The 230,686-nt window shown below is 39.0% G+C and carries 215 protein-coding genes, 9 tRNA genes, 3 rRNA genes, 1 pseudogene and 1 riboswitch (2 of these 229 only partly in view); of the genes and pseudogenes, 129 read left to right on the top strand and 99 right to left on the bottom strand.

Features of this window, described 5'->3' with window-relative positions; translation table 11 throughout:
• The 4 genes from purU to H2677_RS13320 all read left to right on the top strand — a co-directional run.
• A protein-coding gene (gene purU / locus H2677_RS13335) for a formyltetrahydrofolate deformylase (RefSeq protein WP_004916496.1) crosses the window boundary here: on the top strand, positions 1-127 show its final stretch. It extends 740 nt beyond the left edge of the window; only the last 127 of its 867 coding nucleotides appear in the window; the start codon falls outside the window, past its left edge; its stop codon occupies positions 125-127.
• A 233-nt stretch (positions 128-360) separates the two neighbouring features.
• Positions 361-1,116 (top strand): energy transducer TonB, encoded by a 756-nt coding sequence (locus H2677_RS13330; RefSeq protein WP_212638730.1) that lies wholly within the window; start codon positions 361-363, stop codon positions 1,114-1,116.
• A gap of 42 nt (positions 1,117-1,158) precedes the next feature.
• On the top strand, positions 1,159-1,779 hold the full coding sequence (locus tag H2677_RS13325; protein WP_004958871.1) for a MotA/TolQ/ExbB proton channel family protein: 621 nt from the start codon (positions 1,159-1,161) through the stop codon (positions 1,777-1,779).
• A 1-nt stretch (position 1,780) separates the two neighbouring features.
• Positions 1,781-2,185 carry an ExbD/TolR family protein gene (locus H2677_RS13320; protein ID WP_004916491.1) on the top strand — a complete coding sequence of 135 codons (405 nt, stop codon included), beginning with the start codon at positions 1,781-1,783 and terminating at the stop codon, positions 2,183-2,185.
• A 49-nt stretch (positions 2,186-2,234) separates the two neighbouring features.
• Here H2677_RS13320 and msrA read toward each other — a convergent pair whose 3' ends face one another.
• The 8 genes from msrA to H2677_RS13280 form a co-directional block, all read right to left on the bottom strand.
• Positions 2,235-2,759, bottom strand: coding sequence for a peptide-methionine (S)-S-oxide reductase MsrA (gene msrA, locus H2677_RS13315; protein WP_004916488.1), 525 nt, complete (start codon positions 2,757-2,759; stop codon positions 2,235-2,237).
• Positions 2,760-2,868: 109 nt separating this feature from the next.
• Positions 2,869-3,315 (bottom strand): META domain-containing protein, encoded by a 447-nt coding sequence (locus tag H2677_RS13310; protein ID WP_212638729.1) that lies wholly within the window; start codon positions 3,313-3,315, stop codon positions 2,869-2,871.
• 90 nt (positions 3,316-3,405) lie between these two features.
• Positions 3,406-4,461 (bottom strand): Lnb N-terminal periplasmic domain-containing protein, encoded by a 1,056-nt coding sequence (locus tag H2677_RS13305; RefSeq protein WP_004957778.1) that lies wholly within the window; start codon positions 4,459-4,461, stop codon positions 3,406-3,408.
• Positions 4,462-4,481: 20 nt separating this feature from the next.
• Positions 4,482-4,991 (bottom strand): dihydrofolate reductase, encoded by a 510-nt coding sequence (locus H2677_RS13300; protein WP_004957782.1) that lies wholly within the window; start codon positions 4,989-4,991, stop codon positions 4,482-4,484.
• 20 nt (positions 4,992-5,011) lie between these two features.
• Positions 5,012-5,854, bottom strand: a complete 843-nt coding sequence (thyA, locus tag H2677_RS13295) for a thymidylate synthase (protein ID WP_004957784.1) — start codon at positions 5,852-5,854, stop codon at positions 5,012-5,014.
• A 158-nt stretch (positions 5,855-6,012) separates the two neighbouring features.
• Entirely contained in the window at positions 6,013-6,588 is a 576-nt protein-coding gene (locus tag H2677_RS13290) for a xanthine phosphoribosyltransferase (protein ID WP_004916475.1), read from the bottom strand.
• Between the two features lie 88 nt (positions 6,589-6,676).
• Positions 6,677-7,393 (bottom strand): DUF3108 domain-containing protein, encoded by a 717-nt coding sequence (locus H2677_RS13285; protein ID WP_004916473.1) that lies wholly within the window; start codon positions 7,391-7,393, stop codon positions 6,677-6,679.
• A 193-nt stretch (positions 7,394-7,586) separates the two neighbouring features.
• Complete coding sequence (locus H2677_RS13280) at positions 7,587-8,264, bottom strand: hypothetical protein (protein WP_212638728.1); 678 nt, start codon at positions 8,262-8,264, stop codon at positions 7,587-7,589.
• A gap of 244 nt (positions 8,265-8,508) precedes the next feature.
• On the opposite strand from H2677_RS13280, the gene H2677_RS13275 reads away from it, so the two are divergent.
• Both H2677_RS13275 and H2677_RS13270 read left to right on the top strand, forming a co-directional pair.
• Entirely contained in the window at positions 8,509-9,396 is an 888-nt protein-coding gene (locus H2677_RS13275; RefSeq protein ID WP_004957789.1) for an energy transducer TonB, read from the top strand.
• A 254-nt stretch (positions 9,397-9,650) separates the two neighbouring features.
• Positions 9,651-11,801, top strand: coding sequence for a TonB-dependent siderophore receptor (locus tag H2677_RS13270; protein WP_212638727.1), 2,151 nt, complete (start codon positions 9,651-9,653; stop codon positions 11,799-11,801).
• A 64-nt stretch (positions 11,802-11,865) separates the two neighbouring features.
• On the opposite strand, the gene H2677_RS13265 is transcribed toward H2677_RS13270, so the two are convergent.
• The 4 genes from H2677_RS13265 to miaB form a co-directional block, all read right to left on the bottom strand.
• The gene (locus H2677_RS13265; RefSeq protein WP_212638726.1) at positions 11,866-12,165 is read right to left on the bottom strand and encodes an antibiotic biosynthesis monooxygenase family protein; all 300 of its coding nucleotides are present in this window, start codon (positions 12,163-12,165) and stop codon (positions 11,866-11,868) included.
• An 11-nt stretch (positions 12,166-12,176) separates the two neighbouring features.
• Complete coding sequence (gene ybeY / locus H2677_RS13260) at positions 12,177-12,662, bottom strand: rRNA maturation RNase YbeY (RefSeq protein ID WP_212638725.1); 486 nt, start codon at positions 12,660-12,662, stop codon at positions 12,177-12,179.
• 292 nt (positions 12,663-12,954) lie between these two features.
• Complete coding sequence (locus H2677_RS13255; protein ID WP_004916462.1) at positions 12,955-14,028, bottom strand: PhoH family protein; 1,074 nt, start codon at positions 14,026-14,028, stop codon at positions 12,955-12,957.
• A gap of 39 nt (positions 14,029-14,067) precedes the next feature.
• Positions 14,068-15,519 (bottom strand): tRNA (N6-isopentenyl adenosine(37)-C2)-methylthiotransferase MiaB, encoded by a 1,452-nt coding sequence (miaB, locus tag H2677_RS13250; protein WP_212638724.1) that lies wholly within the window; start codon positions 15,517-15,519, stop codon positions 14,068-14,070.
• Positions 15,520-15,734: 215 nt separating this feature from the next.
• Here miaB and H2677_RS13245 point away from each other — a divergent pair, with 215 nt between their 5' ends.
• From H2677_RS13245 to H2677_RS13230, 4 genes are all read left to right on the top strand, one after another.
• Complete coding sequence (locus H2677_RS13245) at positions 15,735-17,726, top strand: lytic transglycosylase domain-containing protein (protein WP_212638723.1); 1,992 nt, start codon at positions 15,735-15,737, stop codon at positions 17,724-17,726.
• A 26-nt stretch (positions 17,727-17,752) separates the two neighbouring features.
• Positions 17,753-18,439, top strand: a complete 687-nt coding sequence (locus tag H2677_RS13240; protein WP_171057508.1) for a ribonuclease T2 family protein — start codon at positions 17,753-17,755, stop codon at positions 18,437-18,439.
• A 168-nt stretch (positions 18,440-18,607) separates the two neighbouring features.
• Complete coding sequence (locus H2677_RS13235) at positions 18,608-19,594, top strand: malate dehydrogenase (protein ID WP_004916445.1); 987 nt, start codon at positions 18,608-18,610, stop codon at positions 19,592-19,594.
• Positions 19,595-19,754: 160 nt separating this feature from the next.
• Positions 19,755-19,997 (top strand): DUF2789 family protein, encoded by a 243-nt coding sequence (locus tag H2677_RS13230; protein ID WP_004916443.1) that lies wholly within the window; start codon positions 19,755-19,757, stop codon positions 19,995-19,997.
• Positions 19,998-20,012: 15 nt separating this feature from the next.
• Here H2677_RS13230 and H2677_RS13225 read toward each other — a convergent pair whose 3' ends face one another.
• Positions 20,013-20,540 carry a hypothetical protein gene (locus H2677_RS13225; protein ID WP_125298787.1) on the bottom strand — a complete coding sequence of 176 codons (528 nt, stop codon included), beginning with the start codon at positions 20,538-20,540 and terminating at the stop codon, positions 20,013-20,015.
• A gap of 63 nt (positions 20,541-20,603) precedes the next feature.
• On the bottom strand, positions 20,604-21,212 hold the full coding sequence (locus tag H2677_RS13220; RefSeq protein ID WP_004957814.1) for a 2OG-Fe(II) oxygenase: 609 nt from the start codon (positions 21,210-21,212) through the stop codon (positions 20,604-20,606).
• A gap of 118 nt (positions 21,213-21,330) precedes the next feature.
• On the opposite strand from H2677_RS13220, the gene H2677_RS13215 reads away from it, so the two are divergent.
• From H2677_RS13215 to H2677_RS13160, 12 genes are all read left to right on the top strand, one after another.
• A complete protein-coding gene (locus tag H2677_RS13215) occupies positions 21,331-22,188 on the top strand; it encodes a 23S rRNA (adenine(2030)-N(6))-methyltransferase RlmJ (RefSeq protein ID WP_004916432.1) in 858 nt (285 codons plus the stop codon).
• 39 nt (positions 22,189-22,227) lie between these two features.
• Positions 22,228-23,061 carry a CDP-diacylglycerol--serine O-phosphatidyltransferase gene (gene pssA, locus H2677_RS13210; RefSeq protein ID WP_004957817.1) on the top strand — a complete coding sequence of 278 codons (834 nt, stop codon included), beginning with the start codon at positions 22,228-22,230 and terminating at the stop codon, positions 23,059-23,061.
• Between the two features lie 17 nt (positions 23,062-23,078).
• Positions 23,079-24,140 (top strand): DUF6670 family protein, encoded by a 1,062-nt coding sequence (locus tag H2677_RS13205; protein WP_039047591.1) that lies wholly within the window; start codon positions 23,079-23,081, stop codon positions 24,138-24,140.
• Between the two features lie 419 nt (positions 24,141-24,559).
• A 16S ribosomal RNA gene (locus tag H2677_RS13200) occupies positions 24,560-26,099 on the top strand.
• Between the two features lie 59 nt (positions 26,100-26,158).
• A tRNA-Ile gene (locus H2677_RS13195) sits at positions 26,159-26,235 on the top strand.
• A gap of 70 nt (positions 26,236-26,305) precedes the next feature.
• A tRNA-Ala gene (locus tag H2677_RS13190) sits at positions 26,306-26,381 on the top strand.
• A gap of 380 nt (positions 26,382-26,761) precedes the next feature.
• A 23S ribosomal RNA gene (locus H2677_RS13185) occupies positions 26,762-29,653 on the top strand.
• Positions 29,654-29,828: 175 nt separating this feature from the next.
• A 5S ribosomal RNA gene (rrf, locus tag H2677_RS13180) occupies positions 29,829-29,943 on the top strand.
• The 16S, 23S and 5S rRNA genes sit together here with 2 tRNA genes alongside, the layout of an rRNA operon.
• Positions 29,944-30,046: 103 nt before the next feature.
• On the top strand, positions 30,047-30,436 hold the full coding sequence (locus H2677_RS13175; RefSeq protein ID WP_212639616.1) for a hypothetical protein: 390 nt from the start codon (positions 30,047-30,049) through the stop codon (positions 30,434-30,436).
• 249 nt (positions 30,437-30,685) lie between these two features.
• The gene (locus tag H2677_RS13170) at positions 30,686-31,243 is read left to right on the top strand and encodes a DUF4256 domain-containing protein (protein WP_212638722.1); all 558 of its coding nucleotides are present in this window, start codon (positions 30,686-30,688) and stop codon (positions 31,241-31,243) included.
• A 168-nt stretch (positions 31,244-31,411) separates the two neighbouring features.
• The gene (locus H2677_RS13165) at positions 31,412-32,575 is read left to right on the top strand and encodes an acyl-CoA dehydrogenase family protein (protein WP_004950236.1); all 1,164 of its coding nucleotides are present in this window, start codon (positions 31,412-31,414) and stop codon (positions 32,573-32,575) included.
• A gap of 93 nt (positions 32,576-32,668) precedes the next feature.
• Positions 32,669-33,841 (top strand): acyl-CoA dehydrogenase family protein, encoded by a 1,173-nt coding sequence (locus tag H2677_RS13160; RefSeq protein WP_199955693.1) that lies wholly within the window; start codon positions 32,669-32,671, stop codon positions 33,839-33,841.
• Positions 33,842-33,868: 27 nt separating this feature from the next.
• Here the strand turns inward: H2677_RS13160 and H2677_RS13155 are convergent, their stop codons facing one another.
• Positions 33,869-34,384: a GNAT family N-acetyltransferase gene (locus H2677_RS13155; protein ID WP_004950241.1), complete on the bottom strand. Its 516-nt coding sequence runs from the start codon at positions 34,382-34,384 to the stop codon at positions 33,869-33,871.
• Entirely contained in the window at positions 34,381-34,980 is a 600-nt protein-coding gene (locus H2677_RS13150) for a TetR/AcrR family transcriptional regulator (RefSeq protein WP_004950245.1), read from the bottom strand. The genes H2677_RS13155 and H2677_RS13150 overlap by 4 nt, the downstream gene beginning before the upstream one ends.
• Positions 34,981-35,171: 191 nt before the next feature.
• On the opposite strand from H2677_RS13150, the gene H2677_RS13145 reads away from it, so the two are divergent.
• The 6 genes from H2677_RS13145 to H2677_RS13120 all read left to right on the top strand — a co-directional run bounded on the left by H2677_RS13145 (position 35,172) and on the right by H2677_RS13120 (position 43,682).
• Positions 35,172-36,977: an acyclic terpene utilization AtuA family protein gene (locus H2677_RS13145; RefSeq protein ID WP_212638721.1), complete on the top strand. Its 1,806-nt coding sequence runs from the start codon at positions 35,172-35,174 to the stop codon at positions 36,975-36,977.
• An 18-nt stretch (positions 36,978-36,995) separates the two neighbouring features.
• Positions 36,996-37,883 (top strand): SDR family oxidoreductase, encoded by an 888-nt coding sequence (locus H2677_RS13140; RefSeq protein WP_004950251.1) that lies wholly within the window; start codon positions 36,996-36,998, stop codon positions 37,881-37,883.
• Complete coding sequence (locus H2677_RS13135) at positions 37,880-39,493, top strand: acyl-CoA carboxylase subunit beta (RefSeq protein WP_212638720.1); 1,614 nt, start codon at positions 37,880-37,882, stop codon at positions 39,491-39,493. The genes H2677_RS13140 and H2677_RS13135 overlap by 4 nt, the downstream gene beginning before the upstream one ends.
• Positions 39,494-39,583: 90 nt before the next feature.
• Positions 39,584-40,744, top strand: coding sequence for an acyl-CoA dehydrogenase family protein (locus H2677_RS13130; protein WP_212638719.1), 1,161 nt, complete (start codon positions 39,584-39,586; stop codon positions 40,742-40,744).
• Positions 40,745-40,917: 173 nt separating this feature from the next.
• Complete coding sequence (locus tag H2677_RS13125) at positions 40,918-41,736, top strand: enoyl-CoA hydratase/isomerase family protein (protein WP_212638718.1); 819 nt, start codon at positions 40,918-40,920, stop codon at positions 41,734-41,736.
• A complete protein-coding gene (locus H2677_RS13120; RefSeq protein ID WP_212639615.1) occupies positions 41,736-43,682 on the top strand; it encodes an acetyl/propionyl/methylcrotonyl-CoA carboxylase subunit alpha in 1,947 nt (648 codons plus the stop codon). Before H2677_RS13125 ends, H2677_RS13120 begins: the two co-directional genes overlap by 1 nt.
• A 29-nt stretch (positions 43,683-43,711) precedes the next feature.
• On the opposite strand, the gene H2677_RS13115 is transcribed toward H2677_RS13120, so the two are convergent.
• The 10 genes from H2677_RS13115 to H2677_RS13070 form a co-directional block, all read right to left on the bottom strand.
• Positions 43,712-44,179, bottom strand: coding sequence for a hypothetical protein (locus H2677_RS13115; RefSeq protein ID WP_212638717.1), 468 nt, complete (start codon positions 44,177-44,179; stop codon positions 43,712-43,714).
• A 110-nt stretch (positions 44,180-44,289) separates the two neighbouring features.
• Complete coding sequence (locus H2677_RS13110; protein ID WP_212638716.1) at positions 44,290-45,210, bottom strand: lipase secretion chaperone; 921 nt, start codon at positions 45,208-45,210, stop codon at positions 44,290-44,292.
• Between the two features lie 12 nt (positions 45,211-45,222).
• A complete protein-coding gene (locus H2677_RS13105) occupies positions 45,223-46,569 on the bottom strand; it encodes a sphingomyelin phosphodiesterase (protein ID WP_212638715.1) in 1,347 nt (448 codons plus the stop codon).
• 336 nt (positions 46,570-46,905) lie between these two features.
• Positions 46,906-47,325, bottom strand: a complete 420-nt coding sequence (locus H2677_RS13100) for a roadblock/LC7 domain-containing protein (protein ID WP_004950279.1) — start codon at positions 47,323-47,325, stop codon at positions 46,906-46,908.
• Between the two features lie 21 nt (positions 47,326-47,346).
• Positions 47,347-47,889, bottom strand: coding sequence for a GTP-binding protein (locus tag H2677_RS13095; RefSeq protein ID WP_004909026.1), 543 nt, complete (start codon positions 47,887-47,889; stop codon positions 47,347-47,349).
• 8 nt (positions 47,890-47,897) lie between these two features.
• Entirely contained in the window at positions 47,898-48,869 is a 972-nt protein-coding gene (locus H2677_RS13090; protein ID WP_004950284.1) for a hypothetical protein, read from the bottom strand.
• A gap of 149 nt (positions 48,870-49,018) precedes the next feature.
• Entirely contained in the window at positions 49,019-49,378 is a 360-nt protein-coding gene (locus tag H2677_RS13085) for a roadblock/LC7 domain-containing protein (RefSeq protein WP_004802620.1), read from the bottom strand.
• 384 nt (positions 49,379-49,762) lie between these two features.
• On the bottom strand, positions 49,763-50,425 hold the full coding sequence (locus H2677_RS13080) for a hypothetical protein (protein WP_039047063.1): 663 nt from the start codon (positions 50,423-50,425) through the stop codon (positions 49,763-49,765).
• An 18-nt stretch (positions 50,426-50,443) separates the two neighbouring features.
• Positions 50,444-50,869 carry a ClpXP protease specificity-enhancing factor gene (locus tag H2677_RS13075; RefSeq protein WP_212638714.1) on the bottom strand — a complete coding sequence of 142 codons (426 nt, stop codon included), beginning with the start codon at positions 50,867-50,869 and terminating at the stop codon, positions 50,444-50,446.
• 14 nt (positions 50,870-50,883) lie between these two features.
• Positions 50,884-51,537 carry a glutathione S-transferase N-terminal domain-containing protein gene (locus tag H2677_RS13070; protein ID WP_168154341.1) on the bottom strand — a complete coding sequence of 218 codons (654 nt, stop codon included), beginning with the start codon at positions 51,535-51,537 and terminating at the stop codon, positions 50,884-50,886.
• A gap of 126 nt (positions 51,538-51,663) precedes the next feature.
• Here H2677_RS13070 and H2677_RS13065 point away from each other — a divergent pair, with 126 nt between their 5' ends.
• The gene (locus tag H2677_RS13065; protein ID WP_212638713.1) at positions 51,664-52,062 is read left to right on the top strand and encodes a hypothetical protein; all 399 of its coding nucleotides are present in this window, start codon (positions 51,664-51,666) and stop codon (positions 52,060-52,062) included.
• Positions 52,063-52,199: 137 nt separating this feature from the next.
• Here the strand turns inward: H2677_RS13065 and rpsI are convergent, their stop codons facing one another.
• Positions 52,200-52,586 carry a 30S ribosomal protein S9 gene (rpsI, locus tag H2677_RS13060; RefSeq protein WP_004675485.1) on the bottom strand — a complete coding sequence of 129 codons (387 nt, stop codon included), beginning with the start codon at positions 52,584-52,586 and terminating at the stop codon, positions 52,200-52,202.
• A 12-nt stretch (positions 52,587-52,598) separates the two neighbouring features.
• Positions 52,599-53,027, bottom strand: a complete 429-nt coding sequence (gene rplM / locus H2677_RS13055) for a 50S ribosomal protein L13 (RefSeq protein ID WP_004950297.1) — start codon at positions 53,025-53,027, stop codon at positions 52,599-52,601.
• A gap of 261 nt (positions 53,028-53,288) precedes the next feature.
• On the opposite strand from rplM, the gene H2677_RS13050 reads away from it, so the two are divergent.
• The 17 genes from H2677_RS13050 (at position 53,289) to H2677_RS12970 (ending at position 69,135) form a co-directional block, all read left to right on the top strand.
• Positions 53,289-53,957, top strand: a complete 669-nt coding sequence (locus tag H2677_RS13050) for a hypothetical protein (RefSeq protein WP_212638712.1) — start codon at positions 53,289-53,291, stop codon at positions 53,955-53,957.
• A gap of 118 nt (positions 53,958-54,075) precedes the next feature.
• Entirely contained in the window at positions 54,076-55,044 is a 969-nt protein-coding gene (pdxA, locus tag H2677_RS13045) for a 4-hydroxythreonine-4-phosphate dehydrogenase PdxA (protein WP_168154340.1), read from the top strand.
• 32 nt (positions 55,045-55,076) lie between these two features.
• Positions 55,077-55,889, top strand: coding sequence for a 16S rRNA (adenine(1518)-N(6)/adenine(1519)-N(6))-dimethyltransferase RsmA (gene rsmA, locus H2677_RS13040; protein WP_212638711.1), 813 nt, complete (start codon positions 55,077-55,079; stop codon positions 55,887-55,889).
• Positions 55,889-56,728, top strand: coding sequence for a symmetrical bis(5'-nucleosyl)-tetraphosphatase (locus tag H2677_RS13035; protein WP_212638710.1), 840 nt, complete (start codon positions 55,889-55,891; stop codon positions 56,726-56,728). Before rsmA ends, H2677_RS13035 begins: the two co-directional genes overlap by 1 nt.
• 124 nt (positions 56,729-56,852) lie before the next feature.
• Entirely contained in the window at positions 56,853-58,169 is a 1,317-nt protein-coding gene (locus H2677_RS13030; RefSeq protein WP_171191619.1) for a glycosyltransferase family 4 protein, read from the top strand.
• Between the two features lie 27 nt (positions 58,170-58,196).
• Positions 58,197-58,748, top strand: a complete 552-nt coding sequence (locus H2677_RS13025; protein WP_004908998.1) for a phosphatase PAP2 family protein — start codon at positions 58,197-58,199, stop codon at positions 58,746-58,748.
• An 82-nt stretch (positions 58,749-58,830) separates the two neighbouring features.
• Positions 58,831-59,031: a Fe-S cluster assembly protein IscX gene (iscX, locus tag H2677_RS13020; protein WP_004652532.1), complete on the top strand. Its 201-nt coding sequence runs from the start codon at positions 58,831-58,833 to the stop codon at positions 59,029-59,031.
• Positions 59,032-59,138: 107 nt separating this feature from the next.
• Positions 59,139-59,570 (top strand): nucleoside-diphosphate kinase, encoded by a 432-nt coding sequence (gene ndk / locus H2677_RS13015; protein WP_003654870.1) that lies wholly within the window; start codon positions 59,139-59,141, stop codon positions 59,568-59,570.
• A gap of 121 nt (positions 59,571-59,691) precedes the next feature.
• Complete coding sequence (gene rlmN / locus H2677_RS13010) at positions 59,692-60,927, top strand: 23S rRNA (adenine(2503)-C(2))-methyltransferase RlmN (RefSeq protein WP_125298602.1); 1,236 nt, start codon at positions 59,692-59,694, stop codon at positions 60,925-60,927.
• Positions 60,928-60,943: 16 nt separating this feature from the next.
• On the top strand, positions 60,944-61,744 hold the full coding sequence (gene pilW, locus H2677_RS13005; protein WP_004908991.1) for a type IV pilus biogenesis/stability protein PilW: 801 nt from the start codon (positions 60,944-60,946) through the stop codon (positions 61,742-61,744).
• Positions 61,735-62,526, top strand: coding sequence for a helix-turn-helix domain-containing protein (locus H2677_RS13000; RefSeq protein WP_004950312.1), 792 nt, complete (start codon positions 61,735-61,737; stop codon positions 62,524-62,526). The genes pilW and H2677_RS13000 overlap by 10 nt, the downstream gene beginning before the upstream one ends.
• Positions 62,527-62,550: 24 nt before the next feature.
• The gene (gene ispG / locus H2677_RS12995; protein WP_004908985.1) at positions 62,551-63,666 is read left to right on the top strand and encodes a flavodoxin-dependent (E)-4-hydroxy-3-methylbut-2-enyl-diphosphate synthase; all 1,116 of its coding nucleotides are present in this window, start codon (positions 62,551-62,553) and stop codon (positions 63,664-63,666) included.
• Positions 63,663-64,955, top strand: a complete 1,293-nt coding sequence (gene hisS, locus H2677_RS12990; protein WP_039047056.1) for a histidine--tRNA ligase — start codon at positions 63,663-63,665, stop codon at positions 64,953-64,955. The genes ispG and hisS overlap by 4 nt, the downstream gene beginning before the upstream one ends.
• Before the next feature lie 31 nt (positions 64,956-64,986).
• Positions 64,987-65,685, top strand: a complete 699-nt coding sequence (locus H2677_RS12985) for a YfgM family protein (RefSeq protein WP_004950316.1) — start codon at positions 64,987-64,989, stop codon at positions 65,683-65,685.
• The gene (gene bamB, locus H2677_RS12980; RefSeq protein WP_004908980.1) at positions 65,685-66,827 is read left to right on the top strand and encodes an outer membrane protein assembly factor BamB; all 1,143 of its coding nucleotides are present in this window, start codon (positions 65,685-65,687) and stop codon (positions 66,825-66,827) included. Before H2677_RS12985 ends, bamB begins: the two co-directional genes overlap by 1 nt.
• A gap of 177 nt (positions 66,828-67,004) precedes the next feature.
• Positions 67,005-68,414, top strand: coding sequence for a ribosome biogenesis GTPase Der (gene der / locus H2677_RS12975; RefSeq protein ID WP_004908978.1), 1,410 nt, complete (start codon positions 67,005-67,007; stop codon positions 68,412-68,414).
• Between the two features lie 64 nt (positions 68,415-68,478).
• Entirely contained in the window at positions 68,479-69,135 is a 657-nt protein-coding gene (locus tag H2677_RS12970; RefSeq protein WP_212638709.1) for a 4'-phosphopantetheinyl transferase family protein, read from the top strand.
• A 78-nt stretch (positions 69,136-69,213) separates the two neighbouring features.
• Here H2677_RS12970 and secF read toward each other — a convergent pair whose 3' ends face one another.
• The 7 genes from secF to queA form a co-directional block, all read right to left on the bottom strand.
• Positions 69,214-70,182, bottom strand: coding sequence for a protein translocase subunit SecF (gene secF, locus H2677_RS12965; RefSeq protein WP_004908975.1), 969 nt, complete (start codon positions 70,180-70,182; stop codon positions 69,214-69,216).
• Between the two features lie 10 nt (positions 70,183-70,192).
• Positions 70,193-72,094 (bottom strand): protein translocase subunit SecD, encoded by a 1,902-nt coding sequence (gene secD / locus H2677_RS12960; RefSeq protein ID WP_004950324.1) that lies wholly within the window; start codon positions 72,092-72,094, stop codon positions 70,193-70,195.
• A gap of 51 nt (positions 72,095-72,145) precedes the next feature.
• A complete protein-coding gene (yajC, locus tag H2677_RS12955) occupies positions 72,146-72,475 on the bottom strand; it encodes a preprotein translocase subunit YajC (RefSeq protein WP_004908970.1) in 330 nt (109 codons plus the stop codon).
• 111 nt (positions 72,476-72,586) lie between these two features.
• Positions 72,587-73,717 (bottom strand): tRNA guanosine(34) transglycosylase Tgt, encoded by a 1,131-nt coding sequence (tgt, locus tag H2677_RS12950; protein ID WP_004908968.1) that lies wholly within the window; start codon positions 73,715-73,717, stop codon positions 72,587-72,589.
• Between the two features lie 162 nt (positions 73,718-73,879).
• Positions 73,880-74,449, bottom strand: a complete 570-nt coding sequence (locus tag H2677_RS12945) for a LemA family protein (protein WP_099949192.1) — start codon at positions 74,447-74,449, stop codon at positions 73,880-73,882.
• Between the two features lie 79 nt (positions 74,450-74,528).
• A complete protein-coding gene (locus H2677_RS12940) occupies positions 74,529-75,557 on the bottom strand; it encodes a hypothetical protein (RefSeq protein ID WP_212638708.1) in 1,029 nt (342 codons plus the stop codon).
• A 13-nt stretch (positions 75,558-75,570) separates the two neighbouring features.
• On the bottom strand, positions 75,571-76,608 hold the full coding sequence (gene queA / locus H2677_RS12935) for a tRNA preQ1(34) S-adenosylmethionine ribosyltransferase-isomerase QueA (protein ID WP_212638707.1): 1,038 nt from the start codon (positions 76,606-76,608) through the stop codon (positions 75,571-75,573).
• Between the two features lie 180 nt (positions 76,609-76,788).
• Here queA and H2677_RS12930 point away from each other — a divergent pair.
• From H2677_RS12930 to H2677_RS12885, 10 genes are all read left to right on the top strand, one after another.
• Positions 76,789-76,875 (top strand) — tRNA-Leu (locus H2677_RS12930).
• Positions 76,876-76,979: 104 nt separating this feature from the next.
• On the top strand, positions 76,980-77,606 hold the full coding sequence (locus tag H2677_RS12925) for a hypothetical protein (RefSeq protein ID WP_212638706.1): 627 nt from the start codon (positions 76,980-76,982) through the stop codon (positions 77,604-77,606).
• Between the two features lie 176 nt (positions 77,607-77,782).
• On the top strand, positions 77,783-79,054 hold the full coding sequence (locus H2677_RS12920) for a sensor histidine kinase (RefSeq protein WP_212638705.1): 1,272 nt from the start codon (positions 77,783-77,785) through the stop codon (positions 79,052-79,054).
• A gap of 72 nt (positions 79,055-79,126) precedes the next feature.
• A complete protein-coding gene (glnE, locus tag H2677_RS12915) occupies positions 79,127-81,874 on the top strand; it encodes a bifunctional [glutamate--ammonia ligase]-adenylyl-L-tyrosine phosphorylase/[glutamate--ammonia-ligase] adenylyltransferase (RefSeq protein ID WP_212638704.1) in 2,748 nt (915 codons plus the stop codon).
• A 26-nt stretch (positions 81,875-81,900) separates the two neighbouring features.
• Positions 81,901-82,827: a branched-chain amino acid transaminase gene (locus H2677_RS12910; RefSeq protein ID WP_004950342.1), complete on the top strand. Its 927-nt coding sequence runs from the start codon at positions 81,901-81,903 to the stop codon at positions 82,825-82,827.
• A 143-nt stretch (positions 82,828-82,970) separates the two neighbouring features.
• Positions 82,971-84,131, top strand: a complete 1,161-nt coding sequence (locus tag H2677_RS12905; RefSeq protein WP_004950345.1) for a nucleotide sugar dehydrogenase — start codon at positions 82,971-82,973, stop codon at positions 84,129-84,131.
• Between the two features lie 166 nt (positions 84,132-84,297).
• Positions 84,298-85,053 carry a hypothetical protein gene (locus tag H2677_RS12900; protein ID WP_004950347.1) on the top strand — a complete coding sequence of 252 codons (756 nt, stop codon included), beginning with the start codon at positions 84,298-84,300 and terminating at the stop codon, positions 85,051-85,053.
• A gap of 27 nt (positions 85,054-85,080) precedes the next feature.
• Positions 85,081-86,076, top strand: a complete 996-nt coding sequence (locus H2677_RS12895; protein WP_004950348.1) for a Stealth CR1 domain-containing protein — start codon at positions 85,081-85,083, stop codon at positions 86,074-86,076.
• Positions 86,077-86,090: 14 nt separating this feature from the next.
• Positions 86,091-86,849 carry a glycosyltransferase family 25 protein gene (locus tag H2677_RS12890; RefSeq protein WP_212638703.1) on the top strand — a complete coding sequence of 253 codons (759 nt, stop codon included), beginning with the start codon at positions 86,091-86,093 and terminating at the stop codon, positions 86,847-86,849.
• 54 nt (positions 86,850-86,903) lie between these two features.
• The gene (locus H2677_RS12885) at positions 86,904-87,815 is read left to right on the top strand and encodes a glycosyltransferase family 32 protein (RefSeq protein WP_099949139.1); all 912 of its coding nucleotides are present in this window, start codon (positions 86,904-86,906) and stop codon (positions 87,813-87,815) included.
• 3 nt (positions 87,816-87,818) lie between these two features.
• Here the strand turns inward: H2677_RS12885 and H2677_RS12880 are convergent, their stop codons facing one another.
• From H2677_RS12880 to H2677_RS12870, 3 genes are all read right to left on the bottom strand, one after another.
• On the bottom strand, positions 87,819-89,747 hold the full coding sequence (locus tag H2677_RS12880) for an acyltransferase family protein (protein ID WP_212638702.1): 1,929 nt from the start codon (positions 89,745-89,747) through the stop codon (positions 87,819-87,821).
• A 38-nt stretch (positions 89,748-89,785) separates the two neighbouring features.
• A complete protein-coding gene (locus H2677_RS12875; protein WP_212638701.1) occupies positions 89,786-90,691 on the bottom strand; it encodes a lipopolysaccharide biosynthesis protein in 906 nt (301 codons plus the stop codon).
• Between the two features lie 182 nt (positions 90,692-90,873).
• Complete coding sequence (locus H2677_RS12870; RefSeq protein WP_212638700.1) at positions 90,874-91,782, bottom strand: glycosyltransferase family protein; 909 nt, start codon at positions 91,780-91,782, stop codon at positions 90,874-90,876.
• A 308-nt stretch (positions 91,783-92,090) separates the two neighbouring features.
• Between H2677_RS12870 and H2677_RS12865 the strand changes: the two genes are divergently transcribed.
• Positions 92,091-92,903 carry a glycosyltransferase family 25 protein gene (locus H2677_RS12865; protein ID WP_212638699.1) on the top strand — a complete coding sequence of 271 codons (813 nt, stop codon included), beginning with the start codon at positions 92,091-92,093 and terminating at the stop codon, positions 92,901-92,903.
• A 21-nt stretch (positions 92,904-92,924) separates the two neighbouring features.
• Here H2677_RS12865 and H2677_RS12860 read toward each other — a convergent pair whose 3' ends face one another.
• From H2677_RS12860 to H2677_RS12845, 4 genes are all read right to left on the bottom strand, one after another.
• Positions 92,925-93,797 carry a lysophospholipid acyltransferase family protein gene (locus H2677_RS12860; RefSeq protein WP_212638698.1) on the bottom strand — a complete coding sequence of 291 codons (873 nt, stop codon included), beginning with the start codon at positions 93,795-93,797 and terminating at the stop codon, positions 92,925-92,927.
• A gap of 5 nt (positions 93,798-93,802) precedes the next feature.
• Positions 93,803-94,024, bottom strand: coding sequence for a hypothetical protein (locus H2677_RS12855; RefSeq protein WP_004908914.1), 222 nt, complete (start codon positions 94,022-94,024; stop codon positions 93,803-93,805).
• Between the two features lie 160 nt (positions 94,025-94,184).
• Positions 94,185-95,966, bottom strand: a complete 1,782-nt coding sequence (gene aspS / locus H2677_RS12850) for an aspartate--tRNA ligase (protein WP_004950367.1) — start codon at positions 95,964-95,966, stop codon at positions 94,185-94,187.
• A 153-nt stretch (positions 95,967-96,119) separates the two neighbouring features.
• On the bottom strand, positions 96,120-96,878 hold the full coding sequence (locus H2677_RS12845; RefSeq protein ID WP_212638697.1) for a DUF4184 family protein: 759 nt from the start codon (positions 96,876-96,878) through the stop codon (positions 96,120-96,122).
• A gap of 133 nt (positions 96,879-97,011) precedes the next feature.
• Between H2677_RS12845 and znuD the strand changes: the two genes are divergently transcribed.
• Together znuD and H2677_RS12835 are read left to right on the top strand one after the other, a co-directional pair.
• The gene (gene znuD, locus H2677_RS12840; RefSeq protein ID WP_212638696.1) at positions 97,012-99,087 is read left to right on the top strand and encodes a zinc piracy TonB-dependent receptor ZnuD; all 2,076 of its coding nucleotides are present in this window, start codon (positions 97,012-97,014) and stop codon (positions 99,085-99,087) included.
• Positions 99,088-99,165: 78 nt separating this feature from the next.
• Positions 99,166-100,629, top strand: a complete 1,464-nt coding sequence (locus H2677_RS12835; protein WP_212638695.1) for a phospholipase D family protein — start codon at positions 99,166-99,168, stop codon at positions 100,627-100,629.
• Positions 100,630-100,659: 30 nt separating this feature from the next.
• On the opposite strand, the gene H2677_RS12830 is transcribed toward H2677_RS12835, so the two are convergent.
• Positions 100,660-101,106, bottom strand: a complete 447-nt coding sequence (locus H2677_RS12830) for a hypothetical protein (RefSeq protein ID WP_212638694.1) — start codon at positions 101,104-101,106, stop codon at positions 100,660-100,662.
• A 168-nt stretch (positions 101,107-101,274) separates the two neighbouring features.
• Between H2677_RS12830 and H2677_RS12825 the strand changes: the two genes are divergently transcribed.
• Both H2677_RS12825 and H2677_RS12820 read left to right on the top strand, forming a co-directional pair.
• Positions 101,275-101,760 carry an RcnB family protein gene (locus tag H2677_RS12825; protein ID WP_212638693.1) on the top strand — a complete coding sequence of 162 codons (486 nt, stop codon included), beginning with the start codon at positions 101,275-101,277 and terminating at the stop codon, positions 101,758-101,760.
• 138 nt (positions 101,761-101,898) lie between these two features.
• Positions 101,899-102,276 carry an RcnB family protein gene (locus tag H2677_RS12820; protein WP_004950382.1) on the top strand — a complete coding sequence of 126 codons (378 nt, stop codon included), beginning with the start codon at positions 101,899-101,901 and terminating at the stop codon, positions 102,274-102,276.
• A 36-nt stretch (positions 102,277-102,312) separates the two neighbouring features.
• Here H2677_RS12820 and H2677_RS12815 read toward each other — a convergent pair whose 3' ends face one another.
• Positions 102,313-102,810, bottom strand: coding sequence for a phosphate-starvation-inducible protein PsiE (locus tag H2677_RS12815; RefSeq protein WP_004950384.1), 498 nt, complete (start codon positions 102,808-102,810; stop codon positions 102,313-102,315).
• A gap of 428 nt (positions 102,811-103,238) precedes the next feature.
• On the opposite strand from H2677_RS12815, the gene H2677_RS12810 reads away from it, so the two are divergent.
• From H2677_RS12810 to H2677_RS12790, 5 genes are read left to right on the top strand one after another with little or no spacing between them, the layout of a single operon-like run.
• Complete coding sequence (locus H2677_RS12810; RefSeq protein WP_004950386.1) at positions 103,239-103,634, top strand: type IV pilin protein; 396 nt, start codon at positions 103,239-103,241, stop codon at positions 103,632-103,634.
• Complete coding sequence (locus H2677_RS12805) at positions 103,631-104,104, top strand: GspH/FimT family pseudopilin (protein ID WP_099949129.1); 474 nt, start codon at positions 103,631-103,633, stop codon at positions 104,102-104,104. Before H2677_RS12810 ends, H2677_RS12805 begins: the two co-directional genes overlap by 4 nt.
• A gap of 2 nt (positions 104,105-104,106) precedes the next feature.
• Positions 104,107-104,607: a type IV pilus modification PilV family protein gene (locus H2677_RS12800; RefSeq protein ID WP_004950390.1), complete on the top strand. Its 501-nt coding sequence runs from the start codon at positions 104,107-104,109 to the stop codon at positions 104,605-104,607.
• A 14-nt stretch (positions 104,608-104,621) separates the two neighbouring features.
• Positions 104,622-105,683: a PilW family protein gene (locus tag H2677_RS12795; protein WP_212638692.1), complete on the top strand. Its 1,062-nt coding sequence runs from the start codon at positions 104,622-104,624 to the stop codon at positions 105,681-105,683.
• A gap of 11 nt (positions 105,684-105,694) precedes the next feature.
• Positions 105,695-106,855, top strand: coding sequence for a pilus assembly PilX family protein (locus tag H2677_RS12790; protein WP_004950395.1), 1,161 nt, complete (start codon positions 105,695-105,697; stop codon positions 106,853-106,855).
• Positions 106,856-106,913: 58 nt separating this feature from the next.
• On the opposite strand, the gene H2677_RS12785 is transcribed toward H2677_RS12790, so the two are convergent.
• From H2677_RS12785 to H2677_RS12775, 3 genes and pseudogenes are all read right to left on the bottom strand, one after another.
• On the bottom strand, positions 106,914-108,695 hold the full coding sequence (locus H2677_RS12785) for an acyl-CoA dehydrogenase C-terminal domain-containing protein (RefSeq protein ID WP_201897762.1): 1,782 nt from the start codon (positions 108,693-108,695) through the stop codon (positions 106,914-106,916).
• Between the two features lie 160 nt (positions 108,696-108,855).
• Positions 108,856-110,658 carry an acyl-CoA dehydrogenase C-terminal domain-containing protein gene (locus tag H2677_RS12780; RefSeq protein WP_039047046.1) on the bottom strand — a complete coding sequence of 601 codons (1,803 nt, stop codon included), beginning with the start codon at positions 110,656-110,658 and terminating at the stop codon, positions 108,856-108,858.
• 481 nt (positions 110,659-111,139) lie between these two features.
• Positions 111,140-111,517 (bottom strand): annotated as a pseudogene (locus H2677_RS12775) (heavy-metal resistance).
• A gap of 130 nt (positions 111,518-111,647) precedes the next feature.
• Here H2677_RS12775 and baeS point away from each other — a divergent pair.
• Positions 111,648-113,315, top strand: a complete 1,668-nt coding sequence (baeS, locus tag H2677_RS12770; protein WP_212638691.1) for a sensor histidine kinase efflux regulator BaeS — start codon at positions 111,648-111,650, stop codon at positions 113,313-113,315.
• A gap of 47 nt (positions 113,316-113,362) precedes the next feature.
• Positions 113,363-114,046 carry a response regulator gene (locus H2677_RS12765; RefSeq protein WP_004908887.1) on the top strand — a complete coding sequence of 228 codons (684 nt, stop codon included), beginning with the start codon at positions 113,363-113,365 and terminating at the stop codon, positions 114,044-114,046.
• 45 nt (positions 114,047-114,091) lie between these two features.
• Here H2677_RS12765 and H2677_RS12760 read toward each other — a convergent pair whose 3' ends face one another.
• From H2677_RS12760 to H2677_RS12745, 4 genes are all read right to left on the bottom strand, one after another.
• Positions 114,092-115,168 carry a hypothetical protein gene (locus H2677_RS12760; protein WP_212638690.1) on the bottom strand — a complete coding sequence of 359 codons (1,077 nt, stop codon included), beginning with the start codon at positions 115,166-115,168 and terminating at the stop codon, positions 114,092-114,094.
• Between the two features lie 597 nt (positions 115,169-115,765).
• Positions 115,766-116,347, bottom strand: coding sequence for a L,D-transpeptidase family protein (locus tag H2677_RS12755; protein ID WP_212638689.1), 582 nt, complete (start codon positions 116,345-116,347; stop codon positions 115,766-115,768).
• A gap of 10 nt (positions 116,348-116,357) precedes the next feature.
• A complete protein-coding gene (locus tag H2677_RS12750; RefSeq protein WP_212638688.1) occupies positions 116,358-117,800 on the bottom strand; it encodes a protein adenylyltransferase SelO in 1,443 nt (480 codons plus the stop codon).
• Positions 117,801-117,920: 120 nt separating this feature from the next.
• Positions 117,921-119,090 carry an acyl-CoA desaturase gene (locus H2677_RS12745; protein WP_004908876.1) on the bottom strand — a complete coding sequence of 390 codons (1,170 nt, stop codon included), beginning with the start codon at positions 119,088-119,090 and terminating at the stop codon, positions 117,921-117,923.
• Between the two features lie 211 nt (positions 119,091-119,301).
• Here H2677_RS12745 and H2677_RS12740 point away from each other — a divergent pair, with 211 nt between their 5' ends.
• A complete protein-coding gene (locus H2677_RS12740; protein WP_112986218.1) occupies positions 119,302-119,829 on the top strand; it encodes an META domain-containing protein in 528 nt (175 codons plus the stop codon).
• Positions 119,830-119,851: 22 nt separating this feature from the next.
• Here the strand turns inward: H2677_RS12740 and H2677_RS12735 are convergent, their stop codons facing one another.
• The 3 genes from H2677_RS12735 to H2677_RS12725 all read right to left on the bottom strand — a co-directional run bounded on the left by H2677_RS12735 (position 119,852) and on the right by H2677_RS12725 (position 123,131).
• Positions 119,852-120,571 carry a glycerophosphodiester phosphodiesterase gene (locus H2677_RS12735; RefSeq protein WP_212638687.1) on the bottom strand — a complete coding sequence of 240 codons (720 nt, stop codon included), beginning with the start codon at positions 120,569-120,571 and terminating at the stop codon, positions 119,852-119,854.
• A gap of 21 nt (positions 120,572-120,592) precedes the next feature.
• A complete protein-coding gene (locus H2677_RS12730) occupies positions 120,593-121,180 on the bottom strand; it encodes a cob(I)yrinic acid a,c-diamide adenosyltransferase (protein WP_004964025.1) in 588 nt (195 codons plus the stop codon).
• Between the two features lie 94 nt (positions 121,181-121,274).
• Positions 121,275-123,131, bottom strand: a complete 1,857-nt coding sequence (locus tag H2677_RS12725) for a TonB-dependent receptor plug domain-containing protein (RefSeq protein WP_212638686.1) — start codon at positions 123,129-123,131, stop codon at positions 121,275-121,277.
• A 37-nt stretch (positions 123,132-123,168) separates the two neighbouring features.
• Positions 123,169-123,381, bottom strand: a riboswitch (cobalamin riboswitch).
• A gap of 118 nt (positions 123,382-123,499) precedes the next feature.
• Between H2677_RS12725 and H2677_RS12720 the strand changes: the two genes are divergently transcribed.
• From H2677_RS12720 to H2677_RS12710, 3 genes are read left to right on the top strand one after another with little or no spacing between them, the layout of a single operon-like run.
• Complete coding sequence (locus H2677_RS12720) at positions 123,500-124,156, top strand: phosphoribosylanthranilate isomerase (protein ID WP_039047065.1); 657 nt, start codon at positions 123,500-123,502, stop codon at positions 124,154-124,156.
• Positions 124,140-125,369, top strand: a complete 1,230-nt coding sequence (gene trpB / locus H2677_RS12715; protein WP_004908869.1) for a tryptophan synthase subunit beta — start codon at positions 124,140-124,142, stop codon at positions 125,367-125,369. The genes H2677_RS12720 and trpB overlap by 17 nt, the downstream gene beginning before the upstream one ends.
• 9 nt (positions 125,370-125,378) lie before the next feature.
• Positions 125,379-125,891, top strand: a complete 513-nt coding sequence (locus H2677_RS12710; protein ID WP_129263880.1) for a DUF1543 domain-containing protein — start codon at positions 125,379-125,381, stop codon at positions 125,889-125,891.
• A gap of 50 nt (positions 125,892-125,941) precedes the next feature.
• Here H2677_RS12710 and H2677_RS12705 read toward each other — a convergent pair whose 3' ends face one another.
• Complete coding sequence (locus H2677_RS12705) at positions 125,942-127,723, bottom strand: bifunctional metallophosphatase/5'-nucleotidase (RefSeq protein WP_136700400.1); 1,782 nt, start codon at positions 127,721-127,723, stop codon at positions 125,942-125,944.
• 214 nt (positions 127,724-127,937) lie between these two features.
• On the opposite strand from H2677_RS12705, the gene H2677_RS12700 reads away from it, so the two are divergent.
• Together H2677_RS12700 and H2677_RS12695 are read left to right on the top strand one after the other, a co-directional pair.
• Positions 127,938-128,933 carry a DUF2804 domain-containing protein gene (locus H2677_RS12700; RefSeq protein WP_212638685.1) on the top strand — a complete coding sequence of 332 codons (996 nt, stop codon included), beginning with the start codon at positions 127,938-127,940 and terminating at the stop codon, positions 128,931-128,933.
• A gap of 129 nt (positions 128,934-129,062) precedes the next feature.
• Positions 129,063-129,440: a hypothetical protein gene (locus H2677_RS12695; protein WP_228301657.1), complete on the top strand. Its 378-nt coding sequence runs from the start codon at positions 129,063-129,065 to the stop codon at positions 129,438-129,440.
• Between the two features lie 85 nt (positions 129,441-129,525).
• Here H2677_RS12695 and H2677_RS12690 read toward each other — a convergent pair whose 3' ends face one another.
• A complete protein-coding gene (locus H2677_RS12690; protein WP_212638684.1) occupies positions 129,526-130,401 on the bottom strand; it encodes a metal-dependent hydrolase in 876 nt (291 codons plus the stop codon).
• Positions 130,402-130,517: 116 nt separating this feature from the next.
• Between H2677_RS12690 and H2677_RS12685 the strand changes: the two genes are divergently transcribed.
• Complete coding sequence (locus H2677_RS12685) at positions 130,518-131,540, top strand: AraC family transcriptional regulator (RefSeq protein WP_212638683.1); 1,023 nt, start codon at positions 130,518-130,520, stop codon at positions 131,538-131,540.
• 35 nt (positions 131,541-131,575) lie between these two features.
• On the opposite strand, the gene H2677_RS12680 is transcribed toward H2677_RS12685, so the two are convergent.
• Complete coding sequence (locus H2677_RS12680) at positions 131,576-132,907, bottom strand: Na+/H+ antiporter NhaC family protein (RefSeq protein WP_129263872.1); 1,332 nt, start codon at positions 132,905-132,907, stop codon at positions 131,576-131,578.
• A gap of 275 nt (positions 132,908-133,182) precedes the next feature.
• Between H2677_RS12680 and trpA the strand changes: the two genes are divergently transcribed.
• The 5 genes from trpA to H2677_RS12655 all read left to right on the top strand — a co-directional run bounded on the left by trpA (position 133,183) and on the right by H2677_RS12655 (position 138,201).
• Complete coding sequence (trpA, locus tag H2677_RS12675) at positions 133,183-133,986, top strand: tryptophan synthase subunit alpha (protein WP_004908864.1); 804 nt, start codon at positions 133,183-133,185, stop codon at positions 133,984-133,986.
• On the top strand, positions 133,983-134,879 hold the full coding sequence (gene accD, locus H2677_RS12670; RefSeq protein WP_004908863.1) for an acetyl-CoA carboxylase, carboxyltransferase subunit beta: 897 nt from the start codon (positions 133,983-133,985) through the stop codon (positions 134,877-134,879). Before trpA ends, accD begins: the two co-directional genes overlap by 4 nt.
• Entirely contained in the window at positions 134,876-136,162 is a 1,287-nt protein-coding gene (gene folC / locus H2677_RS12665) for a bifunctional tetrahydrofolate synthase/dihydrofolate synthase (protein WP_212638682.1), read from the top strand. Before accD ends, folC begins: the two co-directional genes overlap by 4 nt.
• Positions 136,153-137,187, top strand: a complete 1,035-nt coding sequence (locus H2677_RS12660) for an SPOR domain-containing protein (RefSeq protein WP_004950449.1) — start codon at positions 136,153-136,155, stop codon at positions 137,185-137,187. The genes folC and H2677_RS12660 overlap by 10 nt, the downstream gene beginning before the upstream one ends.
• Positions 137,188-137,262: 75 nt before the next feature.
• Positions 137,263-138,201, top strand: a complete 939-nt coding sequence (locus H2677_RS12655; protein ID WP_212638681.1) for a DUF6929 family protein — start codon at positions 137,263-137,265, stop codon at positions 138,199-138,201.
• A gap of 124 nt (positions 138,202-138,325) precedes the next feature.
• Here H2677_RS12655 and H2677_RS12650 read toward each other — a convergent pair whose 3' ends face one another.
• From H2677_RS12650 to H2677_RS12640, 3 genes are all read right to left on the bottom strand, one after another.
• Entirely contained in the window at positions 138,326-138,910 is a 585-nt protein-coding gene (locus H2677_RS12650; protein ID WP_212638680.1) for a dual specificity protein phosphatase family protein, read from the bottom strand.
• A 1-nt stretch (position 138,911) separates the two neighbouring features.
• Positions 138,912-139,721: an MBL fold metallo-hydrolase gene (locus tag H2677_RS12645; RefSeq protein ID WP_212638679.1), complete on the bottom strand. Its 810-nt coding sequence runs from the start codon at positions 139,719-139,721 to the stop codon at positions 138,912-138,914.
• 229 nt (positions 139,722-139,950) lie between these two features.
• Positions 139,951-140,586, bottom strand: coding sequence for a peroxiredoxin (locus tag H2677_RS12640; protein WP_004950459.1), 636 nt, complete (start codon positions 140,584-140,586; stop codon positions 139,951-139,953).
• Between the two features lie 335 nt (positions 140,587-140,921).
• Here H2677_RS12640 and secA point away from each other — a divergent pair, with 335 nt between their 5' ends.
• The gene (secA, locus tag H2677_RS12635; RefSeq protein ID WP_004950460.1) at positions 140,922-143,657 is read left to right on the top strand and encodes a preprotein translocase subunit SecA; all 2,736 of its coding nucleotides are present in this window, start codon (positions 140,922-140,924) and stop codon (positions 143,655-143,657) included.
• Between the two features lie 138 nt (positions 143,658-143,795).
• Positions 143,796-144,215: a hypothetical protein gene (locus H2677_RS12630; RefSeq protein WP_004908851.1), complete on the top strand. Its 420-nt coding sequence runs from the start codon at positions 143,796-143,798 to the stop codon at positions 144,213-144,215.
• A gap of 52 nt (positions 144,216-144,267) precedes the next feature.
• On the opposite strand, the gene lpxO is transcribed toward H2677_RS12630, so the two are convergent.
• The 3 genes from lpxO to trhA all read right to left on the bottom strand — a co-directional run bounded on the left by lpxO (position 144,268) and on the right by trhA (position 147,391).
• Positions 144,268-145,173, bottom strand: coding sequence for a lipid A hydroxylase LpxO (lpxO, locus tag H2677_RS12625; protein ID WP_035338465.1), 906 nt, complete (start codon positions 145,171-145,173; stop codon positions 144,268-144,270).
• A gap of 154 nt (positions 145,174-145,327) precedes the next feature.
• Entirely contained in the window at positions 145,328-146,638 is a 1,311-nt protein-coding gene (locus H2677_RS12620; protein ID WP_004950464.1) for an MFS transporter, read from the bottom strand.
• 111 nt (positions 146,639-146,749) lie between these two features.
• Positions 146,750-147,391 carry a PAQR family membrane homeostasis protein TrhA gene (gene trhA / locus H2677_RS12615; RefSeq protein WP_004950465.1) on the bottom strand — a complete coding sequence of 214 codons (642 nt, stop codon included), beginning with the start codon at positions 147,389-147,391 and terminating at the stop codon, positions 146,750-146,752.
• Between the two features lie 100 nt (positions 147,392-147,491).
• Here trhA and H2677_RS12610 point away from each other — a divergent pair, with 100 nt between their 5' ends.
• Positions 147,492-148,706: a class I SAM-dependent methyltransferase gene (locus H2677_RS12610; RefSeq protein ID WP_212638678.1), complete on the top strand. Its 1,215-nt coding sequence runs from the start codon at positions 147,492-147,494 to the stop codon at positions 148,704-148,706.
• A 16-nt stretch (positions 148,707-148,722) separates the two neighbouring features.
• Positions 148,723-149,154, top strand: a complete 432-nt coding sequence (locus tag H2677_RS12605; protein ID WP_212638677.1) for a GNAT family N-acetyltransferase — start codon at positions 148,723-148,725, stop codon at positions 149,152-149,154.
• 60 nt (positions 149,155-149,214) lie between these two features.
• Here the strand turns inward: H2677_RS12605 and H2677_RS12600 are convergent, their stop codons facing one another.
• The 5 genes from H2677_RS12600 to H2677_RS12580 form a co-directional block, all read right to left on the bottom strand.
• Positions 149,215-149,451 carry a hypothetical protein gene (locus tag H2677_RS12600; RefSeq protein ID WP_004963976.1) on the bottom strand — a complete coding sequence of 79 codons (237 nt, stop codon included), beginning with the start codon at positions 149,449-149,451 and terminating at the stop codon, positions 149,215-149,217.
• A gap of 279 nt (positions 149,452-149,730) precedes the next feature.
• A complete protein-coding gene (locus tag H2677_RS12595; RefSeq protein ID WP_112986202.1) occupies positions 149,731-150,585 on the bottom strand; it encodes a patatin-like phospholipase family protein in 855 nt (284 codons plus the stop codon).
• A 66-nt stretch (positions 150,586-150,651) separates the two neighbouring features.
• Complete coding sequence (locus tag H2677_RS12590; protein WP_004908835.1) at positions 150,652-150,876, bottom strand: hypothetical protein; 225 nt, start codon at positions 150,874-150,876, stop codon at positions 150,652-150,654.
• 160 nt (positions 150,877-151,036) lie between these two features.
• Positions 151,037-153,172, bottom strand: a complete 2,136-nt coding sequence (locus H2677_RS12585; RefSeq protein ID WP_212638676.1) for a 3-hydroxyacyl-CoA dehydrogenase NAD-binding domain-containing protein — start codon at positions 153,170-153,172, stop codon at positions 151,037-151,039.
• A 10-nt stretch (positions 153,173-153,182) separates the two neighbouring features.
• The gene (locus H2677_RS12580; protein WP_004799949.1) at positions 153,183-154,388 is read right to left on the bottom strand and encodes an acetyl-CoA C-acetyltransferase; all 1,206 of its coding nucleotides are present in this window, start codon (positions 154,386-154,388) and stop codon (positions 153,183-153,185) included.
• Positions 154,389-154,566: 178 nt separating this feature from the next.
• Here H2677_RS12580 and H2677_RS12575 point away from each other — a divergent pair, with 178 nt between their 5' ends.
• Complete coding sequence (locus H2677_RS12575) at positions 154,567-155,106, top strand: AAA family ATPase (RefSeq protein ID WP_212638675.1); 540 nt, start codon at positions 154,567-154,569, stop codon at positions 155,104-155,106.
• 146 nt (positions 155,107-155,252) lie between these two features.
• Here H2677_RS12575 and H2677_RS12570 read toward each other — a convergent pair whose 3' ends face one another.
• Positions 155,253-155,717: a GNAT family N-acetyltransferase gene (locus H2677_RS12570; RefSeq protein WP_099949101.1), complete on the bottom strand. Its 465-nt coding sequence runs from the start codon at positions 155,715-155,717 to the stop codon at positions 155,253-155,255.
• A gap of 95 nt (positions 155,718-155,812) precedes the next feature.
• Complete coding sequence (locus tag H2677_RS12565) at positions 155,813-156,826, bottom strand: AraC family transcriptional regulator (RefSeq protein WP_004908826.1); 1,014 nt, start codon at positions 156,824-156,826, stop codon at positions 155,813-155,815.
• A 214-nt stretch (positions 156,827-157,040) separates the two neighbouring features.
• On the opposite strand from H2677_RS12565, the gene H2677_RS12560 reads away from it, so the two are divergent.
• The 6 genes from H2677_RS12560 (at position 157,041) to H2677_RS12535 (ending at position 164,810) form a co-directional block, all read left to right on the top strand.
• Positions 157,041-158,159: a CaiB/BaiF CoA transferase family protein gene (locus tag H2677_RS12560; RefSeq protein WP_099949099.1), complete on the top strand. Its 1,119-nt coding sequence runs from the start codon at positions 157,041-157,043 to the stop codon at positions 158,157-158,159.
• Between the two features lie 132 nt (positions 158,160-158,291).
• Positions 158,292-159,536 carry a carbohydrate porin gene (locus H2677_RS12555; RefSeq protein WP_212638674.1) on the top strand — a complete coding sequence of 415 codons (1,245 nt, stop codon included), beginning with the start codon at positions 158,292-158,294 and terminating at the stop codon, positions 159,534-159,536.
• 137 nt (positions 159,537-159,673) lie between these two features.
• Positions 159,674-162,079, top strand: a complete 2,406-nt coding sequence (locus tag H2677_RS12550; RefSeq protein ID WP_212638673.1) for a glucose/quinate/shikimate family membrane-bound PQQ-dependent dehydrogenase — start codon at positions 159,674-159,676, stop codon at positions 162,077-162,079.
• 173 nt (positions 162,080-162,252) lie between these two features.
• On the top strand, positions 162,253-163,896 hold the full coding sequence (locus H2677_RS12545) for a nitrite/sulfite reductase (protein ID WP_004908811.1): 1,644 nt from the start codon (positions 162,253-162,255) through the stop codon (positions 163,894-163,896).
• Positions 163,889-164,374 (top strand): DUF934 domain-containing protein, encoded by a 486-nt coding sequence (locus tag H2677_RS12540; RefSeq protein ID WP_004950495.1) that lies wholly within the window; start codon positions 163,889-163,891, stop codon positions 164,372-164,374. Before H2677_RS12545 ends, H2677_RS12540 begins: the two co-directional genes overlap by 8 nt.
• Positions 164,375-164,456: 82 nt before the next feature.
• A complete protein-coding gene (locus H2677_RS12535) occupies positions 164,457-164,810 on the top strand; it encodes a DMT family transporter (protein WP_004908805.1) in 354 nt (117 codons plus the stop codon).
• A 45-nt stretch (positions 164,811-164,855) separates the two neighbouring features.
• On the opposite strand, the gene H2677_RS12530 is transcribed toward H2677_RS12535, so the two are convergent.
• From H2677_RS12530 to H2677_RS12520, 3 genes are all read right to left on the bottom strand, one after another.
• Positions 164,856-165,299: a VOC family protein gene (locus H2677_RS12530; RefSeq protein ID WP_004963946.1), complete on the bottom strand. Its 444-nt coding sequence runs from the start codon at positions 165,297-165,299 to the stop codon at positions 164,856-164,858.
• 159 nt (positions 165,300-165,458) lie between these two features.
• Positions 165,459-166,634, bottom strand: a complete 1,176-nt coding sequence (locus H2677_RS12525) for a thiolase family protein (RefSeq protein ID WP_004908800.1) — start codon at positions 166,632-166,634, stop codon at positions 165,459-165,461.
• Between the two features lie 112 nt (positions 166,635-166,746).
• Positions 166,747-167,259, bottom strand: a complete 513-nt coding sequence (locus tag H2677_RS12520; protein ID WP_125297911.1) for a GspH/FimT family protein — start codon at positions 167,257-167,259, stop codon at positions 166,747-166,749.
• A 386-nt stretch (positions 167,260-167,645) separates the two neighbouring features.
• On the opposite strand from H2677_RS12520, the gene omp38 reads away from it, so the two are divergent.
• Entirely contained in the window at positions 167,646-168,674 is a 1,029-nt protein-coding gene (omp38, locus tag H2677_RS12515) for an outer membrane protein Omp38 (RefSeq protein ID WP_004950511.1), read from the top strand.
• A 124-nt stretch (positions 168,675-168,798) separates the two neighbouring features.
• On the opposite strand, the gene H2677_RS12510 is transcribed toward omp38, so the two are convergent.
• The 5 genes from H2677_RS12510 to H2677_RS12490 form a co-directional block, all read right to left on the bottom strand.
• Positions 168,799-168,957, bottom strand: coding sequence for a hypothetical protein (locus H2677_RS12510; protein WP_004908791.1), 159 nt, complete (start codon positions 168,955-168,957; stop codon positions 168,799-168,801).
• A gap of 4 nt (positions 168,958-168,961) precedes the next feature.
• Positions 168,962-170,167 carry an RtcB family protein gene (locus H2677_RS12505; protein WP_212638672.1) on the bottom strand — a complete coding sequence of 402 codons (1,206 nt, stop codon included), beginning with the start codon at positions 170,165-170,167 and terminating at the stop codon, positions 168,962-168,964.
• A 251-nt stretch (positions 170,168-170,418) separates the two neighbouring features.
• Positions 170,419-171,876, bottom strand: coding sequence for an amino acid permease (locus H2677_RS12500; protein WP_004950518.1), 1,458 nt, complete (start codon positions 171,874-171,876; stop codon positions 170,419-170,421).
• A 62-nt stretch (positions 171,877-171,938) separates the two neighbouring features.
• Positions 171,939-172,964: a class I SAM-dependent methyltransferase gene (locus tag H2677_RS12495; protein WP_212638671.1), complete on the bottom strand. Its 1,026-nt coding sequence runs from the start codon at positions 172,962-172,964 to the stop codon at positions 171,939-171,941.
• A gap of 62 nt (positions 172,965-173,026) precedes the next feature.
• The gene (locus H2677_RS12490; RefSeq protein WP_212638670.1) at positions 173,027-174,385 is read right to left on the bottom strand and encodes a uracil-xanthine permease family protein; all 1,359 of its coding nucleotides are present in this window, start codon (positions 174,383-174,385) and stop codon (positions 173,027-173,029) included.
• Positions 174,386-174,562: 177 nt separating this feature from the next.
• On the opposite strand from H2677_RS12490, the gene typA reads away from it, so the two are divergent.
• The 3 genes from typA to H2677_RS12475 all read left to right on the top strand — a co-directional run bounded on the left by typA (position 174,563) and on the right by H2677_RS12475 (position 177,569).
• The gene (gene typA / locus H2677_RS12485) at positions 174,563-176,398 is read left to right on the top strand and encodes a translational GTPase TypA (protein ID WP_212638669.1); all 1,836 of its coding nucleotides are present in this window, start codon (positions 174,563-174,565) and stop codon (positions 176,396-176,398) included.
• A 245-nt stretch (positions 176,399-176,643) separates the two neighbouring features.
• Positions 176,644-177,078, top strand: a complete 435-nt coding sequence (mscL, locus tag H2677_RS12480; protein ID WP_004950524.1) for a large conductance mechanosensitive channel protein MscL — start codon at positions 176,644-176,646, stop codon at positions 177,076-177,078.
• Positions 177,079-177,236: 158 nt separating this feature from the next.
• Positions 177,237-177,569 (top strand): gamma-glutamylcyclotransferase family protein, encoded by a 333-nt coding sequence (locus tag H2677_RS12475; protein ID WP_126131736.1) that lies wholly within the window; start codon positions 177,237-177,239, stop codon positions 177,567-177,569.
• A gap of 41 nt (positions 177,570-177,610) precedes the next feature.
• On the opposite strand, the gene H2677_RS12470 is transcribed toward H2677_RS12475, so the two are convergent.
• Together H2677_RS12470 and mutM are read right to left on the bottom strand one after the other, a co-directional pair.
• Positions 177,611-177,901: a peptidylprolyl isomerase gene (locus H2677_RS12470; RefSeq protein ID WP_004908776.1), complete on the bottom strand. Its 291-nt coding sequence runs from the start codon at positions 177,899-177,901 to the stop codon at positions 177,611-177,613.
• A 30-nt stretch (positions 177,902-177,931) separates the two neighbouring features.
• On the bottom strand, positions 177,932-178,753 hold the full coding sequence (gene mutM, locus H2677_RS12465) for a bifunctional DNA-formamidopyrimidine glycosylase/DNA-(apurinic or apyrimidinic site) lyase (RefSeq protein WP_212638668.1): 822 nt from the start codon (positions 178,751-178,753) through the stop codon (positions 177,932-177,934).
• A gap of 209 nt (positions 178,754-178,962) precedes the next feature.
• Here mutM and H2677_RS12460 point away from each other — a divergent pair, with 209 nt between their 5' ends.
• Positions 178,963-181,092, top strand: coding sequence for a TonB-dependent receptor (locus tag H2677_RS12460; RefSeq protein ID WP_212638667.1), 2,130 nt, complete (start codon positions 178,963-178,965; stop codon positions 181,090-181,092).
• 47 nt (positions 181,093-181,139) lie between these two features.
• Here H2677_RS12460 and H2677_RS12455 read toward each other — a convergent pair whose 3' ends face one another.
• On the bottom strand, positions 181,140-181,952 hold the full coding sequence (locus H2677_RS12455; protein ID WP_194598148.1) for a tetratricopeptide repeat protein: 813 nt from the start codon (positions 181,950-181,952) through the stop codon (positions 181,140-181,142).
• A gap of 491 nt (positions 181,953-182,443) precedes the next feature.
• Positions 182,444-183,166, bottom strand: coding sequence for a CAF17-like 4Fe-4S cluster assembly/insertion protein YgfZ (gene ygfZ, locus H2677_RS12450; RefSeq protein ID WP_212638666.1), 723 nt, complete (start codon positions 183,164-183,166; stop codon positions 182,444-182,446).
• Between the two features lie 210 nt (positions 183,167-183,376).
• Here ygfZ and H2677_RS12445 point away from each other — a divergent pair, with 210 nt between their 5' ends.
• The 4 genes from H2677_RS12445 (at position 183,377) to H2677_RS12430 (ending at position 184,991) form a co-directional block, all read left to right on the top strand.
• Positions 183,377-183,712, top strand: a complete 336-nt coding sequence (locus H2677_RS12445) for a DUF2004 domain-containing protein (RefSeq protein ID WP_212638665.1) — start codon at positions 183,377-183,379, stop codon at positions 183,710-183,712.
• Positions 183,713-183,736: 24 nt separating this feature from the next.
• The gene (locus H2677_RS12440) at positions 183,737-184,087 is read left to right on the top strand and encodes a DUF488 domain-containing protein (RefSeq protein WP_004908749.1); all 351 of its coding nucleotides are present in this window, start codon (positions 183,737-183,739) and stop codon (positions 184,085-184,087) included.
• Positions 184,088-184,169: 82 nt separating this feature from the next.
• Positions 184,170-184,514, top strand: coding sequence for a zinc ribbon domain-containing protein YjdM (locus tag H2677_RS12435; RefSeq protein ID WP_004908748.1), 345 nt, complete (start codon positions 184,170-184,172; stop codon positions 184,512-184,514).
• A 141-nt stretch (positions 184,515-184,655) separates the two neighbouring features.
• Complete coding sequence (locus H2677_RS12430; protein ID WP_042893173.1) at positions 184,656-184,991, top strand: YegP family protein; 336 nt, start codon at positions 184,656-184,658, stop codon at positions 184,989-184,991.
• A 59-nt stretch (positions 184,992-185,050) separates the two neighbouring features.
• Here the strand turns inward: H2677_RS12430 and H2677_RS12425 are convergent, their stop codons facing one another.
• Positions 185,051-186,766, bottom strand: a complete 1,716-nt coding sequence (locus tag H2677_RS12425) for a proline--tRNA ligase (RefSeq protein ID WP_194598144.1) — start codon at positions 186,764-186,766, stop codon at positions 185,051-185,053.
• A gap of 158 nt (positions 186,767-186,924) precedes the next feature.
• Positions 186,925-187,593, bottom strand: a complete 669-nt coding sequence (locus H2677_RS12420; RefSeq protein ID WP_212638664.1) for a hypothetical protein — start codon at positions 187,591-187,593, stop codon at positions 186,925-186,927.
• Between the two features lie 279 nt (positions 187,594-187,872).
• Here H2677_RS12420 and pilG point away from each other — a divergent pair, with 279 nt between their 5' ends.
• The 6 genes from pilG (at position 187,873) to H2677_RS12390 (ending at position 197,065) form a co-directional block, all read left to right on the top strand.
• Entirely contained in the window at positions 187,873-188,256 is a 384-nt protein-coding gene (gene pilG, locus H2677_RS12415; protein ID WP_004640629.1) for a twitching motility response regulator PilG, read from the top strand.
• Positions 188,257-188,276: 20 nt separating this feature from the next.
• The gene (locus H2677_RS12410; protein WP_004664659.1) at positions 188,277-188,639 is read left to right on the top strand and encodes a response regulator; all 363 of its coding nucleotides are present in this window, start codon (positions 188,277-188,279) and stop codon (positions 188,637-188,639) included.
• Between the two features lie 38 nt (positions 188,640-188,677).
• Positions 188,678-189,214 (top strand): chemotaxis protein CheW, encoded by a 537-nt coding sequence (locus H2677_RS12405; RefSeq protein ID WP_004908738.1) that lies wholly within the window; start codon positions 188,678-188,680, stop codon positions 189,212-189,214.
• Between the two features lie 46 nt (positions 189,215-189,260).
• A complete protein-coding gene (locus H2677_RS12400; protein WP_004950560.1) occupies positions 189,261-191,348 on the top strand; it encodes a methyl-accepting chemotaxis protein in 2,088 nt (695 codons plus the stop codon).
• A 154-nt stretch (positions 191,349-191,502) separates the two neighbouring features.
• The gene (locus tag H2677_RS12395) at positions 191,503-196,593 is read left to right on the top strand and encodes an Hpt domain-containing protein (RefSeq protein WP_212638663.1); all 5,091 of its coding nucleotides are present in this window, start codon (positions 191,503-191,505) and stop codon (positions 196,591-196,593) included.
• Positions 196,594-196,606: 13 nt separating this feature from the next.
• Entirely contained in the window at positions 196,607-197,065 is a 459-nt protein-coding gene (locus tag H2677_RS12390) for a hypothetical protein (protein ID WP_004950563.1), read from the top strand.
• A gap of 47 nt (positions 197,066-197,112) precedes the next feature.
• Here the strand turns inward: H2677_RS12390 and dapE are convergent, their stop codons facing one another.
• The 3 genes from dapE to H2677_RS12375 all read right to left on the bottom strand — a co-directional run bounded on the left by dapE (position 197,113) and on the right by H2677_RS12375 (position 199,493).
• The gene (gene dapE, locus H2677_RS12385) at positions 197,113-198,249 is read right to left on the bottom strand and encodes a succinyl-diaminopimelate desuccinylase (RefSeq protein WP_004950566.1); all 1,137 of its coding nucleotides are present in this window, start codon (positions 198,247-198,249) and stop codon (positions 197,113-197,115) included.
• Positions 198,250-198,373: 124 nt separating this feature from the next.
• Positions 198,374-198,517 carry an entericidin A/B family lipoprotein gene (locus tag H2677_RS12380; RefSeq protein WP_005402122.1) on the bottom strand — a complete coding sequence of 48 codons (144 nt, stop codon included), beginning with the start codon at positions 198,515-198,517 and terminating at the stop codon, positions 198,374-198,376.
• A gap of 118 nt (positions 198,518-198,635) precedes the next feature.
• A complete protein-coding gene (locus tag H2677_RS12375) occupies positions 198,636-199,493 on the bottom strand; it encodes a DUF1853 family protein (RefSeq protein WP_212639613.1) in 858 nt (285 codons plus the stop codon).
• A gap of 101 nt (positions 199,494-199,594) precedes the next feature.
• Between H2677_RS12375 and H2677_RS12370 the strand changes: the two genes are divergently transcribed.
• The 9 genes from H2677_RS12370 to H2677_RS12330 all read left to right on the top strand — a co-directional run bounded on the left by H2677_RS12370 (position 199,595) and on the right by H2677_RS12330 (position 202,178).
• Positions 199,595-199,966 carry a YbaN family protein gene (locus tag H2677_RS12370; RefSeq protein ID WP_099949082.1) on the top strand — a complete coding sequence of 124 codons (372 nt, stop codon included), beginning with the start codon at positions 199,595-199,597 and terminating at the stop codon, positions 199,964-199,966.
• A gap of 196 nt (positions 199,967-200,162) precedes the next feature.
• Positions 200,163-200,666 carry a cell wall-recycling L,D-carboxypeptidase ElsL gene (gene elsL / locus H2677_RS12365; protein WP_130574965.1) on the top strand — a complete coding sequence of 168 codons (504 nt, stop codon included), beginning with the start codon at positions 200,163-200,165 and terminating at the stop codon, positions 200,664-200,666.
• Between the two features lie 169 nt (positions 200,667-200,835).
• A tRNA-Val gene (locus H2677_RS12360) sits at positions 200,836-200,911 on the top strand.
• Between the two features lie 23 nt (positions 200,912-200,934).
• A tRNA-Asp gene (locus tag H2677_RS12355) sits at positions 200,935-201,011 on the top strand.
• Positions 201,012-201,053: 42 nt separating this feature from the next.
• A tRNA-Asp gene (locus H2677_RS12350) sits at positions 201,054-201,130 on the top strand.
• Positions 201,131-201,209: 79 nt separating this feature from the next.
• A tRNA-Val gene (locus tag H2677_RS12345) sits at positions 201,210-201,285 on the top strand.
• Between the two features lie 40 nt (positions 201,286-201,325).
• Positions 201,326-201,402, top strand: a tRNA-Asp gene (locus tag H2677_RS12340).
• A gap of 138 nt (positions 201,403-201,540) precedes the next feature.
• Positions 201,541-201,616 (top strand) — tRNA-Val (locus tag H2677_RS12335).
• A gap of 94 nt (positions 201,617-201,710) precedes the next feature.
• Positions 201,711-202,178 (top strand): DUF2750 domain-containing protein, encoded by a 468-nt coding sequence (locus H2677_RS12330; RefSeq protein WP_130574966.1) that lies wholly within the window; start codon positions 201,711-201,713, stop codon positions 202,176-202,178.
• 28 nt (positions 202,179-202,206) lie between these two features.
• Here H2677_RS12330 and H2677_RS12325 read toward each other — a convergent pair whose 3' ends face one another.
• The 4 genes from H2677_RS12325 to yccS all read right to left on the bottom strand — a co-directional run bounded on the left by H2677_RS12325 (position 202,207) and on the right by yccS (position 208,655).
• On the bottom strand, positions 202,207-202,992 hold the full coding sequence (locus tag H2677_RS12325; protein ID WP_212638662.1) for a YdcF family protein: 786 nt from the start codon (positions 202,990-202,992) through the stop codon (positions 202,207-202,209).
• 124 nt (positions 202,993-203,116) lie between these two features.
• Positions 203,117-205,654 carry a PepSY domain-containing protein gene (locus H2677_RS12320; protein ID WP_212638661.1) on the bottom strand — a complete coding sequence of 846 codons (2,538 nt, stop codon included), beginning with the start codon at positions 205,652-205,654 and terminating at the stop codon, positions 203,117-203,119.
• A 162-nt stretch (positions 205,655-205,816) separates the two neighbouring features.
• Positions 205,817-206,401 carry a YcxB family protein gene (locus tag H2677_RS12315; RefSeq protein WP_004908704.1) on the bottom strand — a complete coding sequence of 195 codons (585 nt, stop codon included), beginning with the start codon at positions 206,399-206,401 and terminating at the stop codon, positions 205,817-205,819.
• 79 nt (positions 206,402-206,480) lie between these two features.
• Positions 206,481-208,655 carry a YccS family putative transporter gene (gene yccS / locus H2677_RS12310; RefSeq protein WP_212638660.1) on the bottom strand — a complete coding sequence of 725 codons (2,175 nt, stop codon included), beginning with the start codon at positions 208,653-208,655 and terminating at the stop codon, positions 206,481-206,483.
• Between the two features lie 143 nt (positions 208,656-208,798).
• Between yccS and H2677_RS12305 the strand changes: the two genes are divergently transcribed.
• Complete coding sequence (locus tag H2677_RS12305; protein WP_130574969.1) at positions 208,799-210,013, top strand: multidrug effflux MFS transporter; 1,215 nt, start codon at positions 208,799-208,801, stop codon at positions 210,011-210,013.
• Between the two features lie 21 nt (positions 210,014-210,034).
• On the opposite strand, the gene H2677_RS12300 is transcribed toward H2677_RS12305, so the two are convergent.
• On the bottom strand, positions 210,035-210,742 hold the full coding sequence (locus H2677_RS12300) for a nitroreductase (protein WP_126131743.1): 708 nt from the start codon (positions 210,740-210,742) through the stop codon (positions 210,035-210,037).
• 424 nt (positions 210,743-211,166) lie between these two features.
• Between H2677_RS12300 and H2677_RS12295 the strand changes: the two genes are divergently transcribed.
• From H2677_RS12295 to sbmA, 5 genes are all read left to right on the top strand, one after another.
• Entirely contained in the window at positions 211,167-212,495 is a 1,329-nt protein-coding gene (locus tag H2677_RS12295; protein WP_212638659.1) for a DcaP family trimeric outer membrane transporter, read from the top strand.
• Positions 212,496-212,674: 179 nt separating this feature from the next.
• Entirely contained in the window at positions 212,675-213,910 is a 1,236-nt protein-coding gene (gene gltS, locus H2677_RS12290; protein WP_004950593.1) for a sodium/glutamate symporter, read from the top strand.
• A gap of 95 nt (positions 213,911-214,005) precedes the next feature.
• A complete protein-coding gene (locus tag H2677_RS12285; protein WP_004950597.1) occupies positions 214,006-215,481 on the top strand; it encodes an alanine/glycine:cation symporter family protein in 1,476 nt (491 codons plus the stop codon).
• Positions 215,482-215,617: 136 nt separating this feature from the next.
• Positions 215,618-216,595 carry a patatin-like phospholipase family protein gene (locus H2677_RS12280; RefSeq protein ID WP_035338477.1) on the top strand — a complete coding sequence of 326 codons (978 nt, stop codon included), beginning with the start codon at positions 215,618-215,620 and terminating at the stop codon, positions 216,593-216,595.
• Between the two features lie 225 nt (positions 216,596-216,820).
• Complete coding sequence (sbmA, locus tag H2677_RS12275) at positions 216,821-218,020, top strand: peptide antibiotic transporter SbmA (RefSeq protein ID WP_004950604.1); 1,200 nt, start codon at positions 216,821-216,823, stop codon at positions 218,018-218,020.
• Between the two features lie 42 nt (positions 218,021-218,062).
• Here sbmA and H2677_RS12270 read toward each other — a convergent pair whose 3' ends face one another.
• Positions 218,063-218,578, bottom strand: coding sequence for a chromate transporter (locus H2677_RS12270; protein WP_112987287.1), 516 nt, complete (start codon positions 218,576-218,578; stop codon positions 218,063-218,065).
• A complete protein-coding gene (locus H2677_RS12265) occupies positions 218,575-219,147 on the bottom strand; it encodes a chromate transporter (RefSeq protein ID WP_125298534.1) in 573 nt (190 codons plus the stop codon). The genes H2677_RS12270 and H2677_RS12265 overlap by 4 nt, the downstream gene beginning before the upstream one ends.
• A 102-nt stretch (positions 219,148-219,249) precedes the next feature.
• Here H2677_RS12265 and H2677_RS12260 point away from each other — a divergent pair, with 102 nt between their 5' ends.
• Positions 219,250-220,170, top strand: a complete 921-nt coding sequence (locus H2677_RS12260; RefSeq protein ID WP_212638658.1) for a LysR family transcriptional regulator — start codon at positions 219,250-219,252, stop codon at positions 220,168-220,170.
• Here the strand turns inward: H2677_RS12260 and H2677_RS12255 are convergent.
• Positions 220,160-220,909 carry a DUF4850 domain-containing protein gene (locus tag H2677_RS12255; RefSeq protein ID WP_212638657.1) on the bottom strand — a complete coding sequence of 250 codons (750 nt, stop codon included), beginning with the start codon at positions 220,907-220,909 and terminating at the stop codon, positions 220,160-220,162. The two genes, H2677_RS12260 and H2677_RS12255, sit on opposite strands and share 11 nt — an antisense overlap.
• A 126-nt stretch (positions 220,910-221,035) precedes the next feature.
• On the opposite strand from H2677_RS12255, the gene H2677_RS12250 reads away from it, so the two are divergent.
• The 4 genes from H2677_RS12250 (at position 221,036) to H2677_RS12235 (ending at position 224,282) form a co-directional block, all read left to right on the top strand.
• Complete coding sequence (locus tag H2677_RS12250) at positions 221,036-222,121, top strand: DUF1176 domain-containing protein (protein WP_212638656.1); 1,086 nt, start codon at positions 221,036-221,038, stop codon at positions 222,119-222,121.
• Between the two features lie 36 nt (positions 222,122-222,157).
• A complete protein-coding gene (locus H2677_RS12245) occupies positions 222,158-222,928 on the top strand; it encodes a hypothetical protein (protein WP_212638655.1) in 771 nt (256 codons plus the stop codon).
• 123 nt (positions 222,929-223,051) lie between these two features.
• On the top strand, positions 223,052-223,573 hold the full coding sequence (locus tag H2677_RS12240) for a hypothetical protein (RefSeq protein ID WP_171525437.1): 522 nt from the start codon (positions 223,052-223,054) through the stop codon (positions 223,571-223,573).
• A 124-nt stretch (positions 223,574-223,697) separates the two neighbouring features.
• Positions 223,698-224,282 carry a hypothetical protein gene (locus H2677_RS12235; protein WP_171265912.1) on the top strand — a complete coding sequence of 195 codons (585 nt, stop codon included), beginning with the start codon at positions 223,698-223,700 and terminating at the stop codon, positions 224,280-224,282.
• Between the two features lie 185 nt (positions 224,283-224,467).
• On the opposite strand, the gene H2677_RS12230 is transcribed toward H2677_RS12235, so the two are convergent.
• On the bottom strand, positions 224,468-225,334 hold the full coding sequence (locus H2677_RS12230; protein ID WP_212638654.1) for a metal-dependent hydrolase: 867 nt from the start codon (positions 225,332-225,334) through the stop codon (positions 224,468-224,470).
• 112 nt (positions 225,335-225,446) lie between these two features.
• On the opposite strand from H2677_RS12230, the gene H2677_RS12225 reads away from it, so the two are divergent.
• On the top strand, positions 225,447-226,067 hold the full coding sequence (locus H2677_RS12225; protein ID WP_212639612.1) for a TetR/AcrR family transcriptional regulator: 621 nt from the start codon (positions 225,447-225,449) through the stop codon (positions 226,065-226,067).
• Between the two features lie 42 nt (positions 226,068-226,109).
• Here H2677_RS12225 and gatB read toward each other — a convergent pair whose 3' ends face one another.
• From gatB to gatC, 3 genes are read right to left on the bottom strand one after another with little or no spacing between them, the layout of a single operon-like run.
• Positions 226,110-227,579: an Asp-tRNA(Asn)/Glu-tRNA(Gln) amidotransferase subunit GatB gene (gatB, locus tag H2677_RS12220; RefSeq protein WP_099949067.1), complete on the bottom strand. Its 1,470-nt coding sequence runs from the start codon at positions 227,577-227,579 to the stop codon at positions 226,110-226,112.
• The gene (gene gatA / locus H2677_RS12215; RefSeq protein ID WP_039047142.1) at positions 227,579-229,057 is read right to left on the bottom strand and encodes an Asp-tRNA(Asn)/Glu-tRNA(Gln) amidotransferase subunit GatA; all 1,479 of its coding nucleotides are present in this window, start codon (positions 229,055-229,057) and stop codon (positions 227,579-227,581) included. The genes gatB and gatA overlap by 1 nt, the downstream gene beginning before the upstream one ends.
• A 53-nt stretch (positions 229,058-229,110) precedes the next feature.
• Positions 229,111-229,428 carry an Asp-tRNA(Asn)/Glu-tRNA(Gln) amidotransferase subunit GatC gene (gatC, locus tag H2677_RS12210; RefSeq protein ID WP_004908649.1) on the bottom strand — a complete coding sequence of 106 codons (318 nt, stop codon included), beginning with the start codon at positions 229,426-229,428 and terminating at the stop codon, positions 229,111-229,113.
• Positions 229,429-229,561: 133 nt separating this feature from the next.
• On the opposite strand from gatC, the gene H2677_RS12205 reads away from it, so the two are divergent.
• Both H2677_RS12205 and mreC read left to right on the top strand, forming a co-directional pair.
• Positions 229,562-230,602, top strand: a complete 1,041-nt coding sequence (locus H2677_RS12205; protein ID WP_004908648.1) for a rod shape-determining protein — start codon at positions 229,562-229,564, stop codon at positions 230,600-230,602.
• 17 nt (positions 230,603-230,619) lie between these two features.
• Positions 230,620-230,686: the 5' end (the start) of a rod shape-determining protein MreC gene (mreC, locus tag H2677_RS12200; protein ID WP_004908644.1), read on the top strand. It continues 791 nt past the right edge of the window; only the first 67 of its 858 coding nucleotides appear in the window; its start codon is at positions 230,620-230,622; its stop codon lies off the right edge, out of view.

The raw sequence follows: 230,686 nt of genomic DNA, 5'->3' as shown, positions 1-230,686 counted from the left end.
TTATAACGTGGAACAATTACGTGAGCTTGGTGAAGACGTTGAACGTAACGTGTTGGCACGTGCGGTCAAATGGCATTTAGAAGACCGTATTATTGTTGATGGCAACAAAACCGTTGTTTTTCAATAAATAAATTAAAAAAATAAAGCATGCATAAACGCGTGCTTTTTTTTATGTATTTATTGTAATGTTATAACATTATTTTTGTTGGTGACTTGTTGTGAACTAATCGGCAGATTCACAAAAAAATAGTTGCAAATGAAAACACTTCTCATTTATTATTACGGCACTTTTATTGTTCTATCCGATGATTGAAATCGCTTTTTCGAAAGTATCATCATCTATTAGGTACTTAGATTCTTATGAGTCAATCTCCTGCTACATTCAACGCACCTTATTCGATGAAAAAGAAAGTCATCGCTGCTCTTGTTGCAGTTGTGATTGGACACGCTGGCGTTTTGTGGGCGGTGAGCCACATGAAAACGATTGAACTGCGACCAATTGAAAAAGAGCCTTTAAAAGTAAAGTTTGTTAAAATTAAAGAAGTCACACAGCCTGAATTACCTAAACCGAAAGAACAACCAAAACCTGAACCTAAAAAAGAGGTGAAAGAAGTCAAGGTTGTTGATAAACCATTACCGCCGCCTAAAAAAGTCGAAAAAGTTCAGCAAGTCAAAACTGAAACACCAAAACAAGTGATTCAGAAAACAGAACCGAAAGTCGAACCTAAGATTGAAACGAAAGTTGTCAGTACTGTCGTAACAGAAAAAGTGGTTGAAAAGCCTCAACCTGTTCAAGAAGTTGTGAAACCACAACCTGCGGCTGACCCATCACCAAAACGTGTTTCAATTGGAGGTGCTGGTATTCAATGGAGCCGTTCGCCAAAAGTTTCATTTACCCCGAGAGATTTAGAAAATCAGACTCGTTTGATTACGGTGTATATTGAAGCTGATGAGAAAGGTCGAGTGACTACGGCACGTATTACCCGTAGTAGTGGCTTACCGAATTTAGATGAAAAAGCATTACGTGCAGTGCGAAATGCTAAATTTAAACCGTATATGGAAAATGGCGTTGCTTACCCGATTAAAACAGAGCAACCGTTTGAGTTTAATCCTTAATCAATTTGAGTCCTTGTGACAGATTAAATCAGGAGTTCGTATATGAACTTTTCAGTTTATTGGCAACATGCAGATGCAGTAAGTAAAACTCTGTATTTCATCCTTTTAGCAATGTCGATTGCAACGTGGACGATTTTTATTCTACGTTTAATGGGAACTCGCCAATTAAAACAACAGGCTTATGCTCAACTTGCTCAAGCTTTGACGTCGCTCAAATCTAAACTACAACCATTGACGTTTGAACAACGTAAAGCGGTTGCTGAGCAAGCATTGTTACGTCAAATTTCTGCTGAAAAGTCTCAAGCGGAAAAAGGCGTATCTGTATTGGGTACCATTGCTTCGATCGCACCATTCGTTGGTTTGTTTGGTACAGTCTGGGGAATCTTCCACGCGCTTGTTGCTGTCGGTAAGAGCGGTCAAGCAGGTTTAGCTCAAGTAGCAACACCAGTGGGTGAGGCATTGATTATGACGGGTCTTGGTCTTGCAGTTGCGATTCCTGCGGTACTTGCTTATAACATCTGTGTACGTTTCAATCGTGGTTTAGCACACGACTTACAAGATCAGGCACATAGTTTATTGATCGATACGATGTTGCAACAAGAAAGCACGACGAAAACCGAAGCTAAAGCGACTCAACAAAGTTTAGTTGGAGGTCAAGCTTAAAATGGGTTTCCAATTGGGTGAAGACCACGACAGTGGTATGAATGAGATGAATCTCATTCCTCTGATCGACATTATGTTGGTATTGATGATTATTTTCTTAGTCACAGCAACGGTTGCTAACCCATCAATTCCATTAAGCTTACCAAAAACCACGGCTGAAATTATTGATCCACCGCCGAAAGCCATCACCATTAGCATTAATCAAAATGGCGAAGTTGCCTGGGATGCTCAGATAATTAGTTTAGAAGAGCTAGAAAAGCGTTTCCAAGAAGCGGGACAGGCTGAACAAAAACCTACGGTTCAACTGCGTGCAGATAAAGAGTCGAAATATGATACGGTTGCTCAGGTGATGTCGCGTGCCAGTGAAGCAGGTTTGAGTGATATTGCCTTTGTCAGTGAAAATTAAAATGATTTAGGATTTAAAAAAGCAACTCATCGAGTTGCTTTTTTTATGTCTATTCTGTTTTAAGAAGCTCAGTAAACTTACAGCGTAGTTTAGAGAGCTTTGGGGGAATGCTAAAATTGCAGTAACCTTGTGAAGGATTACGCGCATAAAAATTTTGATGATAATCTTCAGCTGGGTAGAACGTTGGCACGGGGCTTAGCTCTGTAACAATATTTAAACCCTCACTGATTAGGTTTTCAATCATTTGCTGCGCTTGTGCTTTTTGATCATCATTAAAATAATAGATGACCGAGCGATATTGCGTACCAATATCATTCCCTTGACGATTTAATGTTGTTGGATCATGTGTGGCAAAGAATACATTTAATAAATCACTATAACTGATTTGCTGTTCATCAAAGTCAATTTGCACGACTTCAGCATGTTGAGTATCACCTTGGCATACTTGTTCATAACTTGGGTTTGCAATATGACCACCGGCGTAGCCACTCACGACTTTTTCAACACCTTTAAGTTGTAGAAAAACAGCTTCTACACACCAAAAACAACCACCGCCAAATAAAGCTTGTTGCATGTAACTCCCCAATTTTTATTTTAAGAATGCTACTAAAGTAAACGAACCCATAAAAAAGTAAAGCCCTAAGAGTCAGTTAAGTCTGTACTTTTTATGGGGTGAATTAGATTTAATGGTGTATGTGCGCTGATGAGTTAAATTGAATCAGTACCTTTCCAGATTGATCGAGTAGTTGCAAAGTATTCGCCTTCAAACTGTAACGTTGTGTTTGCGATAAAGCATCTAAATATTGGCGTGAAACAGCTGCATTATCGCCTATACAAGCCATTTTAGTTGACATGACAGGTCCCAGTTTTAATTGATTATTTTCAGTTTTAAATGAACCGCGAATTCGGTTGCAACCATCTGATCCACTAAAGCTTTGAGTTGAGCTTTCAAATTGAATATGTGGACTACGAGGGTTATTACTTGAAGCAAGTTGTGTGCCTTGAATTTGTGTTGCAACCCAAGTGCTATGATCAAGCGTTTCAGCTGAGTTTAATGATGTTATCGTAGCGCATGCACTCACGATGGCTGTAGTTGCTAAACCTAGGCTGATGAGAAATGGTTTTAACATAATTTTATTTCCTTATTCATGTGAATATTTTATTTTAATTGCGAATTAAAAAAATGAAGAATGGCTGTGGATTTCGTGTCGGTATGTAATCTAATCTGCTGTTGGAATACCTAAACGGATTATTTTTGAGAAATTTTCACTACTTTGATCCATTTGTTGATCAAATTGCTCAGCACGAGGATTAATATGTGCTAAACGATACCAATCTTTTAAGCTGTAATTTTGGTTGAGCACTTCGAGATCATATAAATAATTAGGTAAGTATCCAGAGGCAAGCAATCGATAATCTTTAGGTAGTTGTTGGGGATTAATTGCTTGAGCCATATCAAATACCAGCGTAGTACAGTTACTGGTTAAAGTATTGTACCATTTTGCTTCTGCTCGTAATTCATCTGCCTTATGTAAATACTCTATAAATAATGCCTTACGTTGATCTGCGGGCATTTTGATTGGAAATAAATACACTTGCTCATGACGAACGTTACTGCGTGTATACACAATATCTTTTTCATCTGATGCAACTAGACTAAGTTCATATTTTCGAAAAAAACCTCCCACAGCAGAGAATTCTTCGCCTTTTTCTTTTCGGATTTCAATCGAGAAGACCAGTGGTTTTTGATCTGAAAAATTAAAACTTACTAGGGTGTGTGCAATCTGTGGACCCATCCAGTAGGAAGTAATGACATTAACACCTGTAATTTTATTTAAATCTATTTTGCGATCTTCCCAGTGTATTTCATAGCTTCCATCTGTATGCCAGCTAAAGTTCCGAATATTATGCAAATGGACAAGATCACCTTGTTTTTCATAGTAAAGTTGCTGTGCAACTTCTGGATCCCATTCACGGTCTTGCTTGGCTTGAATGGAAAAATACCAGATCAATGAACAAGCAAATGCAAGGCAGTAAATAATGATATCTGTACGACGGCTGAAAAGATGACCACTAACGTATACACCAATTAGACTTAAAGCAAAAATGGTCCAGACCACAATCACAATACGACTGAAGACTGAACCAAGAGGCTGTTGGATCCAAAGTGCAAGACATAACCACACGCTAGACAGGACCACAAATAAGGTGAAAAGGCTATGGAGCAGACCTATTCCTAAAGCGAGAAAAAACTCACGAGATCCAATATTCTGCATAGTCCTGTGCGATCCATTATTTATTTTTGATAGGTCGCAAACTCAAACTTAACCAACGATTTTTCATCTTGATGATGTTCTGAGTTTACTTTTTGGAAATCCTCAGAGATTTTCGGGTAATGTGCATCACCTTGTACATCTAAATCAACATGAGTCAATTCCAGACGATCAGCGATGTTGAGGGTTTGAGTGAAAATCTCTCCACCACCAATAATAAATAAAGACGCTTTTTCAGAATGTTGTACGTCTGTAAGTGCTTCATTTAAGGCATCTTCAATGCTATGAGCGACCTTTACACCTTCAAATTGCCATGATGGATCACGAGTAATCACCCAATTCACACGATTAGGTAGCGCGCGACCCATAGACTCTAAAGTTTTACGACCCATGATGACAACGCCACCTTGAGTAATCGCTTTGAAATGTTTTAGATCAGCAGAGATATGCCAAGGCAATGCATTGCCTTTGCCGATACAGTTGTTCTTATCCATTGCGACAACGTGAACAACTTCGATACCTTGCCATGCCATTTTCTTGATCTCACTTATCGTTAAACTGCTACAGGTGCTTTAATTGCTGGATGTGATTCGTATCCTACGATTTCAATGTCTTCAAACTTAAAGTCGAAAATATCTTTGACATCAGGATTGAGCTTTAACTGACATAACGGTAACGGTTCACGAGTAAGTTGTAATTTGGCTTGCTCAAAGTGGTTTGCATATAAGTGTGTATCACCACCAGTCCAAACAAAGTCCCCAACATCTAAACCACAGACTTGTGCAATCATATGGGTGAGTAGGGCATAGCTAGCAATATTAAATGGCACACCTAAAAATACATCTGCACTACGTTGATAAAGTTGGCAAGAGAGTTTGTTATCATGCACAAAAAATTGAAACAGGGTATGACAAGGTGGTAAAGCAACCTTACCTGCCTCATTTGGATTCCAGCCCGAAACGATTAAGCGACGTGAATTCGGATTGGTTTTGATTTCATTGACGAGCCATTTAATTTGGTCAAAACCATTTTGTTGGTAACTACCATCTTCATTTTGAGTAGCACCAAAGTTACGCCACTGATGCCCATATACAGGACCAAGCTCACCTTCAGGTCGACCGAAGCGAGCAGTTTGCTCAGCAGTTGCCCATTCATCCCAAATAGTGACTTTATTGTCTTTGAGATATTGAACGTTAGTATCACCTTTGAGGAACCAAAGAAGCTCAATTACAATTGAACGAAAGTGAACTTTCTTAGTGGTTAGTAATGGAAAACCTTTAGAAAGATCAAAACGCATTTGATGACCAAATACCGAACGTGTACCTGTACCTGTACGGTCACCCTTGTCACCGCCATTGTCTAGGATATGTTGTAAAAGGTCTAAATATGTACGCATAACGCTCTCTAAAATCGTTTGTGAACTTACATGTTAAACAGCTTAATCTGCTCAACATCTTTGATAGGGAATGATACTTGATTATTCCTGCTTATAATATTTGTATTCTTTAAAAATACAAAGAGCGCTCTATAAGCGCTCTTTGTTTCTAGTCATCTTTATTCAGTAACAAAGGTTACTTTGCCATCAGCAAGGGATTTAACACGTGCTAAAGATTCCACGCGATAACCTTTTTCAAGTAATACATCTCGACCTGGTTGGAATGATTTTTCAATCACAATACCCACGCCTACAACTTCAGCATTTGCTTGATGAATAAGATCGATTAAACCTAATGCAGCTTGACCATTTGCCAAGAAGTCATCAATAACCAACGCTTTATCAGTTGAATTAAGATGCTTGTTTGAAATAGCAATTGTGCTTTCAGTCTGCTTAGTGAATGAGAACACTTTAGAACGATAAAGATCATCTTTTAAAGTCAATGACTGGTATTTACGAGCAAAAATCACAGGAACACCAAGCTCTAAACCTGCCATGATCGCAGGTGCAATCCCAGATGCTTCAATGGTAATAATCTTAGTAATGCCTGCATCTTTAAAACGCGCAGCAAACTCTTTACCAATCTGTTGCATCAACACAGGATCGATTTGGTGATTTAAGAAAGCGTCAACTTTCAATACTTGATCAGATAGAACGATACCTTCATTTAAGATTTTCTGTTCTAAAGCGTACACGGGAGAATCCTCTAAACGGATGCTTTTTCAAGCAAAGGCATATTTTAAAAAGCATCCAAAAAATTGCAAGCTAAAATTGACCAGATGGTTAATTGGTTTTACCCGAATAGCCAGTCAATAATAGTCCATAGGATGATTTACCATCATTATGTGTCACTTTTACAGGAAGATAATCTAATTTTGGAGCTAACCAAAATACGGTATTGCGTTCAGGTTTGCTGTGTTGTAACACGACTTTGATCGTATTAAATGTTCCATAACTGGTTTTAATACTTTCAGTGCCTTGTTTAATAAAACGTCGCTCATCGACACCTTTCGCATCCGAAATATAATAACGTGGTTGCAAGGTATTGCCGTTTTTTAAATCTTCACGAACTTGTAACTCAGCATTTAACTCGTCCAAAACACCAGCTTGCCAAGCAAAAGAACGTTTCTTGTCATCTTTTTGGGTGTTAATCACTTTAGCACTTGGATTGAAGTTAATATTCATCGTGTTGTTGTGCACTAAAATTTTACTGGTACGACTGAACTTTTGTGAAGTGATTTTGTTATCTGAGAAAGCAAATTGACTGGTTTCAGATGCAGAAGCAATACCACCCGCTTTAGCAACAAATTTATACGTCCAGTTGTTGCCTTGCTGAGATAATGTACGTGTTGCTGAACCTAAATTCTTGTTGTTATAACTAAATTGATAGCTCGCTTGGAATGGCGCCATTGCATAGGCATGGCTAAAGAAGCTTGCACAAGCAAGTGTTGCAGAAGTTACCGTTGCAATACTCAAAAACTTAGTAAATTTGTTTGTCATAGCATTGTGTCCTTTGGATGAGCATTGGATTGGATCATCCAGATATCATTACGATTTGTTGTTATTATGCCTGTAGATTATGAAGAAAAGATCAGGTTTTTTACTAAGCGCTTGTTAATTTTTCGTATTAATCATGAAGTTGGGAATTTCTGTGGCAGAGTATAAATAACATGCTGCCACAGGGTGTTTAGAATTATCTTTTTGAGTCTTTTTGCTGGATTGGAGTAACTTCGCTAATATCTAAATCATCTTCCTCATCAAATTCACTGGATGGGGAGAGGATCGCTGTAAGATTCACATTTCCCCAAACAATTAATTCTGCTGGTCGGACACGTGCACGATTTACATGAACCTTACTCAGGGTTTCAATAATACTTGGCTTTTTACTAAACCAGCGATTTAAATCTAGATAAAGTAAATCATCTTTTACGGTTACGACTTCAAAGTGTTCTAAAATTTTCCCTAAAGGATCTTCCTCACGAAACTTTTGGTAATACCAAATCGCAAGATGAAAGCCCCATTTTTGGAAAATGTTTTTGAAACTCGCTTCAATCACTTGAGTGTTACTAATTTGCTCAAAAACCATAAGTTGAACATCTTTATTCATTTCCATTTGCAACAGCTTTAAGTCAACAGAAAGGGTGGTATGTAGACCTTTGACGTCTATCGTCGAGTACAGTCTTAACCAGCCATCATATAAATCAGCATGCAGGTCTTTAATGATTTCAACTTTTTCGGTGACATAACGCTCCATCGTCGCGTTCACAAATACTTGTGAAAGCGAAAACTCTCTTTCTTCTTCGATGAATTCTTCGGCTTTTTGGTAAACTTTACGTAGACGTTTAACAACAGATGAAATTAGCGTTTGCATAAAAGTTGTTCCAGAAAGTGAATTGTTTTAGATAGCAATGCCACGATCTTTGTAATAACTAAAAAATAAAAATAAATTTCTGACTTGCAGTGTAGCAAAATTAATTGCTACATTTTCATAAAATGATGGTATGGATACACTGTAACTATAAGTGGATCATATTTTTGTAAAATTTTGAATACTGGTTCGGCTTTTTATACGGCTTTGCCGTTGGGGATGAGGCAATTTTTGCCGCTAAGATGCCATGTGGAATAAAATAAATTTTCGTTCGGAGTTGTCATCTCATTGGTGGCAAGACTCAATTTTTGTAGGGGCTGTGATTTTAGCATTGCTTCTGCATTTGGCTGTGCTTGCGGTACAGTTTGCTATGCCAACTCCATCCGATACCTCCACAAAGGAAATCGCAGTTTCTATTCGCCCTAGTACCGATAAAGTAGAAAATGCTGATTTTCTCGCTCAAGCCGATCAAAAGGGTTCTGGTGAGTTTCGAGAAGCACATCGCATGTCGAGTGATATGCCTTCACCGATGCAAGCTGATGCGACTACAGGTGAAACTGAGTTTGAAAGCTTAGAAAAAATTCAGCAAAAGCGAGAGTTAAAATTTGAAGAAAAAGTTTTAATGACCGTATTGAGCTGGCAGAAACAGGCAGAACAAAGCGAGCGTAAAAAAGCCTTAGAGGATTTACAAAGTCAGTTCCAAGCAAAAGCTGCGATGGTTGCTAGTCTTGAAGCTCAGTATTTACAGCGACAACAAAATTTTAGCCGTAAACAACGGATTAAAACGGTAGATGGTATTCAAGCTAAACAGGATGCTTCTGCTGCGTATTTAGATAAATTCCGCCAAAAAGTTGAGCTCTACGGAAATCGCTATTATCCAGATGCTGCTAAACAACAGCGGTTATCGGGCGAAGTTAGATTAATGGTTATTCTGAACTCACAGGGTGGGATACGTGCAATTCGTTTAATTGAGAGTTCGGGGCATTCTATTTTAGATGAAGCAGCTAAGGCTTCAGTGCGCCGTGGTGCTCCTTTTGGTGCATTTGATTCCACGATGAAGAAGGATATTTCTGAATTACGTATCATTCGTACTTGGCGTTTTGATCCAGTGGATGCTGAGTTTGAAGTGCATTAATTTTAAAAAATAAATCATCTATCAAAAGCTATTTAATACAATTAGATAGCTTTTTTTATTGTTTTTCATTTTTCATTTTTTACAACACTGCATTACATTTCAGAAATAAAACTTGAGTTGATAATAAAAATAATTATCATTTGCATTGTTGTTTTAACTGTTTTGTATGCGTTCCTTTGCTGAAAAGTAAATGCTCTGGGGGAGATCGGCGCATGCATTTTTAAATCTCATATCTTTGCATAAGGAAATTTCCCATGCATCAATCTCAGACATTTCAATCTTTTAAGGCCCATCCTCTTATGTTGGCGATGGCGATATTACTTCCTTCATTTGCCTCTGCAGAAACCAGCACCTCTTCATCGACAGTTGTACTACCTACGATTAGCCTCAAAGCACAAGATGATCAATCCTCAGTTACAGAGGGAACTCAAAGTTATACTGCGAAGAGTTCAAATACAGCGACTAAGTTGAGTCTATCTCTTCGTGAAACGCCACAATCCGTTAAGGTTTTAACTCGTGAGTATTTGGATGACGCCAATATCAGTTCTTTTCAGGATCTATTAAATAACGTCACAGGTGTGTCAGTTAACCAATGGGATGAGCGTCAATATCCTACAGCGCGAGGCTTTGATGTCGACTATTATTTATTTGATGGTGTTCCCAGTAATGTGGGGATGGAAGCAAATGATCCTGATTTAACAATGTATGATCGCGTAGAGTTGGTCAAAGGTGCAAACGGTTTAATGACTGGTGCTGGTAACCCAGCAATAGCTATCAATATGATTCGAAAGCATGCGAATGCGAAAGAACTAACTGGGCAGGTAAGTACTTCTTTGGGTTCATGGAATGCATGGACGAGCTCGGCAGATATTTCTACACCATTGAATACGGATGGAACAGTTCGTGGCCGTGTCGTGGTAAAGCACGAAGACACTGACTCTTTTATGAAAGGGTATGAGAAAAACAATAATGTTGTATATGGGGTGGTTGATGCTGATATCAGCGACAAAACCTATGTCTCTGTTGGGGCTGGTTATCAAAACTTAGAGCGTGATGGAGTACGGTGGGGCGGATTACCAGCATTTTATAGTAATGGTCAACGCGTCGATTTTGATCGATCCAAAACAGTAACTTCTGATTGGACTTATTGGAATACGGACACCACCACAGCCTTTGCAACCTTGAAACAAAATCTATTCAATGATGTGAATTTGCATGTGAATTATGCATATCGTGAAGTAAAACAAGATACTGCATTGCTCTATTTGTGGGGGAGTTTCGATAAAACTACAAATACCAGTAAAGGTACATTAATGACTTGGTCTGATGCCACTAAGACGAAAGAAAATAATATTGATACTTATCTTTCTGCTCCCTTTTCTATTGGTGGTTTAGAGCAAGAAATTGTGGCGGGTTTTATGTATAACCAAGCACAAAAAGACACATGGTATTCAGGTAATCCTCAAATTGCATCAGATGCGGTACTTGATTTTGATCATCCAAATGTACCGCTATTAGCATCAATTCAAAATAATAATGTCTATCAAGTTCCTAATAAAACGACTCAAACAGGCGCTTATTTGGCAGGTAAATTTAACTTAGCTGAGCCTTTGAAATTAATTACAGGCATACGGTTATCAAACTGGAAATATGAGAGTGATGATGGTGTAGGAAATAGAAAATTCAAAAATGAAGTAACTCCATATGCAGGTTTAGTTTTTGATTTTCTTGATCAGTATTCTTGGTATGCGAGTTATACCAGTATTTTTAAACCAGAAGATAAACGAGATATAAATAAGCAGTACCTTGATCCACGAGAAGGTAAAAGTTATGAGACAGGTTTAAAAGGGGAGTTCTTAAATGGAAAGCTGAATGCTGCTTTATCGGTATTCCAAACCAAACAAGATAATGTTGCAGAAGAAACAGGAACTTTTATACCGAGTCCAGATGGAACCCCAACAACAGAAAAAGCGTACCGTAGTGCTGATGGTGTCGAAAGCAAAGGTGTTGAATTTGAGTTAGATGGAGAAATTGCCAATAACTGGAATTTAAGTTTTGGTATTGCTCATTTCAATGCCAAAGATGCTCAGGGTAATGAAGTGCAAACGATGTCTTCAAGAACCAATGCCAATTTATTCACTAAATATAAGTTAGATAAATGGAGTGTTGGCGGCGGTATAAATTACAAGAGTAAGTTTTATACAGGAGATGGTGACAAACGCATCACACAGGATGCCTATGCTTTAGCAAATTTAATGCTTGGCTATGATATAGATTCAAATATTAAAGCTCAGATCAATTTGAATAATATTTTTGACAAAAAATACTATACAGGCATTGGCGATAATTTGATGGTGTATGGCGCACCTCGTAATGTGACCTTTACATTACGATATCAATTTTAAGAATTGAAAAAGCGGCTGAAATTGTATTCAGCCGCTTTAAAATTGTGGATAAGTTCTCACTTATTCATAATCTATTTGTACTTGAGTAAGTCCGTTCGATTTTGCAGATTTCGATATTAAAATGCTGGTACCATTTTTCTTTACCTAAGTGTTGGGCAACTAAATGCTCAGCATCTTGTTGCCATCGTTGAATATCTTCGAGGCTGTTCCAGTAAGACAACGCTATTTCAAAATCATTTTCACAACATGCTTCAAACTTAACACAGTGATATTGGCCGATTGCTTTATCTCTAAGCTTTTGTGCCATTTCGGTGTAAGTAGAATCCAATTGTCTAATGGTGGATTTAAAAATAACGATATACATAAGACTCAGGCTTAATTTTCATCAGCTTGGTAAGGATTACTGATCCCAAGTTTTTTCAGAATCTCAATTTCCAAAGCTTCCATTTCTTCAGCTTCGGCTTCACTGGTTTCATGGTCGTAGCCGAGTAAATGTAAAATCCCATGCACGAGTAAGTGAGTGAAATGATCACTTGGTGTTTTTTGTTGCTCTGCTGCTTCTTGTAACACAACAGGAATACAGATGACCAAGTCACCTAAAGGCTCTGCTTCGAGTAAGCTGAGCATTTCTTCTGGAATATTGCTTGGAAAAGACAAGACATTGGTTGGTTTGTCTTTCTCTCGGTATTGCAAATTCAGTTCATGACTTTCTGCAAGATCAACGCAAGCAATGCCAATCTCACAATCTGCGTCAAAACCAACATGACGTAATGCAGTTTCAATTTGTTTTTTGATTTGACCACGCTTCAATGGTAAATCATTGGCTTGAAAGTCTTGTTGAAGACTTAAATTGATTTTCAAAATAGATCCTTAAATATAAATTGCATCTACAAACTTAGAGTGAAACTCAATGGGATAGAAAGAAGACTGGAGGAATGCTTTACTGCATATTGATCCAATTTGTTGCATCATTTGTCTTTTCATGTGCCATCTTTCAAAAAATTGATGATCCATAAGTTTGCTGACAAAACACAAAACTATCCTCATTTAGATCTCTGTAGGCTACTCACACTCATATACTTAACTCGGTAATGACCATGGAGCCTACAGATTTCAAGTGTCTTTTTTCAATATCACACTAAAAGTATATTCATTAATGTTGAGCGTCAGCTTTCTCATCATTTTCTGCTACCAGTGCTTCTTGTCTCGCTTTACGTTCAGCACGAGCTTCTGCTGACAAACGTTGTTGTTCGCTATCCCAGCCTTCATAAGCTTCGACAATTTTTTGTACCAGTTGGTGACGCACTACATCTCGAGAGTGGAAGCGCGTGATATGAATTTCATGGACGTTTTCAAGAACACGTAAGGCATGAGCCAAACCTGATTGCTGACCACGAGGTAGATCTACTTGTGTTACGTCACCCGTTATCACCGCTCTTGAACCGAACCCTAGGCGTGTAAGGAACATTTTCATCTGTTCAGGCGTTGTATTCTGAGCTTCGTCCAAAATGACAAAAGAATGATTCAGTGTACGTCCGCGCATATAGGCGAGAGGTGCTACTTCAATCACTTGGCGTTCAATGAGTTTAGCTACTTTTTCAAAGCCCAGCATTTCATATAGGGCATCGTAAAGTGGTCGAAGGTAAGGATCAATTTTTTGAGTTAAGTCACCTGGTAAAAAACCAAGTTTCTCACCTGCTTCAACTGCAGGACGTACTAGTAAGATACGTTGAATTTCATTACGTTCGAGCATATCTACTGCTGCAGCGACTGCAAGATAGGTTTTACCTGTACCCGCAGGCCCGATACCGAAGGAGATATCGCTTTGTAAGATACGTTGTACATAGCGTTTTTGATTCGCGCCACGTGGATTGATGCGGCCTTTACGCGTTTGTAGCCAAACGTTATCAAGCCCAGTATGTTCTTGATCAGAGTCATCCAAAAATTCACGATCAGTTTGAGATCCTTGAATCATTAAATGAAGTACATCCGCACTGATTTGAGAAGAAATTTCAGATTCTTGAAAGAGCCGTTGCAAAAGTGCTTCGGCTCGTTCGACCGCTTCGATATCACCGTCTAAGTAAAAGGCATCGCCTCGGTGAGTTATTTTGACATCTAAACGTTGTTCGATTTGTTTTAAATGCCCGTTATACGCACCGAGCATGCTTTTTAAACGTTCCATGGAAATTTCAGGGAACGTTACTGTACGTCGAATCGCTGCAGTCAAGAGAAACCCTTTATGTTGTCTTGTAAGAATACCCTTACATTACGCCACGTCAGGTTCAAGATTCAAGAGTTCACCATAAACTAAATTTAAAGTTTTGATTTCAGTAATCTCAATTTCAGCAAAACGTCCAACCCAAGTTGCATCACCGATAAAAGTAACAAGACGAGTGTTGTCCGCTGTACCGATCAGAAGATTTGGATCTTTATCAGAAACTTTTTCAATCAGTACGCGTTCAATTTTACCCAGCATCGCATCAGTTTTATCGATACTAGATTGTTTAATCACTTGTTGTACTTGTGCTAAACGATCTTTTTTCACTTGCTCTGGAGTGTCATCAGGAAGTTCAGATGCAGGTGTACCAGGACGTTTTGAATAAACGAAACTATAAGAGTGGTCAAAATCTAAATCTTTAATAAACTGCAAAGTCTCAGCGAAGTGCTCATCCGTTTCGCCAGGGAAGCCAATAATGAAGTCACTTGATAAATGCATATCAGGGCGAACTTTGCGTAGTTTTGCAATTTTATCGATGTAGACATCAATCGTGTGATTACGCTTCATGGCTTGCAATACATCGTTTGAACCACTTTGTACAGGTAAATGCAAATGCGAAACCATCTGAGGCAAATCACGATAACATTGAATCAACTCATCAGAAAATTCTAATGGGTGAGAGGTGGTATAACGTAAACGACCAATCCCTGGAATTTCAGCAACTAAGCGCAATAATTCAGGGAATGTGCAAATGCCACCTTCAAAGGTTTCACCACGATAACCATTTACATTTTGACCAAGCAGGCTAATTTCACGAACACCTTTTTCTGCCAATCCAGCAATTTCTGCTAACACATCATCGAGAGGGCGCGAAACTTCTTCACCGCGTGTGTAAGGGACTACGCAGAATGAACAATATTTCGAACAGCCTTCCATGATCGAGACAAATGCTTTAAAACCTTCAACACGTGGTTCAGGTAAGAAATCAAATTTCTCAATATCTGGAAAAGAAATATCAACTAATTTGATTTTTTCTTTCTTTGGCTTTTCCACTTGGGCTTGATGTTGATCTAGCATTTGTGGCAAGCGGTGTAGGGTTTGTGGACCGAATACCATGTCGACATAAGGTGCGCGCTTTTGAATGTTGTCACCTTCTTGAGAAGCAACACAGCCACCGACACCAATCACTAGGTCAGGATTTTGTTCTTTCAGTTTGCGCCAGCGACCAAGCTCACTAAAGACTTTCTCTTGCGCCTTTTCACGAATTGAACAAGTGTTCATTAACAAGATATCAGCTTCGTTTGGATTTGTGGTCAGAACGTAGCCGTGTGAGTCGCCAAGCAAATCTGCCATACGATGACTGTCATACTCATTCATCTGACACCCTTGAGTTTCAATATACAACTTCTTCATTGAAACATCAGTGGTGTGCGTTGGCTGGGTAACAGTGTTTTCTGAGGCAGCTTTTGTAGCACTAGGAGTGAATGTTTGAACCGTCATGCAGGCTCCTAAACGAGGTGGATTTAAACAAACCGCGGATTATAGCAGCATTTTTGAATGTTCGCTGAGAATAAAAAAATGACAAAAATGGACACTTTGTGGATGAAAATACGTGAATTTTAATGAATATGAATCAGCAAGTTACATAACACAACAATAGTAAGACTTGAGAGTTATTAAACTATAATCGCAGGCGAAATTAGGCAAATGTATCGATGAAGATGAATAAGCAACACAATTCAGTTCCACACCTCAAAATAAAACTAAATAACAAGAAAATCTTACAACGTAGTTTTGTTGTCGGTGGTTTGCTTGCGTGTTCGTCTGTATATGCTTTAGATGATCAGTTTAATGATGCTTTACGTGCTGCGAATGCGGGGAATACCGCATTGCTTGATCAGTACCAATATGAGATGCAAAATGATGTTTTAGGTTACTACCCAGAATATTGGAAATTGAATAGTAATCTTGGGTTTCAGCCAGCATCTTCAATTATTAATTTTGCGCAACGATATCCAAAGTCTGCAATGGCTGAAAAGTTAGCAGCAGATTATGTTGAAGAAAAAGTAAAACAAGCCAACTTTAGTGAGGCAAAACCTGTCCTCAGTTATGTAACGAACCCTGATCAAGACGAAAGTTGTGCTGTGGCGCAGGTTCGAGCTCAAACTGGGGATAGTTTGGTTTATGCAGAATATAAGGATATTTGGTTGGCAACAAATACCCAACCTGAATCATGTAATGGTTTGGGGCGTATGATGTTATCAAGCCCCTTAATGACTGCTCAAGATCGTCAACAACGTTTATGGGGACAACTTAGAGCTGGTCAGTCGGGGCAAGCAATTGCAACTGCACAAACTATGGGTTTAAGTTTATCTCTGGCCCAGTTTAATCAAATTCAATCTAATCCTCTCGCGTACCTATGGAGTGCGCCAAAAGCCAATGACGCGGATTACGCCTATTTAATTTTTGCGTTGGGTCGCGTAGCAGATAGTGATTTAACTAATGCTTTAGGCAATGTGCAACGTGTTACTCAAGATTTACCAAGTCCAGTACAAAAATATTTGTATCGTACTATCGGCTATGTTGGTGGTACAACCGTAATGAAAAATGGTTTTAATCGTGAAGTATTAAATGCATTTGATAAGAGTTATGGTTATCCATTTAGTCCCGAAGAAGCTGAAATTTATGCGCGTCAAGCGGTGCGATTTGGTGCATGGGAAAGTGTAATTCGTGCAGTAGACTCAATGTCGGTTACACAAAAACAAGAAGATCGTTGGCAATATTGGTTGGCTCGTGCATCAGAGCAAAGAAATGACAAAGACTCGAAGTTAGCAGCTCAACAAATTTATCGCAAACTAGCGCAGGCTGGTGATGATTATCACAACTTGCTTGCTAAAGATCGTTTAGGTGAGCGATACAATCATCAACCTTATAACGAACAACCAAGCGCACAAGATATTCAGCGTTTAAACCAAAATATTCACTTTAGACGTGCATTCGCTTTACGTGATATTAATGCCCCTGCCAATTATACCAATAGAGAATGGAACTGGGCTGTCAGACAGGCTTATCTACAAAAAGACGATGGTTTATTATTGGCGGCTGCTAAGCGCGCACATGATATGGGCTGGTATGATCGAGCAATTTATGCGGCTGATCGAACTAGCACTCGACACAATGATACCTATCGTTTTGCAACGCCGCATCGTAGTAATGTGACTAGTCATAGTTACAATGCTGGTATTGATCCAGCTTGGGCGTATGGTTTAATGCGCCAAGAAAGTCGATTCGTGACCACAGCGAGGTCGCATGTCGGGGCTGGTGGTTTGATGCAGATCATGCCAAACACAGCCAAATTAGTCGCACGACAAATGGGAGAAACCTATAACCCTGCGGCATTGAGTGAAATGAACACGAATATTCGATATGGGACATTTTATCTTTCGATGATTCATGGTCAATTGAGCGGAAATGCAGTGCTTGCGACAGCGGGGTATAATGCTGGCCCAAATCGTGCACGTCGTTGGCAACCTGATTTTCAACCAATTGCGGCTGATCAATACACTGAGTCAATTCCTTTATTAGAAACACGTGACTATGTAAAACATGTCATGACCAATGCAACACACTATGGGGTAGTGTTAGGGCAGGGACCTCAATCTCTGGAAAAACGTATGAGTATTATTCCTGTACGTAATGAACCTTAACGCATGGCATCGTTGAACTTGAGATAATGAAGTTTTTGTATTTGATGAAATCAATGTGCTTGATGAAGGAATCAATGTTTAGGGCTATACAGATACTAATCTGTTATTTAGCTCTTTCATTTGCTGTTCCATTATATGCAGCGGACAAAGCTGATATTGCTGGATATGTGATGCATGTCCAAATGACACCTGCTGTCTGTTCATTTGATTCTTCACGCCAAAAACAACGTAAATGTTTAGAAGGTTATTCTCTGACGATCTCAAGTTTATTACCTGAAGTTCCTGTTGGTCGAGACTGTCAAACAAAATCATCGGCTAAATTATCCCCCCTACAAGCTAAAGTGGTTGCACGTGTGATGCCTGATGAAAATGCACGGGTACAACTTTGGCAAAATGTCGGTGGCTGTGTGCCAATGAATGCGAGTCAGTATTTCAGAACGATTATTAATTTTGCAGAAAGATTAAAAATACCTGCTGATTTGACCAGCCCTAATACGATTGAAGTACAAAAAGAAAATTTAAGGCAGCAATTCACTAAATTAAATCCTTCTCTACCACCCAATGGAATTCGATTTACTTGCCAAGCATCTAAATTTGACTCTATTTTGACTGAGATTCGAGTGTGCTATCAGAAAAATGGTCAGTACAAACAGTGTTCGAGTCATGTGGTCACAGGATGTCCAAGTGAATTTACAATTAAAGGAAGTTATTAAGCTTTTTTTCTGAATTAATTTGTATTTTCTATCAGACTTTTGTTGAAATCCATTCTCTTTTACATGCATCTGCGTTCGCTTTAGAGTACAATCTTTGCCGTTTATGATAATTCGGTTGAATAACAAAAGAATTCAATCGTGCTAACGCATCTCATTGGAGAATATCACATGAAGCAACCCGTTCGTGTTGCCGTTACAGGCGCTGCAGGTCAAATTGGTTATAGCTTATTATTCCGTATCGCTAGCGGTGAAATGTTAGGTAAAGATCAACCTGTAATTTTACAATTGCTTGAAGTTCCTTTTGAGAAAGCTCAACAAGCGCTTAAAGGCGTAATGATGGAACTTGATGACTGTGCTTTCCCATTATTGGCAGGCATGATCGGGACTGATGATCCAGAAGTTGCATTTAAAGATGCTGACTATGCGTTATTAGTAGGTTCACGTCCACGTGGTCCTGGTATGGAACGTGCTGACTTATTGAAAGTAAATGGCGAGATCTTCATTGGTCAAGGTCAAGCTTTAAATAAAGTTGCTAGCCGTGATGTTAAAGTATTAGTTGTTGGTAACCCAGCAAATACAAATGCTTACATCGCAATGAAATCTGCTCCAGATCTTCCAGCGAAAAACTTCACAGCTATGTTGCGTCTTGACCACAACCGTGCATTAACTCAACTTGCTCAAAAAGCTGGCGTTGCAGTTTCTGACATCGAGAACATGACTGTTTGGGGTAACCACTCTCCAACTATGTATGCTGACTACCGTTTTGCAACTGCAAATGGCGTAAGCTTAAAAGACAAAATCAACGATGCTGAATGGAATAAAGATGTATTCCTTCCAACAGTTGGTAAACGTGGTGCTGCGATCATCGAAGCGCGTGGTTTGTCTTCTGCTGCTTCTGCTGCAAACGCTGCAATTGACCATATGCGTGATTGGGCGTTAGGTACAAATGGCAAATGGGTAACTATGGGTATTCCTTCTGACGGTTCTTATGGAATTCCTGAAGGTGTAATGTTTGGTTTCCCTGTAACAACTGAAAACGGTGAATACAAAATCGTTCAAGGTTTAGAAATTGACGAATTCAGCCGTGACCGTATCAACTTCACTCTTAACGAGTTAGAAGAAGAACGTGCAGCGATTGCTGACATGGTTAAATAATTTATCATTTTGATAAATTATGAAAAGCACTCTCTTGTAGAGTGCTTTTTTATTTTAAGAACACAAAATACAACAAGAAAATATAGAGATATGCCTGCAAGTGAATACAGTTTATTGTTAGATTATTTATTAGATCGGTTTTACCTAAGGAGAAGAAAAAATGTTTGAACAACAACCAACACTTGAACTTTTATTTGAACAATTGGGGCTTGATGCAGATGAAGTTTCGATGGAAAACTTTATTAAAACTCATCAATTGAGTGCTAGCCAGAAATTACACGAAGCTGATTTTTGGAGTGCTGGGCAACGAGACTTTCTTAAGAGTCATTGGGATAAAGATGATGAATGGGCTATCGTGATAGATGAGTTGAATCAGCAACTACATGTTGATAGTACAACTTAATAAGAAAAGCTCACATCAGTGAGCTTTTTTATGGATTAAACTTATGAACCATTCTTCTTGGCGGGCTTGATTAAAAGCTGGATGTGCATTTAACAACTGCAAGTCGTGATCTACACATGCCACATATTTTTTTAACCAATGTCGAGTCATCGCAAACTCTTCTTTACTTGCAGATGCATAAGCCAAAAAGAAGTAAATATCTAGATGATCGTAGTGAGCGAGAGGCTTTAGGATTTGTTGTGTAATAATCGCAAAACGTTGTTCTTTGGTTAGCTCAAAATAAATCATATAAGCTTTGGCTAAATGCAACGAGAGATCAAGATAAAGGCTTAATGGCATTTCCTCAAATTCAATTCGAGCTTGCTCAAGTAGCACGATGGCTTCTTGCAAGAAATGCAATTGTTCTTGACGGACATGACTGAGTACAACCAATTGCAGACGTAAGTCAGCTCTTTCTAAAGCAAGTTCAGGTGTATTTTCACTTAAATAGAGTTGGTCTGTTTCACCAATTCGATTTACTACATGTTTCGTTTCATTTGACATCAGTTTATCCAAAACCTTGATCTATGCATGCATATATAGGGCTTTATTTTGCAATTTAAAGGTTTAGGCATTCCAAAGCGAATTTCCACTGCGTAACCATGCTGTAATTGATAGACGTTGCTGTTTTGAAAGCAACACTTCATGTAGTAAATCACTTTGGAAGATAGCAAGCCGATTAGGCAATGGTTCAATGGTATGCCATTGTTCATTTTTATCTTGCAAGCGTAACTGACCGCCAAAGTCTTCTTGCCACTGTTCATGTAAATAAAAAACAGTTGAAATCATGCGATCATTCTTTTTCTGAGGATTATCTCGATGTAATGCATAAAATTCACCTGCGTTGTAACAGGCAAAATGAGCTTCTACTTCTTTGATTCCCAAATAAAACGCTTGATTTAATAACTGAGACAAGTTCTTTAATGCATTAATATGTTGTTGCGCGATCGGTAATTGTTCATCAATCCACAATATATGATCGCTACGTATATGACTCACAATACCATTTTGAATGCCTGCAGCTCTGAACTCAGCAAGATGTGAATTGCATTCGTTTACTAGGGAGTTTACATATGCAGCAGAATAAACATTATCTATAACGGCAAAACCTGATTCATTTAAATCATCCAAAACTTTATCTAAATCCCACGATTCAGGAAGAGAACTTTGCTGCATATATTTCCAATAGAGCTTGATGAAGAGGCTGTATGATCTTAGTCGATCACATCAACGCTAAAGAATACTTTTTTCATTCGTGATAAACTACCCTTTGAATTGAGGAATAATTGTCAACATGAATTACCGTCACCATTTCCATGCGGGTAACTTTGCCGATGTTATGAAGCATGTACTTTTGCTTCAACTGCTCGCTCGTTTAAATGCTAAAGATAAACCTTATAGATATATAGATACCCATGGCGGTGCAGGTAAATATGATTTATCTACGTCTGAAGCACAAAAATCAGGTGAGTTTTTAACGGGTATCCATCGTTTGGTCAAGCTTGACGATTCGATTAAACGTAATGCACCTGAAGGCGTAAAACAATATCTTAAAATTGTTGAAGATATGCGTGCAGGTTCAGGTAAGGGCGCTTATCCAGGTTCACCTTGGTTTGCGCTTGAAGGCATGCGTGATATTGATAAAGCAACTATATTTGAAATGCAGCGTGATGTGTTTCAACAATTGTATTTTAATATTCGCGATAAACGTGCGGGCTTACATGAGCGTGATTTTTATGAAGGTTTGATGGGTGTCATTCCGCCTAAAGAAAAACGTGGATTGGTCATGATTGATCCACCATACGAAATCGAACGTAAAGATTTCCCTCAGTTAGTTGAGCTGTTACAAGCTGCACATAAAAAATGGCCGACAGGTGTTTTTGCTGTGTGGTATCCAATTAAAGATCGCGCGATGATTGACCGTTTTGAGAAGAAAATGTTTAAGACTGGTATTCGTCGTCAGTTGGTATGTGAAATTTGTGTATGGCCTGATGATACGCCAGTTGGATTAAATGGTTGTGGTTTATTGGTGATTAACCCACCTTGGAAATTTTCAGAAGATGCTGATCAGGCATTACAATGGTTGTTCCCTCATTTGCGAATGAGTGAAAATGGTGGTCATGCTGCTGTGCGTTGGTTGGTGGGTGAATAAGCCCATCAATGTCAAACTATTCTCGAGGAATTGAAAATAATGACAAATTCTCCTAAGTCAGATTCTGATTTGAAGAAAGAAGAGCTTTCTTTTGATGGGATCACCTTTGAAGTCGAAGAAGAAGAACAAACGCATGAAGGGCAAAAAGTTAAAAGACGCGGCATTTATTTATGGCCAAATCTGATTACAACAGCGGCATTACTTTCAGGTTTTTATTCGATCATCGCTAGTATGAATGGTAATTTCACTCAAGCTATTTATGCGATTTTCTTAGCAGCATTGTTAGATGGTTTGGATGGTCGAGTTGCTCGTGCAATCGGAGCACAAAGTGCTTTTGGTGAGCAGTATGATTCACTTTCGGATTTATTAGCCTTCGGTGTAGCTCCAGCTATTTTGATGTACAGTTGGAGTCTCAATGATTTGGGTCGAATTGGTCTAGCTTGTTGTTTTATTTACACAGCTTGTGCAGCATTTCGACTTGCACGGTTCAATGTACAAATCGGTGTAGTCGATAAACGTTACTTTATAGGAATAGCAAGTCCATTAGCTGCTGTAACCGTTATTTCAATGGTATGGGTGAGTCAAGATTATCCACTGGTATTTGATTTAAATGACATCACAATACAAATTATCAACGCCGTGATTATGGTTTCGATTGGTTTGCTTATGATTTCAAATATCAAATACTATTCATTTAAACAAATGGATCGTAAACGTGTTCCTTTTGTAGTCATGTTGCCTGTAGTCTTGATTTTTGCTGCAATCACCTACAATATTCCTGTAGGGATACTTGTTGTATGTATCATCTATGTGTTGTCTGGTTTTGTAACGACGCTATTAGCTAAAAAAAATGATTCCAAAATAACAATCTAAATAAAAGGAGGTTCGGCATGCCATTGTTGATGAATAATAGTCAATTAAAGCAGCTGAACCTCAACAAGTCAGATGCTTTAACTTTTTACCCACCCAAAGGTTTATTTAAAATTGTTTATCAAGGTTTGATTCTACCGAATCTACCTGCACCTTTTCATTATGTGAATTTCATTAGTTTGATTGGGCAACCTCGAATTCCCATTTGTTATAATCCAAGTGCAATTTCCACAACTGCGATCGATACAGCTACAGTGTTGGTAAGCAGTAGCTTATCAACAGTTGGACATCTAAAAAGTTATAGTGCAAAAGAACAGTGTCAATTTGAAACTGATTCATATCAATTCTTAGATGTTGATCAAATTCATGTTGATTTTCCAAACTATTACTTCAAACGAAATGACAATGAATTTAGCTGTGATTTAAGGGTAAATATCTGTTCTGAAATAGAAAATCATACAGCATTGCACTGGGGCGTGGCTGACTACTGGTATGTACAATGTCAGTGCGTTGGGGAAATTGTTTATAAAAATCAAAAATATTTGATTGAGACCAAAGGTATTTTAAAACATGCAAGGGCGGTATATTTACCTTTTATTGCTTTTCACTTTTTCACATATCAAATCATTCATATTAATGAAGAAATCCAAGTCATCCTTTCAGAATTGCGCAACCAATGGAATAACGTAATTTTCTCTCGAATTGAGGTTCAAACCAGCCAACAAGGTTCGACTCTTTATGATCGAAATGTAGTTTTTGATACCCTTAGGGTATATCCAAAGATTCAAACTCCTAATGGACGTGAGATGTATCTTCCACGTGAATTCATTTGGCAATATCAAGAAAATGAAGAAGTTATCTTTCAATTACACGGACAGAGTAGGGGCGATTATAAATTTGGTCTAGCGGCGGGTTATGTTGGTAGTTTTAGTTATGATTTATTTTGGAATAATCAGTCCTATCAAGGGAGTGGGTATTGTGAATACATCGATTGTCGACCTTTGCATTGGCAAGAAAAAAGTAAAACTGAACAAATCTTAGACCAAATTCCACATTTTCAGCCTTATTTGTGTAAAAAATAATCTATCAGTTTAAATATTAAAATAAATTCCAATAAATCGCTTGCAACCCTCCTGAAATGCTGTAGAATGCACATCCATCGGCGGTGATGCGGATAAAAACTTGTTGAGAAACAAGGATTTGGCTAAAGTGGTTAGATTCTTGGGTTGTTTGATAAGTTTTAAAAATATCTAAATTACCTGTTGACTTTAAAGAAATTTAGAGTAATATAGCCGACCTAGCTTGATGATGACGAATCATCGAGAAGATCATTAAGAGAATAGAAGAACAACTTGTGTGGATTTTTACTGGTTGATCGATCGAAATAATTTTCATTGATTGAATGGTAGAAATTTCTCGAAGTTTATTTGAGCGAATTTTTAGTCAGAAAATTGATGAGCCAGAATTAGCACCTTGTCTTAACTAAGGTGCAAAATGATTTTAACTGAAGAGTTTGATCATGGCTCAGATTGAACGCTGGCGGCAGGCTTAACACATGCAAGTCGAGCGGAGATGAGGTGCTTGCACCTTATCTTAGCGGCGGACGGGTGAGTAATGCTTAGGAATCTGCCTATTAGTGGGGGACAACATTCCGAAAGGAATGCTAATACCGCATACGTCCTACGGGAGAAAGCAGGGGATCTTCGGACCTTGCGCTAATAGATGAGCCTAAGTCGGATTAGCTAGTTGGTGGGGGTAAAGGCCTACCAAGGCGACGATCTGTAGCGGGTCTGAGAGGATGATCCGCCACACTGGGACTGAGACACGGCCCAGACTCCTACGGGAGGCAGCAGTGGGGAATATTGGACAATGGGGGAACCCTGATCCAGCCATGCCGCGTGTGTGAAGAAGGCCTTATGGTTGTAAAGCACTTTAAGCGAGGAGGAGGCTACTGAGACTAATACTCTTGGATAGTGGACGTTACTCGCAGAATAAGCACCGGCTAACTCTGTGCCAGCAGCCGCGGTAATACAGAGGGTGCGAGCGTTAATCGGATTTACTGGGCGTAAAGCGTGCGTAGGCGGCTTTTTAAGTCGGATGTGAAATCCCCGAGCTTAACTTGGGAATTGCATTCGATACTGGGAAGCTAGAGTATGGGAGAGGATGGTAGAATTCCAGGTGTAGCGGTGAAATGCGTAGAGATCTGGAGGAATACCGATGGCGAAGGCAGCCATCTGGCCTAATACTGACGCTGAGGTACGAAAGCATGGGGAGCAAACAGGATTAGATACCCTGGTAGTCCATGCCGTAAACGATGTCTACTAGCCGTTGGGGCCTTTGAGGCTTTAGTGGCGCAGCTAACGCGATAAGTAGACCGCCTGGGGAGTACGGTCGCAAGACTAAAACTCAAATGAATTGACGGGGGCCCGCACAAGCGGTGGAGCATGTGGTTTAATTCGATGCAACGCGAAGAACCTTACCTGGCCTTGACATACTAGAAACTTTCCAGAGATGGATTGGTGCCTTCGGGAATCTAGATACAGGTGCTGCATGGCTGTCGTCAGCTCGTGTCGTGAGATGTTGGGTTAAGTCCCGCAACGAGCGCAACCCTTTTCCTTACTTGCCAGCATTTCGGATGGGAACTTTAAGGATACTGCCAGTGACAAACTGGAGGAAGGCGGGGACGACGTCAAGTCATCATGGCCCTTACGGCCAGGGGCTACACACGTGCTACAATGGTCGGTACAAAGGGTTGCTACACAGCGATGTGATGCTAATCTCAAAAAAGCCGATCGTAGTCCGGATTGGAGTCTGCAACTCGACTCCATGAAGTCGGAATCGCTAGTAATCGCGGATCAGAATGCCGCGGTGAATACGTTCCCGGGCCTTGTACACACCGCCCGTCACACCATGGGAGTTTGTTGCACCAGAAGTAGGTAGTCTAACCGCAAGGAGGACGCTTACCACGGTGTGGCCGATGACTGGGGTGAAGTCGTAACAAGGTAGCCGTAGGGGGAACCTGCGGCTGGATCACCTCCTTAACGAAAGATTGGTGACCGGTAAGAATCCACAACAAGTTGTTCTTCGAAGATGTATCTGAGGGTCTGTAGCTCAGTTGGTTAGAGCACACGCTTGATAAGCGTGGGGTCACAAGTTCAAGTCTTGTCAGACCCACCACTACTGACGAAGTGATGAATAATCACAAGCTGCTAGATGAAAAGATATGTCGTTCATTATGATTAAAGCTGGGGACTTAGCTTAGTTGGTAGAGCGCCTGCTTTGCACGCAGGAGGTCAGGAGTTCGACTCTCCTAGTCTCCACCATGAATTAAATGAAATATTTAATTCTGAGCTAAATAGATTATAGAGTTTAATGAATAAAAAGATTAAGTAATTGATCTTGGTTTATTAATCTCTGTGATTTATCACAGTTTACTACGCACCGACGAGGTGGTAGTTAATCATTAACAGATTAGAAAATTGAGTCTGAAATAAATTGTTCACTCAAGAATTTAAGTTGATCGAAGTAATTCGATTGATTTAAACATATTGAGAACTAGCAAAAACACTGAATCAAGCGTTTTGGTATATGAATTTAGATTGAAGCTGTATGGTGATTAAATTCACAGACAACAAACCAGTAGCAATTAAGTTTGCAACGATAACACTCACTTGTATGTGTTAACGACTGTTTGGGGTTGTATAGTCAAGTAATTAAGTGCATGTGGTGGATGCCTTGGCAGTCAGAGGCGATGAAAGACGTGATAGCCTGCGAAAAGCTCCGGGGAGGCGGCAAATATCCTTTGATCCGGAGATTTCTGAATGGGGGAACCCACCCGCTATAAGGCGGGTATCATAAACTGAATACATAGGTTTATGAAGCGAACGAGGGGAAGTGAAACATCTCAGTACCCTTAGGAAAAGAAATCAATTGAGATTCCCTTAGTAGCGGCGAGCGAACGGGGAGCAGCCCATTAAGTTATGTGTGTTTTAGTGGAACGCTCTGGGAAGTGCGAACGTAGAGGGTGATATTCCCGTACACGAAAGGGCACACATAATGATGACGAGTAGGGCGAGGCACGTGAAACCTTGTCTGAATATGGGGGACCATCCTCCAAGGCTAAATACTCCTGACTGACCGATAGTGAACCAGTACCGTGAGGGAAAGGCGAAAAGAACCCCTGTGAGGGGAGTGAAATAGATCCTGAAACCGCATGCATACAAGCAGTGGGAGCCGACTTGTTCGGTGACTGCGTACCTTTTGTATAATGGGTCAGCGACTTATATTCAGTAGCGAGGTTAACCGAATAGGGGAGCCGTAGAGAAATCGAGTCTTAATAGGGCGTTTAGTTGCTGGGTATAGACCCGAAACCAGGCGATCTATCCATGAGCAGGTTGAAGGTTGGGTAACACTAACTGGAGGACCGAACCCACTGTCGTTGAAAAGCCAGGGGATGACTTGTGGATAGGGGTGAAAGGCTAATCAAGCCTGGTGATAGCTGGTTCTCCCCGAAAGCTATTTAGGTAGCGCCTCGGACGAATACCATTGGGGGGTAGAGCACTGTTTCGGCTAGGGGTCATCCCGACTTACCAAACCGATGCAAACTCCGAATACCAATGAGTACTATCCGGGAGACAGACTGCGGGTGCTAACGTCCGTAGTCAAGAGGAAAACAATCCAGACCGCCAGCTAAGGCCCCAAAATCATAGTTAAGTGGGAAACGATGTGGGAAGGCATAGACAGCTAGGAGGTTGGCTTAGAAGCAGCCACCCTTTAAAGAAAGCGTAATAGCTCACTAGTCGAGTCGGCCTGCGCGGAAGATGTAACGGGGCTAAAACTATGTGCCGAAGCTGCGGATTTGACATTAGTCAAGTGGTAGGGGAGCGTTCTGTAAGCCGATGAAGGTGTATTGAGAAGTATGCTGGAGGTATCAGAAGTGCGAATGCTGACGTGAGTAACGACAAAACGGGTGAAAAACCCGTTCGCTGAAAGACCAAGGGTTCCAGTCCAACGTTAATCGGGGCTGGGTGAGTCGACCCCTAAGGCGAGGCCGAGAGGCGTAGTCGATGGGAAATTGGTTAATATTCCAATACTTCTGTGTAATGCGATGAGAGGACGGAGAAGGTTAAGTCAGCCTGGCGTTGGTTGTCCAGGTGGAAGACCGTAGGCATGCATCTTAGGCAAATCCGGGGTGCTCTATGCTGAGAGTCGATAGCAAGCTGTACTTGTACAGTGAAGTGGCTGATACCATGCTTCCAGGAAAAGTCTCTAAGCTTCAGTTACACAGGAATCGTACCCGAAACCGACACAGGTGGTCAGGTCGAGTAGACCAAAGCGCTTGAGAGAACTCTGCTGAAGGAACTAGGCAAAATGGTACCGTAACTTCGGGAGAAGGTACGCTGCTGACGGTGATGGGACTTGCTCCCTGAGCGGTTGGCAGCCGCAGAAACCAGGCCGCTGCAACTGTTTATTAAAAACATAGCACTCTGCAAACACGAAAGTGGACGTATAGGGTGTGATGCCTGCCCGGTGCTGGAAGGTTAATTGATGGGGTTAGCGTAAGCGAAGCTCTTGATCGAAGCCCCAGTAAACGGCGGCCGTAACTATAACGGTCCTAAGGTAGCGAAATTCCTTGTCGGGTAAGTTCCGACCTGCACGAATGGCATAATGATGGCGGCGCTGTCTCCAGCAGAGGCTCAGTGAAATCGAAATCGCTGTGAAGATGCAGTGTACCCGCGGCTAGACGGAAAGACCCCGTGAACCTTTACTGCAGCTTGACATTGAACTTTGACCTTACTTGTGTAGGATAGGTGGGAGGCTTTGAAGTTGGAACGCTAGTTCCAATGGAGCCGTCCTTGAAATACCACCCCTGGTAATGTTGAGGTTCTAACTCTGTCCCGTAATCCGGGACGAGGACCATGTCTGGTGGGTAGTTTGACTGGGGCGGTCTCCTCCCTAAAGAGTAACGGAGGAGTACGAAGGTGCGCTCAGCGTGGTCGGAAATCACGCGTAGAGTATAAAGGCAAAAGCGCGCTTAACTGCGAGACCCACAAGTCGAGCAGGTACGAAAGTAGGTCTTAGTGATCCGGTGGTTCTGTATGGAAGGGCCATCGCTCAACGGATAAAAGGTACTCTGGGGATAACAGGCTGATACCGCCCAAGAGTTCATATCGACGGCGGTGTTTGGCACCTCGATGTCGGCTCATCTCATCCTGGGGCTGAAGCAGGTCCCAAGGGTATGGCTGTTCGCCATTTAAAGAGGTACGCGAGCTGGGTTTAGAACGTCGTGAGACAGTTCGGTCCCTATCTACCGTGGGCGCTGGAAATTTGAGAGGATCTGCTCCTAGTACGAGAGGACCAGAGTGGACGAACCTCTGGTGTACCGGTTGTCACGCCAGTGGCATCGCCGGGTAGCTATGTTCGGAAGGGATAACCGCTGAAAGCATCTAAGCGGGAAGCCTACCTCAAGATAAGATTTCCCTAGGAATTTATTCCTCTAAAGAGCCGTTCGAGACTAGGACGTTGATAGGTTGGGTGTGGAAGCACGGTGACGTGTGAAGCTGACCAATACTAATTGCTCGTGAGGCTTGACTATACAACACCCAAACAGTTGTTGTATTCAAGATAAATTCAATACACAACTTGATTTAGTGTACAAACTAGTTACAATACAGACCCAATAATCTAATCCGTTAATAACTCTTTGGATCGTAAGTAAGGCAAACATTATTAATTAATGTGAATAAGACCCGAAAACACCACAACAGTTTGCTGGCGACAATAGCAAGAGTGAACCACCTGATCCCTTCCCGAACTCAGAAGTGAAACCTCTTCGCGCTGATGGTAGTGTGGCGTTTGCCATGTGAGAGTAAGTCATCGCCAGCTTTTAAATCTAAACACCCCTAACCTAACGGTTAGGGGTGTTTTTTATTGAAAAGAGAAAATAGGATTTATGCTAATATCCTAATAAAGACTTAGATTATTTATAATTATGATTCAAAAGAATATTTTATGGTTAGATTGTTGTGCAGCTGTTTCAGCAGGTTTAATAGTTTTGCTTGCAGCACAATGGTTAAGTCAAATGTATCATTTACCAAAAAACATCATCATTTTCATTGGTTGTACTAACTTATTGTATGCATGTTATTCATTTATATTAGTAAATTATAGAAGGCGATCAGCTACTCTCATCAATATTCTTGTGATAGCAAATGGATTTTGGTGCATTATTTGTTTGATTATAATATGGTGGTTTTGGCATGAAATGACGATATTGGCAATTATGCATATTGGTGGAGAAGCAATTTTTGTCGCTACTTTGGCTAAATTCGAGTATCTCTGGAGAAATAGGCTAATAGTTAGTGACTTTATTTCATAGTTAATATTAAATCTAAGAGCTATAAAAATCATTAAGCTTAAATAAATCAAATATATATAAAATTAGTAAAATTCTGAACTCAAATTTCTATAATAGCTAAAAAGTCAGGTGTGTTTTTTGTTCTATTTTTAATCTAAATATTTATAAAATGGATCATTTAAGTGAAAATTTGATTAAGTGGTTATTCCAGTTTTCATCATTTACATAGATATAAATAATAGATTATTGAAAAAGCGGAGTGTAAATATAATGGAAAAACAATTGGTTGAGAGAGAGAAGAAGTTATTGTTGGAAAAATTAAAAAATCGTTTTGAAAACAACATGCATCGACATTTGAACTTAAGTTGGTATCAGGTTGAGGAAAGGTTAAAACAAGTACCAGATAAATTATGGTCATTGCATCAAATGGAAGAAACAGGTGGAGAACCTGACGTAGTATCAATATATTCAGACTCATCTGACATCATATTTTATGATTGTTCATTAGAATCACCCAAAGGTCGCAGAAGTCTTTGCTACGATCGAGAGGCACTAAATTCACGGAAAGAACACAAACCAATTAGCGATGCTGTTAATGAAGCAGAAGTGATGGGAGTTGAATTGCTGACAGAAGAACAATATAAGCAATTACATTCTATAGACAATTTTGATTTAAAAACATCAAGTTGGGTAAAGACTCCTGAAAATATTCGTATTTTGGGTGGGGCTATCTTTTGTGATTGTCGTTATGGACGAGTTTTCACTTATCACAATGGTGCTCAATCTTATTATTCAACTCGAGGATTTCGTAGTTTGTTAAAAATCTAAGTTCCATTGGGATGAATGATTCCTTGTAGGAAGTTAAAGTAAACGAACCAATTGAATATTTTTTTAATCTTAAATTTTGCCAAGCGCTTGCTTGGTTTTTGTGGTTTTGATACCTTAGTGCTCACTAAATATTCGAAAACAATGACCAATAATCGCTAGGAAGCAAGCATGCAACTTAATCCCTTATATTATACTGAGCAACATTTAGCCTTTGCAGAGAGTGTTAGGCGCTTTACTGAAAAAGAGATTAGCCCTTTTATTAATGAATGGGATGAAGCAGAAACCTTTCCTCGAGAGCTTTATAAAAAAGCAGCCGATATTGGCTTGCTCGGCGTTGGCTTTGATGAAAATTATGGAGGTATTGCGGGGACGGATGCATTCTATACTCTACTTGCCTCAGTCGAGCTAGCGAAATGTGCATCAGGCGGTTTGGCTGCATCTTTGCTTTCACATACGATCGGTACACCACCAATTCAACATTTTGCTCAAGAAGAAGTAAAAGCTGAAGTATTACCAAAAATTTTATCGGGAGAGAAAATTTCTGCATTGGCAATTACTGAACCGAGTGGTGGTTCAGATGTTGCGGCTTTAAAGACTAAAGCGGTGCGAGATGGTGATGATTATATTGTCAGTGGTGAAAAGACCTTTATTACATCAGGTATTCGTGCAGATTACTATTCTGTTGCGGTGAGAACTGATCCCGATGCGAAGGGTGCTAATGGTATTTCAATGTTGCTGATTGATGCACATAGTGAAGGCATTACAAAATCAAAACTAGATAAAATGGGTTGGTGGGCATCGGATACAGCTCATTTGCATTTTGATAATGTGCGCGTGCCAGCTAAAAATTTACTCGGCGCAGAAAATATGGGCTTTTTCGTCATCATGAACAACTTCAACATGGAGCGTTTTTTTCTTGCTGCCAGTAGCTATGGTTATGCATTGGTTTGTTATGAAGAAGCTTTGGATTGGGCTCAACAGCGTCAGACTTTTGGTAAACGCTTAATTGATCATCAAGTCGTTCGTCACAAGTTGGTGGATATGGCGACACGTTTAACTTCAACTCGCGCATTATTGGAAGATACAGCCTACCGTTTAGGAAAACCCGAATTACAGGGAAATGAACTGATTGCGCAAATTTGTATGCTTAAGAATGTTGCAACACAAACGATGCAATTCTGTGCTGATGCTGCGGTACAGACATTAGGCGGTATGGGCTTTATGCGTGGTACGAAATCAGAACGTATTTATCGTGAAGTGAAAGTCAACATGATTGGTGGTGGGGCAGAGGAAATCATGAAAGATCTCGCTAGCCGTCAACTTGGCTATTAATACAAATTTTAAAGGCTTTGAATCAAGAGGAAGTTGGTTTTAAAGCCTTATCCGCATAACAAGAATGAGTTAAATAATAATTTAGGAAAAAGCATGGATGGTTTATCACTTAACCCAATTTATTACACATCTGAACATCTAGCTTTTGCAGATAGTGTTAAACGCTTTGTTGAAAAAGAAATTTCACCCTATGTAAATGAATGGGATGAAGCAGGCACTTTTCCGCGAGAACTTTATCAAAAGGCTGCTAGCATTGGTTTACTTGGTTTAGGTTTCGATGCAGAACATGGAGGAATTCCTGAAGCTGATGCATTTCATGTATTGCTTGCTGCAATTGAGATGGCAAAAGCAGCATCGGGTGGGGTTCATATTTCATTGATGATTCATAGCATTGGTACTCCACCGATTCATCACTTTGCACGTCCTGAGATTCGTGATGAAGTTATGCCGCAAATTATTGCAGGTGAAAAAATTTCAGCCCTAGCGATTACTGAACCGAGTGGTGGTTCCGACGTTGCCGCTTTAAAAACAAAAGCAGTTCGTGACGGGGATTATTATATTGTGAGTGGCGAGAAAACCTTTATTACTTCAGGTATTCGAGCTGATTATTATACGGTTGCAGTACGTACAGATCCGAATGGACAAGGTCCAAAAGGGATCTCGATGCTTTTGATAGATGCGCATAGTGAAGGGATTACAAAATCACCTTTAAAAAAGATGGGATGGTGGGCTTCTGACACAGCACACCTACATTTTGATGAAGTGAGGGTACCAGTAAGTCATTTGCTCGGTCAGGAAAATGCTGGTTTTAAAGTGATTATGAATAACTTTAATATGGAGCGTTTTTGGCTAGGAGCGATAGCCTATGGTTATGCATTAGTTTGCTATGAAGAAGCTTTGGAATGGGCACAACAACGTAAAACCTTTGGCAAGCGCCTAATTGATCATCAAGTGGTACGTCATAAACTTGTCGATATGGCTACGCAACTTACAGCTACTCGTGCGTTATTGGAAGATACTGCATATCGAATGGGAAAAAAAGAACTGCAAGGTAGTGAGCTCATTGCACAGATATCAATGCTTAAGAATGTTGCTACACGTACGATGCAATTCTGTGCTGATGCTGCGGTACAGACGTTGGGTGGTATGGGATTTATGCGAGGTATGAAGTCCGAACGTATTTATCGTGAAGTGAAAGTGAATATGATTGGTGGTGGTGCGGAAGAAATTATGAAGGATTTGATTAGTAAGCAGTTGAAATATTAAGTGGTAAAAAAGGGGGTGATCACTAATTCATCCCCTTTTTAAATTATGTAGGGATTCAATCCACTCATGATTTAACATCGCCCAACGCTCATGATCTTTCCATTCTTTGCCGCCTACACGAAGATATTGACGTGAAAACCCTTCTTTGACAAAGCCCACGCTAGTGACAAGACGAATGGAGCGAGAATTTTCAGGTTGGATATTCGCTTCTAATCGATGCAAGTTCAGTGTTTGAAAAGCTTCTTGTAAAATAAGTTGAAGCCCATGTCGCATATATCCAAGACCTACATATGGATAAAAGGCTTCATAGCCTAAATAAGCAGAATGAAAGAGACCTCGAATGAAATTCGAGATATTAAAGGTACCTGCAATTGCATGGTTTTCAGTTAAGCAGACAAAATAACGATGTTCTTGTTGTAGGTATTGTTCAAAATCTGTAGGAGGGTATGTCCACGGTTGATGTAGATGAATACTATTTTGGTAGGCTTTTTTGATTTCAGCTAAATCACTGAGTTGGGGCTTACGTAAATAGAGCTGACTCATTTCAAAGCCATTTCCCAAACCATTTCTGTCAATTCATCAATTTTCACTTTACCTTCTGGTCGGTACCATGTGACTGTCCAAGAAATAGAACCACCGACTAAACGTCGCCAAATAAACGCATCATGTTTGACTTTGCCTAGAGTGCGTAATTTTTCAATCACATCAAGCCAGACTTGCTCATATTCATTACGCATTTTCAAAAGATAGTCTTGTTTTTCTTTAGAAAGCGCAAACCATTCATGAACCAGCACTGCCATAGCCGCACCAGTATCACCAGTAATTGAGATCAGCTCAGCTCTGATTAAATCACGCAATTGTTGTTCAGGATCATTTGAGCGTTCAGCTGCTTCTTTAAGCCGTGCAAAGTTATAAATAATGGTTTGTTCCATCACAGTAGCAAGAATGTCATCTTTACTTTTAAAGTGATGAAAGAGACTACCTGATTGAATACCAATAAATTCACCAAGTTGGCGAACCGTGGTTTTATCATATCCTTGCTTATAAAACAGATAGGCGGCACCTAAGAGCAAACGTCCACGTGGGCTATCGTCAAAACATACGATTTTTGGTATTTGCTCAATTGAAGTTGCGATCATGCCTGTCCGTCAATCCCGTTTAATCAAAGTGTATTGTAACAAAATTCATTTCATGAATTGTCTTATCTTTTTATAACAAGCATTTGCTTGAATTTGTCTGTTTTTGCTTATACAGCATATCATTCTGCACTTTACAAACCAAGCACTTGCTTGGTAATGTTGTGTTGTTTTTAATAATAATGAGAAAGCTCATGACAAGCGTCAAGCAGGATGACCAAAAGTTAGTAAAAATTGGATGTGCTTCTGGGTTTTGGGGCGATACCAATACAGCTGCTTTTCAGTTGGTGCATCTGAGTGATATTGATTATTTGGTCTTTGATTATCTATCTGAAATTACCATGTCAATCATGGCTAAAGCAATGATGACTGATCCTAATCATGGTTATGCATTGGATTTTGTTAGTCGTGTGATGTCTCCACTGATTAATAAAATTGCTGAAAAGAAAATCAAAGTAATCAGTAATGCAGGTGGGGTAAATCCCTTAGCTTGTCGTGATGCTTTACAAAAAATCATTGATGAAAAGGGCTTAGATTTAAAAGTAGCTGTGGTACTTGGTGACGATGTATTGCCAAAGCACACTGAACTACAGCAAAAAAATATCAAAGAAATGTTTAATGGTGAGCCTTTGCCTGCACATGTGGCGAGCAGTAATGCCTATTTAGGTGCTGTTGCTATTCGTGACGCTTTAGATTTGGGCGCGGATATTGTGATTACAGGTCGTGTTGTTGATTCGGCTGTGGTACTTGCACCGTTGTTGCATGAATACAAATGGTCATTGGATGACTATGACAAACTCGCACAAGGTTCATTGGCTGGGCATGTAATTGAGTGTGGTGCTCAATGTACAGGTGGTAATTTTACTGATTGGCGTTTAGTACAAGGCTTTGACAACATGGGTTTTCCAATTGTAGAAGTCAGTGCAGATTCCTCTTTTGTTGTGACTAAACCACAAGGTACAGGTGGTTTAGTGTCGACTGCAACGGTCGCAGAGCAAATCGTTTATGAAATTGGCAATCCACAAGCCTATTTACTTCCTGATGTGACAGCTGATTTTAGCCAAGTCCATTTAGAACAAGTGGGTGATGATCGAGTTAAAGTCACAGGTGCAACAGGTCGAGCGCCAACTCAACAATATAAAGTGAGTGCCACTTTTGCCGATGGTTATCGTGTTTTAGTCAGTTTCTTAATCGCAGGTCGCGAAGCGCCTGAGAAAGCACAAACCATTGCCAATGCCATTATCAATAAATGTGAGCGTGTATTGGCTTTACGTTCCGTTCCTCCATTTACAGAAAAATCGATCGAAATTTTAGGTATTGAAAGCACCTATGGGGCACATGCACGCATTAAAGAAAGTCGTGAAGTCGTGGTCAAAATTGCAGTCAAACATATGTTTAAAGAAGCGTGTATGTTCTTCGCTTCGGAAATCGCACAAGCTTCCACAGGTATGGCCCCTGCATTAGCGGGCATTGTCGGGGGGCGTCCTAAAGCTTCTGCAGTCGTGAAATTGTTCTCTTTCCTGATTGATAAAGATCAAATCAAGGTTGAAGTTGATTTTGCTGGTCAGCGACATCCTGTTGAGATTCCTACTGGCTCAGCTACACAGAATTTCGCCCCCCATCCAACTGGTGAAGTCGCAACTTATCAAGGCGATGAAATCGAAGTGCCTTTGATTGAGATTGCTCATGCTCGTAGTGGAGATAAAGGTAACCATAGCAATATTGGTGTGATTGCGCGTAAAGCAGAATATTTGCCGTGGATTCGAGCGGCGCTCACTGAAGCAAATGTTTCAGACTATATGCAGCATGTTTTAGATCCAGAAAAGTCAAAGGTCATTCGTTATGAATTACCTGCGATGAATGCACTGAATTTTATGTTGGAAAATGCCTTAGGTGGCGGTGGGATTGCAAGTTTACGTATTGATCCACAAGGTAAGGCTTTTGCACAGCAATTGTTAGATATGCCAGTCAAAGTACCAGCGAAATTGTTAGAAAAATAAGTAAGGGATGTAAATCAAATGGGTTATCAATCAATTTTCAGAGCAGATGCATTTGACGACAAAGTGATTATTGTCACAGGTGGCGGCTCAGGTATTGGACGCTGTACAGCACATGAGCTGGCATCTCTAGGTGCTCAAGTTGTGATTACAGGTCGAAAAATTGAAAAGTTAGAAAAAACTGCAGCAGAAATTAGCGAAGATGGTGGAAAAGTCCATTTTATCGTTTGTGATAACCGTGATGAAGAACAAGTCAAAAGCATGATTGCTGAAGTCATTGAAAAATTTGGCAAGCTCGATGGTTTAGTGAATAACGCAGGTGGGCAATTTCCTTCGGCATTGGAAAATATTTCTGCTAATGGCTTTGATGCTGTGGTTCGCAATAATTTGCATTCTACATTCTATTTAATGCGTGAAGCCTATAACCAATGGATGGCTAAACATGGGGGCAGCATCGTCAACATGACTGCAGATATGTGGGGCGGTATGCCAGGTATGGGACATTCAGGTGCAGCACGCTCAGGTGTGGATAACCTGACTAAAACGGCTTCTGTAGAATGGGGTAAATCGGGTGTGCGCGTCAATGCAGTTGCGCCAGGATGGATTATTTCATCAGGTATGGACAACTATAGTGGTGACTTTGCCAAAGTGATCATTCCGAGTTTGGCAGGTAATGTTCCGTTAAAACGTATGGGTACAGAATCTGAAATTTCTTCAGCAATTTGTTATTTGCTTTCTGATGCAGCGGCTTTTGTTTCAGGGGTAACTTTACGTATTGATGGTGCTGCATCTCAGGGAACACGCATGTATCCATTGGCAGATGCAACCAATAGCCAGTCTTTTAATGGTTTCCATCGTGCTTTTATTCCAGAAATTTTTAAAGACAAAGCTGGAGAATCAAAAGAATGACCATTCTCCAATCTGAAATTGCAGTCGGTAGTGAGCAGTATCAACAAAACCGTGAAGCTTTGTTGAATCAAATTGCGGAAGTACGTGCAGTACAGCAAAAGAGTATTGATAAATCTTATGCGGCTAAACCAAAGTTTGATAAGAAAGGCAAAATCTTGCCGCACGAACGTGTGCGCTTACTATTGGATGCGGATTCACCTTTTGTCGAGTTGTGTGGCTTAGTCGGCTACAACATGCATGATGATAAAGATGGTTCAGAAGCAGGTGGCGGTATTATTGCGGGTTTGGGCTTTGTTAGTGGGGTACGCTGCCTAGTCTCTGCAAGTAATAGTGCGATCAAAGGCGGCACTATGTCACCGATGGGTGTGCAGAAAACCTTACGCTTACAGAAAATCGCACTTGAACAAAAACTACCGATTGTTACTTTAACGGAAAGTGGTGGGGCAAATCTTAATTATGCTGCTGAAGTATTTACCTATGGTGGTATGACCTTTGCCAATCAAGCACGGATGTCTGCCGCAGGGATTCCACAAATTTCAGTGGTACATGGTAATGCCACAGCAGGTGGAGCATATCAGCCTGGTCTGTCTGACTATGTGATCGCGGTGCGCAAACAAACCGAAATGTTATTGGCTGGTCCGCCATTGTTATTGGCTGCGACTGGTGAGGTGGCAACGGCTGAAGAGTTGGGTGGTGCTGAAATGCATACCCAAGTTTCAGGTGTAGCAGAATATTTGGCGGAAAATGATGCAGATGGGATTCGACTTGCTCGTGAGATTTTAGAGCATTTGAATTGGAAGGAACAAACCACTAGTCTAAATCAAAACTACAAAGAACCGCGTTTCGCGCCTGAAGAGTTGCTTGGCATTATTCCCAAAGATCCAAAGCAACCTTTTGATATGAAAGAGGTTGTAGCTCGTATTATTGATGATTCAGATTTTCTTGAGTTTAAACAGGAATACGATGCTTTAACCGTATGTGGTTGGGCGAAAATGGGTGGCGTACATATTGGCATTATTACCAACAATGGACCTATCACACCACAAGGTGCGGTCAAAGCAGCACAATTTATTCATCTGTGTGAGCAGACCAAACGACCACTTTTATTCCTGCATAACACTACAGGTTTTATGGTGGGAACAGATGCTGAACAGAACGGCATCATTAAGCATGGTTCGAAATTAATCCAAGCAGTTGCGAATGCGACTGTACCGAAAATCTCGATTATTGTGGCTGGTTCCTACGGTGCAGGCAACTATGCGATGTGTGGGCGTAGTCTCTCTCCAAGTTTTATCTTTGCATGGCCAAATTCACATGTTGCGGTAATGGGGGCAGCACAAGCGGGGAAAGTGTTGCGTATCGTCGCAGAAGGTAAACAGAAAGCTTCTGGAATGGAACCGAATCCGCAAATGTTGGATTTCCTAGAGCAAAGCACTGCGATGAAATTAGAACAACAATCGACTGCTTTGTTTAATACAGCAATGTTACATGACGATGGCATTATCGATCCAAGAGATACGCGTAAAGTCCTGATCTTCTTGCTACAAACCATTTATGAAGCACAACAACGTGAACTTAATCCAACACGTTTTGGTGTATCGAGATTTTAAAAATCCCTCCCGACCTCCCTTTAAAAAAGGGAGGAGTTCCCCTCTATATTAAAGAGGGGTTAGGGGAGATTAAATTTAAGGAAAAAAATAATGAAATTTACCGCAGAGCATGAAGCATTACGTCGTACCGCACGTCAGTTTGTAGAAAACGAACTCAATCCATTCATTCCAGAGTGGGAGGCAGCAGGACGCTTTCCGATTCATGACGTTTTTAAGAAAATGGCAGATTTAGGTTTGCTGGGTATTTGTAAGCCAGAAGAAAATGGCGGTTTGGGTTTGGATTATTCATATAATCTTGTTGTCGCTGAAGAATTAGGGCGTGCAGCATGTGGTGGTGTGCCACTGGCGATCGGTGTGCAAACCGATATGGCGACACCTGCACTTGCTCGTTTTGGTAGCAAAGAATTAAGAGAAGAATTTTTGAATCCTGCGATTCGTGGTGAATATGTGGCATCAATTGCAGTATCAGAAGTGCATGCAGGTTCAGACGTAGCAGCAATCAAAACCACTGCAAAAAAAGATGGCGATGATTATGTAATTAATGGCAGCAAAATGTGGATCACCAATTCACTGCAAGCGGATTTCTTCTGTTTACTTGCCAATACCTCAGATGATAAACCGCATGTCAATAAATCCATGATTATTGTGCCTGCGAAGACTGCGGGTATCAGTTTTTCAGAGCCACTGAATAAATTAGGTATGCGTTCTACAACAACTGCTCAAGTCTATTTTGATAATGTTCGAGTACCACAACGTAATTTGGTTGGTGCTGAAGGCATGGGCTTCATGATGCAAATGATGCAGTTCCAAGAAGAGCGTATGTGGGCATGTGCGAATGCAGTAGGTGGTTTAGAAAAAGTCATTCAACAAACCATTGATTATGCTAAAGAACGTACCACCTTTGGTCAACCATTGATTAATAATCAATATGTACATTTCCGCTTCGCCGAGTTAATGACTGAAGTTGAAGCATTAAAAGCACTGACTTATCAAGCTTGTGAACAGCATATCGCAGGGGAAAATGTCACGATGTTGGCTTCGATGGCGAAACTCAAGTCGGGACGTCTCACTCGTGAAGTCGCTGATACCTGTCTGCAATATTGGGGAGGCAATGGCTTTATGTGGGATAACCCAGCTTCTCAACTTTATCGTGATGGTCGCCTTGGTTCAATTGGTGGTGGTGCCGATGAAATTATGCTCGGGATTATTTGCAAGTTGATGGACATTTTGCCGAAGAAACAGAAAAACTAGCTACGTTGCTCTTGCAGCGTTAAAAATTGGCTCTAAATGCTCAAATATGAGCAAGGAAATAGCGAAATATATTTCGTCCTTGCGCAAGATATTCTGCGCTTTTTCGCCAATTTTATGCCTTGCAATAGTTGCCTCGCCATACGTTTTTCTTATTGGATTTAGGACTTATAAAAATGCTAAATAATTTACAAGTGGATGAAAGTCTCCAACTTGAACAACAGGGCAGTATTTTAACGATGTGGCTTAATCGACCTGAAAGTCGCAATGCCATGAGTCTCAATATGGTCAATGCGATTCAACAGGTCTTTACCCAAATAGCAGATGATGTATCGATTCGTGCTGTGATTTTACGTGGTAAAGGCGGACATTTCTGTGCAGGCGGTGACATTAAAGATATGGCAGCACTCCGTGTAGAGGCGGCGAATGTGGGTAGCTTACAGCCATATGCTGATTTTAACCGTCGTTTCGGTGCCATGATTGAACAAGTTGATCAAGCACCACAAACCGTGGTTGCGGTATTAGAAGGTGCGGTCTTAGGTGGAGGTTTTGGCTTGGCTTGTGTTTCTGATGTCGCGATTAGTCGCGATACGGCACAGTTTGGCTTACCTGAAACAGGCTTAGGTGTTTTGCCAGCGCAAATTGCACCTTTCGTAGTTAAACGCATTGGACTAACACAAGCGCGTCGTTTGGCATTGTTGGGTTCTCGTTTCAATGGTGAGACAGCGCAGAAGTTAGGTGTAGTGCATGATGTAGTGCATGATGAAAATGAACTAGAGCAGTTACTGAGCGATACAGTTCAACAAATCAAACGTGCTGCACCATTGGCTTCTCGCAATACTAAAGCTTTGTTACATCGTACTTTGAATGAACCTTTAGATGCTCTACTCGATGATGCTGCACAGCAATTTGCGCAAGCTGTCGGTGGAGTAGAAGGTCAAGAAGGCACGATGGCATTTATTCAAAAACGTTTACCAACTTGGACTGAGCAATGATGAAATTTTCAAAAGTTTTAGTCGCAAATCGTGGTGAAATCGCAGTTCGAGTGATGCAAACAGCGAAAGCGATGGGCTATCAGACAGTTGCTGTATATTCGGATGCAGATGCCAATGCTCGCCATGTTCAAGTGGCTGATGAAGCTGTATACATTGGTGCATCTAAAGTCTCTGAGTCTTATTTGTCGATTACCAATATTATCGAAGCCTGCAAAAAGACAGGTGCCGATGCTGTTCATCCTGGTTATGGATTTTTATCTGAAAATACCGATTTCGCCCAATCTTGTAGTGATCATGGCATCACTTTTATTGGTCCAAATGCGACTGCGATTCATTTGATGGGTAGTAAGCGCTTGTCAAAAATCGCCATGCTTGAGGCGGGTGTACCTTGTGTACCAGGTTATGAAGGTGATCGACAAGATATCGAATATTTAGCTGAACAAGCAGAAAAAATTGGTTTCCCCTTGATGGTGAAAGCATCTGCTGGTGGTGGTGGGCGTGGTATGCGCTTGGTTAACCAGTCTGCTGATTTACTCGAAGCTTTAAAAACAGCGCGTTCAGAAGCCGAAAATGCATTCGGTTCAGGTGAACTCATTATTGAAAAAGCAGTGATCGCACCCCGTCATGTGGAAATTCAAGTGTTTGGTGATACGCATGGCAATTACGTTTATTTATTTGAACGAGATTGTTCAATTCAACGCCGTCATCAGAAAGTAGTCGAAGAAGCACCTTGTCCCGTGATGACACCTGAATTACGTCAGCAAATGGGCGAGGCTGCTGTTGCTGCCGCCAAAGCTTGCGACTATATCGGTGCAGGTACAGTTGAATTCTTACTTGATCAATCAGGTGAGTTTTATTTCCTGGAAATGAATACTCGTTTACAGGTTGAGCATCCAGTAACAGAAATGATCACGGGCCTCGATTTAGTTGAATGGCAACTCCGTGTCGCAAATGGTGAAAAATTACCTTTACAGCAGCATGAACTGACCCTCAACGGACATGCAATTGAAGTGCGTTTATATGCGGAAGACCCACGTCAGGACTTCTTGCCACAGACAGGAAAAGTGTTGCGTTGGCAGCCTGCTGAGTTGCCGAATGTGCGGATTGATCATGGTATGTTAGAACAGGGTGAAATTAGCCCGTTTTATGATCCAATGGTGGCGAAGATAATTGCTTATGGTAAAACTCGTCAGGATGCGATTCGTCTGTTAGCGCGTGCAGTAAATGATTGTGTGCTACTGGGTGTGAACAGTAATAAACAGTTTTTGGTGAATTTATTACGTCATCCAATTGTCGTGGCAGGTGATACCAATACCTCATTTATTCAACAACATTTTCAGGATGATGTCAGCCTACATCAGCAAGCGCCAAGTTTGGAGAACCTTGCGGTTGCTGCGGCATTGTTCACCCAACTGAACCAAGCAAAAGTTTCATGGCAAACAGGTATTTCTGTGCCTTTCCCATTAAAACTGAAATGTGCAGATCAACAGCTATTACTCCATGTCCAAACAGATCATGATCAACTGATCGCTATGCTGTGTGATCAGCAAGTCAAGATTAAGATTCTAGCGATTCAAGATACACAGATCATTTATGATGTAGATGGTATACGCCGTAAATTGAGTTATGTACTTGATCAAAATCAGCTTTATTTAGATACAGCGAATGGCAATCTCATCATAGAGAATAGCACTTACGCAGAACCTGAAGCGGTTGAAGTTATCGGTGACGGAAAGATTCGAGCACCAATGGATGGTGCGATTGTGAATCTATTGGTCAACGCTGGTGATACCGTTACCAAAGGTCAAACTTTGTTGATTTTGGAAGCGATGAAAATCCAGCAACAGATTAAATCTGATGTGGATGGTGTTGTTGATGAGCTGATCGGTCAAGTCGGTCAACAAGTGAAAAAACGACAATTGTTATTAAATGTCACAGTTGCATAAAACGTATGAATTAAAAAGCTAGGCTAGACCTAGCTTTTTAATAATTTCTCTACAGCATTGAGTGAACTTCTCGAATTTCCCTTTAATTCTTGTGTTGCAAACTCTGCCAAAGCTTGTTCATGTGCCAATAAATATTGCAGAAAGGTTTGAGTCTGAGCATCAGCGTGTTGATTCATTCTCTCAAATGTTTCCATAAAAGGTTTGGTACCTTGTTTAAGCAAATGCATCGCAACTTTCCACGGAAGCTTTGCCATCGCAATCCCTGATGCTTTGGCTTGTAATTTAATATGTGGTCGAATCTTTGCGGTATGACCATTTTGAATCAGAAAATTTTGTAACTTATGTAAAGTTTGAGTTTCTAATTGAGCCAAGACATTCCATTTATATTGTTGTTCAGCCGAGCGGGTATGCTTTGCTGCATTAAGAAAAATTATTTCACCTAAGATTTCAGATTCAAGTGCAGTATTTAAGTCCTGTTGCAGTTTTGGGTAATTCATTCCATTGATTTCCAAAAAAAAGGCTTTCGTGAGTTTTACTTTTACCCCAGTATAGGTGAAAAAATTAGATGCTGAAATAGTCGCCATCTGTATATCAGATGGCATCAACATCAAGGAAACAGATTCGATCGCAAGCTTTCAAGACGTTGTTGATACTGCTTTTGCCACTCAGTTTCGGAAAGCTGAGACTTGAGCGGTTGCATTTCTTGTTGCAGTTGTTTGAGTGCCTGTTGATATTGATCCACTTTTTGCTGCTGCTGTTGTTCACGTTGTTGCTTAAATTGCAGGTCTAATTGCTCTTGTTGTGTGAGATAGCGTTGTTGTAACTCTTGTTTTAGACGTTGAGTTTCAGCAGTTGGTTGTTTCTCATCAAGTAGCTGAACCGCTTGTTCATAACGAGCAAAATTATCCTCTTGCTCCATTAATCGAGGATATTCTTGTTGAAGCGCTTCTAATGCAGCTAATCGTTGTTCAGGATTCAATTGCGTATTCTGTTTAAGTTCCGCATAAGCAAAACGATAATCTGCATATTCACGTTCTTGTCCAAAACCTAAAGCTGCTTCATCTTTACCTAGGGTTTGTTCTCTTAGTTTCCAAATTGCATCAAAGCGTTCTTTAGGGGATAGCGCCGTTGATAATACTGTACTTTGCATTTGCTGTTCATATTGCGGCATACGCTTCAATAAATTTTGCACAGTTTGAGCAAATTGTTGATCAGGATAGGCATTAAGCGCTTTTGTTAATGCAGCATTGCAGTCATCTAAATGGCAACTGGCTCGGTATTGATTTAAAAACTGGTTAATATTGCCTGGATTTTTTTGTAAAGCCTGTAACTGTGTCTGTAATGATTGTTGCAATATCTCATCCTTACTTATGTTTTGCATATCATTTGAATTAGACACAGTGTGATTGGAGGACTGTTCATTTTTGGTTTGTTGCGTAGCAGCGGAAGAGGCGGTACTCTTCCAAACTGCAAACGCAATTAAGACCAATAGAACAATAAGGCATGTGATCCATAGTCTTTTATTCATAATACTTCCTACTTAGGGGCCATAATTAAAATGTCCCATTACTGGGAAGTGATCTGATAAATCCCAAGTCATATAAAGCGGATCTGCGGTAGAACGTAAAATACGAACGTCATTGCGAGATTGAATAGGCTGACGATGTGTATTTGAAGAAACGACATAATCTAAATATTCAACCGTTGTTCCACCCGAACCAGCTGCGCCAGCTAATTTGTTAACACGTGGGTCAAAAGTTGAAGCAGTGTAACCAGTACTGATTGGTGCAGTTGCATTAAGATTGGTCAGCATATCTTGATAATCTTGCGGCCATAAGAATTTATTTACATTAAAGTCACCACCCATTAATACCGCATCGAAGCTAGGAATATTCTGCTGATTAATTAATTGACGGATTTGTTTAAATTGGACTTGTCGTAATGCACGTGCTTCATCTGTATCGAAGGAAGCCGTGTGGGTGGATGTTACGTGATAAGCTTTTCCATTTTTGATGATCTCAGCATAAATTACACCTTTGTCAGCAAAACAATCTGTTCCTGTACAATCTGGATAAATCATTTCAGCTGTTTTTACGATTGGATATCGACTTAAAACAAGGACACCACTGTCATATAAGTTATAGCCTGAACCAACTGGAACATGGGTTTGATATGGATATTGTTGGGCCAGTTGATTCAGCATACTAGTCCGTGATGATGAAAATGCTTCTTGAAGCAAAATGACATCATATCCATTTAAATGATTTGGTAACTCTGCTAGGCGTTCGCTAATTTTGCTTGCAACCATAGGCAATGCATAAATATTGTATGACAGTACTTTTAATTCATCTGCGCTATTGGAAACAGGTTCTTGCACTGTGTTCTGGTGAATTGTGTAGTGGAAATCATCATATCCACCCGTATATTCAGCTTTGACCGCAGCCTGAGCAGATAAGCCTGCATAAGTTGTATTAATTCGATGAATTGCTCGATCAGAATACCATGGAGATGTCGTGGTTGCTGTTTGAATACCATGCTTGATCGTACTACCTGTCCAAGTACCTGTCATGGTTTGTTTGAGCGTTACTTGTGAGTTTCCACTCGTTACAACCGTGTCAAAATTATAGGTTTTACCTGATTTTATGCCTGTGTATCGATTTATACGTAGCACGCGTTTAGTCTCATAGGGTGCGATTTGTGTCGCTTCTTGAGCCCACTCGTTTCCAGCTTGCAAAATATGCGTCCCAGTTTGAGTGATATGTAAGGATACTGTTTGAGGTGTTGTATTCGTGACAAATACATAAGAATCAGCATATGCATTTTGTGCAGATACGCCACCTGCTAAAAGCATAACCCCAGCGGCAAATTTAAAGCTGTCCAGCTTCATCGTTCTTCTCCGTTAAATTTAATTATTCGTGAACAAACTCCTTTTCATAATCTTTTAAATTTTCGTTTTTGAATATTTTTTGGATTATGATTTGTTCGAAAATAATCATAATTGAAAAATATTTCTAATTCATTTAATTTTTTTTACCATTCATCTGAATTTTTATGATTTATCTTGTTGTTTAAGAATATTAAAAATTGGATAAGTAGGGTTTGTTCTGAATAGTTGGGTTATTTGAAATACTTCAAAAAAGAAAATTATAGAATGTGGATTTTCGAAATTAAAAAAGCTCTGACAAATTGATCATTCATCAGAGCTTAATTTATGCGTTATGAATTATGCTTGATCAGCTTCTACGATTGCTGCGCTTGCTTGTTTAAGGCTATATAACAATTGACCAAGTAATACGTCTTTGTTGCTTAAAGTCACCATAACCATTGGGTGGTGGGGGGCAGGGATTGAGGTCAGGATCGCCTTACCATTTTCTGCATCTAAAGTAATACTTTGACAGCCAGTAAGTTGAATCTCTTTTAAAAAGGCACTCACCATAGCCAGAATAGAACTACTCACCGCAGCAAGCTTAGTACTATTATATGGATTCTTCTTATAGATGGATGCCAATTCAAAACCATCTGTAGAGCAGAGCATAATATAATCAATGCCACGAATATTCATCAATATGTCATTGGCTTGAGCTTTAGCCAAATGGATCAACTCCTTTGGCGCTGTACGTTGTTGACTTGGAATGCTGAACATAATTCTTCTCTTTCAAAATGATTAATTCGTTGCTCTCAGATTGACTTCTAGTGCTGCAATCAGTGATTCAATCATCAGCAGAATGTGTTCTTGTTTTCGGGCATCAATAAAAAACAGTGGATATTGATACTCATTTTGAATTAACCAATCTCGATAAATTGAAATCGGTTGCCCTTTATTTTCATCAACATGCGTGATGCCGATCGAAATATTTTGTGTATAGTCTTTAAAAGTATCTAAATAGCCTTCTAGCTCCTCTAGAGGAACTTTACTATTATGATCAACCAAGATAATTACACCCAAAGCACCTTGGCAAATAACTGGCCAAATGAAATCGAATCGTGCTTGTCCAGGTGTTCCATAAAGTCCAATTTTAACACCGTCATCTAAAGTAATTTCACCATAATCAATGCCAACAGTTGTTTGCATTTTATTATGTGCCTGACTGTCTGTATTAAATGCTTCGGTTGCAAGCACAGGAATTTCGGAGAGTGATTTAATCGCTTCAGTTTTACCTGCACCCATGCTTCCTGCAAATACAATTTTATATTGTTGAAGAATCATAGAATTCCTTATAGCCCAAATCGGCGTCGGATTTTGCCGAAAAACTTATTTAAAAAGCCTTGTTGTTCGTTAGAGGCTTTGGTTTCCTCTAATTTTAAATAATGACTTTCTGACGCTGGGATAACACCGCCATTATTTGAAATAATGCATGCGGAAATAAATTGTTGAACCGTTTGAATAGGGAGTTTGAGTTGTGTAGCAACCTGTGAAAGTTGAGCTCCTTGTATAAAACATGCTGAAAGTAAAAGTGCAATTTTTCGATCTGTGCTTTGATGTGGTTGAGGCCAATACTCAATTTTGTAATATTCGTTTTCTTTAGGCGATAGCTTTTGAAATTCAGAAGAATGCCAAAAAAGATTCCATAACCAGTCTTGTAAGTCATATTCGACTTTACGAGAAACCTTAGTAAAATCAGATGTAGTAGCAAATTTATAGTTAAAACTATGATTTGTTTGTGTATTTAATCGAGTTGGCTCTAACCATGCAATTTGGCTACGTGTATCAATGATGGCTAAAGTGCCATGATCATCAAAGATGTGTAATCTTGCATTTTCTGGATTAAACATTTCAGCAAGAAATTTTTCATTTATTGCATCATGTTCTATCTTCAATTCATTTGTAGTTTGTTGTGGTTGGTGACTAGCCAAATAACTTAATAATCGATGTTGAATCCAGTTTTTTAATGCATCCCCTTGCTGAAATGGCAGATAAAGTGTGTTGTTTTCTTCTATAGTTGATGAATCGTGATGTCCTTTAGATACTTTTAAGCAGGGTAATTGTTTTTCTTTAATAATTCGTTGGATACCTTCAGTATCAAAAAAATTTTCATTTATTAGTAGCAAGTCTATATTTGGATCGGCTATGTTTATCCAATTAATGCCAAATTCATTCGGTATTGTTTTTCTAAGTTCTATTTTTAATTCGTCTGAAACTTTTAAACTTATACCTGAAATTGCGATATTAATGCAATGTCCATTCATAGTATCACTTTAATGTTTTATAAAAAATTGGACTGCACAAAATTAGTCATAATTAATGACTAATAATAGACCTCTCATATATTTTTATATTTTAATTGAATATAAAATATACAAGAAGTCTAGTATATAATGTAACTAGATAATACTAATTAAGCAAAATCTAATTCTTTTTCAAACGTTTTAAGTTCGTGACGAGCCATAGCAAGGTTTGATTTGCTGCGGTCTAAAACAAGATAAAGGAACAAATTGCCATTGCTTTCTAGAGGACGAATAAGGTGATAAGCCTTACCTAAAGTAATCAAAATATCTTCGATATCATCGTTAAGTTTCAATGAGTTAGCTACACGACGCTTTGCGCGGATTACTTCTGTATTACCAGCTGCTGCTAGTTCTAAATCAATTGATCCCCCACCTTGAGTTGCTAGTGCTAAACCGCTTTCTGTATCTACTAACGCTGCTGCAACGAACCCATCAATATTTGTTAAGCTTTCTAGTGAAATTTTAGCCATGATATTATCTCTACTAATACATCTTGTTTATGAATTTATATTCCCTACTTTTGTTTTAGATTATTCTTCAAAAGCAGTTAATATCATTATAGGAATCTATATAATTAAATCAATTGGGCTTTAAAATAATTTAATTCACAAGATGGCTGTAAATTGACAATTTTTGTCAAGCTATCAAAATAAAATAATAATTGAGGATTATATTTTAATTTTATTGTGAGTTATTTCACATAAATAAATGGGTTTAAGTAGGTTTTTTGATTGTAAATAAATGTAAATAGAATGTTAATTAGACAAGCTTAAAGATTTTTTAAGAAAAATAAGAATGCTTATAAGATATTGATTCAGCGGGTAATAAATACCCGCTGAATCTTTCTGACGTGTTTAGTTGATCATTAATTGACTGTATGAACAATACATAAATAGCAAAATGACCAATGCAACAAATGGTGAAACAATGTACGCCCATTTTGGCGAGTCAATCATGTTTGTTTCATTTTCTTCAGTAATGTCATTATGATGCGGTTGTGCTTGATTTACCATTTGATTGAACTCCTGCATGGTTGCTTCTAATGAAATATCTGTTTGCTCAACTGGTTTTGAGCCAATTAACTCATTTAATTGAGCACTTGACCAAACCCAATCATCTGCCTGGCCAGAAAGATGTTCGATTTGTCCTAATAACAATTCTGACATCCCAATTTGACCAAAATGACCTGTTTGATCGAGTTGATTTAATTCATTGAGTTGAAGAACAAGAATCTCTGAAATACTTGTTTCTAAGTCATTGGGAGCTAGTGCTGACTGGTTATGTTGTGAGGTCGTAAGGTGCCTAGCAATTTCTTGTATATACAAAGGATCCGCAGTTTGGATTTCTTGATATAGTTTCTTAGCGTTTTGCTTCCAGAGACTGATTAGGCGAGCAAGTGCAAGAGCATTGATCTCCTGAATGAAGACAGCCTTTTCTTTTACCGAATACTGATTTAAGAGTTGAGGTTTTTGAATTTTTATTTGTTCAGCAAAATATTGGACTAGGTCAAACGCCATATTCGATTTCCTTTTATTTTAATCTAAAATTCTAAGGGACGGTTTTTTCTTACTTGGTTCAGCAACTTCTATTGATGGAGCTGTTTCAGCAATATTGTTTGTTTCTACAGCATCATATTCGCTTGGGTCAAAAAATAACCCCTGACCATTTTCTCTAGCATAAATGCCCAAGACAGCTTGAATGGGAACGTAAATGTCTTTTGCTACACCACCAAAACGCGCTGAGAAAGTAATTGCCTTATTACTCATATGTAATTGATGAATAGCATGTGGCGCCAAATTCAAAACAATTTGACCATCTTTCACAAATTGTAAGGGCACTTCGGTATGAGGTTGGGTTGCGTCTACGAGTAGATATGGTGTGAGTTGGTTATCACAGATCCATTCATAAATTGCGCGTGCAAGATAGGGGCGTGTAGGGCTGAAATTCAATTGCTCTGACATAACTTATAAGCTTATTAAATCGTTGAAATTAACTCATTGTAGCTGTTTTTTTCTTGTGCTGTCATTGATTTGATAAATGCTGGTCTGTTGAAGACGCGGTGACAGTAAAGAAAAATAGGGCGGCAATGCTGTTGGGGTAATTCAATCCCCATGTTTTTAAGTCGTAAAAAAATAGGGGCTAAGATACAGTCCAAAATCGAAAATGTTTCGGACATAAAAAAAGGGAAATGTTGAAATAAAGGGGTTAGCGAAATAAGCGTATCTCTTAGCTCTTTTTGTGCTTTTTGCTTAAGTTCTAAATTCAATGTGTCTGCATGTTTTAGCATGTGATCAGCAAGTTTGAACCAGTCTTGTTCGAAACGCCATATATATTGACGTTGTTCGGCTCTTGCCATCGGTGCGTCAGCATACAGCTTATTTTGACGATATCGATCATCTAGATATTCTGAAATTACGGTAGCTGAAAATAATTTTAGATTTTGTTCAATCAGCATTGGTAATTGATTGTAGGGGTTAAGATCAGCGAGATCTTCATCTTCATGATCCGTGATAATGAGCTGATATTTAATCTGCTTTTCAGCGAGTAAAAAGCGAATCCAATGTGAGCGGAAATCATCTGCATGACTATAAAGTGTAATACCTTGAATAGGCGTATTTTCGATGTTCATTTTCCAAAATTGAGCTGAGTCAATCGGGTAGAATACTAAAACTGAGCAGTAAAATCACGGGAACTTTAATGATATCCCTTTGATCTATAATTTTGTGTGATAAAAAATTATGCTCAGATAAATTTTATGCCAATTAAAAACATGCCAAAAACAATGAAACAACTGTATTCAGCTATTCTCTGTATTGAGCAGGATCCTGAACATGTGAAAGGTGCCCAAGAATTAACATTGGATCCTAAATTTCCTGACGTTGGTTTAAAAGGCACTTTTGGTTTATTTGGTTCCGACGCGTGGATATCTAATCTCAAGAAAGGTGTAATTCCACGACAGACAATTATGGGGCGTATTGTCAGGGTTTATGCAACCAATAATATGGATGGATGCCGTAAACCAAATGTTATTGATATCAAAGTCGATGAGTCGAATGAGATTTTTATGGAATGGATGCATTTAAATGTTAAGTCGCAAAAAAATATTATCGAGTCGGAAAGGAAATTCACATCTCATACTATATTGAGGAATTAAAAAGTGTAGATGAGCAAACAGGGCAACATGATCAATTGAAGTGTGTTTATGAGATTTATGTAGAAATTTAATATGATGATTAGGTCAATAAAAAAACCTCGGAAAAATCCGAGGTTTTTGTCCAATTCGTAAAACGATTAACGTTTAGAGAATTGAGGACGTTTACGAGCTTTACGTAAACCAAGTTTCTTACGTTCAACTTCACGAGCATCACGAGTAACGAAACCAGCTTGACGAAGAGCAGGTTTTAAAGTTTCGTCAGCAGCGATCAATGCACGAGTAATACCGTGACGGATAGCGCCAGCTTGACCACCAATACCACCACCTTTAACAGTGATGTAAAGGTCATATTTTTCAGTTGCTTCTAAAAGCTCTAAAGGCTGACGCACAACCATACGAGCAGTTTCACGACCGAAATATTGCTCTAAAGTACGATTGTTGATTACGAGTTTACCTGTACCAGCTGATAAGAAAACACGTGCAGTTGCGGTCTTACGGCGACCTGTACCATAGTTAGTAGCCATGTGCTGTATCCCTTAGATGTCCAAAACTTGTGGCTGTTGAGCTGTGTGAGGATGCTCAGCACCAGCATACACTTTCATTTTCTTGATCATAGCATAACCAAGAGGACCTTTTGGCAACATACCTTTTACAGCGCGTTGGAAAATTTCTTCTGGTTTGTGAGCAACTAACTTTTCAAAGTTAGTTTCACGGATACCACCAGGGAAACCAGTGTGGCGATAATATTTCTTATCTAGAGGCTTGTTACCAGTTACTTGAACTTGTTCAGCATTGATAACAACGATGTAATCACCAGTGTCAACGTGAGGAGTATAAGAAGTTTTGTGCTTACCGCGTAAACGACGAGCGATTTCAGTCGCAAGGCGACCTAAAGTTTTGCCAGAAGCATCAACAACGTACCAGTCGTGTTGAACTTCAGCTGGCTTAGCGCTGAGAGTTTTCATTAACCACTACCTATTATAGTTGGTTTGAGCAAGGAATCGCCCAAACAAAAGGAGACCGAATTCTACATGAATTAATTGATCATCACAACAATAATCCTTTGGAAATGTCATATTTTGTGAATATTCGACCAGTTTTGTAATGTTATTAAAATTAAGTGTCAGAAACGAATTTTAGCTTGTTAGGGACTCAAAACTGCCCTATTATTTTTATACCAAATATTTAAAAAATAGAAGTACTTATATGTTTTTTGGGGGAATTTGATGGACTCGTCGTTTTTTTTAAAAATTGCCATAGCTGTCTTGCTTTTACAGTTAAGCATAACCCAAACACATGCTCGGAAGCTCTATAAATGGGTGGATAGAAATAGTATTACAAATTATTCAGAATTTCAGCCGAAGGAAGGGTCGACACGCAAACTTGAGGTTTTGGAAAGCCGTGGTAATGAACATGTTGATCCGATGATGGCTGTCACAGCTGAAATGAAACCTATCGAAATTCCAGTTGATCCGATGAATCTTCAGGGAACATCGAGTTCAGCTGCTGCAACTCAAACAGTGAAACCTTCGACTCAAACTGTTGTGAAACAAGGAGTGCTTGCTGCTCAGCCTTATACAACTCCAATGAGCAGCACAGTTGTATCAAATGTAATTGAGAAGAAAGAATCACAGACTGAGCTTGTTCAACAAACTAGCGATAAAAAAGAAACTCCGATTAATCCTGTGGCTGATAAAGCTGCAAGTACTGTAGTTGTGACTGAGAAAACTGCGAATACAACGATCACTATTGAGAAAAAGGAAAAGCCACAAGCAATCGTGGTTGCTCAACCTGAGAAAAAAGATAAGCCTAAAATTAATCCTTGGACGAGAACACCAACTTTCTCACCTTCTAACTTAGTGCCATCTAATTTGCCAAAAGTAAAAGTGCCTTAAATTTTGCTCAGATTATTTTTGATATTTCACTGAGTACCAAAAATAAAGCAAATGCACTCAATCAAAATTTAATAGCGGTATATAATGGTTAGAATTGAAATCAAGTTAGGTCTGTAAGATGCTGCCGTTATATGTCACGTCAGGTGAGCCAGCTGGCATCGGTCCTGATATTTGTCTTAATTTGGCAAATAGAGAAGATCTGCGTCCTGTTGTCGTTTTAGCTGATATAGATATGTTGAAACAGCGGATAGAACAACTCGGGCTTGAGGTTGAATTAGTTCTATACTCAGGTCAGACTGAACCGAGTTTGAATGGTCAATTATACGTCGAGCATATTGCTCTTGCTAAACCTGTCATTTTAGGCTGTTTAGATGCCGAGAATGCTTCTTATGTATTAGAACAACTTCATCGTTCAGCTGATTATGCCTTGTCTGGAAAAAGCGTAGGTGTTGCGACAGCTCCTGTACAAAAGTCGATTATCAATGATGCAGGCATTGTCTTTAGTGGACATACTGAATATTACCAAGAGTTTGCTCACGTTGATCGTGTTGTGATGATGTTAGCAACTAAAACTTTACGTGTAGCATTGGCGACAACGCATTTACCATTACGTGATGTTCCAGACGCTATTACTCAAGAGCGATTGCATCAAGTCATTGATATTTTGATTCATGATTTAAAAACAAAATTTAAAATTAACCAGCCACGTATTTTGGTATGTGGGTTGAATCCTCATGCAGGTGAAGATGGTTATTTGGGACGTGAAGAGATTGATGTGATCAATCCTGTTTTGGAAGAGTATCGTGCTCAAGGTGTCCAAATGAGTCTGAGCTTACCAGCAGATACTTTGTTTACCTCTGAAAATTTAAAAGATGCGGATGCAGTTTTAGCCATGTATCACGATCAAGGTTTACCTGTGCTAAAATCTCAGGGCTTTGGTGAAGCAGTCAATATTACTTTAGGCTTGCCATTTATTCGAACTTCGGTTGATCATGGTACAGCACTTTCTCTTGCTGGTACTGGGCAAGCAAAAGCGTCTAGCTTGCATGTCGCAGTTGATTTAGCACTTGATCTCGCTCGTGATTGATTAACGAGCCAATTATTCGCATTGGAATTATTATGTATCAAATTAATGCCCTAAACCCTAAAGATGAAGGGCATCAGGCTCGAAAACGTTTTGGTCAAAACTTTTTACATGATCAACGTGTGATTGCCAAAATTGTACGCTCAGTGAATCCTCGTGCGGGCGATAATATAGTTGAAATTGGTCCAGGTTTAGCGGCTTTGACTTCACCATTGATTGGTGAGTGCGATGCTTTAACCGTAGTCGAACTTGACCGAGATTTGGCAGCAGGTTTACCTGGTCGAGTACCACATCCTGAGCGACTCACTATTGTTGAAGCAGATGCTTTGAAATATGACTTTACCCAATTATTCCAAGAAGGGCGTCCGCTCCGCGTAGTAGGGAACTTGCCGTACAATATTTCAACGCCATTGCTTTTTCATCTCTTAGAGTTTGGCGATAAAGTCAAAGACATGCATTTCATGCTGCAGAAAGAAGTAGTGGATCGTATTACTGCCAAACCAAACACCAAAGAATATGGACGTTTATCTGTAATGATTCAGTATTACTGTAAACCAACGTTCTTATTTGAAGTGCCACCAGGTTCCTTTAACCCACCACCTAAAGTGACTTCAGCCGTGTTTCGTTTAGAGCCTTATGAGACGAAGCCAATTATTGCAAAAAATGAAAAAGCTTTGGCTCGCTTAGTTGGGCACGTCTTTACACAACGTCGTAAAACATTGCGTAATAGTTTGAAAGGTATGTTGGCGGAAGATGGCTTTGAAAAAGCTGGTGTAGATCCGATGGCTCGTCCTGAAACATTAAGTTTGGCTGACTTTGTGGCTTTATCTGACCAAATGGTGTCTTGATGTCTAAACGCTATAACTATGTGATTGGTGATGTGCAGGGTTGCTTTGAAGCATTAAAAGCACTTTTAAAAGAGATCCGTTTCGATCCTGATCAGGATTTTCTTTGGTTTGCTGGTGATTTGGTCGCGCGTGGTGAAAACTCGGTCGGTGTATTGCGTTTCGTCAAAAAACTTGCTGATCATGGTGCTGCTGCAACTGTATTAGGTAATCATGATCTGACCTTGATTGCCTGTGCACGTGGGTTTAAGAAAATCAAAGACAAAGATCGGACTCAAGATGTAATTGATGCGATTGATGGTGATGAACTAATCGATTGGTTGCGCAAACAGCCATTAAGTTTGTCGCCAAATGCCACTACGCTTATTACCCATGCTGGGATTCCCCATATTTGGTCAGCTGAAAAAACCGTGGAGCTTGCTCAAGAGGTGCAACACGCTGTCGGACATGAAGATCTGGGCGTTTTGGATGCTTTTCTGCGAGAAATGTATGGAGAGCAACCTGATTTGTGGACTGATGAATTATCGGGTGCTGAGCGTTTACGATGTATTACCAATTATCTGACTCGTATGCGTTTAACGGATATTGATGGACGTTTAGAGTTTAAATTTAAAGATGCTTTAGATGTTCCAATGCCTGAAGGGTTTAAGCCTTGGTTTGAATATGAGAGTTTGGCTGCGAAAACACACCATATTATTTTTGGGCATTGGGCAGCTTTACAGGGAAAAACAATTAACGCCAACATTCAGAATGTAGATGGTGGTTGTGTTTGGGGGCAGCAGTTGCTTGCATATCGTTTAGAAGATCAGCAGATCTTTGCGATAGATAATCCAATACAATAGTTTTTCTATATTTTATAAAATGCCCAGTATTTATCCGATATTGGGCATTTGTTGTTATAGCTTGTCAAAAAACTGTCATATCCTGATCATTAAAGTGTCAAAAAATATTTATAAGCTTTAAAGCATGAAAATAACGACACAAATGGATGGCGATATGCAAAGTACATACGCGACATCTCTTTTAGAGCAAGAACAGTTTCCTGAAAGCTTTAAGTTTTACTTTAAAAGGAAGCAACTTAAAAACAAACAAGATGAATTGTCTGAACTTCGAGATTTAGTTCGCCCACGTTTAAGAATCGCAATTGTTACTGAAACTTGGCCACCAGAAATTAATGGTGTCGCGATGTCGATGATGCAATTGTGTCAAGGATTACAAAGATTAGGGCATAAAATTTTATTGGTACGCCCGATCCAAAAAGAAGTATGTACAGAATTTCACCCTGATCAAGAGTGCTTAGTGCTGTCACAACCTGTACCTAAATACCCAAGTGTTCAGTTCGGTTGGCCACAATATCTTAAAGTTTCCAAAGCTTTTGAAAATTTCGCGCCAGATGTTGTGCATATCGTGACCGAGGGGCCATTAGGTTTAACAGCCTTACAAGCTGCGAAAAGTAAAAAAATTGCAGTCTCAAGTGGATTTCATTCAGCTTTCCATGATTTTAGTCGTTTTTTTGATTTGGCTTTTTTAGTCAAACCCATCCAGCGATATCTAACATGGTTTCATAACAGTACTGACGTAACCTGTGTCCCTAGCCAATTTACTGAACAAGCATTACGCAGTTTTGGTGTGACATGTCCGTTGGTTGTGGTTGGTCGTGGAGTGGATGTAGAAAAATTTTCGCCCAAGCATCGATCTCAAAAACTACGTCAAAGTTGGGGGGCTGATACAGATACTCGCGTGATGCTATATGTGGGTCGTTTATCTCCAGAAAAAGAAGTAGATGTTCTCATTAAGAGCTTTCATGCATTACAAGCTCAGCAAGGTTGCAATATTAAGTTTGTGATCGTTGGCGATGGTCCTGATCGTGTCCGTCTAACAAAATTAGCAAACTCAAAAGATATTATTTTTACTGGTAATTTGAGTGGACAAGATCTTGCCGCTGCTTACGCGAGTGCGGACGTTTTTACCTTCGCTAGTCAGGCAGATACGTTTGGGAATGTGGTTTTAGAAGCGATAGCAAGTGGTCTAGCCGTTGTTGCTTATGATTATGTTTGTGCTCATCAGCACGTCAAACATGGTCAGACCGGGTGGCTAACACCTTTGGGTAACACAACTGAATTTGTTGAATTAATCTGTAATTTACCTGCGATAACGCAATTGAGAGCAATGGGGCAACTGGCGAGTGAAAGCGTTCAGTCGAATAGCTGGCAGTATCCCGTACAACAATTAGAACAAGCACTGTATCAGGTCGCAAAGGAGTCTCCCATGACCGTGACCTAAGCAATTCTCATTAAGAGGAGAAAAAATATGAAATTTGAAAATGCAAAAATAAAAATGCTCGATCTCGATTTAAAAGGCTGTGTTTACCTTAACCATCTATCACAGTCACAACGTATTGCACTATTTTTTAAAACGATTAGTCGTTTGGGAGATGGACCATTTTGGTATGTCATGTTGTTGTCTGTTTGGACAATGCAGGGTTTGGCATACGGTCTGAATATACTCTATCTCGTTGTGATGGGTTCTATAGGGACACTCATTTATAAATTCTTGAAAAATAAAACGACCCGTCCTCGACCTTATCAAGTGCATCAGGTGATTGTACTAGGTGAGCGACCTTTAGATCATTTTAGCTTTCCTTCGGGGCACACTTTGCACGCAGTGATGGTGACAATCACATTAGGTTATATACAACCACTTTTACTCATTCTGATGTTGCCGTTTACCATACTGGTCGCTTTATCTCGTATGGTGCTTGGTTTGCATTATCCGAGTGATGTGATTGTTGGTGCGATCATTGGTGCATCGGTAGCTAGCACCATTATCTTACTCGCGCCAAGTTTTAACGTGATTTTGTGATGTTTTTGATGGTCATCACTATCTCTTAAAACACATCATTTGTTAAAGTACGTTCAATAATCACATTCTATTAGGTTAACTCATGGGTTTACGTTGGACAGATACGATTGATATTGCGATTGAACTCACTGAAGCACATCCAGATGTGGATCCACAATGGATTCGTTTTACTGATTTACATGCATGGGTTTGCGCATTACCAGACTTTAGCGATGATCCAAATAAGTCGACAGAAGGTTTGCTTGAAGCCATTCAAATGGCTTGGTTAGACGAAGTTCGTTAAAAATTTATCAGAAATCTCAGAACTTTTAGATATTCAAGCTGATTATTAACGATTACATCGGTATAATGCGGCAAATTTTTTTAGTTTACACATAATAGGAGTCAATCATGGCGATTGAGCGTACTTTATCTATCGTAAAACCAGATGCAGTTTCTAAAAACCACATCGGTGACATTTTTGCTCGTTTCGAAAAAGCGGGTTTAAAAATCGTTGCGACTAAAATGAAACACCTTTCTCAAGCTGATGCTGAAGGTTTCTACGCAGAGCACAAAGAACGTGGTTTCTTTGGTGATTTAGTTGCTTTCATGACTTCTGGTCCAGTTGTTGTATCAGTTCTTGAAGGTGAAAACGCAGTTCTTGCTCACCGCGAAATCTTAGGTGCTACAAACCCTAAAGAAGCTGCTCCAGGTACGATTCGTGCTGACTTCGCTGTAAGCATCGATGAAAATGCTGCTCACGGTTCTGACTCAGTAGCTTCTGCTGAGCGTGAAATCGCTTACTTCTTTGCTGATAACGAGATTTGCCCACGCACTCGTTAATCCAAAGTATTCAAGCCAGATAAGTGGTATACTACTTATCTGGTTTTTTGTTTTTTATAGATTGAATTGTGTGAATAATGCACAATATTTTCTAGTGCTGATATCGTTTAGGTAAATATACATGAGTTCTGCAGTGGTCGTTTCATCAGAAAATTTGGATGAAAAACAACAGTCTGTTTCTACATCTGTCGTCCAAGCTGCCGATAAAAAAGTAAATTTACTTGGCATGTCACGTACAGAATTAGAAGCCTTTTTTGAAGAATTAGGTGAAAAGAAGTTTCGCGCTGGTCAAGTGATGAAATGGATTCATCAATATTTTGTTACTGATTTTGCTGAGATGACCAATATCTCCGGCAAACTTCGCGAAAAATTAGAAAAAATTTGTGAAATCAAAGCTCCTGAAGTTGTACACCGTAATTATTCTAAAGACGGCACTCGTAAGTGGGTTTTCCGTGTAGGAGATGGTGAGGGGTCTTTAGTTGAGACTGTACTCATTCCAGCAGAAGATAAAACGGGTGCGCGTAAAACACTTTGTATTTCATCTCAAGTTGGATGTGCGCTTGATTGTTCATTCTGTTCAACAGGTAAACAAGGTTTCCAACGTGACTTAACACCTGCTGAAATTATTGGTCAGCTTTGGGTGGCAAATTATTCTTATATGGAAGATGTACCTGTAGCTGAGCGCGAAAGAACTGTAACTAATGTCGTAATGATGGGTATGGGTGAACCATTACTCAATTATGATGCGGTGTTGAGTTCTATGCAGTTAATGCTAGATGATTTTGCATATGGTATGTCTAAACGCCGTGTAACTTTATCGACCTCTGGGGTTGTACCGAAGATTGACCAACTCGCACAAGATATTGATGTTGCTTTGGCAATTTCTTTACATGCGCCAAATGATGAGTTGCGTAATGAATTAGTACCAATTAATAAAAAATACCCATTGGCACAGTTAATTGCTGCTTGTCAGCGCTATTTAGCCAAAGATGGTAATGAAAGCGCACGTCGTCATGTCACGATTGAATATGTCATGCTTGAAGGTGTCAATGATCAGCCTGAGCATGCTCAACAATTATTAAAATTATTAAAAAATCTTCCAAGTAAAATCAACCTGATTCCATTTAATCCATTTCCGCATGCGCCATACGGCCGTTCAAGCAGAAATCGTATTATTGCATTCCAAAAAACTTTGTCTGATGCAGGATTTGTGTGTACGATTCGTCAGACACGTGGTGATGATATTGATGCAGCATGTGGTCAATTGGTTGGGCAAGTTGCAGACCGAACTCGCCGTGCAGAACAATGGAAAAAGAAAGTGGCGCAACGACAAGAAATATTGCGTACACAAGGATAATCTTAGGGGAAAAGCGTTGAATACAACTCGACTAAAAACGATTTTAGCTACTACTGTTGTGTTTACTGTATTAGGTTTGACTGCCTGCCAATCAACAACGTTAAGAAAAGATCCAGAAAAGGCAGTACAAGTCCGAACTCAACTCGCTGCTGAATATATTCGAACACGTGATTTAGATTCAGCGAAACGCTCCCTTGATCAAGCTTTAAAAATTGATCCACGTGATGCTACTGCCAATATGATGATGGGTGTTTTGTTGCAACAAGAAGGCAGCAAACCAAACATGGAGAAAGCAGAAGCTTATTTTAAGCGAGCAATCTCTTCAGAACCCGATAATGCCCAAGCTCGTAATAATTACGGTACATATTTGTATCAAATGCAACGTTATAATGAGGCGATTGAGCAATTTACCGTTGCAGGTGCGACGTTAGGTTACGAACAGCGTTACCAATCGTTGGAAAACTTGGGTCGAATCTATTTAAAACTGGGTGATGTTGCGAATGCTGAAAAATCATTCAAGCAAGCCTTACAAGCAAATCGAAATTCGACAATTTCAATGTTAGAGTTGTCCGAAATTTTCTATTTGCAACAAAATAATAGAGATGCATCGCAACTTTATGAACAATACGTTCGTAATGTCGGGCAGAAAAATCAAGGTGCTCGTGCACTTTGGATCGGTATACGCATTGCTCGAGCGAATGCGGATCAATTAGGAATGCAAGTATTAGTGAATCAAATGCGTGCTTTATTTCCTGATAGTCCAGAATATCAACGTTATTTGCAATTACAGTACAGTACTGAGGCCGTATGGAAATAAATCCAAATTCACATCAGCCAACTGGCTCAACCTCACCTTCGTCTACGTTAGGAAATATTCAACGACCAGGTGAGTATTTGCGTCAAATTCGTATTGCACAAAAGAAAGAACTTGAAGAGATTGCAAACGTTTTGAATATGCCTGTTAAAACGTTAACGGCATTAGAGCAAGATGATTATAAATCATTGCCAGAAGCAACTTTCATCAAAGGTTACTATCGTGCGTATGCCAAATGCTTAAATGCAGATGCCAGTGTGATCATTCAACGCTTTGATGAAATCTACGCAAACGATACAGGCTTAAAAGCAAATCATGCTTTGAATAACTCTCCAATTAAAATTATGGGGAAACTTTCAGGCTCTAAAAGTGTACGTAATCGTAAATGGCTAAAACGTTTATCGATTTTAGTTGCTGTACTTGTTTTGGGGTGGTTGGCTGTAATGGCTGTACAGAACTGGACCTCAAGTCAAAAAGATGAAGTTGATGTACCAAAAGTGACGAATTCAGATGTTGAAATTCTTCCAATGGGTAATACCGTAACTACATCAGGTGATCAGTTGGTGCTTGGTTTTAGCCGTCCAACATCAGTTCATATTGTTGATGCGACTGGTAAAGTATTGGCAACAGGTCGTCAATCATCTACATTGACACTCAGTGGTGAGTCACCATTCCAAATACGTTTGGATGATGCAACTGCTGTGTCATTGAGTTTAAACCAAGAGCAAATCTCCTTATCTCCATACACCGTTAATGGAAAAGCAGAATTCCGTTTGTCTCGTTAATGCCAATTAGAGTAGAGCTATACGATGATCGTGAACCCAATTAAGCGCCGCCCGACACGAAAAATTCGTGTTGGTTCGGTGTATGTCGGTGGTGATGCGCCGATCAGTGTTCAAAGTATGACAAATACAGAAACTTGTGATGTCGATGCCACAGTTGCACAAATTCAGCGTTGTGTAGATGCTGGTGCCGATATCATGCGTGTCTCAGTACCATCTATGGAGGCTGCTGAAGCTTTCGGTGCGATTAGAAAACGCGTTTCGGTTCCTTTAGTTGCTGATATTCATTTTGACCATCGTATTGCTTTGGCTGTCGCGGATTACGGGGCAGATTGTCTTCGTATCAATCCAGGTAATATTGGATCAGATCAAAAAGTGCGTGAAGTCGTTGCTGCTGCAAAACATCATGGTATTTCAATTCGTATCGGGGTGAATGCAGGTTCTTTAGAGAAAGATCTGCAAGTCAAATATGGAGAACCAACGGGTCAGGCATTGCTTGAGTCTGCGATGCGTCATATTGATATCTTAGATCGTTTAGACTTTCATGAATTTAAGGTTAGTGTAAAAGCATCGAATGTATTTTTAACTATGGATGCTTACCGTTTATTATCACAACAGATTGATAATCCTCTGCATCTCGGTGTGACTGAAGCAGGCATCTATCGTACTGGAACGGTGAAATCAGCAATTGCACTTGGTGGGTTACTGATGGAAGGCATCGGCGATACCATGCGTATCTCGCTAGCTGCAGAACCAGAAGATGAAATTAAAATTGGTTTTGATATTTTAAAATCATTAGGTTTACGTTCGAATGGCATTAATTTCATCGCGTGTCCAAGTTGTTCACGTCAAGAGTTTAATGTTATTCAAGTGATGCAAGCATTGGAAGAACGTTTGGAAGATATCCGCACACCAATGGACGTATCTGTGATTGGCTGTAAAGTCAACGGACCAGGGGAAGCTAAAGAAGCTGATATTGGTGTCGTTGGTGCGTCGCCGCGTTCACTAGTTTATCGCAATGGTGAAAAAAGCCATTTGATTGATACAAATCAGTTGGTTGATGAAATCGAGTCGATGGTTCGTCAACGTGTTCAAGAGCTTGAAGAAGCAAAATCTAAAGAAATTATTCGTAGTTCATCATGAGTTCAATTGTCGCTATTAAAGGTTTTAATGACACCCTTCCATCGCAAACTGCGGCATGGAGAAGTCTGGAACAACAACTTGCATCTTTGATGGATGCATACGGTTATCAGCAAATTCGTTTACCTATTGTCGAGCAAACTGGTTTATTTAAGCGCGCGATTGGCGATGCAACGGATATCGTTGAAAAAGAAATGTATACCTTTTTTGATAAAGGTAATCCGCCTGAATCATTAACCTTACGTCCTGAAGGTACAGCAGGTTGTGTGCGTGCAATGTTGGAACATAACTTACTTCGTGGGGCAACCCCACGTGTATGGTATGTCGGTCCAATGTTCCGCTATGAAAAACCACAAAAAGGTCGCTATCGTCAGTTCCACCAATTTGGTGTCGAAACTTTTGGTGTGGCGACACCAGATATTGATGCTGAAATCATCCTTATGACGGCGCGTTTGTGGAAGCGTATGGGTGTCGCGGATAAAGTTCAACTTGAGTTAAACACTTTAGGCGAAACTGATGAGCGTACAGAATATCGTAATGCATTGGTTGCCTTTCTCAATGAGCATAAAGATGCATTAGATGAGGATTCACAGCGTCGTTTGACTACGAATCCGCTTCGTATCCTAGATTCTAAAATTGAGTCGACACAAAAAATTCTAGAAAATGCACCGAAGCTACATGATTTCTTGAAAGAAGACTCATTAAACCATTTCAACCAATTACAGCAATATTTAACAGATGCTGGCATTCAGTTTGTTATTAATCAAAAGTTAGTACGTGGTTTAGACTACTACAACAAAACTGTATTTGAATGGACAACAACCATGTTGGGTTCACAAGGTACAGTATGTGCTGGTGGTCGTTATGATGGTCTAGTTGGACAACTCAAAGGTAAAGCAGATCAATCGGTTCCTGCAGTCGGCTTTGCGATGGGAATGGAGCGTTTGCTGCTTTTGCTTGAGCAAGTTGAACAAGCTAAACCAGTTCGTGATTGCGAAGTGTTCTTATTGGCTGAGCCTGCTTACCAAGCGAAAGCATTGGTATTGGCTGAACAAGTCCGTGATCAGTTAGAGGCAGTCAACAGTTCAATTCGTTTCAAAACGGGTTCTCAGGGCAGTATGAAGAGCCAAATGAAAAAAGCGGATCAATCTGGCGCGATCTATGCGGTGATTTTAGGTGAGCGTGAGTGGGAATCACAACAGCTTCTGGTTAAAGAGCTTGCAACAGGGGAACAATCTCAGGTTGCGGTCACTGAATTGACAGCATTTTTGCTCGAAAAATTTAAACAATAAATTGCACAATATTTAGGAAAAGGACAATCACATGAGCTTAAGTGATGAAGAACAACTCGACAGTTTAAAGTCGTTTGCCAAAAAATATGGTTCTGCCATGATTAGCGGAATTCTCATTGCCTTGATTGCCTTTTTTGGTTGGGAATATTGGCAAAAAAAGAATTTGGCTGAATCACAGAATCAAACAGCTAAAGTCCAAAAGCTCATGGACGAAGCTAAAGCGGTTGCGGGTCAACCCAATGCTTTTGCGACGGTATCAGAAGCTGCTGATAAGATTGTGAAAGATGATGCTGATTCAGTGCAAGCAATTCAGACGCAATTCATTTTGGCTAAGCTGGCATATGAAAAACAAGATTATGCCGCAGCTGAAAAAGCATTAAAGAAAGTCGAAAACTCAAAAGTTAAAGATGCAGGTTTAATGCAAATTGTGAAAATACGTTTAGCTGATTCTCAATTGGCTCAGAAAAAATATGATGAGGCTCTAAAAACTTTATCTAATGTTTCTGAACCTGCTTTTAAAGCAACAGTAGATGAGTTGCGTGGCGATATTTATGTTGCTAAAAAAGATGTTGAATCTGCACGTAAGGCGTATCAAAGTGCATGGAATAATGTACTTGAACGTAAGCAAGAACGTCAGCTTTTACAAATTAAACTCGAAAGTGTTGGCGTTTTAGTAGATGATCCTGATTTTGAACGCCCAATCTTAGATACTAAAGTGGATGAGTCTTAATGCAGAATATACTAAAACTCCCTTTGGCAATTGCAGTTGCTTCAGCCTTATTGGTTGGATGTTCGAGCAACAAAGTTAAAGAAGCAAAACCGAATCCTTTGCCAAAAATACAGCAACAACAAAGTCTTAACCTTGTATTTTCGCAAAGTGTTTCTTCAACGAATGCTGCTGAAGCATTACGTTTGCAATTGGACACAGATAACGGTGTGATTTTTGCGATTGATCCAGACGGTCAGGTTTCTGCTTACAAAGGTAAAGATCGACTTTGGAAAAGTAAAATAACCAAACAAGAGCTAACTGCTGGCGTGGAAGCTGCTGAAGGCATTGTGATTATCGGCAACCGAAAAGGTCAATTATTTGCTCTTGATCAAATGACTGGCGAACAAAAATGGACAGCACAATTGTCTGGTGCCATTTTATCTCCATCATTAATCCAATCAGGGCGTGTGATTACGATTGCAAATGACGGTACTGTTTTTGCTCATGATGCAGTTACAGGGCAGCAAGTTTGGGCCTATAAATTACCAAATGTTCAATTCAGTTTACGTGGTCAACCAGCACCAGTGGCATTAGATGAGCGAACAGTTTTAGTCGCTTCTGCAAATGCTTATGTTTATGGCTTGGATGTAATCAGTGGAGTCCCTCGTTTCCAACGCCGTGTTGCAATCAGTGAAGGGCGCTCAGACATCCAGCGTTTAATCGACATTGTTGGTGATCCTGTTGTTGCAGGTCAATATTTGGTTACAACAAGCTTCCAAGGTCAAGTCACTGTCACTGACTTAGCGACACAACGTGTGGTGTGGAGCGAGGATGCAAGTAGTACCAATCGTCCTGAAGTCGCAGAAGATAAAGTTTTTATCTCAACTGTTGATGGCAAATTAAATGCTTACAATTTAGCGACAGGTGAGTTGGTTTGGCAAAATGAAGAATTACTAAATCGCCAATTGAGTAACCCAGTTGTACTTGGTCAAAACCTTGTGGTTGGTGATCTAGATGGTGTTTTGCATTTGATTGATCCAGCGTCGGGGAAACTAGTTGGGCGTGCAAAAACCAGCGGTGAAGTCCAGTCCTTACGTGTCATCAATGACCAACTTTATGTGGCAACACGAAAAGGTGCATTAAGCATTTGGCAGAATCGTTAATTTTTCCTACGCTTGTGTTAAAATGCTTAATTAGCAGTTGCTAATAAAAGAATGATCGGGGTATTTGTGTATACAAAACCCCGAATTTTTATTGTGATTTTTTAAATCACCAAAATCTTCCATACTATTTCTAGAATGCTGTCATCAACGATGGCTCGTCTGAATTAAGGTTAATTTATGAAACCCGTTATTGCGCTCATTGGTCGTCCAAACGTCGGAAAATCAACGCTATTTAACCAAATCACAAAAAGCCGTGATGCTTTGGTTGCTGACTTCGCTGGTTTAACTCGTGACCGCAAATATGGTGACGCGGTTTATCAAAACAAATCCTTTATTGTGGTTGATACAGGTGGTATCGGTGAAAATGAGGGTGGTATTGACTCTTACATGGCGGAGCAGTCAAAAACTGCGATCCATGAAGCTGATATTATTATCTTTGTAGTTGATGCACGTGCTGGACTTTTAGCATCAGATGAGCAAATTGCCCGTGAACTACGTACATTGGGTAAAAAAGTTTACTTAGTTGCTAACAAAGTTGATGGTGTACATGCTGAAGCAGCCCTTGTTGAGTTTTATAAGCTCGGTATGGGTGAACCGATGCAAGTTGCTGCGAGTCATGGTCGTGGTGTTCAGCAAATGCTTGAAGAGGTATTAGCCGAAGTACCTGAAGATGAGAATCCAGAAGAGCATAATAAAAACACGGGTTTACGTTTAGCTATTATTGGTCGTCCTAACGTTGGTAAATCAACATTGGTCAACCGCTTACTTGGTGAAGAACGCGTTGTTGCATTTGACCAACCAGGTACAACACGTGACTCGATTTATATCCCATTTGAACGAGATGGTCGTCAATATACGTTGATTGATACTGCAGGGGTGCGTCGTAAAGGTAAGGTTGATGAAATGATTGAGAAATTCTCAATCGTAAAAACTTTGCAAGCGATGAAAGATGCACATGTGGTTGTCGTTGTAGTTGATGCTCGTGAAGGGATTGTTGAACAAGATTTACATTTGATCGGTTATGCGCTTGAAGCGGGTCGTGCGATGGTGATTGCCATCAATAAATGGGACAACATGACCGAGTACGATCGTAAGCAATGTAAACTCGATGTTGAACGTCGTTTCGATTTCATTCCTTGGGCAAAGATTCATTTGATTTCAGCTCTACATGGTACAGGTGTGGGCGAATTATACCCATCTATTCATCGTGCCTATGAATCTTCAAATCTGAAAGTATCACCAGCTAAATTAACGCAAATTCTAAATGATGCGACTGAAGCACATCAGCCGCCTTCAATTGGTGGTCGTCGTATCAAAATGCGTTATGCGCATATGGGTGGACAAAATCCACCAACGATTGTGATTCACGGGAATAAAGTGGATAAGACACCTGCGGATTACCGTCGCTATTTAGAAAACGTGTTTCGTAAGGTTTATAAACTGGAAGGCACACCTGTAAAAATCGATTTTAAAACGTCTGAAAATCCATTCGAAGGGCGTAAGTCTCAAGTGGATGAGCGTGTTGCGGCACGTAAACGTCGTTATATTCAGAAATTCAAAAAGGCTGAAAAGAAATTTAAGCGATAATTTTTTGAGTGTCATCAAAACCCAAATTTTAATTTGGGTTTTTTTATCAATAAGGACATGATCAATGACTCAGCGTAAGATTGAATTACATGTTCAAACGCTAGATAACATTTTAGATTTACAGCAAAGCGATTTTTCTGATTTTCGCTCATTTAATGACTATAAAAAACAACAGATCAAGCAGTTTCGTAATCAATTACTATCACAACATCTCGGATGTGATGTTGCTGATTTAGATTTTGCCAAACATGAGCATGGTAAACCTTATTTAACTTCTCATATGCTCAACTTTAACCATTCACATAGCAAAGAAAGCTATGTGTTAGGACTAAGTGATCGAATTCGGGATATTGGTGTTGATCTCGAGGAATTGGAACGCAAAGTGCGTTTTGATACTTTTGCTAAACATGCTTTTCATCCCAAAGAATATGAAATTTGGCAACAGTTGGATGAAGATAGGGAGTACTGGTTTAAAGTTTGGACGACCAAAGAAGCTGTTTTAAAAGCTTCAGGTCTGGGTATCCGTTTGGATCTGAATACTCTGAATACAAATGTACATCCAGAACAGCAGGGAGGGATGTGTTCACATCCTTTAATTGGAAAATTTGGTTATCAGAACTTTTTGTTGAATCAAAAAATTATATTGACTATAGCTTGGCGAGCCGAACTGTCTTGTAGAGGTTTCCAGTTTCCTGATATTCAGGTAATTCAACATGACTAAATACTAATTTAAAAATGATCACCCACAAAAAATGCCAGTGATAACACTGGCATTTTTAATCTGTATTTGTGGAAAACCTTAAGGAATATGATCTTCTTCAAATTCAGGTTTAACTTGAACAATAAAATCTTGACGGTTAAGACCACGCCATAATGCAAATGCTGTTCCGATATAAATCGATGAATAGGTACCAACGAATACACCGACAAACATGGCAACAGAGAATAAATGCAGACCATCACCACCAACAAACATCATTGCTAGAACTACAAGTAACAATGTCATTGAGGTGTGAATGGTACGACGTAAAGTTTCTGTTAATGCAATATCTACAATTTCACGTGGTGTCGCACCGCGAATCTTACGGAAATTTTCACGAATACGGTCTGAGACAACGATGTTATCGTTAAGTGAGAAACCCATTACCGCAAGAATCGCTGCAAGTACACTTAGATCAAATTGCCATTGGAATAATGCAAATGTACCGATAATAATGATGATATCGTGGAATAACGATAACACAGCACCCATCGCAAGTTTGAACTCAAAGCGAATCGTCACGTAGATTAACATCAGAATCATCGCAAGTGCTAATGCACCAGCAGAGCGAATGTACAGCTCATTACCGACTTGACCGCCTACAGCATCAACTTTATGCACTTCAGCAGCATTGTTTGGTAACTGTACTGCTTTAGTAATCGTTTCACTTAGGTCTGCTACGTTTAAATCTTCTTGTACTGGCATACGTACAATTAGGTCTGTATTACTTCCTAACGTTTGTACAACAGCATCCTTAAATCCAGCACGATCTAATGCTTGTGAAACTTGAGCAGGTTGAACTGCCTGGGCATAATTCAACTCAGCTGATACACCGCCTGTAAAGTCTAAACCGAGGTTTAGACCTTTAGTCGCAATAAAAAAGATACTTACGATGGTCAGCAAGATTGAGAAGATTGCAGCAGGTTTTGCTATCTTCATAAATGGGATGATTTTTGCATCATCAGGACGACCGTATTGTTTTGAGTCTTGTTGAGTCAGATCAGTCATATGAATCTCCTTAAATGCTCAACTTAGTCAAATTACGGCGTTTGCCATAAATGAGTTGTACGATCGCACGTGTTACTGTAATCGCAGTAAACATCGAACATACGATACCAATCATAAGCGTCACAGCGAAGCCTTTGATAGGGCCTGTACCGATAGCGAATAAGATAAATGCAACAATAAACGTCGTTAAGTTCGAGTCAAAAATAGTGTTATAGGCTCGATCATAACCCGCAACAATGGCTTGTTTTGGAGAGGCACCCCACAGCATTTCTTCTCGTATTCGTTCACAGATCAGAACGTTTGCATCGACAGCCATACCGATGCCAATCACGATACCTGCAATACCAGGAAGGGTAAGGGAAGCACCTAACCAAGACATAACAGTAAGAATCATCGCAAGGTTAAATACCAGAGCGAAATTCGCAATTACACCAAATAAGCGGAAGAATACCACCATCCAGATGGCAACAAGAATGAAACCAATCTGAGTCGATAATACACCTGCATCAATATTTTCTTGACCAAGGCTTGGACCGACAACTCGTTCTTCAACAAAGTACATTGGCGCTGCAAGCGCACCTGCACGTAACATTAAAGCAAGTTCGGCTGCTTCTTGAGGAGAATCAAGACCTGTAATACGGAATTGAGATCCTAAAACGGCTTGAATTGTTGCAGCGTTGATCACGACAGATTCAGTATATGGTGTGCGGACTTCAGTCTGAGTACCTGTAGCTGGATCAGTGACATAGCTAATCTTTTGTTTATTTTCAATAAACAATACAGCCATACGTTTGCCAACAGCATTACGTGTTGCATCTGCCATTAACTTACCGCCAGCAGTGTCTAGCGTAATATTAACTTCTGCACCACCAGAGTCTTGGCTAAAGCCAGAGCTTGCATTTTGAACGCGTTCACCTGTCAAAATACGATTGCGTTGAAGTAAAAGCTGACGACCGCTGTCCAGTGATTCAAAAGCAAAAACTTCAGTACCTGGAGGAAGAGGCTGATCGTTATATTTTCCAGTGTATGGATCAATATATTGATCATTGCTATCTGAAACCAAACGGAATTCTAAGTTTGCTGTACGACCTAAGACACGTTTTGCTTCAGCAGTATCTTGAACGCCAGGTAACTCAACCACGATACGGTTACTACCCTGAGTTTGTACCAATGCTTCAGCAACACCTAACTCGTTAATACGATTACGTAGGGTCGTTAAGTTTTGATTCACCGCGTAAGATTGAATTTCTTGACGACGAACATCTGTATAGTTGAGTTTCAGTAAAGCGCCATCTGTGCTTGCAAGTGCTTGCTGTGTGAACTCATTGCCATTTCGACGTAAGAAATCTGCTGCTGCATCACGGTCAGTTGTATTGGCAAACTGAACAGTAATGGTATTGTTATTCAGTGCTAAATTATTAAATTTGATTTTGTTGTCACGAAATTGACGACGCAGATCAGTTGCCGATGTTTCCATACGTTGGCTAATCGCTTTATCCATGTCGACTTCGAGCAAGAAGTGTACACCACCACGTAAGTCCAAACCGAGTTTCATCGGTTTTGCACCAATCTTTTGCAACCATTCAGGTGTGGTTGGCGCAAGGTTAAGTGCAACCACGTAGTCTTCACCTAAATCACGACGTAGCACTTCTTTTGCTTTTAATTGAGCTTCTGAAGTGTCTAAACGTAATAATGCCGCATTGTTGGTGAAACTATTATCATGGCTACTGATGTTGGCAGCTTTCAGAATCTGCTCAGCTTTTTGCACAACCGTTTGATCAATTTGTGTACCTGCTTTTGCACCAGAAATTTGGACAGCAGGTTCATCAGGATACAGACTTGGAAGTGCATATAACGTACTGATCACGAGAACGACGAGAATCAGTAAATATTTCCATGCAGGGTAACGCATTCGTTTTCTTCTTAAATGAAAAAGTCGTGCTGAGGCACGACTATTTTATGATTAAAGGTTATTTAGTGTGCCTTCAGGTAATACTGAAATGACACTTGCACGTTGGATTTTTACTTCTACGCCACGGCTTAACTCAACAACAGCGAAGTCACCATCAAGCTTCGTGATTTTCCCCATTAAACCACCAGCAAAAACGATTTCACTTCCTACACCTAAGCTTTCGATCAAAGAACGGTGTTCTTTCGCACGTTTAGCTTGAGGTCTCCAGATCAAGAAATAGAAGATTGCAATAAAAACAGCAATCATCAATAAGTTTGCCATTAAGCTTGGGCCTTGAGCTGCTGCAGGAGCAGCGTGAGCGGTAGAAATGAAAAAGCTCATTTTAATTTCCTAATAAAAGATAAAGCGAAAAATTACGATTAAATTCCAATTCGTTTTGCAATGTACCTTGTCTTGCGTTTAGGCGCAAATCTTGATGCATTTACTTATACATTAATCTTCAGGGCAGGGTGGAACCTCTAAACCACGACGGGCATAAAAGTCCTGAACATACTCGTCAAACGTACCATTATCTAGAGCATCACGCATGCCTTGAGTAAGGCGTTGGTAATAACGTAAGTTATGAATCGTACCGAGCATCGATGCCAACATCTCACCGCACTTCTCTAAATGATATAAATAGGCACGAGTAAAGTTTTTACAAGTGTAACAGTCGCAATGAGGGTCTAAGGGTCCTTTATCATGACGATATTTGCTATTACGAATTCTTACCAGACCATCAGTGACAAAATAATGACCGTTACGTGCATTACGTGTAGGCATTACGCAGTCAAACATATCAACACCGCGACGAACCGCTTCAACGATATCTTCTGGCTTACCTACACCCATCAAATAGCGAGGTTTATCCTGAGGCATTTTGTTTGGTAAATAATCAAGAACTTTGATCATTTCCTCTTTAGGTTCACCTACGGAGAGACCTCCGATCGCATAACCATCGAAACCGACTTCGAGTAAGCCTGCAAGAGATTCATCACGCAAATCCTCGTACATACCACCTTGGATGATGCCGAATAATGCATTTTTATTCTTAAGTTCATCGTGGTGGTGGGTTTTACAACGTTTTGCCCAACGTAAAGAAAGCTGTAATGATTTCTGAGCCTCTTCATGTGTTGCTGGATAAGGTGTGCACTCGTCAAAAATCATCACGATGTCTGAATTTAAGACATGCTGAATTTCCATCGAAATTTCAGGAGATAAGAAAACTTTTGAACCGTCAATTGGAGAGCGGAAAGTCACGCCTTCCTCTTTGATTTTACGCATTGCGCCCAAGCTAAATACTTGGAAACCACCTGAGTCAGTCAAAATTGGTTTATCCCATTGAATAAACTCGTGCAGACCGCCGTGCTCTTTAATCACTTCTAAGCCAGGGCGTAAATATAAATGGAAGGTGTTACCCAAAATAATTTGTGCTTGAATTTCTTCAATATCACGAGGCAACATGCCTTTTACAGTACCGTAAGTACCAACGGGCATAAATACAGGTGTCTCAACAACACCATGTTCTAAAGTGAGTCGACCACGACGGGCGCGCCCCGACTGACCTAATTTTTCAAATTGCATGACACCAATCCATCAAGGCGAAAAAACAGTTCGCTGATCAAAAACGGCTATTTTCCTTGATTATGGTGTGTAGTTCTACTACTAAATGTAGCTATAGAGAAAAAATAAAAAAGCCATTTCAAAACGAAGCTGAAATTGGCTTTTAAATGTTTAAATTTACTTTTAAAAATTTGGTTTATAGTCAAAATTTTCAGTCGCTAAATTATCTTTGAAAGGACGAATTTCTTTCTTGGATAATGTCATTGTATTGATCAAATTATTTGGGAAAATCTGGATATGATTGTTGAATAACTCAACATTACGGTTAAAGATCGTAATAGCAGCACCGACATTTTCATTTTGTTCCTGAATATCATCCATCATTTTGCTGTAAAGCGTATCAGCTTTAAGCTCAGGATAATTTTCAACAACAACGTTGAGACTGCGAATGAGTTCTTTGCTCATTTTTTCGATGCTTTGTAGTTGAGAAATATCAGTATCATTAACATTTAAATTAAGGATTTGCTGACGAAGCTCAGTTACTTTTTCTAAGGTTGATTTTTCAAACTCAGTGTAACGGCTCAAGGTCGTTTCTAAAGATTCAAGCGTTTTAACTTTTTGACGTTCAAAATTGGCCACTTCTGACCATGCACGTTTGGTCGCATTAAAGTAGCGTACAATCGTATTGCGAATATGAATGCCCCATACAATCAAAAGAACAAAAATCCCCAAGAAAATAATTAAACCAGTCATGACCTTACCTCGTTATTGTTGCCTTAATGGAACTGAGCAAATTCCACTTATCTTTGTTCTAAAAAGATTTATCGGCTATTTATTGAATTAAATTAAGCATCAATTGTTGAAAACGCTGATATTCAGGCATTGTCATGGTTCGTAAATGACCTCTCAATGCAGGTATATCGTGGATTTCATCATGTTTACTCGTGATTCGGAAAAGGTCCTGTTCACCGAGATAACACAAAATCTGCTCTTCATGATGATAAATTAAATCACCTGAAAAATGTTCAAAAAAATCATGTAACTTGAGTGTCAAACTTGGGCTAATACTTTTTGCAAGTTGATGCTGATCTAGACCAAAAATATTGAGTTTCTGATTAATTAAAATATCACTGCTTTGCCATGAGCGAGTATACGGTTCAAAAAAACGAGAGCGCTGATCACTAATAGCAATGCCCAAATTAGGCATTTGAAAAACAAAAGCACCCCATAAATCTTTATGGATTTCTTTAACAATTTTTTTATCGCTATTGCCATCTTGAAAAATTGGCATTTCACTTACGTAATGGTATTTAAAAATCAGGACTTGATGTTTAGTCGTTCCATCGTTCCAAACGGTAGAAGCATAATGTGTAATTTCATTTGATTCAGTTCCACGATTAAACAGTGGAAAAGATTGCTTCAATTTACTTATTACAAGTAATGGTTGCGCCTGAATCGGAAGATAAGCAGGGAGTTGTTGGAAATTCAAACCATAACGAAGTTGAATCATTCTTTGTTCTAAATATTCAATCACTTGTTCAAGTGGTTGTTTTGACTCATAAAGTAGATAAGCAAGAAAACCTGTCAAAAAAGCACCCAAAAAACTCCAAATAAATTGTAGATGGGGGTGTAGAAAATATCCAAAGATTAAAGTGCTTAGACTAATTGTTGCCAATAAATAAGGCAAAATATTAAAAAAACGCAGACTGTGATCTTCACGCCACGGATGCAAGGCATCTAATAATGCTTGATCCGTGTGTGATGATTGTCCCGCTTCCCACAGCCGAGCGATATTGCGAAAAACTTGAGCATTTTTTTTACGTCTTATATGTAATGCTTGTTGTACTGTATCGATCGGCATAAGCGTATTTAAATCAAACGATTAATTTGTCTATTAGCATAGCATCACCGTAGCTAAAGAAACGATAACGTTCTTTAACTGCATGCTCATAAGCCGATAAAATGTTGTCTCGATTTGATAACGCAGAAACAAGCATTAAAAGTGTTGATTCGGGCAAATGGAAGTTGGTAATCAAACGATCGACGATACAGAATTGGTAGCCTGGATAAATGAAAATCTGAGTATCACCTGTCCATGCAGCAATTTTGCCATCATTTGCTTGAGCTGCGCTTTCCAATGCACGAGTTGCTGTCGTACCTACTGCAATCACTTTATTACCACGTGCTTTGGTTTCTAAAATAAGATCAATCGTGGATTCTGGAACATCACACCATTCACTGTGCATAATGTGATTGGTAATGTCTGTTGTACGAACTGGCATAAATGTGCCTGCACCGACATGCAAAGTCACAAATGTCTTTTGCACACCTTTTGCTGCTAATTTTTCTAATAAATCTTGGTCAAAGTGCAAACTTGCTGTTGGGGCAGCAACGCTAGCAATTTTTTCAGGATCGTGGAAAACCGTTTGATATCGTTCTGTATCAATTTCTTCTGCTTCACGATTGAAATAAGGAGGGATAGGGAGCTGACCGTATTGATCAAGTACCGATAAAATCGGTTGTGAAAACTCAACCACAAACAGGTTTTCATGGCGACCTTGTACCGTAACTGGAACTGAATCTTCACCGATATAAAGTTCTGCACCAGCTTTAGGTGAATTACTTGATTTAATATGACAGTGAGCTGTGTGTGTGTCCAGCATACGTTCAACAAGAACTTCAATTGCCCCACCAGTTGCACGTTTACCTTTCAAGCGAGCTTTCATGACTTTGGTATCATTTAATACGAGCAAATCACCCTCGTTTAATAAATCCAAAATATCAGTAAAGCTATGATCATGGTAATGACCTTGATCATCGATATGAAGTAAACGCGAAGCGCTACGGCTTTCTAGAGGATAGCGAGCTATAAGTTCATCAGGGAGATCAAATGAAAAGTCTGAAAGTTGCATACATCTAAAACATTGCAGAAATTGTGTGTAGTATAGTCTTTTTTGTATTTTTGCGCTGAGCTGCTGATAACTTCCTAAGAAAAATAACTGAATGATTTAAAAGTGAACAATAAGTTAAAGATGGGGTTTGACAATAAAATCAAACAGGTTATCATACGCAACACAAAGCATCGCACTCTTCCCGAGGTGGTGAAATTGGTAGACGCGGCGGACTCAAAATCCGCTGTCAGAGATGACGTGTCGGTTCGAGTCCGACCCTCGGGACCAAGATTCAAAGACCCCAAGCTGGTATTAAAGGCTTGGGGTTTTTTAATGCCGAAACATTTTCAATTTAAACTTATATTCTGACAATAAATGTAAAAGAGGATTGAGTGTTAGATTTAATTATAAAAGTATTACCAGTTTTTTTAGCGATATTCCCGTTCTTTGTTTGGTTGGATAAAGCAAAAAGATTTACTCATAGACGGAAATTCTATCTAGAGCGGTTAGCTGCGATAACCGAATATATTGACAATTATTATGAACAAGACAAAGAAAAAATTGTAAAGGATTGTGCTGCTCAAGCTTTAGTGTGTTCTGAAAAGGTAAGTCATCTTGAAGTTGATTATGTCATTAAAGAATATCCAAAAAGTTTTTTTATTATGATCAAACGATTGATAGGAGCTCGTCATATGGTGGATATAATTATAGATAATGGGAAGGTGATTTTAACTGCAGAATCTTCTAAAAAGAATTATCAGAAGAAGAAATGGATGTTGGTTGGATTCTATTGTTTAGCAATAATAATTATTCAGACGAATAATATATTTGTCTTTTTGATGAATAGCTTAGGTCTTGAAACATTCAAGGTTGATACATTAGTTCTTTTAATAGGCACTGTAATTTCATTGGTTATTGGGATATTGATTGCAATTATTTCAGGTATATTATTTTCTAATGTTGATGCACTGACAAAAATTTATGATGACTTAAACATTCAACATGTAGCTAAAAAATAAATCTTCGATACATAATTCAATACGTTTAAATTTAATGAAATTTCACGTTTTGTTGCGAATTGATTTAATCAAGAATTGCCTTTTATGTTAAAGTTTGTTAATAGTAGTGATAGTTTTCACATTTTTTCTTATTAAAACGTAAATAACCGAATAACGATAATATCCGAGAGGCAAGCATGGCTATTCAATTACTAGAATTACAGCAAGCCGACAAGTTAAGTGCTTGTAAAATTTCTCTTTCTTTGGGTCTCACTTCAGAGCAAAATTTGCTTGAACAGTTCTTACAATTCAATAAAACATTAATGCAAGTCGGTAAAGCTTTACTTATTTTTCATCAAGAGCCTTATTTTTGGCATCACTGTTCAGAAAAGTTGACTGCAATTGACGCTACAAAAGTCACGAAAAGTTTGAATACTCTGTTTGTAAATAACGATTTTATTGATGAAGCTCATCCACATTATTCAAATTTACTTTCGTTTGTACATGCGTTGAAATCTAAAGCACAATCCCTTGTCGCTGTTCATCTGAGGCATCCAGATCAAACCTCTTTAGGTTATCTAATTTTGTTTGATGAAGCTGTCCGAGATTTTAGTGCAGTTCAAAAACAACTTTTACAAGACCACTGTAAAAGCTTTATGCAAAAACTTGAATTGAAACTCAATCACGATGAACTCAAAGAATTATACGAACAAGAGTCTGCATTAAATTTTAGCAAGACAAAATTCTTTTCTATTATTTCCCATGATTTACGCGCTCCCTTCCATGGTTTATTGGGTTTTTCAGAGATTTTGGCTAAAGAGCGCGATACATTGGATGAATCAAGTATCCAAAACATCGCTGACTATCTCTATGAGACGTCACAGTCGACTTACAACCTGTTGGAAAGTTTGTTGAATTGGGCAATGGCTGAAGGTGGGCGTTTTGTATATCACCCAATAAATTTTAAATTAAGACAAATTACCGATATCGTGACCGATATTTTAAAAACCTTAGCGTTGAAGAAAAATATCCAATTGATCAATGAAGTAGATGAGAGTCTTAAAATCTATGCAGATATGAATATGGTGACTTCTTTGATCCAAAACCTTGTTTCAAATGCATTGAAATTTACGGATACGGATGGCGCAGGAAAAGTTTATATTCAAGCCCAACCTCAGGGCGAATTCGTGGAAATACGAGTGAAAGATTCTGGTTTGGGAATGACAGAAGAACAGATACAGAATTTATTTCAACCACGTATGACGGTGAGTTTAAAGGGCACAGCTGGTGAAAAAGGTGCGGGTTTAGGGCTTTCTTTGTGTAAGCGTTTTGTTGAGCTGAACCATGGTGAAATCAGTGTGACATCTGAAGAGGGTGAGGGCACTGTCTTTAAAGTTTGCTTACCTGCTGAACGCCAACATGCTGAATTATCTACCGAACAACATAAGTCGAAAGCGAAATTAGTCTAAAGTGATTTTAAAGATAACGATGTAACTGATATAACTACTAGAGATGACCTGACATCAGTTGAGCTTTTTTATATGAATGCGGAACAGCTACATAAAACCTTAGTTGCAAGCCAATATGCAGAACAAGTTTTAAATTTATACCAATCAGAATTAGAACAAGCCTATAGCAAAGATCAATTTTCAACCTCTTTATCTACCGAAACGATTCACCAAACCGTCCAAGAAACGGTTGCAGTTCAGACTGATGAGCAAGCATGGATGAAGGCATTGCGTATTTTGCGTGCTAAATTAATGTTTCGTTGGATTTGGCAAGATGCAAACCAATTAACCGATGTAGTGACACTGACTCGAGAGCTTTCTGATTTTGCTGATGCTTGTATCTGCGTTGCGAAAGATTTTGCGCGAAAGCCATTGATTGCTAAACACGGTGAGCCAATCGGTTATTCAGGTCAGGTTCAGGATTTGATTGTCATTGGAATGGGGAAACTTGGTGCAAAAGAGCTGAATTTATCCAGTGATATTGATCTGATTTTTGCTTTTGATGAGCAAGGTGAGACCAATGGTCGTAAATGTATTGATGTTCAGCAATTCTGTATTTTGTGGGGACAGAAGTTAATTTATCTATTAGACCATATCACTGCGGATGGTTTTGTCTTCCGTGTAGATATGCGTTTACGTCCGTGGGGTGACGGTTCAGCTTTAGCGATCAGTCATACAGGTTTGGAAAAATATCTGAGCCAGCATGGGCGTGAATGGGAACGCTATGCATGGATTAAAGCCCGTGTGATTACAGGTGGAAAAGAAGGCGAAGATTTGATGGATATGGCTCGTCCATTCGTCTTCCGGCGTTATGTTGATTATTCTGCATTCGCTGCGATGCGTGAAATGAAAGCCATGATTGAGCGAGAAGTTCTTCGTCGTAATATCGAAGATGATATTAAATTAGGCGCTGGCGGAATACGTGAGATCGAGTTTATCGTGCAAGTTTTTCAGTTGATCTATGGTGGTTCCCGACGGGAACTGCAAGATCGACAATGTTTAGTCAATTTACACCATTTGGGTGATGCTGAATTATTGGATCAGCAGGCTGTTTTTGATCTTGAAGATGCTTATTTGTTTTTAAGACGAGTTGAACATGCAATTCAGGCATTAAATGATCAACAAACTCAATCTCTACCGTCTGAACCTGAATTGCGTCAACGTATGATAGATACCTTGGGTTTTAGTGATTGGTCTTCTTTCTTAAATGTTCTGAATCAAAAAAGAGATAAAGTCAAAGTTCAGTTTAAACAACTCATTCAAGAAAAAGAGTTCTCTGCTCCAATAGATGATTCTGTAGAACTAGAACAACGTCTGAATGCAGTTCTGGATGATGATGCTAAAAACTTGATCCAAAATTTTTGGCATGGGCAAGCACTACGTAAAATTCCTGCGAGTGCTTTAGAACGGCTTAAGAAATTTTGGCCTCATCTAGTAGAAGCCATTTTACAATCAGATCAACCTCAAATGGCTTTATTACGATTAATGCCCTTGGTCGAGTCTGTATTACGTCGAACTGTCTATTTAGTCATGTTGATGGAAAGTCGTGGTGCTTTGCAGCGTTTAGTAAAAATGGCGACAGTAAGCCCGTGGATCTGTGAAGAGTTAACACAATACCCCGTCTTGTTGGATGAGTTCCTTTCAATGGACTTTGGGTTGCCGCAACGCAAAGATTTAGAAGATTCCTTACGCCAACAATTAATGCGCATTGAAATTGATCAGGTTGAAGATCAAATGCGAGTATTGAGATTGTTTAAAAAGAGCAACGTACTCGCTGTAGCTGCCAGTGATGTTTTGGCTGAAAGTCATTTAATGAAAGTCTCAGATGCATTAACAGATATTGCTGAAGTATGTGTCCAAGCGACTTTAAATTTAGCTTATCAAGCGATTGCGCAACGTCATGGTTACCCTGTCAACAGTCAGGGTCAACGATGTACTTTGGATGCGCAAGCTTTTGCCGTCATTGGTTATGGCAAGCTAGGTGGTATCGAGTTAGGCTACGGTTCTGATTTGGATTTAGTATTTATTCATGACTTTCAAGAGCAAACAGAGACTGACGGACGTAAAGGGATCAGTGGTGCAGAGTTTGCGATCCGTGTTGCTCAGAAATTTATGTCCTTGATGACTACTCAAACACTTGATGGTCGGGTCTATGAAATTGATACCCGATTAAGACCGTCTGGTGAAGCAGGGATGTTGGTGACGAGTCTTAAAGCTTATGAGCAGTATCAGCAAAAAAGTGCTTGGCTTTGGGAACATCAAGCGCTCGTTCGTGCACGTTCAATTGCAGGTGAGAAAAGTTTATGTGAGCAATTTGAACGGGTACGCTGTCAAATCTTAACTCAGGTTCGTGATGAAAATCAGGTACGTGAAGAAGTGTTAAAAATGCGTCAGAAAATGAAAGATCATTTGGGTTCATCTTCTGAGCAAAAAAAACATGGGATTTTTCATTTAAAACAGGACTCAGGTGGTATCGTTGACATCGAATTTATGGCACAGTATGCAGTGCTTGCATGGAGTGGGACGAATACAGATCTCGCCCATTTTTCCGATAATGTAAGAATTCTAGAAGATGCTGCTAAAGCAGGCTGCTTATCCAGTGAAGATGCCACAGCATTAATACACGCTTATCTCCGTGAACGAGCTGAGAGCCACCGTTTAGCACTTGCAAATCAATCTATGCAAGTTAATGCTGCGGATTGGCACGATACCCGCGAGATCGTTTGCAAGTTATGGCAAAGGTTAATTGATCCAAGTGCAATAGCATTGGAAAGTGAATGATTGTGTAAAAAAATGGAGTATGTGCGATGAGTTTGGCTGATCGTGATGGTTTTATTTGGCAAGATGGAAAATTAGTGGATTGGCGTGATGCAAAAATTCATGTCTTAACTCACACACTACACTACAGTATGGGCGTCTTTGAAGGTGTCCGCGCCTATGAAACCCCAAATGGTACAGCAATCTTCCGTTTGCAAGATCACACTAAGCGCTTATTAAATTCAGCAAAAATTTATCAAATGAATGTTCCATTTGATCAAGCGACATTAGAACAAGCACAAATTGACGTTGTTCGTGAAAATAAATTAGCGTCTTGCTACCTTCGTCCATTAATTTGGATTGGCTCTGAGAAACTTGGTATTGCTGCAACAGATAACACGATTCATGCTGCTGTAGCTGCATGGGGTTGGGGCGCATATCTGGGTGAAGAAGCGATGGCACGTGGTATTCGTGTAAAAACTTCTTCATTCACTCACCATCATCCAAACGTGACGATGTGTAAAGCGAAAGCATGTGGTAACTACACAGTTTCTATCTTGGCACACCAAGAAGTCGCACGTTCAGGTTATGACGAAGCAATGTTGCTTGACCCTCAAGGTTTCGTCTGCCAAGGCGCTGGTGAGAATGTATTCTTGATCAAAGATGGCGTATTACATACACCTGATTTGGCTGGTGGTGCATTAGAAGGAATTACACGTCAAACGGTGATCACGATTGCTAAAGATTTAGGTTATGAAGTGATCGAACGCCGTATCACACGTGATGAATTCTATATCGCTGATGAAGCATTCTTCACAGGTACAGCTGCTGAAGTAACACCAATCCGTGAGTATGATGACCGTCAAATTGGTTGTGGTTCACGTGGTCCGATTACTACAGAAATTCAAAAGACTTTCTTTGATGCCGTCCAAGGTCGTAATGATAAATATGCAGATTGGTTAACTTACGTTAAATAAGTAAAACTCTGCGAAGAAAGCGAAGCTCATGCTTCGCTTTTTTTATTGAAACAATGTCAATAGATTGCAATTAAATCATCATTAATCTTTCATCTAACTTCTTTAGCTTGGTCACTAAGATCAAGAGTAAAATTAGAGAACGAATGAAGATTACTGTAGTGGGTGCTGGCTATGTGGGTTTATCAAATGCCTTATTGTTTGCTAAGCAGCATGATGTGGTTTTACTAGATATTGATAAGAGTCGTGTAAAGTTATTAAACCAAAAAGTTTCACCGATTAGTGATACTTGCATACAAAACTATTTAACTGAGTCGCATCTAGAGGCAACGACTGAAAAAGAGCGTGCCTATCAGGATGCTAAGTTGATTATTATTGCAACCCCAACAAACTATAATCCTGAAACCAACTATTTTGATACTTCTAGTATTGAATCTGTCATCGATGATATTCAAAAAATAAATCCTAAAGCGCTGATGATTATTAAATCTACAGTGCCTGTGGGCTATACCAAAGAAATTTCGAATAAGCTGAAACTTAAGAACTTAATCTTTGCTCCAGAGTTCTTGAGAGAGGGACAGGCCTTACAAGATAATCTCTACCCATCTAGAATTATCGTAGGTGAAAAATCTAAACGCGCAGAAAAGATTGCGAAATTGTATTTAAAAGCCACGGTCAGAAAGGATGCGGTTTTACTCTGTGTTGACTCAACTGAAGCTGAGGCCATTAAACTATTTTCAAATACATATTTGGCAATGCGAGTAGCATTTTTTAATGAGTTGGATACGTATTGTATAAAAAACAAGCTGAGTGCTTTGGATATTATTAAGGGGGTGGGTTTGGATCAACGCATCGGTGATCACTACAATAATCCTTCTTTTGGTTATGGAGGTTATTGCTTGCCTAAAGATACCAAACAGCTTTTAGCTAATTATGATGATACTCCTCAAGAGCTGATTTCAGCGATCATTCGCTCTAACCAAACTCGCAAACAGGCGATCATTGAAGATATTAAGAGTCATAATGTTTCATGTGTGGGTATATTTCGCCTAACGATGAAAGCCGATTCAGATAATTTCAGAGAATCCGCTGTTCATGATGTATTACAAGGACTTGCTCAAGAGGGCATAAAGATTGTGATTTATGAGCCTACTTTGGATGTTAAAGAGTATTTTGGGCATCCAGTGATGAGTAGTTTACAAAAATTTAAATCGGCTTCTGATCTGATTATTGTCAATCGTATGGTGCCGATGTTCAGTGATGTCATGGAAAAAATCTACACGCGAGATTTATTTGGTATCAATTGATAAGGTGATAAAAACATAAATGGCTTGAAGGGTTTGACGAATTAATAATAAAAAAAGTTACAAGGTCTATGCTAAGATAGCTCAACATTCAGTGCATATTGTTTTGACGATTTGGGATTATTTCCCGCGCATTTAAAATAATATCTAAGGCATTTAAGGTTAGCAGATGGCAGACATTCAACAAGATTCGGCAGCTCATGAAGACAATATTATTTTGTGCATGAAATGGGGAACCAAGTACGGTGCCGAGTATGTCAATCGTTTATATAATATGGTGCAACGCCATCTTACTTTACCTTTTAAAATGGTGTGCTTAACGGATCGTACAGAAGGTATTGATCCGAATGTACAATGCTTCCCGATTCCTCCATTAGATTTGCCTGCAGGAAGTCCAGAGCGTGGGTGGAATAAACTCTCAACTTTTGAACCTGATCTGTATGGTTTAAAAGGCAATGCACTGTTTTTAGATCTCGATGTTGTCATCGTAGATAATATAGATTGCTTCTTCCAAGAACCAGGTGAGTTTCTGATTATTCATGACTGGAAGCGACCTTGGCGCATTACGGGGAATAGTTCGGTTTATCGTTTTAAGTTAGGAGCTTTTCCTGATATTTTGCCGTATTTTCGTGAAAACTTTGATGAAATTCGTCAAAAATTCCGTAATGAGCAAGCCTATTTATCTTGGTTTGTTCACAAAGAAGGAAAATTGAGTTATTGGAATGATCAGTGGTGTAAAAGCTATAAATATCATTGTCTAAGAAAAATTCCATTTGCTTATTTCCAAGCACCAGTAAAACCAGAAGGCGTTAAGATTATTATTTTCCACGGTGAAATTAATCCACCTGATGCAATCAATGGTGGCGGTGGTAAATGGTATCGTTATGTATTGCCATCAGATTGGATCAAGGATGCTTGGCAGTAAATCTGTATTTATGGAAGGTTTTGATTTATGAGTCAGGGTTTACATCCGCTTGATATCGTCATCGCATGGGTCGATGGGAATGATATCTCTCTGAAAAATAAACGCCGTCAATTTATGAATCAAAACGAACCATCAAATGCTTTGGATGATACTCGTTTTGCAAGTAACGATGAAATCTATTTTTGCATCGCCTCAATTCTTAAGTATGTTCCATATGCAGGCACGATTTATGTCGTGACGGATCAGCAAACACCTTTGTGGTTAGACCAATTTTCCCAGCAAGGTTTATGTCCTGCTGAAAAAATAAAAATCGTTGATCATCAAGAATTATTCCGTGGATATGAGTTTGCTTTACCGACATTCAATTCATTAAGTATTGAAAGTATGTTGTGGAATATTAAAGGGATTTCAAATCATTTTATTTATCTGAATGATGATTTCTTTTTCAATCAACAGTCTGATTTAAGTGATTTTCTTATTGATGGTCAGATGGTGATATATGGACATTGGCAAGTAACACTCATCAAGAAAATGAAATATATTTTCCGAAAATTCTTACAGCAGAATTTTGGAATGGTAGCTGAAGCGAAATATTCAACGGCTCAAATGTTGAGTGCAGATCGCGTGGGAATGACTAGATATTACGAAATTCATCATCGCCCTCATATTCTCAGTCGTGATTTGCTCAGTACTTACTTTAAGAATAATAAAGAGCTTTTAGAGCAGCAAATTCAGTTCAAATTTAGGAACATTGATCAACTGTTACCAGTGGGATTGTCTAATCATTTAGCAATTCAATCTGATCGAGCCATTTTAAAAGATGATATTGATATTGCTTATTTAAAAGATGGTCGTGATTTGGAAAAATTTATATTAGCTTTATCTAATTCTGAGATTAAATTTGGCTGTATACAAAGTCTAGATCAATTGGAATCATTAGCTGAAGGACGCATCCGAGCCGCACTGATTCAAAAATTTACAGGGTTTTTACCCAGCCAAATTCAACCGACTACTGTGGTCTAAACGAAGGAAAGCAAATGAAAGTTGTGACTTATCTTATTAATTTAGACGGCAGTGATCAACGTTTAGCAAGTGCGACAGCTCAGCTCAATCAAGCGGGATGGGATTTTAGCCGATTCTCTGCTTATGATGGGCGAGGTAAAGCCTTATCTGAATTTGAAAACTACGATGATCTTGCTGCTCAGAAAATATTAGGGCGTAGTTTAATCAATTCTGAGTTGGGTTGTTATCTAAGTCACTATGGTTGTGCTGAAAAATTTCTAGAAACGGATGCCGATTATTTAGTTGTCTTAGAAGATGACATTGAAGTGTTGCCTAACTTTAAACAGAAGCTTGAATCTTTATTAAGTTATTTAGATCAACATAAAGAGTTGGATTGGTATACCGTTAATATTGCTGCTAAAAAGAAAAAATTAGCAAAAGACATTGTTGAGTTTGATCATTATACCTTGTGGCATGCATATTATTTCCCAATACGTGGTGTAGGCTTGGTCTGGTCTCGAAAAGGAGCTGAACAGTTTGTACAACTGGGTAAAATCATGACCGTTCCAGTCGATATTTTCTTCCAAAGTTGGTTAAGTAAAACAGGAAAAGGGCTTGGTGTTTGGCAGCCATTTGTGCAGCCAGCAGGTCTGGATAGTGATATTTTAGGTACTGTTGCTGCTCAAGGTATCAAACGCAAGCAACTTGAGAATCGAAGTGCTTCTCATGGATTTAAGAAGCAGAAGCGTATGTGGCGTGATCGCATTTATGCAATTAAACATTTAATGTCTTGAGTCCTAGTTATAGACTGTAATAAATAATTTTCTTTATTTTGTTGAGTACATTTTATGAAGTTTTTTAAGAAGCTCTTCTATCTTTTGAAATTTTATACAATGTATTCAAACCAAAAAAGAGAAATCAATGAGTCAATAGATAACTACGCGGACCTGATCGTTCTCAATCCTGGTGAGCAAAATGCAGTTATTCCTAAAATTATCTGGATGTATTGGGAAGGTACGCTACCTGAGTTTGTGCAGAAGTGCGTTGACAATATAAAAAAGAACAATCCAAACTACGTTGTAAACTTTCTAACACCTAATAATGTCAAAGAGTTTTGTGATATTGATTATGGTCGTTTAAAGCATGCGACACCACAACAGAAAGCTGATCTCATTCGATTTGAATTAATTTATCAACACGGTGGGATATGGTTAGATGCCAGTACAATTGTTTATGAAAATCTAGATTGGATTGAAAAGTTAGTTGCTCAACATCAAACGAACAGTTTTGCCTACTATCGAAAGAAAAATACTACTTGCCCAGACTTTCCTGTTTTAGAGAATTGGTTATTGGCAAGTTCTGCCAAAAATATGTTTTTTAAGTCTTGGTTTGAGGAGTTATTCAAAGCTATAGAATTAACACCAAAGGTTTATATTCAGCAGATTAAAGAAAATAACGGAAATTATCAGGACTATTTTCAAGAGATAGGCCGTTTAGAATATTTGGTTGCTTATGTTGCCTGCCAAAAAATTATGCGTACCACTTTACCGAGCATGACCTTGATTAACTGTGATCGGAATGCTTTTTTCTATCAAGTAAAAAATAAATGGATGAAAGAAAAAGTGTTGATTGATTTTGCCCTCAATTATCCGCCAGTTGAAAAGCCTAAGCTGATCAAACTGGCAGGAAAAGAAAGGGGAATATTAAGTCGTTATTACAGTAAAAAAATGTATTTTAACGACTCGTTTATTGATATCTAATCACTACTTTTTAGCAATAAAGTTTTCTAATACTTTAAATTTTGGTCGTGTTTCAAAGTATTGTTCAGATGCTAATGACCCAACAATTGAGATATGACGTCCATCAAATGAATACGGTGTGTTTTTGGTTGCCATATGATCTGATTTAAATAGATCTGCTTGGCTTAACAGGAGTGTATTCGGATGTTCTGAAACGATTTTATTAATCACACTCGTTGCATATTTTTGCTTTGCAGCGAGTGGATTGTTCATATACTCATTTAGATTAAAGTCTCGCTCTAACCATATTGCACGTTTGAAAATTGAGCTGATGTTTTGATCAAAAGTATATGGTTCAGACATTACGATCACTTTCTTATTATTCATTTGTGCAACTTTGAGTAACTCACTAAATGAATTCTGCTGATTTTGACGAACAATATCAGTCCAACGACCAGCAAAAATAAGAACGTCATACTGAGCTATATGATTCTTCAGATAGTTTCGGTTGATTAAGCACTGCTGATAAGCGGTAGATGACTTGTCACCTGTAAATTCTTTATCAAGACTTGGATAGCACCAATTCGTACTGATCGTATGGATGTTCAAGTTTAGTTTTTTGCCTAGACCATCCCAAAATGGAATATTGTGACCTGCAAATGAATCTCCAAACAAAAGAGCTGATTTAGCATTTGTTGAGTTAGATGCTATATGACATTTTAATCCATTTTCTCCAACAGTCAGACTATGATCATCTTTAATGTTATAGAAACACCAACCATTCGAGACCATAGGCATCTGTATTTTCTCAATACGCTTTAGGTATTCTGCATCGGCTCGATTTTCTAACCCATCCTTACCTAGAAACTTATAAAATGGATAGAGAATCGCAATGCTCAAGATAAAAAGTAGATAAACATACTTTTTATTGATTTTATTCAGGTGAATACGACAAGGTTCAATATATTTGTAACTTAACCATCCTAAAACAAAAGATAATAAAAGAGCAAAACTGATATTGATAATATTTTTTTGAATAAGGAAATAGCTCAATAAAAATGAGATCGGCCAATGCCACAAATAAATAGAATATGAAGCACTGCCTAAACTCTGTATAAACTTGGGTTTCGTTAGTATAGAGTTTTGACGGTTGGCGATTAGAATTAAAACTGTACCCAAAACAGGAAGGGATGCAGCATAACCAGGCCAAGGCGTATCTTTGGTTAAAAAAATCAAGCTTAGCGCTAAAAGTCCAAAACCTGTATATTCAATAATTTTTTGCTTAATCGATGATAAAGAATATTGGTTAAAATAAAAGTACACCAGTCCACCTGCAATTAACTCCCATGCACGTGTTGAAAGTTTAAAGAAAGCATATATCGGATTTTCTGGTGTAAGTTTTACAGACAACAAAAATGAGCAAGCAAACAATATTAGAAGTAATATGCCTATATATTTAGTTTGTTTTGTAAGCTTTTTAAATGTGTACAAAATGATGGGAAAAAGGATATAGAATTGCCATTCAACAGCTAAAGACCATGTATGCAGTAATGCTTTATCATGTGAGCTAGTTGCAAAATAGTCTCCTGATTGCTCATAGAAGAGATTATTTGATAAGAAAGTGAGACTGTATCTCGCATCTTTAGCGAAGTTTTTTAGGTCTTCTGGGATAAATACAAATAGACCCAAAACCGTTAAAACTAAGACTAAGAATAATAGTGCGGGATAAATACGAATAATTCGAGATAAGTAAAAATCAACAAAAGAAAAATTATTGTGTTCAAGCTTTTCCACAATGATTTTTGTCATCAGATAGCCTGATAACACTAAGAAAACATCAACGCCCAAGTATCCAGCGGAGAAACCGAATACATTGAAATGGAAAAGAACAACAAAAACTACAGCATATGCTCGAAGTCCATTGATATCCGTTCGAAATTGCGATCCGATCATTAATAATTACTAAAAAGCAAAAATTATATTTTACAGAATCAAGGTTTGATGAGCGAGTTTGTATTAATTTTTTTAAATGATTCAACCGCACTATTTAGTGAAAGATTATAAACATCAATATGATTTTCTTTAAAAAATTCAGAAGCTGCATCAAATGCAGGTAATGTTAAATCTAAATATTGGTCTAACATTGTAGGTTGTTTGTTTTCTTTATCTTCATAAAATCTAGGCTGTGAAAAATTATTCATATCTAGACCAGCAATATAGATTTCTTTGAACCCAATAGAATATGCTACCTGTAATGCAACGTAAGCTACTGTAAAATAATCAAAAACAGCATTAAAAATATTGGTAGAGAAACCGAACTGACCATATAAATGAAAATAAGATTGAGATAGATCAACAGGCGTCTGTTTACCCATAAATAAATCAATCGTTTTATCTTGTGAAATGGTTTCGATCACTCTGATGGAGCATTTAATTGTATTAGGATGAATTCTTCTCAAGATTACATCAAGGCATCTTGGTGTTGTAAAAAGGGTACAATCACTCTGCAAGACTTTCATCACGAGGTCAAAACGATTACCCGTAAAGTTGTGATCGATAATTACATAATATTTGAAATGAATATAATCTAATGAAATTGCACCATTTACTCCGATGAAATCATATTCTGGATTATTAAAAATGTTATGGTCAATGTTCTTTACTGATGGTCCTGTTGCAACGAGGACACATTTCCTTTTGCTAGTTGTAACTTGATTCGTATTATCTGCAATTAATTTTTTACGGAAAAAGACTTTTTCTAAGTCACCCTCGGCATTACGCTGCACAGAAAAGTATGGCCAATAGCGACGATTATGCTTATATTCTTTAGGCAAACACATTTTATAAATAAACTTAGTGATATTTCTGAAAATATGGTGAAAAAGAAAAGGTTGCATTGCTTGGCTCTTGGCAGATTACTTTTAAAAGATGACTATATTATTTAGCGTGCCAATTATATGCCAATTTCTTTAAAACAGTTATTGAATTGACAAAACACACGATAAAAATAAAAATCAACCTAAACACATATATTTAAGTTGATTGTTATTGCTAATTTTGGGATGAGATTGCTAATCTGTTAATCATCCAAAGAAAATTTATTTTTATCTTTAAATTTTGCTTTTAATTTGTGTAGTGAATTACTAAACCAGTTTCTTTGTTCGTCAGGGCGTGTAACTTTATTGCCTTGATAATTGATTTGAGTCGCTTTTTGAAATGGGCCATAAGCTTTTACTAAATAGTCTTCAGGATTATAACCATTATCCAATGCTTCTTGATAATATTGATCAAATAACTCAACTAAGTCTTGTCTTGGATGAGGCATGATTTTTCCATCAAACCAATGTTTTTGATTGTTTTTTTCTAGGCGCGGTAACGAGTATTTATGGCTAAACTGAGTACCCATGTCGGAGTAATGAAGAATTTTGATATCTTCTATTTTTAAGCCTTCACCATCGATACAGTTGTATGAACTATTGTAGTTTTGGACTAGATGTGGTTTGTCTTTGATTAGTTGCATTAATTTCTTGTGACCATCTGGATCAGATTGCAACGTTCTAAGTGATGGTAAATATTGTTTAGCTTTTTCACAATCCCAAACACAAGTACATAAACGAGCTGAACTTTTGCCACCTTTGGCGATGACGATTGCATCATCTTTCATCGGATGCGACCATAACTCTGCGATATCACATAAAACGATGACATCAGCATCCATATAGATTGAACGTCCTTCAAAGTTGGATGATTCTGGAATTGCCCAACGGAAACCAGAAAATGGGGTTGCCCATTTCTCAGTATGCCATCCTTCATGCGTTTCTTGATTGCTATACCATGGACTAGCAGGGTCATGGCTCAACTGCATCCATGTAATTTCAACAGGATGTTGTGTATTTTTACGGATGCTATAATCAAGCACCATCATTTGTTCTAAATCACAGTTATTTGGATCACAGCCAACAAAAATTCTAATTAATTCACTATTCATAACTAAACACATCAATAAAAATTATAAGAAATCAATGCAGTATATGAAAAGTCCATTTAGAGTCACTGCATCACAAGTTATCATCAATATTGTAATTTGAGTTGCCGCATAATACTAGAGCAAGGTCGCTATATTAGCCTGACTACTTTTGATATTATCTAAATAATTTTCTTGTTTAATAAGAGTAACTTATTTATTTACTCAAGATACATTTTTTAAAATCAATGTCATCAGGACAATCATATACAGCATTAAGAAAACGAAGTATCCTTGTCACGTTTAACATTTAATCCACCAATTATTATTTTATGAAGAATTTTGTTATTAGCTTAGCTTCAGCAACGGATCGCAGAAGTCACATTATTTCTGAATTTCAAAAACAAGGAATAGACTTCAATTTTTATGATGCCATTACTCCTGAGACCATGGCACAGGCAGTTGAGGATCTAGGTGTTGATATTTCGAAAACAGAGCTCAGAAAATGTGAGATAGCTTGCTTATTGAGCCATGCAGTTTTGTGGAAAAAAGCTGTGGATGAGAATTTACCATATATTGCAATTTTTGAAGATGATATTCACCTTGGTAGAAAATCTACCAGCTTTTTAACCAGTGATAAATGGATTCCAACTGAATGTAAAATTGTAAAATTGGAAGCATTCTATCCAAAAATCATCGTGGCTTTAAATTACAAGCCTTTAATCAACTCTAAGCGCAAACTTGCACTGTTAAAAGCGAAACATATGGGATGTGGTGGTTACATTCTCTCAAATGAAAGTGCTAGAAACTTATTGGCTTTATTAAAGCAATATGAAGTCTTGATTCCTGTTGATCATATTGTTTTTAATGATTATTTACAGAGTAATCCACAAGATATCTTCCAGATGTTACCTGCAATTTGTATCCAAGATCATAGATTGACTAAAAGTCATGATAAGTTTCCTAGTTTTCTTGAACAGGAACGCAACTTACGCAAAGGTGAGGATAAAACCAAAGTTAAACTTAGCCTTTTAGATAAAGCTAAAAGAGAGTTTCTACGTTTGGGTACGCAAACTGTAAAAATTGTGAAAGAGTTAGCTGTTCTACTACAGGGTGAACGTGTGGTTCGTATAAAATTTAAATAATTTCAATGAATAGTTTTGCTTTTATTTATTGTAGTGATTTCCTGCGATTTTATCGCCTCTAAATCTTTTATACCCCCACATGTATTCAGTTGGGAAGCGGTTGATCATTTGCTCTACCGCTTTATTTAATGCAGTTGTTGCAACTTCTATATCTCGATCATAAAGTTTAGGATCATCGAGATCATCACAGTAGACCTCAAAACCTTCACCATCCTCTCTTCGGAAACAACTTAATCCCACTAAGCGGCATTGAGTTTTTTGTGCCATTTTGCTGGCTAAAGTACTGGTTAAGCAGGGAACGCCAAAAAAAGGAACCACGACACCACCAGAGGGTTGAGGAACATGATCTGGCAGAATTACACTGAAACCACCTTGTTTGAGGTTTTTGAATAATGCTTTAACACCATTAGCATCAGTTGGAACAAGTGTCGCATTTAACCGTTGACGCGCATGTAAAGCAAAAGCATTAAATCCTGAGTCTTTCATGGGTTTATACATAATGGTAGGAATACCATATTGGTGTACCCATGCATTCATCATTTCCCATGTACCGAGGTGAGGGGTAATAATTAATGCACCGCTGGGGTCATTTAATGCATTTGTTAGTACATCTAAGTGATGAACCATCTTTATTTGCTGGATACTCCATTCTGGAGGCATTGCCCAGCATTTCCCAGATTCGATATAACTTAGACATTGCTTCGCCACGCTTTCTTTAGCAAGCTTTTCACGCTCACTCTCAGGAATATCTGGATAAGCAAGACTGAGATTTACCCGTGTTTTCCAAAGCATACTTTTATTTGGATTTTGATTAATAAAGTAAGCCGCCACTTTTGCAATACTGCGCAAAAATGCTAAAGGTAGAATACGGAGTAAAGTGGTATAAAACGACATTGCGATTAATCTTGTTTATTCGCGTTGCCTTTGAGGACCATATAAATGAGGGCGACAAAGATTAGAAGTGCACCTGCTAAGCTACTAACGCAAAAATATAAAATGCGTTCATTGGTCGTCATATTGAAAAGTTCATTTGCTAAGATATAGCGCATAAAAAACCATTGTGCCAAAGAAAACACAATAATCACAATTGCATGTCGACGTACATCAGGACGCATTGCCATAACAATGACCTCTCAATAAAAAGCAGTTCATTATGCCACTAGCATAGATATTCTCAAAGTATAAATTATCGTACCAACGCTCTCCAAAAGGAGGGGGTCTGATAGCCATAAAAAAACCCTGTACGAGACAGGGTTTTTATTTAATCCATAAAACTACAGATTATTTTTCTTCAGCTTTCGGCTTTTCACGTAAACGAATGCCTAAGTCACGCAATTGATTTGCTTCAACAGGAGCTGGAGCTTGAGTCAATGGACATTCAGCAGTCTTCGTTTTCGGGAATGCGATCACATCACGAATTGAAGATGCACCAGTCATTAACATGATCAAACGGTCAAGACCAAAAGCCAAACCACCGTGTGGAGGCGCACCATAACGTAATGCGTTCAATAAGAAGCTGAATTTTTCTTCCGCTTCTTCTTCGCCGATACCTAAAGCTTCAAAAATTGCTTTTTGCATTTCTAGTGTATAGATACGAAGTGAACCACCACCAATTTCAGTACCATTCAATACCATATCGTATGCAACTGATAGTGCCGCGCCTGGATTGCTCTTTACTTCTTCAACACTTGATTTTGGTAGTGTGAATGGGTGGTGAACAGAAGTCCATTTGCCATCATCAGTTTCTTCGAACATTGGGAAGTCAACGACCCAAAGTGGAGCCCACTCGCACGTTGCAAGATTCAAGTCATGACCGATTTTCACACGAAGTGCACCCATCGCATCATTTACGATCTTCGCTTTGTCAGCACCAAAGAATACGATGTCACCGTTTTCAGCACCAACGCGTTTGAGTAGGTCAAGTACGATTGGTTCGATGAATTTAACGATTGGTGATTGAAGACCTTCGATGCCTTTCTCAAGTTCATTGACTTTAATATAAGCCAAGCCTTTAGCACCGTAGATGCCTACGAATTTAGTGTATTCGTCAATCGCACTACGTGGTAGTGAACCTGCACCAGGAACACGTAACGCTACAATACGACCTTTAGGATCTTTTGCAGGACCAGCGAAAACTTTGAACTCAACGTCTTGCATTAAGTCTGCAACGTCAACGAGTTTCAATGGAATACGCATATCTGGTTTATCAGAAGCATAATCACGCATTGCGTCGGCATAAGTCATACGTTCGAATTTATCGAATTTTACATTCAATAATTCGTTGAACATTTTAACTGTTAAGCCTTCCATTAAATCCATGATGTCATCGTCACTCATGAACGATGTTTCAACGTCGATTTGTGTAAATTCAGGCTGACGATCTGCACGTAGATCTTCGTCACGGAAACATTTCGCGATTTGGTAATAACGATCAATACCACCTACCATCAACAATTGTTTAAACAATTGTGGTGATTGTGGAAGCGCGTAAAAACTACCATTTGAAACACGGCTTGGTACTAAATAGTCACGTGCGCCCTCAGGAGTTGCACGAGTCAAGATAGGTGTTTCAACGTCTAGAAAACCGTGATCTTCGAAATAGTTACGAATTAAGTTAGTAACTTTAGAACGGAAGCGTAAACGATCTAACATTTCTGGACGACGGATGTCCAAGAAACGATATTTCAAACGAATTTCTTCAGAAATATTGGTATTTTCGTCATTTAATGGGAATGGCGGAGTTTCAGAAGCAGCAAGAACTTCGATTTCTTTTGCCAAAACTTCAATTTGACCACTCACCATGTTGGCATTTTCAGTACCTTCATAGCGACGACGTACACGACCTGTAATTTTTAAAACAAATTCAGAACGTGCTTTATCCGCAGTAGCGAATGCTTCTGGTGTATCAGGGTCAATAACGACTTGAACTAAACCATCACGGTCACGCATATCAAGGAAAATCACACCGCCATGGTCACGGCGACGATGAACCCAACCGCATAGAGTAACTGTTTGATCGATTTGGGCTTCAGTTAAAGAGCCACAGTAATGAGTGCGCATCATATTGAATTATTTATCCAAACTATATTGGCTAGAAGGTGAATGCGTAAACAGCGCAGCACCAATGAAGGGGAGATTATGCCTTGTTGAACGTATAGTCTCAAGTCTTAATGCTTTAACAGAATCTTAAACATCCGCTTTTAATTAAAATGAGCTTTAGTTCTTATTTCGATCTAAAAATAATAGGACTAAACATGAGGCAGTAAATAGTATTAACCCTGTCTGAGTAAACTCATTAATTGATTTGCCGATAAAAAAATATCGTTCGGTGTTCCAAAGATCAGAATGGATGTGGCGACTATAGTCCCAGACAGATAGCATCCCAGAAATTGTTGAAATTATTAAGCTTATGATCGTGAATAATTTAATTTTTACAGGAACAGCTTTCAGTTGCTTATGGGTATGGTAATAGCTTTTACACATGCAAAAGATAAAAGGTAAAGCCACTACAGATGAAGTAATTTGCAATATGAAATGTAAGGGATAATTCAAACCAAAAATTGAAATATTCTGAGCCAGTAAATCTCTAAAAGCGAAAGTTCGAAAATCGAGATGCGTTAAACCATCCCATACGAAATGGGTTGCTGTACCGATGATAATTGCAAAACAAGTCATTAGTACGAACGCGACGATTTGATCAAACGATTTAATATTTAGAGGATGAATGATTCCAAGTACTCGATACATCACAGGGCGGTAGATCAGATACCAAAGTAAGCAGAAAAACAAACCTATCGGAAGGTTGGGAAAAAGAACTCCTGACCATTGGTGTGCGATAGGTAGATTGGCTTGAGTAAATAAACGATATAGATCTGGTGTCATGCATCCAATCGCCAAAGCAGCAATAGGAAGATGCCCTTTAGTCAGTTTTGATAATGGTGGTGCAAGTACAGCGTGGGAAAGTGTAAAAGGCATATCGTTAGAAAACGAGTTTTTATGAAATCATGGAGCAGCAGTGTAGCAAATGTTTTGTCTTGTGATGTTTCTTATTGCAAATTGGATGAAATGTTATAATATAACAAAAATAAATTGGTTCGAGATAATGTTCATGTTGTTTTATAAAAATATATTAACGCTGTCTATATTAGCAGCTGTTTCTGTAACAGCTTTTGCTGCTGAAAATGAAAAAGTTGAAAGCTTAGAAACGATTAGAATCAAAGCGCATCCATTGGAACAAACCTCACAGGATTTTGCGGTAGCCGATAGTGTGATTGATCAAGCTAAATTATCACAAGGTGCCGTAACAATTGGGGATGTACTTGGGCAACAAACCGGGATTTATTCAAATCAGTTCGGCGCTGGTTCAAGTCGTCCTGTCATCCGCGGTCAAGATGGTGCTCGAGTCAAAATCTTACAAAACTCATCTGAAAACATTGATGTATCGACCTTATCACCTGATCATGCGGTAACTGTAGATCCTGCATTAGCAAAACAGGTCGAAGTGATTCGTGGTCCATCTACATTATTATTTGGTGCAGGTACAGTAGGTGGTTTAGTCAATGTGATTGACAGTAAGTTACCTACGCAAATGCCTGAAAAAGGTTATGAAGGAAATGTTGGATTACGCTACAACACGGGAAGTGATGAAAAGCTGGCAAGTGCTGGTGTTACAGTTGGTTTAGGCGATCAAGTAGCATTACGCGTTGAAGGTTTAAAACGTGATGCGAATAATTACATTGCACCAGATTATTTTCATGAAGGTGAAAAAGAGCGTCGAGTTGATAATACTTTTGCTGAAGGTCAAACTGTAAATGTTGGTTTGTCATGGATCTACGATCGTGGTTTTACAGGGATTTCTTACAGTAATCGTCAAGATAAATATGGTCTACCTGGCCATAGTCATGAATATGAAAGTTGTGAGGCTCATTTAGTTGGGGCTCCACATTTACATTGTGGTGATCATGGACACGAAGATGAGCATGGTGGTGATCATCATGATGAACATGAAGGTGAACACGTACATGAAGCCGGACCGTGGATTGATTTAAAATCTGAACGTTATGACATTCGTTCTGAATTAGACAATCCGTTCAAAGGTTTTAAGAAGTTTAGAGCGCAAGCAAGCTATACAGACTATCAGCACGATGAAATTGAAGAAGATACGATTGCTACTCGCTTCAAGAATAAAGCATATGATGGACGTGTTGAGTTGGTACATAACCCAATCGGTGCATGGGAAGGCGTGATAGGTACTCAGTATGGACAACAGAAATTAAATTTAACGGGTGAAGAAGCATTTTTAGCGCCAAATACGACAAAAAAATGGAGTCTTTTTGCCCTAGAACATGCTCAATTCAATGATGTACATGTTGAGTTGGCAGCTCGTGTGGATCAACAAAAAATCGATATCGAAGATTCAAGTAAGAAAGATTTTGATGGTTCAGCATTTTCTGCTTCAGGTGCCGCTAACTGGGAATTTGCACCAGACTATAAACTTTCTTTAGTTGCATCGCATCAACAACGCCTACCACTAGCTCAAGAGTTATATGCTGATGGTAAACATTTTGCGACCAATACTTATGAGTTAGGAAATGATCAGCTCAAAAAAGAGCAGTCGAACAATGTGGAATTAGGCTTCCATTATGATAACAACCGTTTTGATTATCATATCCATGTTTATCATAACTGGTTTGATGACTACATTTACGCACAAACTTTAGATCGTTACGAAGACTTCCGCTTAGTAAAATATACTCAAGACAAAGCACGTTTTTATGGAGCTGAGGCAGAAGCTGCTTACCAAATTTCTCCGACATACAAAATTGGTGTGTTTGGTGATTACGTGCGTGGAAAAATTGACAATGAAAATGCTCCACGTGTTCCAGCGGGGCGTTTAGGGACTAAAGTAAATGCTGATTTTGGTGATGGTTTCACTGGATCTGCTGAGTATTATCATGTCTTTAACCAAGACAAAATCACGGCATATGAAACCGAAACACAAGGTTATAATATGTTGAATCTTGGTGTCGCTTACTCGGGTGAATATAGTAATTTAGGTAATTATCGCGTTTTTCTAAATGCAAATAATCTTTTAGATGATCAAATTTATCAACATGCATCGTTCCTTTCAACGATCCCGCAAGTTGGTCGTAATTTTACAGTTGGTGTAAATTTTAACTTTTAATTTTCACTGAAATCTTATTGAAATATCAATCTATAAGCTCTAGCCTTGGTTCATTAGGCTAGGGCTTTTTCTGTTTATATGCGCATCTTCCAAAGAATTCATCAAAAGTTAAACTGGTCAGGTCGACGTTACATGGCAGTGATATTATGTATTTTAGCGATAGGATATATTGCTTCTGCAATTTATCATACGGTGAAACCTCTTCCTAAAGGTTTGAATTTCACTGGTCAATTACGTCATGCCAATGTGAAATTTCTAGCAGACCAAACTTATGTCGATGCGCAAGGAACGCAACATCTCAATCAGAAAATTTTTACTGAAATTTTTAAATTAATTGATGATGCACAAACCACAATTGTGCTGGATATGTTTTTGTTTAATCAAGAAGTAGGTCAATCCAAGGTTCAGCAAATCCCTTTGATGCAAAAATTAACAAATGCACTGATTCTAAAGCGACAACAGAACCCGGCCATTCAAATTGTATTGATCACTGATCCAATCAACTCTGTATATGGTGGGATTGCACCTGAACATTATCGTTCATTGCGCCAAGCAGGTATTGATGTAATCGAAACAGATTTGAAACCTTTACGTGCATCTAATCCACTTTGGTCTGGTTTTTGGTATATCTGTTGTCAGAATCTAGGCAATAGTTCAGAGGGTGGATGGCTAAAAAATCCATTTGGTGACGATAAAATCACTTTACGTAGTTATTTAGAACTCTTTAACTTCAAAGCAAATCATCGAAAAACTTTGGTTGTGGATACGGAACAAGGTTGGAAAAGCTTAGTGACTTCTGCAAATCCACATGATGGCAGTTCACATCATAGTAATGTTGCTTTAGTTGTAGATGGTCCAACTGCGGTTGATATGCTACAGACAGAGCAAGCAGTTGCATCTATGTCTAAGGGCTCAAGTCCTGTTGTGATCATGGGTGCATTTGCTGAGGATAAGAGCTTGCCACAAGTGCAGGTACTGACTGAAAAAGCAATTTATGATGCTGTAATCAAGATGATAAATGAGGCTAAAGCTCAAGATCATTTAGATATTGCTATGTTTTATTTATCAGAACGACAAATTATTGAGGCACTTAAACAAGCTAAAAAGCGTGGTGTTGATGTGCGGATGATCTTAGATCCGAATAAAGATGCATTTGGTCGACAAAAAAATGGTATACCCAATCGACAAGTTGCTTCTGAATTGAATGCTGTTGGTATTCCGATTCGATGGTGTGATACTCATGGAGAGCAATGTCATAGTAAAATGCTGCTTAAATATAATCATCAGCATGCAGAGTTGATTCTTGGTTCTGCAAATCTAACTGCGCGCAATTTAAAAAATTATAATCTTGAAACCAACATGAAAGTTGTTGGGAATACACAAGCACAGGTTTTTCGTGATGCAGAGACATATTTTAATTCATCGTGGAATAACCTAAATGGTCGTCAAATGACGGTTGATTATGCAAAGTATGCAGATGAATCAAAATTAAAATATTGGATATATCGTTTTATGGAATGGTCTGGATTGTCGACGTTCTAAAAAGAAAGAGGCTTATAGCCTCTTTTTTTATTATGGATTAGGTGGAATCAACTGATCCAAATCCTTATCAGCAAGTTGATCTAATTCACTTAGATCAGTTTGAATTTTCCACTGGATTTCATCTTCAACAGGGTTGGGCAAACGTGCTTCAAGCCAATCACAAACGGTATTGGGATCAAATTCAGGATGGTTACATTGAATGACCCATGCCAAAAAGTCCTTTGCTTCACCATTCATATAGGGTGGTGGTGACACAGGGAAAAATTGTGTTGGTAAGCGCTCGTTGGTTGATAAGTAATTCAGAACATGTCCAAGTTCTTGAACAGTTTGCCATGCTAGTGCGTGTTCTACATTAATACTAAATTTAAACCACCACGCATGTTGCTCGTCTGTGCCATGTGCAATGATTCTTTCCTTTTGCACGCTTGGAATTTTAGAAAAGAAATCGTAAAGACGGTCAAAATTCATTTCAGACACTGAACCACTCCAATACTAAAAAAAAGATATTAACATACTTAAGTTAAGCTTCATTCAACATCAGCTCATCTTGTAAATTTTACTGGTTGTCGAAAAAAATATTATTACTACAGTGCTGGTGTTTTTCTGTACTAAACTAATTGTAGAAATCATTTTGAGGCACTAGAAATGAGGAAAAATAAACTTCAAATTTTGAGTTTAACTTTGGCGATCAGTGCTTTGCCAGCCTTAAGCTACGCAAATAACTGGAGCGGCTATCGAGGAGTTGAGCGTCGTCCATATCATGAATCTCAACAAACTTATCAACCTCCAGCTCAAGATCCTTTTGCGTTCTCAAATCAGCGTTATACACCTACAGCACCACCGAAGGGGTATTATTATCAACCCTACCAAAATAATCACTACTCTTACCAATATCGCCCAAGTGTCAGTATTGAATACTATCCTGAGACTCACTCTGAAAATACATATCACCGAGAGGCATTTGTAGTCGGAAATGAGTTACCAAGTGAGTTTCGGAGTGAGCGTTATGTGATCCGAGATTGGGATTATTATTCTTTACGCGAACCACCACGTGGACGCCATTGGGTGATGATTGATGGAAGATATTTTTTAGTGACTGATGATAATTTTAGAATCGAAATTATTCGATGAGTTTTAATACTTTGGGTTGAGATATCTCCATAGTTTCTCAGTATTGATTACAAAGTTTTGCAATCTCATTCGTTTTATTCATGGTTTCTCCTAGAGTTTTGCTTAATCTGAGTTCAGATCAAAACAGAGGATCAAACAATGAAAAAGACAGTTATGTTGTTGGTATCAAGTTTAATGTTTGGTGCATCTGCTTCAGCAATGGCAGATTCAAATCGTTGGAACAATCATCACGACTATAAAGATCGTTATGAGCAGCGTTACGATCGAAATGACCACCGAAATGATCATAGAGATCCACCGCGATGGTCAAATGCAGATCGTGGAAACCATTATGGACAACGAGTAAACTTTAAACGTGGCGAGCGTTTACCATCGGAATTCCGTAGTAAACGTTATGTGGTTTCAAACTATCGCTATCATCGTTTATATCAGCCACCACGTGGTTATAACTGGATGCAAGTACAAGGAAAATACGTGTTGGTTGATTCAAAATATCGTGTTTATCGAATCGCATAACTTAATGAATTTAAAAGCAGCCGTAAGGCTGCTTTTTTATGCAAGCTCATCGTCTTGAGGTCGAGGTGTTTTATTTGCTGGAATTTGCTGTTCCTGCTCTTTGCCTCGGATCACAGAGGGGTAGTTCCATGAAGCAAAACGGACAATCAGAATAGCCAAAGCTAAGATCAAAATGGATCCTGTGATGATGACCTGATCCATAGACGCTTTGTGATTATGTTGAATATCTGCGATAAGCAAGCGTGTAAGTGCTGTGATTGCAACATAAATCAGAAATCGTACAGGCATATGGTTGGTTTTGAAGTAAATTCCAACCATAGCGCCAAGCTCTAAGTAGATAAATAATAATAAAATATCATCAATCGTCGCATATTTTTTGACGGTTAAAATATCAATTACGGTATGAACTGCTGACCACGCGATCATACAGCCAATAATAAACAAAGCTAAATAATGGAATGCTTCAACGGCATAGTGACCAAATCTGTCAAATAAGCGTTGAATGCTTTCGAGTCTCTCTTTTGAAGTCGGCATAAAGATGAACTATTTTTAATAGGGTAATCGTGATGGTATGTAATTTGAAGGGTTTTGACTACTGAGATGGAGCATTATATAGCGCTATAAGAAGTGTTTTTACAATTGATTTACTACTTGGTTAAAGTTTTATTTTTTATGAAATAATTTTTAACTGCTTGGTGGTTGTATTGAGTATATTATATTTGTTTGAGTGTTATAATTTTCATGATGAAACTTTTTTTATGCTTTATTAATCAATATATTATTTTTAAATAATATTTAAGTAATAAATTTTGCTACACAAATTTTGAACAATAAAATCAATTAAATGACATTTTGCGTCACTGTGATTTTATCTTTTGATAAAGCATAAAATAAATCATATTATTACAAAGCACAATTTTGTCTAAGAAAAATTTATATAAATGCTTATGCTAGGGTGGCAAATGAAAGCTTCATCGGGGTTTACTTTAATTGAGTTAATGGTTGTAGTGGCAATTATTGCAATTATTGCATCTATTGCTATACCTAGTTATTCAAAATATATCGTTGCAAGTCATCGTACAGAGGCTCAGGCAGCGATGTTGAATTTAGCGCAATTTCTAGAGAGCAAATACAATGCATCCTTTAGTTACCCAGCAGTTGCAGATATTCCTGCATCATTAAAATCCCCTGAAAACGTCAATACTTATTATACATTCTCAATTAGTATCGGTACTGCATCGCAGACTTATACGATTACTGCAACACCAACAACTGCGCAATCTGATAGTCAATGTGGGACTTTGACTTTAAAAGAAGATGGTGCGAAAACACCAACGACCTCAGGATGCTGGAAATGAAAAAAATAAAAGCATTCACTTTAGTAGAACTATTGGTCACGATTGCTGTTTTGGCAATTATTTCAGCTTTCGCACTCCCAAATCTAAGTAATATGTTAAACAACTCAAAAGTAAAAACGAGCAGTGGAGATATTTTCAACTTTCTTCAACAATCTCGAACTGAGGCGGTAAGACTTGGGAAAACAGTGACAGTCTGTGGTAGTTCGGATGGGACAAATTGCTTGAGTGCAAATAAAACCAATTGGTCAACAGGTCTAATTGCAAAATCATCTGCTTCAACTACACCAATACAAAAATTAAGCTTTGGAAACTCGCAACTTTCGATTACAGCACCTGAAACAATTTCTTTTAATCCTGTGGGATCCACTACAGCTGAACATGAGATTACCGTGGCAATCACGGGTGCCGACACTTATTACGTTTGTGTCGAGATTATCGGTAGAGCATTCAAAAGTAAGACAGGGTGCTAATCATGAATAAAATGAACTCACAACAAGGATTTGCATTATTTGAAGCACTAATCGCAATGTTTATCACTGCTGGTGTGTTATTGGGGCTTGGCATACTGCATTTAAAATCTATGCAGCAAAGTGCATTAACAACACAACGAACGATAGCAACTATTCAAGCGAATGATTTAGTAGACCGCATGTGGGCAAGTGTTTGTTCTTTGGATGATAGCTCGGGTCAGGTTTCATCAACAAAAATTACAGCTTTAAAAGTACAGTGGCAAAATCGTTGGAAAGTAACAGGGAATAACAGTAGTTTTGTTCAAGGTCTTACTTCCAATCAAAAAGCCTTGCATGGTCGTATGAATGGTTGGTCTGGAAATCTCGAAGTCGAGAATGCCACGAAGAGACGATACAAAATCACAATTGAATGGGAAAACAAAAAGGCAAAATGGTATGCCGCAGATCCTGCTCAAAAAGAAACTTTTATCTATTATTTTTCAGTGCCTAAATGTGAAGTGTAATAGAGGAATATCGTATGAAAAGAACAATAGTTAATTATCGACATTCGCAAGCTGGTGTTTCTCTTGTTGAATTAATGGTGGGGTTGACCATCGGGCTTATTATCACAGGTGGGGCACTAACCATCCTTTTTTCTAATCAAAAATTGATTCTTGAAAAAGATGTAATGGATCGTTCTCAAGAGAATTTCCGCTTTGCTTCGACGACAATTACACGTTTAGTTAGGCAAGCAAATGAGTTAGGTATTCCAACAAATAATAATGAGTTAATTGTAACTTTTGATCGAACACAGCGCGATTGTTTAGGGCAAGTTAACAACTCGTGGATCAATACTTTCAAAGTGAACACAAACAATGAATTGGTTTGTGTTCTTAATAATGATGCAAATTTAACTTATGTACTCGCTAAAGATATTTCTGAAATTAAATTTTCATATGGTATTCAAAATGGAGCTAGTGCAAATTCATTAGTTTATCAACCTCGATATAGTGGTAATAGTAATACAGAGAATAGTTTAGTGGTAAATGCTTGGAATACAGTAACGAGTGTTTTAACACAGATGACGGTCTCGGAGGGTAATGGTAAACAACCCACGATCGATTTTATCGCAACTTCACATTTGTTGGCCTTAACCAAGTTGGCATCGAGTGGTGGTACTAGTCACGCTAATCCTCCAAGTAATAACTCTGGTAATCCGTCTACAGGTGGGGGCAATCATAGTGGTGGTGGATCTACCGTGGGGGGCGGTACTGATCAAAATGAAGGAGGAGACAATGAAAATGAAACTCCTCCACCAGCTGATTGCTCTGCATCAGAGTTAGGTCAGATTAAAATTAACAATACTGCTTGGCCAGATCGAACGACTCATAGCATATCTGGTATAGGTAAAGCGGGTACGGTTTCAGTCGTTGTAAGTGGAAGTATCTCTTCTAGCTGGAGAATTTCTAGAGATGGAAATACGCCTCAAGCACTGGGCACTAGCCAAAGCTATCAGCTACCAAATGGTAATAACAAGAGTATGACTTTGACTTTGACTTGTGGTTCTTCACCTACTCGAACCATTACCGTGAGTTCCTAAGGAGATTAACTATGAAAAAACAACAAGGTTCAGTTTTGATCATAACAGTAGTTATTCTATTTGTTGCAACAATGATTAGTTTGTATGCGATGCGTGGAACTATTATGCAGGACAAGATGACTGCAAATATCAATAATAAAGTCACGACAAGCAATGCCGCTGAAGATGGTGCAACTCAGTTTTTTAATTGGGCTGACAATCGATTTAAATCATTGGGTTGGCCAACCAGTAGTACTGATAAAAACTCATGGAAAGGGAATTTGGCAGATAGCTTAATTCCCTATACAAGTCCCGTTGGAGGTGTGAGTGCATCTAACGTTCAAAGTGGTCGTTACTATTGGATTAAAACCGATGCAAATATTGCAGGTTGTGCAGTTGCGAACACAAATCCTTGTTGGGATGATACTCATAAACAAGTAACCGTACAGATTACAGGGAATTTAATCAAGGGGACTGGAACTGATACGAAGATTCTTGGAGAAAGTGTTTATCAAGTTAAATTTGCTGCACCGCAAGCGGTAAGATTACCAGAGTTACCAGCCGCATTAACTTTAGCTGGTGAGGTAAGCTCATTTTCTGGTGCAAATAGTAACGTATTCAGGATTGACGGTGGGCATAAGCTCGCGATTGCGACTATGGATGCTTCTTCAAACAGTACTGTTGTAAATGGTATTCCTAGCAATCGTAGAGACTCAGCTCATTATCCTGGTGGTAGTGGTTGTCCTTCATCGGGGGCATGTGTAAAAAACACTGATCTTGGTTTGTGGGGAGATGCTAATCGAGTTATGGATTTTGTTAACTCGATTAAAAATGCTGCTGGTGTTACTTATGTGGAAGGTGATGTTAGCGGTTCATTACCAGCGTGTTCCGGGATCGTGATTATTACAGGTAGTTTAAGAACTAATGGTAATCAATGCTCATTCCAAGGCATATTGTTGGTCTTGGGGGGGAATTATGATGTTCGAGGTAATGGTGGAGATTATGTCGGTGCATTGTATGTTGCTAATATTGAACCAAATGGCAGTGGCGGTTATCAATTTTCTACCAGTCCTACCCAATTCAAGGGTGGTGGTAATATGACAATTACATATGACTCTAGCTTAATGGATAATTCAGCCAATCCAAGTTATTCATCAAAAACATCCGTTTTATCGTGGGTTGATCTTCTTTAATTAAAGAATCCAATAAAAAACGCCTGAATTTTCAGGCGTTTTTTATTTCTTAATTCAATTAAGATTGATTCGTAAAATAGTCTTCACTGAAGTTCATGATAAGATCAGAACCAGCTTCAACTTTCTTAATGCGTGCCTCTAACTCAGGCAAGATACGAGTCACAAAGTATTGAGCTAAAGCAAGTTTGTTTTGATAGAAGTCACCTGACTTATCTTTAGCAGCAGCAGCAATTTTTGCAAACATGTAGCTGAAGCTGAGTAAGCCAACCGCATGTAAGTAATCTACAGCAGCAGAGTTAGGGAACTCTACATTTTCAGCTGCTTGCTCAATGATGAATTGAGTAACTGCTTCTACTTCAGTTGCTGCATCTAAAGTTGCATCTTTAATGAAGTTCAAATCTGCATCTAATGTATTTGCAAAGTCACGAATTTCAGCGATGTATTCAGCGATGAAAGCACCACCATTCTTAATCACTTTACGACCGATTAAGTCTTGTGATTGAACACCGTTCGTTCCTTCATAGATTTGAGCAATACGAAGATCGCGGATACATTGTTCCATACCCCATTCACGGATAAAACCATGACCGCCAAATACCATTTGTGCATCTAGCGTTGCTTGGAATGCTGTATCTGTTAGATAAGCTTTAGCGATAGGTGTTAAAAGTGCAACACGGTCATTGGCTTTTTTAACAGCTTCAGCATCGGTTGAGAACTTAGTAATATCGAGCTGTTGACCGACATAAACAGCAAATGCACGTGATGCTTCATTGTTAGCACGTACGTTTAGTAACATACGACGAACGTCACCGTGAACTAAAATACTGTCTGCAGGTTTGCTTGGTGATTGAACACCTGAAGCGCTACGACCTTGTAAACGATCAGTCGCGTATTGTGCAGCATTTTGATAAGCAAATTCTGAAGCACCTAGACCTTGGATACCCATCGACAAACGTTCGTAGTTCATCATGACGAACATTGCAGCAAGACCTTCATTTTCTTTACCAACGAGGAAACCTTTAGCGCCGTCAAAGTTCATGACACAAGTCGCAGATGCTTTGATTCCCATTTTGTGTTCGATTGAACCAGCGCCTACTAAGTTACGCTCGCCTAAAGAGCCATCTTCATTTACAAGATACTTAGGTACGATAAATAAAGAGATACCACGTGAACCAGCAGGAGCATCAGGTGTCTTTGCAAGAACTAAGTGAATGATGTTTTCAGCTAAATCGTTGTCACCGCCTGTAATAAAGATTTTTGTACCTGTGATGTTGTAAGTACCATCTTCATTACGTTCAGCTTTAGTTTTAATAATACCTAAATCAGTACCAGCATGTGGTTCTGTTAAGCACATCGTACCAGACCATTCGCCTGAGTAGATTTTCGGTAAATAAGTTTCTTTTTGCTCTTGAGATGCATAGCTATTTAAAGCCATACCTGCACCCACAGATAGAAGCGGATAGAGCAAGAATGATGGATTGGTTGCGAATAACATCTCATCAGCAAGAACAGTCAGCATTTTTGGCATTGCCTGACCGCCCCATTCCTCATCAGCACCTAAGCCAATCCAACCACCTTCGGCATATTGACGGAAAGCATCTTTGAAACCAGCTGGAGTGAATACTTCACCATTTTCCCAACGAGCGCCTTCTTCATCACCTGTACGGTTAAGAGGATGAGTTACATTCTGCGCAAATTTAGCCATTTCTTCTAAAATAGCTTCAGCCGTTGCCGCATCTACATGAGCAAGTTTTTCATTAGCTTGCCAAAATTGTTCTGCGTTAAATACATCATTTAAGATGAATTTCATGTCTGCTAAAGGAGCATTGTAAATTGGCATAATCGTTCCCTTCTAGGCACAGGCTCTGTGCAAAGTGATCAAATAAAACGAACAAATAAATGAATAATCTAAATTTAGCATTGATTAAACAAAAAAAGGACGGTCAAAACTGACCAGTCCTTTTTTTGTGATGAACGTTGCATCTCACTCTAATCTATGATTAGAACGCGAAGTGTTCCGCATCAAGTTCAAACAATGGCGCAACACCAGTTGAAAGTACATCTACATGCGAGCGAACACGTGGCAGGATCTTCTTGAAGTAGAAGCGAGCAGTCGCTACTTTCGCATTGTAGAAGTCAACATCAGTTGAGCCTTCAGCCAGTTTCTCCTGAGCAACAAGTGCCATACGTGCCCATAGGTAAGCAAGTGTGACATAACCAGAGAAGTACATGTAGTCAACCGCAGCTGCACCAACTTCATCAGGGTTTTGCATTGCACGCATACCGATTTGCATCGTGATATCGCCCCATTCTTTGTTTGCAGCAGCCAATGGTGCAAGGAATTCTTGCATTGCAGCATTGTCTTTGTTTGCTTCAACAAATTTATGGATGATCTTGGTGAAGTCTTTCAACATTGCACCTTGAGTTTGCAATACTTTACGACCTAAAAGATCAAGTGCTTGAATTTCAGTTGTTCCTTCGTATATGCAAGCAATACGTGTATCACGTACAATTTGCTCCATACCGTATTCAGAAATAAATCCGTGACCACCAAATACCTGAACACCATGTTTTGCAGATTCAGAACCAGTTTCAGTTAAGAATGCTTTAGCGATTGGTGTTAACAGAGACAAGATGTTGTCAGCAAATTTACGCTCTTCTTCAGTTTCGCCTTTTTCAACGATATCTGCATACTGAGCCAATAAGTAAACAAGTGCACGACCACCTTCAGCAAATGCTTTTTGAGTTAAAAGCATATTACGAACAGCAGGGTGAACAATAATTGGATCTGCTTCTTTTTCAGGCGCTTTAGGACCTGAAAGTGCACGCATTGCTAAACGATCTTTCGCATATGCTAAAGCACCTTGGAAAGAACCTTCAGATGCAGCAAGACCTTGAACGGCTGTACCAATACGTGCAGTGTTCATGAATGTGAACATGCAGTTTAGGCCGCGGTTTTCTGGTCCGATCAAGTAACCTTTTGCTTTATCAAAGTTGATCACACAAGTTGCGTTACCATGGATACCCATTTTGTGTTCGATTGAAGCACAACGTACAGCGTTACGCTCGCCAACTGAACCATCAGCATTTACAAGGAATTTCGGTACGATGAACAGCGAAATACCTTTAGTGCCTTTAGGTGCTCCAGGTAAACGTGCAAGAACGATGTGAACGATGTTGTCAGCCATGTCATGTTCACCAGCAGAGATAAAGATTTTCTCGCCAGAAATTGCATAGCTACCATCATCATTTGGTTCTGCTTTGGTACGAATAATACCTAAGTCTGAACCTGCATGAGATTCAGTTAAGCACATTGTACCTGTCCAAACACCTGATACAAGGTTTGGCATATACGTCGCTTTTTGTTCATCAGAACCATGGTGTTCAATTGTACGAACAGCACCATGAGAAAGACCTGGGTACATACCCCAAGACCAGTTCGCTGTACCGACCATTTCAGAGATGGTAATCCCTAAAGAGTTTGGTAACGCTTGACCACCGAATTCTTCATCAGCAGATAAAGATGGGAAGCCAAGTTCGATATATTTTTGATACGCTTCTTTGAAACCAGTAGGCGTAGTAACAACACCGTCATTCCAAGTACAACCTTCACGGTCGCCTGATTGGTTGATAGGAGAAAGTTCATTCTCACAGAAATCTGCCGCTGCTTCTAAATATTGATCAACCAATTCACGGCTTACGGTGCCCTGAAATGCAGGCAGTTTTGCGTAATGTGCTTCAGCATTTAATAATTCGTGCAATACGAACTGCATATCACGTAAGGGTGCTTTGTATTGTGGCATAGCGGGTTCCTCAATACTGGTCAAACCAGAGTTATAATCTTAGTCAATGATAAATGTGCCCAATTAATGGCACCATTTTGTACCGCTAATCCTGCAACAAGTTATAGTTTGGTACAAGCTATTACAGGTCATTTCTTAGTGACTGCGAAGTCAAAGATTGTCATTTTGCCTGTATAAGCACTGAGATTGTATGTGTTTTTTCTAATTTTTACTTGTACTGCTTGTTTAAAATCGTAAGCAGCTGTGTAGTGGTTATTTTGATCTGAATTGATGAAGATAATGTGAGTGAGATCATCGGAATCAATGTTTTCACGATTTATTATGGCGCAACTTTGCAGACTTTCATCAGGTTTTTATTTTTAGATTACTTTTTAGAAATTGAATGTAATCAGTACTCTTGAGTAATTATTAGTTATGATTTTATAAGTATCTCGTATGCATTTATAAAAAAAGGCGCTGTGAAGCGCCGTGAGGAAGAGGGTTAAGTGGTTGGATGCATTTGACGCTTAAATTGTGATTGATCAGGGCTGAAACGGACTTCACATGTACCTTCGATGACACGATTATTCCATTGAATATTCACGCGTTCACCAATGCGCTTTCCTTGACATGCTTGTTCGATCTTCGCTTTTTGAGCTTGATGATGTTGACGCATTTGTTCACGTTGTTCTAAACGCTGCTCACGTTTAGCTTGCCACTCGGCACGCTGTTCTGGGCTAAGATTTTGGCGTTACATTGTATGATGACGATGATGATCTCTATTCATATTTTGTTCAGCAGGCGTAGTGGATTGGCAAGCTGCTAAAGCTAGTGTTGAACCGAGAACTGTGCTTAAAATTGCAATCTGAGTCTTCTTCATTTTTTATCCAGTAAACTACTTGCTCATTGATGAATTAAAGATTAGACAATAATGATGAAGAAACAATGGAGAGTTTTTTTCTGACATGTTGGTTACAATCAAAAGGTAGATCCATGTTGAGACTATATATTTGAGTATCCGTCGTATTCCTATAGCTTTACGCTTATTCCTAACCGTCTTGTTAACAACTTTGTTGATCGCCACGATTAGTTTGGGGATTTTACATTGGACGATGCAAAAGAACTTTGCTCGATATGTTGCCGATGTGGAAATGCAAAAGTTAGATCGTTTGATTGCCAATTTGGGGAATGTATATAACGTTTATCAAGATTGGGGGAATGCGATTCAGGCGCAAATTTTACAAATCGAAGGAACTGCCGCACCAGATGACTATGATCGTTTATCACAGTGGTGGTTGCGTCGTCAGTATGACATTGCTTTGCAGCAAAGATACTTTAATGAACATACTTTATTAAGCATGTCTCCAAGCTTATCGCAAAATAATGCGGAAATAAGAAATCGCCAAATTTTTAATACCGAAGAGCTGAATATCCTCAAGCAAAATCTGCCGTCGGAATATCAACCATTTGAGGGTTTAAAATTTCCATTAAGTCCAAGTCAATTTAAGTTAAAAAAAGATAGTTCTGAGCAAAAGTCTAATAAGCAAAATGATGATACTCAAAATGGAAAAAAACGTTTTGTTTCGATTCCAGATCGGTTGGGACTGAGTTCTCGCTTGTCTCTTTATGATGCAAAACATCAATTTGTTGTTGGTGAACCCGCAACAGATCAAATCTCTTACCGTCCGATTATGGTAGGGCAACAAGTAGTGGGTTATTTAGGTTTAAAGCCTGTACTTGATCAAGATGATGCCTCAAGTATTAATTTCTTTAGTAATCAGAAACGTTATTTATTCTTGGTTTATGTGCTGACTGTATTGTCGAGTTTGGTTGCAGCATTGTTGATGGCAACTTATTTTAAAAAGCCAATCCAGCGCTTATTAAAAGCGACCTCAGAATTGACCAAGGGTAACTATCAACACCAGGTAGCGATTAAGCGTAATGATGAATTAGGCGATTTATCTAATCAGTTGAATCATTTGGCTGATATTTTGCACCAACATGAAGAGTCACGTCGTCAATGGGTTGCTGATACTTCGCATGAGTTAAAAACGCCTTTAGCTGTATTACAGGCACAAATTGAAGCGATGCAGGACGGGATTCGCAAGGCAACACCAGAGCACCTAAATGCCATGATGTTGCAAGTCTCTAGTTTGAAAAAATTAACTCAAGATTTAGCTGATTTGGCTCAAGCTGATGCTCAACAACTCAAATGTTATTTTGCTGATGTAAATCCTTGGGAGATTATTCAGCAAGAAGTTGAAAACTTTAAATCAACTTTTGAACAGCATCAGTTAGAAGTCTCACTTTCTGGCGAAGGAGCGATTCTTTCATTAGACCGAGATCGATTTAAGCAAATCATTGTTAACTTGTTCGGAAATAGTGTTCGCTATACCGAACAAGGTGGGAAAATACAGATTCATACTCAACAAAATGCTAAACAGTGGATATTGTATGTGGATGACAGCCCATTTGGTGTGAATGATGAGCAGTTAGCGCGTTTAGGCGAGCGTTTCTATCGTGTTGATGATTCTCGTACTCGGAGTACGGGAGGGACGGGTTTAGGCTTGGCTTTGTCTTGTAAATTGGCACAAGCATTGGGTGGTTCACTGACATTTGAGCATTCACCATTAGGTGGTTTGCGTTGTGTTCTGACTTTTCCAAAACAAATCAAATAACTTTTTATTCCTCTATTTCTGAGGATGTGATGTATAGGATGTAGACCATGAAACATATTATGTTGGTTGAAGATGAAGTAGAGCTGGCACAGTTGGTTCGAGATTATTTAGAGGCTGCTGGTTTTGAAGTCAGCATGTTTCATGATGGTCAAGATGCTTATACTCAATTTCAGCAACGCAAACCAAGCCTGATGATTTTAGATTTGATGGTGCCACGTATGGATGGATTAACGATTTGTCGTAAAGTCCGTGAGCAATCAGATTTACCAATTATTATGGTTACTGCACGTACTGAAGAAATCGATCGTGTGTTGGGGCTGAATATGGGGGCTGATGACTATATCTGTAAGCCATTTAGTCCGAAAGAGTTAGTTGCGCGAGTGCAAGCCGTGTTACGTCGCTTAGAGCGAAAAGCTGAGCCTGAACAGAATGATTTATTCCGTATTGATAAAGCTCAGCAACGGATTTGGTATCAACAAAAAGCACTGACGCTGACGCCAACAGAGTTCCGTTTATTAGAATTGTTTTTAGAGCATTTAGGACAAGTCTATTCACGTGCGCAGCTTTTAGATCACATCAATCCTGACAGCTTTGATGTCGCGGATAGAGTGATTGATAGTCATATCAAAAACCTTCGTCGCAAAATTACAGAAGCTGCTGACACAGGTAATCGTCATGAGTGGATACAAGCTGTTTATGGGGTCGGTTATCGTTTTGAATACCCTGAATAATTTTATGCTAGCCTTATGTAGATCATAAGGCTAGCTTTTCTTTTTTTAGAAACACACCAAAAAACACATGATTTGTGACTTATCTAAACTTACATTAATCGTATCGCCATCTTTGGGGATGGTCACAGGTTTCTCAAAAGAAGTTCCTTCTTTCACAATATAATTCCAGCGAGCAATTTGGTCGTTTGAGCCGACATATTGATTCCCCACATAAACATCAGTTCGCCCAACGACTTCAGTATGGCTAACATTTTTTTCATAAGAAAAATTTGCAATGAGAATGTATTCACCAGCAGGTAAGTTGGTAAATTTAAAACGTCCTTGATCATCTAAGATACGCGTAGACATGAAATGTTTGAGAATAGATTCTGGAATATGAGTTGGCAGCTTTTGATCACGTTTAACTTTTTCATACCAAGCTTTAAATTCATCTGTCATCCAAATTAAACCAACAGCTTGTGTTCCTTTGGGTGGATATTGTTTTTTTGCAAGAATTGCACCTTTGTAGAATGCTTGTCCTGTGATTGTTGAATTACCAACAGGGCGAATTTCAGCTGTTGCTTGTTTCAGTGATTTTATTTTGACCACTTTACCCGCGAGACAATCCTGCATCGCTGTTCGTGCTTGAGCTAAACCATCATAGTCAAGTGTGTAAATCGTAGCATTGTTCAATTTTAACTCTAGGTTCTTTTCTTGATCACGCATGGATTTAAGCGTTTGCTGAATATCTCCTGTGTTGACTGCAAGCATACCTGTACTTGAGCTTGGCAAAAGTTGAGCTTTTAGGGGTGTCACAGCTAAATCTTGCTGTCTGAGTTCGACTCGCATTTCTTCTGGTGTATGCGTGGTAGGAATGTTTTTACCTTGAAATAGGATCGTTGCATGTGAAGTTTTTTTTGTAGCACCAAAAATAGAAAAACTGTTTTCAGTATCTTTAGTAGAAATAAATCGAATAGCACAGTTGAGTTTAGGTTGGTTTAAGTCTTGTTTTAGCATCCAAACGCCAAGAGGAGATCTTGAAATGATTTGTGTATCTTCATCAAATGAAGGTGCCGCATGCAGCAGACACGAACTGGAAAGTGCAAAAGCAAATAGTATTTTGGTAAGTGTGTTGAAAGGCATCTGAAAACTAATCCTAATCATGTGTAGTTTATTGTTTTAAACCCAAGTCGCTATGTTTCATTTCAATTTGAATGTATATGCTAAATTCACCATGAATTCTAGTCACTAAAGCAGAGTGCTGATCCAAAATTTAAAATCACCAAATCTTGGGAAGAGATTATATTGTGCTGTTCGAATTTTATACAAATTTTACTATCTTAGGCCTAAGACTTAAAAGACTAACAACGAATTTCATTGAGAGCTTATTGTTTACATAACTTTGTTAGGGTGTTCGGATGTGGAGAATTTTTTCACAAAGAGATAAATCTAATAAGAAAAATGAGCCTTTAATTTTATCCTGTGGATAACCACAGTATTATCCACAGAAAATGTGGATAGTTTGATAATGATTTTGCAGAAATAATCTACTGGTAAAGTACTTATAGAAGCAATCAACGGTCTAGTATTAAGTGTATTTTATTAATTTACAAAAGCTTATGCTGATATTTTAAGTGCTGGGGGATATAAATCTAGATGATGAACTTATGCTGTGACTAAGCCTTGTCCAGTTTAATCACAATACTTATCCCTAACACAGCTTCAATAGGTTTGATTCAATTATGGATGAATAATAATTTGTGTGCCATTTTTAACAAGTTGCCAAATTTCATCCATATCAGCATTTGTCACAGCAATACATCCTAAAGTCCAGTCTTTACGAGGCATGTAAGTGGCACTCGCAGGGAATGATATTGCAGGAGTAGGGACTGTGCCATGAATCATCACATCACTGCCCGCTGACTTTTGCCTTTGCTTTGCATAAGCGAGATCATTCGCATTTGGATAGGAGATATGCAAAGATTTATAATAAGCACTTTGAAGATTGCGCCAGTCGATTGTATAAGTGCCTTCTGGTGTTTTACCGTCACCTTCAAATTGTTTATGCCCAACTGGATTAAAACCTAAGCGGATCGGATAGCTTCGAATGACTTGATCATGGTGTTTGAGTTTTAGTTGCCTTTGTTGTTTAAAAACTTCAATTGTGGTTACAGGCTTAGTCTTATTAATCTCTTGTATTTCTTGAGCTGAAAGGGCTGGATGAACAGGAGCTAAGCTAGGAATAAACTTTTCATATTTATAAAAAGCTAATCCTAACAAAATAACCAGTAATGCAAATCCAATAGCCAGCCCTAATTTCATACAATATCTTCTATGATGAACAACTTACTGATATTTCAGGTACATCACTTGGAAGTGGGGCAGTATCTTGTTCAGTTTCTAAGTCTAGTTGTCGTGTGTAGGGTTGATTTAGCAACTTGAATAAACGATCAACTTCACTAAAGTCTCCACGTTCCGCTTGTTCAATGGCTTTTTGAGCCATGTGATTACGCAAAATGTATTGAGGATTCACTTGTTTCATTACAGCATCTAATTCATCCGTATCCTGATGTTCTCGAATTGTTTGATACTGTTGGAGAAAGCTATCAAACTGACGGATATCTAAACAATCATCACGAAGAGCTTTATATTGCTTATCCTGAAGGCGAATAAAACTTTGCGTATAGTCCAGTTGTTCTGTTTGTAATATTCGTAAGAATGCAAAACTGCAATCCAAGCTGTCTTTATGGAAATGTGGCAGTCCCATTTTTTGGCACAAGCCTTGACCATAATGCGCTAAAAAAGCTGGCTCAAACTGTTCTAAACATTTTGCCAAATCGAGTTTGAACTGTTCTTTTTGTTCAGGTTTGGCTAGCGGAATCAGATTATTTAACCACGTCCACAGATTCCAGTGTCCAATGCTTGGTTGATTCTGATAGGTATAACGCCCCTGATAATCTGAGTGGTTATTGATCCAATTCGGACGGAAACGTTCCATAAACCCATATGGACCGAAATCTAAAGTTGAACCTGTGATATTGAGATTATCAGTATTCATCACACCATGAGCAAAGCCCACCAATTGCCATTTCGCGATCATGATTGCAGTACGCTCAATCACGCTTTGAGCAAATGCGAGTATTGGATTCTCTGATTGTAGGCATTCTGGATAATGCCATTCGATACATTTTTCAGTGAACTCGGTTAATAATTCAGGTGCGTATTGATTGATCCATTCAAAATGACCGAGACGAATATGACAATCCGAAGTGCGTAATAACATCGCACCAAGCTCTAAAGTTTCACGTTGTACGCCTTGCGTAGAGGTAGTGAAACCTACCGCATGACTTGAAGCTACACCAAGTGCATTGAGTGCATGACCCGCAAGATACTCTCGAATTACCGAGCGAAGAACAGCACGACCATCACCCATACGTGAGTAGGGAGTAGACCCAGCACCTTTTAAGTGTAAATCGATAGTTTCGCCATGCTTGTTGAGTATTTGTCCGATCAATAATCCTCGGCCATCACCCAATTGTCCAGCCCATTGACCAAACTGATGACCCGCATAAACCATGGCTAAAGGTGGGAAGTCGGTAAAGGTTTTTTGACCGCTGCAAATTTCAACCCAGTTAGATTTATCATCTGCATTCCAAAGTAATTCATCTGCCAGGGCCTCATTAAAGTGACCTGCTTTTGCACCACGTAAAGGGCTTGGTTGTTGCTGGTGATAGAGCTTAGGATTCAGTGAATTGTAACGGGGATTAAATTGCATAAAAATAAGGTCAAGAGATGGGTTGAGTAATCACTATATCAAATATAGGTTTGAATAGGCGAATGCTTATAGGCATAAAAAATGGCCTCATTGAGAGACCATTTTGATTGAGTAAATTGATTACTCTGAAACAGGTGCTTTTTTAATATTTCGAACTAAAGTTTCTAAGCATTCACGGTGATGAGCAAGACGATGTTCAAGCAATTGGAAATCAACTTTAAGCTTATGATCCATTTGATGAATCTTTTCAGCCATAGCCGCTTTTTTAGTTTGAAGTTCTTGCTCTTTCAATTTAGCCCAATCATTTAAGGTATTGGTAAATGCTTCATATTCTTGAGCAATACGTTGTTTCATCTGAGCAATATCTGTATTGACATCATGACCATAAATCGCAAGGTCTTGTTCAGCATACTTAAACTTCATCGCAAGTTCAGCTTTTTGGATGTTGAAGCTAGGAATGCGGCGTAAGTTTTTGGCTAAACCAAGTTTAGAGCTTGTCCAAATTAACCATTTAGTTGGATCATATTGCCACCATTTCACGCCGTTACGGTAATCGTATTGGAAAATATGGTGATAATTATGGTAACCCTCACCCCAAGTGAGAATCGCTAAAATGAAATTGTCACGTGCTGTGTTTTCGTCAGTATATGGACGTTTACCCCACATATGACAAAGCGAGTTGATAAAGAAGGTAACGTGATGGCTAATGAATAAACGAATTAAACCACCAAGTAGTAATACGCCCCAAACATCGCCAACAAGCCAACCGATTGGTAATAGAAGACCTGCATGCACTGCAATCACTAATGGAACATAATATTTATGTTGGAACATGACGAGCTTGTCATTTAACAAGTCAGGTGCATTTTTATAGTTTGGTTCAGCCGCAGGGTAGTTGCGTAACATCCAACCCATGTGTGCATACCAAAAACCGTTATTAATCGAATAAGGATCTTGATCGACATCATCAACATGGCGGTGATGAGTACGGTGACCTGAAGCCCAAAACAAAATACTGTTTTGAACCGCAAAAGTACCAGCAATCATCAGTAAGATTTTAAGAGGTAAAGCTGCTTCATAAGCACGGTGTGCCCATAAACGGTGGTAGCCAGCGGTAATACCTAAACTGCTTACAGCCAGTAAAAAGAACATGCTAATCCATGCGCCCATACTGAAGTCATGATGGTAGCTATAGATTGGAACCGTAATTAGCGCAACGATTGGTAAAAATACCAATGCAAAAATTGCAATCCAATTAATGGGTGCTTTCTTGAGTGGGGCGGAATTCATATCCGTCAGCGCTCCTAATAATCTTGTTTGCACAAGATAATAAAACTAAACGAGATAGCAAAACCAATCATGACGATATATTGCTATTTTATCACTGATATTAGCATGCCCAGATTCATAAGCACTAGTATTATTGTACAGTTGTATCGAAAGAACAGTAACAGAATTCATTTGTTAATATGGTCAATGAATTAAAAGGTGAACTAAATCAATGTCTGAGCAAATTACCGTGAAAAATATCATTTCTTATTTGAAGGCATTTTTTAACAAAAGTTTAATCATATCGACAGCTCTTGTGATTTCGGCTTGTCAAAGCCAACCACAAACGACCCAGTCTAAAACCTTGCAGCCAAAACGTGTGAATCAACTTCCAACGCTACAAGTTCGTAAGAGTACAGATGGTGTGCAAGATGTAACATGGCAAATTACTCACATTCATAACAAAAGGGCATTATTCTTTAATCAATATCCAAATTTCGCTCTTAATTCTGCAACAAACCTAGTCTCTGGTCATACAGGGTGTAATAACCTATATGGTCGTTATACGTATAACTTTGCGCAACACAGATTAGATTTTGATGTGATGGCTGGACATAATAGTTGTGACAAGGCTTTGGCACAAGAAGCTGATTTAATGGACTCCATGCAGCGTGTGAAAAAGTTTCAGTTTGATGGGACGAATTTATATTTGTTAGATGAAAAAGGTCAGCGCCTAATTCAAGCCCAACGGCAAAGATAAAGACGACATAAGTCGTCTTTTTTTACAGCTTGAGGTGTTGCAGCATGAGTTTAGGGACATCTGTAATCAACCCCTCTATACCGAGTTGTTGAAGATGTTTTGCTCGATCAATGTCATTTACAGTCCAAACACTGGTTTTCAAATTCGCATGCTGGGTGAGTTTGATGATCTCATCAGTGGCAAGCTGGTCTTTCCAACCTATTTGCTGACATTCATATTGTTGAGCAAGTTCAATGGCATATTCACCAATCGGGATTTCAACCAACAAACCGCGTTTATAGTGACTACGAATGTGTTGTAAGGCAGCTAAAATTTTGACATCAAAGCTAGTGATCGTTGCTGAAGTCTCAAAACCTTTTAAATCATGATGTAATTGCTCGATCAGGCGTTCGGCAGCAGCTTCATCCGCGACTGCTTTGATTTCCACTTCGATGTGGTCAAAATCTGTTAGGCATTCTAATACATGTGGCAAACTTGGGGTGTATTCTTCAAATGTCCAATGCTGCCATTGATGGCGATGATCGAATTGTTGAGCTTCAGATAAATCGCAGCTTTCAACATGTTGTGCTCGACCTGTGGTACGCACAAAATCATCATCATGAATAACTACCAGTTGCCCATCTTTGAGTTGACGTACGTCAAACTCGACTGCACGTATCCCCAGTCCATGTAGATAGCGAAATCCACCTAGTGTATTTTCAGGGGCTTCGCCTCGTGCACCACGATGACCAATGATTCGCATTTCGACTCACCTTAGAAATAATTATGCTTGTTCAATGCTGTCATTAATGTTCTTTTGCCAGAGTACTTCGCTACCGCCTTCTGCACGTTGCAAAGCACGGGAAGCAACAAATAACCAGTCTGATAGACGATTCAATAGCTGTAAAGCCGTTGCTTGAATATTTTGATCACGACTGTGTACTGACATTAATGCACGTTCAGCACGACGACATACAGCACGTGCCTGATGTGCATAGCTACATGCCAGACTACCTGAAGGTAAAATAAACTCTTTGAGCATCGGCAGCGATTCGTTCATTTGATCAATTTCATTTTCAAGGAATTCAATACAAATCGGTTGGAGTAAATGATAGTTTGGAATACAAACCTCACCGCCTAAATCGAATAGCCAGTGTTGAATAAGACTTAAGCTTTTGTCCCATTGGGCTTTGCTTTCTATTTGGCTAGCTGTGATCTGAGCACGAAGTACACCTATCGTTGCATTCAGTTCATCAACATCACCTAAGGCTGTAATACGCAAATCATCTTTAGCCACACGTGAACCATCTCCAAGCCCTGTTGTACCTGAGTCGCCAGTGCGAGTATAGATCTTACTTAAACGATGTCCCATCAAACTGTCCTACCAATAAAAAGGGGATAATGTCGGTCAAAACATTACCCCGAAAATGGAGTTAATAAAATATTTTTAGGATATTATTGCGCGATTAATAACGGAACGTAACGCCCGCTGAAGCTAGACGACCACCATTAATGTAGTAAACACCACCACCGTTATAAGCGGTTTTGTAGTTCACATCACCGATGTTTTCGAGATTAGTGAAGATTTTGATCATTGGCGTTGGTTGCCAATATGCATTGACATTAGTAGTTACGTAACCTGGTGTTGTGGTTGGGGTGGTTGAAGGCCAGTCGGCAAAATCTTTAGATTTAGATTTCGCAACGATAGATGCTGAAATACCGTAGATTCCATCATCCCAACCAGTGGTTAAAGTTAAGCTTTGTTTCGGACGACGATTTAACTCTTTATTTGTTTCATCATCTTTGGCTTGAACATAGGCATATGTTGTATTTAAAAACAACTCATCTTGTTGCCACTTAAATGATGCTTCGCCACCTGTAAACGTTGCTTTGTTAACATTAATAAGTTTGCCTGCTTGGAAGCTAATTAAATTATCCACTTTGTTACGGTAAACCGATAACCCCAAATCAATACCATAGTTTAGCTTTTGGTCTACACCAATTTCATAAGAAAAACTTTCTTCTGGTTTTAGGTCAGGATTGGCGCCCCAAGACATCGCATACAGATCATTTGTAGTTGGCGCGCGGAATGCAGAGCCAATATTTGCATAAATACTTGTTAGTGGTAATACTTGGTATCTGATCGCACCTTGACCTACAGTATGTGTACCAAACTTATCGTTATCTTCAACACGAACACCAACTTGAGTTTCTATGCCATCTTGTTGATATTGATGCTGAAGAAAATAACCAACTGTATCGATAGATTCTTTGTATTTTACGTCTTCTCCACCCCAAAGATTTTTAGAGTACACATCACCTTTAATGTCTTTAAAGGTTGAACCCAATAAAATGTTTTGTGCAGGTGTGAATTGCCATTTGGTATAGAGTTCTGCCTCTTGAGTCGTGCTATATACGTAGTCAGGAGAATTATTTTGATTTAGGTCGTCTTTATACTGTGATAGTCGTGCATGTACAGCTAAGTTCTCTAGAATATTGGCACGCGCTTTTAGGTTAATCGCTTCATTTTTAAAGTCTTGAGAAACTAAATTGCCATAATTGTCGTAGTCGCTGTAGCCTTCATTTTCACTATAATCAACAGAAGCAGCATAGTTTTCTTGTTCTACACCAATTTTTGCACTATAGCCTTTTTGATCAAAACTCGCTTTCTTCGAGTTTTTAGCATCAGTGACAGGTGTACCATCAGTTTCTAAACGTTGACCACGCAGTTGTGCATAAAACCCATTTTCTGCTAGGTCTGCACCAATTACAGATTTATAAGTTTTATTTTCACCGATCTCACCTGTTACAAAAGCTGAGGTTTTTTCAGGTGTTTTTGAGATGAGTTGCACTACACCGCCAATAGCATCCGCACCGTATAGAACAGATGCTGGACCTTTTAATACTTCAATTTGTTTGATGTCAGTGGTATCAATAAATGGAAGTGAAGCTGCGCCAGATGTATTTGAGTTAAGGCGAACACCATCTCTTAATAGTAGTGTGTGATTTGAATTAGTGCCTCGTAAAAAGATTGAGGCTGCTTGTCCGTAACCACCGCTTTGAACCATATTGATTGAGGCATCTGTTTGTAATAATTGCGGTAATGATGCAATTGGAGATTGCTCAAGAATCTTCGGTTCTATGATGTTGATACGGGCAGGGACATCACTAATTTTTTGTTCTGTACGTGTTGCTGTGACCACGATCGTATCGAGTGATGCAGTTTTATTGGTTGATACGGTTTGAGCAAAAGCAGTTGAACTTAACCCCATCGCAATAGCGATAGCCCCAGCCAAATGTGCCGGTTTTAAATGTGTAGACATGATGTCGCTCCATACATTCACCCATCGTGAATGTTAACGTGGAAGTAAACAACAAGCAGGTCTCCGGACTTCACTATATCATCACAATCGTGATGCTATTAATCATCTTCCCACATCATTCTGATGCAGTGATTTGGCTTAGAGCTGAGATTAATAATTCGGTGTTACCGTTGCGAGGGCAGTGTTGGATTTGCACCAACTTCCCTATAAGCAAAAGAATTTGCTTTAGACTTGTTGCGAGATTGAGCGCAGTATAAAGTGTTCACGTTTTTTAAACAATCGCATTTCAGACTGAACTTTGCCCCAAGCTGGTTAAATTGGATTACAATGCGGTGCAATCAAATTTTAATGCTAAAATTGGACTTATTATGCGCCAAATTCAAAGCCGAACTCGCGCCAAGATTTGTGGCATCACACGTGCACAAGATATTCAAGCCGCAGTAAGTGCTGGCGCAGATGCAATTGGTTTGGTTTTTTTCCCTCCCAGTCCAAGGCATGTCACTATTAAAAATGCACAGGAACTTGCGAATCTCGTTCCTCCCTATGTGCAATTGGTGGGTTTATTTGTCAATGCAAGTGCACAAGAAATCCAAACGGTGCTTGATTCAGTTCCTTTAGATGTATTACAACTACATGGCGATGAAACCCCTGAGCAATGCCAACAAATTGCTGCGCAATGTAAGCGCCGTTGGTACAAAGCGATTCAAGTTAAGCCTGATTTAGATGTTGTGACTGAAATTCAACGTTATGAAGCTGCGGGAGCCAGTGCAGTACTTTTAGATGCATGGCATCCTCAGTTAAAAGGTGGGACGGGGCATTGTTTCGATTGGAATCAATTTCCTCAACTTGATATCCCACTGATTTTGGCAGGCGGTTTAACCCCTGAAAATGTGAGTGAAGCTATACACACTACGGCTGCTTTTGCTGTAGATGTGAGCGGAGGCGTAGAGTCCGCAAAAGGTATAAAAGACCAACAACTCATTGAAAAATTTATGCAAGGAGTCCAACGTGGATCAGCAAAATAATGTGATTGACTACACCCAGTTTCCAGATGCTCAAGGGCATTTCGGTATTCATGGTGGACGTTTTGTGTCAGAAACGCTGATGGCTGCGCTTGAAGATTTAGAAAATCTTTATAATCGTATGAAAAATGATGAAACGTTTTTGGCTGAGTTTGATCGTGATCTTGCGTACTATGTTGGTCGTCCTAGTCCTCTTTATCATGCTGAGCGATGGTCTCAGCACCTCGGCGGTGCGCAAATTTACTTAAAACGTGAAGACCTAAACCATACTGGCTCTCACAAAGTAAATAACACGATTGGTCAGGCATTATTGGCAAAACTTTCGGGCAAAAAACGAATCATTGCTGAAACAGGTGCTGGTCAACATGGTGTAGCAACCGCAACAATCGCTGCTCGCTTGGGTATGGAATGCGTGGTGTACATGGGTGCTGAAGACGTAAAGCGTCAAGCGATGAATGTATATCGTATGCGTTTGCTTGGGGCAAAAGTTGTACCAGTGCAAAGCGGATCAAAAACCTTAAAAGATGCATTAAATGAAGCGATGCGTGATTGGGTAACTAATGTCGATACGACATATTACGTAATTGGTACAGTTGCAGGGCCACACCCATATCCACAACTTGTACGTGATTTCCAGTCGATTATTGGACGCGAAGCGCGTCGCCAAATCCTTGAGCAAGCGGGTCGTCTTCCTGATGCATTAGTTGCTTGTGTCGGTGGTGGTTCAAATGCGATGGGCTTGTTCTATCCATTCCTGAATGATCAAGATGTCAAAATGTATGGCGTTGAAGCTGCTGGTTACGGTATTGAAACAGGTAAACATTCTGCTCCATTGAATGCAGGTCATGTTGGTGTATTGCATGGTAACCGTACTTACCTCATGTCTGATGCACAAGGTCAGATCATTGAAACACACAGTATTTCCGCAGGTTTGGATTATCCAGGTGTTGGACCAGAACACAGTTTCTTGAAAGATATGAAACGCGTTGAATATGTTCCGATTAAGGATGATGAAGCTCTGCAAGGTTTCCGTGATCTCACCAAAATTGAAGGGATTATTCCTGCTTTAGAAAGTTCACATGCGATGGCGTATGTCACTAAACTGGCACCAACAATGTCAAAAGATCAAATCATCATTGCGACTGTTTCAGGTCGTGGTGATAAAGATTTAATGACGGTAGCCCGTATTGATGGCGTCGAAATGGTTGAAATGTAAGTCAACCTCATGCCAAGTTTGTTTATGGTGATGTTGGGTGGTCGACATGCTAAAGCCATAACCGAAGTCCATGATGTGGTTATGGCAATCGGTGATGATGTGCAGGAGATCATTCCTCAACTGAAGCAAGCTTGGTTTGGTGAGTTTAAGGGTTTACATATTGACGCTTGGGCTCAGTTTTCTGGAGTTCAGACGCAAGGCATAGATTATCAAATTCACTTCGCGCTTGCTGCCCCAGCAGTAGACGAGCAAAAGTTATATTTGATCAATCTCGGCGGATATTCAGCAAATCAATTTGGCGAGTTACATCGTTATCACTTGGTGGTTGCTAAAAATAATACTCAAGCTAAACAGATTGCGAAGCAGTTGATTCCACCAGAGTGGGGTAAACCACATACTGACCGTGTTATTGAGGTGGATGATTGTATCCCAATCGATCATGTTGCAGGGCGGTATGTGCATTTAGTGAAAGGTCTGTTTAAGCCGATAACTTGGCAAAATACTTATCTTCCAATTGATTAAATATCATAAAAAAATGGGGAGGCGAAAGCTTCCCCATTTTTTTATGTGAACTACTGAATAACTTTAATACGGTTGGTTTCAGGTGCTTGAACAGGTGAATTTTGGTTGATGTATTTTTCTAATGCATCAATGTCTTGTCCACCACCTACACGATTGGTTCCTTTTGTGAGTACAGTAAAGTTATCGCCACCATCTGCAATAAAACTATTTACGGTGACTCGATAAGATTTGCTATCCATTAAAGCCTGCCCAGAAATCATAATTTGAGTAGCACGTGGGACAGCAGTTGCATCTTTTTTATATGCATAACTCAGCTCTTTAGACGGCTGTAATATGCGCGGTCGATCAGCATTAGCCCCAGACCATTGTTGTTCTAATAGTTCACGGATTTGTTGGCCAGTCAGACTTAAAGTGACAATCGAATTACCAAAAGGTTGTACTGCAAATACATCTCCAAAAGTGATTTGATTATTACTGTTGGTTTGAAGGTCAGCACGTACTCCACCTGGATTCATTAATGTGAAATCAGAGCCTTGATTGCTTGCAGTTAAAGCTGCTGCCTGTTGGGCATCTGCAATTAAATTACCTAAAGCGGTTTCACCACTTTCAGCTGCATTTCGATTAATGACTGTGGTCGTAGTGCCTACGATACGTGCAGAAATTGTAGTTACAGCTTGACGATATTTATCCAGAATCGCTTCGATACTTGGTGTCTTGTTAAATTTTTCATATAAGTTAGTCAAGTTAACCGTAGTCGTTCCAGACGTATATGCTTCGCTTTGAATTGGTACTTGTTGAGCATCTTTCTTGATGACATCCCCAGTTTTACCATCGAGCTCAAGTTTAATGTTGGTAATTGCTGTGCCGTATTGTCCTGCTGAGGTCAATAGAAATGGCTTTTGTGGGTTTAAGGTTGAATAGTCACAGATATAAGACTGGTGGGTGTGTCCTGAAACCACGACATCAACCGCTGTATCTAAACGATCTAATATTCCAGTCAAAGGTCCACTTAATCCCGCGCAGGTTTTCGCATTAAATTTAGTACTTGGCGCTACACCTTCATGTACCACCACAACAATTGCTTCAACCCCTTGCTTTTTTAACTCAGGTATAAGTGAATTGACAGTCTCGGCTTCATCATGAAAATCAACATCTTTGATACCTGCCGCTGAGACAATTGTTGGTGTTGCTTCTAAAGTCAAACCAATAAACGCAACAGGGATATTGCCATAGCGCTTAATTTTATATGCAGGAAATAGTGTTCTTTTGGGATCAGCTTTCAAAGAGACATTTGCTGCTAAAAAGTTAAATTTTGCACCAGCGAAATCTTTATTAATTTGGCAAGGTTTAGTGGTGGTATATTGCTGACAACCACCATTTTGCAAACGACGTAATTCATCAGTTCCACGATCAAATTCATGATTACCAACCGCGTTAAAATCAATTTTGATTTCATTCATGGTTTCAATGGTCGGTTCATCCAAGAATAGGGATGAGGTAAGTGGTGAGGCACTAATTAAATCACCCGCAGATACCACGGCATTGTTAGGATATTGAGCACGGAGTTTATTTATTGCATCTGCGAAATAACTGACACCACCTACAGGAATTCGTACCGATTTATTCGTGTCAGTGGGGTCTTCAGCCTCAATAAAACGTTTTGGTGGTTCCAAATTACCGTGAAAATCATTGAAAGCTAAAATATTAATACTTTGATTTTGTCGTTCTGGTTGGGTTGCAGAACTATTTTGATCATCGTTGTCGTTACATGCTGTCAGTGCTAATACTATGAATCCCAACGCGTTGACTTTTAATAATGGATGTAGAGTCATGTTTTTTGATCGAGTGGTATAAGATTGTTTTTTAAAATAAAACTTGAGTATGAATATTTGATGAAATATTAAGCTAAAATACATCTTGCTGCTCACTCGCATGAGTCTGAACTTATTTGAGTAATTTTGATGGTTCGAGATAATGCTTGAGAAAGCATAGAGCTTGGACTTTATGACGGCAATAGATGCAATGACGCAATCATGGAAATCGACAATGGATTTGATACAAACAAATGGTCAACCTCGTTATGGGCGTTTCGAACACGTTCCGTCACGTATTAATTTAGATGACTATATTTATAAAACCCCTTATGGTCAGGTATTAAAAGGTTGGCGAAAACAGCTTAAATATAAGAAGTTTAAATTCTGTGGATTACAACATGAGCATTTTAGCATCGGGATTGCGATTGTTGATTTGTCATGGGCAGGGCATGCTTTTTATTATGTGTATGATCATCTTGCGCAAAAAGTCATTGAGTGGAATGCGATACAGCCTTTGGCTTTAAAAACACAACTAGACGAACAGCCTTTGTTTAGTCAAAGTTTTTTTAAAAAGTCTGCCTACCAATTTGATATGCAACATGCGAATGGTGTGCGTTATATTCAAGTGACTAAACATGGCGAAACACAGTTGAAAGCGCGGATTTTTTGTGCAGGAACTGACGCTTTGAGTATGTGTTCACCGACAGGTATTAATGGATGGACATATACACAGAAGCAAACCACTTTAGCTGTTGAAGGTTTTTTTATTAGTCCTGATCAGCAACGCATCGACTTTAATGAACAAAGCCTAGCAGCTTTAGATGATACTTGTGGTTTTCTTCGCCCAGAAACTGCTTGGTTTTGGTTGTCGTGTCAATTTAGAGATCAACAAGAGCGACGGATCGGTTTAAATTTAGCCTCAGGTGTGAACGAAAGTTTTGGCAATGAAAATGCTTTGTGGGTTAATGGTCGTCTCTATCCGCTTAATGATGTTTTATTTGAACAGCAAAACGAAACAACATGGTCAATTCGTTCTTTAGATCAACGTCTCAATCTACTTGTTGAAACAGGGTGGTGTCGTTTTGAAAATATTAATCTGCGTTTGATCGGCAGCCAGTTTAATCAATGGCAAGCCAAAGTCAGCGGTACGATTGCACATGACCAAGTCGAATTAGTTTCATTACATAATGAATATGGTTTATTAGAACAGCATTATGCGAAGTGGTGATGGTTATAAATATGCGCCTCTCTTTTCATATTAACAATGAGGTATATTACTCTAGAGAATTCCATTGCATAGCGGATAAAAAGGGAAAAATAATGCTTCTTAGCAAATTTATATTAGAAGGATGAATTGATGGTTGATAATCATGCAAACACATTAGTTATTGAAATTGCGAAAAAATTTATAACTCTCATGATCGATATTGAACCGCATTGGAAAAAAGCATATTTAAGATTTTCCTATAGTAATTCAGTCGCAGAAACGAAAGCATCATTTGTGTTTGAAACTGGAATCGAAATAATAGATGTTTTGAAGCATAAAGATTTTTTTCATAGTATAAATGTGAAAGGACAAGAATTACTTGCGGCATTTGATAAAACTAAAGGTATATTTCTATTGGTAATAGATTCAAACTTTGATTATGAAATTAAATTTGAATATCATGATGTTAAGCGTTGGAAAATTAGCAAGTTAGCAGGTGGAACTGGAGTGCCTGAAGGTGTTGTATAGCTGTGAGTAACTCATAGGAAGAATACGTTTCCCCCGCTCCACCGCATAGCGGTGGAGCATTAAAGGTATTTTTATTTAAATAGAACTAAAGCCCTGCTTGCCAGAACGCTTCACCCGCAGCAATTGGATCATTGGTCTTGGCTAACGTATCAATCCAAACATCATATTGGCGAATAACTGGATGTTGATTTGGGTGGAAATCTTTTTTAAACCAATCGCTGTATTGTTCACGTTTAGAAGTCAAAATACCTTTTCGACCAAAGAACCAAGGTAAACCTTTAAGTGCTAAATCTAGGCGTTGTTTTAAATTAAAACCATCTTTTTTCAGCATGACATCGGTACGATACATCGTAAAACCAAACATCAGAACTGTAGTGAGTACTAAAGCTGAGCGACGTGTGAACTCAGATACATCGCCCACTTCTTTCATGACATCAAAAGCAACATCACGGTGCTCCATTTCCTCGATCGCATGCCAAGCAAATAGCGCTCGAACAAAGGGATCAGCATCCGCAAGAGTTTCCTTTTTACTGTAGAAAGTATCTGCCATGAGCGCCGTCAAATGTTCCGCTGCAGCAGTCATCGCAATGTTGTACTGTGGCGAACGATATTTGAGTTCAAATTTAAAAATTTTCTTCAAACGATCAGTGAACTGATCAACAGGCATACCTTGCTCTTTCATGACTTGATTCATTTTGTCATGGGCAATACCGTGTTGTGCTTCTTGACGAATAAAGTCAGCAACACGTGCTTGCAAGTCAGGATCTGTGATTTTGTCACGAAACAAACGAACAGACTCGATGAAATAGCGCTCCCCATCTGGGAATGTCAGACTCAATGCATCGAACATACGAGTACGGAATGGATCACCACCAAACCAGAAGCGTGGTGCTTCATTAAGGTGAAAATCTAGTTTTGTTCTTACAATTGGATCAACTTGATAGGAAACATGTGCATTCATCTTTGCTCTTCCTTTTTCTTTTTCATGTACTCAGTATGGAAAAAGTCCGATGAAATGTTTTGACAGTTACAGCCAAGTTTTATACAAATAACGACATATCAGGATGAGATTGGTATATGTCAGTTAAAATTATAATTGGATATTTGCGATTGTTTAATCGTGTTCTTCAACAAGAGCAAGTCGATTTGTCTAAAGTTGTGGAACAAGAATTATGGTTAACATTTCAAAATTGTTTAGAACATCCTGATGAGCAAGATTTTGATGTAGAACGATATGTTGTACTTCTACAAGCAGCACAAAGTTATTTTTCGCGGCCCATTACACTTGTTTTGGCTGAACATGCTAACTTGCAAGATTTAGGGCTAATGGGATATTTGGCTTCAACCAGTTTAGACTTACAACAAGCATTGCAACTCTTACAACGATATTATTCTTTGGTTTTTAAGCAAACAAATCTAGAACAATTGAGCGTGCAACAGTTTGCCGAGTACATCCAAATTGTTTGGGGAGCATCGTTTAGTGACTATCGTGAGATGTATGAACTGAATTTGGCATTGATCTTTAAAATTGCACAATCCATCGTACAAGATGCACTTGTTCCACCTCAAAAAATACAGTTTGGTTATCTTCCTCATACGGCGTTGTATCATTATGAAAAGTTTTATGGATGTCCTATTCATGTGCAAGCAGGGCAATATGCCATTCGATTTTCAAATCAAATTTTAAAAGCGAAAAGTATTGCAGGAGATCAACAACTTAATCATGTGCTATCCACACAGGCACAACAATCTTTAAATAGTGTGACTTCTTCTGAGTTACAGCAACAACAATTTAGACAAAAAATACAAACTTATATCGAGCAGGGATTGGCTCAACAAGAAGAGGTCTTGCAAAGCTATGTAGCTAAACGTTTGCATTGTTCTGAGCGAACTTTGCAACGTCAACTAAAAGCTTATCAACTTAACTTTCAGGATGTTTTAGATCAATATCGTTTAGAACAAAGTAAGTTGTATTTGCAGCAAGGAAAATCCCTTTCTGAAATTGCTGAACGACTAAATTATGCTGATCAAAGTGCATTTGGACGTGCTTTTAAACGGTGGACTGGCGTGACACCGAAACAGTTTTTAAAGTCTCTTTAATTTTAAAAACAAAACTAAAGAGACTTTGCAAATGTTTAAGATGTTTTTAATCGTGGATAATTAAACAAGATCGCTAAAATCGCAAATACGGCAAGAATCCAGCAATAGTAAATATGTCCAATTAACTCGACTGGCGAGAGCTTTGCAATTGAGCAAGCCAAAAGCAATTGTGCACCGTAGGGAATAATGCCTTGAATCACGCAAGAAAAAATATCTAACAGTGCGGCGCTACGTTTCGGATCAACGCCATATTCTTTAGCCACTTCACGAGCCATATCGCCTGATAAAATGATCGCAACTGTATTATTCGCAACAAACAAATTGGAGAAGACCACAAGAAAACTAATGCCCAATTCCCCAGCACGCTGACGACCAAATTTAAATAGACGGGTGATACGATAAATTTTTTCGATTAACCACTGTAAACCACCTTCTTTTTGCATCAAAGCTGACAGACCGCCAAGTAACATTGATAGTAGTGCAACTTCAAACATTCCCACGAAGCCATCATAAATAGAAGAATTTAATTTCAATAAATCAAATTCAGGCTTTTCAATCAGACCGATGATTCCAGATAGCACCACTCCAATCATTAAAACTGCAAGTACATGTAATCGGCTGAATGCTAGAAAAAAGACCGCTAGATAAGGCAAAATCAACCATAAATCATAAGCTTTTGATTGAATTGATTCCGCTTGTTGGCTGAGTAGTACATAAGCAATCAAGGTCATGATGGCAGCAGGCAAAGCAATCCAAACGTTGACTCTAAATTTATCTCGAAGTTCGACGTTTTGACTTCTTGTGGCAGCAATCGTTGTATCAGAGATCATGGACAGATTGTCACCAAACATTGCACCACCAACGACAGCCCCAATCGCATAAATTGGTAAAATGTCAGTCGCCTGAGTAAAACCAAAAGCAATCGGTGCACAAGCAGCAATGGTACCCATAGAAGTACCCATAGCAGTAGCAATAAAGGCTGAAATGATAAACAGCATGGGTAATACGAATTCAGCTGAAATCAATGACAAACCTAATTGAACTGTGGCATCAACGCTTCCAATGGCACTTGATACACTTGCAAAAGCTCCAGCCAACATGAATACCATGAACATTAAAATAAGGTTCGGATGACTTGCGCCTTGAAGAAACTCTTCGATGGCTGTGTTGAGTTTCTGTTTGTATAGCAGTAAAGCTAAAATGATGGCAGGGATTGCTGCTACTGGCGCTTTAATTTGATAAAAGGCAAATTCTGTCCCAATCATTGAATGATAGAGACCACTCCCGAGAAAGATGATCAAAAATACCAATAAAGGTAACAAAGCAAGCGCATTGCTTTGCACTTTTTCCTGAGAGTAGGCAGACATAAAAAATAAAAGAATATTTAAAAATTGCGCCTAGTATAAAGGAGCTTTGGTGATTTCTAAAATGCAGGTGGTTTTCTTGAAAATTAGGAATCTTTGATCATTGAGAATTCAGCCAAAATATAGATAAATGTGTCAGGGCTGTTGTAAGTAGTAATATTCACGTTGCAATCACGTCAAAACCTGTTCAATGAGCAAAAAATAGCGTTACAATGCAGTGTTTTTGTATGTCTACAAACAACTCCTCAATTTATATAAATCAAGGAAAGCATAATCCTATGTCACGTCTTGCCACTCGTTTTGAACAGCTTAAATCTCAGCAACGTAAAGCGCTTGTTTCTTATGTTATGGCAGGTGATCCGCATCCACAGGTAACTGTTCCATTACTTCACCAAATGGTTGAAGCTGGCGTCGACGTTATTGAGTTAGGTTTACCATTCTCAGATCCGATGGCCGATGGTCCAGTCATTGCACTAGCTGCTGAGCGTGCATTGGCAGGTGGAACCAATACACTAGATGCGTTGGATATGGTCAAAGCCTTTCGTGAAAAAGATCAAACCACACCTGTTGTTTTAATGGGATATTTGAATCCTGTTGAAGTGATTGGTTATGAAAAATTTGTTGCATATGCAAAAGATTGTGGTGTTGATGGTGTACTTCTTGTGGATCTTCCACCTGAGGAATCTAAGCAGTTTGGTGAAGTCTTAAAACAAAATGAGATGGATCAAATTTTCTTATTAGCACCAACATCAACTGATAAGCGTATTCAGCATGTGGTGAATCATGCGAGTGGTTTTGTTTACTATGTGTCATTAAAAGGTGTGACAGGTGCAGCAACATTAGATACCTCAGAAGCTGCAGCTCGTATTGCAAAAATCAAAACCATGACCAATGTACCAGTTGGTGTTGGATTTGGTATTAGCGATGCTGCATCTGCAAAAGCAATGGGTCAAGTTGCTGATGCCGTGATTGTCGGTAGTGCTTTCGTTAAATCTTTTGCGACATTGCCAGCAGATGATGCTGTGCAAGAGACGGTAAATAAAGTGAAGGAGCTTCGAGCTGCGCTCGATGAGTTAGTATGAGTCAAGAGTTAACAACAGGGAAGGTTCTTAGCCCTTCAACGCCTTGGATTGAGCGTCAAGTCCCTGGTATCCAAGTTGCTACTGAGCAGCAGACATTCAAAGCAACTTTTACTGAGCCTACGATTGAATGCCCAGAGTGTCATGCATTGGTGACACGTACAGCAATGTCTTTCAATGCTTATGTTTGTCCTCAGTGTGACGAACACTTACGTATGCGTGCCCGTGATCGCTTAAACTGGTTTTTTGATCAAGTTAATGCAGAGTTGGGACAAGAGTTTGCGGCTAAAGACCCATTAAAATTTGTGGACAGTAAACCTTATCCTGAGCGTATGCGCGAAGCTCAAGATAAAACAGGTGAAACAGAAGCTTTGGTTGTGATGCAAGGTTCACTTAAAGGTTTAGACCTTATCGCATGTGCTTTTGAGTTTGACTTCATGGGTGGCTCAATGGGGACAGTCGTAGGTGATCGTTTTGTCCAAGCGGCTGAACGAGCAATTGAATTGCGTCAACCTTTAATCTGTTTTGCTGCATCGGGTGGTGCTCGTATGCAAGAGGGTATGTTGTCTTTGATGCAAATGGCACGTACTTCAGCAGCGATTCAGCGAATGAAAGATGCACGTCTTCCGTATTTGGTTGTATTGACACATCCTGTCTATGGTGGTGTAACCGCTTCACTCGCGATGTTAGGCGATGTACATATTGCTGAACCTAAAGCGATGATTGGATTTGCAGGTAAGCGCGTAATTGAGCAAACAGTTCGTGAAAAGTTAGAAGAACCATTCCAACGTGCTGAATATTTGCTTGATCATGGTGTGGTCGATCAAATTGTTCATCGTCATGCATTACGTGATACTGTATATAGACTTGTTGCTAAATTGATGAACTTACCTTGACACAGCAAACACCACATTCTGATGATACATTAACAACATGGCTCGATTATTGGAGCCATGTTCACGTTACGGGCATTGATTTGGGATTGGAACGCGTTATTCCAGTTGCTGAAAAGCTTGGAGTAATGAAACCCAATGCAAAAGTTTTTACGGTTGCAGGGACCAATGGCAAAGGCTCAACTACAACAACGCTTGCTGCGATTTTAAATGCGCAAGGTTATAACGTGGGGCTTTATCAATCGCCGCATATTTACCGTTTTAATGAGCGGGTAAAGTTAGCGGGGCAAGAGGTTGATGATCAAAGTCTTATCGATGCTTTCGTACTCGTAGATCAAGCACGTCGTGAGTGTGGATTAAGTTTATCTTTCTTTGAAGCAACCACTTTGGCTGCTTTTTTGATTTTTAAACAAAAGCAATGTGATGTATGGGTACTCGAAGTAGGACTCGGTGGTCGCCTAGACGTGGTCAATGTGATCGATCCTGATATTGCCGTGATTACCAATATTGGTTTGGATCATGTGGATTGGTTGGGCGATACAATTGAAAAAATCGCTTTTGAAAAAGCTGGAATTATTCGTCCGAATATTCCCGTGATTTTTGGTGGTAATCAACCTTTACCGCAAGCGATACAAGATAAAGTGCTTGAATCTAACGCTAATCTATACGCATTAAACCGAGATTATTTTTATCAATTAAATGATGACGGTCTGTCATGGTGTTTTGCTTCTTCAGGTACAACATTAAAGTTGCCGACAGGACATTTGGCAATTGAAAATATTTCAACTGCTGTTGCTGCAATCTTAGTAAGTGGTTTGCCTATTTCTCAATCCACAATTGCTCAAGGTATTCAGCATGCTTCATTGCAAGGACGATTTGAAATTCGTCAAATTCAAAACAAAACCGTCATTTTTGATGCTGGGCATAACCCTCATGGTGTCGAATTTTTGTTGAACCAGTTGCGAAAATTCTTAAAATACAATAAACAGTACACAGAAGTTGTGGCTGTATTCTCAATGTTGGCAGATAAAGATATTGCATCTGTAACTGATTTACTAAAAACAACAGTAAAAAATTGGTTTATTGCTACTTTAGATGTGCCTCGAGCTGCACCAATGCAACAATTAAATGAAGCATTGGCAGGTCAACAGGTGCACGAATTTAGCAGTATCCAGCAAGCGTTTGAAATTGTGTTGAAACAATGTAATAACAATCAACTGATTTTAGTCTGTGGTTCGTTTCATACTTTAGAAGCGGTCTGGGAGTATTTAGAAGAATGTCAATGAATAACAAACAACGTTGGATGGGCGGCGTTGTTCTACTTGGAGGAGGTGTTTTATTGGCAGCCTTACTTCTCAAGGGCAATGAAGAAATAGAGCAAGACAAAGCACAAGCAACAATCTCTCATCCGATTCCCAAAACTCAATCAAACTCAAATACAGCACAACCTTTACAAGATGGTGAAATGGTTTCACTCCAACCACTCGCTGTGGATGTTGAAACTGAAAAGCGATTACTTGAAGAGCAGCGCCTCGCTCGTGAAAAAGCTGTTGCAGAGCAAGAAGCCAGAGCCGCTGAGTTCTTGAAAATGCAACAAGAAGCTGAAGCTGCTGCTGCGCGTAAAGCTGCTGAAGAATATGCAGCTTTAAATGCACGCCGTAGTTCAGAGCAAGAAAGTTCAGATAATATTCCTCCTGAACTTGCAGAAGATGACAAAGCAAAAGCTCAGCGTCTTGCTGAGGAAAAGCGAAAGTTAGATGAAAAAAAGAAAGCTGAACAACAAAAGCAAGATCAACTTAAGTCAGACGCTGAAAAGAAGCTAGCGGAAGAGAAACGTAAAGCTGAAGCTGAGAAAAAAGCAGCGGAAGATAAACGTAAGGCTGAAGCAGATAAAAAGGCTGCTGAAGAAAAACGCAAAGCTGAAGCTGAGAAAAAGGCAGCAGAAGACAAGCGAAAAGCTGAAGCTGACAAAAAAGCGGCTGATGAGAAAAAACGTAAAGCTGAAGAAGAAGCCAAGAAGAAAGCTGAGGCTGAAAAAGCACGCGATCTTATGGAAAATGGCGATAAGAAGTGGATGGTTCAAGTGGCATTGGCTGCAAACCAAGCAAATGCAGATGCTGTCGTATCCAAGCTACGTGCTAAAGGCTATAAAGTCACAACCAGTTCTACCTCGAAAGGTATTCGTATTATGGTTGGACCTGCCAAAGATCGTGATGTTGCTGATGCAACTCGGAAAAAGATTTCTTCTGATGAAAGTCTGAATATGAAATCAGCTTGGGTAATTGACTGGGTTCCTCTAGATCAAAGATAAATAGTTGTTTAAGTAAGCTAAGTATCCTTGAAGTTGAGCTGATTGTGCGTTTTTCATCGAATAGGAGATGAAGTAATGGAACAAACGGATTTAAAGATACTTGAAAAATTTAGTTTTTCGCCAGACTCAGCAATTGGAGCATTGTCTGGCGTTGCTTACTTAGGCGACTACTTATATTTCGTTGGGGATGATGTTCGTTACTTATTAAAAACTAGCTTAAAAAATAAAATTACTGCAACAACAACTTTTGAAAAAGTCCCTTTATTGGAGTCATCTGAGCAAGAAGCTCTCACCGTATTAAGCAAAGCAGAAAAGCCTGATTTTGAAGCATTAAGTTGTATCATTTTTAATGAACAACTTCATTTATTGGTTATGGGCTCAGGTTCGACTGAAAAGAGAAAGCAAGCTCTGTTGTATAATCCATCTAATCATCAAGTTCAGACTTTGCTCGATAAGTTGGATTATGATTATTTGCAGCACTGCGTTGCACTCACAGGCGGAGCAGATTTAAATATAGAAGCAGTATGCTCAGATAGTCATCATCTTTATATTTTCCAACGTGGCAACATTAATCACTTTCATGGTGTTTTAGTATTTGATCTAGAAAAAATTCAAGCACATAAATCTTTAGAAAATGCTCTTATACGTTCATTTAATCTCACATTACCTGAGATTAATGGTTCAGTAAGTGGTATTTCAGATGCTTATTTTTTAGCAGATAAGAACGTGATCGTTGCAACCGCTGCCGTTGAGCAAACGTTAAATACCTACGATGATGGTGCAGTGTTAGGAAGTTATATTTTAGTGCTCTCACTGAAAGGGGAAGTGCTAGATTCCTTTTTGATCCAAGATGCTGAGGGAAACACTTTAGCCATTAAGGTTGAAGGAATAACTTGGCTTGAGTCAAATGCTGATGGAGAGGTCTTCTTATTAGTCACCGATAGTGATGGTGGTCTTTCCGAAGTGATCACGGTTTTGCTCAAGAATTCGGTTTTTACCAAACTAGATACTTAGATATTAGGTTTTATTGGTGATCTCACAATATGAAAAAAGATGTATTTCTTGAGTCTTAATTATACCAATGACAGTGACAGGTTTTTTGCCAAGAAAATCCACCTCTCAAGTGAGTGTTTAAGTTTTAACTTGAAGGGTTGGATAATTGCTGCTGAATCCATTTTACATTTTCTGAGGTAAATAGATTTTCAATGTTTTTCCAAATGATATGGTAGCCATAACCTCCTTGTTTCATTTCTTTGACTGCATTTTCAATTGACCAATTTTCAAAAATAATACGATACATCGCAATGGTTGCACCTGTTCGATCTGATCCGTGATAACAATGAACAAGGACTTTTTGATTATTATTTTTTGCAATCTGAATAGCCTGCATCGCTTGAAGTAAGTCTTGGCGATTAATTGCCCATGTTTGAATTGGTATATGTACTAAATTTAGCGATTGATTTTGGAGTACTTTTGCATCTTCATTTCGAGCTCTTAAATTGATCACCGTTTCAATCTGATATTTTTTTAGTAAAGGTATTAACTCAGAATTGGGTTGTTCACTGCGATAAACATTCTGACTGATCTGATAAAAATTATGCGTATCCGAGATTAAAGCCCCCCAATTTTGAGGGCGTTGAGATTGCTCTATACTCGGATGTGTCATACATCCATTTAGACTTAATGTTGAAACAACAAAAACAGTAATAAATATTCTTTTCATTTTATTGATAGCGATTAAATTCATAAGGGTCGTGGGCACAAATTAACTCAATGCTTGGTTCATGTTGAGCTAGATATTGTAACTGTTTAAGGTTTTGCAAACGTAGTTGGTTATCTTCAGCCAATAACCGTTCAGTGAAATCTAAAGCTCTGAGTTTGTTTTTTGGGTTTAGCTCAAGATGAGTGTAATAGGCATCGCCACAGAACAACATCCAGCCATCGGCCTTTTTAATCGCAATTCCACAGTGCCCAGCGGTATGCCCAATCAAGGGAATCATTAAAATTTCATCGTGAAATAACGGAAGCCCTTTAACTTTTTGCAAGTTAAACCATGGCTCGCCATCATTATGTTCAGCAAAGTTCCAATAGCGATGCTGTTTAAACTGTTCAGTCTTATAACGAAGTTTGCCTTTGGTTGTAAGTGATTGAGTTGCATTAAACTCCGCTGCTAAGAGATGCACTGTTGCATTTGGAAAATCAGAAATTCCACCAGCATGATCAAAATCCAGATGGGTCACAAAAATATGTTTTACATCACTCGGGTTAAAACCAAGTCGCTGTATCTGCTGAATGGCAGTTAGTTTTAGGTTCGGTACAATTGAGCCAAATTGTTTGAGTAAACTCCCTAATCGCTGTTCAGTATGCAGATAATCCTGAAGTCCTAAGCCTGTATCAATTAGGACTAGACCGCGATCAGTTTCAATGAGGAGACAATGACAGACTAGATGTGATTTCCAACCTTTTTGACCAAACAGTGGGGCGCAAACTGGACAGAAACTTCCACAGTGCAAATGATGAATGTTATAAATCATAGCGTTCTTATTTTATTAAAGTTTAAGATTTCTCTTATAACGTATCAAATAAGAAAACTAAAATGAAATTTTATAAGCTTAAAAAAAATGCCTATCGATATGATAGGCGCTGGAGTTTGAAAATAAAATTTTGTTTTAATAAGTGGTTTAGTATGGCGCGTTGAATATTTTTATACGATGTATCTCATCAGTCTTGCACTTCGCTCAAAACCTTGAATTAGCTTCAATCTTACTCAGGCTGAGGCGTGAGACGTAAATAAGGTTTTACAGCAGTGTAACCCTTTGGAAAACGTTGTTTAATTTCCTCCTCATCTTTGAGTGATGGGACAATAACAACATCTTCACCGTGCTGCCAGTTTGCTGGAGTCGCCACTTTGTGATGATCTGTCAACTGTAATGAGTCAATTACACGTAATACCTCATTAAAGTTTCGACCAGTTGATGCAGGATAGGTAATAATCAAACGAACCTTTTTATTGGGATCAATAATAACCAATGAGCGCACGGTTAGGGTTTCACTGGCATTAGGGTGTATAAAATCGTATAGCTCTGAAACTTTGCGATCTTTGTCAGCAATAATCGGGAAATTCACCGTTGTGTTTTGAGTTTCATTTATATCCTGAATCCAGCTTTTATGTGATTCCACATCATCCACAGATAAAGCGATTGCTTTCACGCCTCGTTTTGTGAATTCATCTTTGAGCTTTGCGGTGAACCCCAGTTCTGTCGTACAAACAGGTGTAAAATCAGCAGGATGTGAAAATAAAATCCCCCAGTTATTGCCTAGAAACTCATAAAAATCAATTTTTCCTTCGCTCGATTCTTGTTGGAAATTTGGAGCAATATCACCTAAACGTAATGTCATACTTCGTCCTCAGAACATTTCTAATCTTATGTGTGTTGGATTAATATGCGCCAGAAGGCTTAGAAGTAAAAATATTGTTTTTTGATGTTTTTATGAGTTTAAAAGATATAGAGCTGAGTTTGGTTGGAAAATTGATCGGAAATTCACATTTTAGTCGATGTAACTTATAGTCAAATTTGCTACATTAACTGACTTTGGTTGCTTGTGGTCAGAATTGCCTCGCAGATTTTTTTACCTGTTTGGATGCAAAGCCCTTGTAGTTCTTATTTCTGACTCCATAATAACAGCTAAGAAAAAATTACCTATTTAAACAAACAGGATTAGAGAGTTTATTCATGTTGGCAAGTCTGATCGGAGGTATCTTCGGTACTAAAAATGAGCGTGAGCTCAAACGCATGCGTAAAATTGTTGAACAAATCAATGCGCTTGAACCGACGATATCTGCTCTTAACGATGCAGACCTTTCTGCAAAAACTCAAGAATTCAAAGAAAGATTTAAAAACGGTGAAAGCCTAAATAAATTATTACCTGAAGCATTTGCAGTTTGTCGTGAAGCTGCAAAACGCGTGATGGGAATGCGTCACTATGATGTTCAGTTGATTGGTGGTATCACACTGCACGAAGGCAAAATTGCTGAGATGCGTACAGGTGAAGGTAAAACTCTGATGGGTACTTTAGCATGTTACCTCAATGCATTGAGTGGTCAGGGTGTGCATGTCATCACCGTCAATGACTATCTTGCACAACGTGATGCTGAACTCAACCGCCCATTATTTGAGTTTTTGGGTTTAAGCATCGGTGTGATTTATTCGATGCAAATGCCTGCTGAGAAAGCACAAGCTTATTTGGCAGACATTACTTACGGTACGAACAACGAATTTGGCTTTGATTATCTTCGTGACAACATGGTGTTTTCTCTACAAGAGAAAAAACAACGTGGTTTAAGTTATGCCATCATCGATGAAGTAGACTCGATCTTAATTGATGAAGCACGTACACCATTGATTATTTCAGGTCAAAGTGAAGATTCATCGCATTTATATCAGTTAATCAATAGCATTCCTCCAACATTAAAACCTCAGAAAGAAGAAAAAGTGGCTGATGGCGGACACTTCTGGGTTGATGAGAAACAACGCTCAGTTGAAATGACTGAGGTTGGTTACGAGACTGTTGAGCAAGAGTTAATCCGTATGGGATTACTTGCAGAGGGTGAAAGTCTTTATTCTGCTGCGAACCTAAATCTGGTTCACCATGTCACTGCTGCGATTCGTGCGCATTATCTATACCAAAAGAACGTTCACTACATTATTGGCATTAATCCTCAGACTCAAAAAGAAGAAGTGATTATTGTTGATGAAAGTACGGGTCGTACGATGCCTGGTCGTCGTTGGTCTGAAGGTTTACACCAAGCGGTTGAAGCCAAAGAAAATATGGAAATTCAGCCTGAAAACCAAACTTTGGCAACCACAACGTTCCAGAACTATTTCCGTTTGTATAAAAAGCTTTCAGGCATGACAGGTACAGCTGATACTGAAGCTGCTGAAATGAAAGAAATCTACGGTTTAGATGTTGTTATTATCCCAACTCACCGTCCGATGGTGCGTAAGGATCACAACGACTTAATTTATTTAAATCGTAACGGTAAATACAACGCAATTATCGAAGAAATTACCAATATTCGTAAGCAGGGTGTTGCGCCGATTTTGATTGGTACTGCAACGATTGAGGCGAGTGAAATTTTATCTGCAAAGTTATTACAAGCAGGTATCCAACACGAAGTTCTCAATGCAAAACAACATGAGCGTGAGGCGGACATTATTGCTCAAGCAGGTAGTCCAAACGCCGTAACGATTGCAACAAACATGGCAGGTCGTGGTACCGATATTTTGCTTGGTGGTAACTGGAAAGCCAAACTCGCAAAAATTGAAAACCCTACGCCAGAAGACGAAGCTCGTTTACAAGCGCAGTGGGAAAAAGATCATGAAGATGTATTGAATTCAGGTGGTTTGCATATCATCGGTTCAGAGCGCCATGAATCACGTCGTATTGATAACCAGCTTCGTGGTCGTGCGGGTCGTCAGGGTGACCCTGGTGTTTCTCGCTTCTACTTATCGCTTGAAGATGATTTGATGCGTATCTTTGCGGGTGATCGTGTTGTTGCCATGATGCGTGCAATGGGCTTACAGGAAAATGAAGCCATTGAACATAAAATGGTGAGTCGTTCTATTGAAAATGCACAGCGTAAAGTTGAAGCACGTAACTTTGATATTCGTAAAAACTTATTGAAGTATGATGATGTAAATAATGAACAACGTAAAATTATTTACTCACAACGTGATGAGATTTTGGCAGAAAGTACATTACAAGATTATATCGAAGAGATGCATAAAGAGGTGATGAAAGGCGTTATCGCGAACTTCATTCCACCTGAATCTATCCATGATCAATGGGATATTCCTGGTCTAGAAACTGCTTTACGTACGGATTTAGGTATCGAGCTTCCTGTACAGCAGTGGTTAGATCAAGATCGTCGCTTGGATGAGGAAGGTCTGATTGCACGTATTTCTGATGAAGTGATTTCACGTTATCGTCAACGCCGTACTCAAATGGGTGATGAATCTGCTGCGATGTTAGAGCGTCACTTTATGCTGAACTCTTTAGATCGCCATTGGAAAGATCATTTAGCTGCGATGGATTATTTACGTCAGGGTATCCACTTGCGTGGCTATGCTCAGAAAAATCCAGAGCAGGAATATAAGAAAGAAGCATTTAATTTGTTTGTGAACATGTTGGGTATTATCAAATCAGACGTTGTGACTGATTTATCTCGTGTTCATGTACCAACAGCAGAAGAATTGGCTGAGCTAGAAGCACAACAGCAACGTCAAGCTGAATCAATGCGTTTATCATTTGAACATGATGATGTAGATGGTTTAACGGGTGAAGTGACTGCATCTGAAGAGCCTGAATATACAGCGAATAATGCTCCATTCCCAGTTCCAGAAAGCCGCAATGCACCGTGTCCTTGTGGTTCAGGATTAAAATACAAACAGTGTCACGGTAAAATTTAAACTTCGATATCGTTTGATAAACAAAGCAGGGTTAATCCCTGCTTTTTTACGAGAAGTAACTTGAGTCGTTAAGTGCTTTATAGTTTCATTATTCAATAGAATGACTTTGACTGAATTCGCATGAAACGCGGGAAGACAATGAAAAAACCATTACAACTTTTAATTTTAGCGAGTGTTGCGGTATCAAGTGTAGGCTTTGCTAATGAAGCACCACAAGCAACGACCACAACCACAGTCGACAAAGTACTTGCAGCAAAAGGCGCGACGACAGCTGAAGCTCAAGTTAAACGTGAAGTAACTACAGTAATCAGCCCTCGTACAGGGATTCGATATACACTTGGAGATACAGGGAATCGCCCAATTGTTTTGCAAACAGCGGCTATTGCACCTGCTAACTCTGCCAATATCAATCGTATTGTAGCTGCTAACCCGGCATTATCTGCAAAGAGTCAGGAAAAGGCGAAGATCGCACTCATTGGTGAAGCCGCAGTACAAGCTGCTGATGCAGCCGCTGCTCAAACAGCAAGTGCTCAAGCACCACAAGCTACCAATCAATAAAAGTTTCAACAAAAAAGGAGATGCAGATGCATCTCCTTTTTTTTACAGCTAATTAAAGAAAGCTAGGTAATAAAATCAGACCAATAATGATTGCAAACATCAGCCATTTTGCAAGATAGTAAACTTTACGATTACGTTGTTTTAAACCACGACCATAATGATGTACGGCATAGCCATACTTGAAAATTCGATTGATAAAACCTGTTTTATCTTGATCATCATTCGGTGAACTTGCAGCTGACATAACATTGCGACCAAACCAATGATTGATCTTCTGAGCCCAGCCCCATTTCATTGGACGCTCGATGTCACAGAATAAAATAATACGGGTCTGATCCGTTTTATTTTCAGCCCAATGTACAAAAGTCTCATCAAAAACAGTTGCTTCACCATCACGCCAGCTATAGCGTTCTTGATCAACTTCAATAAAACAGTCATCGCTGTTTGGTGTTACTAAACCTAAATGATAACGAACTGAACCCGCATAAGGATCACGATGCTTACCTAAATAACTTCCGGATGGAAGTTCAGTAAACATTGCTGCTTTTACTGAAGGAATACTTTCTAACAAGGCAACTGTCTTAGGGCAAAGTTGTTGAGCTGATGGATGGCTAGCTTGATACCATTTTAAATAAAAACGTTTCCAACCACGTTTGAAGAAGGTATTAAAACCTGCATCGTTATTCTTTTCAGCTGCTTTAATTTGATTTTGTAGCTGGATTGCTTCTTCACGGATTACTTGCCAATTGTCCTGTAATGGTTTGAGCTCAGGAAACTGCGCCACATCAAAGAATGGTTGGTTCGGTAATTTAGAGAAACCAGTCATAAACATATTAACTGGTGCTAGAAATGTCGAATGGTCGAATAATTGTCGAGATGCTTTTAATCGTTCTTTGCCACGATAATAAGTGTATAAAAAACTGACCAAAAATACGGCAACGATAATCACTGCGTACATGAGCACAATCATCTAAAAAAAGGGAGTCGCGTATTTTAGCACAAAAAATATTAGCGGGAGAGATGTTGTAGCGTTTGCAAACAGGTGAGTGGAATTGCCCGATAAATGGTTTGAGTGAACCTCTTATGACGTTCACTCAATAAGAACATATAGATTAGACTTGGTTATTTACATCGTCGTGTTTGGTTTCACGGATGAACAAAAACGCGATTAATGAAAGAATTGACGCTAAACTCAAATACATTCCTACAGCACCTAAACCATAGCTTTCAGCAAGTTTGGTTGCAATATAAGGGGCAAAGGATGCACCAAATATACCTGCCAAGTTGAAAGTTAATGCTGAACCTGTATAACGGACTGATGTTGGAAAAATCTCAGAAAGTACAGTTCCAATCGGTCCGTAAGTGAGTCCCATGATTGATAGACCAATACATAAAAATAGGAACACAAGTAATGGGCTACCTGACCCTAAAAGCGGCGCAAAACAAAGTCCAAATAGGGCTGATAAGATACAGATAGCAACTGATGTATTTTTACGTCCAAACTTTTCAGCAAGAATCGCTGAAACAGGAATGAAAGCTGCAAAGCAAAGTGTTGCGATCAATTGTAATTCAAGGAAATCACCGCGAGCATATCCCAGTTTTGTTGTACCCCAGTTGAGTGCAAAAACAGTTGTGAGATAGAACACTACAAAAGTACAAATCGCAGCAACAGTACCCAAGACCAACATTGGGAAATGCTTCGTCATGACCTCTTTGAATGGGACATTAACTTCTTTTTGTTTGTCTAAAACCTTTTGGAATGCAGGAGTCTCATGCAATTTCAGACGGATATAGAGACCAACCAGAACCAACACCGCACTTGAGACGAATGGAATACGCCAGCCCCAAGTCATGAAATCTTGTTCTGACATAAAAGCATTCAATAATAGGAAAGAACCTGTTGCGAGGATAAAACCAATCGGGGCGCCCAGTTGAGGGAACATGCCATACCATGCACGTTTGCCTTCAGGTGCATTTTCAGTCGCCAGTAGAACAGCACCACTCCATTCACCACCAAGACCGAGACCTTGACCTAAACGGCATAAAGCTAATAGTAAAGGAGCTGCAAGGCCAATTTGTGCATAAGTTGGTAGCAAACCGATACAAACGGTTGATATCCCCATTGTGAGTAAAGCTGCGACTAAAGTTGCTTTACGTCCAATTCGATCTCCCAAATGTCCAAAAATTGCGGCTCCGATCGGGCGAGCAATAAAGGCAATTGCAAAAGTTGCGAGGGATTTTAGTACAGCGGCACCATCACTACTTTCTGGGAAAAATAAATGAGGGAAAATTAAAACTGCTGCAGTTGCGTAGATATAGAAGTCAAAAAACTCAATCGTGGTACCCACGAGACTGGCAAATAATACCCTTGTTTTTGAATTGCTTGCCACTTCGGGGGTGACAGTCGTAGTGCTAGACGACATACGAGACCTTATTTTATTTGATCAAGACACAGAAATATGGACTTGAGAATTCTTTGAATGCAAAGTCTACTCATGAAACTAGTGTCATTTCTTTTGGCCTGTCGACAGGAGTTAAAGTACATAACAATAGATTGCAAGAAAGTGTAAACCTGCCCCTATTAGCACAAATACATGCCAAATTGCGTGGGTATATCTTACCTTTTTTAAAGCATAAAACAATGTGCCGACAGTATAAGCAAGCCCACCCGCAATCAATAACTGGATTGCTTCTTTTGATAGATAACGTTGCATATCATCCATAACCAACACGGCTAACCACCCCATGATGATATAGGCAGCCAAAGATACTTTTTGAAAACGATGAATTAGGATCAGTTTAAATACCGTCCCAATCAAGGCGATGATCCATAGCGCAATTAATAAATAATGTGCTTTCGCTGTCGGGATTGCGATACTTAGAAAGGGGGTATATGTTCCTGCAATCAGATAATAAATCGCAGTATGGTCAAGTTTTTTATACCAGTAGCGTTTCATTCCATCCTGAGAGAAATGGTAAAGCATAGAACTGCTGAGGAGTAATACAAGACTGAACCCATATACCCATAAACTCATCCATTGTCCGAAAGGTAGTCCATATCCTTTGATAATTAGAAACACCGATGCAATTAGCGCTAGAGCCGCACCAATCCCATGACTATAGGCATTAATTAATTCTTCTTTGGGATCATAATTGGTTAGAAAATTAGCGTTCATTGAGCTTCTAATAGTATAAAAATACAACTGTATCGTAATGCAATTTCCCTTTTAAAGTAAGACGCTATAAAATTTAGTTTCTATTTGTCAGGTTTTCACTATGTTTGCGCCCAAATTTTCCTTTGAACAAGAACAGCAATTTTTCTTGGAGATTCAGCAATCTATTGAAAACAATAGTTTTGATCGATTGATCTTGAGCCAATACAAGGGCGAAATGACAGATTTAGAGAAAATGACTTTTCGCATTATTGAACTGCAAAATCAAAGTATGCTGTCCTGTTTATATCATTATAAAACGCAAGATATTACTAAGAATTATCCGATTGAAGAGGGATTTGAGAAAATAGCCGAGCTGTTGGCTCAGTCGAAACAAGCCAACCTATTTACAATGCATCAAGATATTCAACTGAAAAAAAACAAAAAGAAAGCCATGTTGAATGCACAGAAAAAGCAAATCAGTGTAAACCAAGTTCAACAGCATCATGATCGTGAAAAACATCGATTTGTTCAGCAACAAAGTCCATTTCTTAAACATCTTGGAATTACCGATGAAAAGGCACAAATCATTCCAAGCATGGCGCGCAAGTGGAAACAGATTAATAAGTTTATTGAAATTTTTTCAAATGCTTATGAGCAAATTGATGCTTCTCAACAAGAACTTAATATTGTTGATTTTGGTTCAGGAAAAGGTTATTTAACTTTTGCTTTGTATGATTATTTATTAGAGCAAAATAAAACTCCGTTAATCACAGGTGTTGAACTGCGTTCGAATCTTGTACAGTTTTGCCAAAAAGTTGCAGATGATGTTGGATTTAATCATCTTGATTTTTTTGAAGGTGACGTGCGGAGCTATGCCCCAGAAAAGCTAGATGTCATGATTGCACTACATGCTTGTGATGTAGCAACCGACTTTGCAATTCATACAGGAATTCGTCTGAATGCCTCAATGATCATGTGTGCGCCATGCTGCCATAAAGAGTTGCGACCTCAATTAAAAAGCCCAGAGGTTTTACAACCGATGCTTCAGTTTGGCATTCATGCAGGGCAGCAGGCAGAAATGCTGACAGATACATTGCGTGCTTTGTTGCTTAAGGCTTACGGCTATGAAACTAAAGTTTTTGAATTCGTTTCACTGGAACATACCAGTAAAAATAAGATGATTTTAGCGACCAAGCGTAAAGATGTTCAGCAGCCTGATCCGAAAATTATGCAGCAAATTCAAGCCTTAAAACAGATGTATGGTATCCAAAAACAAAGCTTAGAATTGCTGTTACAAGATCAAATGCCGATCGAAAATTTAGGTTGTAAGTGCTAATTAAGCTGAGATCGAGATGTTTAGAGTCCAAAGCGGTCACTGGGATAAGTTAGAGCAAGACGCAAAGTTCATTCGAAAACAAGTTTTTATAATTGAGCAGAACATTCCTGAAGAAGAGGAGTGGGATGATCAAGATATGATTTCAGATCATTTTGTTGTCTATGATCAAGATCAACCAATTGCGACTGCGCGTTTATTACAAAACAATAGTGTAGGGCGTGTGGCTGTACTCAAAGCTTATCGCGGACAAGGAATTGGACGTATGATTATGTTAGAAATTATTCGGCAAGCACATCAACAAGATCGAAAATTTCTTCAGTTATCCTCACAAGTTCACGCCATTTCATTCTATGAAAAATTAGGATTTTCGATACAAGGGGATGCATACGATGAGTGTGGAATTCCTCATATAAAAATGCAGTTGGTGATTGAAACTAAAAAACACTGAAACGAAGATTTAGATCATAACTTGCTCGATCGATGCTCAGATCGAGCAAGTTATATTTCTTTATTGGTGTTGCTGATGTTGGGTTTCAACCTCTGAGCTTGCTTGAGCATTTTCTTGAGCGATTGCTTTTTGTTGTTCTGCTGCTCGCTGTGCTCCAGGCATATAATCTGGTTCATTGCTCATAGCTAAGTAGAAGAAACTGAGAAAAATTGTACTAAGTACCCCAACGATAATGACAAATTTCCAACCTAATACGGTTTCACTTGAATCGTTGTGAGAGTTTGAGCGATTACTCATAGAAAATTCCAAAAATAAAATAAATAAAAAACTTGCTAGAACAACATCATTTAATCAATTTGATAAAAAGCCTAAACATTATATGGTTTTATAGTTTGTTTTGGGCTATCTGATGATTTGTATTATTGATTGAAACTTGAAAGTTGATTCGCAAAAAAGAATAGTCTGAAATTAATATTTAGGGCTAAATCTAAGCGATTATTTAGAATAAGATATGATTTTAATAAGGTTCCAAGTCTTCAATATTTTAGTATTCAAAGACTTGGGTAAGCGTGATGATTATAGGGCTTTCCAATCTTCAATGGCTTTGAAGCCTGTTTCTAGACCAATATCATAACTATAACGAATCTTGGCTTTATTCTTGGTGAGTCGACCCGCCATATGTTTTAAGTCGGGTGGGCAAACCTCCAATATTTTTTGTTCAGATGCTGTTCTAACAAATTGAACAGATTCATTATAGCGTTGGGTTCGGGCTAATAAACTTTTGGCAAAACCATGTCGTTGCTTAAATGCGTACTTTGCAAGGAGTTGATCACCTTTACTACTGGCTTTGTAGTAATTTTTGGGGCGAGTTCTCAGTACCATGAGTTTAGATACATTGGCTTGTTTCGCCGTCCAAAGTACGGGGAGAGCATCTGCGACTCCGCCATCAAAGTAGGGTTCACCAAAAACTTCTACTGCTTGACGGGTAAGCACAGGAATAGAACTTGATGCACGTAATCCATCGAGAATGTTGTCTTTAGAGGCTTTGATATATGTTGCATCTCCTGAAATAGCATGGGTCAATACCATGTAGAACTCAGGATGATTGGCAAATAATTGAGCTTGATTGAGTGGATTTTCTTTTTCAACCACTTCCCACATCCATTTCAAATCAAGTAAGTCACCACCTTTGAAGAAGCGTCCATAATGAATGAATTCAGATCGAAGAGAATGATCTAGATAGATTTGTAGGGTGCGACCTTGTTGAGCTGCGAGGTAATTAGCGACATTGGTAGAACCAGATGAAACACCAACACAAAGATCAAATGGATTAAATTGTTGCAGTAAAAATGCATCTAAGACACCGCTGGTAAATGCGCCGCGCATTCCACCACCTTCAACGACCAGTGCTTGACGATTTTGGTGAAGCATTCAATATCTCGAATAGGATGATAAATCCCTGTTTAACACGGATTTATCATCTTCGACAAGAATACTTTAGTGATTGTGTTGCTGATGCTCGCTATGTTGAGCTTCGCCATTTGCTGGAGATTGTGACATTTCAGCTGCTGCCGCTGCTTTTTTTTGATTCATTGGCATATAGTCAGGCTCATTATTTATGGCTAAATAAAAAATCACCATAAAGATAAAGCTTAAAATGCAAGTGATGATCAGTGCTTTCCAACCCCACGGCGAGGTTTCAGGACATAATTTCTCAGACATAAGACAAATTTCCAAAGGACAAAAAGTAAAGCAGAATTGGTATATTTATAGCACAATTTGTGATGGATTAGACGTAATTCGGTTTTCTATCAATAAATACAAAAAAACTCATATCAGTTAAAGAAACTGATATGAGCGTAAAGTGAAGAGAATGAAAAAATTATTGAATAATTTCTTTCTTCTGCACTTTGTCTTTTAATAATTGTGGTGGATTGAAACGTTCACCATATTTAGCAGCCAATTCTTCTGAACGTTGTAGTGATTTTTCAATCCCGTTTTGATTTAGGAATTGAATTGCACCACCAGTCCATGGAGCAAAACCGATTCCAAAAATTGAACCGACATTGGCATCAATTACTGATTCTAGAACACCTTCTTCATAGCAGCGTAAAGTATCCAGCGCTTGAACAAACAAGAAGCGATCAATCATATCTTGTTCAGAAATATCATTCGCTTTCGTCCAACGGCTGAGCCCATCCCACAAATGTTTTTTGCCATTTTCTGGATATTCATAGAAGCCTGCACCTGCTGCTTTACCTTTACGATTTAGCTCGTGAATCATGGTGTGAACCACTTCATCTACAGGAGTTTTCGGTAAGTCTTTCCCTTCAGCTTGCAGTGCTTTGCGCGTTTCGCTTGCTACATGCTCAGTCAGAGTTAAAGATACTTCATCCTGAATCGCAAGAGGACCAACAGGCATACCCGCTTTGAGTGCTGCCATTTCGATTTTCGCTGGATGTACGCCCTCAGCAAGAAGACGCATACCTTCTTGAATAAACGTACCAAACACACGACTGGTAAAGAAACCACGACTGTCATTTACCACGATTGGTGTTTTTGCGATTTGTTGTACAAAGTCATAGGCTTTAGCTAATGTTTCAGCTGAAGTTTCTTTGCCTTTGATGATTTCGACCAATTGCATTTTGTCGACTGGGCTAAAGAAATGTAAGCCAATAAACTTTTTAGCATCTTTACTTGCTGTTGCTAGACCTGTGATCGGTAAGGTAGACGTGTTTGATGCAAAGATTCCATCTTCCGCTAAATACTGCTCAGCTTCTTGAGTCACCTTGGCTTTGAGTTCTTGATTTTCAAATACTGCTTCAATGATTAAGTCACAGCCTTGTAGATCAGCTGCATCAGCAGTAGCCGTAATAAGCGCTAACACTTGATCACGTTTTTCTGCGGTCATACGACCTTGTGAAACACGTTTATCAAGTAGCTTTTGTGAATAAGCTTTGCCTTTCTCTGCATTTTCTACAGACACATCTTTGAGTACGACAGGAATGCCCTTGATTGCAGTTGAGTAGGCAATCCCTGCACCCATCATACCTGCACCTAAAACACCGACTTTCTTCGCTTGCCATTTAGCAACTTCGGCAGGACGACTCGCACCTGATTTAATTGCATTTAGACCATGCCAAAACGTACCGATCATGTTCTTCGACACTTGACCTACAGTCAGTTGTGTAAAGTAACGTGATTCAATACGAAGTGCAGTATCTACATCGACTTGTGCACCTTCAACTGCAGCCGCCATGATCGCTTCAGGAGCAGGGTAGCAACCTTTGGTTTTGTCACGTAGCATGGCAGGGGCAATTGCAAGCACTTGCGCAACCGCAGGCGTTTTAGGATCACCACCAGGGATTTTGTAGCCTTTCACATCAAATGGTTGCTGTGATTTTGGATTAGCTTTCACCCAAGCAATTGCTTTTTCTAACAGCTCTTGTTCATTCTCAGCTGTGTCATGTACCAAGCCGAGAGATTTTGCTTTATCGACACCAAATTGCTTACCTTCCATGAGGAACGGGAATGCATTTTGTAAGCCGAGCAGACGCACCATACGGACGATACCACCACCGCCAGGAAGTAGTCCTAAAGTCACTTCAGGTAAACCAAATTTAGTTTTTGGATCATTAATGGCAATACGATAATGACAACCTAAAGCGATTTCCCAGCCACCACCAAGCGCAGTGCCGTTTAAAGCTGCAACAACAGGCACACCTAAAGTTTCGATTGTGCGTAAGTCACCTTTGAGTTTTTCAATCATCTTGAAAAATTCAGTAGCGTGTTCAGGTTGTACCTGAATCAGCTCATCTAGGTCACCACCAGCAAAGAAGGTTTTCTTAGCTGAACGGAAAATAATACCTTTCAGATCAGTTTCAGCTTTAAGCTTTTGACTGACTTCATCTAAAGCATTACGGAACTCTGCATTCATGGTGTTTGCAGATTGACCAGATGAATCTAGTGTAAGAATTACAATATTGTCAGCGTTTTTTTCGTATTTAATAGCGCTCATGTTGTTCTCCTTACACCAACTCGATAATGGTAGCGATACCCATACCACCACCGACACATAATGTTGCTAGACCACGTTTTTTACCTTGACGCTCTAATTCATCTAACAAAGTTCCTAGAATCATGGCACCAGTTGCCCCTAATGGATGTCCCATCGCAATCGCACCACCATTGACGTTGACTTTCTCAGCAGGAACTTTCAGTTCTGTAATAAAACGCATTACCACAGCTGCAAAAGCTTCGTTCACTTCAAATAAATCAATATCGTTGATGCTCAAGCCTGCTTTTTCTAATGCTTTACGTGCAGCAGGGGCAGGACCAGTCAACATAATGGTTGGATCTGTACCGACTAATGCAGTTGCAAGCACCTTGGCACGAGGTTTTAAACCTTGCTCTTTGACTGCTTTTTCAGAAGCCAATAACACCACCGCAGCACCATCGACGATACCTGATGAGTTACCTGCATGATGGACGTGATTGATTTTTTGAGCTTCAGGATACTTCTGTAAAGCAACAGCATCGAAGCCCATTTGACCCATCATTTCAAAGCTAGCATTCAGTTTTGCTAAACCTTCAACTGTGGTATTTCCTTTGATAAATTCATCTTTTTCTAAGATTGTTACACCTGCATGATCTTTCACAGGCACAACTGATTTATCGAAATAACCATTTGCCTGAGCGGCAGCAGCCTTTTGTTGCGAACCGACCGCAAATGCATCTACATCTGCGCGGCTATAACCATCTAAAGTTGCGATTAAGTCTGCACCTACACCTTGTGGAACAAAAGACGATTTCAAATTGGTTTCTGGATCAAGCGCCCATGGACCACCATCAGAACCCATTGGAATGCGTGACATTGACTCCACACCGCCAGCAACCACAACATCTTCCCAACCTGAACGAACTTTTTGTGCTGCCAAGTTCACAGCTTCTAAACCAGAAGCACAGAAACGGTTGATTTGTACGCCTGCGACATCATCATTCCAACCTGCAGCAATCGCAGCAGTTTTGGCAATATCCCCACCTTGATCACCAATCGGTGTCACACAACCGAGAACGATATCATCGACTTTAGATGTGTCAAGTTGATGGCGTTGTTGTAATTCATTCAATAATGTTGTGAGTAAAGTAATTGGTTTTACTTCATGTAATGAGCCGTCTTTTTTTCCTTTTCCGCGTGGTGTGCGAATGGCATCAATAATATAGGCCTCGCTCATAGCTGTTCCTTGTATTGCCTTAAATTAAAATCATTGTGCTTCGAGTGTACTCAATTTAAGTGGCTGTGCAATGATGATAAACATTGGCAAGTTTGATGTTTTTCGCCAATTCAGTTCACTATTGAATAGTTGAAATATTTAGTAAAATGCATGTCCATAATTCAACATAATTTGCTTGATGAAATTTATTAATATTATTGGTACTACGGGTTCTGGCAAATCTACGCTGGCTCGAAAGTTGGCGGAAAAATTAAAAATACAATATATTGAACTGGATGATTTGCTATGGCTAGATGATTGGCAAGAATCTTCAAATGATGCATTTTTTTGCAAACTTAAACTGAGTATGGATGCAGCATCAACGGGATGGGTGATCGATAATCTTTATTCACGCAGTATTGATATGATTTGGTCTGAGGTGGATACGGTCATTTGGCTAGATTATTCTTTTTCTATTAACTTTTATCGTCTTACTAAACGGACTTTGTGGCGTATTTTAAGTCGTGAGCGATTATGGAAAAACTCGAATAATAGAGAGAACTTGAAAATGGTATTCTCCCAAAAATCGATTTTTTTATGGATGTTTCAGAAATATCCACAAAATAAGAAAAGGTATTTAGCGATGATGAATAACCCTAAATACCAGCACATACGATTTATTCACCTAACTTCGCCTCGGAAGACAGTTGCTTTCTTAAAACAAATGAGTGTTGATTGATAATTAGCATTAAAATCAGGGTATTGGCTATATTTTTTCAAGATAATGTTTTGGCTTTACGGCTGTAATACTTGTAATTAGATTACTTATCAATGAGTTTTTGCAAAAAACCTCTTTAAAAAAGCAGATGAAAATCTGAGATTAAACTATTGATTAGATAAATTTAGATGAAAGAATTGACTATATTCAGATTCATTATATTCAGCAAAGGCTTCACCCTCTACGAAACCAAATTTCTTGTATAGATTAATTGCTGCATCAAAGTGGGAGTCTTTCCCCGTTTCTAAACTCACTTTTTGAAAATTGCTATGTTTAGCAATTTTCAAAAGATAATCGAGTAGGTGTGTCGCTACACCTTGACGTAGATGTTGGGGATGAGTCCGCATCGATTTAAGTTCAGCATGATAGGGGTTAAGCTCTTGAATCGCGCCACAACCAAGAAGCTGATCATCACGCCAAAGTGTATAAAATCGAATGGAGTCTTTTTGTAGGCTGCTGAAATCGAGTGCAAAACTATGCTCAATAGGTGTGTTCTGATGCATGCCGTGCAAATGAATGCGTATGAGGTCTTGAACTTGAGGGTCTGAAAAATCGCCTTTTTTGATTATCATTATTTATCGTGATTGTTGAGGAATATAGTGGATTAATACCATATTTTTCAACAAGTGTTCAACTTTTTAGGGTTGAACACTTTGTCTGATTTAAGTTAATTGTGATGCCCATGCAACTGACGATATAAACCTGGGGTAACACCAGTCCATTTTTTAAAGGCGCGGTGAAAGGTACTAGTTTCACTAAAGCCAACTTGTTGAGCAACATCTTCTAAAGTGAGGTTTGGAGTGAGCAATAAATGAATCGCAGCGTCACGACGTAAGGCATCTTTGACACCTTGATAGCTTTTACCTTCCGCAGCCAAACGACGACGTAATGTTTGAGGAGATAGATACAACATAGATGCCACATCATTTAAAGTTGGCATTTCTTCGCCGATTTGGCTCTTCAATACATCACGGATACGCGAAGTGAGTGAGTTGGTGTTTTTGAATTTCACTAGAAGTTGTGCTGGTGCGGCTTTTAAAAACTCTTCTAAAGTTTTTTCATCCTGACGAATAGGTAGATCTAAATAATCTGCAGCAAAGGTAATTTCTGTACGCGGTGCGTCAAACTGCATCACTGGTGCAAAAAATAGCGCATCATATTCATCAGCATGGTTAGGGCGTTCATAACCAAAATGGACACGCTCCAAAGGTAAGCGACGTTCGATTAACCACGAAGCAAGACCATGCCAAATCATCAGCATACTTTCCGTAATAAAATGATCAGGGTCAAGCGCTTTAGGAATGTGAGGTACTAAACGAGCTTCGTGTTTATCACGCTCTAAACTTACAGACCATTCATCACCGAATAATTTGTAAAATTGTGAGGAAAGTTCGAGTGCTTGTCCAAGTGTTTTCGAATGTATGATCAATTGGCACATGATCGCAAATGTACCTAAACGACGTGGTTGAACATCGAAACCAACGTGTTCGTCTTGGGTGACCATCCATAACATTTTGACAAAGCGAGTGTATTGCTCTGGGGAGATTCGAGCTTTAGGTTGACGAAGCAATTCTGCTTCAATACCGACATGTGAAAGTAATGTTTCAACGTCCATGCCTAGGCGTTTTACACCTGTTAAAGCCGCATTCACGAAGTGGATGCTGATCGTATCACGGCTCATATTGAATCCTTCAGTTTCTTTACTATTCACGATAATTGACCTAAATAACCGTCTAAAATATCTAATTGAGCAATTGACAAGAAAAAATTGTTGCTCACTAAGTACATGTTAAATTGCCGAAACTATCAAGGTAAATGGCTGAACATGACATTGTTTTTGTGTTTATCCGAACCTAGTATAAAAGAAAATTTGAACAATATGAGTAAAAATTATTATGCCAACTGCTTTAAAGGGATTGAAAGTTCTAGATTTTTCTACTTTGTTGCCTGGTCCATTCGCAAGTATGTATCTTGCAGACATGGGTGCAGAAGTTATCCATGTAGAATCTCCGAGTCGTCCAGATTTGGTTCGAATCATGCCACCTTATGCCAATGGTCAAGCCACTGCGCATAGTTATCTTAATCGAAATAAACAGTCCATTACGCTTGATCTAAAAGATGCTGCAAATATTGAGTTAATTAAAAATAAAATTTCAGAGTTTGACATCCTGCTTGAACAATTTAGACCAGACGTGATGCGTCGATTAGGGTTGGATTATGAAACACTTGCTGAGATCAATCCTCGATTAATCTATTGTTCTATTACTGGTTACGGTCAAACAGGTACATATAAAGACCGTGCAGGGCATGACATTAACTATCTAGCTTTAGCTGGTATTTCGGGTCATAGTGGTCGCCAAGATAGCGGACCACCTCCATTGGGTGTACAGATTGCGGATGTTGCAGGTGGTTCTTTGCATGCGGTTATTGGGATTTTAGCTGCTGTAGTTGAGCGTCAGCGTAGTGGTATGGGGCAATACATAGATATTTCTATGACGGACTGTGTGGCTAGTTTAAATAGTATGGCCGCCTCAGCAAGTTTGGCTGGTCAGACACCGCAAGGTCCTGAGCAAGGGATGCTGAATGGTGCTATTTTCTATGACTATTATGAAACCAAAGATGGTCGTTATTTCTCTGTAGGAAGTTTAGAACCACAGTTTATGACTGGATTAGCTGGTGCATTAGAGTTACCTATATTGATGGCAAAAGGTAGTTCTTTTGACCCTGAAGACCGTCAAGCGATTAAACAAGCCTTAAAGGAAAAGTTTAGATCCAAAGATTTTGCTGAGTGGCAATCAATTTTTTCGCAATTAGATATTTGTGTGGAGCCGGTGTTGAGCTTAGATGAAGCTTTGACTTCACCGATTGCAAAACAACGTGGTTGGGTGGTCGATGTGCCTTTATCTGAAAATGCTGACCAAACTGAGCCTCAATTAGCATGCCCAATCAAATTTTCACGTTCTCAAATGCGATATCAATTTATCGGACAAGGATTGGGTCAAGGAAAATGGTAGAAAATATGTGCATACAATCACAACTTGGTAAAATATTGCACATTTAATCAAGTGATTAACATTTTGAATAAATTAATCAATTAAAAATGGGCGTAACCTTTTATATACAAAAACATAAAAGGTTACGTAAACATGACAATCTCTAAATCATGGGTTGTATCTTGTTTATCCGTTCTTTCATTGAGTCTTTTCACACATCACACTCAAGCAGCTTCTTCCGCATTTGATCCTCATGGTCAATGGCTGTTGGGTGATTGGAACGGTCAACGCACTGCGTTACAAGATCAAGGTTATAACTTTTCTGCTGATTACACAGGTGAATTTGCAGGGGTTTTAGATTCTAAACAACATTCAAGTCATGGCAGTGAATTCACTGGGCAACTGGCTTTAGGCACACACTTTGACTTAAATAAAATTTTAGGTTGGCAAGACACTGAAGCTCAAATCACGGTGACCTATCGAGATGGCCAATCATTGTCCCAAACTGCAGATGGTTTACAAGGACATCTAAGTTCTACCCAAGAAGTTTGGGGGCGAGGTCAAACTTGGCGTCTAACTGATCTGTGGATCAAAAAGAAATTTTTAGATCAAGCTTTAGATATCAAAGTGGGACGTTTTGGTGAAGGTGAGGATTTCAACAGTTTTAACTGTGATTTCCAAAACTTGGCATTATGTGGCTCTCAAGTCGGCAATTGGGTGGGTGATCAATGGTACAACTGGCCTGTCAGTCAATGGGCATTGCGAGTCAAATATAACCTGCAGCCAGATTTATATGCGCAAATTGGTGCGTATGAATATAACCCAGAGAACTTACAGCGTGGTAAAGGCTTTAATTTAAGTACAGATGGATCACATGGTGCGATTATTCCAGCTGAGCTGGTCTGGGCACCAAAACTAGGTCAACAATCTCTTTTAGGTGAATACCGTTTTGGTTACTACTACAGCACTGCCGATGCTGCTGAAATTGAAAACCCAAGCAAAACTGGACATAAACAAGGCGGTTGGTTTACTGCCAAACAGCAATTAACACGTCATGATGATCAATCTGATCGTGGTTTAACTGGTTTTGTGAATATCACAGTACATGATTCAAAAACCAACTCCATCAAAGATATGCAAAATGTTGGATTGGTTTATAAGGGTCTGCTCAATCAGCGTCCACAAGATGAACTAGCACTCGGCGTAGCACGTATTCATGCCAATGACAAAAACAATCCTTTATTGGATGAAGAATACAATACTGAGTTGTATTACGGCATCCATGCAACTAATTGGTTGACCATCCGTCCAAATATTCAATATGTACACCATGTCGGTGCCTTGAAAGATGGCGATAAAACATGGGTGGGTGGCATCAAGTTTCAAACCATTTTTTAAGTGTTTTATTCGGAGTTCTATAGCTCATGTTTGCAACTCAATCGGACTATAGAACGCTTTAGATTTTTAATTGAATGTTAAGTGAATTGATCATTTGCTTAGTCATTCTAATAAATACAAAGATGCAAGGTGATCTTATGAATCAATCTGCTTCAAAATCAGGATTGCGAACGTTGACGGTAATGATCCTTGCCCTCATTGCTTTGTTCCTGCTTATTGGTGGTGTATGGCTCGCAGCTATTGGTGGGTCTTTTTATTATGTGATTGCAGGTGTGTTGTTACTCATCGTAGCAGTACAACTTTATAAGCGTGCTTCTGGTCCGCTATGGGTCTATGCCGCTTTAATGTTAGGAAGTGTGATTTGGGGTGTTTGGGAGGTTGGAACGGACTTCTGGGCACTGGCTCCACGTCTTGATGTTTTGGGTGTGTTGGGTTTGTGGTTGTTAGTACCTGCTGTAACAAGAGGTATTGATAAACTTGGCTCAAGTAAGGTTGCGCTATCATCGACTTTAGTTATCGCTATTGTGGTGATGGTGTACTCGATCTTTAATGATCCTCAAGAAATTAATGGTGTGATTCAAACACCTCAACCTGCACAAGCGAAAGCAGTTGATGGTGTAGCACCTGAGGACTGGCCTGCCTATGGTCGTAGTCAAGGAGGGGAGCGTTATTCTCCTCTGACTCAAATTAATGACAAAAATGTCAAAGATTTGAAAGTTGCTTGGACGTTCCGTACAGGTGATTTTAGAACTGAAAATGACTCAGGTGAAACGACTAATCAGGTAACACCAATTAAAATCGGCAACAATATGTATATGTGTACGCCACATCAACATTTGATTGCACTTGATCCAGCAACAGGCAAAGAAAAATGGCGTTTTGATCCAAAACTTAAAACGGACAAGACTTTCCAACATTTAACTTGTCGTGGTGTGATGTATTACGATGCTGCAAACACCACTGAGTTTGCAACTAGTTTAGAGGCGGAAAAATCAACTTCGACTGAATGTCCTCGTAAAGTTTTTGTTCCAGTTAATGATGGTCGCTTAGTCGCGGTAAACACAGATACAGGTAAAGCATGTTCTGACTTTGGTCAAAATGGCGAAGTGAATTTACAAGAATTCATGCCATATGCCTACCCAGGTGGCTATAACCCAACTTCACCAGGTGTTGTATCTGGTACTACAGTGGTAATTGCAGGTTCAGTGACCGATAACCATTCGAATAAAGAGCCATCAGGTGTGATTCGTGGTTATGACGTGAATACTGGTAAGTTGCTGTGGGTATTCGATACGGGTGCTGCTGATCCGAATGCAATGCCAGGTCAAGACACAACATTTGTGCATAACTCGCCAAATGCATGGGCGCCACTTGCTTATGATGCAAAATTGGACATCGTCTATGTACCGACAGGTGTAGGTACACCTGATATTTGGGGAGGCGACCGTACTGAGTTGAAAGAGCGCTATGCGAACTCAATGCTGGCGATTAATGCAACCACAGGTAAGCTAGTTTGGAGTTTCCAAACCACACACCATGATTTGTGGGATATGGATGTACCGTCACAACCTTCATTGGCGGATATTCAGGATAAATCTGGTCAAACTGTCCCTGCGATTTATGTCTTAACTAAAACAGGAAATGCCTTTGTTTTAGATCGTCGTAATGGTCAGCCAATAGTACCGATTACTGAAAAACCAGTTCCGCAAACAGTGAAGTGGGGACCACAAACTAAAGGTGAGTTCTATGCTAAAACTCAACCATTCTCTGACTTTAACTTAGCACCTAAAGATAAATTAACAGATAAAGACATGTGGGGTGCCACCATGTTTGACCAGTTAATGTGTCGGGTGAAGTTTAAACGTTTGAATTACGATGGTATTTATACACCACCTTCTGAAAATGGCACTTTAGTATTCCCTGGTAATCTCGGTGTATTCGAATGGGGCGGTATGTCAGTGAATGCTGATCGTCAAGTTGCAGTCATGAACCCGATTGGCTTGCCATTCGTAAGTCGTTTAATTCCAGCAGATCCAAACCGTCAAGCAGTCGCACGTGGTGCGGGTACAGAGCAGGGCATGCAACCGATGTATGGTACGCCATATGGTGTAGATATTAGTCCGTTCCTGTCTCCATTCGGTTTGCCTTGTAAGCAACCTGGTTGGGGCTTTGTTGCTGGTGTGGATTTAAAAACACACGAAGTGGTTTGGAAAAAACGTATTGGTACGATTCGTGATAGTTTGCCAAATCTATTCCAATTACCACCAGTGAAAATTGGAGTACCAGGTTTAGGTGGTTCGATTTCAACAGCAGGTAATGTGATGTTTGTTGCTGCAACGCAAGACAATTACATCCGTGCCTTTAATGTGACCAATGGTGATAAATTATGGGAAGCACGTTTACCTGCGGGTGGACAGGCAACGCCTATGACTTATGAAGCCAACGGTAAGCAATATGTTGTGATTATGGCGGGTGGACATGGTTCATTTGGTACTAAAATGGGTGATTATGTGGTTGCTTATGCATTGCCAGATCATAAATAATTTGATTTAAATTTCATCTAGAAAATCCCAGATTAGTCTGGGATTTTCCTTTTTGTAGTCATTAGATAGGCTTATCAATAAAACCGTTATTAAATATGCAAAAAAAGCATTTTATTGATGAAACAAAGCTCGTTATGCTAAACGCCTTTATAATGAATGACTAGCCATACGCCATGTATTTATATACGGATTTCGATCAACAACTGATTAACCAACGCGTTGCTCAGTTTCGCGATCAAACAGAACGCTATTTAGCAGGAAAATTGACCGAAGACGAATATCGTCCATTACGTTTGCAAAATGGTTTATACGTGCAACGTTATGCGCCGATGCTCCGTATCGCCGTGCCGTATGGCTTGATGAATACTAAACAACTTAGAAAAATTGCTGAAATCGCGACTCAATACGATCGTGGTTATGCTCACGTTTCAACACGTCAAAATATTCAGTTAAACTGGCCGGCATTAGAAAATGTTCCAGATATTTTAGCTGAACTTGCGACAGTGCAAATGCATGCTGTGCAAACCTCAGGTAACTGTATCCGTAATACCACCACTGATCAGTTTGCGGGTGTGGTTGCAGGTGAAATTGCTGATCCGCGTCCTACATGCGAATTGATTCGTCAGTGGAGTACATTCCACCCTGAATTTGCATTCTTACCACGTAAGTTCAAAATCGCTGTTTCTGCTCTAGAAGAAAAAGATCGTGCTGCAACAGCATTCCATGATATCGGTGTTTATATCGTACGCAATGATGCTGGTGAGATTGGTTATAAAATCATGGCAGGCGGAGGCTTAGGTCGTACACCAATTATTGGTAGTGTCATTCGTGAGTTCTTACCACGTGAAGATTTGATTGCTTATCTTGAAGCGACTTTGCGTGTATATAACTTACATGGTCGTCGTGATAACAAATATAAAGCACGTATCAAAATTTTAGTTAAAGCACTTACGCCAGAAGTCTTTGCTCAAAAAGTTGAGGCTGAATTTGAGCACACACGTGAAGCTCTAAGAATTCAACCAGAAATCTTAAAAAAATTGGATGAAGAATTTACACCATTCGATTATCAAGACTTAGAAGATGAGGATTTCACAGCATTATTCGCTGAAAATCCAAAGTTCAAACAATGGTACAACGTCAATACTAATGCTCATAAAGTTAAAGGTTATCGTATCGTTACGATTTCTTTGAAGCGTGCTGGTATTGCTCCTGGTGACGTAACATCAGAAGAAATGAACTTAATCGCTGATTTAGCAGATAAGTATACGTTTGGCGAGTTCCGTACTACACATGAACAAAATATTTCATTGGTAGACGTACCACAGAAAAATTTATTTGAATTGTGGCAAACGCTTGAACAGCACAACATGGCTCGTGCACATATTGGTTTTATTACCGATATTATTTGCTGTCCAGGTGGTGATTTTTGTTCATTAGCTAACGCAAAATCAATTCCTATTTCAGAAGCGATCACACGTCGTTTTGAAGATCTTGATACCATTTATAATTTAGGTGAACTAGACCTAAATATCTCAGGATGTATGAATGCTTGTGGTCATCACCATGTAGGCAATATTGGTATTCTTGGTGTAGATAAAAAAGGTGCTGAGTTCTATCAAATCACTTTAGGTGGTAATGCGAATCATGATGCATCTATTGGTGATATTTTAGGACCGTCTTTTGCTGCAGATGCTGTACCCGACGTGATCGAGGAAATTTTGAATACTTACCTAGATTTGCGTACTGAAGGTGAGCGTTTTATCGATACATACCGTCGTGTAGGGATTCAGCCATTTAAGGAGCGTGCTTATGCTTAATACATCGCTACAAGTGCTTTCTAAAGATGGCACGATTGCAGACAATACTTATCAAGTTATTGCAGAAGATGGAGCAATTCCTCAAGGTGATGTTGTTTTAACAACAGCTCAATTGAATGAATTGCCAAATATACAAGGTAAAAAAGCGTTGTATATCACTGTAAATGATTCACCTGAAACACATCAGTTCCCTTTAAGCGAATTAGATGCAATATTCATTGAATTTGCTGGTTTTAATGATGGTCGTGGATATTCATTCGCGGCATTATTGCGTCGTCAAGGATATCAAGGTGAGTTGCGTGCAGTTGGTGATATCTTTAAAGATGTTTTAAATTATTTAAAACGCTCTGGGTTTGATACCTTTGTAGTAAAAGAAGGTAAAGATATTCAGGAAGCAGCAGCTGGTCTGCAGGACTTTACAAATCCTTATCAAGCTTCAACAGCTGTACCTCAAGCAAGCTATCAAACTGGTGCATAAGACACCCGTAATCAATAAGCTGAACTAAGGTTCAGCTTTTTTGTTTTGTAAAATTGGATTAATCAAGAGCTGAAAAATAACAATGCTAACTCTCTTATCAAAAATCAATCCAGGTGTAATTTGGCTATTAATCGCTATAGCAACTGATGTACTTTCAACTTTTTATTCAGCCAAAGCAAATGGATTGGTCAATAAGCTGGATCAAGGTATTGCTTTGGTACTGTATCTTATTTCGTTTACTTGTGCTGCGATTGCTTTGAAATATATGCAAGCAGGAATTTTATATGTGCTTTGGTCTGGTATTGGTGTAATTGCGACAGCAGCACTAGCAAAAGTTTTTTTGGGGCAGAATATTGATTTAGCGGGTTGGATTGGAATCGGTTTTATTACCATCGGTTTGATGATAATTGCACAATACTCAAATATTGATGTTTAAAAGTACTATCAAAAAAGTTTCTTTTGATAGTACTTAAGATTTTTCTTATATATCTTCTAACTGACAATTCACCATCCATTTAATACCGAACTGATCAGTAAAAGCACCGTAAAGTGCACCCCAGAAAGTTTTCTCAAGTTGCATTTCAATATGACCATGAACGGAAAGCTGATTGAATAAACGGCGTGCCTCAGTTTCATCATGTTCAATATTAATAGAAATATAATGATTGTTTCCTTGAATGAAACCCGCGTTTGGGGCACAGAATTGATCGTTTACATCTGATCCCATTAAAACTGTATATTCATTGATTGGTAAAGATACATGTAGAATTAAGCTTTTATCGGCCTCAGATAAAGTTACACCTTCTGTCGGTGGCATATCTCCATAACGGCTAATGATTGCAAATTCACCGCCAAAAACTGATTGATAAAAAATAAAAGCCTGTTCTGTTTGTCCTTTAAAGTTCAAATAGTGATTTAGTTGCATTTTTTGCTCCTTGTTGTTTTTTTATACACTGCATAACGTACCGATATTTGAACGCTGGGTGAATTATTTTTTGTAATTATAGAAAACAGAAATCCTGCATATAGCAGGATTTCTGTTGCAGCCTTACTATTATTTAATAGTAAGGTTCACACGTTATTTTTAGATCAGTTCAATCGCAACAGCAGTTGCTTCACCACCACCGATACATAATGCTGCAACGCCTTTCTTACCGCCAGTACGCTTGAGAGCGTGGATTAATGTAAGAATGATACGTGATCCAGTAGAACCAACAGGGTGGCCTAAAGCACAAGCACCACCATTGATATTCACTTTTTCAGCATCTAGTTTAAAGTCATCGATTGGGCACATTGTCACCATAGCAAAAGCTTCATTGATTTCCCAAAGATCAACTTCTTGTGCATCCCAACCTGCTTTCTTCAATACTTTCTCAATCGCACCAACAGGAGCAATTGTGAATTCAGAAGGGTGTTGAGAGTTAGAAGCCGTAGCGATGATTTTTGCTAAAGGTTGTAAACCACGTGCAGAAGCAACATCTGCTGAAGTAAGTACAAGTGCAGAAGCACCATCAGAGATAGAGCTTGCATTTGCAGCGGTAATTGTACCGTCTTTTGCAAATGCAGGTTTCAAACTTGGAATTTTATCAATTTTTGCATTCAATGGTTGTTCGTCTTGATCAACAACAACATCACCTTTACGGCTAGAAACAGTTACTGGAACGATTTCATCTTTGAAATAACCTTCAGTAATTGCTTTTTGTGCACGTTGTAAAGAGCGAATTGCAAAGTCATCCATTTGCTGACGGGTATAGCCACGAGTATTTGCCATATCTTGTGCAAATGAACCCATTAAACGACCTGTTTCTGCATCTTCTAGACCATCAAAGAACATATGATCTTTAATTTCACCATGACCCATGCGGTAACCTGCTCGAGCTTTTGGTAATACGTAAGGAGCATTGGTCATTGACTCCATACCGCCAGCAACAACGATCTCAGCGCTACCAGCTTTGATCATATCTGCTGCTTGCATCACTGCTTTCATACCAGAGCCACACAATTTATTAATTGTTACAGCACCTGTAGAGTCAGGTAAGCCTGCTTTACGCATTGCTTGGCGTGCAGGTCCTTGTTTTAGTCCCGCTGGAAGAACACAACCCATGATAACTTCTTCAACATCAGTTGGTTGTAAGCCTGAACGTGCGATCGCTTCTTTGATCGTGATTGCGCCTAATTCAGGTGCTGTAGCACTTGATAAAGCACCTTGGAAGCCGCCCATAGCTGTACGAGCGCCATTTACAATTACGATGTCAGTCATTGTATGTCTCCAGACTTATAATTTGCTGAGAATGTTCAAAACCTATGCAGTATATTAAAAAAACTCTGTCAATAAAGTGTTTTACATCGTATTCGCTAGACTGAAGAGTTTTTTAGCAGGTGGAAATTTCTTGAGTACGAACATGCCCCATATTACTTAAGATGATTTGGAGATGGTGGTTTGATCGACTAGAACAATAATAGAAACTGCCATTTGAACCACGTGGTAACCCTGTATCTCCCTGAAAGGTGAGTGAGTTAATATTCAGAGTTCCACGCCATGCCAATGAGCCATATTTAGGTTGGACTGGATTTGAATACAGAATAGTTTCTGTGTTATCGCGTCTTTTATTGCGATTAGCGTCAAGAAAACCAATAAATCCATGATTCCAATCGCTACTGCAAGAACTAAAGTCTTGAGTTGCGCACAACGTCACATTTTTCTGATGAGTCTGTGCATCGGATTTGGCTTTTTGTATGTAAATTGTGAGAGTCTTTTTAATTTGTTCTACTTCATTTGAAATTAATATTTCTATGAAATATGGATGTGCTAGGCTGACTAAAATTGCTGAAATTGCAATCGTTATGATGATTTCAGGCAGCGTAAAGCCGGAAAATTTAAACATAATATTACCTGTTGGTGTTTCTGTAATTTTTTTATTAACAAAGTGTTAAGTAATTACTGTATTTATTAATTTAAGTTTACTATTGCGAAACTAAAGATTACTTCATGCAGCAAATGCTGTTAAACTTGAAGCGAGCGAACAATAAGCTATTCAGACTTTAAAATTGAATTAAAATTTACTGAACTACAACGGAAATTGTAAGAAATTTTGTCAATAATTTGCGAGGTTAAAGTTATCAAGCACTTGGAAAATTCATCAAGTGTTTGTATGATTCAAAGTGAAGTGAATAGCTTAAAAATAATACTGTGAACACTTCCGTGTTTATGGGGCCAAAAATCATAGGCTAAGCTTGAACAACAAACAATTGTTATCTCTGGAGGATATCCATGAAATTGAGTCGTATTGCACTTGCTATGCTTGTTGCTGCTCCTTTAGCTGCTGCTAATGCGGGTATAACTGTTACTCCATTAATGCTTGGTTACACAATGTTCGATACTGAACATAATAACCGTGGTGACAAAGGTCAATTAACTCCTGGTGCAGAACTTGACGATGATTTATTCGTTGGTGCTGCTCTTGGTGTTGAATTAACTCCGTGGTTAGGTGCGGAAGTTGAATACAGCCAAATCAAAGGTGATACAAGCGCGAATAACGACTATAAAGGTCGTAACATTGCTGGTAACGCTTATGTGACTTCTGATTTGATCACTAAAAACTATGACAGCAAAATCAAACCTTACGTATTAGCTGGTGCTGGTCACTACAAATACGAAAGCGATGACATCTACGGTGGCGAGCAAGAAGGTACATTAGCTAACGCTGGTGGTGGTGTTTTCTGGCGTTTAAATGATGCTTTGTCTCTTCGTACAGAAGCTCGTGGTACTTACCACTTTGACGAAAAATTCTGGAACTATACAGCTCTTGCTGGTTTAAACGTAGTTCTTGGTGGTCACTTGAAGCCTGCTGCTCCTGTAGTAGAAGTTGCTCCAGTTGAGCCAACTCCAGTTGCTCCTCAACCACAAGAGTTGACTGAAGATCTTAACATGGAACTTCGCGTATTCTTTGATACGAACAAGTCAGACATCAAACCACAATACAAATCTGAAATTGCTAAAGTTGCAGAGAAGTTAGCTGAATACCCGAATGCGACTGCTCGTATTGAAGGTCACACAGATAACACTGGTCCACGTAAGTTAAACGAACGTTTATCTTTAGCTCGTGCTAACTCTGTTAAATCAGCTCTTGTAAACGAATACAACGTTGATGCATCTCGTTTGTCTACTCAAGGTTTCGCTTGGGATCAACCGATTGCTGACAACAAAACTAAAGAAGGTCGTGCTATGAACCGTCGCGTATTCGCTGCGATCACTGGTAGCCGTACTGTTTTAGTTCAACCAGGTCAACAAGCTCAATAATTGAGTTTTTGAACTAAAAAAAGCGACTCTTATGAGTCGCTTTTTTATTGCCAAATTTAAGATAAATAAACATTTTAATTCTCCACACTTTTGAATCTTATATATTCAAGATTTAAGATAAAAATTACCAAACACCTTTACTTAGTTGTTGTTTGGTTTGTTGACGATCCCGACGATGTTGTGCACGAGGCTTCTCAGTTTCATGTATTCCACCTTTTTGTAGTAAAGGGGATAATGCGACGGGATTGCGAACTTTGATTTTAGGCATTGCTTTAAGTTTCATTTATTTAACCTTTTATACATAGAACTTGTTTAAGCGTGTGAATGATCTCGATGAGATCCGATTGATTCTGCATGACTTGATCGATGTCTTTATAAGCGCTAGGAATTTCATCAATTACACTTGCATCTCTTCGACATTCGATCCCTCGAGTTTGTTGAATTAAATCATCTTGGCTAAATAACAATTTTGCCTTATGACGACTCATTCTCCGACCTGCACCATGTGAACATGAGCAGAATGCTTCAGGATTTGCTTTACCTTTAACAATATAAGAACGTGTACCCATAGAACCCGGAATAATTCCTAATTCATCAAGTCCAGCACGAATTGCACCTTTACGTGTTATAAAAAGATCTTCACCGAAATGATTCTCTCGACTGACATAATTGTGGTGGCAATTTATAGCTTCTTTAGTGAGTTGAAAGGATGGAAGTAGGGGGCGAATGGCTTCTAAAATTAATCGCATCATTTCACGACGATTTTCAAAAGCATACTCTTGAGCCCATTCAACGGCTTCAACATAATCATTAAAACTACATGATCCTTCTGCGAAATAACTTAAATCTTTATCAGGAACATGACCAAAGCGATGTTGAGCTTCTTTCTTGGCCAGTTCGATAAAATACGTGCCGATCACATTACCTAATCCACGACTGCCAGAATGTAACATGACCCATACATCTTGATTTTCATCTAAACAGAGTTCAATAAAATGGTTACCACCACCTAAAGTTCCAAGTTGTTTTTGCCAAGTTAAATCAAAATTTCTGAGCATTCTGATTAAACCAGGATGTTTTTTTACGATTGGTTGTAAGCGTTTTTCTAACGGAATAATGCTAGATGCTTTCGCTTTAACTTGTTTATGTAACTCAAATCCTACGGGAACTTTTCGTTCGATTGCATTACGCAATGACGAAAGATTATCAGGAAGTTGAGAAGCTTTTAAATTGAGTCGAATCGCATTCATACCACAGCCAATATCTACGCCCACAGCTGCGGGTATAATTGCATGTTTAGTTGGTATAACGCTTCCGACTGTCGCACCTTTACCAACATGTACATCGGGCATGACTGCAATATGAGAATAAACAAATTGCAGCTGTGCCATCTTCTTCAGTTGTTCAATGCTCTCATTATCAATATCGTTAGTGAATATCTTCACAGGTACACCGTATTGAGCTTCAGCATTGAGTATTTTTTGTATGCCCATTTTTATTTCTCGATTAGCGAAATTTCTGTCCGAATAGGCATAAAAAAACCTAGCGAATGCTAGGTTTAGAAGAGCATTCGGACAAGTGATCATTTGATTTGTCACTTGTCCGTGAGACGACACAGTGCCAAATCTTAAAGTGTTTTCCTTTGTAGTAATGGCATGTGTGTCCTCCTATATAAATTGCCGATGAAAATATGAGCGTGAATTTTACTCGTATTTCTCAAAGGGTCAAGTGAAATTAAGATTTATTATTCACCTTCTTTCACATTCATCTCTTTATAAGCAATGAGTTTGGTCTTGTGTTTCCACTTATACCCTAACCAAATTGCAAGAAATAGCGGAATACTGATATAGGTTGAAAGTAGTCCTAACCAGTCAATTTTTCCACCAATCAGGGCTTGATAGTTCTGACCTAAAATAATGATGGAACAGAGAATAAATGCAAACCACGGTGCAAATGGAAAGAATTTTGCACGATAAGCGAGGTCTTCTAACTTATGACCTTGAGCTAAATAGCCTTTGCGGAAACGATAATGTGATATTGCTATGCCTAGCCAGACAATAAATCCACACATCCCAGACATATTCAGTAACCAGTTAAAAACTTGTTGCTCACCGATAAATGTCGTTAGGAAACATAATGCTGCAACTGCTGTAGTTGCATACAGTGCATTCATTGGAACGCCACGTGTATCTAATTTGGAGAACCACTTTGGCGCACGACCTTCTTTAGCCATATCAAATAGCATACGGGTAGAAGAGTACATTCCAGAGTTACCCGCAGATAAAATTGCACTCAGAATAACTGCATTCATTAAGCTTGCAGCAAATGCGAATCCTGCTTTTTCATAGAGAAGAGTAAATGGAGAAAGCGCAATATTTTCACTTTCTGCGGCATGCAGTAACAAAGGATTATCGTAGCTGACCAGTGTACCAATGATGAAAATACACAAAATATAGAAAAGTAGAATTCGCCAAAAAATCTGTTTAATCGCCAAGGGAATTGTTTTCTTAGGGTCTTTTGATTCACCAGCAGCTACACCGACCATTTCAGTACCTTGAAATGAGAACCCTGCGATCATTGCAACACCAACCAGTGCTTGTAATCCACCAACGAATGGCGCATCACCTTTCGTCCAGTTGCTAAATGCAGAAACATTTGGAGTCAGCATAATTTTTGCAATCATTGCGATACCGATGATGATAAATACAATAATGGCAATAACTTTAATCATTGAAAACCAGAATTCACTTTCACCAAAGCCTTTGACTGTCATTGCATTGATTGCAAAGATCACAGCCAAAAATACAGCACTCCAATAGAAGCCAGAAATTTCTGGAAACCAAAATTTCATGATGAATTGGACGGCTACTAATTCAAATGCGACTGTAATCGCCCAGTTGTACCAATAGTTCCATCCTAAAGCAAAACCAAAACCTTCTTCTACATAGCGACTACCATAGGTGAAGAAAGCACCAGAACTTGGGTTATGAGTTGCAAGCTCACCTAAACTAGTCATCAAGAAATAAATCATGATTCCAATAAGTGCATAGGCGAGTAGCGCACCACCAGGACCTGCGGTAGCAATCGTAGAACCTGAAGCAAGGAATAAGCCTGTACCAATCGATCCACCGATGGCAATCATATTGAGATGGCGTGCCCCAAGCTTACGCTGTAGGTGTTGAGGAGCAGAAATATCGCTCATAAGATTTCCTTAAACCGAATAAGGGTCAGTTGACACTTAAAATTACGTGTTAGGTTGAGATGTCAACCAACCTTGCCTGCACAGGCATATAATACTTTGAATCCCTGCTGATCAGCTTTCACTTCACATTGACCAAATTGTTGTTCAATGAGGGGAGGATAATTGAGAAAGCGATTGGCTACGATCCACAGTTCACCCGAACTTTTTAAATGCGATTTTGCTAAGCGACACAGAGTTTCACTTGCATCGTAATTAGTATGTATGCCTTGATGAAATGGTGGATTACTTACAATTGCATCCAAATCTTGAGGGGCGTCACTAAAGCCTGTAACTGGTTCAAGATTTAAGTTTTCCAAGTTTAAGCCATTCTGTTCAAATGTGAACTTGGTTGACTGTAATGCAAAGGCATCAACATCAAGTGCAAAAATATGCTGTTCTGGGTTTAATTTGGCTAGATAGGCACTAATTACGCCAGCGCCGCAACCAAAGTCGGCAATCTTACCTGATTTTACTTCTTGAAGGTAAGGGAGCAAGACTGCTGTACCCACATCCAAATGATCTTGACTAAACACACCTGGAAGTGCGCAAATCGTGAGTGATTGTTGGTCGATTTGAATCGTATAGGTTTTTAACCAGTCTTGCAGTGTTTTTGATTGTGCTAATTTTTCGAGTCGCATCTGCCAAAGTTGGCAATGGCGTGCACTATCTAATTTGATAGCTTTTCCATATTGCTGTAATTGTTTAGCTGCTCGTTCAATCCCACCTTTTTTCTCACCAACTAAAAAGACTGATTGACCTAGCTCTAAATGGCTGGCAACAGTATGCAAAATATAGTTTAAAAGCTCTTTTGATTTTGGAACAAAAATAACCACCTGATCATAGCGATTTGCTGGAAACTCAACGCAAAAATTTGATTTTATTTCTGCGTTTAGAAAGCCTTGATGATCTGCAAAGTTCCATGTCCAAACGGAAGCTTCGACTTCGACGGGTAAGCTTTTTACGAGCTGATCATTCGGGGTATTGATTAATAAAACTTGCCCTTTTAAATAATCTTGTTGACGTATGACAACTTCACTACGTGGATCCATATTGATCTCTCATCAAAAACAAAGCCCAGTCGTGAAACTGGGCACTTGCAATAGTTAACGAATTATTTTTGAGTTTCAGGTAAAACAATATTCAAAATCAAGGCTGCAATACCGCCTGTTGCAACACCTGAGCTGAAAATATTTTTAAATAATTCAGGAAGGTGTTCTAGGATTTGTGGTACTTGTGCTACCCCTAAGCCTAGTGCTAATGAGATTGCAATAATTAACAATGCACGACGATCTAAATGGATCGTTGATAAAATATTAATACCAGATGCTGCCACAGCACCGAACATGACCATTACTGCTCCACCAAGTACCGCTTGTGGAACAGCTTGAATCACAGCAGCCACAGCAGGGAATAAACCTAATAAGATCAATAATGCTGCAATCCAAAGACCTACATAACGGCTCGCAACACCAGTCAACTGGATCACACCATTATTTTGTGCAAATACAGAACTTGGAAAAGTATTGAAAATACCTGCTAAGAAAGAGTTAGCACCATTAACTAGAACACCACCTTTGATGCGTTGCATCCAAATGGGGCCATCTACAGGTTGATTGGAAATTTTGCTGGTTGCTGTGACATCACCAATTGCTTCTAGAGAAGTTACTAGATAAATAAAAGCCATTGGAATAAACAAGCTCCAAGAAAAGCTCAATCCAAAATGCATTGGTGTTGGGATTTGAATAATCGGGGCTTCTTGTAATACGGAAAAGTTTAAATGTCCCATAAATCCAGCAAGTACATAACCGATGACTAAAGCGATCAAAATTGCTGAACTTTTCACCCAAATAATGCGAATTCTATTCAGTAAAATGATAATCCCCAAAACTGTACACGACATAATGAGATTATCTGCATTTGCAAAGGTATTATCCTGCATTGCGGTATAACCACCACCCATGCTAATCAGTCCTTCTTTGATCAATGTTAGACCAATCAACAGAACGACGATTCCTGTAACTAGGGGCGTGATAAGTTTTTTTACCCAAGGTAAAATTTGAGATACACCCATTTCGATAAATGAACCTGCGATTACGACACCAAAAATCGCAGCCATAACTTGTTCTACAGGTGTGCCAACAGCCACCATTGCGCTACCTATACCAATGATAGGACCAATGAAATTAAAGCTAGTTCCTTGAACAATGAGTAATCCAGCGCCAAATGGACCAACTTTTTTACATTGCAAGAAAGTCGCGATCCCTGAAATGATTAATGACATAGAAAGAATCATATTGGTGTCTTCGCGAGACACACCTAATGCCAAACAAATCAATAATCCAGGAGTGACGATTGGCACTAAAATCGCTAAAAGATGTTGAAGCGCCGCTAAAAAAGCAATAAAAGGTTTCGGTCGATCATTTAGCCCATAGACTAGATCGAGCGGTTGTTCAGAGTGGGGATTTGACATGGGAGAATAAAAAAGCGGTAAGCATTAGTTGATTATTCTAATAGACTTAGACTACTTTACCAACGATTCTGTAACTATTCGTCAGAAAAAAATTGCTCTGTCAATAAACTGTCACTACTAAACTTTAGTATTTTTCTGTATAATTTGCCCTCAAATTTAAAGCGTATCGAATTTTACATGTCAGATATTAAAACTCTCCGTAACATTGCCATTATTGCGCACGTCGATCATGGTAAAACGACTCTTGTAGACAAACTTTTACAACAATCAGGTGCTCTTGGTGATCGCGCAGGCGAGATTGAACGTGTTATGGATTCTAACGCGCTTGAGTCTGAACGTGGTATTACCATTCTTGCAAAAAACACTGCAATCAAATGGTTAGATAAGCGTACTGATACAGAATACCGTATCAATATCGTGGATACCCCGGGACACGCAGACTTCGGTGGCGAAGTTGAACGTGTAATGTCGATGGTTGACTGTGTATTACTTCTTGTTGACTCTCAAGAAGGTCCAATGCCACAAACTCGTTTCGTAACGCAAAAAGCGTTCGCACGTGGTTTGAAGCCAATCGTAATCATTAACAAAGTTGATAAGCCAAGTGCACGTTGTGACTGGGTTATTGATCAAGTATTCGACTTATTTGATAACTTAGGTGCATCTGATGAGCAATTGGATTTCCCAGTTGTTTATGCTTCTGGTCTTCGTGGTGTGGCTGGTCCATCACCAGAAGAACTAGCGGAAGATATGACACCGTTGTTTGAAACGATTGTTGATATTGTAGAACCACCAGCAGTTGATGTTGATGGTCCGTTCCAAATGCAGATTTCTTCACTTGACTATAACAGCTTCGTTGGTGTTATCGGTGTTGGTCGTATTCAACGTGGTTCTGTAAAATTGAACACTCAAGTAACCGTAATTGATAAAGAAGGTAAGACACGTAATGGTCGTATCTTAAAAATCATGGGTTATCACGGTTTAGAGCGTGTTGATGTTGAATCTGCTTCTGCTGGTGATATCGTTTGTATCACAGGTATTGATGCATTAAATATTTCTGACACGATTTGTGATCCGAAAAATGTTGAAGCATTACCTGCATTGTCTGTAGATGAACCTACAGTTTCGATGACGTTCCAAGTGAACAACTCACCGTTTGCTGGTAAAGAAGGTAAATTCGTTACTTCACGTAATATCCGTGAGCGTCTTGATCGTGAATTGATTCACAACGTTGCATTACGTGTTGAAGATACTGATAGTCCAGACCGTTTCAAAGTTTCAGGTCGTGGTGAACTTCACCTTTCAGTATTGATTGAAAACATGCGTCGTGAAGGCTTTGAAATGGGCGTATCACGTCCACAAGTAATCATGAAAGAAATCGATGGTGAAAAACAAGAGCCATACGAAAACGTAACTTTTGACGTTGAAGAACAGCATCAAGGTTCTGTAATGGAACAAATGGGCTTCCGTAAAGGCGAAATGACCAATATGGAAGTTGACGGTAAAGGCCGTATCCGTATTGAAGCAACTGTACCTTCACGTGGCTTGATTGGTTTCCGTTCTGAATTCTTAACCATGACTTCTGGTACAGGGATCATGACATCAAGCTTCTCGCATTACGGTCCAGCAAAAGCAGGTACTGTTGCGAAACGTCAAAATGGTGTGTTGATTTCTATGGTTCAAGGTACTTGCTTGGGCTATGCATTATTCACACTTCAAGACCGTGGTCGTTTATTCGCTAAACCACAGCTTGAAGTATATGAAGGCATGATCATCGGTATTAACTCTCGTTCAGATGATATGGTTGTTAACCCAACCAAAGCGAAGCAGTTAACTAACGTTCGTGCATCAGGTACTGATGAAGCGCTGACTTTAACACCTGCATTGGAATACACGCTAGAACAAGCGCTTGAATTCATTGAAGATGATGAGTTAGTTGAAGTAACACCAAAATCAATTCGTATTCGTAAGCGTTACTTGACTGAAAACGAACGTAAGCGTAATCGCGATAAATAATCTTTTAGCATAGAAGATTTAAAAAACCGCTAAATTAATTTAGCGGTTTTTTTATTGAAAATGAATCATGACTGATGCATGCTTAAGTTCATATTTTTACTACAATAAAATATGTTGTTAAAGTGTGAAATAACTATCTTTTTTTGAAAAAAATATTAAATTATCAACATTGTGTGAATAAACGTAGCTGTGTAATAAACAATGCAAAAACAGACTACATTAACTTCAACTCTGGAGAGTTATAGATGAGTATTATTAAAGAATTTAAAGAGTTTGCCATTAAAGGCAACATGATGGATTTGGCAATTGGTGTCATCATTGGTGGTGCTTTTGGTAAGATCATTGATTCATTAGTTAAAGATATTGTTATGCCTTTGATTTCTTGGGTTCTTGGTGGTGATGTTGATTACACCAACTGGTTCTTAATCCTTGGCGATAACCCGAATAATGTGACTACCCTGAAAGCTGCACAAGATGCAGGTTTAAATGTATTTGCGTATGGTAACTTCTTAACTATTCTAATTAACTTCTTATTATTGGCTTGGGTGGTATTCTTACTGGTTAAAGTGATGAATCGTCTTCGTAAAAAAGAAGAAGAAGCTCCTGCGGAACCAGCACCAACACCAGAAGATATTCAGTTATTACGCGAAATCCGTGATGAATTGAAAAAACAAGGTTAATAGACTTTGATACAGAAAACGGCATTTGATATGCCGTTTTTTTATTGTAGATCGGAATAAAATTAGCTAAAAAACGATAGATGAATAATCGTTTTTACATAGAAAACTTTCTACTTTCATTTTAAGATTCAGAGCGTATTGCTAGGGGATTAATTAACATGAACAGATTATTTGTTTACGGCACACTTTGTCCAAATCGAGAAAATTCGCATATTTTAGGAAATATTGGTGGTGATTGGCAAAAGGCACAAGTACATGGCACTGTGCATGTACTTGATTGGGGGCCTGACAAAGGTCTGCCAGCCATTGTGCTCAATGAAAACGATCCTTTAGTTGATGGCTATCTTTTTAGTACAGAAAAGTTAGAGCAAAACTGGCAAATGTTGGATGACTTTGAAGGCTTCCAATATCAACGTGTTGTTGCCCCAGTGATATTAGATTCAGGTGAAAAAGTTGAAGCTTGGACTTATGTCATGCAGCCAAAGATTTGAGTACGTTACTGGAGGGGCGCAGAAATACTTTACTTCGAAGATTATCTCAGCCCATCCATACGAAATTTAATCTCAACTAAGTGAAAGCCAAATTGGCTTTTGATTGGACCATGTAAAATACGTTCGGCTGCAGTAAAAACCAACTTATCAATCACAGGCACAAGCTGTCCTTTTTTTACTTCACCCAGTTCACCACCGCGTTTAGCTGAATTACAGGTTGAATATTGTTTGGCAATTTTGCTGAAATCAGCACCTGACTGAATTCGTTTTTTTAACTGTTCAGCAAGATCTTTATCTTTTACTAAAATATGTCGAACGATAGCGGTTTGCATGAAATTAGTCTCCCTCAAATAGATTTGCAACTAAGCTTTGGTGGATTTTAGAGGCTGACACTGCGGGCAAAATACACTGGCACGTTGACCAAGTTTTAAATTCTCCAGTGTGGTTTCACAGTTCACACACATTTCACCAGCTCGACCATAAGCAAGTAGTGTTTGTTGGAAATATCCATTTTCACCCATTGCATTGGTATAATCGCGTAATGTAGAACCACCTAGATCAATTGCATGCTTTAGAATGCGTTTTACTTCAATCACTAAGCTTTCAATTTGCTCTAAACTCAATGTTGAAGCGGGTTGTGCAGGATGTATACCGACATTGAATAAGCTTTCTGTCGCATAAATATTACCAACGCCTACAACATTATGATTATCCATTAAAGCAATTTTGATGCCGACATTCTTTTTTGAGAGTTTTTCAAATAAATAAACTGCGTTAAATGCATCACTTAGCGGTTCTGGCCCTAAGGTATCAATCAGTTTTTCTTGATTGTTTTGATCTAACCATAGGATACAACCAAAGCGACGTGGATCATGATAGCGAAGCTGTTGATCTTCGAAGTCGATTACAAGATGATCATGTTTACGCAATTCTTCGTTTGCTTCACATAAACGAAAGCTGCCTGACATACCTAAGTGCCATAGCATCTGATCGCGTTCAAATTCAACCAAAATATATTTAGAACGACGTTTAAGTGCCATTAAACGTTGCCCAATCAGTTTGTTCAAATCATCGGGTATAGGCCAACGTAAACTTGAGTTATAGACCTGTATTGATTGGACTCGTTGTTCTAAGAGTGGGAGTAAACTGGTCTTAGTAGTTTCAACTTCTGGAAGTTCAGGCATATTCAGCTCAAGTTGTTTTCAACAACAATACAATGAGGGTAAATGTTTCATTTACAATTATGCTGATATTTATTTTTAATTGCGAATCATGATGAAAAAATACTTTGATCTTTTTCGCTAAGGTTAAATCTCTAACACAACAATAAAATAATCAAAATTTAGCTTTAAGAAACTATTTCATCATAGCCACACAGAAATAAGGAATACCCATGCCTTCACTAAAAATTAACTTGTTATACGGTTCAGTTGCAATAACTATGGGCATGGCAAGTACCTTTGTATGGTCAGAGGAATCTAGTAATGATCAAATTGAACCTTTACCTGTAATTAAAGTCGAAGCTACTCGTACTGACACGTCTTATATTCAAACACCGGCATCTGTTTATCGAGTTGATGCACCTAAAAACGATCAATCTCTGCAGGTCAATTTAACAGAACTTGTTAAGGGTATTCCGAGCGTTCAATTACGTAATCGGGAAAATTATGCTCAAGACTTGCAGCTCTCAATGCGTGGTTTTGGTGCTAGATCGACCTTTGGGGTGCGGGGAATACGTTTATATGTTGATGGAATACCTGCAACGATGCCCGATGGGCAGGGGCAAACTTCGAACATCGATATGAATAGTTTGAGTCATTTAGAGGTTTTGACTGGACCATTTTCTTCACTGTATGGTAATTCATCTGGTGGAGCTGTTCTTGCAACTACTCGAGAAGGGCAGGGTAAGGATTCTGTAGAAATGAGTTATTCAGGCGGCAGTCATAACAAAAATCATGCAGGGCTAGTTTTACAAGGGGGCGCTAAAAATCAAAATGAGCCGAGCTATATCATTAGTTCCTCATATTTTAATACGGATGGTTATCGCGATCATAGTAGCGCAAATAAAGTTTTAAGCAATGCCAAGCTGACATGGAATCTCGATGATGGTAGTAAGATCAACTGGGTCACGAACTATGTCAAGATTGATGCTGATGATCCGGGCGGTTTAACCCGTGCTGATTGGGAAAAGAATCCCAAACAGGTTGCTAAAAATGTTCTGGATTACAATGCCCGCAAAACAATTGATCAAACTCAGACAGGTTTGACTTGGTCAAAACCACTTAATGATCAAAATGAACTGTATGCGATGACTTATATTGGGCAACGTCAGGTAACACAATACCAGTCTATTCCAGATACGGTACAGAAGAACCCTAACACACCCTATCAAGCTGGTGGCGTGATTGATTTTAAGCGTGATTATTATGGTGCTGATTTCCGCTGGACAGGAAAAGATTTATTACCTAATACCCAATTCAGTGCGGGTGTTGCGATCGATGCAATGAACGAAGATCGACAAGGCTATCAAAACTTTAATGATGCGGGTGATAAAGGTATAAAAGGTGCTGTGCGCCGTGATGAACGCAATACTTTGTGGAATGTAGATCCTTATCTACAAGCATCTTGGTCTTTTTTACAAACCATGCGTTTAGATACAGGGGTGCGTTATAGCAATGTACATTACAAGTCGAAAGATCATTATATCGTTGGTTTGAACGGCGATAATAGTGGTAAGACAACATACGAAGAGGTATTACCTTCAGTTGCATTAAGCTGGCAAATCATCCCAGAAGTGCTGGCTTACGCGAGCTATGCCAAAGGGTTTGAAACACCGACTTTTACTGAAATGGCTTATCCTGCACAAGGTGGCGCAAGTATGCTTGATTTAAAACCATCGAAAAGTGATAACTATGAACTCGGTTTAAAATCTTCAAATACGCTGGGTGATTTTAACTTGGCGACCTTCTATATCGAAACCAAAGATGACATTGTGGCAGCCGAAAGCATGGGTGGCCGAGCGACGTTCCGTAATGCGGATAAAACCCTACGTAAAGGTATTGAATTTGCATGGAATAAGAAGCTTTGGAAAGACATAGCAGTGAATGCGAGCTATGCATATTTAGATGCAACTTTTGATTCGAAAGTGCCTGCGGCTGGGAAAGTTGCAGAGATTCCAGAAGGCAATGCAATTCCTGGAATTGCTAAGAATCAAGCCTTTATTGGCTTGGTATGGCAGCCAGAGCAAGGTTTCTATGCAGGACTTGATACCCAGTTTATGGATAAGGTCTATGTCAATGATATCAATAGTGATGCTGCTGCAAGCTATACTGTGGCATCGATTTATACAGGTTATGCATGGAAACGTGCTGATTGGGGCATTAATGGCTTTGCGCGTGTAGATAATCTGTTCGATAAAAACTATGCTGGTTCTGTGATTGTCAACGAAGGAAGCAGCCGTTTCTTTGAACCTGCGGATGGTCGGAACTGGAGTGCTGGTCTAAAAGTCTCTAAACAATTTTAAAATTATAAATATTGGCAGCACTTTTTTTATGTGCTGCCAATATATGATTACTTTTTAGGTGGTTGAGTTGCTACTGGTGCAGCTTTTTGAGCGGCAATAGCTTGTTCAACTTTTTCCAAAGATTCTTTGGCATTTGGAATATTTTGGGCTGCTAAAGTCTTGAATATTTTTTGAGCTTCAGGAAGATTTTGATCAACTACATCTCCGTTCGCCATCAAATTCCCAAGAACCATTAACGATGGTGCATATCCTTTAGAGGCTAAAGAGCGAAAGCTGTTCACAGCAACCTGCTGTAGGACAGGATTTTTATTTTTATTTCCCATGCCTAGATCGTAGATCGCCTTTAGGTGTATCGCTGGATAATAATTCTTTTGTATCAATGGACGTAGCTGTCGAATCGCCAATTGATCGTACTCTGGTTTTCCTTGAGCAAATAATATCGTTGCCACCTCTACACCAGCTTCTTCTGAGCCTTGTTTCGCAGCTTTATCTAAATATATTTTATACTTCTGTATGTCTTTCGTGATACCAATATTGCTTTTACCATATCGATATATTTGTGCGAGTTCATAACTCGCTTTGCCAAATCCTTTATTTGAGGCATCTTGAAAGTATTCAAATGCCTTTTTTTCATCTTTTGATGTGCCTAAGCCTTGCTGAGTCATAGAGCCAAGATTATAAATTGCTTGAGCGTTACCCGATACCGCAATTCGCTGAATTTCTTGGAAAGCAGCTGTGTAGTTTTTTGCTTCATAAAGTTGGTTTGCTTTAGAAAATATTACATCAGCATTACCTTTTTCTGCAGCAAATACTGAGTTACAGGTTATGGCAATTAAGCTAGCAATAAGCAATTTTTTCATCTTCTTTCCTTTCAGTTTGGTCTGCTATCACTCCTTTGCGTAGCAGAAAGCAATCTTTAACCCTAATCATAAATTTATAATCTGAAATGTAAATCTTGATTTTGTATAAGTGTTGAATGTAATTTATTGGCTTAATTAGATTATTAATTTCTCTAAATCTATGAAAAATATAATAACGAGTCTTAATAGAAATAATCTTGTTCAGACTCTATGGAGATACTGTGAATCAATCATAAATATTCTTTACATTATACAAGTTTAGCTTTCTAAGCAGTTACTTGTTTTGTTGCAAATCAACAGGAATTGCTGCAATGCGAATTCCATTTTTTTAGAAAAACTGATATCTACTCAAAAGGTTAAAATACTGCAAGAAGATTTTCGAACTTCTTGAACAATGTGCTTATCGTCGTTCAATAGATTTCATTAAGGAGTTGTAGTAAAGGATAACCATTTTATTACAGCTCCTGAAATGAAAAAGGTCTTTATAACTGTTAACTTGGTCTTGCTACATCACCATTCAAAGCCTCTGGTAAATCTAGGATGTCTAGTCCTAATTCTTCTAAAGCCGTTGGCTTGGCAATCACGAGCGCTAAATAACCATCATTAATATTTACACTATTTACAACTTCAACATCCTTATTTAGTTGTGTTGCTGGAGCAGGCAGATCACCTTTGGCATGAATTAGATGTAACCAGTATTTAGGTTTAGCTTTAAACCAAAGACGAGCAACAATTTCTTGACCTAAATAACAGCCCTTATCAAAATGTACGCCGTCTCGCTGATGTAATCGTAATTCTTGTGGCTGGAATAAGTGTTCTGTTGTTTTACTAATCCAAGCTTGCCCTGACTTGATCGCTTCAATCTGCCAAGTATAGATATCCGTTTCATTTGAAGAAAATTCTGTTTGGATCCCATGAATAGTTGGAAAAACAGAACCTATTTCTTCTAATTTCATTTTAGAAAAAGCACCAAATTTTTTAATGTGTTTGGCAAACTCTTCAGCTTGATCGTGAGTCGTAACTAGTTCAAAACTTTCTGTATTTAGCTTTTTTATCCACAAACCAAAATGAATTCGTCCTTTTAAATCGCAAATAGCAGTGTAGCGACTTTCATTTAAAGCTAAACGTTCAACATGAACTGTCACCTGACCTTGTAAAAATTTTTGTGCATCAACACCATTTAAACTAAAAGCCGTAAAAGCAAGCTCACTCATTGATCGATCCTAAACTATTTGTTCATCTAAAAACATAAAGACATTTTGCGCCATTTTTTATAAAAATGCAGCCCGAAATTCTCGATAATCGTAGCCAAATAGAAGATTAGAAGTGTCGCTATCGGTTTGAAAACCACTATGATGTTTTTAGTCAATAAAACTATGCATTAAAAATAAAAATTCAACTCATAAGATGAAGGGGAATCAACAATGGCTAATCATTCGGGGCTTAATCGAGAGCAAATCGCTCGTGCAGCGATGCGAATAGCATTAGAAAATCAACAAGCTGAAGATAGTGTCGAGTTATTTATTCAACATCATCTCGAAGAGATTGAACCTGCGTATTGGGAAAATCATTTTGGTACCAGTCAACCTAATTGTTTACAAGTTTTAGAGCATTTAGTACTTGTTCATCAATTTGAAGATGAAAACCTAGAAACAATGGAAATGTTGGATTTTAGCTTACCAGAAGAAGTAACTAACTATGTTATTTGCGTGAGTTTTGATGCTAAAGGTGAAGTGGTTGATATCTCTATGGAAAGTTAGTTTTGTCTTTTCAGGTGGTGTTTAATGGATATTCAAATTAAGAGAATTTATGAGGATTCTAAAAAATCAGATGGGTTGAGGATCCTTGTTGACCGTTTATGGCCAAGAGGAGTATCAAAGGAAAAAGCACATCTTGATTTATGGTTAAAGGAAATAGCACCATCAACACAATTACGTACTGCATTTTGCCATAAAGTAGAAAATTGGTTGGAATTCCAAGATAAGTATTATGAAGAATTGTCTAGGAATCCATGTATTAATGAGTTGGTAAACTTGGCTGAAAAGAATAAGCTAACCCTTATATATGCTGCAAAGGATCCAAATTTGAATCATGCTTTGGTGCTTAAAAATTTTATATTAGCTAAGGAAAAATGAATTTTTATAATTTTAGCAATACTTAAAATGATGTTTTGAAAAAAATTGTCTTTGATTCATAATGGCATTTTGAGTTTCTTTTATGTCTTTGCCAAATTGTCCAAAATGCCAATCAGAATATACTTATCAAGAAGCTGATTTATTTATTTGCCCTGAGTGTGCACACGAGTGGAAAGAGGGTTCTGTTGCCACAAATGAATCAGAAGAAATCATTAAAGATGCAAATGGTAATGTATTGGCTGATGGGGATAGTGTTACTGTTATTAAAGATTTAAAAATAAAAGGTTCGTCTTCTGTTGTAAAAGTCGGTACAAAAGTAAAAACGATTCGTTTAGTTCACGGTGCAAGTGATGGTCATAATATCGATTGTAAAATTGATGGTATAGGCGCTATGAAACTTAAAGCTGAATTTGTAAAGAAAGCGTAGTTTAAGCATAAGAAAAGCAGCATTTCTGCTGCTTTTCTTATAAATTACTAAATGAGAACAAAAAACAATCTTCTATAGTTTTCTACTCAACTATATTGAAATAACAATTTATAAATAACAACTCCGATAAGAGAGGTTCTCATGGCAGGTTGGTTTGAAGTCAGTCAAGCGAATGATGGGCAGTATCGCTTTGTTTTAAAAGCAGGGAATGGTGAGCCCATTCTAAATAGTGAACTTTATAAAACAAAAGCAGCGGCGCTCAATGGTATAGCATCTGTTCAAAAAAATAGTCCAGATGATGGGCGATATGAGCGAGTGGTAGCAAAAAATGATAAACCTTATTTTAATTTAAAAGCAGCGAATCATCAGGTGATTGGAACTAGCCAATTGTATTCAAGTGAACAATCACGAGATAAAGGGATTGAGTCTGTTAAAAACAATGGTTCATCAGAGACCATAAAAGATTTAACTGTCTAAATTTAGAAAATAAAAAAGCCGTTTCAAAAACGGCTTTTTTACTATCTGATAATTAGCAATTAACCAGCAAGTTTTTTGATTAACTCTTCTTTACTTAGATTAGTTGATTCTTCATCACGACGACCTTTGTATTCAAAAGTACCAGCGTCTAAGCCTTTTTCACCGATTACAATACGATGAGGAATACCCATCAATTCAAGATCAGAGAACTTAACACCAGGGCGTTCATTACGGTCATCTAATAACACGTCATAACCTTGGGCTTGTAATTCAGCATAAAGTGCTTCTGCTGCCTCAAGAGTACGCGGCGATTTATGAGCATTCATTGGAACGATTGCAACTTCGAATGGTGCGATTGCTTGTGGCCAAATAATGCCTTTATCGTCAAAGTTTTGCTCAATTGCTGCAGCAACTACACGTGTGACACCGATACCATAGCAACCCATTGTGACAGTAAATGGTTTCCCATCTTCGCCAAGTACTTTACAAGCTAATGCTTCAGAATATTTCGTACCGAGTTGGAAGATATGACCAACTTCGATCCCTCGTTTAATCTGCAAAGTACCTTTACCATCTGGTGATGGATCGCCTTCAACCACATTACGAAGATCATAAACTTCACTATACTTCGCATCTCGTTCCCAGTTTAAGCCAGTAGCATGCTTATCAACTTGGTTAGCACCCGCGATAAAATCAGATAATACAGATGCTGCACGATCAACAATTACGGTTAAGCCTTTTTCTACAAGTCCCTGAGGACCACAGAAGCCAGCTGTTAAACCATTTTGCTTTAATTGTTCTTCTGTAGCAAAGCTCAGAGGCGCTGCAATAAGAGGATGTTTTTCAGCTTTAATCTCATTCAGTTCGTGATCACCGCGTAAGAAAAGTGCAATTACTGGAATATTGCCGTTTTCATCCGCGATACCTTGTACAAGTAGAGCTTTGATCGATTGTTTCGCTTCAGCATTTAAAAAACCACAGACATCTTCAATCGTTTTTTGATTCGGTGTTTCAACGATTTTAAATTCTTGTGTAGCTGCTAAACGCTCACCAACTAACACAGCCTCAGCCATTTCAACGTTAGCTGCGTAATCTGATTCTGTAGAGAAGGCGATGTCGTCTTCACCACTAGATGCCAATACATGAAACTCATGCGATGCAGAACCACCAATCGAGCCTGTATCAGCCTGAACTGGGCGGAAGTCCAATCCTAATCGTGTGAAGATACGGCTGTATGTGTCATACATTACATCGTAAGTTTCTTGAAGAGATTCTTGGTTTGCATGGAAAGAATAAGCATCTTTCATGATGAATTCACGTGAACGCATCACGCCAAAACGAGGGCGAATTTCATCACGGAATTTGGTTTGAATTTGGTAGAAATTTAGAGGTAATTGTTTATAACTTTTAAGTTCATTACGCGCTAAGTCGGTGATGACCTCTTCATGTGTAGGTCCCAATACAAAGTCATTTGTATGGCGATCTTTGAAACGTAATAATTCAGGTCCGTATTGTTCAAAACGACCAGATTCTTCCCATAGTGCAGCAGGTTGTGTGACTGGCATAAAGACTTCTAATGCACCAGAACGATTCATTTCTTCACGAACAATCGCATCAACTTTCTTTAGAACACGTGTTCCCATGGGCAACCAAGAGTATAAGCCAGAAGCTAATTTACGAATCATCCCCGCACGTAACATAAGCTGATGAGAAATAACTTCAGCATCATTTGGGGTTTCTCTTAACGTTGCAAATAAAAAGCGGCTTGCGCGCATGGAAACTATCCTAGAGTTAAATGTTGTCTAAAAATTAGTTTACAAAAAGGACTTTTAAGATGTCTATTTTGAATTGAGCGCATTATGACATGAATCATTCAATTTCGGAAAAGTTAGCACATCCAATTCAAGCGAAAGTTGTATAGAGGGGGAGGTAATTATTGATTACGAGATGCTTCATCTTGTTCTAATTTATTTAAGCGACGAATGATCTCAGCATAATCTGACTCAGTTTTATGATAGCTATTACGTAAACTTTCAACAGTGTTTTTTACATTATCAATATTTTGAGCATTATTGGCTAAATTGTTTTTGAGTGATGCTGGAATTGATTCTCCTTTGCGATGATATTCCATTTCTTGACGCTTGAAGCCGATCTTATCGCGTTGTAACTGTTGTAATTGGTTCTGCTGATAATTCAACTGCTTTTTAATGTTTGCTAACATTTGATCGCGTTTTATTGCTGCAATTTTTGCACTTCCATAGGCACGTTTGAGCTTTAAATCTTTTTCTCGTTGTCTAGCTAAAGCTTCACGATGAGATGCTTGTTGAACATCTTTATTCGCATTATATGGTTGATTTCGTTTGATCACTTGCATGTTACGATCGAGTGCTTCATACCCATAACGAATATGCTCTGGTGTCACAGAAGTACTAACATTAGCAACACCATTTCTGTCGTAGTAACGATACCATGCTGCTTTGGGTTGATCAGTTGCTGCGAAAGTTGATGTATTAAAAAAACATAAAAAAAATGCGCAAATGTAATTACGAGCAATCGTTGTAAAGTGACGAATGCGGAAACCGCACTTTAACGAACCAGTCATTACATTCCCCGATAAAAAGTTAATTAAATCACTTATTTTTAAATAATAATCAGTAGTATATTAGTAGCTATTTATACAATTAAAAATACTTCTTATGCAAAAAAAATAGGAATTTGATGAAAAGTGTGAACTGCTTAATATTGTTTTGAAAAACTGATAGTTTGGTTCAAAAAACTTCATTGATAATGCAAGTAAAGATATGTTAAAAATATCAACTAGTCTGTATAAAACAAATTAAACAACCATAATTTGTATTGAGTGAATGGGGCAGGACAATAAATGGAAGATAAATTTCAAAATTTAAAAGTAATGGTGATTGACGATTCTAAAACGATTCGACGTACAGCTGAGACACTGTTACAACGCGAAGGTTGTGAGGTGATTACAGCTGTCGATGGTTTTGAAGCATTATCGAAAATTGCGGAAGCAAATCCTGATATCGTATTTGTCGATATTATGATGCCTCGTCTAGATGGTTACCAAACCTGTGCATTAATTAAAAACTCTCTAAATTATCAAAATATTCCAGTAATCATGTTATCAAGCAAAGATGGTTTGTTTGATCAAGCCAAAGGGCGTGTTGTGGGGTCAGATGAATATTTAACTAAGCCATTTAGTAAAGATGAGCTGTTAAGTGCGATTCGTAACCACGTAAGCGCATAAAATTTAAAATCGAGGAAAAAATGGCTCGTATACTTATTGTAGATGATTCTCCTACTGAAACGTTTCGTTTTAGAGAAATTTTGACAAAGCACGGTTATGAAGTTTTAGAAGCAACTAATGGTGCTGACGGTGTAACAATGGCACAGGCTGAGTTACCAGACCTTGTGTTAATGGATGTGGTAATGCCAGGGATGAATGGCTTTCAAGCAACACGTCAAATCAGTAAAGGTAAGGATACACAACATATTCCAGTCGTGATTGTAAGTACCAAAGATCAAGCGACAGATAGAGTATGGGGTAAACGTCAAGGTGCTTGTGATTACTTAACTAAGCCTATTGATGAACAGCAACTGATAGATGTGATCAAGCAACTATTAAGTTAATTGTACGAGCCTTTTCAATACTCAATATGGGATAGGTTATGGCTGCAAATGGATTTATCGAATTGCTTCGCTTATCCAAGCGAGGCAATAAACAATACGCTTCAACACAAAATGAAGTCAGTCGTTGGTCTGGTATTGCATTTGAGATGTTAGGGCAATATTTTGTTGCGCCACTTGGGGAAATTTCGGAGGTGATTTATCCACCGAAATATACACCAGTACCAAATACTCAATCATGGGTGCGTGGTTTGGCAAATATTCGTGGGCGGTTGCTCTCAGTTTCTGATTTAACACATTTTATTTCAGGACAAAGGAGCCAATTTTCACCAACGCAAAAAGTAATTTGTATAAGCCATCAAGATCATTATGTTGGTTTGGTTGTAGACCAAGTTTTGGGGATTCAGCACTTTAATAAAAAGAGTTTTTTTTCTCAAAGTTCTGAACTAGACAATAAGCTCAAAGAGTATTGTCAGGGATACTTCCACCAACATAACCAACAATGGCATGTATTTTTACTGAGTAGGTTGTTGCAAAACCCTCAATACATGAATGCATCAATAAAATTTATAAACTAATTTTTACGCTACGGAACATAAATGCGTATTCAGGGGAGAAGCTGGTATGGGCTTTAAACTTAAAAAGAAAAATGGCAGTGGTAATGATAGTTCTGGTGCTAAGAAGAGCAGCGCATTTTTAGAAAAAATACGCACTCAATTAGATCAGTTTTCACGATTATTCGGTGAAACTGAGAAATCTAGACCGATTCTTTATCGAGCTTTAATCGCTTTAGCTCTAGCAGTTATCCTCTTAATTTACCTTTTTGTCAGTGTTCCACGTTCAAACCAATTAACTCGTAGTTTGGGTGAGTTGCGTTTGTTGTCGCAGATGATTTCGCGCCAAGCAACAGAGGCAACGGCTTCAGGTACACCTGAAGCGATGAAGAGTTTGGTTGAGTCAGAAAAACGATTTGCTGAGAACTTGGAACTTGTTGAGAATGTTTATGGTAAAGGCTCAACAGAGTACAAAAAAGTAAATGAACTTTGGACTAATGTTTCTAAAAACATTGATTTAATTGCTTCACAACAAAAAGTCATTAATCAGCTTTATGATACGAACATTTCCATCAGTGAAACGATTCCTGAGATTCAGGCTGAGTATAACTTGATGGTTGATCAAATGGTTCGTGAGAACATGCCAAGTAGTCAGGTAATTATCACTAAAAACCAAGTGTTTATTGCAGAACGTATTTTACGTTCAATTAACTCAGTACTAGTAGGTACGGATAACTCTAGTATCTCTGCAAATGACTTCGGTGCTGATATTGATACTTTTGGTGTTTACTTAAATGCTCAATTAAATGGTAGCGCTGAACTTGGTGTAGATCGTATCGAATCACCTGATTTACGTGAATCTGTGGATAGCATTAAATCTGATTATGATGCTGTTCTAAAATCAGCTGCAGAAACAGTATTACAGAATGCCAATCAAATCGTTCGTGTTCGTCAAGCTTCATCTCAAATTTTCTCTCAATCAGATGCCTTACTTGGGTCATTAAATGCATTATCTGATAAAGCAGAGGGTGGTTGGGGTAATGTTGTTGCAGGTATCGTATTAATTGGTGCTTTAGGACTATTGGTTTTCTCTGCGTTACAATTACTCGCATTACGTAGTAATACTGATAAAGAGCGTGTAACTCGTTTACAAGATGAATATGACCGTAACCAAAATGCGATTTTACGTTTACTTGATGAGATTGCCGACTTAGCTGACGGTGACTTACGTTCTTATGCAACAGTATCGGAAGACTTTACGGGTGCGATTGCCGACTCGATTAACTTCGCAATTGATCAGTTACGAGATCTAGTTTCTCGAATCACTGAGACATCTCAAGAAGTTGCACGATACACGCAAGATACACAGAATATTACTAACCAGTTAGCTGAGGCTTCTGAGCACCAAGCACAAGAAATTGCAGGTGCATCTGCTGCAATGAATGAAATGGCATTGTCAATTGACCAAGTATCAGCCAACGCTTCTGAATCTGCTGATGTAGCATTGCGTTCTGTACAAATTGCATCAAACGGGGCAGATGTTGTAAACCGTTCAATCGAAGGTATGGATCATATTCGTGAGCAGATTCAGGAAACGTCTAAACGTATTAAACGTTTGGGTGAATCTTCTCAAGAAATTGGTAACATCGTATCGTTGATTAATGATATTGCCGACCAAACGAACATCTTGGCATTAAACGCAGCAATTCAAGCATCGATGGCTGGTGAAGCTGGTCGTGGTTTCGCGGTAGTTGCGGATGAGGTACAACGTCTAGCTGAACGTTCAGCATCAGCAACTAAACAGATTGAAGGATTGGTAAAAACAATTCAAACAGATACCAATGAAGCCGTAATTTCAATGGAACAAACAACGGCAGAGGTTGTTCGCGGTGCGAACTTGGCAAAAGATGCAGGTATTGCACTTGATGAAATTCAAACGGTATCTGGCGACTTAGCGAAATTGATTGCAAGCATTTCTGATGCTGCAAAACTGCAATCTGCTTCAGCAAGTCATATTGCAACCACGATGAACGTCGTTCAAGAAATTACATCTCAGACGACTACTGCAACCTTCGATACAGCTCGTTCTGTTTCTGAATTGGCAAGCATGGCTGAATCATTACGTGAGTCTGTAACTGACTTTAAGTTACCTGAATAAACCTTTAGTCAGAGGGTTGTTGAGAATCAACCCTCTGACTCGAGTGAAATTTAGAATATCTCGGCAAGATGATGAGTATATGGAACGACATCTTGTACGGTTGGTACACGTATTTTTAAGCCACAATTAGTGGATAAAAACGAAAGAAGCCGCTATGAAAGAAATATTAAAAACATTAGTTGAAACGATGACGCTTCCTGAAGACAGTTATCTTGAGCAGGACTCAGAGATTCTTGATATTTTTATTGAAGAGTTAGATGAGATTTTTGTCGAATTAGAACCATTATTAGTTCAATGGATCGAACACCCTGATCAAAAAGATGTAATTCCAGATATTCGCCGCCACTTTCATACATTGAAAGGTTCTGGTCGAATGGTTGGTGCGAAATCATCAGGCGAATTGGCATGGACTGTTGAAGATACTCTGAATCGCATAATTGCAGGTACTATTTTACTTGATCAGAGTATTCAGCAATATGTACAAACGGTATTCAATATCTATAGATTTAAACTCGTCCAAGATTTTAAATCAGTTCAAGCTCATCATATTAATTTAAAGCCATTAGTGTTATTGGGACAGCAACTACAAAAAGAACAAAGTCTTGAGCCTGCTTTAGCCGAATTACTACAACTGTCAGTTACTTTAGATAAAGAAGATGTCATGACAGGTTTGGAAGCAAGTTCTGACGATAGTTTGGAAGAGGCAAGTACTGACCATAGCTTGGTAGAAGCAAAAGCTATTTCTGATGAAGAAAATCTTGTTGAAGACCAAACTGAAGATGATGGTTTAATAAAAGAAACTTTAGCAATCTTCTTAGAAGAGTCGGAAGATCATTTAGCAACGATTGATCAATTTTTGTTAAAAGATCGTCCAACAAATGATAATTACAATACCTTGATTCGAGCTTTACATACCTTGCGTGGTAGTTCAGCTATGGCACATGTAGATCAGGTATTTGATGCAAGTTCAAAAGTTGAAAACTTATTCAAAACGCTTTTACAAGAAGAATTAGATTCAAGTTCGGATGAAACTGCATTACTCATCCATTATGCTCAGTTTGTGCGTGATTATTTACACACACTTAAACAAGAAGGTCCAAAGCAAAAGTTTGATGAAATTTTTGATACCTTCAATGTTGCTTGGGATAGTTATGATTTTCAATTAGAAGACAAACAAGGCGATACCGTACGTCCTCAAGGTCTTGTTTCTCAATTATTAGAGCTTGATATCAATGATCTACTTGATGTGGAGTTTGATTTTGAAAAGCGTGCCCGTAGTGAATTTCCGCAATATATTCAAACACTAAGTAAGCAAACAGAGCTTTTATTACAGCATACTCATCACCATGCAACAATTGGGATGTATCAGTACACAAGTCTGTTACGTTCAAGTTATCAAGATCTTCTATTCAAACCGAGTTTATTAAATCTTGATTATGCTTTTGAGTTATATCAGCAAGTTCATCAACACTTTATTCAGTTATTTGATACGTTGGCAGCAGGACAACGGGTGACGTTGACTAAAGTTCATGAGCGTATTCTCAATGAACTGAGTTCATTTACTCAACAGAATGTTGAAAGTGTTGCATCAAGTGATGAATTACCTGCCGAGATTGTAGAAGTCGCTCAAGATCAGCCTGACACGTCAGATATTAGTGAACATACAACTGTAAATGATCTCTCAACGCAGTTTGCGCTTGATAAGCAAATGATTGACTCTAATGAGTCCAATCGAGATTTTGACCCTGATCTTTTAGATATCTTCCTTGAAGAGGCTGATGAGTTACTCGCTGGTATCGATGCAGATTTAACGACATGGTCATCTGATCAACAAAATCTAAATGCTCTAAAGAATTTGATGCGTTATTTACACACCTTAAAAGGTGGGTCAAATATGATTCAAGCAAGGCATATTGGGTTGATTGCACATGAGCTAGAAACTATTTATGAGAAGTTAATCAATCAACAGATACAGGCTTCCTCTTCTTTAGTTAATTTAATTCGTGCTGTACAGGATGATATTGCTGATCGTATTCAAACTATTAAAGATCATCAAGTTGATTATCCTTCAACTCATGTTTTGGGTTTGTTAAAAGGCGTAGGTGCATCGGATTCGTCACAAGTATCTGAAGTTTCACACGAGCAAAAAGCTGAGCAAGAATTAATACTTGATGTGCAAGACCAAGAGCTAAGCTTAAATAACAGTGAAATCATTATTGAAAGTGACGAGGTTGAAGCCCTTTCATCTGATGACAATAGTCAAACGACCGTCAGTAATACAGTAGATGTAACAGATTTTGCTCAACAACTGGCTTTAGACAAACAACTACTACAATCTAGTGATTCAAATCGTAATTTTGATCCAGACTTACTTGATATCTTCTTAGATGAGGCGGACGAGTTACTTGCTGGTATTGATTCAGATTTAAGTCTTTGGACTGCTGATCATACGAATTTAGCTGCATTAAAAAATCTTATGCGTTATTTGCACACCTTAAAAGGTGGATCAAATATGATTCAAGCAACGCATATGGGACTAATCGCACATGAGCTAGAAACAATCTACGAAAAGCTCATTAATCAGCAAATTCACGCATCTTCTGAGCTGATCGCATTAATAAGATTGGTACAAGATGACATTGCTGATCGTGTTCAAACAATTCGTGATCAACAAATCGATTATCCATCAGTACATGTCGTAAATCTTCTACAGCAGCAACATCAATGTTCTGTTTCAGAAACAGTTTCTTCCACACTTGTGCAGTCTGTTGAAGTTGTTGATAGCCAACCGCAAGATCACTATGATGCGACTACTTCTTTGGTGACTGAGACATCTAGTCCAACCATTGAAATTGACGGTGAAGTTGCAGCTACGATTGAGCAGAATGCTCTCGAAACATCTCAAAATGCCGATGAGGAAGTACGTTCACTTGTCGAAGAAACGTTCCTTGAAGAAGCAGAAGAATTACTAGAACAAGCTCAAAGTTTATTAAAACAATGGTTTGAACAACGTGGTAATCGTAGCTTGTTATTGCAGTTGCAGCGTAATGCCCACAGTTTAAAGGGTGGAGCACGCATGGCTCAACTCGAAGCAGTTGGTGTTATTGCTTATCATTTGGAAAATACCTTTGAGCAGTTTGGTTTACATCATTTCAACTCTAATGTTTATGATAATTTACTCAATACAGCATTAACTTGGTTACATGACGCTATTTTCAAACGTCAATACGCCAATTTTGATGGTTTAAAACATAGTTTAGAAAATATCGAATTCGTTGATGTTTCTGCACAGCTTCCACAAAAAATCTCCGCTAAAGATGTATTTACTCCTGAATATACGATGGAGTTTGTGCAAGGTGATGGTACTGAGCCACCATCAATGTTTGGTGAGTGGGAAAGTTCTGAGCGTATCGAACAGAACAATGAAATGATCCGTGTTTCTGCTGATGTCATTGAAAAAATGATTGATTTATCAGGCGAGAATGCGATCAACCGTTCGCGTATTGAGATGGACTTGGGACAGTTAGGTGGAACTCTAACTGAGATGGAGCTAGCGATTAAGCGTTTGGCTGATCAGTTGCGTCGAATGGAAGGTGAGTTAGAAAGTCAAATTATTGCTCGTCATGGTGGTGAAAATTCACGTTATGAAGATTTCGATCCATTAGAGATGGACCAATATTCTTCACTCAATCAATTGTCGAAATCTTTAGCTGAATCGGCATCTGACTTAGTCGATTTCAAAACAACTTTATCTGAAAAGATCCGTGATACAGAAGGTCTGTTATTACAGCAGTCTCGTATTCAAGCGGAAATTCAGGAAAGCTTGATGAGAACTCGTCTAGTACCTTTCTCAAGATTGCTACCACGATTACAGCGTATTGTTCGTCAAACAGCATCCACATTGAATCGCCCAACAGAATTGGTGGTAAATAATACTGAGGGTGAACTTGATCGTAGTATTCTCGAAAGATTGATTGCGCCTTTCGAACATATGTTACGTAATGCGATTGACCATGGTATCGAGGATCGTGAGCAACGTTTGCAAGCCAATAAACCAGAAACAGGTCATATTGTATTAAATATCGGTCGTCAAGGGACTGATGTTGTTGTGACATTCAGTGATGATGGTAAAGGTATTGATGTTAGCCGTATCAAGCAGAAAGCTATTCAAACTGGTTTGATGACCAAAGATCAAAAGCTTGAACACGAAGAAATCTTACAATTTATTTTCCACCCAGGATTTAGTACGGCTGCACAGGTTACGCAGATTTCAGGTCGTGGAGTAGGTCTTGACGTTGTACAAAGTGATATCAAAGCATTAGGTGGTCACGTCAGTGTAGACTCAACGCTTGGTAAGGGGACAACTTTCACAATTCGTGTCCCAACAACTGTGGCGGTTAGTGATGCGTTAATGGTGAAAGCGGGTGATCAGCAATTTGCGTTCCCACTTGCACAAATTGATCGTATCGTGCGAATTTCTCCTGCAGCTTTAGAACAATATTTCGAAGGTCAGGATGATTACTTCACAATTGATCAAGAGAAATATCGCTTACGTTATTTATCTGAGTTTGTAGCAGGTCAACCAATTCCACGCTTAAGCGGAATGGTGCATTCTCTGCCTGTACTTTTGGTTAAAGGTGCGCAAGGTCAAACTACGGCTTTACTGGTTGATCAATTGATCGGTTCTCGTGGCCAAATTGTTGTGAAACCTATTGGACAACAGTTCTCGAGTATTGGTGTGATTGCAGGGGCGACGATTCTAGGTGATGGACAAGTCTGTTTGATTCTAGATGGTCAAACTATTGCTCGTCAGGCGCAGTCAACTCATCGCAGTAAACAAGCTGATGATACCTATACCAAACAGCGTTATGATGAACGTCGCTTGATTATGATTGTCGATGACTCTGTCACAGTACGAAAAGTCACATCACGTCTATTAGAACGTCATGGTTATGATGTTGTGACAGCGAAAGACGGTGTTGATGCGATTGAACAACTTGAAACAATCAAACCTGATTTAATGTTGTTAGATATTGAAATGCCGCGAATGGATGGTTTCGAAGTGACAAATCTTGTTCGACATCATGAGTTACACCGAGATTTACCGATTATTATGATTACCTCACGTACCGGTGAGAAACATCGTGAACGAGCATTGTCATTGGGTGTAAGTCAATACATGGGTAAACCGTTCCAAGAGGAAACACTTTTGGAAAATATCGAAAGTTTACTTACGGTTCGCTGAGAGGTAGAAACGAATGGCAAAAAAAAATGCGAACACTGCTGGATTGGGACAAATTAACCAACAAGAATTACAGCATTTAATTACAGTATCTACTGGTTTTATTGATGCCTATATTATTGATTGTTTTGATAATGTTCCAATGTTATTACCACAAAACATTGTGCTTTCAGCAATGGATACTGAAACCAATGTGGATTTCATTGAGTGGCATGATCTAAAGCTACCTGTCTTTGCTGTTAATGATCCAAAGTTAGAAGAAGGTGTTGCTTTGGTCATTGAGGGTGATGATGTTTCAGAACGCTTTGCTTTGGTATGCAACGAAATGCCAGAATCTATTCGTTTACGTATCTCAGAAATGGTAGATGAAGAACGTGATATTAATGATAGTACGGTCTTCAAGTATGTAAAAATGGGAGAGAAGCAATTCTACGTGCCTAATTTACAGCATATTCAAACCAAGCTAGGTTTATAAAAATAAAAAAGGAACTCAAAATAGAGTTCCTTTTTTAATGCACAGAATTAAGTTAATAAATTTTCTAAAATCTGCTCATAAATATCAGTTAATGGATCAAGCTCATCTACGTTGACATGTTCGTTGATCTGGTGAATGGTTGCATTTAATACCCCTAGTTCTAGCACTTGCGCGCCAGTTGGTGCGATAAAACGACCATCTGAAGTACCGCCACTCGTTGAAAGTTCGGTTTCAATGCCTGTTACATTTTTAATGGCTGTTTTTGCTGCATTCACCAACTCACCGACAGGTGTAAGGAATGGTAAACCAGACAAGGTCCATTGAATGTCATAGGTTAATTGGTGCTTATCTAAAGTTTCAATAACACGTTGTTTTAATATTTCTGCTGTAACTTCAGTAGAATAACGGAAGTTAAAAGTCACTTTCAAAGTTCCTGGTACGACATTGGTTGCGCCAGTTCCTGCATGAATATTTGAGATTTGGAAAGAAGTCGCAGGAAAGTATTCATTACCATTGTCCCAAACTGTTTCACATAACTCATTAATTGCTTTAGAGGCGAGGTGAATTGGATTCTGTGCAAGATGAGGATAAGCCACATGTCCTTGCTTGCCATGAATCGTTAAAACAGCATTTAAAGATCCACGACGACCATTTTTTACAATGTCACCTAATCGATGAGTACTCGAAGGTTCTCCAACAAGACACCACGTCATTTTCTCATTGCGCGCTTCTAAGGTTTCAACAACTTTGACAGTACCATTGATTGATGGGCCTTCTTCATCAGAGGTAATTAAGAACGCAATAGAACCTTTATGATTTGGATGTTTTGCTACGAAACGCTCAGAAGCAACAACCATTGCTGCCAAAGCTGTTTTCATATCAGCTGAACCACGACCATATAACTTGCCATCACGAATGCTTGGCAGAAATGGATCTGAGTTCCATGCATCTAAATGACCTGTTGGGACTACATCTGTGTGCCCAGCAAAACAAAAAACAGGTTGTTCTGTACCCCGACGTGCCCAAAGATTATCAACGTCTTCAAAGCGCATATTTTCAATTTTAAAACCTGCTTTCTCTAATCGATCAGCCATGATTTTTTGACAATCATGATCGACTGGAGTGACAGAAGGTTGACGAAGAAGTTGTAAACTGAGTTCTAAAGTATCGGAATGCTGGTTCATGCGAGATGTAGCTAAATCTGGTGAATTCTGAACCGATATAATAGGGTAATCTGATTAAGAAAGGTATGTAAAAATAAACCTTATCTGAGATGAGATAAGGTTTTGTGAACTTACTGGATCAAGATTACATTTTTTCTTGAGTTTTTTCAGCAGTCTGAGTAACTTTGTCACCTGCTTTAGATACGTCCTGACCAAAACCTTTAAATGTATTACAACCAGTTAAAACAAAAGCAGTCATGATCGAAGCAACTAAGATTTTTTTCATCATCTTCTCCGTTTAAATGTAATTATGATGTTCTTAGAGGCTAAAAAAAATACTATAAAATGAACATGATGGTTTGTTTGTAGAACTGTTATGAAATGTTACTTTATAAAAGTTAAACAACTTAAGTTTGCTTGAACAATGATGTCCTAAACATATAAAACTGAGGTTCACTATTGGGATCGTGATAGAGCCCATCTGTCCACCATTTGGCTGAGGTAGAACTTACTTCACGATTTGGACACAACCATTCATGCCGTTGTAAGCGATGATATTGAGCGATTGGAATATGTGTTCCCCATTTTCCTATTCTGCGACGATTATTTATCCATGTGGGGAGGGGGTGTTGACCGTTGCAAACAGTCGGTAAATACAATTGACCTTTTAAAACACAAAATTTTCTTTGAATTTTATAATCATTTATTTCAGAAAACTGAAATTGTCGTTCAGTGAAATGTTGTAATTTCCTGTTCAATGTATCTTGTCGGTTGAGCCCGTACCAATGTTTTAATTCTAGATCCATTTCACCTAGATAATACTTTAATGCCACTTCCCAATGTTCAATTTCATTACTTCGCTGATTTAAAACTAAAAAATCGAGCTCTCCAATTGTTACTGCGCTGTTGATGATTTGTATGCTATGACCAAGTAATTGATAATGATGAAAATCCTGATCTAAAAGCCAAAACCACAGTAAATTTTCGAAACGCAACCCAAGTCGTGTGCTTTTTAAGCGAGCTATAAATTCAATTAAAGGGCTTGGATCATCATCTAACTGAAATAAACGTGCTTCGTAGAATTGGTAAAGCTCTTGCCAATGATGGTCATCGTGTAGCTCAAAATTGTTTTTTATTACTAATTCATGTGGCTTTTGTGAAAGGATATTCGGGCTCGAGATGCAAAATGCGAGCTGCCTGACGATTGGAGTTTTAAATTGTATCCAAGGTTCAAAAAACAGCGGCGTAGAATCGGCTTCAGACATCATTTAATCCAATCATAGAAATAAGCCAGCCAAGTTTAAGAAAGCAGCTTAAAAACACTTTATACTAGCACGCTTGTGTTGACGTATTGGTTAATAGCGCAATGAAAACTTTATTTTGGCGAAGTCTGGTCGTAATTTTCATTACGCTCGGTATTATTGGTGCAATTTTGCCAGGTATGCCAACAACGGTTTTCTTGATCCTTGCTGCTTGGGCTGCATCAAAAGGATGGCCACAAATGGATGCTTGGTTACTCAATCATCCCAAATATGGAGCTACTTTACGCAACTGGCGTGAATATGGCACTGTGCCACGCAAAGCAAAATGGATTGCATCAATTATGATGCTAATCAGTGGAGTTTTGATGTTATTTACCAATGCACCAATCTTAGTCAAAGTATTCACTGATGTGACGATGTTGATCGTTGCAATTTGGCTGTGGTCACGCCCTGAGCCTGATTCAAAAAATGATTAAGTAAATCTTAGAGATGGCTTTAATGCTGCGTTGATTTACGCTTAAATTTAACAAACCAAATGCTACAATGAGAATACTCATAATTTTTTAGTCATTTTAAACGCCGATAGATCCAAATTTTTAAAAAATCAAAACTACAGAAATCAGCTATGATTTGTGTTGATATAATTTAGCGTTATTTAATCTTGAGATAAAAATGTCGTATACCATCGAACAAGCTGATATTTTGATCGATCTAGCACAACAAACCTTATATTTGCCCAAACATAATAAGTTCTATGTGATTTCATCTGGCAAGAATGGCATTGGTGAACAAGAAAATAGTGGTAAAACACCACGAGGCTGGCATCGTGTTGCTCAGAAAATCGGTCAGAAAGCAGCAAAGAATTCAGTCTTCATCGCTCGTCAACCTACTGGTGAAATTTATAATCAGCAATTAGCGGAACAGTTTCCAGAACGGGATTGGATTTTATCTCGTATTCTTTGGCTAGATGGCTTAGAAGTTGGTTTTAATAAAGGTGAGGGCTGCGACACGTTCAATCGATATATCTATATTCATGGAACACCTGAAAGCCAACCAATGGGTATTCCAATGTCGCATGGCTGTATTCGTATGCAGAATGATGAGATTCTTGAATTGTTTGAACTGGTTCCTGAACAGGCACTGGTCTACATTTTTGAATCGCCTTTAGAAATTTAGCTGTTAGAAATCGAATAAGTGTTTAAATAAAATACTGAAATATTAGATTTTATCGTGAATCACCTATTTTTTAATCATTCACACTGTTTTTTTAGAAAAGATGAGGAAAAGCGTTTGACAGGCTGTAAAGATTCTCTATAATGCACCTCACAAACGATGAAGACGTTAAGGGCGCTTAGCTCAGTTGGTAGAGCGTCTGCCTTACAAGCAGAATGTCGGCGGTTCGATCCCGTCAGCGCCCACCAAGCCTTTACGTTAAAACTCAAGTGCAGCGGTAGTTCAGTTGGTTAGAATATCGGCCTGTCACGCCGAGGGTCGCGGGTTCGAGCCCCGTCCGCTGCGCCACTTAAGTTTTAATAATCGTTTCTGAAATTGCAAGATCATAGTGCAGCGGTAGTTCAGTTGGTTAGAATATCGGCCTGTCACGCCGAGGGTCGCGGGTTCGAGCCCCGTCCGCTGCGCCACTTTAGGATTGCAAATTCAATTAGAGTTAAGTAAATTAGACGTTTACTTAAACAAAGCCTAGCTTTGTTACCTCACTCAGGGCGCTTAGCTCAGTTGGTAGAGCGTCTGCCTTACAAGCAGAATGTCGGCGGTTCGATCCCGTCAGCGCCCACCATAATTTGTGACATTAACTATCAACTAGATAGTTACCCAGTGCAGCGGTAGTTCAGTTGGTTAGAATATCGGCCTGTCACGCCGAGGGTCGCGGGTTCGAGCCCCGTCCGCTGCGCCATTTTCTTGATACCTTGTTCAAGAAAATAAATGTTTTAACAAGTATCTTTATACTTGATCTCTGATACGAGATGCCATTAGGGAAATCAAAGATTTTTCTCTTGCGCTCAAACAAAGCCAAGCTTTGTTACCTCGCTCAGGGCGCTTAGCTCAGTTGGTAGAGCGTCTGCCTTACAAGCAGAATGTCGGCGGTTCGATCCCGTCAGCGCCCACCATAACTTCCATACGATATCTTGCTATCTTGATTGTGATTTTAAGTCATTTCTTTTATCATTAGCCGCAATAATGATTCTAAAATTGAAGTGATTTATGAGAAATCCTTATCAACGCAAGGCTGCGTCGAAATCTCAAACTAATTCTAATCTTTCTCCAAAGGATATTTATCGTCAGTTCATTGAACAAATTGTTATGCAGCGTCAAGTGATTGCTTTGTATCATGATGGGTGGGCGTTGTGTGCAACACCTTCTGGGCAACATGCTTTATCAATTTGGCAGAGTAAAGGATTGGCAAAATTATTAATTAAAGATAATTGGGCAAACTATCATCTACAGGAAGTTCCATTATTGGCTTTTATTGAAAAGATGATTCCTTTTTTAAAGGAAAATAATACGATCCTTTCTTTAGATCTGACACCTGAAGGTAATAATTTATTGGTGCCACCTGATACATTATTGTTAGATATTAAAAACTTTCTTTATCAAGTCTATCTACAGCGCCCTGATGTATTTGCTGAGTTAAAATTGCCCCTGCCACGTGATATCCGTTTGCATAATTAAATCAAAAAAGATTGGGGCATATCCCCAATCAATATTCATTTAATATCCATCCGCTTGCATAAGCGAAATACTCTCTTAACCATGCATTATATCGAGTGCTCAAAGGCGTAGTTGATCCAAGTAATATGGTCTGGGTATAACCTTGTTTTTTTGCAATCGCTTGCGCACGTAAGGTATGAAAGTCACTGGTTACGATTGCAATGGGTTGTTGAAGAGTAATGTGATGCGCTGATAGCAGAGGCTGGCTATTCTTGAGGTTAAGTTCAGTGCTGGTGCTTTTGTCTTCGAGTAAAATCTGAGTGGCAGGGATTTGATGTTTTCGCTGCAAATAGCGTGACATAACAATTGCTTCGCTATCTTTCTCGCCAAAATCAATTCCACCAGAGACAATCACTTTTGCATCTGGTTGCGCTTTTGCCAAAGGTGCTGCACGATCAAGACGTTTTGCAAGTGTTGCTGATGGTTGACCATTTTCAATGCCTGTTCCTAAAACAATAATTGCTTTAACAGGTGGAATAGATTGCGGTTTCTGATTGTTATCTGTCAGATAATTAAAGAAATATCCTAGACTAATGATCCAAATCCAAAAACACGTCCATGCAAAGCGCCAAATAGAATGCAGACGGAAGTGATAAAAGAAAAACCGTTCAAAATGATAATAGAAATAAGCGTAAATACAGAAAAATAGTCCAATCAAAAAGGGTAAAACTGTACCGATATGAATCTTTTTAAGCGCAATTAGAATAGCTCCATCTAGGAATAAAATAGAACCGACTATAGCTAAAATGATACGAATCCATGAGCTTGCTTGCATAATCTTTTTCGTAAGCGATATAAAACGTGCTAAGTGTATGCAAAATTCATCGAAAGGCAAACGCTTCTATAGATGAATAAAAAACGGGTGAATATCACCCGTCTTTATCTATATTCAATAAAGCTTAGTAAACATCTCGACGATAACGACCTGATAATCGTAATTCATCCAATTTTTCCTCTCCTAGAAGATCGATCAATGCAGCTTCAACACCTGTTGCCATACCTTCAATGCTTCCACAAATGTATATGACAGCATCTTTAGCGATCCATGCTAAAAGCTCTTCAGCATTGTTGCGAAGAATATCTTGTACATAAATACGTTGAGCTTGATCTCTAGAGAATGCCAAGTCTAGACGTTTTAGAGTTCCCATTTTTTTCCATGCTTCGATGGTATCTTCATAGAAATAGTCACATTCACGTTGACGCTCACCAAAAATTAACCAATTTTCAGTGTAATTTTGACGATTACGTTGTTGCAACAGGCTCATCAAACCTGCGATACCTGTGCCATTACCAATACAAATGATTGGACGATTATCATCAATCAGATGGAATGATTCATTCGTACGAATTCGTAAAGCTAGCTTATCTTTGATTTGGATATGTTCTGTTAACCATCCAGAGCCTAATCCAAGTTCACCCTGTGGGTCACGCTGTTGACGAACGACAAGTCTGAGAATTTGCTGCGGAGGAATACTAGCGATAGAGTATTCTCTAGTGGGTAGGGTAGGAAGCTGCTCGACAAGTTCATCTAGATGATTGAATGCCTGAACATCTACGCGTAAATTTTTATTCCGTAATGCCTGATCAATTTTCTGATTCAATGATTCGATTTTGGATTCAGCTGAGATTTGGTGCTTTTCTAAAAAGCGTTGAATCTCTGTGGGAGTGTTTTCTGGTTGAATTTCTGCAATATCACCAGGATGCCAAGTCATATCATAAGGAGCGGTGAATTCAATATTGTAAGCAGGTTGCCCAAGACTATTTGGATTGAGGAGTGTACGAGAACTTAATGTCCATTGATCAAATACTTTTTCAATGTTCATTGCATGTAGTTCTGTGTGCGTAATCTCTGATAAAGCCTGATTCCAGCGCTGGATATCATTAGGATTGACGTTATCGACTTCAATTAAGTCAAATAAAGGTGATGCCTTCGATGCTAATAACCATTGGTTTATTGCATGCCCAAAACTACAGAAACTTTCAGGATATTCTTTAGAACCCAATGCAAGCACTGCAAACTGCATTGAACTTAAATCTAGTGATTGCTTCATCATCTTTTTGCTGAAGCTAGCTGCTAAGTCAGGTGCCACACCAGTTCCATAGGTACTCACCACAAATAAGACAAGCTCAGCTTGCTGAAGCTCACTCTCAGTCAACTGTTGAAGCGGTTTAACAATTGTTGCTTGCTGTGCTTCTTGTAAGCTTGTTGCTGTCCGCCATGCGAGTTGTTCAGCCACGCCTGTTTGACTTGCGTAAGTGATGAGCCATGGTTTTGCATTTGGGTCAATAACTTGAGAACCGATCGTATTTCGTACCGCGAGTGTGAGTTTCTTTTGTTTGCGACGTTTTAAATAAAGCATCCAACCTGTGACGAAAAATAAAGGCATTGTTAAAGATGCCAGCATTGCTAAAAATTGATAAGTGTCACCAAAAAAGCTTCCACGATGTACAGGGAGCATACTGCTCATAATCTTTTCATTTAGCTTCTTATCTTCGTAAAGCTCAAATTTCTCAAAAGTGTTAGATTGATAATTATAAATAGCTTGGTTACGAGCACGTTCATGTTGGGGGATAGCATCAACAAAAGATAGCTCAAGCTTTGCATCGTTCTTTTTCGGAATATTAAACGTTAATGATGAATATTCACGTCCAATTTGGGCATTCACGCCTGTCCACGATTGCGACAATATGTTGGTCACTTGCTCAGGTTTAAGTTTTTCTTGTTCAGGTTTTTTTCTATCTTGGTTTGGTTCGTTGCGTTTAGGTTGTTCAACTCCCATGACTTTGAACATACCAGCACGCCACCAGTCATATGACCAATACAAACCAGTGCATGCAAATAAGAGATAAAAGACGACAAGCCAAGTTCCAACTACAGCATGTAAATCCCAAATAAAATTGCGACCCTTAAGTTTAGGTTTAATAAAGAACCATTGTTTAAAAGAATGTTTTTTAGGGAAGCGGAGATAAAGTCCACTCAGCACAAAAAAGATAAGCATCAAGGTTGATGCACCTGTAATTTGTGCTCCAAACTCGCCTGCTGTTAAGTTCCGATGCAATCGTTGGATAAATTGTAATACTTCACGACCTTTGACTTCTGGTAATACTTCAGCTGTATATGGATTGACCATCATGTTATAGCCACGACGAGCACCTTCTTTTTTAATATTTACTGTAGAAGATGCGGTAGGGTCAGCTGCGATGGTAATACTATTAATCTCAATATCGGGTTGTTTTTTATTGAAGTGTTGAAATATCTGGGCTGGGGTTAACTTTGGAGTAGAAGCAGCTTCAACAACATAGCTCTCTTTATTGATGAATTCTAAGATTTGCTGATCATATGAATAAATTGCTCCAGTTATGCCCATCAATGAAAGGATTAAACCTGCAGTGATCCCTAAGAACCAATGAATTTGGAAGAAGACTTTTTTAAGCATGGTCGAAAAATGTAAATAAAGTGGAGTTCATGTAAAAAATTATAACTCAAGATTAAGAATATAATATGGATTTTGTAGGTAATATTGATTTTGATTCTCATTTAAATTTTTCACATTAAAAAAAACCTCTCATTTTGAGAGGCTTTTTTTGAATATTTTTAATTATAGCGTTTTCGGAGCGCCTACAGTTTCATTCAAATGTTTACGAACAGTATTGAATGAAAAGTTTTTTGAATCCATGCGTTTAGGAAGGATATATGCACCTTGTTGTTCATCACCTTTTGGTGTTTTTACTTTAAAGTTCACCAAAATGAAGTCAGGTGAGCTATACCACTCATAAATATCTTTCCAACCGATTGTTGCAGTACCTTCTTGAACGCCCATTTTTTGGCGCATGACGATACCGTGTGGTTGAACACCAAGACGAAGACCTTTAATTTCCTGAACTGGGAATTCATTCATTTTACGTTTCACATACCACTCAAGACCGAATCGTTTAATCAGGTAGAAGAGGGCAACGAACACGATAACAACCCAACAAAATACAGTTGAGTAAGTAGAGTAGTAGTTAATCAGTCCAGCGGTCACTAAAGAAAGCACCACAAGCGAAATCATAATGATCCACGCTTTGCGACTAAATTTATTAGTACTACGCCAAATCATAAGTTGAGCTTGACGTTGTTCAGCTTCGGAAACTTCGTAGGGAACAGGTTGTAGCGTATAAGCGTATAGCGTTTTGGCGGTCATAGTATAAAAAATGAGTGTAGAACTAAGTTAAGTTTAGCATTAATTAGCAGTCAAAGATATTATGCCAATGGTGGATAAATCAAAGAGATGCAAACTCAGTGCCATCCTGATTTGGCTCATGACTTAAGCTTTGTTTAAGCATGCTTAAGCGAGTCAAAATACCAAACATGAGGGATAATTGTTGCAAAATAATCAAGGACTTTGGATCACCTTCATCATGAGTACTGAGTCGTTGACGTATGGTTTGTAACATATTTTGCGCGGATAAATCTGGAACCTCATCACGCAATAATGTGCCTTTAATATCGTCTAGGGCTTGATCAAGTAAAGCCAATACTTCTTGATCATGGATTTGTGCTCGATGTGCACCTAAGGCTGCGATATAGCTCAAAAAGGTATGACTCAAACACAAGAACTCGAATGCCAGTGACTTTTGTGTTGGGTCAATATTTGGCTCAGTTGCTAATGTGGAAATTAAAGAAGCAACTTCTGCATCGGTATTGTGCGCTGCGCGACGAACTACACGATAATTGAGCGCATTATTTTTACCTTCGTGGTATTGCTGAACTACTTCCGAAAGATAATTACATTGAGCTTCTATAGAACGCTGGATGGTACGAGGCAGCCTACGAAATTTCCAATCGGGCCAAATAAAACTCACGCCAAACCATGCGAGGGCACATCCGATAAGTGTATCGATAAATCTTGGAAAGCCAGCAGCAAATGCAGAACCATCAAGATTAAAGTTGATCAGTGCCAAGATAGTGATGAATGCAGTTGCTTGAGCATATTGCTTACTTCTTAGTTCGAAAAATAGCACACCGCTTAAAACAAGCATCACCAATTGCCCTTCAAGTGAAGGAATAAAATAGATAATCGCCAATCCAACAATAATGCCGATTAATGTACCTACTATACGCAAATATAAGCGGCGTTTTGTGGCGTTGAAGTTTGGCTGACATACGAACAGTGCAGTGAGTAAAATCCAGTATCCATATGCAATATTGGTAACTTGAATAAAAATATAGCCAATAAATAAAACGATTGATAAACGGACAGCGTGTCGAAATAAAACAGATTCTGGTGTGAGATGCTGTTTGACTCGAACAAAAATATCATTCCAACCTTTGAGATCATCATCTTTAAGTTGGTGTTCAGTTTGTTGAGCGTTGATCAGTTGCAAATCGCGTTCTGTTTCTAAATTTTGCAGTTGGGCATCGATCGATTTTAAATTTTGATAGAGTGCAAATAAGGCATTTACACGTACTTGATCATAAATATTATCTTCACGTAATTTTTCTAATGACAGTCTAAGATTTTCAAAACTATGTTGAAATCTTTTGTTGTGCGTATAACGTGTGCGATTCAAGATACATTGCGCTAAGTCCTGGCATGCTTTACCTTGAATGGTAAGAATACGTTGGAAACGAAATAAAATATCACTGTGTTGAAACAGTTTAGCGAGTTTTTGATAATCAATATGAGCGGAATCAGCACGCTCGTGAATATCTTGAGCTACAAAATAATACTGCAAGCTGCGTCGCGTATCTTTTTGACCTCGGTCTCCTTTGAGACGAGTGACTAGTGCTACACGTAAATTATTGAATAATGTAATTAATTTTCCATTTTCTAGTGCCAAGTCAATCATGCTTTGTTGGTAGCTTGATGCGGTCATATCCACATCAAACAGGTTTGATTTAGCATATAAAAAACTACCTAAAGCATTATAAGATGCTGATAGTTGATCTTGTAACTGACGAACTGGAAATAATAAGAAGCTGATAGTTGAAATCAGACCATACCATGCTGCTCCGATCACAAGTAATGCAGGTTGCAAATACCAGTCTTCAAATAGATGAACACCGAGCATGGTATATACCGAAACCACCAAGCATCCATAAGCAATCGTGGCGTAACGTCGCCCTAACGAACCTAATAGAATCCAGCCAATACAAGAGGCGATCAAACCTAAAGCGAATGCGAAAGGGTAGGGAAATAATAATTGAACGGATGCTGCGGTAATAAAAAAACCGATGTAGGTGTAGATTAAGTTCATGATCCGCACAGAAAAGCGATCATCAATATCACTTATACCCGCAGCAACTACACCTAAAGTTAATGGAATCGTAGCCAGTTGAAAATCTAATAAATAAGGAACAAAAGCTGTACCTACAAAAGCGATCAACATCCTCACGTTATACATAAACGTGGTGTTATAAGTTAATTGTTTTAATCGTCCAAACCAAGGATTCAAGCGCTGTCCTTTTCGTATCGTGTCATGGAATTATTGTATGGGAACTGACATCTCAAAAGTGCTAGTCAGCCTGTATTATTATGCACAAAATAGCATGAGAGTGTTAAGCTTAGATCAGGAATAAACTTGAAAAGTGAAGTATTATGAAGGTCGAGCAGTCTAATTCACGTCAATATTCAACAACTTGGATTATGTTGCTTGCACTCCTTACCGCTTTAGGCCCTTTATCAATTGATATGTATTTACCCGCTTTGCCTCAAATGGCAGAGGAGTTTGGGGTAAGCACGCAAATGGTCGCAAATACTTTGCCTGCTTATTTTTTAGGGCTTGCGATTGGTCAACTTATCTATGGTCCAGTGAGCGATCGGATTGGTCGAAAAAAACCTTTGTATTTTGGTTTAACCCTTTATGTGATTGCTAGTTTGGCTTGTGTGTTTGCAAGTAATGAATGGGCATTAATCGTTGCACGTATTTTTCAAGCGCTTGGGGGTTGTGTCGGTGTCGTTATTGCGCGCGCTGCGATTCGTGATCGACTGGATGTTCAAGGTTCAGCTCAAGCATTTTCAAGTATGATGATTGTCATGGGGCTAGCACCTATTTTAGCACCTATGTTTGGCGCTTGGATTCTGAACTTTTTCCCTTGGGAAATGATTTTTGCTGCATTGGCTATTATTGGTGTGATCTGTTGGTTATGTGTCCATTTCTTTTTTAAAGAATCTTTGCCAATTGAGCGTCGACTCAAGCTTTCCACTTATCAAGTCACAACGCTTTATGCCGCAATTCTAAAAGATGCGAGCTTTAGAGTCCCCATGTTTGCAGGCTGTCTGACAGGTGCAGCTTTGTTTTGTTACATCAGTTCTGCATCAGCGGTCTTTATGGGGCAATATGGATTATCTCAACAGCAATTCTCCTATGCATTCGCTTTTAATGCTGCTGGAATTATGTTGATGTCTTCTTTGAATAAGCATCTCAATACACGAATGGATATTTATCCCCGTCTTCGTTTGGGCGGTTCGATTCAGTTCCTAGGCGCTGTATGTGTTGTGTTTGCAGGATCAATGCATAACGCTCCGTTGTGGATATTGATGTCTGGTTTATTTTTTGTAGTGTCTGGAATCGGGTTGACTGGTCCAAATGCAATGGCTTTGGCAATGTCTAAACAAGGTGCTCGAGCTGGAACTGCGAGTGCGATTATGGGAAGTATGCAGTTTGCATGTGGTTTATTAGGTGGTGTTATTCTGAACTTTTTGATTTGGAAAGCATCATTGAATATGGGGCTCATGATGTTGATGTTTACTTCAGCAGGACTGGTCGCTATCTTTAAGGTTGGAAGACAACAGAACAGTATCTCTATGTAGAGATACTGTGGCCATTAAAGTTTACTCATCAACAAAGACAGTAAAATTTTCAACAGGTTCGCGTGGTGTAATGAATGTATTCACGATGTGATCTGGATCGGCATATCCTAATGCAATTGCACAAATAAGCTCTTCATCATCTGGTGCTCCAAGTACATCTAAGACAATTGGATAAAAGTGATTCCATGCAGCTTGAGGGCAAGTATCCAAACCACGTGCTTTAGCCGCGACCATCACATTTTGAATCATCATCGAAATATCCATCTTCGATCCGATTCCCATCGCTTTGTTGACGGTAAAGAAAAGTCCAACAGGCGCATCAAAAAGCTGAAAGTTACGCAGTTGTTGTGCTGCCATTTTTTCCTTTTCGCCTTTTTGAATACCTAATAATCCGTATAGACCCCAACCATTTGCACGACGACGATCAATAAACGGTGAAATCCAATTTTCAGGATAATATGCAAAAGTTTCTTTGTACTGCTCTGCTAATTCTGGTTTTTGAAATAACTCAAGCTGAGCTGCACAGACGCGCTCAATCATCTCTGCGCGTTTGTTTCCAGTAAGCACATAAACCTTCCATGGTTGAGTGTTTGTACCTGATGGTGCTCGGCTTGCGACTGACAAAATGTCTTTAATCGTTTGTACATCAACAGGTGTGTCTAGAAATGCACGTACTGAGTGGCGAGAAGTAATTGCTTCATCAACATAACGGACTTGTTCCGTATTCATATAAACTCCAGCTCTTTTTGCTATTTTCTCATTGGGTGAGACTATAAATGAATCTGGTGTTTTTGCAGATGGTTTTTTAGTCGTATTGCAAAATTTGTTTTAAAAGTAATCGTATTTTCGTTTCATCAGTAAAAGCTGAATAATTTATGTGCGGTTTTGTTTTGTTTGTGTGAAAAAGAAATATATTTGTAACATAATGAAATAGAACTATTATTTAGCCAAAATTGCTTAAAACTGAGTTTTTATTCGAATAAAAAAATACACACAATATTCTAAATTTATGCATAATACGCCCTTTTTAAAAATTGATTAGGCTTTCCTTACTGATTGGGTGAGGGGGATTTTCTATTACAAACATAGTGAATTTATCCAATTTTATGTTTGTAGAAATGTTGAAATATACATCGAATACAAGGAGCTTCTCATGAGTTTACCTCTCATCCGCAAGCCGTTCTTGATTCAGGGTTTGGCATTTACTGTTGCTATCTTGATGATGAACACGACACAGGCTGCTACTGAGCAAGAGCAAATTCAACAACTTCGTGATGAAGTGAAAGAGTTGCGTGCTTTACTTGAACAATATGTTCCTCAATCAAAACAAAAAACTACATTGCCTGTTTCAGATTCAGCTCAAGTTCTAGCTGCTCAGACTACAACTCCATCATCTGATACAAATAAAAAATCGCCACTCTCTTTTCAAACAGCATCTGGTGCTGATGTAAAGTTATATGGTTTCTTGCGTGGAGATGCTTCTTATCAAGCCAAAGGTGGCGATGGTATTTTTAACCGAATTAATAAAGTCGATCTCGAAAATAATGAGAAAAATAGTGACCGATTTTATAGCACTGCGACTGTGACTCGTTTGGGCTTAGATTTTAAAGCACCTGTACAAGGTGCAGATGTTGGTGGAAAGCTAGAAGTTGATTTTCGCGGTGGAACTAACAACGATACAATCCGTATCCGCCATGCGTATTTGACTTATAACGACTGGTTATTTGGTCAAACTACATCAACATTCTTGGCGACAGATCTGCAACCTGAGATGCTTGATTTCAATTCACCTTTAGGTATTGGTACATATCGAACTCCAATGGTTCGCTACAGTGGTTCTTTGAATCCTGTCACGAGTTATGCGATTGCATTGGAAAAAGGTAGTGATGATAATCGTGCACCTGCACTTAGCTCGAAAATCAAATACGATTTTGCAGAGGGTAAGGGGACAACTTCAGCTCGTGCACTTTTAACAGAAGTACGTAGTAAAGAAGCCTTTGATAAAGATCATCACCAACTCAGTGCAAATGAATCTGACTTAGGTTGGGGGATTGCGCTGGGTGCAAAATACAAATTTACAGATTCTTTGCAAGCGATGCTTGATTACTCACATGTGAAAGGTGACAGCAAATTTTTGCTTTACACCAATAATGCGTTCAATGTGAATCCGACAAATTATGATTTAAATCTCAATGAATTTGATGCTGTGACTGTGGGCACAACGTATCAGATCACGCCAAAAGTTCGTAGTACTTTGGCGTATGGCGCGATGTTTGCTAAAGATAACAATGCATTTGCTCAACAAGCATTGCTAGATACTGCGCAAAACAAAACGCTACAACAAGGTTGGTTGAATGTAATGTTTTCACCTGTTACGCCAATCACGTTCGGTTTAGAGTATATCTATGGCGAACGCAAAACCTTCAATGGTCAAAAAGGTAAGGATAACCGTGTAGGAGCAATGGCTCGCTATAACTTCTAACCTATCCTATAGGTGTAATCATCCGTGAAAACCATCTGTTAATACAGGCTGGGTTCTTACAAAGAACTGTATGTTTTTTATTAACTTGATTGAGTTTTCACTCATTTTGAGAGTTACTGTTTTATTAGTTGTGTGATGGAAAAACTATCTAAAAACTAATGAAATAAACGGAAGAAGATATGGAATTTACTTTCAATGGTTTTTATACCCTAATTTCGGCGGTTATCGTCTTGTTATTAGGGCGTCTGCTCGTTAATAAAATTGACTTCTTAAGACGTTACAACATCCCAGAGCCTGTCGCAGGTGGTTTGGTTGCAGCAGTTGTATCTTTGCTGGTGCACTCAATGTGGGGATATAGCATTGTTTTCAGCAGTCAATTGCAAACAAGTTTTATGCTGATCTTCTTTGCTTCAATTGGTCTGAGTGCCAATTTTATGAAGTTGCGTGAAGGTGGTATCGGACTCGTTATATTCTTGATCTGTGTGGCTTCTTTTATCGCAGTACAAAATGCGGTAGGTATGAGTCTTGCGTCATTATTAGGTATTGATCCATTGGTTGGTTTGATCGCTGGTTCGATCACGCTCACAGGTGGTCATGGTACTGCTGGTGCTTGGGGTGAAATTCTTGAAACCCAACATGGGATTCAAGGTGCATTAGCACTAGGAATGGCAAGTGCGACATTTGGTCTAATTATTGGTGGGATCATTGGTGGTCCACTGGCTAAATTATTGATCAATCGTTATAGCCTTGCACATGAAAAAAGTTCATTAGAAATCAAAGATCGCGATACGCATCTTGATAAACATCCTGATGAACTTGCTCCATTTGAAAACCCACATCAAGTACGTTTAATTACAGCAGATAATGCAATCACAACATTGGGTATGTTCGCTGCCTGTCTTGCATTTGCTGAGTTTATGACGGGTTATAGCAAAGGGACATGGTTCGAGTTACCAACCTTTGTTTGGGCACTTGGTGGTGGTGTTATTCTCCGAAATATTCTTGAAAGCGTATTGAAAATTGATATTTTTGATCGTGCAATTGATGTGTTTGGTAACGCGTCGCTTTCATTGTATTTGGCAATGGCATTGCTTTCGTTGAAGTTATGGCAATTGGCAGATTTGGCTGGGCCACTGGTTGTTATTTTAGGTGCTCAAACTATTACTATGGCTCTATATGCAGCCTTTGTAACCTTCCGTGTGATGGGTAAAAACTATGATGCCGCTGTTCTTGCTGCGGGTCACTGCGGTTTTGGTATGGGGGCAACACCGACTGCGGTTGCAAACATGCAAGCCATTACTAATATGTATGGACCTTCCCATAAAGCGTTCTTAATTGTTCCGTTATGTGGTGCATTCTTTGTCGATTTAATTAACGCAACAGTAATTCAAGTTATCTTGAAATTCTTTGCCTAAGTCGGATCAAAAGCCCCATATGGGGCTTTTTTGATTCATCCATTTTTATCGTATATGTATTTGATATACATATAATTTATTAAAGCGAATAAGTGATGAATGAACAATTAAATGCCACGCTGATGTCGTGGGTGCAATTCTTTAATGATCCGCTCTGGAATTTCTTGGTTGTCTTGTTGGTTGCAGTGGGTGTGTTTTACACATTAATCACAGGTGCAGTACAGCTTCGCTTATTTTTACACAGTATTCGTGTCATGAAAGGCAGCCGTAAAGAATGTGTGGACGAGCACGGGATCACACCGTTTCAGGCATTCGTTACAGGACTGGCAAGTCGTGTAGGGGTAGGTAACGTTGCTGGTGTTGCGATTGCGATTGCGATTGGTGGTCCGGGTGCGGTGTTTTGGATGTGGTTTACTGCATTCTTAGGTATGAGTTCTGCATTTGTGGAATCATCGCTCGCACAGTTATTTAAGGTACGAGATCATCAAAATAAACAATTCCGTGGTGGACCTGCGTATTACATTACTCAAGGTTTAAAGCAAAAATGGTTAGGGATTGTTTTCGCACTTTCTCTCATTTTAGCTTATGGGTTTGTGTTTAATGCTGTTCAGGCGAATGCGATTATTGGTGCAACTTCTCATGCTTGGGGATGGGATAAAGCCAATCTAACTTTAGGTTTGGGTGGTTTAGACTTAGAAATCTCATGGGTTGGCATTGGACTAGTGACAATGACAGCATTGATTATTTTTGGTGGTATTAAACGTATCGCAAAAGTTGCTGAAGGTATCGTGCCATTCATGGCATTGCTTTACATTATCGTGGCTTTGTACATTGCCATCATCAATCTGCCAATGTTGCCAGAAATCTTTAAACTTATTTTCACAAAAGCTTTTGAGTTTGAAGCAGCTGCCGGTGGTTTCTTCGGTGCTATGATTTCTATGGCAATGATGATGGGGATTAAACGTGGTTTGTTCTCAAATGAAGCAGGTATGGGTTCTGCCCCAAATGCTGCTGCTGCATCAGATGTAAAACATCCAGTAAATCAAGGTTTAGTGCAAATGCTAGGTGTCTTTGTAGATACCTTCGTTGTGTGCTCATGTACTGCGATTATCATTATGGTTTCAGGCATGTATCACGAAGCTGGTTTTGAGGGCGTAACTTTAACGCAAAAAGCGCTTGAGAGTCAGATTGGCAGTTGGGGCGGTGGTTTCCTCGCTATTATTCTGTTCTTATTTGCCTTTACGTCGATTATTGGTAACTATGCATATGCGGAAAGTAATGTGCAGTTCATCAATAACAATCCTAAAATTATGCTGATTTTCCGTATTTTAGTATTGGTTATGGTGTACTTCGGTGCAATCACTAGTGTTCCATTGGTTTGGTCTATGGCAGACTTATCGATGGGATTGATGGCAACTATTAACCTGATCGCAATTCTATTGCTGACTCCAATAGCACTGATTTTATTGAAAGATTATACCTCTCAGCTTAAAAAAGGGATTAAAGAACCTGAGTTTAAGATTGATAACTATCCTGAATTGAAGAAAAAAGTCGATTCCGATATTTGGTAAATTGATGAAAAGCTCCTGTAAAGGAGCTTTTTTTATGTGCCATAGAAATCAGTCAGCAAAGAATTGATACAGCTTTTAAAAATCGCTCGGAGTAAAATTTGAGAGAGATATAAAGTGAATATGGCATCAAATGCAGATGAAACAGCTTAAATTATTGACTCTAGGACTATCGATGATGTTTGTGGCGGGTTGCCAAACCACATCACATCTACGACCTGTTGTAGAAGATGCTCAGGTACAAACCATGAGTCAACCTTTTGCTGCGATCAAAAAACAACAGAAACGTCCTGTCATTGCGCTGGTATTAGGAAGTGGTGGTGCGAGAGGATATGCTCATATCGGAGTGATCGAAGTGCTTGAACAGCAAGGCATCCGACCTGATTTGATCGTAGGTACAAGCGCAGGCAGTATAGTGGGTTCAATATATGCCAGTGGTAAAAGCGCAGCTGAATTAAGAGATATTGCACTCAAACTCAAAGCCAATGATGTACGTGATGTAAATGTGAGTCTCAAAGGTTTCTTTGATGGTAAAAAAGTTGAAGATTATGTCAATCAACAAGTGCTTAACACACCGCTACAAAAGTTAAAAATTCCAATGTATGTGGTCGCAACTGAACTCAAAAATGGAACGAAAACCGTATTTAATTATGGCAATACAGGTCAAGCCGTGCGTGCATCGACTTCAATTCCTAGTATGTTTGTGCCGACTAAGATTCGTAATGTCGAGTATGTTGATGGTGGGCTAGTGAGTCCTGTCCCAGTTGAAGTAGCACGGGAACTAGGTGCGGATATTGTGATTGCTGTAGATATTTTGGCGCAGCCAATTCATACCGAAACCACCAATGTATGGGGCTTGTTCAATCAAAATATTAATATCATGCAAGGGCGATTAGCCGAAGAAGAATTGAAAGATGCGGATGTCGTGATTCAACCTGATCTACGTGAAAAGGCACATATCTTTGATGTGAAAGGACGTGAAATGACTATGCAGGCTGGGATTGATGCAGCACAGGCTAAACTTGCGGATATTCAATGGACAATTCAAAGTAAGCAAAATTCAGCTACTCAAGCGCAGCAAGATTTTGCATTGAAAATAAATTCTGTAGCACCCTAATCGGCTATTTTGCTGCCAGTAAATCAATACAAGATAAGGCGTGGTTTGCTGGCAGATGATTTCTAATAAAACAATTTGTAAATCCTCTACAAAAAGCTATGAAAAAATCAAGAAAACAGGTAAATAACTACAATTCATTAAACTTTTTATTAAACAAATTTAAGTTTTGCATTATAGGATGACGCATCGACGTCATCAGTAACACCACAAGGATTGTTAAACACGATGTTTAAATCATTTTTTCCTAACCCACGCCTTTTTTTTATATCGGTGATTGTATGGTTAGCGCTCAACATGCTGCTTTGGTACACAGGTGGGCATGGATGGGGAGAGTACTTGGGTTTTCCGAAAGGTTATGCTGAAGCTGAATTACCAATTGGCGTGAGTCGCTTTTGGTCCGCAGCCTTTATGTGGTTCTATATTTGGTTTTTAGTATCAACAGCATTATTCGCTGCCTTTTGGCGATTTCTATCTGATAATAAATGGCAAAAGTGGTCGATTTGGGGATCGGCATTCATTCTGTTTAATATCTGGTTTGGTGTTCAGGTGAGTGTTGCGATTAACGCATGGTATGGTCCATTCTGGGACATGATCCAAAAAATGCTCAGCGATGGTGGTGGTGACATCAATGATCTTTACAAAGGCACATTGACCTTTCTTTATATCGCGATGGTAGCAGTCACATTTGCAGTCATTAATGCATTTTTTACCAGTCACTACGTATTCCGTTGGCGCACAGCAATGAATGAATACTACACTGCCAACTGGGATAAGCTGCGACATGTAGAAGGTGCTTCACAGCGTATACAAGAAGATACCATGCGCTTTGCGACCATCATGGAAGACTTAGGGGTGGAGTTAATTAAGTCAGTGATGGTACTGATTGCCTTCTTACCTTTGTTGTTCCAAATCTCGCAGAAAGTTCCAGTCTTACCGATCGTGGGGGAAATTGAACATTCTTTGGTGTGGGCGGCTGTTGTATGGGCGATTGCTGGTACAGTTATTCTAATGTTAGTCGGGCAGAAACTTCCTGGTTTGCAATTCAATAATCAAAAGGTTGAAGCTGCTTATCGTAAAGAGTTGGTTTATGGTGAAGACCATGAGAATCGTGCTGATCCTGTTACGTTAAAAGAGTTATTTAGTAAGGTACGAGTCAATTACTTTAGACTTTACTTTCATTATGCCTACTTTAACTTAGTGGCAATTTGGTACAAGCAACTCGATATTTTATATAGCCTTGTCGTATTATTCCCTGCGATCGCATCTGGAAAAATGACGCTTGGTTTGATTAACCAAATCAGTAATATTTTTGATAAAGTCCGTGAATCATTCCAATACTTGATCAGTTCATGGAAAACCATTATTGAACTATTATCGATTCATAAGCGTCTAAAAGCTTTTGAATCAATTCTTGATAAGGACTAAATCCTACAAAGAAAAACCTGCTTCGTGCAGGTTTTTTATTGCTTAAAGTAGGCAAATTCCTAATCCAGCGCCTAATGCCATGACCCACAAGGGGTGAACTTTTTTAAACATCCCAAGAATTGCAGTCAAGATCACAATTAAGATCAGTAAGGCATTTTGTGCAGAGGCATCTGCAATTAGCCATGCACTGACTAAGACTAAACCGACTGTAATTGGCTTTAAGGCTTTTTCAAATCTTGCTCGTAAAGGATGGTCCTTAAAGCGTTGCCAAAATTTAAGCACATACACTGTGATAATAGATGATGGACCAAACTTCGCTAAGGATGTAACCAATAGACCCGCTGGACCTGCGACATGCCAACCAACTAGTGGCACGATCATCATATTGGGGCCGGGTGCAGCCTGTGCCATTGCAAAAAGCGAACTAAATTGTTCCGCAGTCATCCATTGATGTACGGTTACAACTTGATGCTGCATTTCAGGAAGGATGGCATTACCACCACCAAAAGCTAGTACAGAGAGTTGTGTAAAGACGATCACTAATGTCCATAAGATCATGATTTTTTCACTCCAAGTACCAATAAATTAATCGCAAGTAAGACAAATAAAGTTAGTGCTAAAGGAAGTTTGATCAGCAGCATAAATACAAAGGTCAATGCAATCGTCAAAACGGTGAGATAGCTTTTTAAAATGGGGCGTAACATTTTAAATCCTGTGGCAAACAATAAGCCTGCGGCAGCTGCCGCTAGTCCTTGGATCATGTGTTGTACCGCAGTTAAATATTGGAAATGTTCATAAACTTGGTAAATGATCAAAACAATCGCAGTTGGCGCTGAAATTAAGCCCAGTACAGAACTGACTGCACCTTTGATACCTTGAAACTCCATGCCAATCGCAACTGACATATTGATAATATTACCGCCAGGAAGTAACTGACATACGCCAAGTAAATCGGTAAATTTTCCTTCATCTATCCATTTTTTATCTTCAACAATAATGCGATGGGCTAAGGGTAGTACGCCACCGAATCCCATTAACCCTAACTGCATAAATCCCGTAAATAATGCCTTGCAATCAGGCGCTTCTGATACTGGTTCACGCTCTATTGATATTGCTTCGGCCTTCATCGGGACATCTCCTCATCTCTTTTACTCATGATAGGATGGTGGAATAGTGGTATATTTACAAATGCTATTTTTTACATCATCTATACTTTTAGGGTATGTTTAGTGGATATTCATAAGCTTCAAGCATTCGTTGCTGTGGTTGAAGAAAGTAATATTTCAAAAGCTGCTGTTCGTCTGCATATGCAACAACCACCATTAACTCGTTTAATCAAAAGTTTAGAAGAAGAACTCGATACCGCTTTATTAAAACGTTTACCTCGTGGTGTAGAAGTTACAGAAGCAGGAAAGGTCTTATATCAAGAAGCGATTACAATTTTGGCACATGCCCAGTCAATTCCTAAAAGAGTCAGAAATATTGCACAGGGTTTAGAAGGTCAGATTAATATTGGCTTTACCAATTCAGCAGGATTACATCCATTTTTACCTGCGTTATTACGCCAGTTTCGCGAAGAGTTTCCTGCTGTGGCCATTCATTTAGAAGAAGACAGCAGTAGTGCATTAACAGATGCGGTGATCAATGAAAAATTAGATATCGTATTTCTACGCAAGCCAGCGCCCATTCATAAAGACGTACAAAGTCTCCATGTGTTAGATGAACCGCTAATCGTGGCTTTACCAAGCAATCATCCATTGGTAGAAAAAAACGGTGCGATTCGCTTACTTGATCTAGAACCATATGAATTTGTACTTTACCGCCGTTTAGCAGGGCAAGACTTATTCGATAATATTTTGGCAAATTGCTATCAGGCAGGTTTTAGCCCGAATATTGTCCAAGAAGCCCCACGTTTAACTTCAAGTCTCAACCTGATCGCAGCAGGGATTGGGCTTTCAATAGTGCCAGCCTCTATCCAAGACTTTTGGAATAAACAAATTATTTACCGTCCTTTGGAAGCCAAGAAACCTTGTATTGCACCGATCTATGCAATTTATCGAAGGAGAGGCAACAACATTCGTATCGAACATTTTTTACATTTACTCAAAGCGAGCCAAGTATTAAAAAATGCGTCTACTACTAATGCGTAAAGTGATAGAAGTTTAAAATTGGTCCAACCAAATGTTGTTGTGACTTATCCAATGTGACTTTGATTTCTCTAAAATTAAAATCACCATCATCAATATATTTGGCTACGCCGTGCGTTTTATAGCTCAAGTTAGGCACTTGATAACTAAAGAAAGCAACTCGTTTAGATGGATGTACGATATTGATTAATTTATGTCGATCTTGATAGCCACCATATTCGTATTCCAGACTTTGTTTGAGCAAATTCGGAAAATAAAGCGTGGCATAAGGCATACCGCAACCCACACAAACTGAAGAATCATATAGTTCAATCGCTTGTTTTTGGTTTGGACTCATCAGTAAGGCTGAGCCAGTTCCATTGGCTCCCGCACTTGCCTGAACATCTTGCCAATCTTTAGGAACGAGAATGACACCAAGCTCAGGTAAAGCAATCAGTTTGAGTTGTGATGCATGTTCGGCTTTTAACTTAAAATCAAAATGACAACTTTTGGCACTACATGATTTAAAATTTTTTAGTAAACCATCATCCACAGGGTGAAGTACGGTTACACCATAAAAAGGAACTCGAACACCATTAGCGAAGGAAGCTTCACCGAGAGGATAAATTTGGTTTTCAGTTTTACGTTCTTTTGCACTGTTGGAAAATTGAGGAAAAGTTGCTTTAAAGATCGTTATTTCAGCATGAATGCTTGATGAGAATAGACCCATTAAAATCGTAGAAAATAAAACTGTTCTTTTCATTTTTAAAATTTGGTCAAATCAACGTAGTTTGAATCTTCTATCTTCTGCAATAATATGATTTAAGACAAGGGTGCCGTAGCCATTTAAACGCTTTACCATACTTTATAAAAATACGAGTGATAAAAAATGAATCCGATGAAAAATATACTTTCTGTTTGCTGTTTTGTGGCGCTAAGTTCTCCTGCTTTTGCGCAGGAAATCAAAGGAATTTCATTTTCACATCAGGATTGGGAAATATATTGTACCAATACAGGAACATGCCGAGCAGCAGGCTATTCGGATGAATATAGTCATGAGTCTATTGAGCCAGCATCACTCTTACTGACACGTAAGGCTGGAGCAAAGCAAGCCGTCAGTGCTGAATTTGCGTTAGGTAATTTGGAGCAAGAATCTCTATCTCCAGCTAAACTTAAAAATTTACGTTTTTATGTGAATGGAAAAGATTTAGGGCAAGTGATTGTTGATGGTGCGGACTTCCCAATCATGGGGAAACTCACTGCCGTTCAGGTCAATGCATTGCTGCAACAAGCCAAACAAAAGACTGATATTGTATTTAAAAACACCAATGTCCAATGGCGTATCTCTGATGCAGGCATGACTGCTGCATTGTTAAAAATGGATGATTTTCAAAAGCGAGTCGGTACGGTTGGGGCTCTAATTAAACAAGGCAAAGCAGATGAATCAAAAGTGTTATCTGCTCAACCCAAACTTACTGTGAAACAAGTAAAAACCTCAGATCAGCCATATTTAACTTTAGAACCAACACATAAACGTTATGCCGCCATTCACCAAATCTTAATGGCTGCTCAACCATCACCCAAAGAAGATGATTTCTGTAATGGACTTTATGATTACGATTCTGATGGATCGAAACCCCAAGCAATTCAATTCTACAAACTCACAAATCATAAAGTTTTGGCGATGACGATCTGTTGGCGTGGAGCGTATAACGAAGGATATGGTGCTTGGGTGTTAGATGAATCACTCACGGGTAAAGCAACTTTTGTGACGGAACATGCCTCGGATTTTTATGAAGGTGTAATTCAGAGTGCTCAAAAAGGTCGTGGCATCGGGGATTGTTGGTCAAGTGATGAGTGGGTATGGGATGGTCAGAAATTTGTACACACCAAAGATATGTGGACAGGCATGTGTAAAGGGCTTGCTGCGGGCGGTGTATGGGAGCTTGATAAAATCGAAGCCGTTGTAAAATAAAGTATTACATCAATAAAAATAGCCTAAGGAAATATCATGCTGAATAATAAAATTCATTTAAGTAGGCTGATTTTAACGGTTTCACTCAGTTGTTTTAGTTCTTCAATTTTGGCTGTGCCATTGCAGATATTAGAGTTTAAAAAAGGACAACTCAGTCAGGTTGAGCAGATGCAAATTTGTGAACAACTTAAAGGTGTTTGTCCACAAAAAGCGCAATGGCGCATTTTGAAAACTGAGGATCAAAATCTATGGCTATTGTCAGGAAGTGATATTGCGCAATTTCGTCTATCGACAACTGGGCTTAAATTAACTCATCAGTGGCGTATACAATTGGCACCCTCTGAGGAAATGGCACGGACTAGCCAATATATTTTTCCTAAACTATTTCCAATGACTGAAAACCGTTATGCGATTGCACAGATTGATACCTTTTCAGAAATGTATTCAGGTGGTGGTGCAGGGATTGAGCGTGCTAATTTTTATGAGTTAAAGGATTCAGGGCAGACACATCGCTTTATTGAAAATTATCCTTTTAGTTTTAATCGCATGATTCGTGCGTGTTTCTCTGAGCGGGATTATGAAACTTCAAAAGGTAAATGTCACGATGAAGATAGTTTGAGTCTAGATATTCGTCCGCTTAAGCCGATGTTGTGGCAATTCCGTTATCGTTATAGTTTAGAAGTATCACCAGCATCGGATTCAGGTGAAAAATCATTTAAGGGTAGTCGTAATCTCAATATTGATCTAAACAAAGCACCACAGCAGCCAAATATTCCTGCACATTGGGATTATCAAGGACAAGGTTAAGTTCTAGTTTTACATTTTGCCTAAGTTTTAAGGCTTTGGACTTACGCAATTTACAGCGTCATAACAGATGATTTGTATAGTGCGTGGTACAAAGAGACTGATTGCTTTTCGGAACTTGCACTTATGTCTCCTATTTATACCTCATCTCGCCGTAAATTCTCTCGTTTAAGTCGTTCTGTGATCATTGCTGCGGCTGTGTTGGGGACAACGCAAGTAGCTATAGCAGGGCCAACCGTCGATCAGCTCAGTGATTGTTTGGTAAAAGCCACGACAGCAGCAGATAAGACTACAGTGTTGCAATGGACGTTTACGGCTTTAGCAGCGCATCCTGATTTAAAATCTTTTAGTAATGTTACGCCTGAGCAAAAGAACCAGTTAGATCAGAAATTGGCACAAGTTTTACAGCGTGTGATTGTGGAGCAGTGTTCGACTCAGACTAAGGCGGTGATTCAGGCTGAGGGGATTCAAGCAGTTGGCGAGGCTTTTCAGCAGTTAGGTCAGAGTGCGGGTGAAGATATTGTCAAAGACCCAGCGGTAAGACAGCAGTTACAAGGGACGTTGCGTTATATTGATTTAAATAAATTGGTTACGACTTTTTTAACACCTGATATTTGGAATAAATTGGGTGTGTTAAGAGGGCAGTGATGAGTCATTTGATGCTGGTTTCTCGCGGCCTTTATCAAAGGATAAAAAATAGCAGCTAAGATACCTTGTATCAGCAATGTTGTTTGCTAGAATTTACACTAATTTTAGTTCTTTTTTATAAACTATGAAAAAAACATTGCTTATTCTTGTAATTACGCTGCTTGCTGGCTGTACGGCTAGTGTTGTGAACCAATCAAAAAAATTAATCGGCCATAAACTATATCAAGATTCAATTGATAGTTTAGCTAGTAATATCCGTATAGAGCAAGGCCAAAATTTTAGTGTAAGACTATATCCGAATGGATGTATAACCTCGATGCAACCCAAGTTTTTAATGTCACCAGAAGTTGAAAGTATTGGTGTATTAGGGGGAGAGGCACGGTACAAACCTAAATCGTTAAATATGCCTTATCCACCTAAAAATATTCAATTTGCGGAATTTAAAATACCATCAGAACATTTTATTGCTTTAAGTGCATATAAAAGTTATCACACTGGTACAGAGTTACGTGGCTGTAGTGTAGAAGCGGTTTATAAGTTTGCATCAAACAAGAATTATGAGCTGCTTGATCGTGAAGGTGGTAATCAATGTTCTTTAGAAGTTCACGAAATTTTATCGACGGGTGAAAGAATTGAGCTGAAACCATTAAAATATCTGCGTAATATTAATGAATGGGCTGGGTGTGAGGCTCAATTACAAGGACTTTGAGTTTAGATATATTTATTGAAAGAATGGTTTAGTCGCAGAAGAGATATTCTTATTAGCCTCTGAATAATAAAAACCCGCTCTAAAGCGGGTTTTTTGTTGAAATTAGATCAATTTAACAAAAGTAGTTTTTCATTAATTATTTCATCTTCTTAATATTATATTTAGAGCTTGTTTCTTCTTTAAAATTAGCTTCTAAGTGCACTTTTTAAAATGCCATTTTCTCCAAATAATTTTTCTCGGTATTCCGCTTCAAGTCGTTCTGTCTGCATATCTAATGGATCGAAATGTTGATCTCTGACATCAAGCATTTCGATAAACGTGCGAGAAAAAATACCTAAACGATTCACACCACCAAATGCCAAATAAAATGCATCTTTCAGTTCTTTGGCTGAAAACTTAATATCCTTACGTTTTAAAATCTGAATCCAATAATCAAAGGTGATTGGCGCAATAAAGCGAGCTACCCGAATCAAAGCAATTCTTCGATTTCTAACCGTATTACCACCAATCGCTTTCAGCGCATCGAAAGCAACAGATTTATGTTCCAGCTCTTCCAGCGCATGCCATTCCCAAAGATTTCGACTTACTTGAGTGGTTTTCTGTTTGATTAATGGATCAGTCAATAGTAAGCGAGCAAGAGTAGCAGTGAAATGCTCCATCACTACGGTCGCTGCTAATTGCTCAACTTTGGGAAGTTTACGAAATTTATCCAATCTTGCTTTGGTTAAGGCTTCGATTTCGACTACTTCTGGATAATTTGATTGAATCAGATGCTCATTCAGAGATTTATGTTCGCGACTATGAAAAGCTTCTTGGGCAATAAAATTACGAATATCTTCAAGCAATTTTTCATCCGTAATTTGATCACGAACATTACGTACGCTCTCGATGAAGAACATTTCGCCCGGTGGAAACATCGCAGATAAAACTACAAAAAGAGAAGTCACAATAGAATTATCTTCATAGTAAAAAGAAAACTTCTTGTTTTTGTCTAAAGGAATAATCACATTGCGACGGACGATTCGTTGTAGAGATTTTACTGATATATTCATCTTTTTTCCTTGTCATCTGTAGAAGATAATTTGAACAAAATTTAGTATGTATATAGAATCTATCAGTGAATTTATACGGAAAAAAGACGGATTTAAGGATGAGGTTTTTATAATGGTAACTATAAGAAAACCAAAACAAAGTAGGTCTAAAAATACTTATAGGTCTATAGTTGATGCAGGATTTATATCAGTAAAAAATAATGGATTGGATCACACTACCGTGTTGAAAGTTTGTGAGATTGCGGGTGTAGGTTCTGGAAGCTTTTATGAATATTTTAAAAATAAAGAAGCCTTGTTCGTAGAGATGCAACAACACTTTATCGCTGAGCTTGCTAAAGTCATTTACGAGGTCATTCCAACTATTCAGGAAATGGAAATTCCTAAAGCAATTCGATCAATTTTTTTGCATATTGGTGAACTTTTAGCAGCGGATGAGAATAAATATTTTTATTGGCTGAGCGTTTCAAGTAAATACAGTACCGAAGCCAGTCATGTTAAAGCCGTCAAGGCGATCAATACATTAGCGATTGAATACGCGGTGAAACATCCTGAGGTATTGAGAATAAAAAATCTAAAAATGATGGTTTATATTTTAATCAATTCTAGTGTCGCACTGACGATGAATTTCTTTTCATCTCAAAATATGGGTTTTACTTTTGAAGAATTAATTGATTGTCTGATTGATATTACAATGTCCTATATTGATGATGATCGTAATAAATTAAGAATATAAAAAACCCGCTCTAAAGCGGGTTTTGTTAGAAATTAGATAAGTTTAACCAATCAATTTCTTCATCAATTCATTCACTTGTGCAGGGTTAGCTTTACCTTTAGCAGCTTTCATGACTTGACCAACAAGACCGTTAAAGGCTTTTTCTTTACCAGACTTGTACTCTTCAACCATTTTTTCATTGGCTGCAAGTACTTCTTTGATAATCGCTTCAATCGCACCTGTATCAGTTTCTTGCTTTAAGCCTTTCTCAGCAATAATGTCATCTGCAGATTTTCCTTCTGCTTCCCACATAAAACCAAATACTTGCTTCGCAATTTTGCCGTTAATTGTGTTATCCACAATACGTGCGATCATGCCACCCAATTGCTCAGCAGAAACAGGAGAGTCTGCTAAATCTAGACCTGCTTTGTTTAAAGCACCTGAGAATTCACCCATCACCCAGTTTGCTGAAACTTTACCTTGTTTCGCACCGCCAGCAGCAGCTACAACAGCCTCGTAGAAGTCTGCCATTTCGCGTGACAGCGTTAATACATGTGCATCGTATTCAGTCACGCCGAAGTCAGCAATAAAGCGCTCACGACGTGCAGCAGGCAATTCTGGCAGGGCAGCACGTGCCGCTTCGATTTGCTCATTTGAAATGATCACTGGTAACAAGTCAGGGTCAGGGAAGTAGCGATAGTCGTTCGCTTCTTCTTTTGAACGCATTGAGCGAGTTTCCATCTTGTTTGGATCGAACAAACGAGTCTCTTGATCAATCTCGCCGCCGTATTCCAAGATTTCCATTTGACGTTCAATTTCAACATTGATCGCTTGCTCAATAAAACGGAATGAGTTGAGGTTTTTCAACTCACAGCGTGTACCGAAAGGTTGACCTGGACGACGTAAAGACACGTTACAGTCAGCACGGAAAGAGCCTTCAGCCATGTTCCCGTCAGAAATACCTAACCAACGCACAAGGGTGTGAATGGCTTTGATATAAGCAACTGCTTCTTCAACCGAACGCATATCAGGTTCAGACACGATTTCAAGTAATGGTGTACCTGCACGGTTTAAGTCAATCCCTGACATCCCTTCGAATTGGTCATGGATTGATTTACCTGCATCTTCTTCAAGATGGGCACGAGTCACGCCGATGCGTTTTACAGTGCCATCCTCAAGTTGGATGTCGATGTGCCCCAAGCCTACGATTGGGTTGTCCATTTGGCTAATTTGATAGCCTTTTGGAGAGTCAGGGTAGAAGTAGTTCTTACGTGCAAATACTGATGCTTGATCGATATACGCATCGATACCCAAGCCAAAGCGAATTGCAAGATCAACGACTTCGGCATTCAATACAGGTAATACACCTGGCATCGCCAAATCAACAAGGCTGGCTTGTGTATTTGGGTCTTGACCAAATTCAGTTGATGAACCAGAGAAGATTTTAGACTTGGTCGCCAACTGCGTGTGGATCTCAATCCCGATAACGACTTCCCAACCGTCAATTAATTTCAACTTTTGAGCTTCAGCCATTATGCATTCTCCTCAGCAATTGCCGCACGTTTGGTATGCCAGTCTGTGTTTTGTTGATATTGATGCACAATCGAAAGCAATTGTGATTCTGACCAGTAGTTACCAATCAACTGTAAACCAACAGGCAAGCTGTCTTTATCAAAACCTACAGGTGCATTGATGGCTGGTAGACCTGCCAAGTTCACAGCCAGGGTGTAGATATCGCCTAAATACATTTCTGTCGGGCTGAGATTCGCACCGATTTTGTACGCAGTCGTTGGTGCAGATGGCGCTGCAATTACATCGACATTTTCAAATGCTTTGAGGAAGTCTTGTTGGATTAAACGACGTACTTTCTGTGCTTTCACATAGTACGCATCGTAGTAACCTGCAGACAGGGCATAAGTACCGATCAAAATACGGCGTTGTACTTCAGCACCAAAACCTTCTGAACGTGAACGTTTGTAGAGGTCTAAAATGTCTTTTGGATTTTCACAACGGTAGCCATAACGAACACCATCGTAACGTGACAAGTTTGATGACGCTTCCGCAGGTGCGATCAAATAGTAAGTCGGAACGTAGGCTTCAGTCATGTTGAGATCAATCTCAACCAAAGTCGCACCCATTTCCTCAAGCTTTTTCAATGATTCTTCAACGCGGGCTTTCACGTCTGCATCCAAACCAGCGACATTGAAGTATTGCTTTGGAATACCGATGCGTAAACCTTTCACCGCTGTACCATTTAGGTTAGCAACGTAGTCATCGACTTCTTTGTCTACAGAAGTTGAGTCTTTAGTATCATGACCAGCAATCACATTCATCAAATATGCACAGTCTTCTGCTGAGCGTGCCATTGGACCACCTTGATCCAATGATGATGCATACGCAATCATACCAAAGCGAGATACACGGCCATAAGTCGGTTTTAAACCAGTTAAGCCGCAGAATGAAGCAGGTTGGCGAATAGAGCCACCTGTATCAGTACCTGTCGCAATAGGCGCTAAATCCGCTGCCACAGCTGCTGCAGAACCGCCTGATGAACCACCTGGAACATGATCTAATGCCCAAGGGTTACCTGTCGCACCAAAGTACGAGCTTTCAGACGTTGAACCCATAGCGAATTCATCCATATTCACCTTACCTAAAGTCACAAGACCTGCAGCTTTAGCTTTAGCAACCACAGTTGCGTCATAAGGTGAAATGAAGTTATCGAGCATTTTTGAACCCGCAGTGGTTTTGATCCCTTGGGTACAAAAAATGTCTTTATGAGCAAGTGGAATGCCTGCGAGTGCATGTGCATGACCTGCTTTCAAGGCAGCATCTGCGGCATCCGCTTCTGCTAAGGCTTGTTCTGCTGTAACCGTCACATAACTCTTTACTTTTGCGTCAATTTTGGCAATACGTTTTAAATAATGTTCAGTCAATTCACGTGACGAAAATTGGGCTTGTTTTAAGCCTTCAGAGAGTTCACGGATGGATAAGCGATGTAAATCTGTCATATGAAAAATTTCTTTACATTCTAAATATAAAATATGAGTTAATTGAATAGAAATTATTCAATTACGCGAGGGACAAGGTATAGACCTGCTTCTGTAGCAGGGGCTACAGCCTGATATTCATCACGATGATTCGTTTCGGTGACCACATCGGCACGTAAAGGCTGAGGATTGTCAAATGGGCTCTTTAAAGGCTCAACATTATCGGTATTAATGCCTTTTAAGCTTTCCATCATACCAAGGATTTTATTTAAACTTTCAGCATATTCAGTAGATTGCGAGTCGCTTAGTGATAAGCGAGCAAGGTGCGCGATTGCTGAAACGGTCTGTGCATTTAAGTCCGTTGTCTGCTGAGCATCAGATGATGTAGACATAACTTTACCTAATTCAGTATCAAAAAATTGCAAAATATCGTGCGTTATAATAAGCGATTGACTTGTTCAAAGCATCACATTTCGTTAAAGTTGCCACCTTGCATCCATACAAAGTTTAATTGAGAACGCCCCCGTGATTCTAAAACGACTAATTGGCCTGTTTTCGCCGGATTTAGCCATTGATTTAGGTACTGCAAATACACTTATTTATGCACCAGGCCGTGGCATTATATTAAATGAACCAACTGTGGTGGCAATTCGCCATAGCGGTTCGCAAAAAATTGTTGCTGCTGTAGGTCTTGATGCTAAACAAATGTTAGGTCGTACACCAGCGAATATATCAGCAATTCGTCCTATGAAAGACGGTGTAATTGCTGATTTCGAAGTAACTGAAACCATGTTGAATCAGTTCATCGGCAAAGTACATGAAAAGCGTTTGTTCCCACCTGCGCCACGTGTTGTGGTGTGTGTGCCATGCAAATCAACTTTAGTTGAGCGTCGTGCGATCCGTGAAGCAGTATTTAATGCCGGTGCTCGCGATGTACGTTTGATCGAAGAGCCAATGGCGGCAGCGATCGGTGCAGGTATGCCAGTTGAACAAGCATGTGGCTCGATGGTCGTGGATGTAGGTGGTGGTACCACTGAAATCGCAATTATCTCACTACAAGGTTGCGTCTACGCAGATTCACTTCGTATCGGTGGCGATGTATTTGATGAACAAATCATTAATTATGTTCGTAAAGCACATGGTTGTGTGATTGGGGAAACAACGGCTGAAGTCATCAAGAAAGAAGTCGGCATGGCTGTAACAGATGGCAAAACACTTGAAATCGAAGTACGTGGTCGTAACTTGGCTGAAGGTGTACCTCGTGCTATCACTGTAACTTCTGATGAAATTACCCAAGCGATTGCTGATCCATTACAAAGCATTGTAAGTGCAGTTAAATCAGCTCTTGAACAGACACCTCCTGAACTTTCTTCGGATATCGCAGAGCGTGGTATCGTGTTGACTGGTGGTGGTGCATTGCTTCGCAACTTAGATAAGCTTCTTGCTCAAGAAACTGGTCTTCCTGTTGTTGTTGCAGAAGATCCTTTAACTTGCGTGACACGTGGTGGCGGTAAAGTTTTAGAATTCTTTGATAATCCAAACCATGACATGCTTTTTGTTGGCTAAATCATAAGGACTAGGCGGTGCAACCGAATCTTTTTTCAAGACAACCGCCATCTTTTCGCTCATTTGTCATTGCGGTAATTACAT

Source organism: Acinetobacter junii, assembly GCF_018336855.1.
Classification (GTDB): domain Bacteria; phylum Pseudomonadota; class Gammaproteobacteria; order Pseudomonadales; family Moraxellaceae; genus Acinetobacter; species Acinetobacter junii.
The sequence above is the reverse complement of the archived record's forward strand: the minus strand, read 5'-3'. Positions and strand labels throughout refer to the sequence as shown.

What these genes read in the sequence shown, in the direction of transcription:
- H2677_RS13330 (WP_212638730.1), top strand. Translation starts at nt 361, where the DNA reads ATGAGTCAATCTCCTGCTACATTCAACGCACCTTATTCGATGAAAAAG.
- H2677_RS13325 (WP_004958871.1), top strand. Translation starts at nt 1,159, where the DNA reads ATGAACTTTTCAGTTTATTGGCAACATGCAGATGCAGTAAGTAAAACT.
- H2677_RS13320 (WP_004916491.1), top strand. Translation starts at nt 1,781, where the DNA reads ATGGGTTTCCAATTGGGTGAAGACCACGACAGTGGTATGAATGAGATG.
- msrA (WP_004916488.1), bottom strand. Translation starts at nt 2,759, where the DNA reads ATGCAACAAGCTTTATTTGGCGGTGGTTGTTTTTGGTGTGTAGAAGCT.
- H2677_RS13310 (WP_212638729.1), bottom strand. Translation starts at nt 3,315, where the DNA reads ATGTTAAAACCATTTCTCATCAGCCTAGGTTTAGCAACTACAGCCATC.
- H2677_RS13305 (WP_004957778.1), bottom strand. Translation starts at nt 4,461, where the DNA reads ATGCAGAATATTGGATCTCGTGAGTTTTTTCTCGCTTTAGGAATAGGT.
- H2677_RS13300 (WP_004957782.1), bottom strand. Translation starts at nt 4,991, where the DNA reads ATGGCATGGCAAGGTATCGAAGTTGTTCACGTTGTCGCAATGGATAAG.
- thyA (WP_004957784.1), bottom strand. Translation starts at nt 5,854, where the DNA reads ATGCGTACATATTTAGACCTTTTACAACATATCCTAGACAATGGCGGT.
- H2677_RS13285 (WP_004916473.1), bottom strand. Translation starts at nt 7,393, where the DNA reads ATGACAAACAAATTTACTAAGTTTTTGAGTATTGCAACGGTAACTTCT.
- H2677_RS13280 (WP_212638728.1), bottom strand. Translation starts at nt 8,264, where the DNA reads ATGCAAACGCTAATTTCATCTGTTGTTAAACGTCTACGTAAAGTTTAC.
- H2677_RS13275 (WP_004957789.1), top strand. Translation starts at nt 8,509, where the DNA reads ATGTGGAATAAAATAAATTTTCGTTCGGAGTTGTCATCTCATTGGTGG.
- H2677_RS13270 (WP_212638727.1), top strand. Translation starts at nt 9,651, where the DNA reads ATGCATCAATCTCAGACATTTCAATCTTTTAAGGCCCATCCTCTTATG.
- H2677_RS13265 (WP_212638726.1), bottom strand. Translation starts at nt 12,165, where the DNA reads ATGTATATCGTTATTTTTAAATCCACCATTAGACAATTGGATTCTACT.
- miaB (WP_212638724.1), bottom strand. Translation starts at nt 15,519, where the DNA reads ATGACGGTTCAAACATTCACTCCTAGTGCTACAAAAGCTGCCTCAGAA.
- H2677_RS13245 (WP_212638723.1), top strand. Translation starts at nt 15,735, where the DNA reads ATGAAGATGAATAAGCAACACAATTCAGTTCCACACCTCAAAATAAAA.
- H2677_RS13240 (WP_171057508.1), top strand. Translation starts at nt 17,753, where the DNA reads ATGAAGTTTTTGTATTTGATGAAATCAATGTGCTTGATGAAGGAATCA.
- H2677_RS13235 (WP_004916445.1), top strand. Translation starts at nt 18,608, where the DNA reads ATGAAGCAACCCGTTCGTGTTGCCGTTACAGGCGCTGCAGGTCAAATT.
- H2677_RS13230 (WP_004916443.1), top strand. Translation starts at nt 19,755, where the DNA reads ATGTTTGAACAACAACCAACACTTGAACTTTTATTTGAACAATTGGGG.
- H2677_RS13225 (WP_125298787.1), bottom strand. Translation starts at nt 20,540, where the DNA reads ATGTCAAATGAAACGAAACATGTAGTAAATCGAATTGGTGAAACAGAC.
- H2677_RS13220 (WP_004957814.1), bottom strand. Translation starts at nt 21,212, where the DNA reads ATGCAGCAAAGTTCTCTTCCTGAATCGTGGGATTTAGATAAAGTTTTG.
- H2677_RS13215 (WP_004916432.1), top strand. Translation starts at nt 21,331, where the DNA reads ATGAATTACCGTCACCATTTCCATGCGGGTAACTTTGCCGATGTTATG.
- pssA (WP_004957817.1), top strand. Translation starts at nt 22,228, where the DNA reads ATGACAAATTCTCCTAAGTCAGATTCTGATTTGAAGAAAGAAGAGCTT.
- H2677_RS13205 (WP_039047591.1), top strand. Translation starts at nt 23,079, where the DNA reads ATGCCATTGTTGATGAATAATAGTCAATTAAAGCAGCTGAACCTCAAC.
- H2677_RS13170 (WP_212638722.1), top strand. Translation starts at nt 30,686, where the DNA reads ATGGAAAAACAATTGGTTGAGAGAGAGAAGAAGTTATTGTTGGAAAAA.
- H2677_RS13165 (WP_004950236.1), top strand. Translation starts at nt 31,412, where the DNA reads ATGCAACTTAATCCCTTATATTATACTGAGCAACATTTAGCCTTTGCA.
- H2677_RS13160 (WP_199955693.1), top strand. Translation starts at nt 32,669, where the DNA reads ATGGATGGTTTATCACTTAACCCAATTTATTACACATCTGAACATCTA.
- H2677_RS13155 (WP_004950241.1), bottom strand. Translation starts at nt 34,384, where the DNA reads ATGAGTCAGCTCTATTTACGTAAGCCCCAACTCAGTGATTTAGCTGAA.
- H2677_RS13150 (WP_004950245.1), bottom strand. Translation starts at nt 34,980, where the DNA reads ATGATCGCAACTTCAATTGAGCAAATACCAAAAATCGTATGTTTTGAC.
- H2677_RS13145 (WP_212638721.1), top strand. Translation starts at nt 35,172, where the DNA reads ATGACAAGCGTCAAGCAGGATGACCAAAAGTTAGTAAAAATTGGATGT.
- H2677_RS13140 (WP_004950251.1), top strand. Translation starts at nt 36,996, where the DNA reads ATGGGTTATCAATCAATTTTCAGAGCAGATGCATTTGACGACAAAGTG.
- H2677_RS13135 (WP_212638720.1), top strand. Translation starts at nt 37,880, where the DNA reads ATGACCATTCTCCAATCTGAAATTGCAGTCGGTAGTGAGCAGTATCAA.
- H2677_RS13130 (WP_212638719.1), top strand. Translation starts at nt 39,584, where the DNA reads ATGAAATTTACCGCAGAGCATGAAGCATTACGTCGTACCGCACGTCAG.
- H2677_RS13125 (WP_212638718.1), top strand. Translation starts at nt 40,918, where the DNA reads ATGCTAAATAATTTACAAGTGGATGAAAGTCTCCAACTTGAACAACAG.
- H2677_RS13120 (WP_212639615.1), top strand. Translation starts at nt 41,736, where the DNA reads ATGAAATTTTCAAAAGTTTTAGTCGCAAATCGTGGTGAAATCGCAGTT.
- H2677_RS13115 (WP_212638717.1), bottom strand. Translation starts at nt 44,179, where the DNA reads ATGAATTACCCAAAACTGCAACAGGACTTAAATACTGCACTTGAATCT.
- H2677_RS13110 (WP_212638716.1), bottom strand. Translation starts at nt 45,210, where the DNA reads ATGAATAAAAGACTATGGATCACATGCCTTATTGTTCTATTGGTCTTA.
- H2677_RS13105 (WP_212638715.1), bottom strand. Translation starts at nt 46,569, where the DNA reads ATGAAGCTGGACAGCTTTAAATTTGCCGCTGGGGTTATGCTTTTAGCA.
- H2677_RS13100 (WP_004950279.1), bottom strand. Translation starts at nt 47,325, where the DNA reads ATGTTCAGCATTCCAAGTCAACAACGTACAGCGCCAAAGGAGTTGATC.
- H2677_RS13095 (WP_004909026.1), bottom strand. Translation starts at nt 47,889, where the DNA reads ATGATTCTTCAACAATATAAAATTGTATTTGCAGGAAGCATGGGTGCA.
- H2677_RS13090 (WP_004950284.1), bottom strand. Translation starts at nt 48,869, where the DNA reads ATGAATGGACATTGCATTAATATCGCAATTTCAGGTATAAGTTTAAAA.
- H2677_RS13085 (WP_004802620.1), bottom strand. Translation starts at nt 49,378, where the DNA reads ATGGCTAAAATTTCACTAGAAAGCTTAACAAATATTGATGGGTTCGTT.
- H2677_RS13080 (WP_039047063.1), bottom strand. Translation starts at nt 50,425, where the DNA reads ATGGCGTTTGACCTAGTCCAATATTTTGCTGAACAAATAAAAATTCAA.
- H2677_RS13075 (WP_212638714.1), bottom strand. Translation starts at nt 50,869, where the DNA reads ATGTCAGAGCAATTGAATTTCAGCCCTACACGCCCCTATCTTGCACGC.
- H2677_RS13070 (WP_168154341.1), bottom strand. Translation starts at nt 51,537, where the DNA reads ATGAACATCGAAAATACGCCTATTCAAGGTATTACACTTTATAGTCAT.
- H2677_RS13065 (WP_212638713.1), top strand. Translation starts at nt 51,664, where the DNA reads ATGCCAATTAAAAACATGCCAAAAACAATGAAACAACTGTATTCAGCT.
- rpsI (WP_004675485.1), bottom strand. Translation starts at nt 52,586, where the DNA reads ATGGCTACTAACTATGGTACAGGTCGCCGTAAGACCGCAACTGCACGT.
- rplM (WP_004950297.1), bottom strand. Translation starts at nt 53,027, where the DNA reads ATGAAAACTCTCAGCGCTAAGCCAGCTGAAGTTCAACACGACTGGTAC.
- H2677_RS13050 (WP_212638712.1), top strand. Translation starts at nt 53,289, where the DNA reads ATGGACTCGTCGTTTTTTTTAAAAATTGCCATAGCTGTCTTGCTTTTA.
- pdxA (WP_168154340.1), top strand. Translation starts at nt 54,076, where the DNA reads ATGCTGCCGTTATATGTCACGTCAGGTGAGCCAGCTGGCATCGGTCCT.
- rsmA (WP_212638711.1), top strand. Translation starts at nt 55,077, where the DNA reads ATGTATCAAATTAATGCCCTAAACCCTAAAGATGAAGGGCATCAGGCT.
- H2677_RS13035 (WP_212638710.1), top strand. Translation starts at nt 55,889, where the DNA reads ATGTCTAAACGCTATAACTATGTGATTGGTGATGTGCAGGGTTGCTTT.
- H2677_RS13030 (WP_171191619.1), top strand. Translation starts at nt 56,853, where the DNA reads ATGAAAATAACGACACAAATGGATGGCGATATGCAAAGTACATACGCG.
- H2677_RS13025 (WP_004908998.1), top strand. Translation starts at nt 58,197, where the DNA reads ATGAAATTTGAAAATGCAAAAATAAAAATGCTCGATCTCGATTTAAAA.
- iscX (WP_004652532.1), top strand. Translation starts at nt 58,831, where the DNA reads ATGGGTTTACGTTGGACAGATACGATTGATATTGCGATTGAACTCACT.
- ndk (WP_003654870.1), top strand. Translation starts at nt 59,139, where the DNA reads ATGGCGATTGAGCGTACTTTATCTATCGTAAAACCAGATGCAGTTTCT.
- rlmN (WP_125298602.1), top strand. Translation starts at nt 59,692, where the DNA reads ATGAGTTCTGCAGTGGTCGTTTCATCAGAAAATTTGGATGAAAAACAA.
- H2677_RS13000 (WP_004950312.1), top strand. Translation starts at nt 61,735, where the DNA reads ATGGAAATAAATCCAAATTCACATCAGCCAACTGGCTCAACCTCACCT.
- ispG (WP_004908985.1), top strand. Translation starts at nt 62,551, where the DNA reads ATGATCGTGAACCCAATTAAGCGCCGCCCGACACGAAAAATTCGTGTT.
- hisS (WP_039047056.1), top strand. Translation starts at nt 63,663, where the DNA reads ATGAGTTCAATTGTCGCTATTAAAGGTTTTAATGACACCCTTCCATCG.
- H2677_RS12985 (WP_004950316.1), top strand. Translation starts at nt 64,987, where the DNA reads ATGAGCTTAAGTGATGAAGAACAACTCGACAGTTTAAAGTCGTTTGCC.
- bamB (WP_004908980.1), top strand. Translation starts at nt 65,685, where the DNA reads ATGCAGAATATACTAAAACTCCCTTTGGCAATTGCAGTTGCTTCAGCC.
- der (WP_004908978.1), top strand. Translation starts at nt 67,005, where the DNA reads ATGAAACCCGTTATTGCGCTCATTGGTCGTCCAAACGTCGGAAAATCA.
- H2677_RS12970 (WP_212638709.1), top strand. Translation starts at nt 68,479, where the DNA reads ATGACTCAGCGTAAGATTGAATTACATGTTCAAACGCTAGATAACATT.
- secF (WP_004908975.1), bottom strand. Translation starts at nt 70,182, where the DNA reads ATGACTGATCTGACTCAACAAGACTCAAAACAATACGGTCGTCCTGAT.
- secD (WP_004950324.1), bottom strand. Translation starts at nt 72,094, where the DNA reads ATGCGTTACCCTGCATGGAAATATTTACTGATTCTCGTCGTTCTCGTG.
- yajC (WP_004908970.1), bottom strand. Translation starts at nt 72,475, where the DNA reads ATGAGCTTTTTCATTTCTACCGCTCACGCTGCTCCTGCAGCAGCTCAA.
- tgt (WP_004908968.1), bottom strand. Translation starts at nt 73,717, where the DNA reads ATGCAATTTGAAAAATTAGGTCAGTCGGGGCGCGCCCGTCGTGGTCGA.
- H2677_RS12945 (WP_099949192.1), bottom strand. Translation starts at nt 74,449, where the DNA reads ATGACTGGTTTAATTATTTTCTTGGGGATTTTTGTTCTTTTGATTGTA.
- H2677_RS12940 (WP_212638708.1), bottom strand. Translation starts at nt 75,557, where the DNA reads ATGCCGATCGATACAGTACAACAAGCATTACATATAAGACGTAAAAAA.
- queA (WP_212638707.1), bottom strand. Translation starts at nt 76,608, where the DNA reads ATGCAACTTTCAGACTTTTCATTTGATCTCCCTGATGAACTTATAGCT.
- H2677_RS12920 (WP_212638705.1), top strand. Translation starts at nt 77,783, where the DNA reads ATGGCTATTCAATTACTAGAATTACAGCAAGCCGACAAGTTAAGTGCT.
- glnE (WP_212638704.1), top strand. Translation starts at nt 79,127, where the DNA reads ATGAATGCGGAACAGCTACATAAAACCTTAGTTGCAAGCCAATATGCA.
- H2677_RS12910 (WP_004950342.1), top strand. Translation starts at nt 81,901, where the DNA reads ATGAGTTTGGCTGATCGTGATGGTTTTATTTGGCAAGATGGAAAATTA.
- H2677_RS12905 (WP_004950345.1), top strand. Translation starts at nt 82,971, where the DNA reads ATGAAGATTACTGTAGTGGGTGCTGGCTATGTGGGTTTATCAAATGCC.
- H2677_RS12900 (WP_004950347.1), top strand. Translation starts at nt 84,298, where the DNA reads ATGGCAGACATTCAACAAGATTCGGCAGCTCATGAAGACAATATTATT.
- H2677_RS12895 (WP_004950348.1), top strand. Translation starts at nt 85,081, where the DNA reads ATGAGTCAGGGTTTACATCCGCTTGATATCGTCATCGCATGGGTCGAT.
- H2677_RS12890 (WP_212638703.1), top strand. Translation starts at nt 86,091, where the DNA reads ATGAAAGTTGTGACTTATCTTATTAATTTAGACGGCAGTGATCAACGT.
- H2677_RS12885 (WP_099949139.1), top strand. Translation starts at nt 86,904, where the DNA reads ATGAAGTTTTTTAAGAAGCTCTTCTATCTTTTGAAATTTTATACAATG.
- H2677_RS12880 (WP_212638702.1), bottom strand. Translation starts at nt 89,747, where the DNA reads ATGATCGGATCGCAATTTCGAACGGATATCAATGGACTTCGAGCATAT.
- H2677_RS12875 (WP_212638701.1), bottom strand. Translation starts at nt 90,691, where the DNA reads ATGCAACCTTTTCTTTTTCACCATATTTTCAGAAATATCACTAAGTTT.
- H2677_RS12870 (WP_212638700.1), bottom strand. Translation starts at nt 91,782, where the DNA reads ATGAATAGTGAATTAATTAGAATTTTTGTTGGCTGTGATCCAAATAAC.
- H2677_RS12865 (WP_212638699.1), top strand. Translation starts at nt 92,091, where the DNA reads ATGAAGAATTTTGTTATTAGCTTAGCTTCAGCAACGGATCGCAGAAGT.
- H2677_RS12860 (WP_212638698.1), bottom strand. Translation starts at nt 93,797, where the DNA reads ATGTCGTTTTATACCACTTTACTCCGTATTCTACCTTTAGCATTTTTG.
- H2677_RS12855 (WP_004908914.1), bottom strand. Translation starts at nt 94,024, where the DNA reads ATGGCAATGCGTCCTGATGTACGTCGACATGCAATTGTGATTATTGTG.
- aspS (WP_004950367.1), bottom strand. Translation starts at nt 95,966, where the DNA reads ATGATGCGCACTCATTACTGTGGCTCTTTAACTGAAGCCCAAATCGAT.
- H2677_RS12845 (WP_212638697.1), bottom strand. Translation starts at nt 96,878, where the DNA reads ATGCCTTTTACACTTTCCCACGCTGTACTTGCACCACCATTATCAAAA.
- znuD (WP_212638696.1), top strand. Translation starts at nt 97,012, where the DNA reads ATGTTGTTTTATAAAAATATATTAACGCTGTCTATATTAGCAGCTGTT.
- H2677_RS12835 (WP_212638695.1), top strand. Translation starts at nt 99,166, where the DNA reads ATGCGCATCTTCCAAAGAATTCATCAAAAGTTAAACTGGTCAGGTCGA.
- H2677_RS12825 (WP_212638693.1), top strand. Translation starts at nt 101,275, where the DNA reads ATGAGGAAAAATAAACTTCAAATTTTGAGTTTAACTTTGGCGATCAGT.
- H2677_RS12820 (WP_004950382.1), top strand. Translation starts at nt 101,899, where the DNA reads ATGAAAAAGACAGTTATGTTGTTGGTATCAAGTTTAATGTTTGGTGCA.
- H2677_RS12815 (WP_004950384.1), bottom strand. Translation starts at nt 102,810, where the DNA reads ATGCCGACTTCAAAAGAGAGACTCGAAAGCATTCAACGCTTATTTGAC.
- H2677_RS12810 (WP_004950386.1), top strand. Translation starts at nt 103,239, where the DNA reads ATGAAAGCTTCATCGGGGTTTACTTTAATTGAGTTAATGGTTGTAGTG.
- H2677_RS12805 (WP_099949129.1), top strand. Translation starts at nt 103,631, where the DNA reads ATGAAAAAAATAAAAGCATTCACTTTAGTAGAACTATTGGTCACGATT.
- H2677_RS12800 (WP_004950390.1), top strand. Translation starts at nt 104,107, where the DNA reads ATGAATAAAATGAACTCACAACAAGGATTTGCATTATTTGAAGCACTA.
- H2677_RS12795 (WP_212638692.1), top strand. Translation starts at nt 104,622, where the DNA reads ATGAAAAGAACAATAGTTAATTATCGACATTCGCAAGCTGGTGTTTCT.
- H2677_RS12790 (WP_004950395.1), top strand. Translation starts at nt 105,695, where the DNA reads ATGAAAAAACAACAAGGTTCAGTTTTGATCATAACAGTAGTTATTCTA.
- H2677_RS12785 (WP_201897762.1), bottom strand. Translation starts at nt 108,695, where the DNA reads ATGCCAATTTACAATGCTCCTTTAGCAGACATGAAATTCATCTTAAAT.
- H2677_RS12780 (WP_039047046.1), bottom strand. Translation starts at nt 110,658, where the DNA reads ATGCCACAATACAAAGCACCCTTACGTGATATGCAGTTCGTATTGCAC.
- H2677_RS12765 (WP_004908887.1), top strand. Translation starts at nt 113,363, where the DNA reads ATGAAACATATTATGTTGGTTGAAGATGAAGTAGAGCTGGCACAGTTG.
- H2677_RS12760 (WP_212638690.1), bottom strand. Translation starts at nt 115,168, where the DNA reads ATGCCTTTCAACACACTTACCAAAATACTATTTGCTTTTGCACTTTCC.
- H2677_RS12755 (WP_212638689.1), bottom strand. Translation starts at nt 116,347, where the DNA reads ATGAAATTAGGGCTGGCTATTGGATTTGCATTACTGGTTATTTTGTTA.
- H2677_RS12750 (WP_212638688.1), bottom strand. Translation starts at nt 117,800, where the DNA reads ATGCAATTTAATCCCCGTTACAATTCACTGAATCCTAAGCTCTATCAC.
- H2677_RS12745 (WP_004908876.1), bottom strand. Translation starts at nt 119,090, where the DNA reads ATGAATTCCGCCCCACTCAAGAAAGCACCCATTAATTGGATTGCAATT.
- H2677_RS12740 (WP_112986218.1), top strand. Translation starts at nt 119,302, where the DNA reads ATGTCTGAGCAAATTACCGTGAAAAATATCATTTCTTATTTGAAGGCA.
- H2677_RS12735 (WP_212638687.1), bottom strand. Translation starts at nt 120,571, where the DNA reads ATGCGAATCATTGGTCATCGTGGTGCACGAGGCGAAGCCCCTGAAAAT.
- H2677_RS12730 (WP_004964025.1), bottom strand. Translation starts at nt 121,180, where the DNA reads ATGGGACATCGTTTAAGTAAGATCTATACTCGCACTGGCGACTCAGGT.
- H2677_RS12725 (WP_212638686.1), bottom strand. Translation starts at nt 123,131, where the DNA reads ATGTCTACACATTTAAAACCGGCACATTTGGCTGGGGCTATCGCTATT.
- H2677_RS12720 (WP_039047065.1), top strand. Translation starts at nt 123,500, where the DNA reads ATGCGCCAAATTCAAAGCCGAACTCGCGCCAAGATTTGTGGCATCACA.
- H2677_RS12710 (WP_129263880.1), top strand. Translation starts at nt 125,379, where the DNA reads ATGCCAAGTTTGTTTATGGTGATGTTGGGTGGTCGACATGCTAAAGCC.
- H2677_RS12705 (WP_136700400.1), bottom strand. Translation starts at nt 127,723, where the DNA reads ATGACTCTACATCCATTATTAAAAGTCAACGCGTTGGGATTCATAGTA.
- H2677_RS12700 (WP_212638685.1), top strand. Translation starts at nt 127,938, where the DNA reads ATGGATTTGATACAAACAAATGGTCAACCTCGTTATGGGCGTTTCGAA.
- H2677_RS12695 (WP_228301657.1), top strand. Translation starts at nt 129,063, where the DNA reads ATGGTTGATAATCATGCAAACACATTAGTTATTGAAATTGCGAAAAAA.
- H2677_RS12690 (WP_212638684.1), bottom strand. Translation starts at nt 130,401, where the DNA reads ATGAATGCACATGTTTCCTATCAAGTTGATCCAATTGTAAGAACAAAA.
- H2677_RS12685 (WP_212638683.1), top strand. Translation starts at nt 130,518, where the DNA reads ATGTCAGTTAAAATTATAATTGGATATTTGCGATTGTTTAATCGTGTT.
- H2677_RS12680 (WP_129263872.1), bottom strand. Translation starts at nt 132,907, where the DNA reads ATGTCTGCCTACTCTCAGGAAAAAGTGCAAAGCAATGCGCTTGCTTTG.
- trpA (WP_004908864.1), top strand. Translation starts at nt 133,183, where the DNA reads ATGTCACGTCTTGCCACTCGTTTTGAACAGCTTAAATCTCAGCAACGT.
- accD (WP_004908863.1), top strand. Translation starts at nt 133,983, where the DNA reads ATGAGTCAAGAGTTAACAACAGGGAAGGTTCTTAGCCCTTCAACGCCT.
- H2677_RS12660 (WP_004950449.1), top strand. Translation starts at nt 136,153, where the DNA reads ATGTCAATGAATAACAAACAACGTTGGATGGGCGGCGTTGTTCTACTT.
- H2677_RS12655 (WP_212638681.1), top strand. Translation starts at nt 137,263, where the DNA reads ATGGAACAAACGGATTTAAAGATACTTGAAAAATTTAGTTTTTCGCCA.
- H2677_RS12650 (WP_212638680.1), bottom strand. Translation starts at nt 138,910, where the DNA reads ATGAAAAGAATATTTATTACTGTTTTTGTTGTTTCAACATTAAGTCTA.
- H2677_RS12645 (WP_212638679.1), bottom strand. Translation starts at nt 139,721, where the DNA reads ATGATTTATAACATTCATCATTTGCACTGTGGAAGTTTCTGTCCAGTT.
- H2677_RS12640 (WP_004950459.1), bottom strand. Translation starts at nt 140,586, where the DNA reads ATGACATTACGTTTAGGTGATATTGCTCCAAATTTCCAACAAGAATCG.
- secA (WP_004950460.1), top strand. Translation starts at nt 140,922, where the DNA reads ATGTTGGCAAGTCTGATCGGAGGTATCTTCGGTACTAAAAATGAGCGT.
- H2677_RS12630 (WP_004908851.1), top strand. Translation starts at nt 143,796, where the DNA reads ATGAAAAAACCATTACAACTTTTAATTTTAGCGAGTGTTGCGGTATCA.
- lpxO (WP_035338465.1), bottom strand. Translation starts at nt 145,173, where the DNA reads ATGTACGCAGTGATTATCGTTGCCGTATTTTTGGTCAGTTTTTTATAC.
- H2677_RS12620 (WP_004950464.1), bottom strand. Translation starts at nt 146,638, where the DNA reads ATGTCGTCTAGCACTACGACTGTCACCCCCGAAGTGGCAAGCAATTCA.
- trhA (WP_004950465.1), bottom strand. Translation starts at nt 147,391, where the DNA reads ATGAACGCTAATTTTCTAACCAATTATGATCCCAAAGAAGAATTAATT.
- H2677_RS12610 (WP_212638678.1), top strand. Translation starts at nt 147,492, where the DNA reads ATGTTTGCGCCCAAATTTTCCTTTGAACAAGAACAGCAATTTTTCTTG.
- H2677_RS12605 (WP_212638677.1), top strand. Translation starts at nt 148,723, where the DNA reads ATGTTTAGAGTCCAAAGCGGTCACTGGGATAAGTTAGAGCAAGACGCA.
- H2677_RS12600 (WP_004963976.1), bottom strand. Translation starts at nt 149,451, where the DNA reads ATGAGTAATCGCTCAAACTCTCACAACGATTCAAGTGAAACCGTATTA.
- H2677_RS12595 (WP_112986202.1), bottom strand. Translation starts at nt 150,585, where the DNA reads ATGCTTCACCAAAATCGTCAAGCACTGGTCGTTGAAGGTGGTGGAATG.
- H2677_RS12590 (WP_004908835.1), bottom strand. Translation starts at nt 150,876, where the DNA reads ATGTCTGAGAAATTATGTCCTGAAACCTCGCCGTGGGGTTGGAAAGCA.
- H2677_RS12585 (WP_212638676.1), bottom strand. Translation starts at nt 153,172, where the DNA reads ATGAGCGCTATTAAATACGAAAAAAACGCTGACAATATTGTAATTCTT.
- H2677_RS12580 (WP_004799949.1), bottom strand. Translation starts at nt 154,388, where the DNA reads ATGAGCGAGGCCTATATTATTGATGCCATTCGCACACCACGCGGAAAA.
- H2677_RS12575 (WP_212638675.1), top strand. Translation starts at nt 154,567, where the DNA reads ATGAAATTTATTAATATTATTGGTACTACGGGTTCTGGCAAATCTACG.
- H2677_RS12570 (WP_099949101.1), bottom strand. Translation starts at nt 155,717, where the DNA reads ATGATAATCAAAAAAGGCGATTTTTCAGACCCTCAAGTTCAAGACCTC.
- H2677_RS12565 (WP_004908826.1), bottom strand. Translation starts at nt 156,826, where the DNA reads ATGAGCCGTGATACGATCAGCATCCACTTCGTGAATGCGGCTTTAACA.
- H2677_RS12560 (WP_099949099.1), top strand. Translation starts at nt 157,041, where the DNA reads ATGCCAACTGCTTTAAAGGGATTGAAAGTTCTAGATTTTTCTACTTTG.
- H2677_RS12555 (WP_212638674.1), top strand. Translation starts at nt 158,292, where the DNA reads ATGACAATCTCTAAATCATGGGTTGTATCTTGTTTATCCGTTCTTTCA.
- H2677_RS12550 (WP_212638673.1), top strand. Translation starts at nt 159,674, where the DNA reads ATGAATCAATCTGCTTCAAAATCAGGATTGCGAACGTTGACGGTAATG.
- H2677_RS12545 (WP_004908811.1), top strand. Translation starts at nt 162,253, where the DNA reads ATGTATTTATATACGGATTTCGATCAACAACTGATTAACCAACGCGTT.
- H2677_RS12540 (WP_004950495.1), top strand. Translation starts at nt 163,889, where the DNA reads ATGCTTAATACATCGCTACAAGTGCTTTCTAAAGATGGCACGATTGCA.
- H2677_RS12535 (WP_004908805.1), top strand. Translation starts at nt 164,457, where the DNA reads ATGCTAACTCTCTTATCAAAAATCAATCCAGGTGTAATTTGGCTATTA.
- H2677_RS12530 (WP_004963946.1), bottom strand. Translation starts at nt 165,299, where the DNA reads ATGCAACTAAATCACTATTTGAACTTTAAAGGACAAACAGAACAGGCT.
- H2677_RS12525 (WP_004908800.1), bottom strand. Translation starts at nt 166,634, where the DNA reads ATGACTGACATCGTAATTGTAAATGGCGCTCGTACAGCTATGGGCGGC.
- H2677_RS12520 (WP_125297911.1), bottom strand. Translation starts at nt 167,259, where the DNA reads ATGTTTAAATTTTCCGGCTTTACGCTGCCTGAAATCATCATAACGATT.
- omp38 (WP_004950511.1), top strand. Translation starts at nt 167,646, where the DNA reads ATGAAATTGAGTCGTATTGCACTTGCTATGCTTGTTGCTGCTCCTTTA.
- H2677_RS12510 (WP_004908791.1), bottom strand. Translation starts at nt 168,957, where the DNA reads ATGAAACTTAAAGCAATGCCTAAAATCAAAGTTCGCAATCCCGTCGCA.
- H2677_RS12505 (WP_212638672.1), bottom strand. Translation starts at nt 170,167, where the DNA reads ATGGGCATACAAAAAATACTCAATGCTGAAGCTCAATACGGTGTACCT.
- H2677_RS12500 (WP_004950518.1), bottom strand. Translation starts at nt 171,876, where the DNA reads ATGAGCGATATTTCTGCTCCTCAACACCTACAGCGTAAGCTTGGGGCA.
- H2677_RS12495 (WP_212638671.1), bottom strand. Translation starts at nt 172,964, where the DNA reads ATGGATCCACGTAGTGAAGTTGTCATACGTCAACAAGATTATTTAAAA.
- H2677_RS12490 (WP_212638670.1), bottom strand. Translation starts at nt 174,385, where the DNA reads ATGTCAAATCCCCACTCTGAACAACCGCTCGATCTAGTCTATGGGCTA.
- typA (WP_212638669.1), top strand. Translation starts at nt 174,563, where the DNA reads ATGTCAGATATTAAAACTCTCCGTAACATTGCCATTATTGCGCACGTC.
- mscL (WP_004950524.1), top strand. Translation starts at nt 176,644, where the DNA reads ATGAGTATTATTAAAGAATTTAAAGAGTTTGCCATTAAAGGCAACATG.
- H2677_RS12475 (WP_126131736.1), top strand. Translation starts at nt 177,237, where the DNA reads ATGAACAGATTATTTGTTTACGGCACACTTTGTCCAAATCGAGAAAAT.
- H2677_RS12470 (WP_004908776.1), bottom strand. Translation starts at nt 177,901, where the DNA reads ATGCAAACCGCTATCGTTCGACATATTTTAGTAAAAGATAAAGATCTT.
- mutM (WP_212638668.1), bottom strand. Translation starts at nt 178,753, where the DNA reads ATGCCTGAACTTCCAGAAGTTGAAACTACTAAGACCAGTTTACTCCCA.
- H2677_RS12460 (WP_212638667.1), top strand. Translation starts at nt 178,963, where the DNA reads ATGCCTTCACTAAAAATTAACTTGTTATACGGTTCAGTTGCAATAACT.
- H2677_RS12455 (WP_194598148.1), bottom strand. Translation starts at nt 181,952, where the DNA reads ATGAAAAAATTGCTTATTGCTAGCTTAATTGCCATAACCTGTAACTCA.
- ygfZ (WP_212638666.1), bottom strand. Translation starts at nt 183,166, where the DNA reads ATGAGTGAGCTTGCTTTTACGGCTTTTAGTTTAAATGGTGTTGATGCA.
- H2677_RS12445 (WP_212638665.1), top strand. Translation starts at nt 183,377, where the DNA reads ATGGCTAATCATTCGGGGCTTAATCGAGAGCAAATCGCTCGTGCAGCG.
- H2677_RS12440 (WP_004908749.1), top strand. Translation starts at nt 183,737, where the DNA reads ATGGATATTCAAATTAAGAGAATTTATGAGGATTCTAAAAAATCAGAT.
- H2677_RS12435 (WP_004908748.1), top strand. Translation starts at nt 184,170, where the DNA reads ATGTCTTTGCCAAATTGTCCAAAATGCCAATCAGAATATACTTATCAA.
- H2677_RS12430 (WP_042893173.1), top strand. Translation starts at nt 184,656, where the DNA reads ATGGCAGGTTGGTTTGAAGTCAGTCAAGCGAATGATGGGCAGTATCGC.
- H2677_RS12425 (WP_194598144.1), bottom strand. Translation starts at nt 186,766, where the DNA reads ATGCGCGCAAGCCGCTTTTTATTTGCAACGTTAAGAGAAACCCCAAAT.
- H2677_RS12420 (WP_212638664.1), bottom strand. Translation starts at nt 187,593, where the DNA reads ATGACTGGTTCGTTAAAGTGCGGTTTCCGCATTCGTCACTTTACAACG.
- pilG (WP_004640629.1), top strand. Translation starts at nt 187,873, where the DNA reads ATGGAAGATAAATTTCAAAATTTAAAAGTAATGGTGATTGACGATTCT.
- H2677_RS12410 (WP_004664659.1), top strand. Translation starts at nt 188,277, where the DNA reads ATGGCTCGTATACTTATTGTAGATGATTCTCCTACTGAAACGTTTCGT.
- H2677_RS12405 (WP_004908738.1), top strand. Translation starts at nt 188,678, where the DNA reads ATGGCTGCAAATGGATTTATCGAATTGCTTCGCTTATCCAAGCGAGGC.
- H2677_RS12400 (WP_004950560.1), top strand. Translation starts at nt 189,261, where the DNA reads ATGGGCTTTAAACTTAAAAAGAAAAATGGCAGTGGTAATGATAGTTCT.
- H2677_RS12395 (WP_212638663.1), top strand. Translation starts at nt 191,503, where the DNA reads ATGAAAGAAATATTAAAAACATTAGTTGAAACGATGACGCTTCCTGAA.
- H2677_RS12390 (WP_004950563.1), top strand. Translation starts at nt 196,607, where the DNA reads ATGGCAAAAAAAAATGCGAACACTGCTGGATTGGGACAAATTAACCAA.
- dapE (WP_004950566.1), bottom strand. Translation starts at nt 198,249, where the DNA reads ATGAACCAGCATTCCGATACTTTAGAACTCAGTTTACAACTTCTTCGT.
- H2677_RS12380 (WP_005402122.1), bottom strand. Translation starts at nt 198,517, where the DNA reads ATGATGAAAAAAATCTTAGTTGCTTCGATCATGACTGCTTTTGTTTTA.
- H2677_RS12375 (WP_212639613.1), bottom strand. Translation starts at nt 199,493, where the DNA reads ATGTCTGAAGCCGATTCTACGCCGCTGTTTTTTGAACCTTGGATACAA.
- H2677_RS12370 (WP_099949082.1), top strand. Translation starts at nt 199,595, where the DNA reads ATGAAAACTTTATTTTGGCGAAGTCTGGTCGTAATTTTCATTACGCTC.
- elsL (WP_130574965.1), top strand. Translation starts at nt 200,163, where the DNA reads ATGTCGTATACCATCGAACAAGCTGATATTTTGATCGATCTAGCACAA.
- H2677_RS12330 (WP_130574966.1), top strand. Translation starts at nt 201,711, where the DNA reads ATGAGAAATCCTTATCAACGCAAGGCTGCGTCGAAATCTCAAACTAAT.
- H2677_RS12325 (WP_212638662.1), bottom strand. Translation starts at nt 202,992, where the DNA reads ATGCAAGCAAGCTCATGGATTCGTATCATTTTAGCTATAGTCGGTTCT.
- H2677_RS12320 (WP_212638661.1), bottom strand. Translation starts at nt 205,654, where the DNA reads ATGCTTAAAAAAGTCTTCTTCCAAATTCATTGGTTCTTAGGGATCACT.
- H2677_RS12315 (WP_004908704.1), bottom strand. Translation starts at nt 206,401, where the DNA reads ATGACCGCCAAAACGCTATACGCTTATACGCTACAACCTGTTCCCTAC.
- H2677_RS12305 (WP_130574969.1), top strand. Translation starts at nt 208,799, where the DNA reads ATGAAGGTCGAGCAGTCTAATTCACGTCAATATTCAACAACTTGGATT.
- H2677_RS12300 (WP_126131743.1), bottom strand. Translation starts at nt 210,742, where the DNA reads ATGAATACGGAACAAGTCCGTTATGTTGATGAAGCAATTACTTCTCGC.
- H2677_RS12295 (WP_212638659.1), top strand. Translation starts at nt 211,167, where the DNA reads ATGAGTTTACCTCTCATCCGCAAGCCGTTCTTGATTCAGGGTTTGGCA.
- gltS (WP_004950593.1), top strand. Translation starts at nt 212,675, where the DNA reads ATGGAATTTACTTTCAATGGTTTTTATACCCTAATTTCGGCGGTTATC.
- H2677_RS12285 (WP_004950597.1), top strand. Translation starts at nt 214,006, where the DNA reads ATGAATGAACAATTAAATGCCACGCTGATGTCGTGGGTGCAATTCTTT.
- H2677_RS12280 (WP_035338477.1), top strand. Translation starts at nt 215,618, where the DNA reads ATGAAACAGCTTAAATTATTGACTCTAGGACTATCGATGATGTTTGTG.
- sbmA (WP_004950604.1), top strand. Translation starts at nt 216,821, where the DNA reads ATGTTTAAATCATTTTTTCCTAACCCACGCCTTTTTTTTATATCGGTG.
- H2677_RS12270 (WP_112987287.1), bottom strand. Translation starts at nt 218,578, where the DNA reads ATGATCTTATGGACATTAGTGATCGTCTTTACACAACTCTCTGTACTA.
- H2677_RS12265 (WP_125298534.1), bottom strand. Translation starts at nt 219,147, where the DNA reads ATGAAGGCCGAAGCAATATCAATAGAGCGTGAACCAGTATCAGAAGCG.
- H2677_RS12255 (WP_212638657.1), bottom strand. Translation starts at nt 220,909, where the DNA reads ATGAAAAGAACAGTTTTATTTTCTACGATTTTAATGGGTCTATTCTCA.
- H2677_RS12250 (WP_212638656.1), top strand. Translation starts at nt 221,036, where the DNA reads ATGAATCCGATGAAAAATATACTTTCTGTTTGCTGTTTTGTGGCGCTA.
- H2677_RS12245 (WP_212638655.1), top strand. Translation starts at nt 222,158, where the DNA reads ATGCTGAATAATAAAATTCATTTAAGTAGGCTGATTTTAACGGTTTCA.
- H2677_RS12240 (WP_171525437.1), top strand. Translation starts at nt 223,052, where the DNA reads ATGTCTCCTATTTATACCTCATCTCGCCGTAAATTCTCTCGTTTAAGT.
- H2677_RS12235 (WP_171265912.1), top strand. Translation starts at nt 223,698, where the DNA reads ATGAAAAAAACATTGCTTATTCTTGTAATTACGCTGCTTGCTGGCTGT.
- H2677_RS12230 (WP_212638654.1), bottom strand. Translation starts at nt 225,334, where the DNA reads ATGAATATATCAGTAAAATCTCTACAACGAATCGTCCGTCGCAATGTG.
- H2677_RS12225 (WP_212639612.1), top strand. Translation starts at nt 225,447, where the DNA reads ATGGTAACTATAAGAAAACCAAAACAAAGTAGGTCTAAAAATACTTAT.
- gatB (WP_099949067.1), bottom strand. Translation starts at nt 227,579, where the DNA reads ATGGCTGAAGCTCAAAAGTTGAAATTAATTGACGGTTGGGAAGTCGTT.
- gatA (WP_039047142.1), bottom strand. Translation starts at nt 229,057, where the DNA reads ATGACAGATTTACATCGCTTATCCATCCGTGAACTCTCTGAAGGCTTA.
- gatC (WP_004908649.1), bottom strand. Translation starts at nt 229,428, where the DNA reads ATGTCTACATCATCTGATGCTCAGCAGACAACGGACTTAAATGCACAG.